Below are 227,797 nucleotides of genomic sequence, written 5' to 3'. Positions count from 1 at the left end.
ATCAGGTATCCTTGCCGGCGTCGCCGCGCACCGTCGCGCCATGTATTCGGTTGATCTCATGAGTGAACCTGCTACCCGGAAACCGCGCTCGGCCGAGCCATATCCACGTCGGGAGAGTGTAGGCGTACGGATCGGAAAGGTGAAGGTCGGTGGCGGTGCGCCGATCGTGGTGCAGTCGATGACCAATACCGACACCGAGGACCCGGCCAGCACCGCGAAACAGATCGCCGAACTGGCCCGCGCCGGTTCCGAGCTGGTGCGCATCACGGTCAACACGCCGGCCGCCGCGGCGGCGGTGCCGCGCATCGCCGAACGGCTGGCGATGATGGGGGTGGAGGTGCCGATCATCGGCGACTTCCACTACAACGGTCATCAACTGCTGGAACGCGAGCCGGCCTGTGCCGAGGTGCTGGCCAAGTACCGCATCAATCCCGGCAACGTGGGTTTCGGCAAGAAGCACGAGAGCCAGTTCGCCTCGATCATCGAAAAGGCGCTGCGCTACGACAAGCCGGTGCGCATCGGCGCCAACTGGGGCTCGCTCGACCAGGCGATGGTGACTGCCCTGATGGACGAGAACGCGCGTCGCGCCGATCCCTGGGACGCCTCGCATGTGGCGCGCGAGGCGCTGTTGCGTTCGGCGCTGGATTCGGCCGCGCTGGCCGAGAAGCTTGGGCTGGCCCGCGACCGCATCATCCTGTCGTGCAAGGTTTCCGGCGTGCAGGAACTGATCGCGGTGTACCGCGACCTGGCCGCGCGCTGCGACTACGCGTTGCACCTGGGCCTGACCGAGGCCGGCATGGGCTCCAAGGGCATCACGGCCTCCGCCGCGGCCCTGGCGGTGCTGCTGCAGGAAGGCATCGGCGACACCATCCGCATTTCGCTCACGCCCGAGCCGGGCGCCTCGCGCACCGGCGAGGTGATCGTGGCGCAGGAGCTGCTGCAAACCATGGGCCTGCGCTCGTTCACGCCGCTGGTCACTGCCTGCCCCGGGTGCGGTCGCACCACCAGCGAGTTCTTCCAGGAGCTGGCGCAGACGGTGCAGGCACACGTGCGCGAACAGATGCCGGTGTGGCGGGTCAAATACGACGGCGTGGAAAACCTCACCCTGGCGGTGATGGGCTGCATCGTCAACGGCCCCGGCGAATCCAAGCACGCCAACATCGGCATCTCGCTGCCCGGCAATGGCGAGGCGCCGGCGGCGCCGGTGTTCATCGATGGCGAGAAGGCGATGACCCTGCGCGGCGACAATATCGCCAACGAATTCGTCGGCATCCTGGACGACTACGTGGCGCGCAAGTACACGGTGCGGACCGGCTGAGATTTCTGTCACAGAGTGGCAGCGGCCAGTGCCTCACACTGCCGCCTGCCTGCAAGATGTGTGATGCGCATGTCGTGCGCGGGACGTTCTCGCCGGAGCCTTGTCTTGACGATCAGCCCTCAATTCCGCACGGCCTCTGCCTACGTGTTGCTGTCCACGTTGTGGATCTGCCTTTCCGATCGCGTGCTGGGCGCGCTGGTGCAGGGCCAGGCCGAGCTGACCTTCCTGCAGAGCGTCAAGGGCGGCCTGTTCGTGCTGGCCACCGGCGTACTGCTGTACTGGATGATCGGCCGCGACTTGCGCCGCCTGCAGGTGGCCAACCAGACCCTGCGCAACAGCCACAAGCAGACGCTGCGCGTGCTGGTATCGGCGATGGACATCCGGCACAAGGAAACCGGCGATCATTCCGACCGGGTGATGCGCATGTCGGTGGGGCTGGCCCGGCTCGCGGGCGTGCAGGGCGAGGCGCTGCGCCACCTCACGTTCGGCGCCCTGCTGCATGACATCGGCAAGCTGGCGTTGCCGGATTCGATCCTGATCAAGCCCGGCAAGCTGGATGACGAGGAGATGGCGGTGATGCGTCAGCACCCGCAACTCGGCTACGAACTGTTGCAGCGGGTCGATTTCCTGCGTGACGCCAGCGACATCCCGCACAGCCATCACGAGCGCTGGGATGGCACCGGATATCCGCAGGGCCTGCGTGGCGCGGCGATTCCGCTGGCCGCGCGGATCTTCAGCGTGGTCGACGTGTGGGATGCGCTGATCACCGCGCGCGTCTACAAGCCGGCGTGGCCGGAGGCGGACGTCCTGAACTATCTGCGCGCCGCCGCCGGCAGCCAGCTCGATCCGAACCTGGTGGCACTGTTCCTGGACAACTACGACGCGCTCAAGGCGCTTGGCCAGGTGCCGGCCCGTTGAGCGCTGTCATTCGCCTGCGCAGGGCTGGATCAGGCGCGGCGTGAGGTCGCTCCAGTTGCCGGTCGGTCCGGGCAGCTGGCCGAGCCGGGCGACGTGTTGCAGGAACTCCACGCGCGGCATCTCCAGCGCACCCAGGCCGAGCGTATGCGGATTGCTGACCTGGGTGTCGATCAGCGGAAAATCCATCTCGTGCAGCAGCCGGGCCAGGGCGACGAGGGCGATCTTCGAGCCGCCGCTCTCCGCGCTGAACATCGACTCGCCGCAGAACAGTCGCCCGATCGCCACGCCATAGATGCCGCCGACCAGTCGTTCACCGTCCCACACCTCCACGCTGTGCGCATGGCCGAGCCGGTGCAGGTGCACGTAGGCGTCGATCATCGCCGGCACCAGCCAGGTACCCGATTCACCGACACGCGGCGCGGCGCAGGCGCGGATCACCTGCCCGAAGGCGCGGTCGACGCTCAACCGCCAGTGCCTGCCGGCCAACTGGCGGCGCAGGCTGCGATTGATCCGCAGCGTTCCGGTATCGAACACGCAGCGCGGGTCAGGCGACCACCACAGGATCGGCTCGCCGGCACCGAACCAGGGAAAGATGCCGCGGCGGTACGCGGCCAGCAGGCGCTGTGGCGTGAGATCGCCACCGAACGCGAGCAAGCCGTTCGGCTCGACCAGCGCCAGACGCGGGTCGGGGAAGTGGTCGGGCGCGGCGGGATCCAGTAGCGGCAGGCGCATCATCGTTCGGCAAACGGACTGTGGCTGTGCAGCTCGGTGGCATAAGCGTCGACCGCTTCCGCCTCGCTGGCAAGCGCCGCAGCCACGGCGGCGCGAAAATCCGGATTGGCCAGATAGTGCCGCGAATGCGTGCGCGCCGGCAGGAAGCCGCGCGCCAGCTTGTGCTCGCCCTGCGCGCCGGGTTCGAACCGATCCAGCCGCTGCGCGATCGCATGCTCGATGCCGCGGTAGTAGCACAGCTCGAAATGCAGGCCGGGCACGTCCACCGAGGCGCCCCAGTAGCGGCCGTACAGCACGTTGCCACCTTGCACGAACAGCGCCATCGCCACGATGGTTTCGTCCTCGCGTGCCAGCGCGACCTGCGCGAGCCCGCCGAGTTCGCCGAGGCGGCTGAAGAATGCCGCGGTCAGCGCAGCGTGGTTGCCCTTGAGGTCGAACGTGCTTTCGTACAGGGCATGCAGCCGGCGCCATTCGGCGCGATCCAGCGTGTCGCCGCCGCGCCATTCGATCGTCAAACCGCTGGCGGCCACCTGATCGCGTTCGCGCAGGATGTTCTTGCGCTTCTTGTGGCTGAGCGCGGCGAGGAAATCCGGGAAGTGGCGATAGCCGCGGTTGTGCCAGTGGAACTGCACGTCCGAGCGGGCCAGCCAGTCATCGCCGAATGCGGCGAGTTCGGCGGGCTGCAGGAAGTTGGCGTGTACCGAAGACAGGCCGAGCCGGGCGGTTTCGTCGCGCATCGCCTCGACCAGCGCACGCTGCAGGGCGGGTGTGTGTTCACTGCTGCCAGCCAGCAGGCGCGGGCCGGGCACGGGCGAGTAGGGCACGCCGTTGAGCAGTTTCGGATAGTACGCGCCACCGGCGCGCTCCCATGCGCTGGCCCAGCTCCAGTCGAACACGAATTCGCCGTGCGAATTGCCCTTCAGGTACAGCGGTGCGGCGGCGAGCAGGCGGCCGTCCTCATACAGGCCCAGATGATGGGCCTGCCAGCCCCAGTCGGGACGGATGCAGCCGCTTTGCTCCAGTGCATGCAGAAACGCATGCGACACGAACGGATTGGCGTCGGCACGCAGGGTGTCCCACGCCGTGGCTGGCAGTTCGGCGATCGCGGCATGGAAGCGGATGTCATGCATGAGGTGGTTCGTAGGAGCCCGCTCGCGGGCGATGCTCTTCGAATCCCGGCTTTCAACAGACGAACGTCTGGTCATCCCGAATCCCGAGAAAGAGCATCGCCCGCGAGCGGGCTCCTACACGTATCACCCGGCCGGGGTCTGCTGGTCCAGCCAGCGTTCGGCGTCCAGCGCGGCCATGCAGCCGAAGCCAGCCGAGGTCACCGCCTGGCGGTAGACATGGTCGGCCACGTCGCCGGCGGCAAACACGCCCGGCACCGAGGTCATCGTGGCCATGCCGCCGAGGCCGGTCTTGATCTTGATGTAGCCGTCGTGCATGTCGAGCTGGCCTTCGAAGATGCCGGTGTTCGGCGTGTGGCCGATCGCCACGAAGAAGCCGGTGGCCGCGATGTCGCGGGTGGCGCCGGAGTTGACGTCCTTGACACGCACGCCGGTGACGCCGGAGACGTCGCCGAGCACTTCGTCGATGGTGTGGTTCCAGACCAGTTCGATCTTGCCGGCGGCGGCCTTCTCGAACAGCTTGTCCTGCATGATCTTCTCGGCGCGCAGCTTGTCGCGGCGATGCACCAGGTAGACCTTGCTGGCGATATTGGACAGGTACAGCGCCTCCTCGACCGCAGTGTTGCCGCCGCCGATCACCACCACCACCTGCTCGCGGAAGAAGAAGCCGTCGCAGGTGGCGCAGGCGGAGACGCCCTTGCCCTTGAACCGCTCCTCGCTTTCGATGCCGAGATACTTGGCGGTGGCGCCGGTGGTGATGATCAGGGCGTCGGCGGTGTATTCGCCCGAATCGCCCTTGAGCCGGAACGGGCGCTGTTTCAGGTCGGCGGTGTGGATGTGGTCGAAGATCATCTCGGTGTGGAAACGCTCGGCGTGCTCGGCCATGCGCTGCATCAGGGCCGGACCCTGCAGGCCCTCGACATCGCCCGGCCAGTTGTCCACGTCGGTGGTGGTCATCAGCTGGCCGCCCTGTTGCAGGCCGGTGATCATGGTCGGCTTCAGGTTGGCGCGCGCGGCGTACACCGCGGCGGTGTAGCCGGCAGGGCCGGAGCCGAGGATCAGCAGGCGGCTGTGCTTGGGGGTGGGCATGGCGGGTATAATCCTTGGGTTTGCTGGTGACTTGAGTGGCTATTCGCTGCAACTGCGGCCGCGGTTTCACTGGAACCGCCTCGGCAGGCAACAAGATGTGCGACCCCGGGAGAATGGGGAATCCGCACGGCCGATTCAAGTCAGCGGCAAGCCAACGACACCACCGCGGCGGTTGCGCGATGGATTTACAACGTGCTTCCACAGGATTCTCTTGCCATGCGTATCGGTATCCCCTCCGAAACCAAGACCCTTGAAGGTCGTGTTGCCCTCGTTCCCGCCGCTGCCGCCGACCTGGTGCGCCGTGGCCACGAAGTGTTCCTGCAGTCCGGCGCCGGCCTGAAGAGCGGTTTTGCCGACGAGGTCTACGTCAAGCAGGGCATCAAGATCGTGGCGGACGCCGCGGCGCTGTACGAGGCCGGCGAGCTGATCGTCAAGGTGAAGGAGCCGGTTGCCGGCGACCTGGCGTTGCTGAAGAAGCATCACCTGCTGTTCTGCTACCTGCACCTGGCCGCCGAACCGGCGTTGACGAAGAGCCTGCTCGACATCGGCCTGACCGGCGTGGCGTTCGAGTCGGTGGAGGAACACGGCGGCCTGCCGCTGCTGCACCCGATGTCGGTGATCGCAGGCCGGATCGCCACCCAGATCGGCACCACGCTGCTGCATCGCCCGCAGGGTGGCAAGGGCAAGCTGCTGGGCGGCATGGCGTCCACCCCGCGCGGCAAGGTGGTGGTGCTCGGCGCCGGCGCGGCCGGTGGCAACGCCGCCGCGCTGGCTGCTGCGGCCGGTGCCAACGTGGTGGTGTTCGACAAGCGCCAGGATCGCCTCGCCGAAATGATGGCGATGGGTCCGAACGTCACCGCGCTGTATGCCTACGAGTCCTCGGTGGCCGAGGAAGTGCGCGACGCCGACATCGTGGTCGGTGCCGTGCTGATTCCCAGCGCCAAGGCTCCGCACGTGGTCACCGAGGCGATGGTCAGGACGATGGAGCCGGGCAGCGTGCTGGTGGATATCGCGATCGACCAGGGCGGCTGCTTCGAGACCTCGAAGCCGACCAGCTGGGAGAAGCCGACCTATGACGTGCACGGTGTCACCCACTTCTGCGTGACCAACATGCCGGGTGCCGTGCCGCAGACCTCGTCGGTGGCGATCTCCGCCGCGATCCTGCCGTACGTGCAGCGCCTGGCTGCGGGCAGCGAATGGCGCGAGTTCGAGCCGCTGAAGGTCGGCATCAATGTCGACGGCGGCAAGCTGGTGCATCCGGCCCTGCAAGGTATGCTCTAGGCCTTGGCAGGCAGGAAGGGGGCACCCAAGGTGGCGCGCAGCGCGAATGTGAAGCAACAACCGAGGGCGGCCCTCAGCGAAGAGCTGAAGCGCCGGCTGCGTGAAGCCGGCGCCCTGCTGCTGCTGCCACTGGCGCTGTATCTGCTGGTGTGCCTGTTCAGCTACAACCCGCATGACCCCAGCTGGACCAATGCCGGCCAGCTGGAGCATGCGCGCAATTTCGGCGGCACGGTGGGTGCCTACATCGCCGACCTGCTGCGCTGGATCTTCGGCCTGGTGGCGTACTGCTTCCCGTTGCTGCTGCTGTTGCTGGGCGTGCAGGTATTGCGCCAGCGCGGCCAGCAGGCGCTGCATCCGTGGGAGCCGGCGCTGCGCCTGGTCGGTTTCGTGTTTTTCTTCATCACCGGTCCGGCGCTGCTTTATCTCAACTTCGCGCAGGAGCCGGTACAGCCGCAGGGCATCGGCGGCATCATCGGCGTATGGGTCGGCCACGCCGTGCTGTCGGCGTTCGGCTCAACCGGCGCGCCGCTGCTGTTGCTGGCGCTGTTCCTGATCGCGGTGACCCTGGCCACCGGCCTGTCCTGGTTCGGCTTGATGGACTGGACCGGGCGCGGCGTGCTGCAGCTGACGGCTTGGCTCAAGGGCAAATTGCGCGAGGCCCCGCAGGTGCTGGCCGCGCGCCAGGCGCGCAGCGAGCGCGAGGTGATCAAGAAGGCCGATGCGGTGAAACAGGCGCGGCGCGAGCCGGTGCGCATCGAGGCGGCGCCCGCCCCGGTGACCAAGAGCGAGCGCGCCCGCCTGGAAACGCAGATACCGTTGTTCACCGGTGCCGCGGCACCGGGCGAGCTGCCGCCGCTGTCGCTGCTGGACGAGGCACCGGAGCAGGGGCCGGGCTACACCGAGGAAACCCTCGAAGTGCTCTCGCGCCAGGTCGAGTTCAAGCTCAAGGACTTCAAGATCGACGTGAAGGTGGTGGGTGCCTATCCGGGCCCGGTGATCACCCGCTTCGAGATGGAGCCCGCGCCGGGCATCCGCGGCTCGCAGGTCTCCAGCCTGGACAAGGACATCGCGCGTGGCCTGTCGGTGGTCAGCGTGCGCGTGGTCGACGTGATTCCCGGCAAGAACGTGATCGGCCTGGAGATCCCCAACACCCGCAAGCAGATCGTGTACCTGTCCGAGATCCTGCGCTCGGACAAGTACGACCAGATGAAGTCGCCGCTGGCGCTGGCGCTGGGCAAGGACATCGGCGGCAAGCCGGTGGTGGTCGACCTCGGCAAGATGCCGCACCTGCTGGTGGCCGGCACCACCGGTTCGGGCAAGTCGGTGGCGGTCAACGCGATGGTGCTGAGCCTGCTGTACAAGGCCAGCCCGAAAGACGTGCGGATGATCATGATCGACCCGAAGATGCTGGAGCTCTCGGTCTACGAGGGCATCCCGCACCTGCTGGCGCCGGTGGTCACCGACATGAAGGAAGCGGCCAACGCGCTGCGCTGGTGCGTGGCCGAGATGGAGCGTCGCTACAAGCTGATGGCGGCCGTCGGCGTGCGCAATCTCGCCGGCTTCAACAAGAAGGTGAAGGACGCCGAGAACGCCGGCCAGCCGCTGCTCGATCCGCTGTTCCGACCCAATCCGGAGATGCCGAACCTGGCCGCGGAGCCGCTGGAGCCGCTGCCGAACATCGTGGTGATCATCGACGAATTCGCCGACATGATGATGATCGTCGGCAAGAAGGTGGAGGAGCTGATCGCCCGCCTGGCACAGAAGGCGCGCGCCGCCGGCGTGCACCTGATCCTGGCCACCCAGCGTCCCTCGGTGGACGTGATCACCGGCCTGATCAAGGCGAACATTCCCACCCGCATCGCGTTCCAGGTCTCCAGCAAGATCGACTCACGCACGATCCTCGACCAGAGTGGCGCGGAGGCGCTGCTCGGCCATGGCGACATGCTGTACCTGCCGCCGGGTACCGCCACGCCAGAGCGCGTGCATGGCGCCTTCGTCGACGACCACGAGGTGCACGGCGTGGTCAACTGGCTGCGCTCGCAGGGCACGCCGAACTACATCGAGGGGGTGCTGGAGGAAGTGCAGGCCACCAGCGACGGCAAGTTCATCAACGACGCCGGCTTGCCGCAGGAAGGCGAGGAGGGCGGCGACGCCGACACCCAGCTCTACGACAAGGCCGTGGCGGTAGTCACGCAAACGCGCCGCGCCTCGATCTCCGGCGTGCAGCGGCACCTGCGCATCGGCTACAACCGCGCCGCGCGACTGGTCGAGCAGATGGAGCAGGACGGCGTGGTCAGCGCGCCCCAGCACAACGGCAACCGCGAAGTGCTCGCGCCGCCACCGCCAAAGGATTGAAACGAAATACCCCGAAGGAGCCCGCTGGCCGGCGATGCTCTTGCGAATCCCGGCTTTCAACAGACGAACGTCTGGTCATCCCGAATCCCGAATCCCGAATCCCGAATCCCGAATCCCGAATCCCGAATCCCGAAAGAAGAGCATCGCCCGCCAGCGGGCTCCTACCGATCGGTTAAGCCGTTGCTGTCCACAATCCACATCTTTGTCACTGCGGAACACCCGATGAAACGCCTTCTGCCCGCCCTGTCCACTTTGCTGCTGATATTTTCGGCCGCAACGCATGCCGCCAGCGGCCCGGCCCGCGCGCGGCTCGATGCCTTCGCCACCGGTTTGCATTCGTTGACCGGGCATTTCAGCCAGACCCTGACCAATGCCAATGGCCAGGCGGCCAAGACCAGCTCCGGCACGCTCGCCCTGGAAGCGCCGCGGGAATTTCGCTGGGACACCCTGGCGCCGTACAAGCAGACCATCGTGGCCGACGGCGGCCGGGTCTGGATGTACGATCCCGACCTCGAGCAGGTGACGGTGCGCAAGCAGAATACCGAGGAGGCGCACAGCCCGCTGACCGTGCTGACCGACCTCAAGCAACTGGACAAGGAGTTCAAGGCCAGCGAACGCGGCGAGCATGATGGGCTGCTGTGGCTGCGGCTGACCTCGACCAGCAAGGACCCGCAGTTCGCCTGGGTCGACCTCGGCTTCAATGACAAGGGTCTCGCCCGCATGGCCTTCCGCGACCAGCTCGGTTCGACCACCGACATCAGCTTTTCGGACTGGCAGCGCAATCCGTCGCTGCCGGTGGGCACCTTCACCTTCGTGCCGCCGAAGGGCGCCGACGTGATCGGCGACGTGCCGGACATATCGATCCAGCCGATCAAGGACTGAGACGGTGCCGGTATTGCGCCAGCTGCCACGCTGGGCCTGGTACGGCACCGGCATCCTCGCGTTCATCGCGGGCATGGTCAACGCGGCGGGCTATCTCGGCTTCCGGCATGAGTCCATCAGCAACATGACCGGCAATACCAGTTTGCTTGGTATCGCACTTGGCAACTCCGGCGGCAGCGAAGCGGTTCACTGGGCTCTCGCGATTGCGTCGTTCGTGTTCGGCGCCACGCTGAGTGGAATGATCGTGCAGCAAAGTACGTTGAAGCTCGGCCGCCGCTACGGCGTGGCGCTGGTGCTGGAGTCGCTGCTGCTGGTCGCCGCCGTCCCGTTGCTCGAGGCTTCAAATTCCGCGGGCCTGTACCTTGCATCGGTGGGCATGGGCTTGCAGAACGGCATCGTCAGTGCCTACAGCGGCGCGGTGATTCGTACCACCCACGTCACCGGTATCTTTACCGATCTGGGCATCTACATCGGGCACATGTTGCGGCGGCTGCCGGTGGACATGCTGCGTCTGCGCGTCTGCATGGTGGTCGCTGCCAGCTTCATGATTGGCAGCGCGGCCGGGGCCATGCTGTTCCGGGTGATGCAGGAGCGCACCCTGCTGATTCCCGCGGCGCTCACCGGATTTTGCGGCGTGAGCTACGGTCTCTATCGACAATATGCGATGAGGAAGGGAGCCACCTCGGACGTCCCTTGATCGTTTTCCGGCTCAGCCGGCGACTGCGCAGCGATTGCGACCGCCGCGCTTGGCCTCGTACAGGGCCTTGTCGGCGCGGGAAAGCCATTGCTCGATGGATTCGCCCGGGCGCAGCGCAGCGACACCGATGCTGACCGTCACCCGGATCGGCTGACTGTTGTAGTCCACCGCGTTGTCGGCCATGACGCTGCAGATGCGCTCGGCGATTTCCCGCGCCTGCGGCACGCCGGTGTCGGGCAGGCACAGCACGAATTCCTCGCCGCCGTAGCGGCCCAGCAGATCGCCCTGCCGGCAATGCTGCTTGATCACCTCGATCGCGCCGCGGATGACGGCATCGCCGGCAAGATGCCCGTGAGTGTCGTTGATCGCCTTGAAGCGGTCGAGGTCGAACAGCGCGATGCAGACCGAGCGCTCGCGTGCCTGGTCACGCTGCGTGCGCGCCAGTTCCAGGAAACGGCGCCGGTTGTAGATGCCGGTGAGCCCATCGGTGCTGGCCAGCTCGTCGAGGCGCTGGTTGGCGGCACGCAGGTCGCGCGTGTGCTCGTTGATCTGCCGCAGCAGTTGTGCCGCCTGGCGACGCAGATACAGCGTGCGCAAGTGCACAAGCAACACCACCAGGGCGATCAGCAACGCGATCGCGGCCAGTTTGCTGAACCAGGTCTCGTACCAGCGCGGGGCAACCTTGATCAGCAGATGGGCCTGGACGGTTTGCGGATACATGCCGTGGGTGGAAGCGCGCAGGTAAAGTGTGTAGCGACCATGCGCCAGGTTGGTGTAATTCGCGCTGGGTAGTGCGCCCTTGGGAATATCGACCCAGCTGTCGTCCAGGCCATCCATCCGGTAGCTGTACGAGGTTTCGCCCGGCGCCCGGTAATCGAGCAGCGAGAAGTCGATGCGCAGGTTGCGGTTGCCCGGATCGAGCCCGATGTCCGCGCCATCGCGAGGCAGCTTGCCGAACGGCAGCGCGACATTGCCGACCACGGCATGGGTGATCGCCAACGGGGCATTCGGGCCGGACGCGGGCCGCCATTGCGGGCGGATGACGGTCAGTCCGCCCAGCCCGCCGAACATCAGTTTGCCGTCCGGCGCGCGTGCGGCGTCGTCGGCATAGTGATAACTGCGGATACGCAAGCCGTCGCGTGGCCCCAGGTTGCGTACTGCATGGGTATGCGCATCGATCAGTGAGATGCCGCTGGAGGTGCTCGCCCAGATGTAGCCCAGGTCGTCGCTCAGCGCACTGTTGACCATGTCGCTGGCAAGTCCCTGGGCCACACCTATGCTGGAAAAGCGCCAGGGTTCGGCGTTGCTGCTCGTAGCCAGTCCACCCGAGGTGCTGACCCAGATGTTCCCCTCGGGATCCACCGTGACCGCGCTTACGGAATCTCCAGGCAGGCTGGATGGATCGTTGTCGTGATGGGTGAGGTTGCGAAAGCCGTGGCTATCCCGGGAGTTGTCGGCGATGCTGATGCCACGGGCCGTGCCGTACCACCACTGCTTGCCGACGCGCAGAATCTGTCGCACGGTATCGCTGGTCAGGCTGGAGGGGTCGTTCGGGTCGTGTTTGACATGATCCAGCACGCCGGTGCCGGTGTCGTAGCGATACAGGCCGTCGTAGGTGCCGATGAGCAGGCGGTTGCCGTCGCACTGCAGGTTCAATACCGGCACGTTCTCCAGCGCCGGCAGGATCGACGGGTGGATCACGAGCGTCACCGGATCGATCCGTGCCAGGCCCTGGCTGCCTACCCAGATCGAGCCGTCCGCCGCTTCGACAAAGGACTGGATGTCGCGATGGGTCTGGCTGCCCCCCAGGTGCAGATGGCTCATGCGCCCGGCCTTGAGGTCGATCACGTCGATGCGGCCCGAGTTCAGCCCGACCCAGATCAGCCCGCGGCTGTCGACGTAGAGGCCGCGCACGCTGGTGTCGCTCAGCGCATTCTGTTGCAGTGGCGAAGGCAGCACGGCGAAGGCGCTGCGAGCGCCGGGATAGGTCCGGGCCAGGCCGAGATCGGTGGCCGCCCAGACGTTGCCTGCGCGATCGGCCAGCAGGGCTCGCACGGAGTCGCCGGGCAACGATGAGTCGATCGCCGGGTCGTGTTCGATCATGCGCGGATGCACGTCGCCGGGGCTGTACGCCAGCACGCCGCTGCCGTCCGTGGCGATCCACATCGTGTCCGCCGAGACCTCGAGGAAATCCCGTACGGTGGCCTGCTGGGCACCCTGCAGATAGCCGCTGAATTCTGGTACCGGATGCCATTGACCGTCGGTGTCGCGGAACACCGCACCAGCCTGGCCGCTGCCTGCCCACAGGCGGCCGGCCTTGTCCTCATGGATGGCCCAGACCTGGTTTTCGAGGACGGTGGCCACCGTGCCGGCGGGATGTTGCGGACGCACGAAGCGGCTGCTGCCGGCCTGGCGCACGAACAGGCCGCTGTTGTTGCCCAGCCACAAGTTGCCGGCGCGATCCTGCATCACCGTGAAATCGCGCGGCGCCGCTTCGCTGCCGGTGTCCACGTGACGGATCGTGTTCGAGCGCAGGTCGAGGTGGTCCAGCCCTTGCTCGGTGGCGATCCAGACGCCGCCGGCATGATCGTCGGCAAGTGCAAAAATCTTGCTGTCCGAGGTTCCGCTGGCGCCGTTAGGATAGCTGTGGAAGGTATTGGTCGCGGGGTCGAAACGCACCAGCCCGCCGGCATTGGTGCCCACCAGCAGGCCACCGTCGGGCAGCGCCAGCAGGCAGCGCACATAGGCATCGGGCAGGCCCTTGCCGTTGCCGCCACGGACGTCGAACATCTGGGTGCGGTAGCCGTCGTAACGGGCCAACCCGACCATGGTGCCGATCCACAGCAGGCCTTGCCGATCCTGTGCCAGCGCCGTGACGATCGAAGGCGGAAGCCCTTCGGCGGTGGATACCTTGTCGAACCAGGGGGCGTCGAACGGCGCCCACGGATCGGGGCTGGCGGCGAGGCTGGAACCTGCCCGGAAAATCAGCAGGATCAGCCCGAAAAGTCCCAGCCAGGAGCGACGCACCGACAACCTCACGCAGACCACCGGCGGTCGCCCGAGGCCGTGCAGGGCGAACGTGCGCCCCCAGCTTGCTTCATGCCATGACTGGTCTTGCGCACGATCACTTGCTGGTCGCCCCCCGGCGTGCCCTGTAGAGCAAATCCACATCCCAGGCAAGTCCATGATAGCGGGAAACCGCGAAATTTCGGCGTGACGACGGTGCCGGTGCATGCCGTATCATGCCCGCATGTCCCGTTCCGTCCCGTCGTCCGCCCCCGGCCTGTTCGCCGAGCCAGACGCCCTCAAGCCGCTGGCCGAGCGGATGCGCCCGCGAGACCTGGACGAGATCGTCGGCCAGCAACGCCTGGTCGGTGCCGACAAGGCGCTGCGCCGTGCGCTGGAAGCCGGCAAGATCCACTCGATGGTGCTGTGGGGCCCGCCCGGCTGCGGCAAGACCACGCTGGCGCTGCTGGTGGCGCGCTATGCCGATGCGGATTTTCGTGCGATCTCCGCCGTGCTGTCCGGTCTGCCGGACGTGCGCAAGGCGCTGGCCGAGGCCGAGGTGAACTTCGCCCAGGGCAGGCGCACCGTGCTGTTCGTGGACGAGGTGCATCGCTTCAACAAGACCCAGCAGGATGCCTTCCTGCCGCATATCGAAAAAGGCGTGATCATCTTCATCGGTGCCACCACCGAGAACCCCTCGTTCGAACTGAACTCCGCGCTGCTGTCGCGCTGCCGCGTGCACGTGCTGGAGCCGGTTTCAGGCGATGACATCATCGCTGCGCTGAAGCGCGCCCTGAGCGACGACGAACGCGGCCTCGGCGAGCTGCGGTTGCAGGTTTCCGACGAATCGCTGGACTCGATTGCCCAGGCCGCCGACGGCGACGTGCGTCGCGCGTTGACCCTGCTGGAAATCGCCGCCGAACTGGCCGAAGACAAGAAGATCGACGAGGTTACGCTCACGCAGGTGCTGGCCGACCGCACGCGCCGCTTCGACAAGCAGGGCGAGCAGTTCTACGACCAGATCTCCGCGTTGCACAAATCCGTGCGCTCGTCCGATCCCGATGCGGCGGTGTACTGGCTGTGCCGCATGCTCGATGGCGGTGTCGACCCGTTGTATCTCGCACGCCGGATGACGCGCATGGCGGTGGAAGACGTCGGCCTGGCCGAGCCCCGCGCCTGGCGCATGGCGCTGGATGCATGGGATACCTACGAACGCCTGGGCAGTCCCGAAGGCGAGTTGGGCCTGGCCCAACTGGCGATCTGGCTGGCGATCTCGCCCAAGAGCAACGCCGCCTACATGGCCTATAACAAGGCCCGCGCCGCGATCCGCGAAGGCGGCACGCTCGAAGTGCCGATGCACCTGCGCAACGCACCGACCAAATTGATGAAAGGCCTCGGCTACGGCAAGGGCTACCAGTACGACCACGACGCCGAAGGCGGCATCGCACTCGACCAGCAATGCCTGCCCGACGAACTGGTCGGCAGCGTGTTCTACGAACCGGTCGAACGTGGGCTGGAATTGCAATTGCGCGAGAAGCTGCTGGCCCTGCGCGAAGCGAGGCGTGACGCGCGCAAGAAGTAATCGTCGGTCCGCGAGCACCAAACCACTGCAACGAGGCCATGTCATGCCCGTCACCTGGTACTTTGATTTCATCTCGCCGTTTGCATGGTTGCACTGGCCCAAGGTCAAGGCGCTGGCGGCAACGCAACCAGTAACGCTGCGGCCCATCCTTTTTGCCGGTGTGCTCGATCGATGCGGGCAGAAAGGCCCAGCCGAGATCCCTGCAAAGCGCGAATTCACCTATCGCTACACGCTGTGGCGCGCACGGCAGGCCAACCAGCCGCTGAAATATCCGCCGGCACACCCGTTCAATCCGCTCGCCGCGTTGCGCCTGTGCATTGCCGAAGGCAGCAGCATTGCGGCAACCGATGCGATTTTCGACTGGATATGGGGGCAAGGCCAGGCGGCCGATTCCGCCGAAGCGCTGGCTCCCGTCGCGGCCAAGCTTGGCATCGAAGATATCCATGCGGCCATCGCCCGCCCTGAAGTAAAGGCCAAGCTTCGCGAGAATTTCGATCAGGCAATGAGCGAGCAGATCTTTGGCGTGCCGACGCTCTCCATCGGCGGACGTCTGTTCTGGGGTGAAGACGCGCATGACTTCGCCATGGCCTGCCTGCGCGATCCCACGTTGTGGGACGACGCGGAAATGCAACGTGTCGCGGCATTGCCGGTGGGCATAAGCCGCACGGTCGCGTAAGACTCGCCACAGGTCTGTTGCGATCCACCTTGCGAGCGTTCAGCGCGCCAGCATAGATTTGATGCACCAACGGTTTCGAGGGAGGGTGAACCATGCGCGTACTCGTGGCAGGTCTGATCGGCGGCATTCTGATGTTCATGTGGGGCGTGATGGCGCATATGGCGCTGGGCCTGGGCAATGTAGGCATCAAGCAGCCGGCCAATGAAAACGCGGCGCTTAGCGGCCTGCAGGAAGGGCTGGGCGGACAGGCAGGTGTGTACATACTGCCTTCGCTGGATCCTGGGAAGATGGGCGACGCGGCCGAAGTCAGGACCTATTCGATCAAGGCTGTCCGCTCGCCGTATGCCTGGGTGGTCTATCAGCCGCAAGGTACCGACATGATGCAGATGGGCCCGCAGATCGGGCGGCAGTGGGCGTCCGACACGCTGAGCGCGCTGGCGCTGGCGTTCGTGATGGGGTTGGCCGTGGTCGGCTTCCGCCGTCGTCTCGCCATCGCGGCGGCGGCCGCGATATTCGCCTGGCTCAGCACCATGCTGCCGTACTGGAACTGGTATCGCTTCCCGCTCGACTTCACTCTCGCCGCGCTGGTCGAGCAACTGATCGGCTGGCTGATCGCCGGCGCCGCGATGGCGTGGTGGCTGGGCCGCAGCGAACGCAAGCTGGCCGGCTGAACTGGCTGCAAGCCGGGCGGCGCAGCCACGCCGCCCGGTATTCATTGCGACGATTGCCGCCTGGCAGCGATAATTCCCGGTTCAAGCCTTTATCTGGAACCGATCATGCTGGATCCCGCACTGCTGCGTTCGCGCCTCGCCGACACCGCTGCACGCCTCAAGGAAACCCGTGGCTACGTGCTCGACGTGTCCGCCGTGGAAGCGCTGGAGGCCGCCCGCAAGCAGCTGGCGATGGAAACGCAGGAGCTGCAGAACCTGCGCAACACGCGTTCCAAATCGATCGGCCAGGCCAAGGCGAAAGGCGAGGACGTGGCGGCCCTGATGGCCGAGGTCGCTGGCCTCGGCGACAAGCTCAAGGCGAACGAACATGCATTGGCCGACGCGCAGGTGAAGCTTGCCGATATCGCGCTGGGCATCCCGAACATCCCGCACGCCTCCGTACCCCTCGGCAAGGACGAAAACGACAACGTCGAAGTCAGCCGCTGGGGCAATCCGCGCAGCTTCGACTTCGCGGTTAAGGATCACGTCGAACTGGGCGAGCGCCACGGCTGGCTCGACGGCGACGCCGGCGCCAAGCTCTCCGGCGCGCGCTTCACCGTGCTGCGCGGCCAGCTCGCTCACCTGCATCGCGCGCTCGGCCAGTTCATGCTCGACCTGCACACCGGAGAGCACGGCTACCTCGAATGCAACGTGCCGGTGATCGTCAACGCCGACAGCATGCAGGGCACCGGCCAGCTGCCGAAATTCGAGGAAGACCTGTTCGCCACCGAAGTCGGCGAAACGAAGCGCTACCTGATTCCCACCGCCGAAGTCTCGCTGACCAACCTGGTGCGCAACACTATCCAGGACGCTGACGCACTGCCGCTACGCATGACTGCGCATACCTTGTGTTTTCGCGCCGAAGCCGGCAGCTACGGCCGCGACACCCGCGGCATGATCCGCCAGCACCAGTTCGAAAAAGTCGAGATGGTGCACATCGCCCGTGCCGACCAGTCGCATGCGCAGCTGGAGGAAATGGTCGGTCACGCCGAACAGGTGCTGCAGAAACTCGGCCTGCCGTACCGCAAGATGCTGTTGTGCAGCGGCGACATGGGCTTCACCGCGGTGAAGACCTACGACCTCGAAGTGTGGCTACCCAGCCAGCAGACCTACCGCGAAATCTCCAGCTGCTCCAACTGCGAGGATTTCCAGGCCCGCCGCCTGCAGGCCCGCGTGCGCAACGCCGACACCGGCAAGCCCGAACTCGTGCACACCTTGAACGGCTCCGGCCTCGCCATCGGCCGCACCCTGATCGCCGTGATGGAAAACAACCAGAACGCCGACGGCTCGATCACCGTGCCCGCCGTGCTCCGTCCCTACATGAATGATGTGGATCGCATCGCATGAACGCGCAAATGTCACCAGCCAGCCCGTGGAGCAAGGTCGAGCTGGTCACCAGCATTACCCTGATCGCCTGCCTGCTGGCCTTCATCGGCAGCCGGCTGGTGTTCGCCCTCTGGTGGCCGCTGCATCCTGTCGACTTCATCATCTCGACGATCGCCGTGATCCTGCTCATCGTCAGCTTCTGGTTCGCCGCCCCTCGCCGCAGCTGGCGCATCGCCGTGATCGCCTACGCCAGCGCCACCCAGCTGGTGCCAATGGTGATCCGCGAACCGGTCCTGCTGCTGCCGCTGCTCGGCGCCCTGATCCCGCTTGCGATCCTGTTCGGTTGCCTCTGGGCGCTGTCGAAGAAGGGTGGAGGCAATCATCCGCAGCACGGTTCCTGATAGGATTGCGGCCCTCGCGGAAGGATCGCGAACAAGTTCGGAGAGATGGCCGAGTGGTTTAAGGCACCGGTCTTGACGCGGAGGCAGGAGGCCGAAGAGGACAGCGGCGCAGCCGCTGGCCCCGAAGGGGTGAAGGGCAGGAGGCCCGGAACAAAACTGCTGTAGTGGCGCGCAACGCGCGCCTTCGACAGGACAACGAGTTTGGAGAGATGGCCGAGTGGTTTAAGGCAGCAGTCTTGACGCGGAGGCTGGAAGCCGAAGCGGACAGCGGCGCAGCCGCTGGCCCCGAAGGGGTGAAGGGCAGGATGCCCGGAACAAAACTGCCGTAGTGGCGCGCGATGCGCGCCTTCGACAGGACAACGAGTTTGGAGAGATGGCCGAGTGGTTTAAGGCAGCAGTCTTGACGCAGAGGCTGGAAGCCGAAGCGGACAGCGGCGCAGCCGCTGGCCCCGAAGGGGTGAAGGGCAGGATGCCCGGAACAAAACTGCCGTAGTGGCGCGCGATGCGCGCCTTCGACAGGACAACGAGTTTGGAGAGATGGCCGAGTGGTTTAAGGCAGCAGTCTTGACGCAGAGGCTGGAAGCCGAAGCGGACAGCGGCGCAGCCGCTGGCCCCGAAGGGGTGAAGGGCAGGATGCCCGGAACAAAACTGCCGTAGTGGCGCGCGATGCGCGCCTTCGACAGGACAACGAGTTTGGAGAGATGGCCGAGTGGTTTAAGGCAGCAGTCTTGACGCGGAGGCTGGAAGCCGAAGCGGACAGCGGCGCAGCCGCTGGCCCCGAAGGGATGAAGGGCAGGATGCCCGGAACAAAACTGCCGTAGTGGCGCGCGATGCGCGCCTTCGACAGGACAACGAGTTTGGAGAGATGGCCGAGTGGTTTAAGGCAGCAGTCTTGAAAACTGCCGTAGGTGTGAGCCTACCGTGGGTTCGAATCCCACTCTCTCCGCCAGAAAAGTAAACGCCCCCGTGTGGGGCGTTTACTTTTCTGATGGTGACGACGGGGACGAGAACCCACCGGTTACTCGGCACATCCTGTGCGTCGCCCTTCGGACCGTCGGCTGTGCCGACGTTCGCTCCGGCATCCTCGGATCAAGTCCGGGGCAGGTTTTGCCTCCGCAGTCGACGAATTCGCCGAAGCAAATTTGAACAGCCGCAGGCCGGCCCCGCAGCGCGCGGCACGATGGGGGTGAGGCTCAGGATGAGCCGACCATTCCCACCCATCATGAGTAGCGGAAATTCGTCGGAAGCGACGCTGATCCGCTTGGTTATTCCCTTGACAGTCGCGCTTCATGTAACTACATTTGATAACTACGAAATCCGGAATCCATGGATATGGACTTCGAGTGGGACGATGCCAAGGCGGCTTCAAACCTGCGCAAACATGGCGTCACCTTCGAAGATGCGGCTCATGTGTTTCTGGATGGCGGACGTGTCGACATGGTCGATGACCGCGAGAACTACGGCGAGGTCCGATGGTTGACGTTGGGCTGGGCGGGGCCGGTGTTGCTGGTCGTGGCCTACACTTTGCGCGGTGCGGATGCAGACATCATCCGCATCATCTCGGCCCGCAAGGCCAATGCCAGCGAGCGAGCGTACTACCGTGAAAATGAAGCTTGATCCCAACCATCCCAAGCCGTTGACCGCCGCTCAGCGCAAACGCCTGCAGGCGGTGGCGGACCAGCCGGATGGCAGCATCGACTACAGCGATATTGCCGCGATGTCGGCCAAGTTTTGGGCGAAGCATCGTCCCGAGCGAATCGAGCCGAAGGCGCAGGTCACCCTGCGGATCGATCAGGACGTGATCGATTACTTCAAGGGTGGTGGCAAGGGTTACCAGACGCGGATCAACGACGTATTGCGCAGTTTCGTGGCAGCCCACGCGCCAAGACAGCGCTGACCCGCTCACCGCATCTCGCGGGTCGAGGCTTGGACGTTCCGGTTCGCCGCAGTGCGATCGCCCGGACGACCATCACGTTATTCAAATTGCTCCTGATGTCGTTCCTTGAAACCTCATCGCCAACCACTCCTTGAGCGCCTTGGAAGTTTTCGCCATGATGCCCTGCGTGCCCGCACAAACTGGCGCTCGACGGCTTGGCCACCATTCCGCGACCTTGGCATGCAAAGGGGGCAATCGTGATGAAGATGTTCCGCCTGGCCTGCCTGCTCATCAGCGCCTCGCTCGCGAGCCAGGCCTGGGCTGACAGCTGCCAATTGATGAAATACGGCACGCTGCCGGTGGAGATGCTCGGTGGGCGAGCCACGACCATCGTAAAGATCAACGGGAGCGATACGCGCTTCGACATCGATACCGGGGGTTTTTTCAACGCCATGTCCCGTGCCAACGCGTTGGCGCTGGGGCTCAAGTTGCGACCTGCGCCATTTGGTTTTCGCATCAGCGGTGTTGGAGGCGCGGCAGGTGTGGAGTTCACTCAGGTCAGGGACTTCGGCATCCTCGGTACGACGTTCCACAATGTTGCTTTCATCGTCGGCGGCACGGATACGGGCTATGGCTTGCTCGGTGCCAACCTGCTTGATCTGGCCGATCTGGAGATCGATCTGGCGCATGGCAAGCTGACTCTGTTCAAAGCCGACCACTGCAGCAAACTGGCGCTCGCGTACTGGACCAAGGGTGGCAATTACAACGTCGCCGATATCGTCTCGGTCGACAACCCAGGCGACCGGCGCACCTTTCTCGATGTGACGATAAACGGCAAGCAGGTGCGGGCACTGCTCGATTCGGGGGCGTTCGCCACCGTGCTCAGCCGTGGCGCCGCCGAGCGGATCGGCATCAACCTTGACGCGCCGGGTGTCAAGGCCGGCATGCGCAGCATTGGTGTGGGCGCCAAGGCGGTCAGGACATGGACGGTACGCATCGATTCGTTCTCCGTCGGTACGGAAACCATCCAGCACAGCCAGATGCAGGTCATTGACGGAGGCATGGGCGACGGCAGGACCGACATGCTGCTCGGCGTGGATTTTCTGCTCGCCCACCACATGTTCATCGCCAACAGCCAGCGGAAGGTCTATTTCACCTACAACGGCGGGCGCGTGTTCACCTTTGCCGATGCGCCGGGCGACAGCGACAAACCCGATGCCGGCAGCGCGGCGGACGGTAGCGGCGCGAAGCCCGTGAGCGCACCGGATTACGCGCTGCGTGGCGAGGCGCACCTGTCGCGCGGCGAGTCGAAGGCCGCCGTAGCCGATCTGGACCAGGCGATCCGCCTGGCGCCCGATCAGGCGGCTTATTATTTTTCCCATGCGCGCGCCCTCATGGCGGACAAACAACCCGATGCGGCGCTCGCCGACCTGGACAAGTCGATCAGCCTGGATGCGAAGAACACCGATGCCCTGCTGATGCGCGCCGAACTTCGGCTCGCGCACAAGGACCGCACGGGTGCGGCAGCCGACGTGACCGCCGCGAATGCCCTGGTGTCTGCGGGATCGACGCAGGCGCGCGCGATAGCCGGCCTTTACATTCGACTCGATCAACCCGCCAGGGCGCTGCCCTTGCTCGACGACTGGATTCGCGTGCATGGCCAGGACGCCATGCTTGGCGCGGCACTGAACACACGCTGCTGGGCGCGTGGCCTGGGCAATCAGATGCTCAAGGAGGCCTTGCGTGATTGCCGCAAGGCGATCAAACGCGATGGAGAAAATCCGGACTATCTCGACAGTCTCGGCCTCGTGCAGTTGCGACTGGGACACTTTGCCGAATCCATCAAGGCCTACGAGCAGGCCCTCGCGCAAAAGCCGCATGTCGCGTGGTCGCGCTATGGCCTCGGCCTGGCGAAGATCCGCAGTGGCCAGACCGACGCGGGCAAGGCCGATCTGGCCGCCGCGCGGGCGCTCGATCCGGAAATCGAGGCGCGCGCCGCGCGATATGGGTTGACCGCGGCGGGGCCGTAGAGGGAACGCGATGTCGCCATGGAACCGGGTGGCGCCGAGCAGGCGCCATTCGACGTTGGCCCGTCTGGCTTCAAGACAGCTGCCGGTGCGATTTTCCCGTCATGCGATTACGGGCAGGCCACGCTCGCGACCTCAGCGAACCAGCTTTCTCACCCATGCCCGTACCGTCGACAGCGACGAAGGCGCGGTGCCCGCGCCGGCGTATTCCGGTACCCGCTGCCGGGTGCGGATGTCGGCGACCTGGCGCAGTGTCCAGCGCTGCTGCATCGGGCTGGACAGCAGCGGGGTGTAGTAGATGCAACCGGGGAAGTAGTAGTGGGTGACCTGGCTCTTGCGCGTCCGTGCCGGGTCAAGCAGCTTCGAGCCGCCGTGGAAGATGTTCGCCGACCAGATCAGCGCCTGGCCCTTTTTCAGGTGCGCCTGGCGGGGACGGTAGGCGCTTTCGCCGAGGATCTGCTCGATCCGGTCCTCGTAGCGGGCGTAGGTGCTGGAGTCATCGTCGTCCGGTTCGCCGTTCGGCTCCAGTCCGAGATCGTCCAGGTGGAACACCGGCAGGCGCTGGCTGCCGGGGTGGTAGAACAGCGGCCCGTTGTCTGCGTCGGCATCTTCCAGCGCCACCCACACGCCGCACATGAAGCCATGCGGCAAGGTGTTGAAGTGGATCGTGTCGCTGTGCGCGCGCTGCTGCGTGGCGACCCGGAAGTTCAGCGTCTGGAACGGAATCGGATCCCGCTGGTAGAGCATATGCAGGGTTTCGAGGATGCGCGCGGCGGTCGCGATGTCGCCGACGGCGGGGAACCGGTTCCAGGCGTCCTGGGTGCGTCCGCCATGGATGTATTCCGAGGATGGGTCCTGGCCGTCCAGCGCATGGATCACTGCATCGAGGGTCGCATGCGCGATCTCCGTTTCCTCAAGGATCAGGTAGCCGTCTTCGCGAAACGTGTCGACCTGGGCGCGTTGTGTTGCGGTCAATTGCGCGTAGCGCGGGTCATCCTGGTATGCATCCAGTTCGAACCAGGGCCGGATTTCCAAGGTGAACTCCCGTAATGCGTTGGCGGTCAGGCCGGTATCGTACTCATTCCCGCCGGGAGATGCTGCGGAAAGCGGTCGGGCTCATTCACTCGAAAAGCAGATGAGCCTGACCGCCTGCGGATGCCGCGTTGCCAATGCCCCTACTTGTGCAGCGCAGCCGGTGTCGCTTCCGCTGCACCCGCCGCATCGGCCGTCCACAATTTCGCCTCCACCTTTCCACCCAGCATCTGCTGGCGCACCAGTGGAATCGGCGGGCCGCCGTAGCTGAGGAACTGGTCGTGGAACGCCTTGAGTGCGTTCGGGCCGGGGTGGGCCGCGATCCAGTCCTGGCGCAGTTGCATGATCATCAGCTTGCCCATGGTGTAGTTGAGGTAGGCCGGGTCGTAGGTGCCGCGGGCGGCCTGCTGGCGGGCGTTGCCCGGGTCCTGGAAGGCCTTGTCGCGGAACATCTGCTCGGACTGGGCGATGCTCATGCCGCCAGTGTGCAGGCCGATCGCGGAGAGGTAGCGCACGTCGCGCAGCAGGGCGTTGGTGAGCTGGCCGATATGGACTTCCGGCGTCGCGCCGTCGAGGCCGGCGTCGAACATCATTTCCTCGGCGTAGTGCGCCCAGCCTTCGGCGAACGCGTAGCCGACGAACAGCTGGCCGAACTTCCAGTGCGCCCGGTTGGCGTGCAGGAACTGCAGGAAGTGGCCCGGCCACACTTCATGGGCGGAGACGAACAGCAGCGCGGCCTTGCCCGGCACGTAGGCGGCCTGGTCGGCCTTGCTCCAGGTCGGATCGGGCGGCGCGATGTAGTAGACCGACGGCAGGTTCTTCTCGTACGGGCCGGGGATCTCGATATAGGCGAAGTTCCAACGGTTGAACGGCGGGGCCTCCTCGGCCGTGGCTTGTTCGGTGCCGGGGATGCTGACCAGATCCTTGTCGACGATGAACTGGCGCAGGCTCGCCAGCTGCGCACGCGCGCCTTCCACGGCACCGCCGGCCGGCTTGTCGGCACTCTCTTTCGCGACACATGCGGCGAGCGACTTGCCGGGGGCGAATTGATCGCAGGCGCTCTTCAGCGCAGCGAGGTTGCGCTGCAGGTCGGATTCGCCGATCGCCTTGAGCTGATCCAGCGGCAAGTCGACCAGCTCGGTGGCGTGCAGCATCTTCGAGAATTTCTCGGCACCCAGGGCGTAATCCTGGGTGGCGTGCGGCTTCTGCGCCTTGAGCCAGTCAGCCAGATCCTGCGCGGCCTTGATCGCGGCGGCGTTGCTGGCCTTGAAGCGGGCCTGCAGGGCGTCGTCCTTCACTTCGGCGAAGATGGCGGGCACGTCGGTCTTGAAGAAGCTGGCGTAGCCGGCGAACGAATTGACGCCCACGTCGATGTATGACGCCGGCAGCGGCAGCTTGAGGTTGGCCTTGATCTGCGCCAGCGCCTTGGGCAGCGCGTCCTCGTAACTGACGAAGGCCGCCATGCGCTGCGCCAGCGGCGCGTAGGGACGGGTCAGGTACATGCTGGGCGACAGGTCGCCGGTGTAGAAGGCCGGGTTCTTGTACGGCGCACCGGAATCCTCCAGCCAGAACAGCTGGCCGTCGATCACCGCCAGCACGTAGTCGCGGTGGAATCGATCCCGCGCGTCAAGCTGGTCGTTGCCGAAGCCCGCGAAAGTCTTGCGTTGCGCATGCAGCCAGTCGGCAGTCGCCTGGAGACCCGCCGGGCTGTAGTCGGGCAACTTGCCGTCGAACTCGTGCTTGCCCGCGTTGGCGGCAAATACCGGGTTGTGCTCGAAGTAGCCATCGAGAAAGCTGTCCACCGCCGAAGCCAGCGCGGTGCTGGCGACGGCAGCCGCGGGCTTCGCGGTTGTCGCGGCGACCGGCGGTGCGGTCTGCGCGGGAGGTGGTGGTGCGGACGTGCAACCGGCAAGAAATGCCGTGGCGGCGATGGCGGGCAGCGTGAATACACCGAATGTGCGCATGGTCGACCTTCCCCGGGGTGGAAGGCCCAGCCTAGGTGCTACGGCATTCCCATGCAATCGCGCACGAGCCGCGCGTGATGCGCGGGAGCAAAGGGCAACCGGGGCGGGTTGACGAAGCGTTGCTTGTGGTCTGGTCGCCGATCTCCGTGATCAGCGTGGATGGCAGTTGCCGCACATGCACCCGAATCGAGTCGGACGTGCCTGGCCCCGTCGGGACCCTCAATTCAGGCGAGGCTTCCTATTCGTCCATGCCGATCAGGCCCTCGATGTCGACCTCGGCGGTGAACAGCCCCTTGTCGTTGGCTTCGTCGCGGCTCAGGTAGGGCTCGTCCAGTGTTTTCTGCACGAGGCCGATTTTCTTGATCTGCCCGTTCCTGCTCACCTCGTAGCCGGCGTGGTCGTACCTGATCTGATAGGTGTATCGCTTGCCTTGAATACGTTGGTATGTCGTCTTGCGCATCTCTTGCTTTGCTCTCGCCTTGCGGCCTTCCGGGGTTTGGCGCCAGCGGTGCTGCTGGTCTCGTGCTCCTCTGAAAGCGTCCAAGCAAATATCTTGCCGGCGGAACGGTGAAGCACACGAATATTCAAGATGGTTGGGTTGAGTGCGTGCGATGCCTGCCACGGCGCCGCTGAAGTGCATCAAAAGCGGGGTTCATTCCCATGCACTCACGTGGCCGAATGCGGCCCGATGCACGTGAAAATTTGCTCATCCAAACGTTTGTTTGGCTGCCCGGGGTCAGAAAGTGACCACGAGCGTTCGTGACTGCCGGACATGTCGCCTGTCACGCTGCACCTTGGTCAGGCGACCAGCGCTCTCGACGACTCGCGCTGATGGCGCCATTGCGGCACGTGGGTCCACGTCGCACCAGCCGGGTCGCCGGCCATCACTCTCGCTACCTCACGCCGGCGGAGATGCGGTGCGAAAAGTTCGATGAACGCCAGCGTGTATTCGCGCAGCACGCTGTCCCGGCGCAGGACCACCCAGGTGGTGCATGGTGCAAACAGGTGGTCGGCGGGCAGCGCATCGAGGTCGGCGTCACCGTCGTGCACCGCCATTTCGGCCAGGATGCCGACGCCCATACCGGCGCGCACGTAGGTCTTGATCAGGTCGGCGTCGCCGGCGGTCATCGCGATCTGCGGTTCCAGGCCGACCGCGGCGAACGCGCGACGCAGGGACGAGTCGGGCCGCAACGACGAGTCGTAGCTGACCAGCGGCAACGCCGCCAGGTCGGTCAGGCTCGGTGGCCTGGCGCGTGCGGCCAGGGCATGTCCGCTCGGCGTGACGATCACCCGTTGCCAGTGATAGGCGGGCAGCGAGATACCCGAGCTGGGCGCCGCACCCGCGCTGCTGATGATGGCGAGGTCGACCTGGCCCGCTTCCAGTCGGGCCAGCACGTCGGCATCGCGGGTCGGCTCGAGGTGCACACTGACTTGCGGGTAACGCGCATTGAGCGCGGCAATCGCGGCGGGCAGGGCGAATCGCGCCTGGGTATGTGTGGTGGCGATGCGCAGCTCGCCGCGGGCCTCGTTGCGCAGGTTCGCGGCGATGGAACGGATGTTGGCCGCTTCGGCCAGGATGATGCGCGCCCGTTCGATCACCTGTTCGCCGGCATGCGTCACCGCATCCAGGCTCTTGCCCTTGCGCACGAACAGTTGGAAGCCCAGTTCGTCCTCAAGCTGTCGGAGCTGCTTGCTCAGGCCCGGTTGGGTGGCGTGCACGCGTTCGGCGGCCAGGGTGATGTTGAGGCCGGAGTCGGCGATGGCAATCAGGTAGCGCAGTTGGGCGAGCGTCATGGTGGGCGATCCGTGGGTGTTCGTGGTCGGGGCATGGATGTGCGGAAGAATCACGCATACATCGCATGACGCGCTCTCGCCTGGCGTGGCGAGGCGTCGACGGATCGACCCCGGTGGCCGGATCGTGATATATGAAGACGTTCATATACGGACGTCTATACGTCCATTTGATGAATATGTCAAACGTTTCCGGGCTAATGCCGTACGGGCATATGCGTCCCGCGTGAAATCATTTGCGGCGAAGCCTTGGCCTTCGTAGCGTGTGCCGGCATTCGTTCCGTTCAAGCCCAGGTTCGCCGCATGAAGCTTTATCCGATCTTTGCCTCGCTGTCGCAGCGCGCCGTGCTGGTGGTTGGCGGAGGTGCCGTGGCCGAACGCAAGGTCGCCGCCTTGCTGGAGGCGCAGGCGCAGGTGACGGTGAACGCGGGCATGTTGACGCCGCAGTTGCAACGCTGGGCGCGGCAGGGGCGCATCGCCCACCGTCCCGATCCGTTCCAGGAAAGTTGGCTGGAGCGGGTCTGGCTGGTGGTGGCGGCGACGTCCGATCGTGAAATGAACGTGCTGGTCGCGACGCTGGCGGAGTTGCGGCGGATCTTTGTCAACGTGGTCGACGATGCGGCACTGTCGAGCTTCCACGTGCCGGCGGTGATCGACCGCGCGCCGTTGACCATCGCGATTTCCAGCGGCGGCGAGGCGCCGATGCTGGCACGGCTGCTGCGCGAGCGGCTGGAAACCCTGCTCGATCATTCATTGGGTGGGCTGGCCGCGCTGATGGCGCGGTTGCGCGAACGCATCCGGATCCGCCTGCCCGACCTGGCGGCGCGGCGTGGCTTCTACGAAAGCCTGCTCGCCGGCCCGGTCGCTGCCTTGCTGCGGCAAGGTCGGCCGGACCAGGCGCAGGCTGTCGCGGAACACGCCTTGTCGACGACGCCGATGACGAAGGCCGGCTCGGTGGTGCTGGTCGGCGCGGGCCCGGGCGACCCGGGGTTGCTGACGCTGCGTGCGTTGCGCGCATTGAATGAGGCCGACGTGATCCTGCATGACCGGCTGGTCGGTGCCGGCGTACTTGCCCTGGCGCGGCGGGATGCCGAGCGGGTCGAGGTCGGCAAGCAGGCCGGCCGGCATCACACCACCCAGGACGGCATCCACGCGCTCTTGCTGGAGCATGCGCGGGCAGGCAGGCGCGTGGTGCGGCTGAAAGGCGGCGATCCGTTCGTGTTTGGCCGTGGTGGCGAGGAACTGAAATTCCTGCGCGCAAACGACATTCCCTATGAAGTGGTTCCCGGCATCACCGCGGCCGTGGCCTGCGCGGCTTACGCGGGCGTGCCACTGACGCATCGCGATCATGCGCAATCGGTGCGCTTCGTCACCGCACACTGCCAGGCTTCGCGTGACACGCTGGACTGGGCCGCGCTGGCGCAGGAACGGCAGACGCTGGCGGTTTACATGGGCGTGGACGCCCTGGGCACGTTGCAGGCGCGCCTGCTCGGGCATGGCCGCGCACGCACCACGCCGTTCGCCCTGATCGAGAACGGCTCGCGGGCGGACCAGCGCGTGGTAGTCGGGGTGCTGGGCAACCTCACCGAACGCGCCGCGGCGCATGCGGTGCGTTCGCCGGCCTTGCTTATCCTCGGCGAGGTGGCCGCGTTGGCGCCATCACTGGCCTGGTTCGGTGCGCCGCCGCTGGGCGCCTCCCTGCATGAGCTGCGCGTCGGCACGCCGGCCGTGCCAAAAACATCCGGGCTGGCCGCAGGCGACGGATTGCTGGAGGCGATCCACCGGCTGGCCTGTTGAATTTCTGGCGTTTCGGCGCATGATCGCCGGGCTTGCGTGCCCGTTGATCTCCCACTTTCCGTTCCCGCAAGGAGACACCCATGATTTACGACAGCATTCTCGACACCATCGGCAACACGCCGATCGTGAAACTGCACCGGCTGGCGCCGAAACACGCGACCGTTTACGTGAAGGTGGAAGCCTTCAACCCGGCCGGTTCGGTCAAGGACCGGCTCGCGATTGCGATCATTCTCGACGCGGAGCAGCGCGGCGTGCTGAAGCCCGGTCAGACCGTCGTCGAAGCCACCTCGGGCAACACCGGCGTGGCGCTGGCGGCGGTGTGCGCCGCGCGCGGCTATCCGTTCGTGGCGGTGATGGCTGATTCCTTCTCCATCGAGCGACGCAAGCTGATCCGCGCCTACGGCGGCAAGGTCGTGTTGACTCCGGCGGCCGGTCGCGGCACCGCGATGGTGGTGAAGGCGGCGGAGCTGGCGAAGAAGCACGGCTGGTTCCTCGCCAATCAGTTCGAGAACGAGGCGAATCCCGCCTACCATCGCAACACCACCGCGCCGGAGATCCTGCGCGATTTCGCCGGCAGGCGGCTGGACTACTTCGTGACGGGCTGGGGAACCGGCGGAACCCTGACCGGGGTAGGCGAGGTATTGAAAGTGGCGCGCCCGGAAGTGCAGGTGATCGCCAGCGAACCCGCGGTGGCGGCGCTGCTGTCGGGCAACGAATGGCAGTCGCACAAGATCCAGGGCTGGACGCCGGATTTCGTGCCGGGCGTGCTCAATCGCGACGTCGTCAAGCGGATCGTGCTGGTCGATGATGTGCTGGCCCGGGATACCTCGCGCGCGCTGGCGCAGAAGGAGGGCATCTTCGTCGGCATTTCGGCCGGCGCCACCCTGGCCGCGGCGCTGGAAGTGGCGAAGGATGCGCCCGCCGGTTCGGTGTTGCTGGCGATGCTGCCCGACACCGGCGAACGCTATCTGTCGACCTTCCTGTTTGAAGGCGTCAACGAAGGCTCGGACGAGGTCGAGTGAGCTGTCCGGTCGCGCCGGGCGCAGCCTTGGGCGACGCCTGCGTCACCTGCGTTTCGACGCGCCACCTTCCCATTCCGCGACCAGCTTCCGGCCCACGCTGGCCAGCGCCTGGATCGCCGGCAGCAGCTCGCGGCCGAGCGGCGTAAGCGCGTATTCGGCCGACGGCGGCGAGGTATCCAGCACGCGCCGCGTCACCAGCCCGCGCGATTCCAGCTCGCGCAGCCGCGCGCTCAACACCCGCGCGGAGATGCGCGGGATGTCGTGGCGCAGTTCGCCGAAACGGCGCGGCTCGGCGCTCAGGTACCAGATCACGTTGGGCGCCCATGCGCCCCGCAGCAGCGCCAGGCTTTCGGTGAGCGGGCAGGTTGGCGGTGCGGCGACTTTGCTCTTGCGTACGGGCAGGCCCATCGGAATTCCATCGGGAGTTCGGTAACCGGGCGGATACTACATTTTCCGCTAACTGATGGTTAGGTGGTATCCATCAGTAACCATGATGGCTAACATCCCTTCATCGCCGCGATGCGCGCAGGCTTCGCCTCGCATGACCGCGGCGGTGGCTCTTTCCCATGTCCCCATCACGGAGAAAACGCATGAAGCTCTATTACTCGTCCGGCGCCTGCTCGCTGTCGCCGCACATCGTGGCGCTGGAAGCCGGCATCGCGCTGCCACTGGAAAAGGTCGACGGCAAGGCCAAGCGCACCGAGGGCGGCGCGGATTTCTGGCAGATCAACCCGAAAGGCTATGTGCCGGCGCTGGCGCTGGACAATGGCGAACTGCTGACCGAGGGCCCGGCGATCGTGCAGTACCTGGCCGACCTCAGGCCCGAGAGCGGCCTGGCGCCCGCCAACGGCACGCTGGCGCGCTACCGCCTGCAGGAGATGCTGGGCTACATCAACTCCGAGATCCACAAGACCTACAGCCCGCTGTTCAAGCCGGATACGCCGGAACAGACCCGCACCGAGCGCAAGGAATACCTGCTTCGGCGCTACCAGTTGATCGAGGACGTGCTGGCAAGGCAACCGTGGCTGCTGGGCGACCATTTCACCGCGGCCGACGCCTACCTGTTCACGGTCACCAACTGGGCCAGACACGTCGACCTGGACCTGTCCGGTTTCCCCGCGTTGCTGGCCTTCCAGAAACGCGTGGCCGAGCGACCGGCGGTGCAGAAGGCGATGCAGGTAGAGGGGTTGATCAAGGCGGCTGCCTGATCGCTTGTTGCTCAAATGCAAACGGCCGGCATCGCGAGATGCCGGCCGCTTGCGTTTGATGAGATGGGCAGGTTGCGCGGGCAAGTTTTTCGCGAACATGGCCGGGTTCATTTCCGGCGCAGGCCTTCCGACGCGTAGTAAGGGAACCTGACCTCGTTTTTGGCTGATTGTCGCGTGGCGCCCGACGCCTGAGTCAAGCGGCGCGCGGTACGCGCGTTCGCTTGAATGAATTGCTAAGCAGCGCCCGCGTTGTCGCGTGCAGCCTGCCTGGCCTTTGCGTCTACATACGCAGTCAGGATGAGTTCCTGAAGCGCCTTCTCCGATTGAGGCAGGCCAGGGCTCACCTTGACGTGTCTCATGAAACGTCCTGTGCCCTCCAACAAACCAGCAGGATCCTTCAAGACGCTGCCGAAAAAAAAGCCGACGTTAACGTGAGAGCGAAACGCATTGACGTCACCGAACGCAAGGTCCCCGATGCACGCCGTGGGATGGCCATCATGAAGCAGTTCCAGAACGTCCGGCCCACATGAACGCATCTGCTCAAACCACTTGTGCGCCAGGGTGCGCAGCTCACTCGGTGGCTCGCCAAACCATCGATTGACCTTTGAATCGTTCCTCACCGCTCCGCCTAGCGTGAACAGCCGTGTCTCGTTCATATCGACAAACCTTCTTGTGCGGCCTAACGCTGGAATTGAGCGGAGGAACTATCCCGTCCGGTGGGATGAGTAGTTAGGCCGCGGATGTCCAACTGGAGGATCGCAACCGGTACGGACCGTCGCCGAGCATGGCTTGAAGAACTAGTAATAACGACCACACAAGCGGCAGCTCCGCCCCTGCACCCGTGAAGTAGAAACCCTTGCGCACAGCCCAGAACTGCGCTGCGCCGAGCATCATTGGCAGAGCATACAGACTAACCCAACGAGCATAGATGCCGGGAATGAGCAGCAAGGCACCGGCGAGCTCGGCAGAAAAAACATACCAAGGAACGAACCATGGATATCCACCTGAGGCGAAGCCGGCCCACCACCGAAACAAGCCGCCAGGAAGAATTGCGAACTTCCAGTACAGGTGCGCGATAAAAAGTGAGCCGAGGACCAGCCGTAGCAGTAGCGGAGCGTACTGAGCAGTACGACTTGAGTTCATTGCGTTTCCCCACAACCAACCCGATTCAAAGCGGTCTAACGCTGGAGTCAAGCGGCGCCGGAGGCGTCCGCCTTAAACGAGTTGTTAGACGTCACTACCGCCGGCCTGAAGATTCAATGCTGCGACGAACTCGCTGTACTCCATGGGCTTCGCGCGCATACCGATCTCTGACGCGCGTTTGCGAAGCCTCTTGTCTTGGGATACGAGCCATTCAGCATGCCATGAAGCCGCATCAGTTACGAATGCGTCGTTAGCTTTTTCCGAGTTTCCCAAGTGGGCGTCATAAACACTACCGCTGCCAATAGAGTCTCCGGCGCGCATGACACCCACTCGACCAACGGAGTTTCCCACGTACTCGTACGCAAAGAAGTCAGGAACGCCACCGAAAGGCGATTTGGCCAGCTCTTCGGCGACCGTGCGGGTAACGATAACTCTAAGATTCCCGCTCGCGACCAGTCTTCGCACATGAGCGCAACTCGCGCTGTCCTGTGCGAGAAGATCATAGACGTTCGAATCAAAGAGAACTGAGGTCATTAATGTCTAACGCTTGAGCTCAGCCGCCGACAGCCCGCGTAGCGGGATGACGGTCGGCTGGAGCGAAATGTTATCTTCCGACAGCATACAGCGTGGCAAGCGTTTTGAAATTTTCTGCGACGTTTGCGTTTGCATGAACTGCCCTGTGGCAGTTGGCACACAACACGGCAAGATCGTTGAGTGTGGTTCGCACTGGCCCCGCAGCGCTAGCCAAGGGATTCTTGTGATGAACCTCGAAAGCCCGATCAGTGAATGGTTCAGGAGCATGCGCTGATGCTTCATGGCCGCAAAGCTCGCAGAACAGCGAGCCGTGCTCCTTACGGAACGCACACAACTTGTCGTGCCGTAGCCGTGGAGAGCGTTCGCGTGCGTAGTGTGCACGTAGGAGTCGTTGACCTTCTGCGGCGCCACTGCTTGTGGCAAGCGACATCGGCGAGCCCCAAAGCTCCTCCAGAACGCCGAATTCGATGGGCGACAGACGAAACACCGTGCCATTTGGAACGGTAATGATCGTTGATGCGCCAAGAACCAGGTTCTCCTTTGCTGCGCTCCTCGGAACCATTCCAGCTTCGCGGTCAAGGCGTATTTCATGCAGCCGGATGCCAGTCTTGAGTTCGTCGGGGTTGGCTTCGTCGGCAACCCACAAGTCATCGCCCAGTGCTTCTGGGTGCTCTACCGATCGAGCCGGTGTAGGGGCCGCAACGACGTGACCAGCCGCGACAGCGCCAGCATCGGCCCCGGCACGCCAGATGAAAACTGGATCGCCGACCGCTATGTCTTTGACGTAGCGGTTTGTGCGCCAGTAGATCAGCTGCGTGTAGCGCGAAAGGTAATCATCAATATCGAAACGATTCGGATTCCCCTGAAATACCCACGCCATGGCTCAAACCACCCGAGGAAGATAACGCTTGAGTTAAGCGGCGGCGTAGCCGTCCGCCTTGAACGAATGGTTAGCTCTATTACGGCAGAGCCAAGGTAGCTGCTTCGTTTGGTGCAAGAGCTTGTATGACCGCCAAGCTATGTTCAAAAACAGACCTCGCGTCGCTTTTGCTCTTGAACTTTCCAGCATGGGCAACGCCGTTACGATGCTCATTAAGTGACTCAATTTTCTTCTGTAGCGACTTGAGCGTGCTCCAAGTACCGCGATGCTCAGCTGCTGGCTTGATTAGACGCTTGAACTTTCCGTCTAGTCCGTTAGCTCCCATGAGGAGCGCGTCCACAAATTTTGGTGGCAACGCGTAGTCAGTGAGAAGAAATTGCCGAATGTAAATATTTGCCGCGATCTCGGCGGTGGTCGCTGCCCTTACTACACAAGCGGACCAGTCTTCGCGTTCGAATTGCTTGCGAGCCTTGCCCCAGTTTGATTCGAGCTTTTGATCGTCCGTGCGTTCGTCGTACGGAATTTTGGCGATCTTTGATTTGGCCACGAACTGCCCCTGAGAGCTAACGCTTGAAGTAAGCGGTGACAGAACCGCGTAGCGGTTTTGGCGTCCGCTTGACTGAACTGTTAGGCGATACTTCGCGTGGAGGCTCGCCGCGAAGCTCTTGCAACAATTGAACAACAATCTTTGAAGCTTTGTCCGGGCAATGGCTTGGGTTACCGGCTTTAACCGTAACTGTGCGTCCGTTGAAAGCCGCGTGAACCAAGACGGAGCTACCATCCATGACGCCACATGAAATTGATGTCCCGTTGTACGGCGCTAGCGCGATGACTAAAGCCTCGAGCTTGCGTTGATTAGGGGCAGAACGAGAAGCGCTGAGTGCGGCAGGCTCGATGATGACGTTGCCGTGCGCATATTTTGAGGTGGTATCGAGTGTGCGAAGTTGCCCGCTTGCGACCACAGTGCCATGCACATTCCCAAGCATGTAATCACGCGACCAGACCCGGAGAGCAAAGCCCGACTTGCTGTTGAGCATCGGCAGCTTTGCGGCGCTGGCATATGCAAGAGCCACTGGCTCTAGATCGACCTTCGCGACGTAAGCCAGTGAGCCAGCTTGCGCAAGAGGGGTTAACGCGAACATTGCAACGTATAGCAATTTCACCTTGGACCCCCTGTATCGCCTAACGCTTGAGTTAAGCGGCGGCGAAGCCGTCCGCCTTGAACGACCTGTTAGCTGCGTGCAGAGACCGGCGCTTTGCAACGTATGACCATGGTTTGATTTGCCGCCGAGAAGAACTTCTGTGGAGTGTTGCTCTGGTCGAAAATCTCGTAGCCATTGCCACCACATAGCTCGCCAGCTTTCTTGTAACACTGCCCAATATCGTTCATGGCAGAACAGTTGAGACTGAAACCTTGCTGGCCCGACGGCGTCATGATTGGTGTGGCGGTAACACAACCAGAAAGAGCAAGGATCGCCGACAAGGTAGCTGCTGCAGAAATGATCTTGATGTACACGTTTGAGTCCCCTGTTTGTAAAGCTAACGCTGGAGTTAAGCGGCGGCGAAGCCGTCCGCCTTGAACGAGATGTTAGACGGCAGCACGGTTACCCCGCCGTGTGCGAACACGATAGCGCTGCTTTGAAAGCCCGGCAATGCCGCGAAGCTTGCGGCCTGCGCGCGAGGAACGAGCCGCTGGCAACGAGCGCCACGTTGCAGCGAACCGCGCGCACGACAGAGTACGAAGATGTGACATGCGCCAACGCGCGCAAGACGCGACAGACGACCAAGCGCACGAAAGGCAACAACGCAGGCCAGACTGGAACAGCAAACCGCCGCTTTGCCACACGAAGCCAAGACGTGAAACGCGCGAAGCACTACGAAGGAAAATGCTCTGCCGCCTAACGCTGGAGTTAAGCGGCGGCGAAGCCGTCCGCCTTGAACGAAATGTTAGGTTACTCCCCGACAGAAAGCCTGACGCTGGTGCCGTTGGGAAGCGACCGAATTTGAGAGTGAACCTCGGCGGTTAACGCGAAGTGCTCCTTGCCAGGGACAGGATTGAGATTTGATACGGTGTACTTGCCCTCGACAAACACTGGAAGAATGACCGGGGTATAGCAGTAGCCCGGCTTGGGAATCTTGCCTGCGGCATATAGCTGCTCAACCAGTGGGGGTAAAAACCACTCGTCGGCGAGTTCGGTGGCGAGATGTGACTGAAACTGCGCCACTGTGTCCGCAACGTGCGTAGTCTCGCACGCGCCGGTATTGAGCCAGTACACGCCGGAAGCCGCCTGATAAAACACATCGCCGAGGACCGAAAAAAGAAGCGGTGTGTAAGGCTCGCCGATAACTTCGCCCCAGCCATTTGATAGTGCGTCGAGCGCATCCGAATCTGGGGTAAAGGTAAGTTGAGGCCAGCCAATCTTCATGAGTAACCTAACGCTGGAGTTAAGCGGCGGCGAAGCCGTCCGCCTTGAACGAGATGTTAGACGGCAGCACGGTTGCCCCGCCGTGTGCGAACACGATAGCGCTGCTTTGAAAGCCCGGCAATGCCGCGAAGCTCGCGGCCTGCGCGCGAAGAACGAGCCGCTGGCGACGAGCGTCACGTTGCAGCGAACCGCGCGCACGACAGAGTACGAAGATGCGGCATGCGCCAACGCGCGCAAGATACGACAGACGACCAAGCGCACGAAAGGCAACAACGCAGGCCAGCCTGGAACAGCAAACCGCCGCTTTGCCACACGAAGCCAAGACGTGAAACGCGCGAAGCACTACGAAGGAAAATGCTCTGCCGCCTAACGCTGGAGTTAAGCGGCGGCGAAGCCGTCCGCCTTGAACGAGATGTTAGACGGCAGCACGGTTACCCCGCCGTGTGCGAACACGATAGCGCTGCTTTGAAAGCCCGGCAATGCCGCGAAGCTCGCGGCCTGCGCGCGAAGAACGAGCCGCTGGCGACGAGCGTCACGTTGCAGCGAACCGCGCGCACGACAGAGTACGAAGATGCGACATGCGCCAACGCGCGCAAGATACGACAGACGACCAAGCGCACGAAAGGCAACAACGCAGGCCAGCCTGGAACAGCAAACCGCCGCTTTGCCACACGAAGCCAAGACGTGAAACGCGCGAAGCACTACGAAGGAAAATGCTCTGCCGCCTAACGCTGGAGTTAAGCGGCGGCGAAGCCGTCCGCCTTGAACGAGATGTTAGGCAGCTCAGCCCCAAACGGCCACATTGCCGCCGCCTTGACCGACTGCAACTGTGCCAATTGGACCCTCCACTTGCCAGGCTTCGTAGCCACTTGAATCCGAGACGACTTGAAGGGTTTGCCCACCGAAGTTAAGAGTGAGATCAGCCGTTCCGCGCGAGACCTGGACAGCAGTGAGAGTGTGGCCGAGCAACTTGTTAGAAAGCTCCGATATAGCGTGCACCGGCTCTTTGCGGCCGAAGAGTTGGCCCTCGTCTCGGCTGGTAAGCGCCAGTGTGCCGGATGAGAGCAGGCGCCACAGCGACTCAATTTGCACGCGGTAGCCACCACTCAACTTTATGACGCACGGACAGCCCTCCCACTGCTCGACGGCATCGACGGTACGACCAGTGAGTTGCGAAGTCCACGAATCTTCCATGAGCTGCCTAACGCTTAGTAGACCCCAATTCGGGGCATATGCACCGGATGTTCAGCTGTAGGCCATCGCTCGTCAAGCGAGCAAATCCGACCAGCTGACAAGGGATTGCGGGGTGGTTGTCGTGATGTGTGGGGGCAGGGACGGCCTTTGCATATTTCACGAATCGAGGCGCTATGTCTTATGGCCCCGGAAGTGGAGGAATAAACCGTATGGTCGGCAGATGCGCACATCCTCGCCGCCGGGAAAGGCCGTGAGCCACGCGGACAACCGCGTTCAGATGTCCTTCGCCAGTGTCTCGGCCAGGCCGATATAGCTGCCCGGGGTCAGTTCCAGCAGGCGCTGCTTCGCATCGGCCGGCAGGTCAAGCCCACCGATGAATTCGCGCATCGAATCCTTAGTGATGCCATGGCCCCGGGTCAGCGCCTTGAGCTGTTCGTACGGCTCGGGCAGGCCGTAGCGGCGCATCACGGTCTGCACGGCTTCGGCCAGCACTTCCCAGCTGGCGTCGAGGTCGGCGCCGATGCGTTCGGCGTTGACGTTGAGCTTGCCCAGGCCTTTCTTCAGCGACTCCAGCGCAACCAGGCTGTGCCCGAACGCGGTGCCAAGTGCGCGCAGCACGGTGGAGTCGGTAAGGTCGCGCTGCCAGCGGCTGATCGGCAGCTTTTCGGCGAAGTGGCCGAGCAGGGCATTGGCGAGGCCGAAGTTGCCTTCGGCGTTCTCGAAGTCGATCGGGTTGACCTTGTGCGGCATGGTCGAGGAGCCGACTTCGCCGGCTTTCAGGGTCTGCTTGAAGTAGCCCAGCGAGATGTAGCCCCAGATGTCGCGGGCCAGGTCGATCAGGATGGTGTTGGCGCGGCGCACGGCATCGCAGTATTCGGCGACGTTGTCGTGTGGCTCGATCTGGGTGGTGTAGGCGTTGTAGTCGAGGCCGAGACTCTCCACGAAATGCTGCGAGAAGGCCTGCCAGTCCAGTTCGGGATAGGTGATGACGTGGGCGTTGTAGTTGCCTACCGCGCCGTTGATCTTGCCGGACACTTCGACCGCCACCAGCTGTTTGCGCTGGCGCTCGAGGCGCGCGACCACGTTGGCGATTTCCTTGCCCAGCGTGCTGGGCGAAGCGGTCTGGCCGTGGGTGCGCGAGAGCAACGGCAGGGCGGCATTGGTGTGTGCGAGCTCGCGCAGCCGGGCGATCACCGCGTCGAGCTGGGGCAGCAGCACCTGCGTGCGCGCGTCGCGCAGTATCAGCGCATAGGACAGGTTGTTGATGTCCTCGCTGGTGCAGGCAAAGTGCACGAATTCCTTCGCCTGGGCCAGGCCGGCATCGGCGCCGATCTTTTCCTTGATGAAGTACTCGACCGCCTTGACGTCGTGGTTGGTGGTCGCCTCGATCGCCTTGATGCGCTCGCCGTCGGCCACGCTGAAGTGGTCCGCGATGGCCTTCAGGGTGGCGACCTGGCTCGCGTTGAACGGCGGGAGTTCAGCGATTTTCGGTTCGGCGGCCAGGGCCAGCAGCCACTCGATCTCCACCTGCACGCGGCGGTGCATCAGGCCGAACTCACTGAAGATCGGGCGCAGCGCCTCGACCTTGCTGGCGTAGCGGCCGTCCAGCGGCGACAGGGCGGTCAGGGCGTGGGAGGACATCGGCAGGTTCCGGCGAGGGGAAGCCACCATTTTACATTGACGGCAGGCCAATGTTCGGCGGCTTATAGTGCGGCAATGTCCCCCTTTCCTCCGTTCACCCCGAGCATGGCCGCCTGGCGACGGAGTCGAAGGGCTGGGGGAGGCTTCGACTTCGCGCCTTCGGCGCTACGCTCAGCCCGAACGGCTGAGAAATACCAAGGATTTCCCCGATGAACAACTTCCGCATCGAACACGACAGCATGGGCGAACTGAAAGTCCCTGCCGACGCGCTGTATGGCGCGCAGACCCAGCGCGCGATCGACAATTTCCCGATCTCCGGCCTGCACCTGCCGCGCCCGTTCATCCGTGCGCTGGGCCTGATCAAGGCGGCGGCGGCCGAGGTCAACCTGGCGATGGGGCACCTGAAGAAGAACCAGGCGGCGGCGATCCGCAAGGCCTCGATGGCGGTGGCGGAAGGGCAGCACGACGCGCAGTTCCCGATCGATATCTTCCAGACCGGTTCGGGCACCAGCACCAACATGAACGCGAACGAGGTGATCGCGCATCTGGCGGTGGCAGCCGGCACGAAGGTGCACCCCAACGACCACGTCAATTACGGGCAGAGCTCGAACGACGTGATCCCGACGGCGATCCACGTCAGCGCCACGCTGACCACCAGCGAGCAGCTGCTGCCCGCGCTGAGGCATCTGAAGAAGGCGATCGACAAGCGCGCCCGCGAATTGAAGAACACACCGAAGACCGGTCGCACCCATCTGATGGACGCGATGCCGATCACGTTCGGGCAGGAGTTGTCAGGGTGGTCGGCGCAGATCGGTTCGGCGATCGAGCGCATCGAGGATGCCTTGAAGCGCATGCGCCGGCTGCCGCAGGGCGGGACCGCGGTGGGCACCGGCATCAACGCCGATTCGAAGTTCGGTCCGGCGATGGCGGCGCAGCTGAAGAAGCTGACCGGTGTGAAGTTCGAGTCGGCGGAAAACTATTTCGAGGGCATGGCCGCGCAGGATGCGGCGGTGGAGCTGTCCGGCCAGTTGAAGACGCTGGCGGTGGGCCTGATGAAGATCGCCAACGACCTGCGCTGGATGAACTCCGGCCCGCTGGCCGGCCTCGGCGAGATCGAGCTGCCCGCCCTGCAACCGGGTTCGTCGATCATGCCGGGCAAGGTCAACCCGGTGATTCCCGAGGCGGTGGCGATGGTCGCCGCGCAGGTGATCGGCAACGATGCCTCGATCACCATCGCCGGCCAATCCGGCAACTTCCAGCTCAACGTGATGCTGCCGCTGATCGCGCACAACCTGCTGCAGTCGGTCGGGATCCTGGCCAACGTCAGCGTGCTGCTGGCCGACAAATCCATCGCAGGCTTCAAGGTCAACAAGGCGCGGGTGAATCAGGCGCTGGCGATGAACCCGATCCTGGTCACCGCGCTGAACCCGGTGATCGGCTACGAGAAGGGCGCGGCCACCGCCAAGCAGGCGTACAGGCAGCACCGGCCGATCATGGACGTGGCGCTGGAAACCACCGGGCTGTCGAAGGACGAACTGAAAAAACTGCTCGATCCGCTGACGCTGACCCGTGGCGGTATCCATGGCGAGTGACGCCACCGGTCCAACGAAAAGCCGCCCATCGGGGCGGCTTTTCATTCGGGTGGTCACCTGACTCAGGTGCGATGGTGGTCTCTCACGTCGCGCTGGCAATCATTGGCGTCATTGGTCTTGATCACGGCATAGGGCTGGAAGGCGGGAAGTTGAGCAGCCAGCGTTTCCTGGGTCGACCTGAGTCCCGCCAGATCGGTGCAGATCAGGGCGACCTGGGCTTCGACCTTGGCTGCGCTGGCATTGACTTCGCCGTCGATCTTGTCGGTGTTGCCGCTGATGAGGCCGGACGCCACGCTGCTGATGGCTTTTCCTGCCGTCGCGATACCTGCGTTGCCGGTGGCGATGCCGTGATCGCGCAGGGCCAGGGCGGTGCTGTAGTAGTGCTTGAGCAGGTCGCGTTGAGCGTCCGTGACGGTGACGCTGGTGCCGGAGATGCTCAGGTCGCCGGCGGCCGTGATGTCGGCATCGGCACGGTCGGGTGCATGCACCGCGATGATGCCGTTGTGGATGGTGATGTCGTTCGTGCTGCTGTCGCCGCTGATGTAGGTCGTGGTGGTGCTGCTACTGCAGCCCGCCACGCCGGCAGCGATCAGAACCAGTACGGGTAACAGGTAAGCGCGCATCCCGGTCTCCTTCGGTCTCGGTCTGGTGGTTCGTTTCGTTGTCATGCGGCAGCCGTGCAGGAAGTGACCTGCACGGCTGCCGCTGACGTCAGCTGTCGTCGCGCCAGCGACGGAACCAGATGGCGCCGGCCAGCATGGCGACGGCTGCGGCCACGCCGATCCAGAGATTCAGCGAACCGATCGCGGCGTACGTATGCATCACGCCAAGGCTGGACAGAAGTTCGGCCGGGCCGTCGCCACCGATGTGCGAGACCTGAGTCAACCAGCCGCCGGGAAAGACGCTCAACAGGACACGGCCAAGCACCTCGCGCCAGTACCAGCTGTTGGATACGTTCAACGTGCCCAGCAGGTTGAACCAGCCGATCGCGACGCCGATCGCCACCGGCAACACCACGGCCCACAGGAACGGCTTGCTGCGTGCCCAGGCCGAGCACAGCATCAACCAGCCCACCGTCGGCAGTGCCCACAACAGGTACAGCGGGATCGAGCCAACCAGGTTCAGCATCACTTGCAGGGGATGCGACAGGGTCAGCAGGTGCCACACGCCCACGCCGTGCAGTGAAAGCGTCAGCGCGAACATCATCAACATCAGGATCCCGGTCACGGTACCCACCACTACGGCGATGAACGGTGCGACCACGGTGGCGGCGATGACCTTGGAGAGCACGGTGGCGGCATCCGAGACCGGCAGCGATTTCCAGAACAGGATGCTGCGGTCGCGGCGGTCGTCGTACAACGCACCGAGGCAATAGAAAAACACCACGAAGCCCATCACGATGCTGATGATCATGCTCGGCGAGTACATCACCAGGTCCAGCCCGGCGCCGACGGTGTCCATGGATTGCTTGTCCAGCGCCTTGACCAGCAGGTTCATGTTGTTCTGGCTGCCGCCGAATGCCAGGTTGAAGCCGTGGCCCGCACCCAGCACCTCGCCGGTGACGATGCCCATCAGGTTGAGCAGCAGGAACACGCCGCCGGTGATCACCGGGGCCCAGAACAATCCGCCGCGATGTTCCCAGAACTCGCGCTTGACCAGCCAGAACAGGGTGTTCGTCGTGGAGGTTTTCATGCGTAGGTTCCCTTCATGGTGGCGACGAACAGGTCGCTGACGGAGGGCCGGCGGGTCTCGCCCAGGCTCTCCAGTTGCGCACGGCTGACGCCGTCGAACAGAAAAATGCTCTTGCCGAAGACCTGGCGCTCATCCAGCGGCTTCAGCGAGCGGGCCGCGTCTGCCTTGTCGGCATTCACCATCACCTCGATGAAGCGCTCGCCGATCGCGTCCATGTCGGCATCCAGCACGATCTTGCCGTCGCGGATGAACATCAGGTCGGTGAGGATGTGCTCGACTTCCTCGACCTGGTGGGTGGTGACGATGATGGTCTTGTTCTCGTCGAAGTAGTCTTCCAGCAGGCTCTGGTAGAACTGCTTGCGATAGAGGATGTCCAGGCCCAGGGTGGGTTCGTCCAGGATCAGCAGCCTGGCGTCGATCGCCATCACCAGGGCCAGGTGCAATTGCACGATCATGCCCTTGGACATCTGCCGCACGCGTTGAGCGGGCTGCAGTTTGGTGCGGGCCAGGAAGGCCTCGCACTTGGCGCGATTGAAGCGCGGGTGCACGTGGGCGACAAAATCGACCACTTCCGAGACGCGGATCCAGCGCGGCAGCACCGCCACATCGGCGATGAAGCATACCTCGCCCATCAGCTTGTCGCGCTGCTTGCGCGGGTCGAAGCCCAGCACATTCAGATCGCCGCTGAAATCGGTGAGGCCGAGGATCGCCTTCAGCGCGGTGGTCTTGCCGGCGCCGTTGGGGCCGATCAGGCCGACGATGCGGCCCGGCTCGATCTGGAAGTTGACCTTGTCCAGCGCCAGCGTCGCCTTGTATTGCTTGCTCAGGCCGCTGGCCGTGATCACCGCGCTCATGCTTGCTCTCCCTTGTGGCTGTCGGCTTCGCGCAGCAGCGTCTTCAGGTCCAGCCCAAGCCGCTGCAGGCGGGCGTACAGTGCCGGCCATTCCTCGCGCAGAAAGCGCTCGCGTTCCGATTTCAGCAGCGCATCGCGCGCCCCTTCGATGACGAACATGCCCAGGCCCCTCCTTTTCTCAACCAGTTGTTCATCGACCAGTTCCTGGTACGCCTTCGACACGGTCAGCGGATTGATCTGGTAATCGGCCGCGACCTGGCGTACCGACGGCAGCGGGTCGCCTTCATTCAAGGCGCCGTCCAGGATCATCGCCACCACACGCTGGTGCAGTTGGCGATAGATCGGGACGCTGTCGTTCCAGGTGATGGTCATGGTTATTCCTTGGTGATGCGACCGAACTTCTTGCCAAACGAATAGTAGGGCATGACCAATTGCGACCCGAGCAGACCGAACGACTGGAACGATGCATCGGTGCGGGTCTCCGAGCCGGTCGGCGAGGTCGTCAGGACGAGCCTGCTGGTGTCGCTGATCAGTGCCGCGGCGCGCATCTCGGCGGCGCTGGGGTGAACCACGGCCGGCGCCAGATTGGTGACGTGGGCGGGCGGGGTGCTGTTGGCGCTGCTGGTGCTGTGGTCGGTCGGCTGCCAGGCGTCGACGTTGTACAGCACGGCGCGCAGGCTGGCGAAGGTGAGCAGGACGGCGGCGGCGCCGGCGATCAGTTTGTACGCTTTCATGACGAACCTCCTTAGTGAGCTCGTTGTGTGGTGTTGTAGTGAACTATAACACCGAGTTTCGATTCGTCAATAGCCGCAGGCGGATTTGGTCACATGACTGGTGGCCTATATGGGCGAAAAGGTGGTCAGCGGGGGCGGAAGCACGGCAGGACCGCCCCATGCCGGCGCGAGAACCCTGCGGGCTCGCACTGCGCCTGGCAAACGAGTCCTGTCACCAGGGTGATCAATCGATGGGCGGGGGCAGGGCGTTGAAGCTCCGGGGCGGCCACAAAAAGGCCGGCTTCGCATTGCCGGCCACCTCACCGAGTTTTCCTGGCGGAAACGCAAACGGCCCCGCAGGGCCGTCGCGCACAACCTGTGCTGCAAGTTCAGGCGGCCTTGGCCACCGGTGCGACCAGCGAGCCAATCGCGGCCTGCGCCGCCAGCAACGCTTGCGCCTTCGGCTCGTCGCCCATGTTGAGTCCCTCGGCGCGCACGAACTCGACATCGGCGATGCCGATGAAGCCGAATACGGTACGCAGATAGGACTCCTGGAAATCCATCACGGCGGCCGGGCCGTTGGCGTACATGCCACCGCGGCTGGAGGCGATGATCACCCGCTTGCCGCCGGCCAGTCCCTCGGGGCCGTTGGCGCCATAGCGAAAGGTCTTGCCGGCGACCGCGATGCGGTCAATCCAGGCCTTGAGCTGGCTGGGAATGCCGAAGTTGTACATCGGCGCACCGATCACCACGATGTCGGCAGCGAGAAAGTCCTCCAGCATCTGGTTGCCCAGCGCCACGGCGGGGTCATTGGCGTCGGCCACCGGCGACCAGTGCGGCAACGGTTCGGTGGTCAGATCATGGTAATGAGCCTGGATGTCAGCAGTCTGGCGCTTCAGCTCGGCTACGATGTCGGCGGTCAACTGGCGCGACACGGAATGGGCACCCAGAGCGCTGGAGTCGATATGCAACAGTTTCATGGTGAGGTTCCTGATCGGGCCGACGAATCGGCGATGTGATCAGGATATATTTGGAACAATGTGGCGATAAGATGGTAGTTATCGGACGTATCGTCCGTTCAAGGAAACAATCATGACGGTATTGAGCGGCGCCCTGCAGGACCTCAACGACCTGTATTTCTTTGCTGCGGTGGTCGAACACGGCGGCTTTTCCGCGGCTGGCCGGGCCTTGGGCGTGCCGAAATCGCGGCTGAGCAAGCGGGTGGCCCAGTTGGAGGAGCGGCTTGGCGTGCGCCTGCTGCAACGGACCACGCGGCGTTTCGTGGTGACCGAGGTCGGCGAACGTTTCTATACGCATTGCCGTGCCGTACTGGAAGAGGCGCAGGCGGCCCAGGATGCGGTGGACGAATTGCGCGCCGAGCCACGCGGCGTAGTGCGTTTGAGTTGCCCGGAATCGCTGGCGCAGACGGTGCTGGCGTACTTGCTGCCGGATTTCCTCGTGCAGTATCCGAAGATGCAGGTGCGCTTGCTGGCCAGCAACCGCCGTGTCGATGTGGTCGGTGAAGGCTACGACCTGGCGATCCGGGTACGCAGCAAGCTGGACAGCGACGCGAACCTGGTGATGCGCAGTTTCGGCCAGTCGCGCACCAAGCTGGTGGCCAGCCCCGCGTTGCTGAAAGCGCAGGGGCGTCCGACCACGCCGGAGGAACTGGCCAGGCTGCCGGCGCTGTCGATGCGCGAGCATGAAGGCGCGCAGGTGTGGGAACTGATCGGCGCCAACGGCGAACAGGTCAACGTGGAAGTGCAGGCGCGCCTGATCACCGGTGACTTCGCGGTCTTGCTGGAGGCCGCCCGTCGCGGCATGGGCGTGGCGTTGCTGCCGGAGTTCGTGTGCGCCCCCGCGATCACCGCCGGCGAACTGGAGGTGGTGCTGCCGGACTGGAGCATGCCTGAAGGCACCATGCACTTTGTCTACCCCAGTCGCCGCGGCATGCTGCCGGGCGTGCGTGCGCTGGTCGATTTCCTGGCCGAACGACTGCCGGCCACCACCTTGCTGAAGCACGAGCAATGCAAGCTGCGTCCGCTGGAGGCGCTGCCGAAGTCCTGATGTGCACCACCGCATCGATGCGCTACGCTTGAACCTTTATGGACATCCAAACGGCCGAATGACAATGATCGAAACCAAGCTCCCGAAAGTCGGCACCACCATCTTCAGCGTGATGAGCCAGCTGGCGTTGCAGCACAAGGCAGTCAACCTTGGCCAGGGCTTCCCCGACTTCGAGCCGCCGCAGGCGTTGCGCGATGCACTGACCCGTGCCATGAACGAAGGCCGCAACCAGTACGCACCGATGCACGGTACGGCGGCGTTGCGCGAGCAGATCGTGCTGAAGGTCGCGCAGCTGTACGGCCGCAAGCTCGATGTCGATACCGATATCACGGTTACGTCCGGCGCCACCGAAGCGATCTTCGCGGCGATTGCCGCCGTCGTGCGTGCGGGCGAGGAAGTGATCGTGTTCGATCCGGCCTACGACTGCTACGAGCCGGCGATCGAGTTGCAGGGCGCACGTGCGGTGCATATACCGCTGACCGTGCCGACTTTCGCGATCGATTGGCAGCGTGTGCGCGACGCGGTGACGCCGAAGACGCGGATGATCCTGATCAACAGCCCGCACAATCCGTCCGGCGCGGTGCTGTCGAGTGCCGACCTCGAAGAACTGGCGGTGATCGTGCGCGATACCTCCATCGTGGTGTTGTCCGACGAGGTGTACGAGCACATCGTGTACGACGGCGCGCAGCACGAGAGCGTGTTGCGCCACCCGGAACTGGCCGAGCGCAGCATCGTGGTCTCCTCGTTCGGCAAGACCTACCATTGCACCGGCTGGAAGGTCGGTTATGCCGTGGCACCGGCGGCGTTGTCGGCCGAGTTCCGCAAGGTGCATCAGTACCTCACGTTCTGCACCTTCCATCCGGCGCAGGTGGCGTTCGGCGAATTCATGGCCAGCCATCCCGAGCACTACCTGGAACTGCCGGCGTTCTACCAGGCCAAGCGCGATCGTTTCCGTGCACTGCTGGCATCATCGCGCTTCAAGCTGCTCGACGTGCCGGGCGGCTATTTCCAGCTGGTCGACTATTCGGCGATTCGCGACGAGGACGATCTGGCATTCAGCCGCTGGCTGGTGGAGCAGGGCGGTGTGGCGGCGATTCCGTTGACGCCGTTTTATGCGAAGGCGCCGGGTACCCGTTTGTTGCGGCTGTGTTTCGCCAAGAGCGACGCGACCATGGAGGCTGCCGCCGAGCGGCTGTGCCGGCTGTGACGATGGAATCCCTGAAGGTCGCCCTGGTGCAGGGTGCCACGCGCTGGCACGACGCGCCGGCCAATCGCGATTACTACGCCAGCCTGGTGCGCCAGGCCGCAGGCAGCGATCTGATCGTGCTCCCCGAGACGTTCCTGTCCGGCTTCAGCAACGACACCCGCAGCGCGGCCGAGGGCATGGACGGCGAAGGCGTCGCCTGGTTGCGGGCACTTGCGGTCGAGGTCGGCGCGGTGATCTGCGGCAGCCTGGCCATTCGCGACGGCGAGACGGTATACAACCGGCTCTTCTGGGCGCGTCCCGACGGCAGTTTTGAGCAATACGACAAACGTCACCTGTTCCGCATGGCGGGCGAGCACACCCGCTACGGCAGCGGCAGCGAACGGCTGATCGTGGAGTTGAAAGGCTGGCGGATCCTGCCGCAGGTCTGCTACGACCTGCGTTTTCCGGTGTGGCTGCGCAACCGCCGACTGGCTTCCGCCACTGGCGGCATGGATTACGATCTGGCGCTGTTCGTTGCCAACTGGCCGGCACCGCGCCGGCAACCCTGGCGCACCCTGCTGCGCGCGCGGGCGATCGAGAATCTCAGCTACGTGGTAGGCGTGAACCGCGTCGGCGTGGATGGCAACGACATCGCCTACGCCGGCGACAGCGCGGTGATCGACCCGGTCGGCGAGCCTTTGCTGGAACTCGGTGCACAGGAGCAGGTGGCGATGATCACGCTCGATCCGGCGCCGCTGCTGGCACATCGCGAACGTTTTCCGGCGTGGATGGACGCCGATGGGTTCTCGCTCGATCCGGGCTGATTCGTCGGCCACATGAAAACAGGAAGCCGCCTTGTTGGCGGCTTTCTGTCGATCGACACGCAGGCATTCAGAGGATCGCCAGCACCGCTTCCGGTGGGCGACCGAGCGCAGCCTTGCCGTTGGCGACCACGATCGGTCGCTCGATCAGCTTCGGATGCGTCACCATCGCGCTGATCAAGGCAGCATCGTCGAGCGCAGGATCGCCCAGTCCGAGTGACTGATATTCGTCCTCGCCGCTGCGCAACAGTTCGCGTGCCGTCATGCCCAGCTGTTTCAACAATACGGCCAGTTCGGCCGCGCTTGGTGGGGTGTCGAGGTAGTTGATCACCTCGATCTTGCCGCCGCGCTCTTCCAGCAAGGCCAGCGTGGCGCGTGACTTGGAGCAGCGGTTGTTGTGGTAGATGCGGATCATCAGCCGGAGCGCTCAGCGATTGCCGGAACGGTTGCCGCCGCGCCCGGGTGGACGCCCGCCGCCATGCCCCTTCGGGCGCGGACCAGCGGCGCCGGCTGGGCGATTGCCGCCGCGTCCTTGCGGACGATTGCCACCCGGCCCGGCGGCGAAGGGTTTGCCGCCGGCAGCGTGGCGGTTGCCGGTGGTGGCGCCAGCCTGGCCGCGCGGACCGCCGGGACGGGCGCCATCGCGATTCTCGCCGGCGAACCAGGTGCGTACCGAGGGCAGCTCCTGGCCCGGCGCCACACGACGCCCCTTGCCATGTCGGCCCGCAGCGCCGCCGGCACCGCCCGCACCGCGCTCGGGGCGCGCGACATTGCCATTGACTTCCTTGCCGCCGGTTCGCGGCGGCTTGCGGCCGCGCACCGGCTCCTCGCGGATGCGGTCGTAGGCGCGCAGTTCGCGCGCCTCGTCCTGGCCACCGGTCCAGGCGGTGCCGGCGCCGCGTTCGGGGCGGTACTCGGTGACGCTGCGGCTGGCGCGGCGCTGGTGCAGGATCGGACTCAGGGTCAGTACCGGCTGCGCAGCGCCCAGGCCAGAGGTCTGGCGCAACTGCTTGACGCTTTCGGCGTCCAGCGCTTCGCATTCGCCACGGCGCAGGTTGCGCGGCAGTTCGATCCGGCCATAGCGGATGCGCTTGAGCCGGCTGACCAGGAAACCTTGCGAGTCCCACAGGCGGCGAACCTCGCGATTGCGACCCTCGCGGATCACCACGCGGAACCAACTGTGGCTGCCACCGCGGCTGATCACCGCGATGTCGTCGAAGCGGGCCGGGCCGTCGTCCAGTTCCACGCCGGCTTTCAGGCGTTCGACGATTTCGTCGGGCACCTCGCCGTGCACGCGGCACAGGTATTCGCGCTCCATGCCGCTCTTGGGGTGCATCAGGCCGTTGGCCAGCTCGCCGTCGGTGGTCAGCAACAGCAGGCCGGTGGTGTTGATGTCCAGTCGACCCACGGCGACCCAGCGCGCGCCTTTCAGTCGCGGCAGCTGTTCGAATACGGTGGGGCGGCCTTCCGGGTCGTCGCGGGTGGTCAGCACGCCTTCGGGCTTGTGGTAGATCAGCACTTCGGCGTCGTCGCGGCTGTCGGTGGCCACGACGAACTGCTTGCCGTCCATGACCACGCGGTCGCCGGCCTTCACGCTCATGCCGATTTCCGCGGGCGCGCCGTTGAGTTCGATTTCACCCGACTGGATGCGTTGCTCGAGCATGCGGCGGGAGCCCAGGCCGGCATTGGCCAGTACTTTGTGCAGGCGTTCTTCCAGCGCGGGCGCGTCGGCGTCGGGGCGCGGTTCGCGTTTCAGGGTCAGAACGGATTTTTGCGGCGCAGTCATGCGCGGTACTCCTCGGTATCTTGGCTTGCGTCGTCGGCTTCGACGTCCGCGGCGGGGTTCGCTGCCTCATCGGCAGTGGCAATCGGGTGGTCGATGGCAGGGCTCGTGTCGGAGCCTGGCGCGTCGACCTCGGATGAAACGGCAGGCGCGTCGGCGCCGGCCGTGTTGTCGTCGGCATCTGCGGCGTCCGCGGATGCGTGGTGTGCGATTTCCGTTTCGCCGTCGTCGGCTTCGGCGGCCATTTCCTCGTCCGGATCGATCGGCAGGTCACGCGCGATGCGGACCGGCAGGGGTTCCGGCTCGAAGCGCATCTGCGGGTCTTCCATGTCGCGGATTTCGGACAGTGGCGGCAGCTGGTCCAGCGATTTCAGGTTGAAATAGTCGAGGAAGGCGCGGGTGGTACCGAACAACGCCGGCCGGCCCGGAACATCCCGGTGGCCGACCACGCGGATCCATTCGCGCTCTTCCATGGTCTTGATGATGTTGGAGGACACCACCACGCCGCGGATCTGCTCGATCTCGGGACGGGTGATCGGCTGCCGGTAGGCGATCAGGGCCAGGGTTTCGAGCAGCGCACGCGAGTAGCGGCTGGGCCGCTCGGTCCACATCCGCGAGATCCACGGATGCACGTCCTGGCGTACCTGGTAGCGGAAACCGGAGGCGACTTCCTTCAGTTCGATGCCGCGTCCCTCGCAGTCCCCGCCCAGCGACTCCAGCGCCTGCGCAATCTGCTGCGGGCCGACTTCCTCGTCCTCGTTGAACAGGTCGCCGAGCTGATGCACGGTCATCGGCTGGGTGGAGGCCAGCAGGGCGGCCTCGATGATGGGTTTGAGTTGGTCGATCTGCATGGCCTTGGGGTCGGATGCCGATTCAGTATGGGGCGGTCAAAAAATTGGGTTCATTCGCCGGATGATTCGATCAGCGCCGATTCGCCCGTTGTGTCGTCCGCCGGCAACTCGGCGGGTTCTTCGCTGTGGCTGGCCCTGGCCTTGACGTAGATCGGCGCCAGCGGTACTTCCTGCACGATCTCGATCAGCATTTCCTTGGCCAGTTCCAGCATCGCCAGGAAGGTCACCACGATGCCCGGGCGTCCCTCGGCCAGGTCGAACAGATCCTCGAAGCGGTGGAAGCTGTCGTCGTCCAGCCGGCTCAACAGCTCACCCATGCGCTGGCGCACGCTGAGCGCCTCGCGCTTGATCGCGTGATGACCGAACAGCTCGGCGCGGTGCATCACCTCTTTCAGCGCCAGCAGCAGCTCGGTCAGCTCCAGCGGTGGCGGCAAGCGGATCACGTTGCGCTCGCCGACGTCGGCATGCACCACCACGCTGTCGCGTTCCATCCGGGGCAGGGCCTCGATCTCCTCGGCGGCGCGCTTGAAGCGTTCGTACTCCTGCAGTCGCCGTACCAGCTCGGCGCGGGGGTCGTCTTCCAGCCCTTCCTCGATCGGCGGTCGCGGCAGCAGCAGCCGCGACTTGATCTCGGCCAGGATCGCGGCCATCAACAGGTATTCCGCGGCCAGTTCCAGCCGCATCACGTCCCGCATCAGCTCGATGTAGGTCATGTATTGCCGGGTGATCTCGGCAACCGGGATGTCCAGGATGTCAAGGTTCTGCCGGCGGATCAGGTACAGCAGGAGGTCCAGCGGTCCCTCGAATGCCTCCAGGATGACCTCGAGCGCGTCCGGCGGGATGTACAGATCCTGCGGCATCTGCAACATCGGTTCGCCGCGCACGATGGCCAGCGGCATTTCCTGCTGTTGCGGTACCGACGCAAATGCATCGGGCGTTGCATCGATCTGGCTGGACTGCTCGACGACGGGTTCAGTACTCATCAAGGCCTGTCATGGGGCCGCGTTCAACGGCTGGCAGTGGGTTCAACGTGGGTCAGAGCTGTTCATCTGCAGGCACAACGTGCATGTCCGTGCCCGGAATATCCGCGCTCGAACGCGGCGTTGAGGGGCGTTCCCGGGTGTCGCGTTCCTGTGCATCTCCAAAACCGAGGCGCTGTCGGCGCCATCGTCACGACGGGCATGATGAAGCCACGGGCTGTGGTTCGGTCAGGCGGGTCGTCAGCGACCATTGCGCACCTGCTGCGGGTTGTCGGCCACGGCAACGGTACAAGTCAGTGGGTGAAAACAACACGCCGCTGGCTCTTTGCTGGTCGGTCTGAGTACTTCGGTGGGCAACCGTGGAGTGCCGGGCGGGCCGGCAGCAAACATGTTCCACGGAACCACGCGTTGCCAGAGAGTAACGGCAAGCCGGCAACAAGTCCAGTCAGAACAGTCAGGTCGCTTGGCGGGGCCGTGGATGGGACAGGCGCCACGGACAGGGTTCATGTCGGCGGTCGCGACAGGCACAATAGGGAGTCTTGCCGCCAAGGAAGAGCGGGGCCATGACGGAGTTGGTGGCGGCGCGTGACCCAATGTGACGCTTTGGGACAGGAGTGGATTCAGGAAAATGCAGGAGGACGTTGGCCGACCTGCCGATAGCCGCAACGTCGGGTCATTTCCAGGGCGGGCGCCGCTTCATTGTGTGACCCGGTCGGCGATCGGGCTGGTGCGCGCGGGGTTTGATCCAATGGCACGTCAATTGCTTTGACTGAATCGTTGAGTCGGTGGCGCTGCACAATGGGTTCCTGGATGGCGTGGGTGAATACCCCGGGCATTGACGGGCGATGCGGCAGAAGAGATCCGGCGGATCATTTGAATACGGCGTCCTTGCCAAAAGCAGGCGCGAACGCATATAGGCGGTACAGGTGATGGCGATCGACAAACAGGGAAATGGCGATGGTGTGCCGGAAAAGCTGCGGCCGGCGCGCATGCAGATCGAGACGACGGTTCTGATGAGCCGTCACGGCGAATCGCATCCCACCGAACTGGTGGACATTTCGGCGACCGGCGCGTTGTTGCGGCGCCCGCTGGGCTGGTCAGGCGAGCCGGGGCAGAGTTGGGTGCTCGACATGATCTTCGGGCATAACCTGCACATCCATCTGGAAGCGACGGTGGCGCGTATTTCCGACCATCACATCGGCTTTTCCTACAGCCGCATCCCCGAAGACAAGCAGGTGCCGCTGTGGAACCTGCTGGGTGGCTATGCCGACATCCTCGAGTACTGGAAGGACAGCTGACGCGCGCCTCAAGGGTTCCTTCGACACTCACGCATGACCTGAACGCCCGCATGATCCATGCGGGCGTTTTGTTTGCACGTCAGGAGTCAGGCGGCAGGCTTCTTTTCGTCGCGCAGTTCGCGCCGCAGGATCTTGCCCACGTTGCTCTTCGGCAGCTCGTTGCGGAACTCGATCTGGCGGGGCCGCTTGTAGCCGGTCAGGCGATCGTGACAGAACTGCTTCAGATCCTCGACGGTAAGGTTCGGATCCTTGCGCACGACGAACAGCTTCACCACTTCGCCGGAATGTTCATCCGGTACGCCGACCGCTGCGACCTCGAGCACGCCAGGGTGCTCCATCACCACATCCTCGACCTCGTTCGGATAGACGTTGAAACCGGATACCAGGATCATGTCCTTCTTGCGGTCGACGATATAGAAGTAGCCTTTCTCGTCCATCTTCGCGATGTCGCCGGTGTGCAGCCAGCCGTCGGCGCCGAGCACCTTGGCGGTCTCGTCCGGGCGGTTCCAGTAGCCCTTCATCACCTGCGGGCCATGCACCATCAGTTCGCCGACTTCGCCGACCAGCAGCGGCTTGCCGTCCTCCGACCAGATCGCCACGTTGGTGGACGGCACCGGCAGGCCGATCGAGCCGTTGTATTCCTTCAGGTCCAGCGGATTGATGCACACGGCCGGCGAGGTTTCGGTAAGCCCGTAGGCCTCGGCCAGGGTGCAACCGGTGACTTTCTTCCAGCGCTCGGCCACGGCACGCTGCACCGCCATGCCTCCGCCCAGGGTCATGTGCAGGCGCGAAAAGTCGAGGTCCGCGAAGCCCGGTGTGTTGAGCAGGCCGTTGAACAGCGTGTTGACGCCGGTCAGCGCGGTGAAGCTGGAGGCTTTCAGTTCCTTGACGAAGCCGGGCATGTCGCGCGGGTTGGTGATCAGCCAGTTCAAGCCGCCCAGGCGCGTGAACACCAGGCCGTTCGCCGTCAACGAGAAGATGTGATAGAGCGGCAGCGCGGTGATGATGACTTCTTCGCCCACCTTGGTGCTGGCGCTGATCCAGGCATCCGCCTGAAGCATGTTCGCGACCATGTTGCCATGGGTGAGCATCGCGCCCTTGGCCACGCCGGTGGTGCCGCCGGTGTACTGCAGAAAGGCGAGGTCGTCGTGGGCAAGTGCCACTGGCTGCAACGGATGTGTCGCGCCCTGCGCCAGTGCGTCGCGAAAGCGTACCGCCTGGGGCAGGTTGAATGCCGGCACCATCTTCTTGATGTGCTTGAGCGCGAAGTTGATCAGCGCTCCCTTGGGGAAACCCAGCATGTCGCCGAGGCCGGTGGTGACGATGTGCTGCACCGAGGTTTCCGCCACGACCTGCTGCAGGGTCGCGGCGAAATTGTCGAGCACGACGATGGCCTTGGCGCCCGAATCCTGCAGTTGGTGCCTGAGCTCGCGCGCGGTGTACAGCGGGTTGGTGTTGACCACTACCAGGCCGGCACGCAAGGCGCCGAACAAGGCGATCGGATACTGCATGACGTTCGGCATCATGATCGCAATGCGGTCACCCTTGCCGAGTTTGAGCACGCCGGTGAGGTAGCCGGCGAACTGGCGGCTCATGTCGTCGATCTGGCCATAGCTGAGCTTGCGGCCGAAATTGGCGAAGGCCGGCTTGTCGCGGAAACGCCCGAATGCTTCTTCCAGCACGGCCGGTACCGACGCATATCTGTCGACATCGATCCGTTCGGCCACGCCTGCTGGATAATTCGCCAGCCACGGACGCTCGTTGCTCATGCTCAAGTCCCCTGCTTCATGGTGGATCGTGTTCGTTGCGAGGCTATGGCCATGGTCGCGGTTTCAGCGCGCCCATGCGTTAAACCATTGGAGCATACGCCCGCGTACAGCGGCAAGCTGCAAACCATGAGGCCACGAGATGATTGGAACGACAAAATTCATGTGCCTGCTGATCGTGCTGATCGTGTTGCCGATGGGCGTGTCGGCTTGTCGGCACACGCCGGACGAGGAGCAGGTGCGCCAGGTGATTGCGGCAGTGTCCAGGGGTGCCGAGTCCGCGTCCGCAGGCGACGTGGTGGCGCCGCTCAGCAAGGATTTCGACGGCAATGCAGGAGAACTGGATCGCCGCTCGCTGGGCAACATGGTGCGTCTCGTCGCGTTGCGTGGTGAACATATCGGAGTGACCATGGGGCCGGTGACCATCGAACATCGTGGTGCGCGGATCGTCGCCACGTTCACGGTCGGGCTGAGCAGCGGCAGCGGTGGATTGCTGCCCGGACGGCTTGGCGTCTACCAGGTCGAATCGGCGTGGCGGCACGAGGATGGCGAATGGCTCTGTTATTCGGCGAGCTGGAAGCGCGCGATATCCTCGTCGGACGATTGAGCAAGAAAAAGGCCGCCCCGGAACGGAGCGGCCTTGATCGTCCTTGCAGTGCAGCGCTGGAACTTCAGGCAGCCTTCTTGCCGGCCAGCTGACGCAGCACGTACTGCAGGATGCCGCCGTGACGGAAGAACTCGCGCTCCTTCGGCGTCAGCAGCATCACGTTCACGCTGAACTGCTTCTTGCTGCCGTCGGCAGCGGTAGCCGTGACGGTGGCGTTCCTCGAATTGCCGTTGTCGAGGCCGGTGATGTCGAACGTCTCGTTGCCGGTCAGGCCCAGCGACTTTGCATTCTCGCCATCCTTGAACGTGCACGGCAGCACGCCCATGCCGACCAGGTTGGAGCGGTGGATGCGCTCGAAGCTTTCGGCGATCACCGCCTTGATGCCCAGCAGCAGGGTGCCCTTGGCGGCCCAGTCACGCGAGGAACCGGTGCCGTATTCCTTGCCGGCGAGGACCACCAGCGGGGTCTTCTCTTCCTTGTACTTCATCGCCGCGTCGTAGATCGACATCTGTTCGCCGCTGGGGATGTGGCGGGTGAAGCCGCCTTCCACGCCATCCAGCAGCTGGTTCTTGATGCGGATGTTGGCGAACGTGCCGCGCACCATCACGTCGTCGTTGCCGCGGCGCGAGCCGTAGGAGTTGAAGTCGATCGGCTGCACGCCGCGCGAGATCAGGAAACGCCCGGCCGGGGAATCCTTCTTGATCGCGCCGGCCGGCGAGATGTGGTCGGTGGTGATCGAATCGCCGAACAGGCCCAGGCAACGTGCGGCGTGGATGTCCTCGACCGCGGTCAGCGCCATGGTCATGCCGTCGAAGTAGGGCGGGTTCTTGATGTAGGTGGAGGCTTCGTCCCACGCGTACAGATCGCCGTCCGGCGAGGCGATCGAGCTCCAGCGCTCGTCGCCCTTGAACACGTCGGCGTAGTTCTTGCGGAACATGTCCGAAGTGACCGCGCCCGCCATCAGGTCGCTGATTTCCCGGTTGGTCGGCCAGATGTCCTTGAGGAAGACGTCCTTGCCGTCGGCGCCCTTGCCCAGTGGGTCGGTGCTCAGGTTCACGTCGAGCGTGCCGGCCAGCGCGTAGGCCACCACCAGCGGCGGCGAGGCCAGGTAGTTCATCTTCACTTCGGCATGCACGCGGCCTTCGAAGTTGCGGTTGCCGGAAATTACTGCGCCGACGGTGAGGTCGCCGTCGCTGATCGCCTTGCTGATTTCCTGCGGCAGCGGGCCGGAGTTGCCGATGCAGGTGGTGCAGCCGTAGCCGACCAGGAAGAAGCCGAGCTTGTCCAGTTCGGTGAGCAGGCCGGTCTTTTCGAGATAGTCGGTGACCACCTTGGAGCCTGGTGCCAGCGAGGTCTTCACCCACGGCTTGGACTTCAGGCCCTTGGCGGCGGCCTTCTTCGCCACCAGGCCGGCGGCCAGCATCACTGCCGGGTTCGAGGTGTTGGTACACGAGGTGATCGCGGCGATGACCACGGAGCCGTCATGGACATCGAACTCCTCGCCGTTGCGCAGCACGTGCTGGCCGGGCGATTTCGCGCTCTTCTCGCGGCCGACGGCGGTGCCACCGCCCTCGTTGGCGAAACGCGCCTCGGCACCGTTGCGGTTGACCGTGGTGGCGCCGAGATTCTCGTGGAAATTCTGCTGCACGTCGGTGAGCAGCACGCGATCCTGCGGGCGCTTCGGGCCGGCCATCGACGGCTTCACGTCGGCCAGGTCCAGTTCCAGCGTGGCGCTGAATTCGGCGTGCACGCTGTTTTCGTCGTGCCACAGGCCTTGCGCCTTGGCGTACGCCTCGACCAGCGCGACCTGGTCGTCGCTGCGGCCGGACAGGCGCAGATAGCGCAGCGATTCCGCATCGATCGGGAAGATGCCGCAGGTGGCGCCGTATTCCGGCGCCATGTTGCCGATGGTGGCGCGGTCGGCCAGCGGCAGATGCTGCAGGCCCAGGCCGAAGAACTCGACGAACTTGCCGACCACGCCCTGCTTGCGCAGCATCTGGGTGACGGTGAGCACGAGGTCAGTCGCGGTGGCGCCTTCCGGCAGGCGGCCGGACAGCTTGAAGCCGACCACCTGCGGAATCAGCATGGAGGAGGGCTGGCCGAGCATGGCCGCCTCGGCCTCGATGCCGCCCACGCCCCAGCCCAGCACGCCCAGGCCGTTGATCATGGTGGTGTGCGAGTCGGTGCCGAACACGGTGTCCGGGTACGCCCACAGCTGACCGTCGACTTCGCTGCCCATGACCACGCGGGCCAGGTGCTCCAGGTTCACCTGGTGCACGATGCCGGTGCGCGGCGGCACCACCTTGAAGTCGGCCAGCGCTTTCTGGCCCCAGCGCAGGAAGCTGTAACGCGCCTGGTTGCGCTGGAATTCGATCGCGACGTTCTTTTCAAGCGCGTCGGCGCTGCCGAACACGTCCACCTGCACCGAATGGTCGATGACCAGTTCCGCCGGCGACAGCGGGTTGATCAGGGTGGGATCGCCGCCCAGTGCCTTCATCGCGTCGCGCATCGCGGCCAGGTCGACCACGCACGGCACGCCGGTGAAGTCCTGCAGCAGCACGCGCGCCGGCATGAAGGCGATTTCGGTATCCGGCTCCTTCTTCGAATCCCATGTGGCGACCGCCTCGATTTCCTTCGCGGTGACGTCGACGCCATCTTCGTGGCGCAGCAGGTTCTCCAGCAGGATCTTCATCGAGTACGGCAGCCGCTTCAGGTCGAAGCGCTGGCCCAGTTTGGCCAGGCTGGCAAAGGCGTACTTCTTGCCATTGACCTCGAGGGTGTCGCGTACGGAAAAGGTGTCTTTCATGGGGACGTGCTCCTGGCTGAATCCTGCGGCTGGGATGACTGAACGTTGGCGATGGGGTGGTCGCCGGCCCGGCAAAAACGCAATTATCGCCCAAACGCCGCATGGCCGCGAACCGGACCGCTGCACCGGCGTTGCTGCAGCGAGCCTGCGCCGGGTGCGTGGGCGGGTGATTTGGGCAGCGTCGCGAGTAAACTGCGCCAACGCTTGTGGCTGTACCTCGCCACACAGGATGAGCCCGATGCCCACCGCGCACAAACGCCTTTGATGACATGCAGCGTTCGATGATTTCGACCACCCTTGCCGCCGTCTCGCTGCGCGACCTCGCGCTGGTGCAGGCGGTGCAGCGCCACGGCAGTTTCAACAGCGCGGCGCGGGCCATGCATATCAGTCCTTCCGGGCTCTCGCATCAGGTGCAGAAGGTAGAGCAGGCGCTGGGTGCGCCGCTGTTCGAACGCGGCGGGCGCAGCATCGTGCCAACCGCTGGTGGCCAGCGTTTGCTGCAACAGATCGACGCCGTGCTCGCTGCCGGCGAACACCTGCAGCAGGTTGCGCGTGCCGGTGCGGTGGCGTTCGGCGGCGAGCTGCGGCTGGGCGTGCCGGCGTCGTTGGGGCCGTATCTGCTGCCGCATCTGATTGCACCATTTCCGCAGCATTTCCCGGAAGCGCGGCTGGGCATTTCCGAAGGCAAGCCGCGTGGCCTGCTGCGTCGACTGCACGAGGGCGAACTGGACGCCGTGTTGGCGCCTCCTGCGGCAACCGTCAGCGGGGTTGCCTCGCGTCCGCTGTTCTTCGAACCGTGGGAACTGATGCTGCGCGCGGACCATCCGCTCGCCGGTCGACGCAGCATCGGGCTGGATCAGCTCGATCCCGCTGACGCCACCCTGATGGCGGAAAGCCATGCGGACGGGCTGGATGGCAACGAACACGGCCACGTGCAGGATGTCAGCCTGGAAAGCCTGGCCGCCCTGGTCAGCCTGCGCGGCGGTTATGCGCTGGTTCCCGCGCTGGCGCATGAGCGATTGGCCTCGATGCCCGGCATCGTGCTGGCGAAGCTCAAGGGGCCGGCGAGCGGCCGCGAGATCGCGCTGTACTGGCGCGATGCCTCGCCATGGCACGCGGATCTGCAGGCGTTCGCCGAACTGTTGCGCAAGTTGGCGCGGCAGCGCCCCGGCCTGCGCGTGCCCGGCGGCAAGGGCTGAGCCGTCGCGCGCGATCCCCGGCTTGCCGCCAGAGCTTCATGTCAGCTGCATGTCACGCGCGGCGGCTTCATAGCGATCGATCACGTCATCGACCCCGATCAGATCCATCACCCCGGGCTTCTCGATCTTGCTGCCCCAGGGAATCGCGCTGGCCGGCTTGCCCAGGTACTGACGGGCAGCCGCGTCGTACTTGTCCACGCACCAGCGCCGGTCGGAGTAGGGGCCGGAGCGATCCGGGTTGCTGGCGGCATGCAGGCCGAGTACACGCATGCCGACGCTGTTGGCCATGTGCATCGGTCCCGAGTCGGGACTCAGCAACAGTTGCGCGCGCGTGAACATCGCCATCAGTTTCTTCAGCGTGTCCCTGCCGGTGAGGTCGAGCGGCTGGTGTCGACAGGCCGCCAGCACCGCGTCGGCCATCGCCCGCTCGACCGCCGACGGGCCACCGATCAGCACCACCCGCCAGCCACGGGCGGCGGCATGATCCATCACCGCGGCATAGCGTTCGGGTCGCCAGTTGCGCAGCGCATGGCTGGACGCGGGGCTGACCAGCAAGGTGGGCGTGTCGCCGGGCAGCTGTTCGGCGGCCCAGGCGTGCGCCTCGTCGGGAATGGGGATATCCCAGCGTACGCCCGTCTGCTTCAGGCCCATCGGCTCGCAAAAACTGCCGATCGCGTCAAGCACGTGTTCGCCGCTGCGTGCCGGGATGCGTTCGTTGATCACCAGGCCGTGCAGATCCCTGGCGCGGGCATGGTCGTAGCCGATGCGGCGATCGGCCTTGATGCCCAGGCTCAGCAGGTTCGAACGCATCGCCACCTGCATCTGCAGCAGGGCATCGAAGCGCCGCCCGCGCAGGGCGGTGTGCACCGCGCGCATGCCGCGCCATCCGGCTGCCTTGTCGAAGGTGACGAATTCCACCCCGGGCAGGTCGCCGACCAGCTTGCGCTCGAGTTTGCCGACGATCCAGGTCAGCGATGCCTGCGGCCATGCCTGTTGCAGGGTGCGCAGCAGCGGCACCACATGGGTGACATCGCCGATGGCGGAGGCGCGCAGCAGGCAGATTGAGGAAGGATGAGGCATGGCCTGGGTTAGAATCCGTGGTCGGTCACCAGGCATGATGATGCACGAACGCATGCAGCGAGACGCCCGAGGCGCGATTCTGTGCGACGCGGCGGCGTCGCCACAAGTCGAGCAGGACTGGTTTGCGCCGGATTACTGGCGTGAGCGCAATGCCTTGCGCGTGCAGGCCGGTGGTCGCGGTGGCGTGGCGATCATCGAAAGCCCGCTGGGCGATTGCGTGTTGCGCCATTATCGGCGTGGCGGCCTGGTCAAGGCGCTGATGGGCGATCGCTATGTCTGGACTGGCGCAAACCGGACCCGCCCGTTCATGGAGTTCCGGCTGCTCGCCGAAATCACCCGACTGGGGCTGCCCGGCCCGCTGCCGCTCGCGGCGCGCTACAGCCGGCATGGACTGTTCTATCGCGCCGACCTGATCACCCGTCGCATCGCCGACGCGCAAACTCTGGCCGACTGCCTGGCTTTGGGGCGCCTCAATGGCGAACTGGCCGGGAGCGTCGGGGCGGTGATCGGACGCTTTCACCGTGCCCGCATCTGGCATGCGGATCTGAATGCACACAATGTCCTGGTGTCGCCGCGTGGCCTGCACCTGATCGACTTCGATCGCGGTCGGCAGCGCAAACCGGCGTCAGCATGGCAGCGAGCCAACCTGCAACGCCTGCGTCGATCGTTGCTCAAGCTCGGCGCCGCCGGCGAAGGCGAGGCGGCGTTCGAAAGCAGGATCTGGCAACCACTGCTGCATCGCTATGAGCGCACACTGACGTCATGAACTGGTCTCTGCATTTTCTCGGTGTAGGCGCGGCACATGCCACAGCCCTCGGTTCGTCATCGGCGGTGCTGGAACGTGACGGCCAGCCGGTCCTGCTGATCGACTGCGGCCCGGATACGCTCGATCGTTACCTGGCGGCGTATGGCGCGCTGCCGTCTGCCTTGTTCATCACCCATACCCACATGGATCACGTGGCCGGGCTGGAGCAACTGTTCTTCAAACTGTGGTTCGACCCCGCGCGCCGCGGCAGCACTCGATTGTTTGCCCATGCGGCGCTGATTCCGTGGTTGCAGGCGCGGGTGGCCGACTATCCCGGTGCGCTGGCCGAAGGCGGCGTGAACTTCTGGGAGGCATTCCGCCTGGTGCCATGCACGCGTGGTTTCTGGCTGGACGGTTTCTGGTTCGACATCTTCGCCACCCGGCACCACGCACCGGGCACGTCCTACGGGTTGGCCCTGGAAGGAAGTTTCGCCTTCACCGGCGACACCCGGCCGATCCCCGAGGTGCTTGCGCGATATGGCGGCGGCAACATGGTGATCGCACACGACTGCAGCGTGGCCGGCAACCCCTCGCACACCGGCATCGACGACATCGAGCGCGAATACCCGGACAGCCTGCGCGCGCAACTGCTGCTGTATCACTACGGCAGCGCAGATGATGGCGCTGCGCTGGCCGCCCGCGGCTACCGTGTCGTCAGCATGGGCGAGCGAGTCGCGCTGACAGTCCCTTCGATACCGCGCGCTGATGCCGGTTGAATTCGACATGGTTTGCTTGCCTGTATCCGGGCCGGCAGCTATCCTTCCGCTTCTTTGTCGGGCAGCGACTTCCCGGCAAAGGCGGTTTCACCCATGCGGAGAGGTGTCCGAGTGGTTGAAGGAGCACGCCTGGAAAGTGTGTATAGGGTAAAACCTATCGCGGGTTCGAATCCCGCTCTCTCCGCCAGTGAGTGAAGCCGTACGACGCAAACTGAGGTTCGACAAATTCGTCTGGAACGAATTTGGACAGCCGCAGGCTGGCCCCTCGTGGAGCGAGGGGCGAGGTCCAGGAAGGGCCGAGCAATCCCGCTCTCTCCGCCAGAATTTGAGTCATGCGACGGCCTCAACAGCCGGCGCAACAGCAAAATAACCAAGCGCCAGCGCTTGACGTCCATGGTGGCCCCGTCGGTCCCCCCGCGACGATAGTTCGCAAACTCCGCCAGGTCCGGAAGGAAGCAACGGTAGCGAATGATTCGGGTGCCGGGGTGTGGCTGGCGGGGCCGCCGCCATTTGGGACGTACCGTTTACTGACTTGCGTGCGCCGACTTGGCACAATCGGTCTTTGCCCCAACGTTGGCAGCCATGTCCTATCAAGTACTCGCCCGCAAGTGGCGCCCGCGCAAGTTCGCCGAACTGGTGGGGCAGGAACACGTGGTGCGCGCACTGACCAATGCGCTGGATACCGGGCGCATGCATCACGCCTACCTGTTCACCGGCACTCGCGGCGTCGGCAAGACCACGATTGCGCGCATCTTTGCCAAGTCGCTGAACTGCGAACGCGGGCAGTCGGCCGATCCCTGTGGCGAGTGCTCGGTGTGCACGGCGGTGGACGAAGGCCGTTTCGTCGACCTGCTGGAAATCGACGCGGCCAGCAACACTGGCGTGGACGACGTGCGCGAGGTGATCGAGAACGCGCAGTACGCGCCGTCGCGCGGACGCTTCAAGGTGTACCTGGTCGACGAGGTGCACATGCTGTCGAAGAACGCGTTCAACGCATTGCTGAAGACGCTGGAAGAGCCGCCGCCGCACGTGAAATTCCTGCTCGCCACCACCGACCCGCAGAAGCTGCCGGTGACGGTGCTGTCGCGCTGCCTGAAGTTCAACCTGAAGCGTCTGCTGCCCGAGCAGATCTCCGGCCAGATGCGGCACATCCTCGCTGCAGAGAACATCAGTTACGAGGACAGCGCGATCGGCGAGCTGGCCCGCGCGGCCGACGGCTCGCTGCGCGACGGCTTGTCCCTGCTGGACCAGGCCATCGCCTACGGCGGCGGCGCACTGCACGCGGACGACGTGCGCACGATGCTGGGCAGCGTGGCGCGCGGGCAGGTGCTTGGCGTGCTCGACGCGTTGGCCGACGGCGACGGCGATCGATTGCTCGCCGAATGCGCCCGGATTGCCTCGTATTCGCCGGATTTCGGCGGCGTGCTGGACGACATTGCCAGCGTGCTGCACCGGCTGCAGTTGATCCAGCTGGTACCGGGATATCGGCCCGAGCAGGAGGGCGACGACGATGCCGCGCTGCCGGCACTCGCCGAGCGTATCCCGGCGGAAGACGTGCAGTTGTATTACCAGATCGCCACCGCGGGTCGACGTGATCTCATGCTGGCGCCGGATGCGCGCACCGGCTTCGAGATGGCGTTGTTGCGCATGCTGGCGTTCCGTCCGGGCGATGCCGTTCCGGCAGATCGTGCCGCGCGACCAGTGCCTGCGAGCCATGCGCAGGCGAGCTCGCCATCCCGCGCAACCTCCACGGATGTCTCGCCCGTCAAGGCACAAGCCACGCCGCCACGTCAGCAGACGCCCGCAGTGCAGCCTGCCGCAGCCACGCGGGACAGCTCCGCGTCTGCGCCGATCGCCCGGGATGCCCAGGGCCTGCCGGATTGGGAGGCCCTGATCGAGCGGGCCGGCCTGCGCGGTCCGTTCAGCGTGCTGGCGCAGAATGCCGTGCTGCGCGAGCGTGACGGCCAGACCCTGGTGCTGGCGTTGCAGCCGACCCACATGGGCATGGCGGTAGAGCCGATGGTCAGCCAGATGGAAGAGCGCATCGGCGAGGCGCTGGGCGAGCGCATCCGCCTGCGTTTCGTCAGCCAGAACCAGGCCGCAGCGACAACCCAGACCCCGGCCGCGCGCGCCGCGCAGGTGCGCGACAGCGCACAGGCGGCCGCCGAGCAGGCGATCGAAGACGATCCGCTGGTGCAGACCCTGAAACGCGATTTCGGCGCGCGCGTCGTGCCGCAATCCGTCAAACCCCTGGACAATCAAACCTTGGGCAATGAACCCGGAGCCATGTGATGAGAGGACAGATCGGTCAGTTGATGCAGCAGGCCCAGCGCATGCAGGAAGACATGAAGCGCGCGCAGGAGGAAATCGCCAGGCTCGAAGTCACCGGCAGCGCCGGTGGCGGTCTGGTCAGCGTGGTGATGACGGGTGCCCACGAAGTGCGTCGGGTGCAGATCGATCGGCAGACCTTCGCCGACGATCCCGAGATGGCCGAGGATCTGATCGCCGCCGCCGTCAACGACGCGGTGAACAAGGTGGCCCAGCTCAGCAAGGACAAGCTCGGTGGCGTCACCGCCGGGATGAACCTGCCGGCCGGCTTCAAGATGCCGTTCTGAAAGCAGGAGTGAGAGGAAAGGAGCGAGAGAGCATCCGCCCGCCGCTCTTCTTTCACTCCTCACTCCTCTTCACTCACTACTCGAATCATCCATGGCATCCGGCTCCCCACTTCTCGCCGAACTGATCGAAGCGCTGCGCTGTCTGCCCGGCGTGGGCGGCAAGAGCGCGCAGCGGATGGCGTTCCATCTGCTGGAGCGCGAGCGCGAGCGCGGCTTGAAACTTGCCAGCGTGATGGCGCAGGCGATGGAGCGGATCGGCCATTGCGAGCGCTGTCGCAATTTCAGCGAGGATCCGTTATGCGCACTGTGTGCCAGCGGCAGTCGCGACCGCCAGGTGTTGTGCGTGGTGGAGTCGCCGACCGAACTGGCGGCGATCGAGCAGGCCACCGGCTACCGTGGCCAGTACTTCGTGCTGATGGGCCGCCTGTCGCCGCTGGATGGGCTGGGGCCCGAGGAACTGGGACTGGCACAGCTGACCCGGCGCCTCGGCGAGGGCGAAGTCGAGGAGTTGATCATTGCCACCAACCCCACGGTGGAGGGCGACGCGACCGCGCACTATCTGGCCCAGCTGGCGCGTGCCGGTGGAGTTCGACCGACCCGGCTGGCGCATGGCGTTCCGCTGGGCGGCGAACTGGAGTACGTCGACCGCAGCACGCTGGCGCACGCGTTCGGCGGCAGGCAGACGCTGGATTGAATCATCGGCATCGGATTCCCACGGGAGCAGGCAATGAGCGAAACCATCTTCAGCAAGATCATCCGGCACGAGATTCCCGCCGACATCGTCTACGAGAACGATGACGTACTGGCGTTTCGCGACCTCAATCCGCAGGCTCCCGTGCATGTGCTGTTCATCCCGAAGCAGCCGCTGGCCACGCTGAACGATGCCACGGCGAGCCACGCCGAATTGCTCGGCAAACTGTTGCTGGCGGCGGCGGATTACGCCCGGCGGGAAGGCTTCGCGGAACAGGGTTACCGCACCGTGATCAACTGCAACGAGGATGGCGGGCAGACGGTGTTTCACCTGCATGTCCATCTGCTGGCCGGTCGCCGCCTGCACTGGCCACCTGGTTGAACGCGAGGGGCCCGACGAATGCAAGAACGCCGGCGTGAAGCCGGCGTTCTTGCATCTGGTTACCTCTTCGGCGGTGGCGGTGGCGGCGGACGCACCACGATCACCCGCGGACCACCCCAGTACCCACCATAGCCCCAGGGACCGCCCCAGTACGGGCCGAAGCCCGGACCCCAGAACGGATCGTAGTAACCCGGCGGATAGGCGTCGTAGCGCTGGCGCTTGGGCCACAGGTAGACCACGTTGGCCTCGACGCGCGGGTAGGCGTAGTCGTAGTCGCCGACCTTCCTGGACACGGTGCCATGCAGCGTGCCGGTCACGGTCAACTCGCGCCCGCGGGTGAACACCTCCGGGTCGTAGAAGCCGGTATGGCAGGCGACGAAACGCCCGGCGTTTTCACCGGCATTGCCCGACGTGGGCCGGGCCTGGCTGTCCAGCGGGCGTGAAAGCACGTAGAAACAGGTTTCCTGCGGGCCGGGTTCGGTCTTGATGATCTCGCCACCCCAGCGCACCTGGGTGCCGCCGGCGCCGCCGTCCTGCGCGCCGGTGGTGGAGACGCTGGCGTAGTTGCCTTGCAGCGGTTGGGGAATCGTCGCGCAGCCGCCCAGCACGGCGATGGCAGCGACGAGAGTGAGCGGGCGGTACAGGGACATGAGGGTTTCTCCGTCAGATCGATGGCGTTCGCCATCGCGTTGAAGTTCATTGGACCACGTTCTTCGCCCGAAAATCCCGCACGGCGCGCCGAAATGCATGGACCGATTCAGTCGGCGGTTCGTCATGAGCGTAACGCAGGTCCAGGTAGCACTTCGTCAATTTCATCAGTTCTTCGCGCTGCGATGGCAGGGTGCGCGCGGCACGGCTCAGGTAGTGCTGCGGACCCTCTCCCACGCGGCGCGCAATACGTTGGTGGGCCAGCTTGCGTTCCAGTTCACGCAGCGCCTCGCGCAGCGGATCACGTGACTGCCTCCGCAGCAGCGCCCAGGCCAACCCGATCGCGATGAACAACGTCGTGCCGATGGCAAGCAGCACGCCGAGGGTCGTCGTATCGGTGTCGCGGATGCCGAACGGCGTCAACAGGCTGCGCTGGCGCAGCGCATCAAATCCGGTAACGGCCTGGTCCCACCATCGGTTGACAATATCCCAGCGATTCCTGAAACCCTGCAGCCAGTCGCCGTGGTACCAGTCCAGCTGGTCGCCAGCGGCTACCGCCGCTCCCAGGCTGACCCGCTCCGGTCGCACCGCGGCGGTGGGATCGACCCGCACCCAGCCACGCCCGGCCAGCCACACTTCGCTCCAGGCGTGGGCGTCGGAGTTGCGCACCAGCAGGTAGTCGCCCAGCTTGTTCCAGTAACCGCCCTGGTAGCCGGTGACCACGCGCGCGCGGATGCCCGCGGCGCGCATCAGCACGGTGAACGCCGACGAGTAGTGCTCGCAGAAGCCTTCCCGCGTATCGAACAGGAAATCGTCCATCGCGTCGCGACCCAGCGGCGCCGGCGCCAGGGTGTAGCGGAACCCGCCGTCATGGAACAGGGCCAGCGCAGCCCGCACGATCGCCGCATCGTCGTTGCCGTAGCGCTGGCGCCATGACTGACCCAGGGCGAGCGTGCGCGGATTGAAGCCGGCGGGCAGCTGCAGCCAGCGGCGCTGATGTTCGTCGAGTCCGGGTTCGAGCTGGTATTGCGTGGCGGAACTCAGCGTGTAGGTGAGTGCGTCGTCGACCGGCCTGGCTGCCATTACCACGCGATCCCGACGCATCGATGCACCCGCAGGCGCGTCGATCGGCACGTCCAGCGTGGGCAGCACGTGTCGATGCGTGGGCAGCAGCGTGATCCGGTACTTCACGGCTTGCGCAACATCCAGCGCTGCCGGTGGCAGGTTGGCCACGTCGCGGTAGCTCCAGCCGACACCGTCATAGCGGGCCATCACATAGGCCCGGAAATAGCGCTGGTCGGGCGGGGGCGGCGCGCCGTCGAAACTGACCCGCATGGCGGGATGGTCGTCGGTGAGCAGCTCGGTGAAGCCGCCCGGACTCATGCGGTCGCTGAGTCCGCTGCGCGCCTGGTCGCGGGACGGCGCGCCCCACAAGGGCGAGCTGAGCCGTGGGACCAGCAGGAATGCCAGCAGGGCCAGCGGCAGCGCAGCCACCAGCAGCGCGAGCGGCGACAGCAGGCTGCGCGGGACGCTAGCCGGAGCCTGCGCGGGCTCCAGTGCGCGCAGCGTCGCCAGCGCCGGCAGCAGGCCAAGCGCGACCACCACGGTGCTGACCATCCCCTGGTCGAACAACAGGGCGGTCATCAGCGTGAAACAGGTGAAGCCGACCCCGACCCGTACATCGCGGTGGCTCTCGGTTTCCAGCAGCTTGAGGATCAACAAGCCGATCGCCAGCGCGGTGCCCGGTGCGCGCCCGAACAGGTTGCCGTAGTGCACGATCACGGCCAGGGTGAGCAGGGCCAGCAGCGGCAACTTGATCCAGCCCGGGACGCGGCCGGCTCGTTGCCGTCGCTGCCACCAGCGCCAGCCAAGCGCGAACGCCAGCGCCAGGCTGAGCCACCACGGCAGGTGTGCGGCATTCACGGCCAGCACGAAGGCCATGCCCAGGCCCAACAGGTCGAAGCTGCGCTGTCCGACCGCCGCGACCGGGACGGGGCGAGCCGGACGCTGGCTCATGGCAGGCACGCCAGCGCGTCCATGCAGCGGGCGTAGTGCAGCGCGCCGCTGCCGCTGCCGATCTCGTTGCCGGGCAACCACAGGCTGAAGCTGCGGCGGTGCTGTTGTGCCTCGTTCAACCAGCGCGCCAGCCGTGCGATGCGTGCCTCATTGTCCATGCCGCGCAACTGGCGCCAGTCGAGCTGCCATTGCGGCTGGTTCTGCGGTTGTTCGAAATCCTTCACCAGCAGGTTGTCGTGGCGGGCGCTGGCTTTCCACGCGACGTGTCGCTGCGGATCGCCGGCCTGGTAGGCGCGCAGCGCAGCCAGCTCCTCGCCGCGGTGCAGCCGCATGTGACGGGCGTCGTCGGCCGCGGCGCTTGGTGCGGGTCCAGCCATTTCCGGTCGTGGCCACACCAGTACCGACTGCGTGGGATGCAGCCAGCTCCAGGCGCGAAACATGCCCAGCGGCCAGCTGCTCCACAGCCGCAGCCGCGGCAACGCCTGCCAGCCGCGAACTTCGGTGGGGAGTGCCAGCTTGACCAGCGCGGCGTCATGACCCTCCAGCGCGAACGACGCGGAGGCGTTGCCCAGATCCAGCCGGATCGCGCTGCGCGGCCGGCCGGACTGCAGCGTGAAGGTGAGTTCGATCGACCCGCCGGCCGTGGCATGGCCGGCACGGACCTGTTCGAGGCGCAGGCCGTCGAGACTGCGAAACGCCACCAGCATGCTGGCGGCGCTCGCGGCGCCAAGCAGGCAGGTGAGCAGCAGCGCAGAATTGTTGTTGTAATTCAGCGCGCCGACCAGCATCACCAGCAGCAGCGCCGAGAAGCCAAGGCCGAAACCGGTGGGCACGATATAGATGCGGTGCCGGTGCAGCTCGATCGGCAAGTCTTCGGGGCGCCGGTAGCGGGTGAGCGCCGGCAACCGCTGTTCGGCCCAGCCTTGCAGGCGTTGCGGCAGTCCGCGCATCAGTCCACCGCCACCTCGGTCAGCAACTGGCGTGCGAGGGTGTCGCCACGGGCGCCACGCGCGGGCAGCAGGCGGTGGGCGGCCAGCGGGACGAACAGTGCCTGGATGTCTTCCGGCAGCACGTGACGGCGACCGCTGAGCATGGCCCAGGCGCGGGCGGCACCCAGCAGGGCCAGCCCCGCGCGCGGCGACAGGCCGGCGCGGATGTCGGCATGCCGCCGACTGGCCGCGAGCAGCGCCTGCAGGTAGTCGAGCAGGGCGGTGCTGGCGGTGATCGATTGCGCCTGGCCATGCAGGGCGAGCAGGGCCGCTGCATCCAGTTGCGGCACGAGCTGGGCCAGCAGGTCGCGGCGATCGCTGCCGGTCAGCAGGGCACGTTCGGCGCTGGCATCCGGATAGTCCAGCGACAGGCGCAGCATGAAGCGGTCCAGTTGCGAATCAGGCAACGGAAACGTGCCGTTGAGATCGAGTGGATTCTGCGTGGCGACGACGAAGAATGGCTGTGCCAGCAGATGGGTCTGGCCATCCATCGTGACCTGGTTCTCGGCCATCGCCTCGAGCAGGGCGCTTTGCGTCTTCGGACTGGCGCGGTTGATCTCGTCGGCCAGCAGCAGGCCGGTGAAGATCGGCCCGGGATGGAAGCGGAACTGTCCGGTCTCACGTTCGTACACGCTGACACCGATGATGTCCGATGGCAGCAGGTCGCTGGTGAACTGCACGCGCTGGAAGTCCAGCGCGAAGGTGGCGGCCAGCGCGTGCGCCAGCGTGGTCTTGCCCACGCCGGGCACGTCTTCGAGCAACAGATGGCCGCCGGCGATCAGGCAGGTGAAGGCGAGTTTCACCTGGTGCGGCTTGCCCAGCAACACGCGGTTGACCTGGGCGATCGCGGCATCCAGTCGCTGCTGCAGGGATTCGTCATGTGGCTGGCTGATGGCGGACATGATTCCTTCGATCACGGGGTGGATTCGTGCATGCAAGTGAAGCGGCAGTGTAGCGGTCGCCAGCGGCGTCCATCACGGCAGGTCCAGGCCGGCTTCGCGCAGCAGCCGCGCCAGCGCGATCAGCGGCAGGCCGATCAGGGCGCTCGGATCCTGGCTGTCGATCGCCTCGAACAGACTGATGCCGAGACCTTCGCATTTGAAGCTGCCGGCGCAGTCGAGCGGTTGTTCGCGCTCGACGTAACGCGCGATCTCCGCCGGCTCCAGCGCTCGAAAACGTGCCCGGGTGTGGTCGACGTGGGTTTGCCGTCGGCCATCGCGGGCGTCGAGCAGGCAAAAAGCCGTATGAAAATGCACGCTGCGACCGGAGCTCGCGGCGAGCTGGCTGCAGGCGCGTTCGCGGGTGCCCGGCTTGTCCAGGATCAGGCCCTCGACCTCGGCCACCTGGTCGGAGCCGATCACCAGGGCATCGGCGTATCCGCGCGCCGCCGACTCGGCCTTGGCGATGGCCAGCCGCAGGGCGCGTGCGGCTGGTGCCTCGTTCGGCAGGGGCGACTCGTCGGTATTCGGCGCGGCCTGCTCGAAGTCCGGCAGCAATCGGCGCAACAGTTCGGCGCGGTAGCGCGAGGTGGATCCCAACACGATGCGCGGCGGAGCGGGCGGCATCGGCGTCAACCGTCCGATTCGCGCCGGATCTGCTCACGCATGGCGCTGTTCAGGTCGGTCTGCGCCTGACTCAGCGCCTGCAGCAGCGGCTGCAGGCGGTCGCGGGCGTCGCGCATCGAGGCGGCGGTCTCGTCGAGGTCGTGCTGGCTGGCGCCGGCAGAACGGTCGCGTATCCAGAGGCGTTGCTGCAGCAGGGCGCGCAGGCCGGCATCGACGGCATGGCGCGCATCCTGCTCGCTGGCGGCAGGCAGGTCCGGATTGAGCGACATCACCGCGTGCGCCTGTTGCAGGCCGGAGCGGCAGGTTTTCAGATCCGTCTCGAGGCGGTCCGCGAGGTCGAGCAGGTTGCGGATGCTGAGGCCGCGACGGTTCTGGCGCCTGCGCAAAAGCAGGGCACCGCCCGCCAGCAGGATCAGGATCGCGAAACAGGCGGTCACGCCGAGCGTGAGATAGGAGTTCAAGGGCAGCGATTCGGGATGCGGAGGATCCAGTCTGCCGCATCGGGGACGGATCAGGCAAAATACCGGATGGAGGCGGCAGTTTCGAGGCGCACGGCGTCTCGCCGGTTGACTTCCCGGCCGGGCAAACCTACCATTCCGCGATTATGTCCGTGACACTGCCAGAGTCCGTGGACGCTTGGCGCATGGTCTCGGCGCGGCGTTCGTTCGAGGGAACGCTGGCCATCGCAAGCCTGCGGCGCCTGTGTGGGGCGCTCGCGAGTACCGATGGCGAGGTGAGCTTCGAGCTGGATTTCGGGCGCGACAGCTTCGGTACGAGCTACGTGGATGTTCGTGCGAGTGCGCCGTTGACCTTGATCTGTCAGCGTACGCTTGAGCCTTTCGTGTTGCCGGTGATGCTGCAGACCCGGCTGGGGCTGATCGCCCAGGAACGCGAGGAAGCGGGCTTGCCGCCGGATTGCGAACCGTTGCTGGTGGCCGAGGATGGCCGCCTGCGTCCGGCCGATGTGATAGAGGACGAATTGCTGTTGGCGCTGCCGCTGGTGCCGGTCAACCCGGACAGCAGGCTGCCCGATGAAGTGACAGGTCACGACCTGGCGGAGGATCCCGCTGGCGAGGGACACTCCGAGAATCCGTTCGCGGTGTTGCGCGAACTGAAGAAATAACCGTTGGCCCGGGTCGAGCGATCCGGGTCGTTTGTTGCAAGATCATCCCGATTCACCATCACGTTTCAGTTGGAGAACTACCATGGCCGTTGCCAAGAGCCGCCGTACCCCGTCCACCCGCGGCATGCGCCGTGCGCATGACGCGCTGCAGACCGTGCAGCTGTCCACCGACCCGACCAGCGGTGAGGTGCATCGGCGCCATCACGTCACGAAGGACGGCTACTATCGCGGCAAGAAAGTGATCGAGACCAAGGCCGCAGTGTCGGTCGAGGATTGACCGGTTGCGGGAACCCTGCGGGGTTCCCTCCGGATGATCATGCGAGACGGCGCGGCGACGCGCCGTTTTGCGTTCCGGAACGCGGACCGTAACGTAACGACCTGCGGTCGCCAGCCGGCTGGCTGACCCGAGTCTTCGCCGATGGAAAACCGAATGACCCAGATCTACTCCCGCATCATCGCCACCGGCAGTGCCTTGCCCGAGCGCATCGTCACCAATGCCGATCTGGAAAAGATCGTCGATACCAGCGACGAATGGATCCGCACGCGCACCGGCATTCGCCAGCGGCATATCGCCGCCGACGGCGAAACCACCGGCGACCTCGCCTTCCACGCGGCGCAGGACGCGCTGGAAGCGGCTGGCGTCAAGGCATCCGAACTCGACCTGATCGTGCTCGGTACCACCACGCCGGACATCATTTTCCCGTCCACGGCCTGCCTCGTGCAGCACCGGCTCGGCGCCAATGGTTGTGCCGCGTTCGACGTCAATGCGGCGTGCTCGGGTTTCGTCTATGCCCTGGGTGTGGCGGACAAGTTCATTCGCAGTGGTCAATCGAAAAAGGTGCTGGTTATCGGCGCCGAAACGCTGACCCGCATGGTCGACTGGAGCGAGCGGGAGACTTGCGTGCTGTTCGGTGACGGCGCCGGGGCAGTGGTGCTGGAGGCGTCCAGCGAACCCGGCATCTATGCCACCTGCCTGCATGCCGACGGCGGTCACAAGGAGTTGCTGTACAACCCGGTGGGCGTGTCGGCCGGTTTCAAGGACGAGCCCAACCACGGTGTGCGCATTCGCATGGCTGGCCGGGAAGTGTTCAAGGTCGCGGTCAAGACGCTCGATTCGCTGGTCGGCGAAACCCTGGCGGCGGCAGGCATGCAGGAGTCCGACATCGACTGGCTGATTCCGCATCAGGCCAACCTGCGCATCATCGAGGCCACCGCCAAGCGGCTGAAGATGTCGATGGACCGGGTGATCGTCACCGTCGACAAGCACGCCAATACGTCCTCCGGATCGGTGCCACTGGCGCTGGACTACGCGGTGCGTTCGGGCAAGGTGCAGCGTGGCCAGAACCTGTTGCTGGAGGCTTTCGGCGGCGGCTTCACCTGGGCTTCGGCACTCTTGCGCTACTGACCTGCAGGCAGGTTGGCCAAGGCAGACGATGCCGCCGCCGTTGGCGGCATCGTGCGTTTTCGCGCCGGAAACATCGAATACCGCTGCGTATGGGTGGCGATGCATGGCACCATGATGGCTTTCGTTTCCAGGGAATCAGCGCTTCCATGAGTCCGGACTCACCTACGCTTGCTTTTGTTTTCCCCGGCCAGGGCTCGCAATCGGTCGGCATGCTGGCCGAACTGGGCGCGGCCCATGCGGAGGTGCGAGCGGTATTTGACGAGGCTTCGCAGGGCGCAGGGCTCGATTTGTGGGCGTTGAGCCAGCAGGGGCCCGAAGACCAGCTCAACCGTACCGAGAACACCCAGCCGGCGTTGCTGGCGGCGAGCGTGGCGGCATGGCGGGTGTGGCAGAAACTTGGCGGTGCCCAACCGGCGCAGTTGTCCGGCCACAGCCTCGGCGAGTACAGCGCGCTGGTATGCGCCGGCGCCTTGTCCCTGCATGACGCGGCGGCACTGGTGGCCGCGCGCGGCCGCCTGATGCAGGCTGCCGTGCCGGCAGGCGTCGGTGCGATGGCGGCGATTCTGGGCGGCGACGACGAGCAGATCGCCAAGGTCTGCGAGGAGATGGCGCAGGGACAGGTGGTGGCGCCGGCGAACTTCAATTCGCCGGGCCAGCTGGTGATCGCGGGCAACGTCGAGGCGGTCGATCGGGTGCTGGCGAAGCTGGCCGAACTGGGTGTGAAGAAGTCGATCAAGCTGGCGGTGTCGGTGCCGTCGCATTGCGCCCTGATGCGCGAGGCGGCCGATCGGCTGGGCGAGCGGATGGCGGCGATCGACTGGCAACCGCCGTCGATTCCGGTGATCCAGAACGCCGAGGCACGCAGTTACGCCAGCGTCGGGGAGATCCGCGGTGCGCTGCAGCGGCAGCTGTATCTGCCGGTCCGCTGGACCCAATGCGTGCAGGTGCTGGCCGCGGGTGGCACCGTCCGGATCGCCGAGTGCGGGCCGGGCAAGGTGCTGTCCGGGCTGATCAAGCGCATCGACAAGAGCATCGAGGCGCGCGCGATCGGCACGCCGGTCGAACTCGATGCAGCGTATGCCGCGTGGGCGTCGGCGTAGTCTCGACGATTTCAAGATATGGAAGGAACGATACAGATGAGCAAACCTCTGCAGGGCGAGATCGTGCTGGTGACCGGCGCAAGCCGCGGCATCGGCGCGGCGATCGCCGAAGAACTGGCGGCCATGGGTGCCACCGTGATCGGCACCGCAACCAGCGAAGGCGGTGCCACCGCGATCGGCGAGCGACTGGCTGCCCAGGGCGGCCACGGTCGCGTGCTGGATGTCACCGATGGCGCGGCAGTCGAAGCCTTGATCGACGGCATCACGAAAGAGTTCGGCGCGGTGTCGATCCTGGTCAACAACGCCGGCATCACCCGCGACCAGTTGCTGATGCGGATGAAGGAAGAGGACTGGCAGGCGATCATCGACACCAACCTGACCTCGGTCTATCGCACCTCCAAGGCGGTGATGCGCGGCATGATGAAGGCGCGCAAGGGCCGCATCATCTCGATCGCCTCGGTGATCGGACTCACCGGCAATCCGGGGCAGGCCAACTATGCGGCCGCCAAGGCCGGGATCATTGCGTTCTCCAAATCGCTGGCGCGCGAGATCGGTACCCGCGGCATCACCGTGAACGTGGTGGCACCCGGTTTCATCGACACCGACATGACCCGCGCGTTGCCGGAAGAATCGAAGCAGGCCCTGCTGGGCCAGATTGCACTGGGCCGCCTGGGCGAGGTCGCCGACATCGCGAAGGCGGTGGGTTTCCTGGCCTCGCCAGCGGCCACCTACATCACCGGTGAGACCCTGCACGTCAACGGCGGTATGTACATGCCGTGAGGTCCCCGCAGGAAATTGTCGCCAGCGGCTTCATTTTAGGCGACAATTGCGCTTTCGCCTCGGCGCAACGGCCCGGACAGCGTGCCATCGCCGGGAATCGTGGCAGCCCGCAGGTTTAGCCACTACAATGCCGCCGGTCTTTTGCACCCAGCCGGGCCGGCACCGACAAACATTTACTCCTTGAGAGGTATGGGCAACATGAGCACCATCGAAGAGCGCGTCAAGAAAATCGTCGTCGAGCAGTTGGGCGTGAAGGAAGATGAAGTCACGGCGAACGCTTCGTTCGTGGATGATCTGGGCGCGGACTCGCTGGATACGGTGGAACTGGTGATGGCACTCGAGGAAGAGTTCGAGACCGAAATTCCCGACGAAGACGCCGAGAAGATCACCACCGTGCAGCAGGCTGTCGACTACATCAAGGCCCACTCCAAGGATTGATCGATTCACGATGATTGCCCCGGCGGTCAGGCTCGCCTCGAGCGAGCCAGACCGAACGTGCGGCGATACCGGACGCTGCGCCTGTATGGCGCAGTTTTCGTTTCTGCATTTTGCAACGTCCGACACCGTATGGTGAGCGAAAGTCACCCAGGGCAGGTGCGGCTGCGTATCTGCAGTCCGTGTTGTGCTTCGCCGGCAACGTCGGATACCAGGAACCACGAAGGAACAAAGCATGAGCAAGCGTCGAGTAGTAGTGACCGGCATGGGCATCATTTCGCCGGTCGGCAACGACATCGCCAGCGCCTGGGATCGCGTGGTCAAGGGCATCAGCGGCATCGGCCCGGTCACCCATTTCGATACCTCGGCCTATTCCACGCGCATCGCCGGTCAGGTCAGCGGCTTCGATCCGGCCGAATGGATGCCGCTCAAGGACGTGAAGAAGATGGACCCGTTCATCCACTACGGTGTGGCGGCGGGTACCCAGGCCCTGCGTGATTCCGGGCTGGAAGTGACCGAGGCGAACGCGCCGCGCATCGGCGTGGCGGTGGGCGCCGGCATCGGCGGCCTGTACACGATCGAATCGACCACGCTGGAATTGGCTGCCAAGGGTCCGCGACGCGTGTCGCCGTTCTACGTGCCCAGCTCGATCATCAACATGGTTTCTGGCCAGCTGTCGATCATGTTCGGGCTGAAGGGGCCGAACATTGCCTGCGTCACGGCATGCACCACCGGTGCGCACAATATCGGCCTGGCCGCGCGCATGATCCAGTACGGCGATGCCGACGCGATGATCGCCGGCGGCGCCGAATTCGCCACCACCGGCACCGCGATGGCCGGCTTCTGCTCGGCCAAGGCGATGTCCACCCGCAACGACGAGCCGACCCGTGCCAGTCGGCCGTGGGACAAGGATCGGGATGGCTTCGTGCTGTCCGACGGCGCCGGCGTGCTGATGCTGGAAGAGTACGAACAGGCCAGGGCGCGCGGTGCGCGCATCTACGCCGAGCTGGTCGGCTTCGGCATGAGCGGCGATGCGTTCCACATGACCGCGCCGAGCGAAGGCGGGGAAGGCGCGGCGCGCTGCATCCAGACCGCACTGGACGACGCCGGCCTCAATCCGGGCGACGTGCAATACATCAATGCGCATGGCACCTCCACCCCGCTGGGCGACTTGGGCGAGGTGATGGCGGCGAAGAAGGTGTTCGGCGACCACGCGAAGAAGCTGGCGATGAGCTCGACCAAGTCGACCACCGGCCATCTGCTGGGTGCGGCCGGCGGTGTCGAGGCGATCTTCAGCATCCTGGCGCTGCGCGATCAGGTGCTGCCGCCGACGATCAACCTGGACGAGCCGGGCGAAGGCTGCGATCTCGACTTCGTGGCGCACACCGCGCGCGAGGCGAAGCTCGACGTGGCGATCTCCAATTCGTTCGGCTTCGGCGGCACCAACGGCACGCTGGCCTTCCGTCGCGTCTGATCGACTGATCCGGCGTGAGCTGCCATCGCCGTAGCCTGGACGGCCGGCGCGATCTGCTCGCGGCGGCCGCAGCTGTTCCGCAGCGCTACCCGTGCCTGTTGCAAAGCGTGTCGCATGGCACGGCGCAGTCGCGTTACGACATCCTGTTTGCGTTCCCTGGCGATCGACTGATCCTTTCCGCCGATGGCGTGTTGCGCGACGGCACGGGATGCGAGCAACCAGGCCGATTCCTCGATGCGCTGGACCGTGCATGGCAGACCGAACGCCAGCCCGGGCATGACGACGGCCTGCCGTTTCATGGCGGCTGGGTGCTGCTGCTGAGTTACGAGCTGGCGGGCGAGATCGAGCCGAGCCTGAGCCTGCAGCCGCCCTCCGACCTGCCGCTGGCCCTGGCCGTGCGCTGCCCCGCGGCGGTGATCGTCGACCACGTGCTCGGGCGCACGATCCTGGTGGCCGAAGCGGGGCACGAGGATCTGCTGGACACGCTCGAACACGACCTCGCACTGCCTGCATCCTGGCCTGGCCTGCCTGCACCCGAGTCGTGCGTCGAAGATGCGCCCGCTGATTTCCTCGATGGCGTCGAACGCATTCACGAACATCTTTACGCCGGCGACATCTTCCAGGTGAATCTGTCGCGCGGCTGGCGCGCGCGCTACGCCAGCGCTCCCGACCCCGCGGCGCTCTACGAAGCATTGCGCCGGGCCAATCCGGCGCCTTTTGCCGGCTTGCTGCAGCAAGCCGGCTGGGCGGTGCTCAGCTCATCGCCGGAACGCCTGGTCGAAGTGCGCGCCGGCGTGGCGCAGACGCGCCCGATCGCCGGTACTCGCGCCCGCCTGCCGGGCGAGGATGAGCCCGCACGCATCCGCGAACTGAGTTCGCACCCGAAGGAACGCGCCGAGCACGTGATGCTGATCGACCTGGAGCGCAATGACTTGGGCCGCGTCTGCGTGCCGGGTACGGTCGTGGTCGACGAGTTGATGGCGGTGGAGAGTTACGCCCACGTTCACCACATCGTGTCCAATGTACGCGGATGCCTGCGCGCCGACGTGACTCCCGGACAGGTGATCGCCGCCACCTTCCCCGGCGGCACCATCACCGGCTGTCCCAAGGTGCGCTGCATGGAAATCATTGCCGCGCTGGAACACACGCCGCGTGGCGCCTATACCGGTGCGCTGGGTTACCTGGACCGCAATGGCGAGCTCGACTTGAACATCCTGATCCGCACCCTGACCCTGGTCGGCAACGAGGTGAGCCTGCGCGCCGGGGCCGGCATCGTCGCCGATTCGGTGGCGACCGACGAGCTGGAGGAAACCCGCGCGAAGGCCCGCGGCCTGCTGCGCGCGCTGGGCGTGGCCGGGTGATGGCGGCGCGATGGCTGGTCAATGGCGTGGCGACCGAGCAGCTCAGCGTGCTCGACCGCGGTTTCGGCTATGGCGACGGCTTGTTCGAAAGCATCCGTCTGGTGGACGGGCGCGCACCGCTGTGGCCACGCCACATGCAGCGACTGGCCGACGGCTGCTCGCGCCTGCAAATCCCTGCGCCGGACCCGGTGCAACTCTGGAACGAATCGCAACGCGTCAGCGCAGGCATCGTGCAGGCGGTGGTGCGGGTCACGGTTACCCGCGGCATCGGCGAACGCGGCTACGCCTTGCCGGCGTCACCGCAGCCGAGCCGGGTGGTTGCTGCCTTCATGGCACCGACGGTGAGCGACGATGTCTACGCGCATGGTCTGCACATGCGCGTGTGCGAGTTGCGCCTGGCCGAACAGCCCCTGCTGGCCGGCATCAAGCATCTCAACCGGCTTGAGCAGGTGCTGGCACGTGCCGAGTGGAGCGATCCGGCGATTGCCGAGGGTCTGTTGCGCGATAGCCACGACAGGGTGATCTCGGCGACCATGGCCAACCTGTTTGCCGTGATTGACGGCGTGCTGCTGACCCCTGCGCTGGATCGCTGCGGCGTGGCCGGAGTGGCACGGGCCGAAGTGCTGGCGATCCATCCGACGGCCCGCGTGACGGAGCTGAGCTTGCAGGCATTGTCCACGGCCAGCGAGATCTTCCTCAGCTCGAGCGTGCGCGGCATTCTGCCGGTACAGTCACTGGATCAGTGGAACTATGTGCCGGGCGCCGTGACCCGACAACTTCAGCAGCATTGGCGCAACCTGGGATTTTCTATGGAGCACGGTGGATGACCGAACGATCGATGCGCGGACGCATCTGGCCACGCCTATTGCTGCTGCTGGCGCTGCTGGCGGTGGTGGCCGCGGCGGTCTTCGGCTGGAACGATTACCACCGCTTCAGCGTGGCGCCGTTGAACGTGGCGACACAGCAGGAAAGCATCGACGTCAGCCGCGGGACCAGCTTCAATGGCATCGTCGCCGAATTGCGGCGGCACGGCCTCAGCACGGCCAGTCCGTGGTACTGGCGGCTGTTGGCCGAGCAGATGCATGTGGCCGGCAAGCTGCACGCTGGCGAGTACGCGCTGGCGCCCGGCGTCACGCCGCGCCAGCTGCTCGCCGACATGGCCGCGGGCAAGGTGCTGCAACGCAACTTCACCATCGTCGACGGCTGGACCTTCGCCGAATTGCGCCAGGCCCTGGCGCATGCGGAAAAATTGACGCATGACAGCGCCGGGCTCGATGACGCCGCGATCATGCAGAAGATCGGAGCCGCCGGCGAGGCGCCGGAGGGCCGCTTCCTGCCCGAGACCTATGCTTACGTGAAAGGCGATGGCGACCTGGACATACTTCGGCGCGCGCACGCCGCGATGGTGAAGACCCTGGCGACATTGTGGTCCGGCCGTGACAAGGATCTGCCGCTGGCCACGCCGTACGAGGCGTTGATCCTGGCCTCGATCGTGGAAAAGGAAACCGGCCGTGCCGACGAGCGTGCGCAGATCGCCGGGGTGTTCGTCAGGCGTCTGCAGGACCACATGCTGCTGCAGACCGATCCCAGCGTGATCTACGGCATGGGCGCCAGCTATACCGGCAATATCCGCAAGAACGACCTGACCACCGACACGCCATACAACACCTATACGCGCCCCGGCCTGCCGCCGACCCCGATTGCCTTGCCGGGCAAACCGGCGCTGGAGGCGGCGCTGCATCCGGCGCCCGGGGATGCCTTGTATTTCGTGGCGCGCGGCGACGGCACCCACGCATTCGCCAGTTCGCTGGCCGAGCACAACCGCAACGTCGACTGCTACCAGCGGAAACACTGCCCATGACGACGCCACGCGGCAGATTCATCACGCTGGAAGGCGGCGAGGGCGCTGGCAAGAGCACCTTGCTGGCCGGTTTGCTCGACGTTCTTGAACACCGCGGCATCAGCGTGGTGCAGACCCGCGAACCCGGTGGGACGCCCGTCGGCGAGGCGGTGCGGGGGATCGTGCTCGACCCGTCGATGCAAGGGCTGGCGGCCGAAACCGAATTGCTGCTGATGTTCGCCTCGCGTGCCCAACTGGTGCGCGAAGTGATCGAACCGGCGCTCGCCGCCGGTCGATGGGTGTTGTGCGACCGCTACGCCGACGCCAGCCATGCCTACCAGGGCGGAGGTCGCGGCCAGCCGTCGGCGCGGATCGCCGAACTGGAGCGCTGGGCCTGCGATGGCGTACGGCCCGACCTGACGTTGCTGCTCGATCTGCCGGTGGCCACGGGCCGTGCACGGGCGGCCGGTCGCGGCGAGACCGATCGCATCGAGATCGAAGCCGATGCGTTCTTCGAACGGGTGCGCGCCAGCTATCGCGAACGTGCCGCGGGCGAACCCCGGCGATTCCGCGTGATCGATGCCAGCCAGCCGGCGGCCGCCGTGCTGCAGATGGCCACGCAGGCATTGACCACGTGGCTGGCGGAGTTGCCGGCATGAATGCATTGCCCTGGCATGCGGAGCACTGGTCGCGGCTGCAGGCGCGACGGCAGCGCGATGCGCTGGCGCATGCGTTGCTGCTGTGCGGCGCGCCCGGGCTGGGCAAACGCGCCTTCGCGCAGCGTTTCGTGCGGGGTTTGTTGTGCAGCGATGGCGTGAACGGCGACGCCTGCGGGCGCTGCCGCAGCTGCCTGCTGGTCGAGGCCGGTTCGCACCCGGATGTCATCGGGCTCAGCTTCGGCCTGCGCCGGGATGGCACGCCGCGCACCGAGATCGTGGTCGAGCAGATCCGCGAGCTGTCGGCCCGGCTCGCCATGCGCAGCCAGCTGGGCGGCTGGCAGGTAGTGACGATCGATCCCGCCGACGCGATGAACACGGCGGCGGCCAATGCGCTGCTGAAGACCCTGGAGGAGCCGGCGGCGCAGACCATGCTGATCCTTCTGGCCGACGCGCCGTGGCGTCTGCCGCAGACGATCCGCAGCCGCTGCCAGCGGATCGAGTTCCAGTTGCCCGACACCGAGGTCGCCCTGGCCTGGCTGCAGGCCCAAGGCTTGCCCGATGCCCAGGCAGCGCTCGTCGCGGCGGGTGGCAACCCCGGCCTGGCTGCGGCCTGGGCGGGGCAGGGTGCGTTGGCGCAGCGCACCGAGGTGCGCAAGGACCTGGCGGCGCTGGCGTCCGGGCGTGGCCAGCCAACCGACGTGGTCAAGCGCTGGCTGGATGACGAGCCGTTGCAGCGGTTGTGGTTTGCCGCCCAGGCGGCGGCGGACGAGCTGCGGGCGCGCTCAAAGCACGCCGCTGCGCCCCTCGGCAGCGCGCTGGATGCCGAGGGCCTGGGTCTCTGGTACGAAGCGGCGAACCGCACCCGCGAAGGCCTGCGCGGGCCTCTGCGCGCTGACCTGTTGCTGTTGGAACTGCTGGCCCGATGGCGTTGATGCCGACTGCTGCGCCGGCCGGTTTGCCGACATTTTCCGCACATACCCGCCTGCTGGTGGTGGCACCGCATCCGGACGATGAAACGATCGCCACCGGTCTGCTGATTCAGCAGGTGCGTGAAGCCGGCGGTGAGGTAAACATCATGTTGTTGACCGCCGGCGACAACAACCCGTGGCCGCAGCGCTGGCTGGAACGGCGCCTGCGCATCGGTTCGCCGGATCGTCAGCGCTGGGCGCAGCGCCGATGCGCCGAGATGCGGCAAGCGCTTGAACGGCTCGGGCTGTCCCAGGCTTCGCTGCGTCCGCTGGGTTGGCCCGATCTCGGGCTTTCGAGCGTGTTGCTGCGATCGACCGGCGATGCAGTTGCGGCGATCACGCAGGAGATTGACCGCTTCACTCCCGACCTGATCGCGTTGCCCTCGCTGCTGGATCGACATCCCGATCACGGCGCGGCGCACGTACTGGTGCGCCTGGCACTTGTCGGGCAGGCGGCGTCGCCGGCGCTGTACACCTACCTGGTGCATGGCAAGCCCGGCAAAGCGGTTTTCCTCGAGGTTCCGGCCACCCAGGCACAGATCGCGAACAAGCGCGAGGCGCTGCTGGCGCACCGCAGTCAGCTTGCCTTGAGCGGCGGACGCATGCGCCGGTTGGCGGATCGGCCCGAGCGCTATATCGATGCCTGCCAGTCCTCCCCGGCGGCAGTCGTCCTGCCCTGGCAGCCGCCGCGGTGGTTGCGCCCGTGGCTGCGGCTGAGCGTGGTCGACCCGACCGGGACACGTGGCTGGGCCTGGCCGGATGCACCACTGGAGCGCACACGGGACGGCCGCTTCCGGCTGTCGTCCTCCGCCGGCGGGCAGACGGCTCCGTGCTTTGCCCGTTTGTCGTCGGACCTGCCCTCGCCATGGATCTTCGATCATTGGGGCTGGTGTGAACTGCAGGTCGATCCCGCCACCGGCGACGCCGTTGTTGCATGGTCCGACCGGGCAAGTTAGCGTGCTGCCTCGGGCACGTGATCCAGCCGCCATTCGCCGACTGCGCAACGATGGAGGTGGTGGGCGGGGATGGCAGGCGGCGCCCGGGCGGGCGCGATCGGCTGCCCGTTGCTGATTTCCTGCCGGCCCGACAATCGAGCGCACAAGCCAGGGTCCGAATTCGATGCAGGTCAACACAGGGGCGGTGGCTGCATCCAGCGAGGGCTATTACGCCGCGCTCTCCGAGATCGGCCAGTTGCTGGTCCGGGCGGTGGAACCACCGGCGCTTTACGAGGCGATCATCGAGGTAATCGAGCGACGGCTCGGCGCCAGGCTGGTCATGATCGGCGAGGCGGATCACGCGGCCGGCTGGTTTCGGCGGGTCGCCCCGGTAGCGGTGCCTTCCGACCTGCAGGACATCTATCCGGAACTGACACCGCTCTCGCTGGTGCAGCCGTCGTTCTGGCGCGGGGTGCCTCAGCTGGAACCCGACCTGCGCCGCGTGCCGGGCCTGGAAAGGCTGCGCGATGCCTACAAACGGCATGACGTGACCGCTGCGATGGCCATCCCGGTAACGGTATCCGACGAAGTGCGCGCCGGACTGGTGATCCGCGCCGCCGATCCCGGATTCTTCACCACGAGCCTGGTCGAGCTGCTGCAGCAGGCAGCGGCCAGCATCGGACTGGGGCTGGAGGCGCAGGCGCAGCGCCACCGATTGCTGAAATCGGTGGCGGAAGAGGCGCGCCAGCGACGTGCTTTGCGCCTGCTCAGCGAAATGATCAAGGTGGTGACACACAGCGCGGACGAGGAGATGTTGCTGACGCACAGCAGCGACGTCGCATGCCGCGTGGGTGGCTATCGCTTCGCCTGGATCGGGTTGTGCGAGAACGATGGTAGTGGCCTGCTGCAGTTGCGCGCACACGCTGGCCTGGACGGTGTGCTATCGCCGGATACCCACCTGGCGCTCACCGATCCGCGGCTTGCCGGCAGCGCCGTCGCTGCCGCCCTGGCAGTTGGCCAGCCATGCGTCACGCATTGGGTGCCCGGCATGCCGCGCGACTGGCCGCTGCAGGACAGCAGCGTGGACGTCAGTGCGATCCTGGCGCAACCCTTGCGCGTGGACGGGGCGCTGGTTGGCGCGTTGGTGATTGGCGCCAGCCAGGATGATGCCTTTACGCCAGTCGAGACACAGGTATTCCAGGAGATGGCTGTCGAGCTGGGCCTGGGTCTGCAGATCCAGCGCACGCATGCAGCCAGGCTGCTCGCCGAGCGGGACCTGCGCTCCAATCTGCAGCAGGTCCGGGCCATCCTCTCCAACCAGCACTCCGGGGTTCTGGTGACCTCGGAGGATGGCTTCGTGAAGTTCACCAACGAGGCGTTCTGTGCACTGTTCGGACTCGCCGCGACGCCGGCCGAACTCGAAGGACAGCCAGCGGCGACGGTCCACGCCCGGATCAGCCGTGCCTATCTGGATCCCGAGCGCGAGATCGCGCGGATCAGCGACATCGCGGCGCGCGGCGAGCCGATCCGGGGTGAAGAGGTGCGCCTGGTTGGCGGGCGCATCCTGCTGCGCGACTTCATGCCGATCATGATCGACGGCGCGGCACAGGGACGCATATGGCAGCAACACGACGTCACCGAACGGAGGCTGCATGAAGCCCGCGTCGAGCGACTCGCGTTCTACGATGTGGTCACCGGCCTGCCGAATCGGCGCCTGCTGTTCGAGTTGCTGGAGCAGGCGCGGACGCGTGCCACGGAGCAGGGGGTGCTGCTGGCCGTCGGCGTGCTGGACCTGGATCGCTTCAAGAGCGTCAACGACACGGTCGGCCACAGTGGCGGCGACCGTGTGCTGGCGGAAGCCTCCTCGCGGATCCAGGGCATGCTGCGCGAGGCCGATGTGCTGGCGCGCTTCGGTGGCGACGAGTTTGCGCTGCTGATCCCCGGGCTGGACAGCCGCGAGCAGCTGGATGTGATCAGCCGCTGCATCCTGCAGGCGCTGCGCGCACCGTTCAACCTGATGGACGAGCAGCTCTACGTCTCCGCCAGCATCGGCTGGACCCTGTTTCCGATCGACGGTGCGGATTCGGAAGGCCTGATCAGGCATGCCGACATGGCGATGTATGAGGCCAAGGAGGAAGGCAAGGATCGTGGCTCGCTGTACGAGCCGGCGATGGAGCTGGAGCAGGTGCGGCTGCAGGCGATGCGGGAGCGTATCGCACAGGCGTTGCAGCAGTCGCACTTGCAATTGCTGTTCCAGCCGATCGTCTATATCGACGGCTTGCCCGGCCTGAATGGCGTGGCCGGCATGGAGGCATTGCTGCGCCTGAACGACCGTGACCAGGAATTGATTGCGCCCGACAGCTTCATGCACGTGCTGGACGACCCGCAGCTGGCGCGGCCGATCGGTCGCTATGTGCTGGACGAGGCACTGCGCTGCTGCCAGACCTGGCTGCACGCCGGAATGTCGATCCCGGTATCGGTCAATATCAGTACCCGTCACCTGCTGCACCCGGCGTTCTTTGCCGACATCGACGCCGTACTGGACAACTATCCGGACGTGATGAACCTGGGTTTTGGCATCGAGGTCACCGAAACCGGACCGAGCATGGACCACGCGCGCGCCAAGCTGGTGATCGAGGAGTGTCGCCGCCGCGGCATTCGGGTCGGGCTGGACGATTTCGGCACCGGCTCGGCGTCGCTCAGCCATATCCAGCAGCTGGATATCGAGCACATCAAGCTGGATCAGAGTTTCGTGCACGACATTCTCAGCGACGAGCGCAACATGGCGATCGCGGCGGGCGTGATCACGACGGCGCGCATGCTGGCCAAGGTGGTGATCGCCGAAGGTGTCGAGACGTCCGCGCAAGGCGACCTGCTGGCATCGCTGGGCTGCCACCAACTGCAGGGTTACTCGATTTCCCGGCCGCTGGCGGCCGCGGCGGTTCCGGCATGGGTGGCCGGCTGGGTGCCTCCGGCGTCCTGGAACAGCCTGGTCGACGAACGGCAGTCGCTGCTGTCCGGCCAATCAGGCGTTGGCTGAGGTCGCCCATCGATGCGATGGCTGCCGTTCCGGCTGGTGCGGGCGACAGTGGTGCCTGCGCGGCGCACCCTCTAAGATCGGCAGAGTTGGCGGGTCCTCAGTTCACACCCGCGCAGGAGTCACGCAATGAAACCCATGGCCGCCCGTCAAGGCATCATCTCCCTGAAAATCAAGGACGCGGCCTCGCTGTACAACGCGTACATGCCATTCCTGAAGCATGGCGGACTGTTTGCGCCCACCGCACAGTCCTATGCGCTGGGCGACGAGGTGGTGCTGCTGGTGACCCTGGCGGACGAGACCGAGCGGCTGTCCGTGGTGGGCAAGGTGGTCTGGATCAGCCCGGTCGGCGCACAGGGCAACCGCACCGCCGGCATCGGCATCCACTTCAACGAATCCGGCGATGCCGAGGCCGCGCGCAGCCGGATCGAGAACATCCTGGCCGGTACGCTGAACTCCGAGCGGCCCACCCAGACCATGTGAGTCGAGGGCCCGGCCGGCGGCCGGATGCCGTGCGCTAGTTTGCAACGCAACGGCCGTCAAGGCTTGTTGTGCCCAAGCGCACTGATACAATGTCCGGATTCGCGACTGGGTTTCGCGGAATGTCGGGCGCTTGCGGATGCAGTCCACGAGCGTGGCCACGCGGCACACCGCCGCGCCGGCCTGCCGAATGAAAGTAGCCGGACTGCGGGTTCCTGATCCAGATTCCCTCGGTCACTGATGCGCCTGATCGCGCGGAGGTATGTTGCACCGTGCTTGCCGAATACTGGCCTGTTCTGTTGTTCATCGGCGTCGCCACCGGCCTGGGTCTGGTGCTGCTTGCGGTCGGCCTGCTGGCTGGCCCGCGCCGTCCCGAGGCGGAAAAACTTGCGCCCTACGAATGCGGCTTCGAGGCATTCGAGGATGCGCGCATGCGCTTCGACGTGCGCTATTACCTGCTCGCCATCCTGTTCATCATCTTCGACCTGGAAATCGCCTTCCTGTTTCCGTGGGCGGTGGTGTTCCAGCAGATCGGCCTGATCGCCCTGATCGAGATGGGCCTGTTCCTGCTGCTGCTGATCATCGGCTTTGCCTACGTGTGGAAGAAGGGAGCACTCGAATGGGAGTGATCGATTCCGTCAGCCGGGTGATGCACAACCCGCAGCCGTTGAATGTGGTCGACGACATCCTGCGACCGGCCGGCGACAACCCGGTGGTGCAGCGCGGTTTCGCCACCGCGCGGATGGACGAGCTGATGAACTGGGCGCGCACCGGTTCGATGTGGCCGATGACGTTCGGCCTGGCCTGCTGCGCGGTGGAGATGATGCACGCCGGCGCCGCGCGACTCGACCTCGATCGCTATGGCGTGATCTTCAGGCCCAGTCCGCGTCAGTCCGACGTGATGATCGTGGCCGGTACCCTGGTCAACAAGATGGCTCCGGCGCTGCGCAAGGTCTACGACCAGATGCCCGAGCCGAAGTGGGTGATCTCGATGGGCAGCTGCGCGAATGGCGGCGGCTACTACCACTATTCCTATTCGGTGGTGCGCGGCTGCGACCGCATCGTGCCGGTGGACATCTACGTGCCGGGCTGCCCGCCCACGGCCGAGGCGTTGATCCACGGCATCCTGCAGTTGCAGAAGAAGATCCGCCGCACCAGCACCATCGCGCGTTCGTGAGGCCCTGACATGTCCGATACATCAGCGACTTCGCTGGCTGAGCAACTTGCCGCGCGATTCGGCGACACCCTGAGCATCAGCACGGTGCGCAACGAGACTACCGCGGAGCTGGCCGCTGCCGACCTGCTGGCGGTGGCGAGCGCGCTGCGCGACGAACCGGCATTCGCCTTCAGCGAACTGATCGATCTGTGCGGCATCGATTACCTGGGTTATGGCCAGGTCGAATGGGATACGGAAACGGTCTCCGGCACGGGTTTTTCGCGTGGTGTCGAAGGTCAGGCGCTGGGGCGCTTCAACTGGGCCGAGCGACCGCGAGGCGGAAATCTGCCACGCCGTTTTGCCGCGGTCATCCAGCTGCTTTCGATCACCCACAACCGGCGCCTGCGCCTGCGCGTGTTCTGCGAGGACGACAGCCTGCCGCTGGTGCCGTCGCTGACCCTGGTCTGGCCGGGCTCGAACTGGTTCGAGCGCGAGGCGTTCGACCTGTACGGCATCATCTTCGACGGGCATCCGGATCTGCGCCGCATCCTCACCGACTACGGATTCGTGGGGCATCCGTTCCGCAAGGACTTCCCGCTGATCGGCAATGTCGAGGTGCGCTACGACCCCGTGCAGAAGCGTGTCATCTACGAGCCCGTGTCGATCGAGCCGCGCGTGCTGGTGCCGCGCACCATCCGTGATGACGCCGACCTGATGCAGGCCGAGGCCGAAGCGGCCGACGATTGGCAGAGGAACTGATCGTGCAAGAAATCCGCAATTACACGATGAACTTCGGCCCGCAGCATCCCGCTGCGCATGGCGTGCTGCGCCTGATCATGGAGATGGACGGCGAGACCATCATCCGCGCCGATCCGCACGTGGGCCTGCTGCACCGTGGCACCGAGAAACTGGCCGAGTCCAAGCCGTTCAATCAGTCGATCGGCTACATGGATCGGCTCGACTACGTATCGATGATGTGCAACGAGCACGCCTACGTGCGCGCGATCGAAACCCTGCTCGGGATCGAGGCACCGGAGCGGGCGCAGTACATCCGCACCATGTTCGACGAGATCACCCGCATCCTGAATCACCTGATGTGGATCGGTTCGAACGCGCTCGACCTGGGCGCGATGGCGGTGTTCCTGTACGCGTTCCGCGAGCGCGAGGAGCTCATGGACGTGTATGAGGCCGTCTCGGGCGCGCGCATGCACGCGACTTACTACCGTCCCGGCGGCGTCTACCGCGACCTGCCGGCGCAGATGTCGCAGTACCGCGAATCGCCGTGGCACAAGGGCAAGGATCTCAAGCGCATCAACAGCTGGCGCGAGGGTTCGATGCTCGATTACCTCGACGCGTTCACTGCCGACTTCCCGACCAAGGTCGACGAGTACGAGGAACTGCTCACCACCAACCGCATCTGGAAGCAGCGCACGGTCGGCATCGGCGTGATCAGCCCGGAACTGGCCCAGCAGTGGGGCATGACCGGCGTGATGTTGCGCGGCTCGGGCGTCGAATGGGATCTGCGCAAGAAGCAGCCGTACGCGAAGTACGCCGAGATGGATTTCGACATCCCGGTGGGCGTCGGTGGCGACTGCTACGACCGCTATCTGTGCCGCGTCGAGGAGATGCGCCAGTCGAACCGAATCATCCGCCAGTGCGTGCAGTGGCTGCGTGCCAATCCGGGTCCGGTGATGGTGAAGAACTTCAAGGTCGCGCCGCCGTCGCGGGTCGAGATGAAGGAGGACATGGAAGCCATGATCCATCACTTCAAGCTGTTCACCGAAGGCTACTGCGTGCCGGCCGGCGAGACGTACAGCGCGGTCGAGGCGCCGAAGGGCGAGTTCGGCTGCTACCTGGTTTCCGACGGCGCCAACAAGCCGTTCCGCGTGCACCTGCGCGCGCCGGGCTTCGCCCATCTGTCATCCATGGACACCATCGTGCGCGGCCACATGCTCGCCGACGTGGTGGCCATGATCGGTACCTATGACCTCGTGTTCGGCGAAGTGGATCGATGAATACGGGATACGGGATTCGGGATTCGGGATTCGGCTGGGCGACCGGCACCGGCCAGCTGCCCTTCGCGACGATTGCTGCCATTCAGATCAGCTGCAACTTTCACATTGGATTTCGGTTTGCCGGGAGGCGGATTGGCTCTTGCCGAATCCCGAATCCCGTATCCCGAATCCCGGAGTTCAAGGCATGAAAGCCACCGGACATTTCGAGCAGGTCAGGCACGTCGATCCGTTCGCCGTGCTGACCGAGCACACCCGCCAGCATATCGATGCGTGGGCGGCCAAGTTTCCGCCGGATCGCAAGCGTTCGGCGCTGATCCAGGCGCTGTTCGGCGCGCAGGAGCAGAACCACGGTTTCCTCACCGACGAGCTGATCACTGCGGTGGCGAAGTATCTCGATCTGCCGTCGATCTGGGCCTATGAAGTGGCCAGCTTCTACTCGATGCTGGAGACGAAGCCGGTCGGTCGCAACAACGTGGCGATCTGCACCAATATCTCGTGCTGGCTGAATGGCGCGGAGGATCTGGTGCGCCATTGCGAGAAGAAGCTGGGCATCAAGCTCGGCGAGAGTACGCCGGACGGACGCGTGTACCTCAAGAACGAAGAAGAATGCATTGCCGCGTGCGTCTACGCGCCGGCCGCCACGGTCAATGGCCATTACCACGAACACCTCACCATCGAGAAGCTTGACGCCATCCTCGACGGTTTGAGCATCGACGGCCCCGGCCACGGGCACGCCGCAGGGGAGAAACACTGATGGCCGTCGGACCCGCCCCGCAGGAACACCAGGTCGTCTACACCACGCTGCATTTCGACAAGCCGTGGGCGATGGCCAGCTACGAGCAGGTGGACGGCTACAAGGCCTGGCGCAAGATCCTCGCCGAAAAGCCCGACCCGGCGTCGCTGATCGAGGAAGTGAAGAAGAGCAGCCTGCGCGGCCGTGGCGGCGCCGGTTTCCCGACCGGTCTGAAGTGGTCCTTCATGCCCAAGGGCGACATGCAGAAATACATCCTGTGCAACTCGGACGAATCCGAGCCGGGCACGGCGAAGGATCGCGACATCCTGCGCTACAACCCGCATGCGGTGATCGAAGGCATGGCCATCGCCTGCTATTGCACCGGCTCCACCGTGGCGTACAACTATCTGCGCGGCGAATTCCACCACGAGCCGTTCGAGCACCTCGAGGAGGCCCTGGCCGAAGCGTATGCGGCCGGCCTGCTCGGCAAGAACATCCAGGGCACCGGCATCGACGTGGACATCCACAATGCACTCGGCGCCGGTGCCTACATCTGCGGCGAAGAGACCGCGTTGATGGAGTCGCTGGAAGGCAAGAAGGGGCAGCCGCGCTTCAAGCCGCCGTTCCCGGCAAACTTTGGCCTGTATGGCAAGCCGACCACGATCAACAACACCGAAACCTATGCCTCGGTGCCGGCGATCCTGCGCAACGGTGCCGACTGGTTTCTCAACCTGGGCAAGCCGAACAACGGTGGCCCGAAGATTTTCTCGGTGTCCGGCCACGTTAACCAGCCGGGCAATTTCGAGATCCGCCTGGGCACCTCGTTCAAGGACCTGCTGGCGATGGCCGGTGGCGTGCGCAACGGGCACAAGCTGAAGGCGGTGATTCCCGGTGGTTCGTCGATGAAGGTGTTGCCGGCCGACGTGATGCTGGAAAGCACGATGGACTACGACTGCCTGCAGAAGGCCGGTTCGGGCCTCGGCTCCGGCGCGGTCGTCGTGATGGACGAGACCGCGTGCATGGTCAAGGTCTGCCATCGCATTGCGCGTTTCTACATGGCCGAGTCCTGCGGCCAGTGCACGCCCTGCCGCGAAGGCACCGGCTGGATGTATCGCGTATTGTCCCGCATCGTCGAGGGCAAGGGCACGCAGGACGACCTGCATCGCCTGAAGGCGATCGCCGGCCAGATCGAGGGGCACACGATCTGCGCGTTCGGCGAGGCGGCGGCGTGGCCGGTGCAGGGCTTCCTGGCCCGTTTCTGGAACGAGTTTGAATATTTCGTGGAACATGGCCGTTCGATGACCGAAGACCAGTTTGCCAGAACAAATCAGGCCAACTCTGCCACGGAGGTTGCCGCATGAGTGCGCAGCCGACCACCCAGGCTACCGACCTGGTCAATATCGAGGTCGATGGCAAGCCGACCCGGATCCGCAAGGGCGCGATGATCATCGAGGCCGCCGATGCGATCGGCGTGGCGATCCCGCGCTTCTGCTATCACCGCAAGCTGCCGATCGCCGCCAACTGCCGCATGTGCCTGGTGGATGTCGAGATGGGCGGGCGCCTGATGCCCAAGCCGCAACCGGCGTGTGCTACTCCAGTAGCGGAAGGCATGAAGGTGATGACGCGCTCGGACAAGGCGCTGAAGTTCCAGAAAGACGTGATGGAGTTCCTGCTGATCAACCACCCGCTGGACTGCCCGATCTGCGACCAGGGCGGCGAGTGCGAGTTGCAGGACGTGGCGCTGGGCTACGGCCGCAGCGTCTCGCGCTTCACCGAGCGCAAGCGCACCGTGGCCGACGAGAATCTCGGCCCGCTGGTCGCTACCGAAATGACCCGCTGCATCCAGTGCACGCGCTGCGTGCGATTCACCAGCGAGATCGCCGGCACCTACGAGCTCGGCGGCATGAGCCGCGGCGAGAACCTGCAGATCGGCACCTACATCGGCAAGACGGTCGAAACCGAGCTGTCCGGCAACATCATCGATGTATGCCCGGTCGGCGCGCTGACCAACAAGCCGTTCCAGTTTCAGGCGCGCGCCTGGGAACTGATCGCCAAGCCGTCGATCGGCTACCACGATGCGCTCGGCTCCAATCTGTGGCTGCATACGCGCCGTGGCGAAGTGCTGCGCACGGTGCCGCGCGACAACGAAACGGTCAACGAATGCTGGTTGTCCGATCGCGATCGCTACAGCCACCAGGGCATGTATGCGGACGATCGCATCAGCGCACCGGAAGTCAAACGCAACGGCGAGTGGCAGGCGACCACCTGGGAAGACGCGCTGCAGTTTGCCGCTGATGCGTTGAAGAAGTTGCCCGGCAGCGAGCTCGGTGTGCTGGCGCATCCGGCCACCTCGAACGAGGAGGGCGATCTGCTGATGCGGCTGGCTCGCGGTCTGGGCAGTGCCCACGTCGATCACCGTCTGCGCCAGCTCGATTTCGCGGACAACGCCGTGGCGGCGACGTTTGGCACACCGGTGGCCCGGGTGGACCGGGTCAAGGCGGCCTTGCTGGTCGGCTCGGATCTGCGCCACGAGCTGCCACTGCTCAATCACCGCCTGCATCAGGCGGTAAAGAAGGGCGCCCGGGTATATGCCGTCAATCCAGCGCATTTCGATTTCAATTACAAGCTGGCCGGTGAGGCCATCGCCGCGCCGCAGGAGCTGGTGGGTGCCTTGCTGGCATTGGCCAAGGCAGCAGTGGACGCGGGTGCTGTGGCACCGGAGGCGTTGACCGAAGCGATCGGTGCCGCGCAAAGCGACCAGGGTGACAGCGACGCCATCGCGGCCTTGAAGTCGGGCGAAGCGGTGGTGATCCTCGGCGAAGCCGCGGTAACCCATCCGCAGGCTTCATGGTTGCGTGCAATTGCACGTTTCATTGCCGCCGCCACCGGTGCCGGCTATGACGAGTTGCCGGTGGGTGCCAATGCGGTTGGGCTGGCCCGGCTCGGCGTGGTGCCGGGCAATGGTGGACTGGATGCACAGGCAATGCTGGCGCAGCCGCGCAAGAGCTACCTGCTGTATGGCGTGGAACCACCGCATGACTTCGCTGATGGCGCAGCGGCGCTGAAGGCACTGCGCGCAGCCGACCAGGTGGTGGCTTTCAGCGCCTATGCCAGCGCGGCATTGCGCGAGGTGGCTGACGTGATCCTGCCGATCGCCCTGCTGCCGGAGATCGATGCCACCCTGGTCAACGTGGATGGCCTGGCGCAAGGCGTGGCTGCCGGCGCCAGGGCACCGGGCCAGGCGCGGCCGGGCTGGAAGGTATTACGTGCCCTGGGCGGTACGCTGCAGCTGGCCGGTTTCGAGTTCGACGACATTGCCGGCTTGCGCGATGGCATCGTCGAACGTGGGGTGTCCCCACGCGACGGGTTGGCTTCGCGCCCGCCCGCCGCCGGCCTCACCCGCATCGCCACCTGGCCCATCTATCGTGGCGATGCCGTGCTGCGCCGGGCAACCGCGCTGAATGCGCATCCGCTCAACCGCGCCGCGGCCGTACGCCTGAATGCGCAGGAAGCATCGCGACTGGGCTTCGCCGACGGCGGGCAGGTGCGCATCGGCGAGAGCTTGCTGCCGCTGCGGGTCGATGCGGCGGTGCCCGATGGCGCGGCGTGGATCGAGGCGGCCCAGGACCTCACCGCCATGCTGCCGCCGTATGGCGCAACCATCACCCTGAGCAAGGCTTGAGCATCATGGCCGATCAACTCATCAACCAGGTCTTGTGGCCGTTGATCTACATCCTGTGCATCGTGCTGCCGCTGGTGATCGCGGTGGCGATGTTCGTGTACTGGGAACGCAAGGTCATCGGCTGGATGCATGTGCGCCTGGGGCCGAACAAGATCGGCCCGTTCGGCGTGCTGCAGGCCTTCGCCGACGTGGTGAAGCTGCTGATCAAGGAAGTGATCCTGCCGACCAAGGCGAATCGCTTCCTGTATTTCATGGCACCGCTGCTGGCCCTGATTCCCGCGCTGGCGGCGTGGGCGGTGATTCCGTTCAGCAGCAAGATGGTGTTGTCGAACGCCAACGCCGGCATCCTGTACCTGCTGGCGATGACCTCGCTGGGCGTGTACGGCATCATCATCGCGGGCTGGGCCTCCAACTCGCGCTACGCGCTGCTCGGTGCGATGCGTTCGGCCGCCCAGGTGATTTCCTACGAGCTGGCGATGGGCCTTTGCCTGGTCTGCGTGCTGGTGCTGGCCGGCAGCCTCAACCTCACCGACATCGTCAACGCGCAGGCCGGTGGCAAGGGTCTGTTCGACTGGTTCTGGTTGCCGCTGCTGCCGGTGTTCGTGATCTATTTCATCTCCGGCGTGGCCGAGACCAACCGCGCACCGTTCGACATGGCCGAGGGCGAGTCGGAAATCGTCGCCGGCTTCCACGTGGAGTATTCCGGTTCGGCGTTCGCGATCTTCTTCCTGGCCGAATACGCCAACATGATCCTGATCAGCTTCCTGGCTTCGATCCTGTTCCTCGGCGGCTGGCTGAGCCCGTTGCAGGGTTGGATCCACGCCGACGCGCCGGACTGGATCAACTGGATCTGGACCGGCGGTTTCATCTGGCTGTTCATCAAGGCGTTCGTGATGAGCTTCCTGTTCCTGTGGTTCCGCGCCACCTTCCCGCGCTATCGCTACGACCAGATCATGCGGCTGGGCTGGAAGGTGCTTATCCCGATCGCCATCGTGTGGGTGATGGTCGCCGGCTGCATGAAATTTTTCGGCTGGGTCAGCATCGGTGCAGGGGCATAACCAATGAATTCGGTAATCCGCTATTTCAAGAGCCTGCTGCTGATCGAGCTGTTCCAGGGTATGGGGCTGACCATGCGCTACATGTTCAAGCCGAAGTACACCATGCGTTATCCGATGGAGCACATTCCGAAGTCGAACCGCTTCCGTGGGTTGCACGCGCTGCGTCGCTACGCGAACGGCGAGGAGCGTTGCATCGCCTGCAAGCTGTGCGAGGCGGTCTGCCCGGCACTGGCGATCACGATCGATTCGGCGCCGCGCGAGAGCGACGGCCAGCGCCGCACCACGCGCTACGACATCGATCTGTTCAAGTGCATCTATTGCGGCTTCTGCGAGGAGAGCTGCCCGGTCGATTCGATCGTGGAAACCTCGATCCATGAATACCATTTCGAGCATCGCGGCGAAAACGTGGTGACCAAGCAGCAACTGCTTGCCATCGGCGACCGCTTCGAGCAGCAGATCGCCGCCGACCGCGCGCAAGACGCGGCGTACCGCTGAGGCCCACCGATGAATCCCCAAACGCTGCAACTCATCTGTTTCTACGCCTTCGCCTTCGTCACCGTGATCGCGGCGCTGTCGGTGATCACGCTGAAGAACACGGTCCACGCGGTGCTGGCGCTGGTGCTCACGTTTTTCAGTTCCGCCTGTCTGTGGATGCTGTTGGAGGCCGAGTTTCTCGCGCTGGCGCTGATCGTGGTCTATGTCGGTGCGGTGATGGTGCTGTTCCTGTTCGTGGTGATGATGCTCGACATCGACCAGGAAAAAATGCGCGAGGGCTTCGTGAAGTTCCTGCCGGTCGGTCTGATCGTGGCCGTGGTCATGCTGGTCGAAATGCTCGGCCTGATCGGTGTGCGCGCGATGCATGCGCAGGTGATGGGCGCCAATCCTGCCGTCGCTGCGGGCATGTCGAACACGGCGTGGCTCGGCCAGGCGCTTTACACGAAGTTCCTGCTGCCGTTCGAGATCGCCGCGCTGATCCTCACCGTCGGCGTGGTGGCCGCGGTGGCGCTGACCTTGCGCGAGCGCCGCGATGCCCGTTACGAGTCGCCCAGCCAGCAGGTCAAGGTCGATCCGCGCGATCGCGTCCGCATCGTCAAGATGGCGGCGGTGCGTCCGCCGGCGGCGCCGGTCGATGACAACACGCCACAGGAGTCGCGCCCATGATCACCCTCGCGCACTACATCGTGCTCGGTGCGGTGCTGTTCTGCATCGCGGTCGCCGGCCTGTTCATCAACCGCAAGAACGTGATCGTGCTGCTGATGTCGATCGAGCTGATGCTGCTCGCGGTGAACATGAACTTCGTGGCGTTCTCGCGCTTCCTCGGCGACGTGTCGGGGCAGGTGTTCGTGTTCTTCATCCTTACCGTGGCTGCGGCGGAAGCTGCCATCGGCCTGGCGATCCTGGTGCTGCTGTTCCGCAATCGCAGCACGATCAATATCGCCGACATCGACAGCATGAAGGGCTGACCGCATGAGTCTCTCCACCTCCATCCTGCTGACGATCGCGCTGGCGCCGCTGGTGGGCTGCGTGCTTGCCGGCTTCCTCGGCAAGTTCCTTGGCCGCGCCGGCTCGCACAGCGTGACCATCCTCGGCGTGGCGATTTCCTGCGCGCTGTCGTTTTATGTGCTTTACCAGCTCACCCTGGGTGGCGCCGAGACGTACAACCAGAATATCTATACCTGGTTCCAGATCGGGCCGATCAATGCCAGCGTCGGCTTCCTGGTCGACCGCCTGACCGCGATGATGCTGGTGGTGGTGAGTTTCGTGTCGCTGCTGGTGCACGTCTACACCATCGGCTACATGGCCGACGACGATGGTTACACGCGCTTCTTCAGCTACATCTCGCTGTTCACCTTCTCGATGTTCATGCTGGTGATGAGCAACAACTTCATGCAGCTGTTCTTCGGCTGGGAAGCGGTGGGCCTGGTGTCGTATCTGCTGATCGGCTTCTGGTACAAGCGGCCGACCGCGATCTTCGCGAACCTGAAGGCGTTCCTGGTCAACCGCGTGGGCGACTTCGGCTTCCTTCTCGGCATTGCCGCCGTGCTGTATTTCCTGCATACGCTGGACTACGCCACCGCGTTCGGCACGGCGCCCAGCTTAATTGGCAAGACCCTGCAGATCACCGCCGGCACCCACTGGGAAGCGGCCACGGTGATCTGCATCTGCCTGTTCATCGGTGCGATGGGCAAGTCGGCACAGGTGCCGCTGCATGTGTGGCTGCCCGATTCGATGGAAGGCCCGACCCCGATCTCGGCACTGATCCACGCCGCGACGATGGTGACCGCCGGCATCTTCATGGTGGCGCGCATGTCGCCGCTGTTCGAACTGTCCTCGACCGCGCTCAGCTTCGTGCTGGTGATCGGCGCCACCACGGCGCTGTTCACCGGCTTGATCGGCATCGTGCAGAACGACATCAAGCGGGTGATCGCGTATTCCACGCTGTCGCAGCTCGGCTACATGACGGTGGCGCTGGGCGTGTCGATGTATGCCGGTGCCGTGTTCCACCTGATGACCCACGCATTCTTCAAGGCGCTGCTGTTCCTCGGCGCCGGCTCGGTGATCATCGCCATGCACCACGAGCAGGACATGCGCTACATGGGCGGCCTGCGCAAATACATGCCGATCACCTGGCTGACCATGTGGGCCGGCTCGCTGGCGTTGGTGGCGGTGCCGTTCACGTCGGGCTTCTACTCGAAAGACGCGATCATCGAAGCGGTCGGCGAATCGCATCGCTGGGGCGCGCACTATGCCTACTTCTGCGTGATGGCCGGCGCGCTGGTGACCGGGCTGTACACGTTCCGCCAGATGTACCTGACCTTCCATGGCAAGGAGCGCTTCACCGTGCTCGATCACCATGGTCACGGTCACGACGAGCATGACGCGCACGGACATCATGAACCGGGTGTGCTGGCGCATGCACCGAAGGAATCGCCGTGGGTGGTGACGCTGCCGCTGGTGCTGCTGGCGATCCCGTCGCTGCTGGTCGGCTTCTTCACGGTCGGGCCGGTGTTGTTCGGCCAGTGGTTCGGCAGCGCGATCCACGTGGATGAGGCCAACAACGTGCTCGGCGAACTGGGCCAGGAGTTCCACGGCTCGCTGGCGATGGCGCTGCACGGCTTCACCCAGCTGCCATTCCTGCTGGTGCTCGTCGCGTTCGTGACCACCACCTACATCTACCTGTTCAACCCGGCCATGGCTGGCAGGATCAAGTCTGCACTGAAGCCGTTGTGGACCGTGCTCGACCGCAAGTACTGGGTCGACGACGTCTACTTCGCACTGTTTGCCCGCGGTGGCGTCAGGCTCGGTCGCCTGTTCTGGAAGGCGGGTGACACGGCGGTGATCGACGACGTGATGGTCAACGGTTCGGTGGGCCTTGTTCACCGCATTGCCGCCACGATGCGCCGTCTGCAGTCGGGTTATCTGTATCACTACGCGTTCGCGATGATTCTTGGCCTGATCCTGCTGTTGGGCGGGTACTGGCTCTTCGGTTCCGGGCCGGTTGGTTCCGTCCTGGCCGGGCAATAAGGGAAGCAAGCACTCATGTTCAATCACTTGCTCAGCCTGCTGATCTGGCTCCCCGTTGTCGGCGCCATACCGGTGTTGCTCGCCGGCTCCACCCGTCCCGATCTGGCGCGCTGGCTGTCACTGCTGGTGGCGGTGCTGACCTTCGTGGTCAGCCTGTTCCTGCTGCTGCAGTACAAGCCGGACACCGGTGGCATGCAGCTCACCGAAAGTTACCTGTGGATCGCCTCGTGGGGCGTCCATTACGGGCTGGCGGTGGACGGCATTTCGGTCGCGCTGATCCTGATGACCACCTTCGTCGGCATCCTGGTGATCGTGGGCGCGTGGCAGGTGATCCAGGACAAGCCGCATCAGTACATGGCCGCGATGCTGATGCTGGAGGGTCTGCTGATCGGCGTGTTCTGCGCCACCGACGCGTTGCTGTTCTACGCGCTGTTCGAGGCGATCCTGATCCCGATGTTCATCCTGATCGGCGTCTGGGGCGGTCCGCGCCGGGTGTACGCCACGCTGAAGTTCTTCATCTACACGTTCTTCGGCTCGGTCTTCATGCTGATCGCGCTGCTGTACCTGTACCAGAAGGCGCACACGTTCGACCTGGCCACGCTGGCGGCACTGCCGTTGACGATGAAGGAGCAGACCTGGATCTTCTTCGCGTTCCTGATCGCGTTCGCAATCAAGGTGCCGATGGTGCCGGTGCACACCTGGCTGCCGGACGCCCATGTGGAGGCGCCTACCGGCGGTTCGGTGGTGCTGGCGGCGGTGATGCTGAAGGTAGGCACCTACGGAATGCTGCGTTTCATTCTTCCGATCGTGCCTGATGCCGGCGACCATTTTGCATGGATCATCATCGTCCTGAGCCTGATCGCGATCGTCTACATCGGCTATGTCGCGCTCGTGCAGGAAGACATGAAAAAGCTGGTGGCGTACTCGTCGGTGGCCCATATGGGCTTCGTCACGCTGGGCATCTTCATCGGGTTCCTGCTGGTGCGCGAGTCGGGCAATACCACCATGGCGATGCTCGGCATGCAGGGAGCGATGGTGCAGATGATCTCGCACGGTTTCGTTTCCGGCGCGATGTTCACCTGCATCGGCGTGATGTACGACCGCACGCATACCCGCCTGATCAAGGATTACGGTGGCGTGATCAACGTGATGCCGTGGTTCGGGTTCTTCTACGTGCTGTTCGCCATGGCCAACTGCGGCCTGCCTGGTACCAGCGGTTTCGTCGGCGAGTTCATGGTGATCCTGGCCAGCTTTGCGGCGAATCCGTGGATCGCGCTGTTCGCTGCGTTCACCCTGATCATCGGCGCGGGCTATACGTTGTGGCTGGTCAAGCGCGTGCTGTGGGGCGAGGTCACCAACGAACATGTGGCGCACATGAAGGAGATCAACGGGCGCGAGACGTTTGTGCTGGTCGCCTTCGCCGCCGCCGTGCTGGCCATCGGCATCTGGCCGCAGCCGCTGGTCCACCTGATGGACAGCTCGGTGTCGCAGCTGGTGCAGCAGCTCGCCATTCACAAGATTTGATCGGGACCGAACATGCCAACCTTGAATGACATCCTGATCATGTTGCCGGAGTTCTACCTGGTGGCGGCGGCGTGCCTGCTGTTGCTGCTGGACGCCTTCGTGAAGCCCGAGCAGCGCCCGCAATTGCACTGGATCGCGATCGCCGTGCTGCTGGTGGGGATCTACCTGGTGGTGGTCGGCCAGCCGGAGCAGGCGGTGACGGCGTTCGGCGGCATGTTCGTGCGCGATGACGTGGCCGAGATCCTCAAGGTGTTCGCGCTGGGCACCACCGCGATGGTGTTCGTCTACGCCCGCCCGTACCTGATCGACCGCAAGCTGCTGGGCGGGGAGTTCTACACGCTGATGATCTTCGCGGTGATCGGCATCATGCTGCTGGTCTCGGCCGGCAACCTGGTCACCGTGTACCTCGGGTTGGAACTGCTGTCGCTGTCGTCGTATGCGCTGGTGGCCATCAACCGCGACGCGAAGTTGCCGCCCGAGGCGGCGATCAAGTATTTCGTGCTGGGTGCGCTGGCTTCGGGCATGTTGTTGTATGGCATGTCGATGGTCTACGGTGCGTCGGGCATGGGTGGCAGGCCGACGCTGGATCTGGCGCAGTTGCATCATGTGATGAGCTACACCACGGCGCCGACGCTGCTGCTGTTCGGCCTGATCTTCATGATCGTGGGCATTGGTTTCAAGCTGGGCGCCGCGCCGTTCCACATGTGGATACCGGACGTCTACCAGGGTGCACCAACCCCGGTCACCACGTTCATCGCCTCCGGCTCCAAGCTGGCCGCGTTTGGCATGGCCTGGCGCCTGCTTGATGGCGGCCTCGGCGACCTGTCGCAGCACTGGCAGCTGATGCTGGCCGTGCTGGCGGTGATCTCGCTGGCAATCGGCAACCTGGTCGCGATCGTGCAGACCAACCTCAAGCGCATGCTGGCGTATTCCACGATTTCGCACATGGGCTATCTGTTGCTGGGACTGTCGGCAGCCGGTCCGGAGGGCTATGCGGCGGCGATGTTCTATGCGATCTGCTATGCCTTGATGGGCGTGGCAGCGTTCGGCGTCATCCTGGCGCTGTCGCGCGCCGGATTCGAGTGCGAGGAAATCGCCGACTTCAAGGGACTGAACCAGAAATCGCCATGGATGGCCTTCCTGATGCTGCTGGCCATGTTCTCGCTGGCCGGCGTGCCGCCGCTGTTCGGGTTCTGGGCCAAGGTGCTGGTGCTGGAGGCGGCGATCCACGCCAACATGCTGTGGCTGGCCATCGTCGGCATCGTGTTCGCGATCATCGGCCTGTACTACTACCTGCACGTGATCAAGGTGATGTACTTCGACAAGCCGGTCGACGGCAGTTCCGTGTCGTTGCAGCAGGACAAGCCATTGCGCATCGTGCTGTCGTTGAACGCGCTCTCGCTGCTCGCACTCGGCCTGTATTGGGGCCCGCTGCTGGGCTGGTGCCGGCGCGCATTCGGTCTGTGATGGCGCGGGCGGAGTGCGCGCAGGTGCGCTCCCGGCAAGCTTGCGCAACGATGCGACGCGGATCAGGCTTGCAAGAAACCGGCCACCCCGCTAAACTTCGCGGACTCTGATGCGGGGTGGAGCAGTCTGGCAGCTCGTCGGGCTCATAACCCGAAGGTCGCAGGTTCGAATCCTGCCCCCGCTACCAGATCTTTCTTGATGCAAGAAAGCCTCCTCGTGAGGCTTTTTTGTTGGCCGCAAGGATGCGCGGTGCCGCACTGCATGGCGGGCGTGGCACGCGGAAGGCTGCACGAGGAGGAACATCGGCGAGATAGGGAAATGGGCCGTTGGAGCCCATTTTTTGTTTCCGCGATCCGGTTCGGGTGAGTAGATGGATACACAGGCACTGGCACAACGTTTCAGCGAGGTACTGGCCGATCTGGGTCTGGAATGCCTCGGCGTGGAGTTCACCCCGTCGCACGGGCAGAGTACCCTGCGCGTTTACCTGGAGCTGCTGGACAAGGATGCGCCGGACGCGAGTGTCGACGCGGAGCGTCGCGAAGTGGGCATCGAGGACTGCGAGAAGGCCAGTCGGGAGCTCTCCGCCTTGCTCGACGTGGAAGATCCGATTCCCGGCCACTACGTGCTGGAAGTGTCCTCGCCGGGCATCGATCGACCGCTGTTCACGGCAGCACAGTTCGAAAAGGCCACCGGACAGGAAGTGAAGGTGTTGTTGAAGGCGCCACTGGAAGGGCGCCGTCGCCTGCGCGGAAAACTGACCTCGGTACGCGAAGGGCAGATCGCGCTGGAAGGCGAAGGCAGGACGTTCGAGTTCGGGCACTCCCTGGTGGAGAGTGCCCGCGTGGTGCCGGACTGGGTGGCGCTGGGTTACGCGCCGCAGCCCAAGCCCGGCGGCAAAAAGTAATTCAGTGCGGCCATCCATGGCCGCGTTCCAGGTTTTGTGTTCCGGAGTGGACACAACAATTCAACCATCGGTATCCGGACCGGATACTTACGGAGTTGCTGCAATGAGCAAAGAGCTTTTGCTGGTCGTCGACGCGGTCGCCAATGAAAAGGGCGTGCCGGAGGAAGTGATCTTCGAGGCGATGGAAGCCGCGCTGGCGTCGGCGGCGAAGAAGCGCTATCCGGACGAGGAGCCGGATATCCGCGTGGCGATCAATCACGACACCGGCGAGTACGAAACCTTCCGGCGCTGGGAGATCATTGCCGATGACGGCGAGATGGAATCGCCGTCGTACCAGCTGCGCCTGATGGATGCGCTGGACGAGCGTGCGGACGCCCAGGTCGGCGAGTACATCGAGCAGCAGGTCGAGAACGCCGAATTCGGTCGCATCGCCGCGCAGGCCGCCAAGCAGGTGATCGTGCAGCGCGTGCGCGAGGCCGAGCGCCAGCAGGTGGTGGACGCCTTCGCCGATCGCCTCGGCGAGCTGGTGACCGGCATCGTGAAGCGGGTCGAGCGCGGCAACATCTACCTCGACCTGGGCAGCAACGCCGAGGCATTCATCCCGCGCGACAAGACCATTCCGCGCGAGTCCGCGCGTGTCGGCGACCGCGTGCGCGGCTATCTCTACGAAGTGAAGTCCGAGGTGCGCGGGCCGCAGTTGTTCGTGTCGCGTGCGGCACCGGAGTTCATGATCGAGCTGTTCAAGCTGGAAGTGCCCGAAGTCGGCCAGGGCCTGGTCGAGATCAAGGGTTGCGCGCGCGATCCCGGCGATCGCGCCAAGATCGCGGTGCTGGCGCACGACAGCCGCACCGACCCGATCGGCGCCTGCATCGGCATGCGCGGTTCGCGCGTGCAGGCGGTGTCGAACGACCTCAACGGCGAGCGCGTCGACATCATCCTGTGGCACGAGAATCCGGCCCAGTTCGTGATCAACGCGATGGCACCGGCCGAGGTGCAGTCGATCATCATGGACGAGGAAAAGCATTCGATGGACATCGCGGTGGCCGAGGACAAACTGTCCCAGGCGATCGGTCGCGGTGGCCAGAACGTGCGCCTGGCGAGCAAGCTGACCGGCTGGCAGCTCAACGTGATGACCCAGGACCAGGTCACCGCCAAGAGCGAGGCGGAGCAGGAGGCGGCCCGGGCGTTGTTCATGGACAAGCTCGAGGTCGATCAGGAAATCGCCGTGATCCTGGTGCAGGAAGGCTTTTCCAGCATCGAGGAGATTGCCTACGTGCCCAGCGCCGAGTTGCTGGCGGTGGAGGGTTTCGACGAGGACATCGTCGAGGAACTTCGCGCCCGTGCCCGCGACGCCTTGCTGACCGAGGCGCTGGCGGTGGAGGAGGGCGTCGACGAGCACCAGCCATCCGAGGAACTGCTGGCACTGGAAGGCATGGACGAGACCACCGCCTACGCCCTGGCGGCACGCGAGGTAAGCACGGTGGACGACCTGGCCGACCTGGCCGTGGATGATCTGATCGACATCGAAGGCATGAACGAAGAACGTGCCGCCGCGTTGATCATGGCCGCGCGCGCACCGATGATTGCCCGGCTGGAGCAGGGCGGCTAGCCGTGGACACGGTGGCACCCTGGATGGGTGCGCCGGGAAGGGTCTGAAATGACTCTTCACCAAGGATGCGGGCGGCGGCGGACACCATGCCGCACGGAATGACAAGCGCGGGAACGGCGGAGCAGAGAACAGAATGTCGGACGTCACGATCAAACAACTCGCCCAGGTATTGGGCATGCCGGTAGACAAGCTGCTGACCCAGCTTGGCGAGGCGGGCATGAAATTCTCCGACCAGGAACAGGTCATCAGCAGCACCGAGAAGGTGAAGCTGCTGGGATTCCTGCGCCGTACACATGGCAAGAACGAGGCCGCCGCCGAGGTCGAGGACGCGGCACCACGCCAGATCACCCTCAGGCGACGTACCGTCGGCGAACTGAAGGTGGCCGGGTCCGGTGGCCGTGGTGCGGCCGCTTCGGCAAAGACCGTCAATGTCGAGGTGCGTGCCAAGCGCACCTACGTCAAGCGCAGCGTGATCGCCGAGGAAGCCAGCGCCGAGCCCGAACGCGAGGACGCGGTACGCAAGCTGCAGGAATCCAAGCAGCAGCGTGAGCAGGAAGATCGCGAGCGCCTCGATGCCGAGCAGCGTCGCGAGCACGAAGCGCAACAGCGCGCGCTCGACGAGCAGCAGCGCCAGCAGGAGTCGCAGCAAGCCGAGGCGGGAGCCACGGTGGCGGACAAGGCCCATGCGGACGACACCGCGATGGCAGCGACACCGGCAAGCCAGGACGCAGCCGACACGGGCGAGGACGACCCGACTGCCGTCCAGCGCATGGATCAGCGCGATCTGGGCATGATCCTGCCGCGCATCCATGAGCCGCGCAAACGCGAAAAGGTGGTCAAGCCGACACCAGTCCCCGCTGAACCGGTGGCCCCGCCGACAGCGGTGGCCGACTCGCCTCGCGCCAAGCCGAAGCACGCGCGCGAGCGCAACGAGGACGTCAACAGCAAGCAGGAGCGCGACGGCAGCAAGCGCTTCGCCGGCGGCCAGATGCATCTGAGCGAGGCCGATCGCGCACGTCGTTCGTCCAGCAGCAAGCGCGGCAAGTCCGGGCGCGGCGGCGGGCGCGAGACACTCCCCCGCGGCGGCACCAGTGCTTCCGCCGGCTCGCATGGCTTCTCGCGACCCACGGCGCCGGTGGTGCGTGAAGTCGTGGTGAGCGATACCAACATCGTCGCCGACCTGGCGCAGAAGATGGCGGTGAAGGGCTCGGAGGTGGTCAAGGCACTGTTCAAGATGGGCGTGATGGCGACTATCAACCAGACCATCGATCACGACACCGCCGTGCTGGTGGTCGAGGAACTCGGCCATACACCGGTGGCCGACAACCAGAACAACGCCGAGGACACCCTGGCTGCGCATACCCAGAGCGTCGAGCTGGAGGGCGAGAAAGTCACCCGTCCGCCGGTGGTGACGATCATGGGTCACGTCGATCACGGCAAGACCTCGTTGCTCGACTACATCCGCCGCACCAAGGTCGCCTCCGGCGAAGCGGGCGGCATTACCCAGCATATCGGCGCGTATCACGTGGAAACGTCCAAGGGCGTGATCACCTTCCTGGACACGCCCGGCCATGCCGCGTTCACCTCGATGCGCGCCCGTGGTGCGCAGTCGACCGATATCGTGATCCTGGTGGTGGCCGCCGACGATGGCGTGAAACCGCAGACGATCGAGGCGGTCAAGCACGCGCGCGCCGCCAAGGTGCCGTTGATCGTGGCGGTCAACAAGATGGACAAGGACGGCGCCAACCCGGACAACGTCAAGCAGGGCCTGGTCGCGCAGGAAGTGGTGCCGGAGGACTGGGGTGGCGACGTGCAGTTCGTGCCAGTGTCGGCCAAGACCGGCATGGGCGTCGAGGATCTGCTCGATGCGATCTCGATCCAGGCCGAAGTGATGGAATTGAAGGCGGTGGCCGACGGCCGTGCCTCCGGCGTGGTGATCGAATCCAGCCTGGACCGTGGCCGTGGCCCGGTCGCGACGGTGCTGGTGCAGCAGGGTACGTTGCGCCGCGGCGACTTCGTGGTCTGCGGCGTCGAATACGGCCGCATGCGCGCGCTGATCGACGAAACCGGCAAGCAGGTGAACGAAGCCGGCCCGTCGATCCCGGTGCAGGTGCTCGGCCTGTCCGGCGTGCCGGAAACCGGCGACGATTTCGTCTGCGTCGAGGATGAGCGTCTGGCCCGTGAAGTGGCGCAGGAGCGTGAGCTCAAGCGGCGCGAGACGCGGATGGTCAGCAAGAGCAACCGGCTCGAGGACATCATCGCCAAGATGGGTCAGGGCGTGGAGCAGCAGACGCTCAACATCCTGGTCAAGGGCGATGTACAGGGCTCGGTCGAGGCATTGCGCGAGTCGCTGACGCAGATCGGCAACGAGCGGGTCAGGGTCAACGTGGTCTCTTCCGGCGTGGGTGGCATCAACGAATCCGACGCCACCCTGGCGGCGGCTTCGAAGGCGCTGGTCATCGGCTTCAACGTGCGCGCCGATGCATCCGCGCGCAAGGTGATCGAGACGGCTGGCCTGGACGTGCGTTATTTCTCGATCATCTATGACGTGATCGACCAGGTGACCCAGGCCGCGACCGGCCTGCTCGGCATGGAAGTGCGCGAGGACATCATCGGTACTGCCGAAGTCCGCGACGTGTTCCGCAGCTCGAAGTTCGGCGCCGTGGCCGGTTGCATGGTCACCGAGGGCATGGTCAAGCGCAGCAAGCCGATCCGTGTGCTGCGCGACAACGTGGTGATCTTCGAAGGCGAGCTGGAATCGCTGCGCCGCTTCAAGGAGCTGGTCGACGAAGTGCGCAACGGCATGGAATGCGGCATCGCCGTGAAGCAGTACAACGACGTCAAGCCAGGCGACCAGATCGAGTGCTTCGAACGCACCGAAGTGGCCAGAACGCTGTAATTTTTTACCCCTCTCCCGTCGGCGACCCTTAGGGAGTCCCATTGCGGGTGAGAGGGGTTGGGGTGAGGGTTCCCGGCTTGCGCAGCCTTCCCGGCGCAGAGTTCAGTCAGGGTCGGGAACCCTCATCCGCCCCTTCGGGGCACCTTCTCCCGCAGGGAGAAGGGAAATCGTCCTTCGGAGCTTTTTTCATGCCCTCCCGCGACTTCAAACGAACCGACCGCATCGGTGCCGAACTGCGCCGCGAGCTTGGCTTGCTGGTGCACGCGGCGGTGCGCGACCACGGCCTGCCCTCGGTCAGTGTGTCGGACGTGGAGATCACCCGTGACCTGGACTGGGCCACGGTGTGGGTTACCGCGCTGATGCCCGAGCAGGGCCTTCCCGCGGTGAAGGCGCTGAACCAGATCAGCCACGAGATCCGTCATGCGCTGGCCCACAGCGGCATGCGCATGCGGCGGGTGCCCGAACTGAAATTCAAGTACGACGATTCGGTCGACAAGGGCGAGCGCATCGAATCGCTGTTGCGCGAGCAGGCGCGCGACCTGCCCCCGCGCGATGGCGACAAGCAGGACGATTGAGTCGACGGCCCGGATGTTGCTGAACCGATGAATCGTCCGCCGCGCATCAAGTCCCGTGACCTGCACGGCATCGTGTTGCTGGACAAGCCGCTGGGTCTGAGTTCCAACCAGGCCTTGCAGGCGGTGCGGCGCCTGTTGCGCGCGTCCAAGGGTGGTCACACCGGCGCGCTGGATCCGCTGGCCACCGGTTTGCTGCCACTGTGTTTTGGCGAGGCGACCAAGCTGGCCGGCAACCTGCTCGGCGCGCGCAAGGCCTATCTGGCGGAGTGCCGGCTCGGGGTCACCACCGACACGGCCGACAGCGAGGGCGAGGTCGTCCAGCAGCGTCCATTGCCAGCGCTCGATGACGCCGTGATCGAGGCTGCCCTGGCCAGGCTGCGTGGACGCATCCTGCAGGTGCCACCGATGTATTCGGCGTTGAAGCGGGATGGAGAACGGCTCTATGTCAAAGCGCGCCGTGGCGAGACCGTCGAGGTACCTCCACGCGAGGTCGATGTCCACCGGCTGGAGCTGCTGGCGCGCACCAGCGACAGCCTGCGGTTGCTGGTCGAATGCGGCTCCGGCACCTACGTGCGCTCGCTGGCGGCGGATCTGGGCGAGGACCTGGGCTGTGGCGCGCATCTGACCGCGTTGCGGCGGATCTGGGTCGAGCCGTTCCGTGAGCCGCGGATGGTCACGCTGGAGCAGTTGCAGCAGGCCGCGGAGCAGGGCGATACGTCGCTGCTGGCGTACCTGCTGCCGGTCGCCGCGGGCCTGTCCGACCTGCCGTCGGTACAACTGGATGACGTCCAGAGCTTGGCCATATCCCGCGGTCAGCGGATTCCATTGCCCGCATCATTCCCGGCGGGACGCTGCACCGCGTTTGCCAGCGATGGCGCGTTGCTGGCCTTGCTTGAAGTGGACGGGCAGCACTGCGCGCGCATCCTGCGCGGCTTCAACCTGCCGCCAGACTGACTGATTTGCCCGAAAACACCTCTGCGCACTTGTTGTGACACCACCACCATCAGTAGAATAGACAAGTTATTTCAACGCTTTCACTCAACTTGGGCGAAGCTTGCGCTTGCGTCATCGCGATGATGCAAGCGCAAGCTTCGCATCGCCTTTCAAGGAAACGTATACCCATGTCTCTTACCGCAGAACAGACCGGCAAGATCATTGCTGATTTCGGCCGCGTGCCGAACGATACCGGTTCGACCGAAGTCCAGGTGGCCCTGCTGTCCGCCCGCATCGACCATCTCACCGGCCACTTCAAGGATCACAAGCAGGATCATCATTCCCGCCGCGGCCTGCTGAAGCTGGTCAACCAGCGCAAGCGCCTGCTCAGCTACCTGAAGGATCGCGATCTGGCGCGCTATCAGACCCTGATCGAACGGCTCGGCCTGCGTCGGTAATTCGTGCGGGAGTAGTTTGTGCGTTCGTTCGTGAACGCTGAGATCAAGAAGCGGCCATCCCTGGCCGCACTCTCAAATAAAACTCAGGAATTCCAACGTGGCAAAAGTAACCAAGTCATTCCAGTACGGTAATCACGAAGTCACGCTGGAGACGGGCGAAATTGCCCGCCAGGCATCCGGCGCGGTCATGGCCAGCATGGGCGGCACCGTGGTGCTGGTCACCGCGGTCGCTGCGACCAAGCAGAAGGAAGGCCAGGATTTCTTCCCGCTCACCGTCGACTACGTGGAAAAGTTCTACTCCGCCGGCCGCATCCCCGGCGGCTTCTTCAAGCGTGAGGGCCGCCCGACCGAGAAGGAGACGCTGACCTCGCGCCTGATCGATCGTCCGGTGCGCCCGCTGTTCCCGGAAGACTTCAAGAACGAAGTGCAGGTGATCGCTCAGGTTGTCTCGCTGAACCCGGAAGTCGATGGCGACATCGTCGCCCTGCTCGGCGCCTCCGCCGCGCTGTCGCTGGCCGGCATCCCGTTCAAGGGCCCGATCGGCGCTGCCCGCGTCGGTTACGCCAACGGCAAATACCTGCTGAACCCGACGGCCACCGAGCTGAAGACCTCCGATCTGGACCTGGTCGTCGCCGGCACCGCTGGCGCCGTGCTGATGGTGGAATCCGAAGCGAAGCTGCTGTCTGAGGACGTCATGCTCGGCGCGGTAATGTTCGGTCACCAGCAGATGCAGACCGCGATCCGTGCGATCGCCGAACTGGCCACCGAAGCCGCCAAGCCGTCGTGGGACTGGAAGGCACCGGCGCGCAACGAGTCGCTGGTCACTGCCGTCAAGGGCGCGGTCGGCAATCAGCTGGCCGAAGCTTTCTCGGTGCGCGACAAGCTGGAGCGTCGCGACGCAATCTCCGCGATCAAGTCCGATGTGCTGGCGGGTCTCAAGGCGCAGGCCGAAGAGAACGGCTGGTCCAGCGCCGCGATGGCCAAGGAATTCGAGGAACTCGAATACCACACCATGCGCGACAGCGTGCTGAAGACCAAGGTGCGCATCGACGGTCGCCAGCTCGACGACGTGCGCGCGATCACCGCCCGTGTGGGCGTGCTGCCGCGTACCCATGGCTCGGCGCTGTTCACCCGCGGCGAGACGCAGGCGCTGGTCGTGATCACGCTGGGCACCACGCGTGACGCGCAGATCATCGACGCGCCGGGTGGCGAGTCGAAGGATCCGTTCCTGTTCCACTACAACTTCCCCCCGTTCTCGGTGGGTGAGGCCGGCCGTTTCGGTGCGCCGAAGCGTCGCGAGATCGGCCACGGCCGTCTTGCCAAGCGCGGCGTGCAGGCGGTCAAGCCGAGCATCGAGGAATTCCCGTACGTGGTGCGCGTGGTCTCGGAAATCACCGAGTCCAACGGTTCCTCGTCGATGGCCTCGGTGTGCGGTTCCTCGTTGGCGATGATGGACGCGGGCGTGCCGCTGAAGGCGCCGGTGGCCGGTATCGCGATGGGCCTGGTCAAGGAAGGCAACGACTTCGTCGTGCTGTCCGACATCCTGGGCGACGAGGATCATCTGGGCGACATGGATTTCAAGGTGGCTGGTAGCGCCGATGGCATCTCCGCGCTGCAGATGGACATCAAGATCGACGGCATCACCGAAGAGATCATGAAGGTTGCGCTGGCCCAGGCCAAGCAGGGCCGTCTGCACATCCTCGGCGAAATGGGCAAGGCGCTCACCACCGCCCGCACCGAGATGAGCGAGTTCGCGCCGCGCCTGATCACCATCAAGATCCATCCGGACAAGATCCGCGAAGTGATCGGCAAGGGCGGCGCCACCATCCGCTCGATCACCGAAGAAACCGGCACCACGATCGACATCAGCGACGACGGCACCATCATCATTGGTTCGGTCAATCGCGAGGCAGGCGAAGCGGCGAAGAAGCGCATCGAGCAGATCACTTCCGACGTCGAGCCGGGTCGCATCTACGAGGGCAAGGTCGCCAAGCTGATGGACTTCGGTGCCTTCGTGACGATCATGCCGGGCAAGGATGGTCTGGTGCACGTGTCGCAGATCTCCGACGAGCGGGTCGAGAAGGTTTCCGACAAGCTCAAGGAAGGCGACATCGTCAAGGTCAAGGTGCTGGAAGTCGACAAGCAGGGCCGCATCCGCCTGTCGATGAAGGCCGTGACCGAAGACGAGCGCGCCAGCGGCGCCACTGCCTGAGTTTCAAGGTCAGCGTGATTCCACAAGGCCCGGCATATGCCGGGCCTTGTGCGTTCTGCGACCGGTGATTATGCGCAACACGTTTTTGCTAGGATGCAGGAACCACGCATGAGGACGCACCGATGGCCGACCCCGCGAACGATTTCATCAGGGACTATCAGACCCTGGCGCAGCAATCCTGGGACGCCTGGACGCGCCAGCTGCTGCAGCAGCAGCAGCCCCAGCCTGTCGCCAATCCGTTTTTCACGCCGCCGCCGCCACCGGCTTCCGGCAACGACACGCTGGAACGCACCCTGGCCGGTCTGAAAGGATATTTCGACTGGATGCAGGGTGCCGCTGCCAACGGTGCCGCGGCCCAGCCGGTCGATTGGCGCCAGCAATTGCAGCAGTTGTTCGGTGGTGCCAGCCAGCCGTTTGCGCAGGCGTTCGGCGGCATCGACAGCGCCGGCGCGGAAGGCTTTGCGCGGCAATGGCAATCCTGGCAGCAGGCCGCGCAGCACGGCGGTTTTGGCGATCTGCCAGGTGCACATGGGCCGACGCCGGCGTTCGGCCAGGATCGCGAACAACAGATGAAGCAGCAGGCGATGGCAGCCGCCGTGCTGGCATCGTTGCAGGCCTCCGCGCGTTATCAGGCGTTGATCCAGCGCTCCAACACGCAGGCAATGCAGCGGCTGCAGGACAAGCTGGCCGAGCGTGCCGAGCCCGGTCGCCAGATCGATTCGCTGAAGGCGCTATACGACCTGTGGGTGGACGCTGCGGAAGAGGCCTACGCCGAGATCGCGCTGACCGATGAGTTTCGCGAAGTTTACGGCGAGATGGTCAACACCCAGATGCGCGTGCGCCAGATGCAGCAGCAGCAGACCGAACAGTTCTGCCAGCAACTCGGCGTACCGACGCGCAGCGAGGTGTCGAGCCTCGGCGAACGACTGCAAGCCTTGCGCCGGGAGTTCCGTGCCAGCTCCGCGCCGGCGACCGAAGATCATGCCGACGAGATCATGGCCTTGCGCCGTGAACTGGCTGCGCTGAAGCGTCAGTTCGCCAGTGGCTCGACCGCGGCTCCCACCACGAAGAAGGCTGCGCCTGCCAGGCCGGCGACTTCGGCGGTAAAAACGTCTGTTTCGAAGGCCCCGGCAAAGGTCGCGCGTACGGCGGTGGCCAGCAAGGCCAAGTCCAGCGCTGCACCCTCATCCCGCACCAGCCCGCGCAAGCGCAAGTAAGGAGACGCTGCCATGTACACGCCATTGCGCATCGACCCGACCAAGGCTCTGGGTGATATCGCCGCGTTCCAGCGCAAGCTTGCCGCCGGCATGGGCCATCTGCGCAGCATGCGCGAACCCGAGTATGCGAACACGCCGCGCGAGCTGGTCTACAGCGAAGACAAGCTGAAGGTGTGGCACTTCAAGGGCAGTCACAAGCCGACTGCGAAAACCCCGTTGCTGATTGTCTATGCGCTGGTCAACACGGTGTGGATGACCGATCTGCAGGCCGACCGGTCGATGGTGCGCAACCTGCTGGAGCAAGGCGAGGACGTCTACCTGATCGACTGGGGCTATCCCGACGGCGCCGATCGCTGGCTGACCCTGGACGATTACATCAACGGCTATCTCGATCGTTGCGTCGATGCGGTGCGCAAGCGTCACGATCTCGAAGCGATCAACCTGCTCGGTATCTGCCAGGGCGGCGCGTTCTCGCTGTGCTACACCGCGCTGCACGCGACCAAGGTGAAGAACCTGATCACCATGGTCACCCCGGTGGATTTCCACACACCGGACAACATGCTGTCGAGCTGGTGCCGCAGCATGGACGTGGACCTGTTCGTCGACACCATGGGCAACATCCCTGCCGGGCTGATGAACTACGTCTACCTCACGCTGAAGCCGGTGCGGCTGAACCAGCAGAAGTACATCGGCATGGTCGACATCCTGGACAACCCGACCGAGCTGGAGAACTTCCTGCGCATGGAACGCTGGATTTTCGATTCGCCGGATCAGGCCGGCGAAGCATTTCGCCAGTTCATCAAGGATTTCTACCAGGGCAACAAGCTGGTCAAGGGCACGCTCGAGATCGGCGGCAGACCGGTGGACCTGGGCATGGTGACGCAGCCGGTGCTGAACATCTTCGCCGAGCAGGATCACCTGGTGCCGCCGGATGCCTCGCGTGCGCTGGGCAGGCATGTCGGCACCACCGACTACACCCAGCTCGCGTTCAAGGGTGGCCATATCGGGATCTATGTATCCGGCCGTGCGCAGCGCGAGGTTCCGCCGGCTATCCATCAGTGGCTGAGTGCGAGAGACTGACGACTTTCCCTTCGAGGTCTTTGGCATGGAGAAACGTCTGTACCGTTCGCGCAACGACAGGAAGCTGGCCGGTGTCTGCGCGGGGATTGCCGAATATTACGGCTGGGACCCGACTCTGGTGCGGGTTGCCTGGATCGTGCTGACCCTGCTCGGCGGATCGGGCATCCTGATCTACCTGATCATGTGGCTGGTCATGCCCGAGGCGCCGTAAGCCCTCGGCCCGATCAGATAGCTGGCATCCGTTTGACTGAGCAGTAAAGACATACCCATGGATTACGACCGTTACGACCGCATCCGTGCCGTGCAATGGCAGGGTGATCATCTGCGACTGCTCGATCAGCGGCTGCTGCCGGGTGAGGAATGCTGGATCAACTGTGCCGACGCCGGCCAGATCACCCAGGCGATCAAGGATCTGGCCGTGCGTGGTGCGCCGGCGATCGGCATCGCCGCCGCGTGGGGTGTGGCGCTGGCAGCGAAACAGGGCGAACCACTCGACGAGGTGCTGACCACGCTGCGTGCCGCGCGCCCGACGGCGGTGAATCTGATGTGGGCGCTGGACCGGATGAAAAAGCGCATCGTGGCCGGTGCCGATGCCGCGGCGCTGGTGCGTGAGGCGCAGGCGATCCAGGACGAGGATCTGGCCGCCAATCGCAGGATGGGCGAGCTGGGCGCTGCGCTGATTCGCACACACTCCGGCGTGCTGACCCACTGCAATACCGGTTCGCTGGCGACCGCCGGCTTCGGCACGGCCCTGGGCGTGATCCGCGCCGGCGTGGCCATGGGCCGGATCGACCATGTGTATGCCGGCGAAACCCGGCCGTGGCAGCAGGGCGCGCGGCTGACCATGTGGGAGCTGGTGCGCGACGGCATCTCGGCCCAACTGATCGCCGATTCCGCCGCCGCGCATCTGATGAAGTCCGGTGCGGTGCAATGGGTGATCGTCGGCGCCGACCGGATCGCCGCCAACGGCGATACCGCGAACAAGATCGGCACCTATCAGTTGGCGATCGCCGCGAAATACCACGGCGTGAAATTCATGGTGGTGGCGCCGTCGTCCACGGTCGACATGGCCACCGGCAGCGGTGAGGAAATCGAGATCGAACTGCGCGATCCAGCCGAGCTGCTGAGTACGGCCGGCAAACGTACCGTGGTCGAAGGTGCGCGGGCGTGGAACCCGGTGTTCGACGTGGCACCAGCCGAACTGATCGATGCGATCGTGACCGAGCGCGGGGTGATCGAACGACCGAACAGCATCTCGATGCAGGCGATGTTCGGGTGGTGAAACTGTTTCGCGGTCCGCCCTGTTTGTCGTGGGCGCGGTGCTCAAATACGGCCTCGACGCGCTGCCGCCGCTGACCTGTTCGGATCCCACAAAAGGGCATGCGCTGGCCGCGGCCGCAGGCGCCATGCCTGCGGCACTGGTCAATTTTGCGGCGGCGCGAGAGGCACTTTTCGGGCATTCGGGAACGGCCTCGTAAGTCATTGATTTTCATGACTTAAATCCTGCCGTTTTGCGACCATTCGTGTTACACTTGACGGGTTGTTTTCGGGTCGCTCGCGCATGCGCTTGAGGCGCGTCGCCAGCGTCCTTTTTTTGTCCCCAGGGAAGCCGCTCAATGGCAGAAACCGCCAAAGAAATCATTCGCGTCAACATCGAAGACGAGATGCGCCAGAGCTATCTCGATTACGCCATGAGCGTGATCGTGGGCCGCGCCCTCCCGGATGTCCGCGATGGCCTGAAACCTGTGCATCGCCGCGTCCTGTTCGCGATGAACGAACTCGGCAATGTGTGGAACAAGCCGTACAAGAAGTCCGCCCGCGTGGTCGGCGACGTGATCGGTAAATACCATCCGCACGGCGACCAGTCGGTTTACGACGCGATCGTGCGCATGGCGCAGCCGTTTTCGTTGCGCTACATGCTGGTCGACGGGCAGGGCAACTTCGGTTCGGTCGATGGCGACAACGCCGCCGCGATGCGCTACACCGAAGTGCGCATGTCGCGGCTCACCCACGAGTTGCTCGCCGATATCGACAAGGACACCGTCGACTTCGGCTTCAACTACGACGAGAGCGAGCGTGAGCCGCTGGTACTGCCGTCGCGCGTGCCGAACCTGCTGGTCAACGGTTCCGCCGGCATTGCGGTGGGCATGGCCACCAACATTCCGCCGCACAATCTCAACGAGGTGATCGCGGCGACCATCGCGCTGATCGACGAGCCCGCGCTCTCGATCGACGAACTGATGCACTACATCCCGGGCCCGGACTTCCCGACCCACGGCATCATCAACGGCTCCTCCGGCATCATCGAGGCGTATCGCACCGGTCGTGGCCGCATCCTGGTGCGCGCGAAGGCCGAGATCGAAACCGAGCCGAACGGCCGCGAGACGATCATCGTCCACGAGCTGCCGTACCAGGTGAACAAGGCGCGGCTGATCGAGAAGATCGCCGAGCTGGTCAAGGAAAAGAAGCTCGAAGGCATCAGCGAGCTGCGCGACGAATCCGACAAGGACGGCATGCGCGTCGTCATCGAGATCCGCAAGGACGCGATGGGCGACGTGGTGCTGAACAACCTGTTCCAGCAGACCCAGCTGCAGGTCACCTTCGGCATCAACATGGTCGCCTTGCTGGATGGCCAGCCGAAACTGCTGAACCTCAAGGACATCCTCGAGGCGTTCGTCCGCCATCGTCGCGAGGTGGTCACCCGCCGCACCATCTTCGAGTTGCGCAAGGCACGTTCGCGCGCGCATATCCTCGAAGGCCTCACCGTGGCGCTGGCCAACATCGACGAGATGATCGAGTTGATCAAGACCTCGGCATCGCCCGCCGAGGCGCGCGAACGCATGGTTTCAAGGCGCTGGGAAGCGGGGCTGGTGCGGGCGCTGTTGTCCGCCACCGGCGCCGATGCCTCGCGGCCGGAAGACATGGACCCGCGCGACGGACTGAAGGACGACGGCTATCAGTTGTCCGAAGCGCAAGCGCTGGAAATCCTGGCGATGCGCCTGAACCGCCTGACCGGGCTGGAACAGGAAAAGCTTTCCGACGAATACCGGCAGATCCTCGACACCATCCGCGGCCTGATCGAGATCCTGGAGAATCCAAACCGCCTGCTGGAAGTGATCCGCGAAGAGCTCGATGCGATCAAGAGCGAATTCGGCGATGGCCGCCGCACCGAGATCCAGCATTCGCAGGAGGATCTCAACGTGCTCGACCTGATCGCGCCGGAAGACATGGTGGTCACCCTGTCGCATACCGGTTACATCAAGCGCCAGCCGGCCAGCACGTACCGCGCGCAGAAACGTGGCGGCAAGGGCCGCTCGGCTTCGGCGCTGAAGGACGAGGATGTGGTCGAGCAGTTGTGGGTGGTCAACACGCACGACACCTTGCTGGCCTTCACCAGCACCGGTCGGGTCTACTGGCTCAAGGTCTACCAGATCCCGGAAGCGGGCCCGGGCGCGCGTGGCAAGCCGATCATCAACCTGTTGCCACTGGGCGAGGGCGAGAAGGTGCAGGCGGTGTTGCCGATCCGCGAATACGCCGATGATCGCTTCGTGTTTTTCGCCACGAAGCACGGCACGGTCAAGAAGACCCCGCTGAGCGAATTCGCGTTCCAGCTGCAGAAGGGCAAGCTGGCGATCAGGCTCAATGACGACGATGCACTGGTCAACGTCGAGCTGACCGACGGCAACAGCGACATCCTGCTGTTCGCCTCCAACGGCAAGGTCAATCGTTTCGACGAGAACACCGTCCGCTCGATGGGCCGCACCGCCGCCGGCGTGCGCGGCATGAAGCTGCTCAAGGGCGCCGATGTGGTGTCACTGATCGTGGCGGCCGAGGGCGACATCCTCACCGCGACGGCGCGTGGCTACGGCAAGCGCACCGAACTGGCCGAGTTCACCAAGAAGGGCCGCGGCACCCAGGGCGTGATCGGCATCCAGTGTTCCGAGCGCAACGGCGCGCTGGTCGGTGCGGTGCAGGTCACCGAAGCACACGAGCTGATGCTGATCTCCAACCAGGGCACGCTGGTGCGTACCCGCGTGGCGGAGGTTTCGCAGCTGGGCCGCAACACGCAGGGCGTCACCTTGATCAAGCTGCCTGTGGATGAGGCCCTGGTCAGCGTGATGCGCCTGGATGCGGAAGATGACGCCGGTGACGAAGGTGCCGATCTCGATGGTGATGCACCGATGGGTGATGCCGGCTCGGAGAGCGTGAACTCCCCCGCTGCGGAAGAGTGACCCTGACGTCCTGAAACAGAAAGCCCCGGTCATGCCGGGGCTTTCCTTGTGCGCGGCCGGACGCGACCGTCAGCGATTGTCCAGGGTGGCGCCCGTCAACAGGCCGCGCGCCAGCATGCCGCATTGGCGTCGGTGCAGCAGCAACTGCCACTGGCGACCGCCGACCTGTCGCCACAGCACGGCCGAGCGCACCGCAGCCAGCAGGTTCGCGCGCACTTTCTCGACCACCGCAGGCTGCTGCAGTTGCTGCGGGTTGCCACTGACCATCACGCGTGGCCGCAAGGTGGACAGGGTGGAAGCGTAAAGCTCGGCAAGCCGACCGTTCACCTGGGACGAATCCTGGCCGAAGTGTTCCACCTGGCGTTGCGCCGCGAGGATGCCCTGCTGCAGTGTCTCCAGCAATTCCGGGCGCCCGGTCAGGCTGCGTTCCAGCCGCATCACCGTCACCACCATGCGCGTGATCGACATGTCGCGATCGCTTTCGTCGAGCTGGGCGATCAGTTTGCGCAGGCCAAGCCGCAGGTTCGAGACCCCGTCATACACGGCCACCACCGAGGGAGCGTCGATGCGGAACACGCTGGCCACACCAGCCTGCATCGCGGCGTCGTCGCAACGGCCATCGTTGGCCAGCTGTTGCGCCAGCGCGCAGGCCTGGAACAGGCCGGCCAGGGCGAGCACGCGCTCCTCGTTCATGCCAAAGGTTTCAAGCACGGGTTTGCGATTCTCTTTCGTGGGATGGATCAGTACGCATGAATGCCGGTAGCAGGCCGCCATAGGCTGCATCGGTGGCCATGATCACGGCGCCGCCGAGGCAGACGTCGCCAGCATAGAAGACTATCGATTGTCCGGGGGTTACGGCGCGTTGGGGATCATCGAAGCGTACCTCAACCCCGTCTTCGCCGACGCTCACCGCGCAGGCCTGGTCGGCCTGCCGGTAGCGGGTGCGTGCGGTGCAGCGAAACTCGTCCGCTGGCGGGGCACCGGCTATCCAGTGCGGTGGCTCGGTGCGCAGTCGCCGGGAATGCAGCCAGCGGTTCTCGCCGCCCTGGGCGACATACAGGATATTCGCCGGCACGTCCTTGCCCACCACGAACCACGCTTCGCCGCTGGCGCCGTGCCGACCGCCGATGCCCAGGCCGTTGCGCTGGCCCATGGTGTAATACATGACGCCCTGGTGCTCGCCGATCAGCATCCCGTCGGGCGTGCGCATTTCCCCCGGGCGGGCAGGGATGTACTGCGACAGGAAACCGCGAAAATCGCGCTCGCCGATGAAGCAGATGCCAGTCGAGTCCTTCTTCGCATGCGTTGGCAGCGCCGCATGGCGGGCAAGCTCGCGCACGTGTGATTTGTCGATGGAGCCCAGCGGGAACAGCGTGGCAGCCAGCGCCCGCTGCCCCAGCGCATGCAGGAAATAGCTCTGGTCCTTGTTGGCATCCAGCGCGCGCAGCAAGCGGTATCGGCCGTCGACACGATCGACGCGCGCATAGTGGCCGGTGGCGATCTTTTCGGCGCCCAGCGCACGGGCTTCGTCGAGAAATGTCTTGAACTTGATCTCGCGGTTGCACAGCACGTCGGGGTTGGGCGTGCGGCCCGCGCGGTATTCGGCCAGGAAATGCGCGAACACGCCGTCCCAGTATTCCGCCGCGAAATTGCGTGCGTGGAACGGGATGCCGAGCCGGCCACATACGGCAACGGCGTCCTTGCGGTCGACATCGCTGGTGCAAGGGCCGTCACGGTCGTCTTCCTCCCAGTTCTGCATGAACAGGCCTTCGACCTGATGACCGGCCTGTTGCAGCAACAGGCCGGCGACCGACGAATCGACGCCCCCTGAGACGCCCAGCATCACCTTCATGCCGATGCGCTTCCCGGGAGATAACTCAGGCTGGCCAGCGGCAGCCGTTGGCCAGCCAGCCAGGCGTCGATACTCAGCAGCACCAGCGGGCTGCGCAGGCGATCGCCCAAAGCGGCGATCTCGGCACGGCTCAGCCACAGGGCCCGTCGAATGCCGGTGTCGAGCGGGCGACTCGGGTCGTGGCCGGTCGCCTTCGCCGCGAAGCTGAAACGGACCACCGCCTCGCCATGTTCGGTACTGCGCCATTGCTGCACGCCGATCAGGTGCTGCAGCGCCACCGTCCAGCCGGTCTCCTCCAGGGTCTCGCGCGTGGCGGCGGCAGCGAGGCTCTCGCCATCCTCGAGATGGCCTGCCGGCTGGTTGTACACCAGCCGGCCGGAAACCTCTTCCTCGACCATCAGGTAGCGTTCGCCATCGGCGACCACGCAGGCCACGGTGACGTGCGGGCGCCAGATTCGGGCGCCTGGCATGGAAGCGTTCATCGGCGAGGTGGGTCTGGAAAAGTGTCCATTGTGCCACTACCTGTACGGACTGATCGACGCATTGGGCTGCATCCGCTGCGGCGTATACTTCCAACCAGAGAAAATACATCCCGAAACCATGGCCCACGAAAACGAACACGAGCAAGATAGCGGCCGCGGCCTGGCGGTGGAAACCGCCAGGCCGGAGGTGGCGCGACCACCTCTGTTTCAGGTGCTGCTGCTGAACGACGATTTCACTCCGATGGATTTCGTGGTGGAGGTGCTGCGCAGCTTTTTCAACCTGGACCAGGAGCAGGCGGTGCAGGTCATGTTGCATGTGCATACCCGCGGGCGCGGCGTGTGCGGCGTATTTACCCGCGAGGTCGCGGAAACCAAGGTCACTCACGTCAACGAATATTCACGTTCGCATCAACACCCTTTGTTGTGCACTATGGAAAAGCTCTGACGGACCCCATTTCGTGCTCATCGCGGCAACCACAGCCGCTTAACAAGCCCAGCGGAGACGATCCGAATGTTCAGCAAGGATCTGGAAGTCACCATCGGCCATTGCTACAAGCAGGCCCGCGAACAACGCCATGAGTTCATGACGGTCGAGCACCTGTTGCTGGCGCTGACCGAAAACCAGTCGGCGCTTGGTGCGCTGCGGGCCTGCGGGGTGGAATTGCCGCGCCTGTCGGCCGAACTGGCCCGCATCATCAGCGAGACGGTGCCGGTGTTGCCGCCCGGCGACGAACGCGATACGCAGCCGACCCTGGGTTTCCAGCGGGTGCTGCAGCGTGCCGTCTACCACGTGCAATCTTCTGGTCGCAAGGAAGTCACCGGCGCCAACGTGCTGGTGGCGATCTTCGGCGAGAAGGATTCGCACGCGGTGTTCTTCATGCACCAGCAGGAGATCACCCGGCTCGACGTGGTGAATTACATCTCGCACGGCATCGCCAAGATCGGCGACGAGCCGGCCGCGAGCACGTCGGGCAGCGAGCGCGAGGGCGAGGAAGGCGGCGAAGCCAAGGGCAACCCGCTGCATGAATTCGCCAGCAACCTCAACGAGCTGGCGCTGGAAGGCAAGATCGACCCGCTGATCGGGCGCGCCGACGAAATCGAGCGCACGATCCAGGTGCTGTGCCGCCGGCGCAAGAACAACCCGCTCTACGTCGGCGAGGCCGGCGTCGGCAAGACCGCGCTGGCCGAAGGGCTGGCCAAGCGCATCGTCGACGGCGAGGTGCCCGAGGTGCTGGAGAGCGCCACCATCTGGGCACTGGACCTGGGCGCGCTGGTCGCCGGCACCAAATACCGCGGCGATTTCGAGAAGCGCCTGAAAGGCGTGATCGCACAGCTGAAGAAGCAGCCTGGCGCGATCCTGTTCATCGACGAGATCCACACCATCATCGGCGCGGGTTCCGCCTCGGGCGGCACCATGGATGCGTCGAACCTGATCAAGCCGATGCTGGCTTCGGGCGAGCTGCGTTGCATCGGCTCGACCACATTCCAGGAATATCGCGGCGTGTTCGAGAAGGATCGTGCGCTGGCCCGTCGCTTCCAGAAGATCGACGTGGTCGAACCGACCGTGGCCGACAGCATCGAGATCCTCAAGGGCCTGCGCTCGCGCTTCGAGGAGCACCACCACGTCGAATACACCAACGATGCCCTGAAGGCCGCGGTGGATCTGTCGGTGAAGCACATTCCCGACCGCCTGCTGCCGGACAAGGCGATCGACGTGATCGACGAGGCCGGCGCGCGCCAGCGGCTGCTGCCGGAGGATCAGCGCACCGGCACCGTGGACGTGAGCGAGGTCGAGTACATCGTGGCCAAGATGGCGCGGATTCCGGCCAAGCAGGTTTCCGCCTCCGATCGCGATGTCCTGCGCAACCTCGAGCGCAACCTCAAGATGGTGGTGTTCGGACAGGACCCCGCAATCGAAGCGCTCGCCGCTTCGATCAAGATGGCCCGTTCGGGCCTGGCTGACCCGTCCAAGCCTATTGGTTGCTTCCTGCTCGCCGGCCCCACCGGTGTGGGCAAGACCGAGGTCACCAAGCAACTGGCGATGCAGCTCGGCATCGAGATGATCCGCTTCGACATGTCCGAGTACATGGAAGGCCACTCGGTATCGCGCCTGGTCGGCGCGCCCCCGGGCTATGTCGGCTTTGACCAGGGCGGCCTGTTGACCGAGGCGGTCACCAAGCATCCGCATGCCGTGCTGCTGCTGGACGAGATCGAGAAGGCGCACCCGGACGTGTTCAACATCCTGCTGCAGGTGATGGACCGTGGCGTGCTCACCGACACCAACGGTCGCGAGGCCAACTTCAAGAACGTGGTGGTGGTGATGACCACCAATGCGGGCGCCGCGATTGCCTCGCGCCGCACGATGGGCTTCGTCGAACAGAAGCACGAGGCCGATGCGATGGAAGTGATCCGGCGCATCTTCACCCCGGAGTTCCGCAACCGGCTGGATGCGATCATCCAGTTCGGCGCACTGGATTTCGAACACATCCTGCGCGTGGTGGACAAGTTCCTGATCGAGTTGGAGAGCCAGCTGACCGAGAAACGGGTGAGCCTGGACGTGGACGCCGATGCCCGCCGCTGGCTGGCCGAGCACGGTTTCGATCCGCAGATGGGCGCGCGGCCGATGGCGCGGGTGATCCAGGAAAAGGTGAAGCGCGCGCTGGCCGACGAGTTGCTGTTCGGCAAGCTGGCCGATGGTGGCCTGGTGCGGCTCAGCGTGGCCGATGGCGAGTTGAAGGTGGATTGCAAGGCGACAGAGAAATTGCCGGCCGTGGTCGAATAGCGAGCCGCTACGGCGGAACCCGAGGCAAAGCAAAGGCGGCGCAGTGCGCCGCCTTTGCTTGTCTGATTCGCCGTGCGCCTGCCGCGCCTGCCTTACTTCATGCGGTAGGTGATGCGTCCCTTGCTCAGGTCGTACGGGGTCATCTCGATCTTCACCTTGTCGCCGGTGAGGATGCGGATGTAGTGCTTGCGCATGCGCCCGGAGATGTGGGCAATGACTACGTGCCCATTTTCCAATTGCACGCGAAACATGGTGTTGGGCAGGGTCTCCTGGACCGTGCCTTCCATTTCGATGACGTCGTCTTTGGCCATATGTTCCGGGCTTCACGCGCAGCCGTGATGGCCGCGTAAGCCGTCGATTATGGCACGAACCGCGCGCTGGTTAAAGAATCATCAAGACGGCGACGGCTCAGGCGAAGTGCTCGTCCAGCTTGCGCCGGATTTCCTGCTCGATCATGGCCTTCAGCGGGGTCAGCAGCATCCCCAGCTGCGCCCGCACCTGGATGGCATCGCGATCGACCGCGATGGAGCCGTTCACGCCGGGGCGGGAAAAGCCCAGGGTGTCGCCCTGCCACTGACCGCTCATGCCGAACTTCTCCTGCATGCGGGAGGCGACCTGATCGACCACGGCGCGAGCCTCGGCGATCGACAGCTGGTGCGGGCGACGGATATCGATGCTGGGCATGGGTGTGTTCCGGGGCAAAGCTCCATCTTAATGCCATGCGCCTGCATGGTAGAGTTTCGCGACCTGTCGACCTGGTCAGCCATGCGTATCGAATTCCCCAATGCAGCCCGTGAGGATTTCCATTGGGCACAGGCACGATTGTGCATCGGTAGTGCTCCGGACAGCGATCTGGTGCTGGCCGCCAGCCAGGCGGCCTCGAAGCACCTGTGCATCGAGCAGGATCGGCGTGGCTGGGTGCTGCAGGTGTTGCCGTCGGCGGACCGGATCTATGTCAATGCCAGACCGGTGCGCGAACGGGCGCTGTTGCGTGCCGGCGACGTGGTCAGCATTGGCGATTGCCGCCTGTTGCTGTGCGACGACGAAGATCCGGCCTTGCGGGCGCCCCACAAGGTCATCGGTCAGGAACAATGCACGGTGGCCTTGCGGGCCGTAGCCGGGCCACTCTCCGGTCGCGTCCTGCCGTTGCGGGACAGCCTTGAACTTGGCTCCGAGGGGCACAACCCGCTCGGTCTGGCCCAGGGTGAGGCCGTGGGGTTGCGGATCGGCTGGGACGATGGCCGGCTCCTGCTGGAGGACATCTGCCGATCGCCGCGCCATCCCCTGCGCGTGAATGGGGTGGTCGTGCAGAAAGCTGCACTGTTGCCGGGCGATCAGATCGGCGTTGCCACGCATCGGTTCGTGCTGGAAGCCCCGGGCATGGAAGCGGAGCCCGAGATTGTCCTGGACGAACAGACGACGGCGGACCTGCCGGAGACGGCCGCAGGCCCCAAGGGCGAAGTCTGGTGGCTGATCGTTACCGCCGCGGTGCTGGCCCTTGGCATCGCGCTGGCGTTGTTGATTCGCTTCTGAGCCTGCCACGGTGCGACAGAACTCGGCTGCGCGGCGGTGCCTGAAGTGCGGCCGGATGAAAACCGCGGTGCAGCTCAGCGCTGTTTCAGTCGACGTTTGAGTTCAAGCGCCCGCGCCCGATAGGTGATGGCCGGCTGGTAATTCGGGTCAATCGCCAGGATGCGGTCCCACAGCGCGATGGCCGGGTCCAGTTGCTGGTCGCGATAGAGCACGATCGCCTGCTCGTGGTAAGAGTCCAGCAGTTGTTTGCGCAGCGCGGCGGCCTGCAGTCCCACCGGTTTCAGTCCGGGTTTGATGGACAGGGCTTCGCCGAGGCGCGCCAGGGCCTGGTCGTTCTGCCCCTGATCGAGCAGGGACACACTCTCTCTTTGCAGTCGCTGTGCCTTGGCGGTCGGCAGTTCGCTGGCGGTGGCCCCGGCTGACAGAGGCAGCCGTATCTTTTCGCCAACGCGCAGCATGGAGGGATTGGCCGACCCGTTGTAGCGGGCCAGTATCAGGAAGGCTCCCGGATCTCCCAGATAGCGGGCGGCCAGGGTGCTGTAGGAGTCGCCCGCCTGCACGACATAAGTCTGCGAACGGGAGCCAAGTGCCTGTATGGGGTCGGCCACGAGTTGGTGCAGCATGGCCTGCGCCGGGCGGTCGCCCGGGTGCTCCTGCAGATAGTGCTGAAGGTCCTGTTCGCCATCGTGGTAATGGCCCAGTTGCAGCTCGTTGACGATCGCGGTGAACGACGGCAGCTGCCGCGTCTCCGGCTGCGCGGCCGGTACCTGGCGTGTCGCGGCCGGATTTTCATTGAGCTTCGAGGTACGTGCGCCGAACCGGGTGCAGCCGGTCACGGCCTGCAGGGTCAACAGCATGGCCACCAACATGGCCTGTCCGAACCACGATCCGCCAGAACGAGATTGCCTTGCCAATGTCCAAACCCCTGATGCCCCTGTGGCCTGTTTGCCGGATCGTTTCGTCATTTTAACGACGGGCCTTGCCGCCGATCCAAGGCCTCCCCGGATTGTGGCATCAAGCTTCGCAGGCAATCCGCAGCCGATCCGTGACGCCCCGCAAACATGGCGGTTTTCGCCACGCGCACTCCCGAGGTTGACCACTCCATGTTGCGCCGCGCCATAATGCGGGGAACACACTTCCACGGGATGCAAGCGCACGTGAGCAGAGTCTGGAATTTCAGCGCCGGTCCGGCGGCATTGCCGCAGGCGGTCCTCGAACGCGCCCAGCACGAGATGCTGGACTGGAATGGCAGCGATGCCTCGGTGATGGAGCAGTCGCATCGCGGCAAGCGTTTCATCGCGATGGCCGCGCAGGCCGAGGCGGATCTGCGTGAGCTGATGGGGATTCCCGCCGATTACGCCGTGCTGTTCCTGCAGGGTGGCGCGACCCAGCATTTCGCGCAGATACCGATGAACCTGGCCGGCGAGCACGACAGCGCCGACTACATCGTCAGCGGACATTGGAGCGCCAAGGCGGTCAGCGAAGCCAGACCCTACCTGCGGGTGAACGTGGCGGCCAGCGGCGAGGCGGGCGATTACCTGAAGCTGCCGCCGCGCGACAGTTGGCAGCTCGACCCGCACGCCGCCTACGTGCACTACACGCCGAACGAGACGATCCACGGTGTCGAGTTCCACGGTATCCCCGACGTCGGTGAGGTGCCGCTGGTGGCCGACATGTCGTCGAACATCCTGTCCGAACCGCTGGACGTCAGCCGCTTCGGGCTGATCTATGCCGGTGCGCAGAAGAACATCGGCCCTTCCGGCCTGGTGGTGATGATCGTCCGGCGCGACCTGCTGCAGCGCCCGGGCCGGCCGATGGCGCGGATCTTCCGCTACGCCGACCACGCCGCCGCCGATTCGATGCTCAATACACCCAATACCTGGGGCTGGTACCTGGCCGGGCTGACGTTCCAGTGGCTGCTGGCGCTGGGTGGGCTTGGCGTAATGGCCGAGCGCAACCGCGCCAAGGCCGAATCGCTGTACCGGGCCATCGACGGCTCTGGCGGTTATTACCGCAACCCGATCGAGCCGGCCGCGCGCTCGCGCATGAACGTGCCGTTCACCCTGCACGACAGCGCGCTGGATGCGGTTTTCCTGCAGGAGTCCGAAGCTGCCGGCCTGCTTGCCCTGAAGGGGCACAAGGCGGTCGGCGGCATGCGTGCATCGCTGTACAACGCTGTGCCGATGGAGGCCGTCCAGGCACTGACCGGTTTCATGCGCGACTTTGCCCAGCGGCATGGCTGAGTGGCCATGGAGACCGTGTTTCGGGCATGATGCCTGTCCATCATTTGGACTTCTTTACTTCCAGGCGGCTAAAGCATGACCGAAAAAAGAGCACCGCTTAACGAGATGCGCGAGCGCATCGACAGCATCGACCGGCAGATCCAGCAGCTGATCTCCGAGCGCGCGAACCATGCGCAGACGGTGGCGAAAGTGAAGGGGGAGGGGCTTTCCGCGATCGACTACTACCGACCGGAGCGCGAGGCGCATGTGCTGCGCATGGTGGTGGACCGCAACCATGGGCCGTTGTCGGATGCCGAGATGGTGCGCCTGTTCCGCGAGATCATGTCGTCCTGCCTGGCGCAGGAAGACCCGCTGAAGATCGGCTTTCTCGGGCCGGAAGGCACGTTCAGCGAGCAGGCCGTGCGCAAACATTTCGGCCATGCCGCTTACGGCCTGCCGCTGGGCAGCATCGAGGAAGTCTTTCAGGAAGTCGCCGCCGGGCATGCCGACTTCGGCGTGGTGCCGGTGGAAAACTCGGGGCAGGGCATGATCCAGGTGACGCTGGACATGTTCCTCACCGCCGAAGCCACGATTTGCGGCGAGGTGGAGCTGCGTGTGCACCAGTGCCTGCATTCGCTGGGCGGGAAGCTGGAGGATGTCAAACGCGTCTACGCGCATGCGCAGTCGCTGCAGCAGTGCAAGACGTGGCTGCGCATCAACCTGCCCCATGTCGAATGCATCGCGGTCGGCAGCAATGCCGAAGCGGCGCGGCTGGCCCGCCACGCCGACGACGCGGCGGCGATCGCCGGCGAGACGGCCGGCAAGATCTACGGTCTCAAGACGGTGGCGTCGGGCATCGAAGATCGCGCCGACAACACCACGCGTTTCCTGGTGATCGGCCGTTCGCTGTTCCCGCCTTCGGGCAACGACCGCACCTCGCTGCTGATCACCGTCAACGACAAGCCCGGCGCGCTGTACGACGTGCTCAGCCCGTTCGCCAAACATGGCATCAGCCTGAACCGGATCGAATCGCGGCCGGCGCATACCGGCAAATGGCAGTACGCGTTCTTCATCGACGTCTCCGGGCATATCGACGACGAGGCGCTGCAGGCAGCGGTGCACGACATCGGCGAATCCGCCGCGACGATCCGCGTGCTGGGTTCCTACCCGGTGGCGTTGCCTTGAACGCAAGGCTGGACTGGAGCAGCCGCGCCGGCGGTCCGCTGCGCGGCGACGTGCGCGTTCCGGGCGACAAGTCGGTCTCGCATCGGGGGCTGATGCTGGCTGCCATCGCTGATGGAAGTTCCCGCATCCGCGGCTTCCTGGAGGGCGAGGATACGCGTGCCACCGCCGCCGTACTGGCGCAACTCGGGGTCCGGATCGACGCGCCGTCGCCGGGCGAGCGCATCGTGCATGGCGTCGGGCTGCACGGCCTGCGGAGATCGGAACAGCCACTGGACTGCGGCAATGCCGGCACCGGCATGCGTCTGCTCGCCGGCCTGCTCGCCGGGCAGGCGTTCGACAGCACGCTGGTGGGTGACGCGTCATTGTCGAAGCGCCCGATGCGTCGCGTCACCGATCCGCTGGCGCAGATGGGCGCGCGCATCGACACGCGCGACGGCATGCCACCGCTGCGGCTTCACGGTGGTTCCGCCCTGTGCGGCATCCATTACGAGTTGCCGATCGCCAGCGCCCAGGTGAAATCCGCCCTGCTGCTGGCTGGCCTGTACGCCGGCGGCACGACCGAGGTCATCGAGCCGCATCCGACTCGCGATTACACCGAGCGCATGCTGGCCGCGTTCGGCTGGCCGATCACGTTTGAACCGGGTCGGGCGCGGCTGGAAGGCGGTCATCGGCTGCGCGCCACGGATGTCGAGGTGCCGGCCGACTTTTCCTCGGCCGCGTTCTTCCTGGTCGCCGCGAGCATGGTGCCGGGTTCCGAGCTGCGCCTGCCGGCGGTGGGCCTCAATCCGCGTCGCACTGGCCTGCTGCAGGCGCTGCGCCTGATGGGCGCGGACATCAGGGTCGAGCGCCTGCGCGAGGCGGGCGGGGAGCCCGTGGGCGATCTGCTGGTGCGCCACGCCCCGCTGCATGGCATCGAACTGCCTGCAGCCCTGGTGCCGGACATGATCGACGAGTTCCCGGTGCTGTTCGTTGCCGCGGCCGCGGCGGCGGGGCGCACCGTCATCCGGGGTGCGGCCGAGTTGCGGGTGAAGGAATCCGATCGCATCGCCACGATGGCGACGGGCCTGCGCACGCTCGGCGTGGCCATCGAGGAAACCCCGGATGGTGCGATCATCGATGGCGGGAGGATCGGCGCAGGTACGGTGGAAAGCCTCACCGACCACCGCATCGCGATGAGCTTCGCGGTGGCCGGGCTGACCGCTGCCGGCCCGGTGCGGATCAACGACTGCCGCCACGTGGCCACCTCGTTCCCCGGCTTTCTCGACCTGGCCAACGGTTGTGGTTTCGTGTTGCAGGACGGTGGCTGAACCGATTGCGGCGCTCGTTGTATCGTGGCCGCCAGATCCCGCACTCCGCCAAGGAAACAAAGATGTCGCACGCGGTTCCACCGTTCATTGTCGCGATTCCGGCCCGGTACGGTTCCACCCGGCTGCCGGCCAAGCCATTGCGCGAGATCGGTGGCGTGCCGATGGTGGTGCGGGTGGCGCAGCGTGCGCTGCAGGCCGGCGCCACCCAGGTGGTGGTGGCGGTGGACGATCAGCGCATCGCCGATGCGTTGGCAGGACAGCGCGGCGTGGACATCTGCATGACCCGCGGCGACCACGCCTCGGGCAGCGACCGCCTCGCCGAATGTGCCCGGCACTACGGCTGGGCCGATGACAGTATCGTGGTGAACCTGCAGGGCGACGAGCCGTTTGCGCCGGCAGCCGGCATTCGCGCGGTGGCGCAGGCGCTGGCCGGCGACGATGCTCCGATGGCCACCCTCGCCACGCCGATCATCGATGCGCAGGAGTTGTTCGATCCGAATGTCGTGAAGCTGGTGCGCGCGGCGAACGGGCGAGCCTTGTATTTCAGTCGCGCGCCCTTGCCCTGGGCGCGCGATGCCTTCGCCGTCGACCGACAGGTGCTGCCATCCGGCACGCCGTTCCTGCGCCACATCGGCATTTATGCCTATCGCGCCGGTTTCCTCGGCCGTTATGCGCGGCTGTCGCGCACGCCGCTGGAACAGACCGAGTCGCTGGAACAGCTGCGCGTGCTCGAACACGGCCATGCCATCGCGGTACGCCTGACGCCCGAGCCGTTTCCACCGGGCATCGATACCGAGGCGGATCTGGAACGTGCCGAGCAATGGTTGCGCACGCAGCACTGAGAGTTTGTGATTTTTTCAAACTCGAAGCCCGGCCATGGATGGCCGGACGCGGGTCGATCACGCAAGTGATTGATTCGCGTGAGCGAGTCCGGACATGTGCCGGACTCGCGATAGAAGAAAACCGCAGGATGTGGTTTTCTTCACAAGTTCTAAGCCACCATATCGGGCGGGCTGCCATCTAGAATCGCCCCATGCAACCTGCGCAACCGCCACCCTTCGACGGCAAGGCCTTCGTCCGCACGCTGACCACTTCGCCCGGCGTCTATCGTCACTTCGACATGGCCGGCGACCTGCTGTACGTGGGCAAGGCCGGTAACCTCAAGAAACGCGTTGGCAGCTATTTCCTGAAGCCGCGGATGGAGCCGCGCATTGCGGCGATGGTGGCGCAGATCGCCCGCGTCGAGATCACCGTGACGCGCACCGAGGGCGAGGCGCTGTTGCTGGAATCGCAGCTGATCAAGTCGCTGAAGCCGCGCTATAACATCCTGCTGCGCGACGACAAGAGCTACCCGTACATCTACCTGTCCGGCGGCGAGGACTACCCGCGGCTGGCTTTCCATCGTGGCGCGAGGAACCTGCCGGGACGATATTTCGGACCGTATCCGAGCACCTACGCCGTGCGCGAGAGCCTCAGCCTGATGCAGAAGCTGTTCAAGGTGCGCCAGTGCGAGGACAGCTACTTCCGCAACCGCACCCGGCCCTGCCTGCAGCACCAGATCGGCCGCTGCACGGCGCCTTGCGTGGGCCTGATCAGCGTGGACGATTACCGCAGCGACGTGCGCCACGCCGAGATGTTTCTGGAGGGACGCAGCAATGCGGTGATCGACGAGCTGGCCGAGGCGATGGAGCAGGCCAGCAAGGCGCTGCAGTTCGAGCGCGCCGCGAAGCTGCGCGACCAGGTCGCCGCACTGCGCCAGCTGCAGGCGCAACATCACGTGCAGGGTGCCAGTGCCGACATGGACGTGATCGCCTGCCGCATCGAGGCGGGCATGGCCTGCGTCAGCGTGCTGTTCTTCCGCAACGGGATCAGCCTGGGCACCCGCGACTTCTTCCCGCGACTGCCGCTGGATGCCGAACCGGCAGACGTGTTGGTGCAGTTCATCGCGCAGTACTACCTCGACCGCCCGGTGCCGCGCGAGTTGATCCTGGGCGAGGCGCTGGCCGACCAGGACATCCTCGCCGAACTGCTCTGCCAGCACGCCGGGCACACGGTGGAGTTGAAGTCGAGCGTGCGCGGCGACCGTGCGCAATTCCTGCAGATGGCCGAGCGCAACGCGCAGGCTTCGCTGACGGCGCGGCTGGCCAGCCGGCAGACCCTGGGCAACCGCTTCGACGACCTGCAGAAAGTGCTGGGGCTGGTGACGGTGCCACGTCGCATCGAGTGCTTCGACATCAGCCACACGATGGGCGAGCTGACGGTCGCCTCGTGCGTGGTGTTCGGGCCGGAAGGGCCGGAAAAGTCCCACTACCGCCGTTTCAATATCGCCGGCATCACCCCGGGCGACGATTATGCGGCCATGCACCAGGCGCTGAACAGGCGCTTCCGCAAGCTCGCCGAGGGGGAGGGCGCACGCCCGGATGTGCTGCTGATCGACGGTGGCGGCGGCCAGGTGGCGCAGGCCATGGATGTATTGCGCGAGCTGGGCGTCGAGGGCATCGAGGTGGTCGGTGTGGCCAAGGGGCCCGGCCGACGGGCCGGCGAGGAAACCCTGGTGCTGGCGGACTCCGGGCGCGAGCTGCACCCGGGCTCGTCATCGCCCGCCCTGCACCTGGTCGCGGCGGTACGCGACGAGGCGCATCGTTTCGCCATCAGCGGCCATCGCAAGCGGCGCGAAAAGTCCCGCGAGCGCAGCGTGCTGGAAGATGTTCCCGGCATCGGCGCACGTCGCCGTTCGGCCCTGCTCAAGGCCTTTGGCGGCATGCAGGGCGTGGAAGCCGCAGGCGTCGAGGAGTTGATGCAGGTGAAGGGCATCGATCGCGGCCTCGCCGAGCGCATCTATTCCAGCCTGCATGGCTGAACACTGGCGGGCGACAGCGGGTGGCGGCGCCGCGTCAACGTGCGAAACTGCAGCAAATCATCGGAACGAATCATGCGCATCAACCTGCCGACCTGGCTGACCCTTTTCCGCGTTGCCCTGTTGCCGGTGATGGTGGTGGTCTTCTACCTGCCGTTTCGCGGCCACAACATCACCGCGGCGATCGTCTTCGTGCTGGCGGCCGTGACCGACTGGCTGGATGGCTACCTGGCGCGGCGGATGAATTTGACCTCGGCGTTCGGCGCCTTCCTCGATCCGGTCGCCGACAAGCTGATGGTGGCGGTGACGCTGTTCCTGCTGGTGCAGTCTCACCCAAGCGCCGGCTGGTCCGGGATCCTGATGGCGGTCACCGCGGCGGTGATCGTGGGCCGCGAAATCAGCGTGTCGGCGTTGCGCGAATGGATGGCCGAAATCGGCATGAGCGCCACCGTCAAGGTCGCCTTCGTGGGCAAGCTCAAGACCGTGATGCAGATGGTCGCCCTGGTGGTGCTGATCGTGCAGCATGAAAAGGAGGCTGCTGCGCTGCGCCTGTATCACATCGGCGAGGGCCTGCTCGTGATCGCGGGCATTCTCACCATCTGGTCGGGCCTGTACTACCTGCGGGCAGCGTGGCCGATGTTGCGTGGCGACACCCCGAAAACCCCCGGAACCGGTGGCGACGCCTGAAAGCCGTCGGAGCGGCCCGGCGCCACCTGATGTCGCTGCCCCTGCCTGTCCGTCGCGCCCGGGATTCCTGATAGACTTCTCCGCCACAGAGGGGCAGACGGGCATTCGGACGGCAGTTTTACCGGGCAGTTGCAGCCAGGCTGCCGTGCTGACCACTGCGACGGAGGTTCGATCCTCTCTGCGAGATTCCGGCCAAGGGACGGGCGGCGGCGATCCGAAGCGATCCCGCACGGCGTTGAGGCCGCGTGCAGAAGCGCGACCATCAGGTCCTGGTTGATCGTCGGTTGGCATGGCCAATCGCGATTTCTGGCTTGGGGGCGGCGCTTGGACGTTTCCGCGTGCTTTGACCTGGATTGCCTGATCGACTCGATTGGGCAGGCGTGGCAACGTTGTCTCGGGGAAGCGACGCCATGACGGCGCTTGCTGCTGCGGCCGACGCGTCACAGGCGTTCGATGAAGACGCCTGGGACGATCTGCTCAATTACATCGAGGAGCGCCGGGTCATCCCGATCATCGGGCCGGATCTGCTGCACGTGCGCACCGACAGCGGGCCGCGGCCGCTGTACGACTGGCTGGCGGAGAAACTGGCGTTGCGGCTGTCGGTGGACGTCGCCGGGCTGCCGCGGCCGCTTACGCTAAACGACGTGATGTGCTGCTTCCTTGGCCAGCACGGTCGCCGCGAGGAAGCCTATACACGCTTGCGCTCGATCATGCGCGAAGTGGATTTCGAGCCGCCGCTGGCGCTGCGGCAATTGGCGCAGATCACCGATTTCGACCTGTTCGTCACCACCACCTTCGACCCGCTGCTCGAAAACGCGGTCAATCTCGAACGCCATGGCGGCCAGCCGGCGACCGAAGTGATCGCCTATGCGCCAAACCGCGTCACGGACCTGCCGGCCGAACGCAGCCAGCTGCAACGCACGGTGGTCTATCACCTGTTCGGTCGACTCTCCGCCTCGCCGACCTACGTGGTTTCCGACGAGGACATGCTCGAGTTCATCTGTGCGCTGCAGTCCGAGCATCTCACGCCGGAAAAGCTCTTTCACGAACTCGAACACAATCACCTGCTGCTGATCGGCAGCGATTTCTCAAACTGGCTGGCGCGGCTTTTCCTGCGCATGGCCAAGCGCAGGCGACTGTCCGATCCGCGCGATGTCAGCGAGGTGTTCGCCGACGACCATACCTTGCAGGACGCGCGGCTGGTGGCATTCCTGCAGCAGGTCAGCGTGCGCACGCGTGTCTACGGCGGCGCCGAGGCCTTCGTGGCCGAGTTGCACGCACGCTGGTCGAAGCGCCAGCGACCGGTAATGATCTCCAACGGTGGCAGTGCTCCGCAGCGCTTCCTGGCGCCGGCGCGCGAGATGCCGGAGAACGCGATCTTCATCAGCTACGCACGCGAAGACCTGCCGGCCGTGCAGCACCTCAAGGCCGCGCTGGACACCGCCGGATTCACCACCTGGTTCGACCTCGACCGGCTTGAGGGCGGCGACGACTACGACCGAAAGATCCGCGCCAATATCGCACGCTGCAGCTTTTTCGTGCCGGTCATCTCGGCGTCGACCCAGCGTCGTCAGGAGGCCTATTTCCGTCGCGAATGGAGCTATGCGGTCGATCGCGCACGCAACATCGCCGAGGGCGCCGTGTTCATCCTGCCGGTCTGCATCGACGAAACGCGCGAGTCCGACGCGCTGGTGCCGGAACAATTCAAGGCCTTGCATATCCTGCGCATGCCCAATGGCGAACCGCCGCCGGAGTTCCTGCGTCGGCTGCACGACCTGTTCAGCGGGAGACAGGCATGAACGCGCCCCACGCCAGATCCCCCGATGCCGTGACGATCGACCCGGAAAATCCGTGGCTGGGTCTGTTCTCCTATGCCGAGGAAACCCGCGCCTATTTTCATGGCCGCGACGAGGAAACCGGTGAATTGGCGCGCCGCGTGCAGCGCAAGCTGCTGACGGTGCTGTTCGGCCAATCCGGTCTCGGCAAGACCTCGTTGCTGCGCGCCGGCCTGGTGCCGCGGTTGCGCGGGGAAGGTTATTGCCCGGTCTACGTGCGCATCGATTACGCCGCCGAATCCCCGGTGCCCTCCGAGCAGATCAAGCAGGCCATTTTCCGCGCCACGTCTGAGGCCGGCTACTGGACGCGACCGGGCAGCGCGATCGAGGGTGAATCGCTGTGGGAGTTCCTGCACCATCGCGGCGACCTGTTGCGCAATGCCGACGGTGGCGTATTGATGCCGCTGCTGATCTTCGACCAGTTCGAGGAGATTTTCACCTTGGGCCAGGCCGACGATGCCGGCCGCCTGCGCGCAAAGCAGTTCCTTGAAGATCTTGCCGACCTCGTCGAAAACCGGCCGCCAGCGGTACTGGAGCAGCGGCTGGAGCAGGACGACGAGGCCGCCGAACAGTTTGATTTCGCGCGCGCCGACTATCGCATCCTGATTGCACTGCGCGAGGACTATCTCGCGCACCTCGAAGGCGTGAAGACAATCATGCCGTCGATCACCCAGAACCGCATGCGCCTCGCACGGATGAACGGCGCGCAGGCCTTGAGCGCGGTGGTCAACCCCGGGGGGCGCCTCGTATCGCACGAAGTGGCCGAGTCGATCGTGCGCTTCGTCGCCGGCGGTTCGGAACTCGGCAATGCGGAAATCGAACCGTCGCTGCTGAGTCTGGTTTGCCGCGAACTCAATACCGTGCGCCAGACGCAGGGCCGCGGGGAAATTTCAGCCGATCTGCTGGCAGGTTCGCGCGACACGATCCTGAGCGAGTTCTACGAACGTGCACTGGCCGACCAGCCGGACGGCGTGCGCCGCGTGATCGAGGATGAGCTGCTCACCGAATCCGGCTACCGCGAGAGTCTGGCCGAAGAGCGCGTGATCAAGGCGCTCGCGGCGGCAGGCGCCACGCCGGACACGCTGGCAACCCTGGTCAACCGGCGCCTGCTGCGCATCGAGGAACGCCTCGACATGCGCCGCGTGGAGCTGACCCACGACGTGCTTTGCAGCGTCGTCGTTGCCAGTCGCAACCTGCGCCAGGAGCGCGAAGCGCGCGATGCCACGCAACGTCAGCTCGCTATGCAACAGGAGCGCGAGGCAGCGACGCACCGTGCGCTGCTGCGCGCGCGCATGGTCGCGGGCGTCTGTGCGGTGCTGATGCTCGTTGCGGTCGCCGGCGCGGCATTCGGCTGGATTGCCATGCACCGTGCACGCGCAGCCGAAGCCGAAGCGCAGAAGTCGCGCAGCGATGCCGAGAAGCTGGTCAGCTTTCTGATCGAGGATTTCTACAATGAACTGGCGCCCACCGGCCGGCTGGAAACCCTGGGCAAGCTCGCGCACATGACGGTCGGTTACTACGACAGCTTGCCGGCGGAACTGGCCACACCACAAACACATATCAACCGCGCGATGGCGCTGGTACGCGAAGGCGCGGCGCTGCAGGCGAGCGGCAATGTGGATGCCGCTTACAGGAGTTTCGGCGCAGCCCAGTCCGTATTTGAAAAACTCCGCGCCTCGGGAGACCGCAGCGAAGCGGTCACGTATGGCCTTGCCCTGACCTTGCTCAGTGAAGGCAGCAGCATCGTCGGGACCAGCGGTGGCGGGCGCGGCACTGCCGCCGAGTTGCGACAGGCGGCTGACCTTTTGCGGCCGCTGGCCTACACGTCAGGCCCTTCGCGGCGGGTCAGGCAAGCCTACGCGGATACCCTGAACTATCTCACTTTCACCCAGCCACAGGAAACGGCGGTGGCCACCTCCAACGAGGCGCGCAAAGTTCTGGAGGGCCTCGGTGCGCTGGATCTGTCGGATCTGAATGCTGCCTCGTCCTATGCCGATGCTGCTGATTCCGAGGCGCGCCACCTGTTGTCGCTCGGCCGGATCGCCGAGGCGAAAAAGCTGGAACAGCAGGTGTACGAACTGGCCGAGAAGATCCTGGCGCGCCGCCCCGGCGACCTGCACTCGCTGTCCGACCGTTCCTGGGCCGCGGAATTGCTCGGAACCCTCGCGCAACGACAGCACGACGATGCCGCCGCCGCGGACTATGCGAACAAGGCGGCGCGGGCGGGCGAGGACGAGGTGCGCTTCAATCCTTCCGATCTGGGTTCCTGGAGCCGCTGGGCACTGGGCCTGGGAGAGGTCGCCGATCTGCAGTTTGAACGCGGCCAGGTGGCGCAGGCAATCGCCACGATGCATTCGCTGCTGGCGCTGGAGCGGGATCCGCGCCGGCCTTCCAGTCTTGGCCCGGTACTGTGGTTTCGATGGATCCAGCTCGCGAATTGGCAAGCGCAGACCGGCGATACGGCCGCGGCCGCGCAGTCGCTGAAGGCCTTCGCGCGCGACACCGGCGAACTCGCTGCCCAACTCGCGCCACAAGACCCGAAGCGTCAGCTTCTGGTCAGGCCGGAGCAGGGTATAGGCGGTGCCGTGCAACTGACCGAAGGCGCGTCACAGGCCGCCCTGACGGATGCGACAGCCGTGATCGCTCGCGTCGAGTCAGTCGGGATTCCGGCCGGTGATGTGGGCGCCTCCAATTTGCGGGGCAACATGTTGAATGGCGATCTTCAGACCGCAGCCACGGCGTCTATCCGGCTCGGCCGGTACCGGCAAGCTGAAGCGTTGGCGCGCCAGTGGCTGGCGGTTCCACCGAACAAGACATCGGAAGCCGACCCGCAGATCAAGGAGTCCAGGGCCCGATCCGTTCTCGCCGATGCGGTAGCCATGCAAGGTCGCGGCGACGAAGCGCAAAAGGCCCTGCAACCCGCGCTTGCGTACTATCAACAGCAGCAGCAAGCCGGTGCACGGGGCATGACGTTTCGTCACGACTACGCCTATGCGCTGTATGTCAGCGCCATTTCCAGCGCGGCCGATGCCGAGGGCCGGGAGAGGCGCAAGACAGCCCTGGACGAAGCGGCCACGCTGATTGCCGGTGCTTCCACAGAAGCGCAGCAACTGGCGGAAATGCGTGAAGTGACCACCTTGATCACCGCCGGCCGTGCATCGCACTAGGAGCCCGCAGACGCCGACCTCCCCGTGCTCACGACTGGCCCGGCGCCGGTCGAGAATCCCGCGAGGGCCAGCTTTCCGGTGTGCGAGGCAGGGTGCGAGGGATCATCGAGTCACGACGCGATGGATCACTCGGTGAGACTTGAGGATCACGGAGAAATGGGGGAGTCGGATCGCGACTTGACGATACTGATTCACGTATTAGAATGCGCGGCTCCGATGCGGGAATAGCTCAGTTGGTAGAGCACGACCTTGCCAAGGTCGGGGTCGCGAGTTCGAGTCTCGTTTCCCGCTCCAGATTGCACCCAGGGCCCTGATTTGTTCAGGGCCTTGTCGTTTCCGCCGCCAGCCGCTTGCAAACGCGTCGAACAGTGGTGCACCAGCGCCGCTCAGGCTGTTCACAAGAGCGCCTGGTCTGCTATGCTTCGCGGCTCCGATGCGGGAATAGCTCAGTTGGTAGAGCACGACCTTGCCAAGGTCGGGGTCGCGAGTTCGAGTCTCGTTTCCCGCTCCAGGATTTGCGCAGAACCTCGGCCCACCGGGGTTTTGTTTTATTCGAAATCTGCGATCATGCTGATCGCGATGCATCAAGCAATGGCCTGGTGGCAGAGTGGTCATGCAGCGGACTGCAAATCCGCGTACGCCGGTTCGATTCCGACCTAGGCCTCCATTGCACAAGCGGCTGTCCGTCAGCCAAGAAAAACCCGCCGCTGGCGGGTTTTTTGTTGCGAATAATCCGGGGATGGTGCCTGGGGCGGGGGTCGAACCCGCATGGCCTTGCGGCCGAGGGATTTTAAGTCCCTTGCGTATACCGGTTTCGCCACCCAGGCCTGGGGCCGGCGCACATGACGAAGGCTGTGCGCGGCGGCGCGAATCGTAGCACGCAGTGGCGTGTCGACCCTGCGCCGGATTGCTTCAGATCAGGCTTTTGAAGATATGGAAGCCGGCGCTGTATTCGCCGATCAGGGTGCCCACGCTGACCAGGATGAAGTTGAGCAGGGTGCGGGCGACGCGGTTCTTCCACCAGCCGCTCCAGTGCACGATGTCGTCGCGAAGGCTGTCGAAATCGGCCACCCGTGGGCGTCGCACCCAGGCCTCGGCCATGGCGCTGATGCCGCCGGCGGGAATGCCGGGGCGAAACGGCTTGATCGGTGCGGCGATGAAGGCGGCGACGATGCTGACCGGGTGGCCGCCCGCAGCCAGTGCGCCCAGTGCGGCAAAGCCGCCCGTGAACAGCACCCAGGCCAGCAGCGCCTGCGTGCCCAGGGTCGCATTCTTGTGAAATGCCCAGGCAATCGCCGCGAACACCAGCAGCACCAGACCGGCAGCCAGCCATTTCGGCCAGCGTGCCTTGGGCGGGGTCTGCGCCAGTTCGGCGACTTTCAGCGCGGGCTCGTCCTGCTGCTCGCGCAACAACGTGCACAGCCCCTTGAGGTGACCGGCGCCGACGACCACCAGTACGCGACGCGGGTCGGTTGTCGCATGGCGTGTGGCTTCCTCGCGCAGGCGCGCGGCCATGAAGGCGTCGCGCTCGCCGATCAGGCTTTCGTAGAGCGGTTTCGATCCGCTGGCGAATTCGCTGAACGCGCTTTCCAGCAGGTCGCTCTGTTTGAGTTTTTCGACTTCTTCCTGCGCAATGTCCTCACGTTCGAACACACTGGCCAGCAGACCACCGAGCAGGCCGAAGCGCTGCCAGAAGCCGACGCTGCGCCAGGCGCGCTTCAGCGTAGTGCCAACTTCACGATCGATCAGCCAGACTGGCAACCCGCGCTGGTCGGCGCCATCCATCGCGGCCTTCATCTCGGCGCCGGGCTGGATGCCGGACTGGTCGGCCAGGCGCTTCTGGAACGTCGACAGCACCAGGCTTGCGGCAACCATGCCGGCCTTGCCCTGGCGGATCACCTGGAACAGATCCATCTGCTTGAACGCTTCGGGATCGCGCATGCCCTGGGCACGGCTCTCGCACAATTCCACGGCGACCGCATCGAAATGCTCGTGGGCGAGCAAAGCCTCGACCGCCTCCTTGCTGCTGCGCGAGACATGGGCCGTACCCAGCACCACGTAGTCCACGCCGTCACGCTGGACATGCTCGAGTGGCTGCCCGACCAGGGCCGGCAACGGGGTGACTTCGGTTTCAGGAACACTCATGCGGTCGGTGCGCTGGTCGTCGGAAGAAACCCATGGATGGGGGCGACGCGCGTGCGGAACAAGCGAGTGCCGGCGGCGTCAGTCACGGAAGCGTTTGAGTAGGTCGGCGTAGGCGTCGATGCGTCGATCGCGCAGGAAGGGCCAGATCCGGCGCACGTGCTCACTGCGCGCCAGATCGATGTCCGCCAGCAGCAGTTCGCGCCCGTCGGTACCGGCCCGAGCCAGGAATTCGCCCTGCGGTCCTGCCACGAAGCTGGAGCCCCAGAACCGGATCCCGGCGCCCACGCCGGACGGGTCGGCCTCGAACCCGGTGCGATTGCACGAGAGCAGGGGCAACCCATTGGCCACGGCGTGGCCGCGCTGGACGGTGATCCACGCGTCGCGCTGGCGATCCTTTTCGGCCTGCGCGTCGTGCGGGTCCCAACCGATCGCGGTGGGATAGAGCAGCAGCTCGGCGCCAGCCAGTGTCATCAGGCGCGCCGCTTCCGGATACCACTGGTCCCAGCACACCAGCACGCCGAGGCGACCGACCGAAGTGTCGATCGGCTCGAAGCCCAGGTCGCCGGGGGTGAAGTAGAACTTTTCGTAGAACGCCGGATCGTCGGGGATGTGCATCTTGCGGTAGACCCCGGCGACCGTCGCCGAGCGGTCGAACACCACGGCCGTGTTGTGGTACAGCCCGGCCGCGCGGCGCTCGAACAGGGAGGCGACGACCACCAGCTTCAGCTCCTCGGCCAGCTTGCCGATCCGTTCGGTGCCGGGCCCGGGAATGCGCTCGGCCTGGTCGAACACCTCCACCGACTCGTGCTGGCAGAAGTACGGGCCGTTGTGCAGTTCCTGCAACAGCACCAGTTCGGCACCGGCGGCCGCGGCTTCGCGCAGACCGGCCTCGATCGCGTCGAGATTGGTGTCGCGGCTGCCGCGGTCGGTTTCCTGCAGCAGGGCAACCTTGAGGGTCTTGCGGGTCATCATCGAATCCTGCCGCCGGTGGCGTCGGGCCATAGTGTAGCGAACCGCCTCCGGCCCGGTGGCGAACCCGCTGGCAGGGCTGCTGCGGGATTGGCTGGCCGAGGCTGGCGATCCATGGGTTTGAGCGGATTGCCGCAGTCCACCCGGACACACAGCGCAGGCGCGCAGAAATGACCTGATAACCGTTGCCCATTCCGCTAATCTGATCCGCGCGGGCAGTCGTCGCCTCGTCATGGCATCGGTACTTCGGGTTCGAACACCATGGGGAACAGTGCAACATGAGCCGGTTCGGACACTTCCTTCAGCGCACCTATCAGCGCTGGAAACAGGACACCCTCAGCCAAAGCGATTTTCGGCCCAGCGTCAGCATCCTCAAGCTGTCGCTGATGGCGGTTTTCGTCGGGATTGCCGCCGCACTGGTCGCGTGGCTGCTGTACCGGTTGATCGGCCTGGTGACGCACCTCGCCTTCGCCGGACAGTGGTCGTTCGATTTCACCGCACCTTCCGTGCTGGGCGCGCCGACCTGGGTCATCCTGGTGGCACCGGTGGTGGGCGGCCTGTTGATCGGCCTGATGGCTCGCTTCGGTACCGAACGCATCCGTGGTCACGGCATCCCCGAAGCGCTGGAGGCGATCCTGTTCCGCAAGAGCAAGATGATGCTGAAGGTGGCCATCCTGAAACCGCTGGCGTCGGCCATTGCCATTGGCACCGGTGGGCCGTTCGGTGCGGAAGGCCCGATCATCATGACCGGCGGCGCGGTTGGCTCGCTGATGGGGCAGGTGTTCTACCTGACCTCGATCGAACGGCGCACGCTGCTGGTAGCTGGTGCCTGTGCAGGTATGGCGGCAACTTTTGACACGCCGATCGCAGCCACGCTGCTGGCGGTCGAGCTGTTGCTGTTCGAGTTGCGCCCGCGCAGCACGATCCCGGTCGCCATTGCCTGTTTCGTGGCCGCGGGCTTGCGCCCGTACCTGATTGGCCCCGGGCCGTTGTTTGCACTGGACGTTACATTCCATCCGGACACCGTTGTCCTGGCCATGGCGGCGGTCAGCGGGGTATTCGGCGGATTGCTGGCCACCTTGCTGTCGGCCATGATCTACAAATCCGAGGATCTGTTTCACAAATTGCCGGTGCACTGGATGTGGTGGCCGGCGATCGGCGCGCTTGCCGTCGGCCTGGGCGGTTGGCTGGAACCGCAAGCGCTGGGCGTGGGTTATGGCGTCATCGACAAGCTGCTGACCGGCCAGATGGTGGGCAGCGCGATCGTGGTTTTCATGATCGTCAAATCGCTGATGTGGGTCATCTACCTGAGCTCGGGCACGTCAGGCGGCATCCTGGCGCCCCTGTTGGCTCTGGGTGCTGGTCTGGGCGGCCTGGAGGCGATGTTTTTCCCGGGATCGCAACCGCTGCTGTGGCCGCTGCTGGGCATGGTGGCCATGTTGACCGGGGTCATGCGCTCGCCTTTCACCTCGATATTGTTCGCGTTGGAACTCACGCGTAACGCCACCGCACTACCCGCGTTGCTGGTGACGTGCATCGTGGCTTACGGTGTCAGCGTATTCCTGATGAAACGTTCCATCCTGACCGAGAAGATCGCGCGCCGTGGCCGCGACGTGTTTCGCGAATATTCGGTGGACCGGCTGGAACACATGGCGATCAAGGAAGTGATGACCACCGGCATCCTCAGCGTGCCCGGCAGCATCAGCGTGCATGAGCTGGCCGCAAACCACTTCGACGCGCAGCAAAAATACCGCGCCTATCCAGTGGTCGATGCCGACGGGAAGTTGTTGAACGTGGTCAACCGGCAGGTGCTGAACCAGTGGCGCGAGAACCATATCGATGACAACAGCATCCTTGCCGACGTCCTGGATGTCGACCCGGTGGTGGCGTTTCCGGACGAAAGCTGCCGCAGCGTGGCGGTGCGCATGGCGGTGGAAAAGCTGGACCGGATCCCGGTCGTGGTGTCCATCGACGATCGTCACCTGCTCGGCATGATTACCCGTTACGACCTGCTCAAGCCGTACACCCACTTCCACGACGAGGAGCGGGTGCGAGAGCGCTTTTTCGGCAATGGCAAGGTGGCGGCGCAAAGCGACAACAAGCCATGAGACTGCGCCTCAGGCGATCCCGGCGGGCAGTTGCATGGTGATGCAATGCAGGCTGCCGTTCTGCCAGATCAGCGGGCGGCAGGGCACCGGCACGATCTCGCGGCCCGGATGGGCCACGCCGATGATGCGAGCGGCCTCGGCGTCGGCCGGATCGCCGTAGGCAGGGACCAGCACGGCACCGTTGACGATCAGATAGTTCGCGTAAGAGGCCGCCAGGCGGCGGCCTCCGTCAAGGATCGGCCGCGGCCAGGGCAGGGGATGGAGTTGGTACGGTCGCCCGTCCCTGGTGCGCAACGCGGCTAGCTCGGTGGCCATCCGCTGCAACTCGTCGTGGTGCGGATCGACGGCATCGTCGCAAGCCTGGAACACGATGCGATCGTCCGGCGCAAAGCGCGCCAGGGTGTCGATGTGCGCGTCGGTGTCGTCGCCTTCGAGGTAGCCGTGGTCCAGCCACAGGATGCGCGACGCGTGCAGGCTGTCGCGCAGGATCGTGCTCATCTCGTCGCGCGACTGTTCCGGGTGTCGTTGCGCCAGGCAGCGCCAGGTCGTCAGCACGGTGCCGGCGCCATCGCTTTCGATGCCACCGCCTTCCAGCGCCCAGTCGATCCGCTTGTGCGTCGCGTGGCCGAAGATGCCGGCAGCCACCAGTCCGGAGACGAGTGCATCGTCCTGCTCGGCGCCGAACTTGCCGCCCCAGCCGGTGAAGCGGAAGTCGGTGAGCTGGGATTTCCCGTCAGCCGCCTTCAGCGTGACCGGGCCGGAGTCGCGCAGCCAGGTGTCGTCGTAGGGCAGGGCGACGAAGCGCACGTGCGCGGGATTGACGCCGGCCACTTCCAGCAGGCTCGCGACATGCCGCTGCAGCGCGTCGTCGGCCACCACCACAACCAGTGGCTGGAAGCGCGTCACGGCGGCGGCCAGGGCCACGTAGGTGGTTTCCACCGATGTCAGCCGCTCGGCCCAGTCGGTTTCGGCATGCGGCCAGGCGATCAGGATCGCCGCCTGCGGTTCCCATTCCGCCGGCAGGCGCAACGATAGATCGGTCATGAAATTGCTCTCGCGCGGGAACAGGTCGCCAAGTGTAAAGGCCAGGCCCCCTGCACATAAAAACGCGGCCCGCGTCGCCACGGACCGCGTCGACATGCGGCCGGATCAGTGGACGGCGGAGGGATCGGTGTTGTTGCCTGCCGGCGTGTTCAGCACGGAGTGGATGACGTGGTTGCGCTCGAAATACACGATGAAATTGGCGTAGTCCCAGCGGTTGATCACCGGGTGCTTCGCGGTATCGCCGCCACGCGGCGACAGCTTGCGCTGCGGTGCGCCCCAGGTCTTCTCCACCTGGCTCATGCTCAGGCCGCGACGGGGCAGGTTCATCCCCTGTTCCTGCTGCACGCGATGGATCAGCAGGCTGTCGCCATGCGTCGATTGGGCAGCATGTGTCGCCGGTGCCACGGCAAAACCGGCGGCGGCGATCATCATGGCGACAATCGGCAAACTGTTCTTGAACTTGACCATGGCTCCCCTCTCCAGACAAGGCTGTATGCGGCGTCGTTTTAGCAGACCCGGCCATGTTACGCCATGCCGGGCTGCGTCGATTGCGATGGATTGGGCATTCGTCGCACATGCGGCCCGCAACCGCCGATGGGGCGAGAATAGCGTCATCACCGCTATCATGGGCGGCTGCGGGTGCGCGCTTGCCCGGTCCGGATGTGTTCCCCTCATGATTTCCTTTCGACATTTCGCCCTGCGCCGCGGCAGCCGCTTGTTGCTTTCGGACATCGATCTGGTGATCCAGAGCGGTTGGCGGCTGGGTGTGATCGGGCGCAACGGCTGTGGCAAATCCAGCCTGTTCGCCGCGCTGCAGGGCAACCTGGACAGCGATGCCGGCGAGCTGGAGATGTCCGGCAAGTTGCGGCTGGCCTCGGTGGCGCAGGAGACCCCGGCCTTGCCGGACGCAGCGATCGACTACGTGCTGGGCGGCGACGAGGAACTGGCGGCGGCGATCAACGCCGAAGCCGAGGCCGGCGAGCGTGGCGACATGGACGCGATGGCGAAGGCGCACCACCGTATCGAGGAACTGAACGGCTACGACGGGCGCGCCCGTGCCGGTCGCCTGATGCACGGCCTGGGGTTTGCCCCGGAGACGCACGAACGCGCGGTGCAGGAGTTCTCCGGTGGCTGGCGCGGGCGGCTGAACCTGGCACGTGCACTGATGTGCCCGTCCGACCTGCTGCTGCTGGACGAGCCGACCAACCACCTGGACCTGGACGCCGTGCTGTGGCTGGAAGAATGGCTGCGTCGCTACCAGGGCACCTTGCTGATCATCTCGCATGACCGCGAATTCCTCGACGGGGTGATCACCCACACCCTGCACCTCGACGACGGCAAGGCCAAGCTCTACACCGGCAACTACAGCGCCTTCGAGCGCCTGCGCGCCGAGCAGTTGCGTCAGCAGCAGATCTCGCACGAACGCGAGCAGGCCGAGCGTGCCCACCTGCAGTCGTTCATCGATCGCTTCAAGGCCAAGGCGACCAAGGCCAAGCAGGCGCAATCGCGCATGAAGCGGCTGGAAAAGCTGGCCGGTACCGAGGCGGTGCGCGCGGAGCGCCCTTTCAGCTTCCACTTCGCCAAGCCGGAGCGATTGCCCGATTCGATGGTGCAGCTGGAAGACATCACGGCCGGCTATCAGGCCGACCCCTCGGCGCGCGATGTCGGCGGCGAGGTGGCAAACATCGTGCTGGCCGACGTGCGCTTCAGCATCGAGGCCGGCGAACGGATCGGCCTGCTCGGCCCCAACGGCGCCGGCAAATCCACCCTGGTCAAGACTCTGGTCGGCGAGCTGGAACCGTTCGGCGGCGAGCGCAAGGCGCACAAGGACCTGAAGATCGGCTACTTCGCCCAGCACACCGTGGAAAGCCTGCGCGAAGGCGCCAGCCCGCTCGATCACCTGATGGACCGGGCACCCGGCGCGGCGACCCAGGCGATGCGCGATTTCCTCGGCACCTGGAATTTCGCCGGCGATCGCGCATTCGAGTCGGTGGACGGTTTTTCCGGTGGCGAACGCGCCCGCCTGGCGCTGGCGCTGATCGCCTGGGACAAGCCCAACCTGCTGCTGCTGGACGAACCGACCAACCATCTCGACCTGGACATGCGCGAGGCGCTGGCCGATGCCCTGGCCGACTTCGACGGCGCGCTGGTACTGGTCTCGCACGATCGCCATCTGCTTGGCATGGTCTGCGACAGTTTCTGGCGGGTCGCCGACGGCATCGTGGAAAGCTTCGATGGCGACCTGGACGACTACGCGCGCTGGCTGAAGAGTCGTGGCAGTGCGAACAAGCGAGCGGCGAAGGCGGTCGCTCCGGCACCGATCAAGGTCATCCCGGAAACCTCGCCCGAGGAGCGCCGGCGCCAGGCCGCGGCTCGGCGCGAACAGGAAAAAGGTTCGCGCCAGCGGGTGAAACGGATCGAGACGCGTACCGCGACGCTCGACGCCGAACTGCTTGCACTCGAGGCGAAGCTGGCCGATCCCGCCACCTACAACGGCCCGACCAGCGAGATGATGCGGCTGGGGCAGCTTCAGGCCGAGTTGCGTGGCGAAAAGGAGGCGCTGGAAACCGAATGGCTGGAACTGGTCGAGCAAATGGAATCGCCGGCAGCGTCATGAGCCCGCGTTCCGGACCGCTGCTGCATCTGTGGCTGCCGGCACGGCGCTCATTCGACTCGCGTCACCCGCTGCTTGAACGTCTGCAGCGGACCGACCGTCTGGATGACGGCGCAACCGGCTACCTGGAGGGGCTCGGCGAATCCTTCGTCGGCGTCGATGCGAACCTGCCGGCGGCGGCGATCACGCGCGAATACCTGGTGGGCGATGCGGCCGACACCTGCTGGCTGTCGGCCGACCCGGCCTGGGTGCAACCGGACATGACCGGTGCCCGCCTGCTGGCCTGCGGCCAGCTGCAACTGGACATGGCCGAGGCGCAGGCGCTGGCCGAGCCGCTCCAACCCGTCTTCGTTGACGCTGGCATGCAATTGCTCGTTTCCACGCCAGATCGCTGGCACGTGCAACTGCCGCCAGGTCTTGCGCCGCCGAGGTTCGACGCTCCGGAACAGGCGATGGGCGAAGACTTGTCGCAGCATTTGCCGGCTGGCGCAGAAGGGCGCCCGTGGCGCATCCTGCTCAACGAAGTCCAGGTTCTGCTGCACCAGCATCCCTTGAATGCCCAACGCCGTGCCCGCGGGTTGGCACCGGTGAACAGCCTGTGGCTGTGGGGTGGCGGTCGCCTGCCGGATTCGATGCGAAGCGCGCTGGATGGTGTCATCAGTGACGACTTGCTCCTGCGCGCGCTGGCGGCACGCGCCGATGTCGCGCAACTCGCGCGTGCGCCACAAACGGTAGCGGCGGCGGGCCCGGGGTGGCTGATCGACCTGCAGGATCTGCCGGCCAGCGAGATCGCTGCCGCTTGGTGGCCATCATTGCAGCCGCTGTTCGAACGTCATCCGCTGCAGTTGCATTTCGCCAGCGGTGAACGCTGGCTGCATCGGCCGTGGCATCGCTGGCGCTTCTGGCGCGGGGGAAAACCTTGAGCATGTTGCAACTGCGCCGACGCGAAGGCAGGAGCACGCCCGGCAACTGGCCTGACTCGGTGCATCCGGTATTGCGCCAGGTCTATGCAGCACGTGGCGTGCTGGTGCCGGCCGAGGTGGAACACCGGCTGGCGCGCATGCTGTCGCCACAGACACTGGGTGGCATCGATGCCGCCGTGACGCTGTTGCTGGAAGCAATCCGCGCCGACTGGAGCATCGTGGTCGCCGGCGACTACGACTGCGATGGCGCCACCGGCACCGCCGTGGCCGTGCGCGGACTGCGCCTGCTCGGCGCGCGCCGGGTGAGCTACGCCATACCGAATCGCTTCGTGCACGGTTACGGCCTGAGTCCGGCGCTGGTGGAATCGCTGCAACCGACACCGCAACTGATCGTCACCGTGGACAACGGCGTGGCCAGCGTGGCTGGCGTGGCTGCGGCGAAGGCGCGCGGCATCCGCGTCATCGTCACCGATCACCACCTGCCCGGGGAGCAACTGCCGGACTGCGACGCGATGGTCAACCCGAACCTGCCTGGCGACCTGTTTTCCAGCAAGATGCTGGCCGGCGTGGGCGTGATGTTCTACCTGCTGCTGGGCCTGCGCGCGAAGATGCGGGAGCAGGGCGCCAGCCCGCGCGTCGAGCCAGATCTGTCGTGCCTGCTCGACCTTGTCGCCCTGGGTACCGTGGCCGACCTGGTGCCACTGGATTTCAACAACCGGGTACTGGTCGAGGCGGGCCTGCAGCGTATCCGCAGCGGCCGCGCCTGCGCCGGCATTCTAGCCCTGGTCGAGGCGGCCAAGCGCAGCCCGGCGACTGTGTGCTCCGGCGATCTCGGCTTCAGCGTCGGTCCGCGCCTGAATGCGGCCGGTCGTCTGGAAGACATGCGGCTGGGCGTGGAATGCCTGCTCACCGACGATGTCGAACAGGCGCGACACCTTGCCGAACGGCTCGACGGCATCAACCGCGAACGGCGCGAGCTGCAGGCCGGGATGGTGGCTGAAGCCGAGGTGATGGCCGCGGGCCTGGACCACATCGAGGCGGTGGGTGTCGCCCTGTACGAGCCCTCGTGGCATGCCGGCGTGGTCGGCCTGGTGGCCTCGAAGCTCAAGGAACGGCTGCACCGCCCGGTGATCGCCTTTGCGCCGGCCAGCGAGGACGACCCGGAGCATCTGCGCGGTTCCGCGCGATCGATCGCCGGTTTCCATATTCGCGATGCCCTCGCGGCCATCGATGCGCGCCAGCCGGGGCTGATCGAGCGCTTCGGCGGCCATGCGATGGCGGCCGGGTTGAGCCTGAAGGCGACCGACTACCCGCGCTTTGCCGCCGCGTTCGACGCGATCGCGACTGAACTGATCGCGCCGGAACGCCTGCAGGCGCTGCTGTATACCGACGGCGAGCTGCCGCCCGGCGCCGCCTCGCTGGAGCTGGCGCGCCAGCTGCGCCAGGCCGGGCCGTGGGGGCAGGCCTTTCCCGAACCGCTGTTCGACAACCTGTTCGAGTGCGCGGGCTGGAAGGTGATGGGCGCGACTCACCTGCGCCTGCAACTGCGTGACCCGCGCGACGGGACGCTGCACGATGCGGTGATGTTCAATGCCTACCATGGCCAACCACCGCCGCCACGGCTGCGGGCGGCCTACGAGCTGATCGTCAACGACTGGCAGGGACGCGAGACACCACGCCTGTTGCTGCGCCATATCGAACCTGCCTGAAAGGCGCTCTGCTTGCGCATATTTCACGTGGTCTGGCCCAGACTGGCGCACACGCCATTCAAGGAGAACGCACGTGATCGCACAGATCGAGGGATTGCCTGCCGGCACGGTGGGTTTTCGCGCCCACGGCCAGGTCACTTCGGCCGACTACGAGAACGTCATTGTGCCCGACGTGGAGGCAGCGTTTGCGCTCAATCGCAAGCTGCGCCTGTTGTACGTCACCGCCGAGGATTTCACCGGCTTCGATCCCGGGGCGATGTGGGATGACGCCAAGATGGGCGCACGTCATTTCAGCGGCTGGGATCGCGTGGCGCTGGTGACCGACGTGTCGTGGTTGCGCATGACCGTCACGGCCTTCAGCTTCGCCATCCCGGCACAGTTCCGCCTGTTCCGGGCTGCCGAGCTGGACGAAGCCACGGACTGGATCAAGGCGCCTTGAGGGTCCGCACGGGACCATGCCTCCGGGCATATAGCGCCAGATCACTTGCCATCGCGCCGGCGATCTGCTCAAGTGGCGCCATGCATTCCGTGATCGCCAAATCCATGAACCTCATCGCGCTTTCCGCGCGGTGCCTGGTGCTGGCCGGCAACGACAATAACCGCGCGAACAATAACGCCAACCGTTGGCGGGCCCGCGCGTAGCAGCAAGTTTTATTGAATACGCGAAAGAGGCCCGCCCAGTGCGGGCCTCTTTCGTTTTGGGTCTCAACCGAGGAACTTTCAACATGTGTTCGATTTTCGGAATGTTCGATCTGCAGCCTGGCGACGATCTTGCCGCGCTGCGCCGGCAGGCGCTGGAACTGTCGCAGCGCCAGCGCCATCGCGGGCCGGACTGGAGCGGGGTGTTCGTCGATGCCGGGGTGATCCTGGTGCACGAGCGGCTGGCCATCGTGGACCCGGCCAGCGGTGCGCAGCCGCTGCGTTCACGCGACGGCGCACTGGCGCTGGCGGTGAACGGCGAGATCTACAACCATCGCGAGCTTGCATCCGGACTGGATTACGACTTCACCACCGGCTCGGACTGCGAGGTGATCAACGCGCTGTACCGCCAGTACGGCACCGGCTTCCTGCCACGACTCAACGGCATCTTCGCGTTCGCGCTGTGGGACGGTGATGCACAGCGCTACCTGATCGCGCGCGACCCGATCGGCGTGTGCCCGCTGTACTGGGGCCACGATGCACAAGGCCGCCTGTGCGTGGCCTCGGAGATGAAGGCACTCGTTGGCGTATGTGCCGACGTGGCGCCGTTTCCGCCCGGGCATGTCTACGACAGCGTCAGCGGCGAGCTGACGCGTTACTACGAAAAACCGTGGCGCGATTACGTCCATACGCGCGGCCACGACGTGGCCGCGCCAGCGTTGCGCAAGGCGTTCGAGCAGGCCGTGCATCGCCAGCTGATGACCGACGTGCCGTACGGTGTGCTGCTGTCCGGCGGGCTGGATTCCTCGCTGGTCGCCGCCTGCGCCGCGCAGTTCGCACGCGAGCGGGTCGAGGACGACGACCGTAGCGAGGCGTGGTGGCCGCGGCTGCATTCGTTCGCCATCGGCCTGGACGGCTCGCCCGACCTGGCCGCAGCGCAAGTCGCCGCCGATGCGCTGGGCACCGTGCATCACGGCTTCGTCTACACGTTCTGGGAGGGCCTGGATGCACTGCCGGAGGTGATCCGCCATATCGAAACCTACGACGTCACCACCATCCGCGCGGCCACGCCGATGTACCTGCTGGCGCGGCGGATCAAGGCGATGGGGGTGAAGATGGTGCTGTCCGGCGAGGGCTCGGACGAGCTGTTCGGCGGCTACCTGTACTTCCACAAGGCGCCCTCGGCCGAGGCCTTCCACGAGGAAACCGTGCGCAAGCTCGATGCGCTGCACAGCTACGACTGCCTGCGCGCGAACAAGGCGATGATGGCCTGGGGCGTGGAGGCGCGCGTGCCGTTCCTCGACCTGGATTTCGTCGACGTGGCGATGGGCCTCGATGCCGCGCACAAGATGGCGGGGCAGGGCCGGATCGAGAAGGCGGTGCTGCGCGAGGCCTTCGACGGTGCATTGCCGGACGCGATCCTGTGGCGGCAGAAGGAGCAGTTCAGCGACGGCGTCGGCTACGGCTGGATCGACGGATTGAAGGCACACGCCGAGCAGGCGATCAGCGACCGCGAGTTTGCCGCGGCCGCGGCGCGCTATCCGTTCAACACGCCGACGACTAAGGAGGCGTACTTCTACCGGCGCATCTTCGAGCAGCATTTCCCCGGCGAGGCTTGCGCGGCGACCGTGCCCGGCGGCAAGTCGATCGCCTGCTCATCGCCGGCGGCGCTGGCGTGGGATCCGGCGTTTGCGAACGCGGCCGATCCTTCCGGGCGGGCGGTGAAGGGGGTGCACCAGCAGGCGCTGGCCTGACTGCGCTGCGCCACGCCACCGTGTGTGCCGGGTGGCGCTTTGCTATGATTCGCGGTTCATCCAGCGCCCGCCCGGGCGCCACAAACCATGGCCCGAACATGATCGAGACCAATCCCATCCATGCGCAGATCGCCGACCTCCGGGGCCGCGTCGAGTCGCTTCGGGGGTATCTTTGACTACGCTACAAAAAGCGAACGTCTGGAAGAAGTAAGCCGCGAACTGGAAAATCCCAATGTCTGGGACGATCCGACGAGCGCGCAGGAGCTGGGCCGCGAACGCGCCCGCCTGCACACCATCGTCAATGGCATCGACACGCTGACTGCGGGTCTGACCGATGCCAGCGACCTGTTGGAGATGGCCGTCGCCGATGGTGACGAGGACACCGCCAACTCGGTCGTCGCCGATCTGACCAAGCTCGAAGCACAGGTGGGCAAGCTGGAGTTCCAGCGCATGTTCTCCGGCAAGATGGACGCGACCAACGCGTTCGTCGACATCCAGGCCGGTGCTGGTGGTACCGAAGCGCAGGACTGGGCCGAAATGCTGCTGCGCATGTACCTGCGCTGGTGCGAATCGCGCGGCTGGAAAACCGAGCTGATGGAAGTCAGCGGCGGCGACGTGGCCGGCATCAAGTCCGCCACGTTCCGCGTGGAAGGCGATTACGCCTACGGCTGGCTGAAGACCGAGATCGGCGTACACCGGCTGGTGCGCAAGAGTCCGTTCGATTCGGACAACCGCCGGCATACCAGCTTCACCTCGGTGTTCGTGTCGCCGGAAGTCGATGACGACATCGACATCGACATCAACCCGGCCGACCTGCGCACCGACGTCTACCGCTCCTCCGGCGCCGGTGGCCAGCACGTCAACAAGACCGAATCGGCGGTGCGTATCACGCATATCCCGACCAATACCGTCGTGGCCTGCCAGACTGGCCGCAGCCAGCACCAGAACCGCGACACCGCGATGAAGATGTTGGCCGCCAAGCTGTACGAGCTGGAAATCCAGAAACGCAACGTCGAACGCGACGCGCTGGAAGCGACCAAGTCCGACATCGGCTGGGGCAGCCAGATCCGCAATTACGTACTCGACCAGAGTCGCATCAAGGATTTGCGCACCGGCATCGAACGCACCGATACACAGAAGGTGCTGGACGGCGACCTGGACGAATTCATCGAGGCCAGCCTGAAATCCGGCCTCGAAGCGGGCGCCAAGCGCGTCGATGCGTGAGTACTAATCCGTTGAATCAGTCCGATCACCTGCAAGGAGTCTCGGCATGAACAACAAGAAGATCTGCGCAATCCTCATCGCATTCGCCGCACTTGCGGCGCTTAACGGCACGGCTTTCGCTCAAGAGAGCTCAGGTGTCAAGCAAGACGCCAAGGCAGTCGGTCACGGCGTCGCCAACGGCGCTCGCGATGTCGGCCACGCGACCAAGCACGTCGCCGTCAAGGTCGGGCATGCCGGGAAGGAGGCTGGCCTCGGCATCGGGCACGGTGCGAAGAAGGCCGGTATCGCCGTCGGACACGGCGCGCGCGATGGCTGGAATGCGACCCGACACGCGGTCAAGCACGTGTTTCACAAGGACGATTGACGGGGGCGTCGCCGTTCCGAAGAAAACTTCCCGTGTTGTTTGCAACCCAACCCTAAACAGAGAAACGTCCGCCGCTCGGCACGAGCGCCGGCTGAAACGGAATCCCCCATGAGTGAACCGGTCGACACCCTCCCCATCGACGAAAACAAGCTGATCGCCGAGCGTCGCGAGAAACTGAAGACGCTGCGCGGGCAGGGCATCGCATTCCCGAACGACTTCAAGGTCGACAGCTTTGCCGGCGACCTGCAGGCCGAGTTTGCCGACAAGGACGTGCACACGGCCGAACTGATCGAAGCGGCCGCACGTCGCGTGAAGATGGCCGGTCGCATCGTGCTCAAGCGCGTGCAGGGCAAGGTCAGCTTCGTGCAGTTGCAGGACTTCAGCGGGCGCATCCAGCTGTTCATCCACCAGGGCACGCTGGGTGAAACCTACGAGGCGTTCAAGGGCTGGGACGTGGGCGACATCGTGGGCGCCGAAGGCGTGCTGATGCGCACCAAGACCGGCGAGCTGTCGCTACGCGTCGATGGCCTGCGCCTGCTGACCAAGAGCCTGCGCCCGCTGCCGGACAAGTTCCACGGCCTGGCCGACGTGGAGCAGCGTTACCGCCAGCGCTACGTCGATCTGATTGTCACCGAGGAAGCACGCCGCACCTTCATGCTGCGCTCGAAGATCATCGGCACCATGCGCCAGTGGCTGGAGGCACCGTCGCGCCGTTTCATGGAAGTCGAGACGCCGATGATGCACATGATCCCCGGTGGTGCCACGGCCAAGCCGTTCACCACCCATCACAACGCGCTGGATCTCGATCTGTACTTGCGTGTGGCGCCGGAGCTCTACCTGAAGCGGCTCGTCGTCGGCGGCTTCGACCGCGTCTACGAGATCAACCGCAACTTTCGCAATGAGGGCGTGTCGACCCGACATAACCCTGAATTCACCATGCTGGAGCTGTACCAGGCCTACGCGACGTATCACGAGATCATGGATCTCACCGAGGCGGTGATCCGCGATACCGCGCAGGCCGTGCTGGGCACCACGCAACTGGAGTGGGACGGCGCTGCGATCGACGTCGGTCCGGCGTTCCGCCGTTGGCGCATGGAAGACGCCGTGCTGGAACACAACCCTGAGATCCGGCGTGAGGAACTGCGTGACCGCGAGGCGATGGCCGCGCACGCGAAGCGCGTCGGCGCGCAGGTCAAGCCCGGCTACGGCTGGGGCAAGCTGCTGCTGGAAATTTTCGAGCACACCGTCGAACACACCCTGATCCAGCCCACCTTCATCACCGACCATCCGGTCGAGGTGTCGCCGCTGGCGCGCGAGAGCGATACCGACAAGGGCATCACCGACCGCTTCGAGTTGTTCGTCAACGGCAAGGAGCTGGCGAATGGCTTCTCCGAATTGAACGACCCGGAAGACCAGGCCGCACGCTTCCAGGCCCAGGTCGACGCCAAGGACGCCGGCGACGACGAGGCGATGCACTTCGACGCCGATTACATCCGTGCGCTGGAAGTGGGCCTGCCGCCGACCGGCGGCCTCGGCATCGGCATCGACCGGCTGGTGATGCTGCTGACCGGCTCGTCGTCGATCCGCGACGTGCTGCTGTTCCCGTACATGCGGCCCGAGGCCTGAGCATGGCCGCGCCCGCGCTGCAGGACCTGGCCGCCCCCGACGGCGTCTGCTACGGCTGCGGCAGTGCCCATCCGCATGGCCTGCACATCAAGAGCCACTGGCACGAGGATGGTGTGCATGTCGTTTCGACGCATCTGCCCGATGCCGATTTCCACGGCTGGCCGGGTCTGGTCTACGGCGGGCTGATCGCGATGCTGGTCGATTGCCACTCCAACTGGACCGCGATGGCGTATCACTACCGGACCGAAGGGCGTGCGCCGGACAGCCAGCCGCGCATCGACTGCGTCACCGGCAACCTTGGCGTCAAATTCCTCAAGCCCACGCCGATGGGCGTGCCGCTGACGCTGAAGGCGCGTGTCGACGGCGAGGTCGGCCGCAAGACCCGCGTGCTGTGCGAGGTCTATGCCGGCGAGGTACTCACCGCGCTGGGCGATTCGACCTTCGTGCGTGTTGATACGGCCCAACTGGCCAGGGCCGCACGGAACGCTTGAGGGGCGCGGTGGGTTAAACTCCTCGCTTTCCTCCCAGCCAGGAACCTGCACCATGTGGTTTGCCATCATCGGGACGGACGTTGCGGACTCGCTGGACAAGCGCAAGAGCGTTCGCCCTGCGCATATCGCGCGATTGCAGGCACTGCTGGACGCCGGAAGGCTGTTCGTGGCTGGTGCCTTCCCTGCCATCGAGTCGGAAGACCCGGGTCCGGCGGGTTTCAGCGGCAGCATGATCCTGGCCGAGTTCCCCTCGCAGGCCGAGGCGCGAGCCTGGGCCGATGCCGATCCCTACGTCGCCGCCGGTGTCTATGCCGACGTGCAGATCAAGCCGTTCCGCAAGGCGCTGCCGGCTTGAGTGCAGCGATGCTCGAGCAGATCCGTCAGCGCCTGACCCAGGCGTTGACGCCCACCGAGCTGGAAGTCGTCGATGAAGGCCATCTGCACGCCGGCCATGCGGGGGAGGGCAAGGGCCACTTCCACGTGCGCATCGTCAGCGCCGCGTTTGCGGGACAGTTGCCGATCCGGCGCCACCGCATGGTGTACGCCGCCGTCGACGACCTGATGGACAACGGCATCCACGCTTTGTCCATCGACGCTGAAGACAAATAGTCAAGAAAACAAGACACTTGAATTGACTTTTTCAACCAATACTTCATCCATAAATGCATTGCAGCGCCGCCCCGCGTTTGGCACAGTGCCTTGTCGCCCGGCTGTACGGGCCTTACCGCTGACCCGTTGAAGACCGCATGCGCCTGAGCACGATCAAACTCGCCGGTTTCAAGTCCTTCGTGGACCCGACCACCCTGCATCTGCCGAGCAACATGATCGGTGTGGTCGGCCCCAACGGCTGCGGCAAATCCAACATCATCGACGCGATCCGCTGGGTGATGGGCGAGAGCGCGGCCAGCCGCCTGCGCGGCGATTCGCTGACCGACGTGATCTTTTCCGGCTCCAACACGCGCAAGCCGGTGGGGCAGGCCACGGTCGAACTGATCTTCGACAACGCCGACGGCTCCATCCAGGGCGAGTACGGCCAGTACGCCGAGATCTCGGTGAAGCGTCAGGTCACCCGCGACGGTCAGTCCGCCTACTTCCTCAACGGCGCGCGCTGCCGCCGCCGCGACATCACTGATTTGTTCCTCGGCACCGGCCTGGGCCCGCGCAGCTACTCGATCATCGAGCAGGGCATGATCAGCCAGATCATCGAGGCGCACCCGGAAGAACTGCGCACGCATCTGGAAGAAGCCGCCGGCATCTCCAAGTACAAGGAGCGGCGCAAGGAAACCGAGAGCCGGATCAAGGCCACTCGCGAAAACCTGGACCGCGTGCGCGACGTGCGCGACGAGGTCGACAAGCAGCTCGACCATCTCAATCGCCAGGCCCGCGCGGCCGAGCGCTGGAAGGCACTGAAGGAAGAACAGACGCGCAAGGAAGCCGAACTGCGCGCGCTGGAATATCGCGGCCTGAAAAGCCAGCACGACGGCGAAGGTGCCGGCTTGTCAGCCGCCGAGGTCGAGATCGAGAAACAACTGGCCGGCCAGCGCCAGGTCGAGGCGCAACTGGAAAGCGTGCGCGAGCGGCATACCGAGGCGAACGAGCACCTGAATGCGGTGCAGGCGGACGTCTACAAGGTCGGTGCGGAGATCGCCCGGGTCGAGCAGCAGGTGCGGCACAACCGGGAAAGCGCCGAGCGCCTGCAGCGTGCCCATGCGGAAAGCGAACGCGAGCACGCCGAGCTGGCCGCGCATATCGGCACCGACCGCGAGCAGGTCGAGGCCTTGAGTCTGGCGCTGGCCGAGGGCGAACCGAAACTCGAAGCCCTGCAGCAGATGCAGGACGACACCGCCGAAGCGCAGCGCAGCACCGAGGCGAAACTGGCCGACTGGCAGCAGCGCTGGGACAGCCACACCCGCAATGCCGGCGAATCCAATCGTGCCGCCGAGGTGGAACGCACCAAGCTCAACTATCTGGATCGCCAGGGCATCGACCTGGCGCGCCGCCGCGAAGCGCTGGACACCGAACAGAAAGCCACCGACGTGGCTGCGCTGGACGCCGCCGGCGAGCAGTTGCGCGGCGAGCACGATACCCAGCGCGAGCGCGTCGAAACCCTCGGCAGCCTGCTCGACCAGCACAAGTCAAGCCACGAAAAAGTGCAGGAAGACGAACGCCAGGTGCAGTCGGCGCTGAACGAGGCGCGCCAGCAACTGCAGGCCGCCCGCGGCCGGCACGCCTCGCTCGAGGCGTTGCAGCATGCCGCGCTCGGTCAGGAAGAAAACGCCGCCAGCGGCTGGCTGACTCGTCTCGGGCTGAACAAGTCACGCCGTCTCGGTGAATCGCTGCAGGTCGAAAACGGCTGGGAAACCGCCGTCGAAACCGCCTTGAGCGGCTTCCTCGACAGCGTGCTGGTCGACGGTTCGCATGCACTGGCGACGGAATTCGATGCGCTCGACAACGCCGATATCGCCTTGCTCGACAACGCCGATGGCGGCGTCAACACCGCCGGCACGCTGGCCGCCCACGTGCGCGGGCCAGCCGCTGCAATGGCCATCCTCGGCCACGTGCTGACCGCCGAATCGCTGGCCGCCGCCCATCAGCAGGTGGCCTCGCTGTCCGCGCTGACACCGTATCAGTCGGTGATGACGCGCAGCGGCGAATGGCTCGGCCCGGGTTGGGCGCGCGTGCGCCGGGCGCAAGGCAGCCAGGTCGGCGTGCTGGCACGTGAACGCGAGTTGCGCGCTCTGGCCGAACAGATCGCCACGCTGGAAGCGCAACTGGAGGAATCCGCCGGACAGCTGGACGCACTGCGCACCAGCAAATTCGAAACCGAGCGTGCCCGCGACGACGCCCAGCGCGAGCTGTACAACGCACATCGGCGCCAGTCCGAACTGGCCGGTCAGCTGCAGAGTCACCGCGGCAAGCTTGAAACGGCCCGGGCCCGCGCCGAGAAGGTCAATGGCGAACTGGCCGACCTTGCAACCCAGATCGACGAGTTGCAAAGCCAGACCCGCGAGGCGCGTGCGCGCCTGGACGAGTCGGTAGGCCTGATGGGCGATCAGGAGGATCAGCGCCGCGAGCTCGAGAACGAACGGCGGGCCTTGCTGGAGGCGCGCGAGGAAGCGCGCATGAATGCGCGCGAGGCGGCCGACCAGTCGCACTCGCTGGCACTGTCGCTGGAATCCCGGCGCTCCTCGCTGAGCTCGCTGGAGCAGTCGCTGGGTCGCATGGATGCCCAGTTGTGCCAGATCGAGGCCCGTCGCACCGAAATCGGCGAGCAGCTCGCCGCCGGCTCCGACCCGATCGCCGAACTCGAAGCCGAGCGGCAGGCTTATCTGGATCAACGCCTGCTGGTCGACAAGCAATTGGTGGAAGCGCGCCGTGCGCTGGAAGATTGCGACCTCGAGTTCCGCAAGCTCGAACAGCAACGGCATCTGGCGGAGCAGGGCTTGTCGGCCTTGCGCGAGAACCTTTCCGAAAAGCGCCTTGCCGCTCAGGCGCTGCACCTTCGCGCCGAGCAACTGGCTGAGGCGATCAGGGCCTCCGGGCTGGAACTGGAAACGTTGCTGTCCGAACTGGCCGAAGACATCAATGCCGACCAGTGGCGTCAGCAGCTCGGCGACCTCGGCCAGAAAATCGCCCGACTGGAGCCGGTCAACCTGGCTGCGATCCAGGAACACGCCGAGCAGAGCGAGCGCAAGACCTATCTCGACAACCAGCTGGCCGACCTGGTCAGCGCGATGGAAACGCTGGAAGGCGCGATCAAGAAGATCGACCGCGAAACCCGCCAGCGCTTCAAGGAAACCTTCGACAAGGTCAATGCCGGCGTGCAGGAGCTTTTCCCGCGCCTGTTCGGCGGCGGCCACGCCTACCTTGAACTGACCGGCGACGACCTGCTCAATACCGGGGTGACGATCATGGCGCGGCCGCCCGGCAAGCGGCCATCCAATATTTCGCTGCTGTCCGGCGGCGAGAAGGCATTGACCGCGGTCTCGCTGGTATTCGCCATCTTCGGCCTCAACCCGGCGCCGTTCTGCCTGCTGGACGAGGTCGACGCGCCACTGGACGAGGCCAACGTCGGCCGCTTCTCCAGCTTGGTTCGCGAAATGAGCGAACACGTGCAATTCATCTTCATCAGCCACAACAAGGCCACCATGGAAGCCGCCACCCAGCTGTGCGGCGTGACCATGCGCGAGCCCGGTGTCTCACGCCTGGTGCAGGTGGACCTCGCCGAAGCGGCTAAACTGGCAGGCGCAGCCTGAGGACCCCATGATGACCGTGCAACCCCTGCTTGCCTTCGCCTGGAACGCCGCCGTAGGCATTCCACTGCTGATCGTCGGCCTGATCGTGCTGGCCCTGATCTGGTTGTTCGGCCAGCCGAAGAAGGAGCAGGGCAAGCGGCGAACGGCCAGCGATGGGCATGGCCGCGAGCGGCGTGAACCCACCGTTGGCGGCTCCAGCCTGGCGGACGACCCGTTCTTCGACACCGGCGATCACGTCGCGGCAGAGGACGATCGTGCGGTCGCGGCACCGTTTCAGGGCGAACTCGATGTCGGTTTGCGCGAAGAACTGGAGCGCCTTGGCGCCACGCTTTCCGGCGAACAGGCAGCAGCCCGATCCAGCCAGCGGCTGGTCGGTCATGCCGCCTCGATCGTGGACGCCTTGCGCGCGCCCTCGGACAAGGGCGTGCCGCCGGCACCGGCGGTCGCCGGCAATCCTCCCGCAGCCGCCCCAACGGCGCCCAAGCCGGCCCCGCGTTCGGATCTCGGTCGTCGTCCGGCGCAACTTCCGGTGGAGCGCATCGTCACCTTGTTCGTGGTGGCCCGCGCAGGAGGGCACTTCGATGGTCCGAATCTGGTCGTGGCCGCCGAAAAGGCCGGGCTGGAATTCGGCGACATGGGCATCTACCACCGCCTGGTCGACGGCAAGCGCGAGCTAGGCCCGATCTTCAGCGTCGCCAACATGCTCAAGCCGGGCAACTTCGACCTGGCGCGCCTGGACGCATTGCATACGCCCGGCGTCAGCTTCTTCATGACCTTGCCGGCTCCGATTCCGGCACTCGACGCCTGGGATGCGATGTTGCCAACAGCACAGCGACTGGCCGAGCTGCTGGATGGCCAGGTGCTCGACGAGGAACGCAACGCACTGGGACGGCAGGGCATCGCCCATATCCGCGATCAACTTCGCGGTTGGGATCGCGATCACGAAGGCAAGGAAATCATCTTCGGCCGCTGACCCGTGCCGATCCTTGCGCGCTGCGCCAGCGCGGCGGGGCAAACCCGTAACCGGAGATCGTGAGGCGATGGCCATACCGTTGTCGTGGAAGGTGGCTGGGGTGGCGGTTGGCCTGATCGCGGCAGCGCTTGCCTGGAATGGGGCGTCGCAATATCTCGCCTCACGTCACGCTGATGAAATCATCCAGGAATCCGCCCGCGCCACCGCGATGGAGGAGCAACAGGCGCAGGTGCAAGCCCAGCAGCGCCACGACGAACTTGCGGCCAACCTGCGCCGGCAACGTGCCGAGTTGGCCAGCAACTATCGGCAAGTAGCCAGCCAGGCCCGGGAGTATCAGGTCAGGCGAGCCGTGCAGGTGGGCCGGGAGTTGCAAGAGGCGCAGCGCGTTGAAGACAGCTATGTGCTGGACAAGAATCAGCAATGCGCGAATGGCATCGTCATCGACCGCCGTGGCTCGAGCTTCAGTCTGGTCCGTGGCAAGGATGGACAACCGATTCGATGCCAGCGGGACAAGGCTGCCGAGCCGCTGCGCTGAGCAGGGTGCGGCGTATCTTCATGCTGTTCGTGGACCGGACAGTTGACGCAGTAGCGTGGCCACCCGCTGCCGTCCGCGATCTGTATCGGTGCTAGAGTGATTCGTCGTCGGTACGTAACGGTGGTGTGGTTATGAGTGCTGAAGTGACCGTACGCATCCCTGAAGCCCTGCGCCAGTTTGCGGGAGGCAGCCGGGAGTTGCGCATCGCGGCTTCGTCCATCGAAGAGCTGATGACGGGTACGGCGCTCTGATCAACCATATCTGCGCGCGCGATGGTCAGCTGCGGCCGTTCGTCAACTTGTACGTGGGGGACGCCAGCATACGAGCGCTGGATGGCCTGCGCACGAATCTCAAGACGGGAGATGTGGTGACCATCCTGCCGTCGATAGCGGGAGGTTGAGCGCGCCATGTCGGGCCGGGAACAGCGTCTGGCTGAACTGAAGGAACGCGTTGCGGCAGTTGCACCTGAAGACGCGTATCGCCTGGCCCAGGGCAGTGCGACCCTGCTGGATGTGCGTGATCCGGAAGAATGGGCGGCTGGCTCGCCGCGAGGCGGGTGAGGCTGGGTCGCAGCTTTCTCGAGCTCAAGGTGGAAGACGCCATTCCCGGAATGCACGATCCGGTCCTGGTGCTGTGCGCCAGCGGCATGCGTTCCTTGTTTGCGGCCGAGAGCCTGCTGCAATTGGGCTATCAGGATGTCCGTTCGGTTGCGGGTGGGTGTGCGGTTCCTTGCCGTCCCATGGGGTCGTGCCCGGATAAGGGCGGGCGGGGTCATGCCCGCCCGTCTTTCCCTGTCATGTCATAACACCGCGGTGCTCACGTAAGGTGGCCACCGCACAGGAGAGAACGCATGGTCACCGCCGAACCTCACGAACACGATCGCGATCATCATCACGACCATGGCCATGGCGTAGCACCGGATGCGGACAAGAAGTACCTGACCATCGCGCTGCTGTTGCTGCTCGGCTTCATGGCGGTCGAGGTGGTGGTCGGCATCCAGGCCAGGACACGTGCGAGATGAAGCATCGCCGGCGACGGTGGCACCGGCGAATGGATCGCGTGGAACAGTCGAAGGTCAACGGCGTAAGCCATCGAGTCAAACCCCGACATCGGAAACGTCATGGCTTCGCGATCGAGGCAAGGGCCGCGATCCGCGCTTCCTTCGCTTCGCGCAGGATGCCCAACGCCTCCTTCAGCACGTAGCACGCGATGGCCGCACCGATGACCAGATCGGGCACCGCGCTGTGTAGAAGCAGCACCAGCACACCGGAGACGATCACCGCCAGATTGGCGATCACATCAGCACGCGTGCACAGCCAGATCGCGCGCAGATGCACCTCACCGTGCTGAAAACGCGCCAGAAGTCGCAGCACTGTGGCGTTCACGACTAGGGAGACGAAGGCAATGCTCATCATCCAGGCACCCTCGGGATGGCTTCCCATGGTCAGGCGCCAGACCACGCCGGCCAATACGCCGAGTCCCAGCACAACCAGCAAGGTCCCGTTCCAGTGGGCGGCCGCAGCCTTGAAACGCACGCTGCGCGACCAGGCCATCAGCGCGATGCCGTAGGCGCAGGCATCGCCCAGCATATCGAGCGAATCGGCGACCAAGCCCATCGACTGGACGATCACGCCGGCGACGATGCCGACCACGAACATCGAGGCATTGAGTCCCAGGGCGAGACGAAGAATCCGGCGTTCCGCCTCATTGGACGCTTGCGCATGGCAGCCGCAGTCACTCATGTCCTGCTGCTTTCATTCTGCGTTGGGGAGGACTTCCTTGGTTGCCGTGGATGACGGCGTGGGTTGGCGGCCACGACAGATATTGAACACGAATCCGACCGTCAACAGCACCAAGATCACCAACTGGGCCAGCAAGGACTGCCAGGTCGGATAGATGCCCAGCAGTTCGATATGCGGCACCGGTGCCACGCTCACCGCGACCCAGCCGGCCTCCTGCAGTGCGGCGATACCTTTGCCAGTCAGCACGATGGCGAGCACGGCGATCAGCGCCGAACTTGCGGAGAAGAACGTGCTGATCGGCAAGCGCCGGCTGGTGCGCAGCAGCACCCAGGCGATCAGGCCCAACACGGCGGCACCGGTGGCGATGCCGCCGAGCAGCCATACCTCCTGTCCGTCGTTCCAGAGCGCGGCGTAGAACAGGATGCTCTCGAACACCTCGCGGTACACCGAGATAAAGGCCAGCCCGAACAGGAACCACGCGGAACGTCGGTTGAGCGCGGCCGCCATCTTTTCCTTCAGATACGCCTGCCAGCGACCGCCGATACTCTTCTGGTGCATCCACAGGCCCACCCCGAGCAGCACGAACGCCGCGAACAGCGATGACAGTCCCTCGGTCAATTCGCGACCGGCACCGCTGATGGAGATCGCGTAGCTGGCGATCGCCCAGGTGATACCGCCGGCAACCAGCGCAAGGATCCAGCCGGCATGCACGTAGCGCAGCGCTTCGGGCCGTGCGGCCTTGCGCAGGAAGGCGAGCAGTGCGACGACGACCAGCAGGGCTTCCAGACCCTCGCGGACCAGGATAGTGAAAGCACCCAGGAAGATGGCGGCAGCATCGCCCGCCGCATCGGCGGTGACTTCCTGTGCGCGTACCAACAAACCATCAATGGCATCGACCTGTTTCACCACCGACGCCACGGAAGCGTTGCTCGACAGCGCGGTGCGATAGGCACCCATCGCCGTTTCGAGCTGGGCGCGCAGCGCGCTGTCACGTGCATTGAGCTGCGGCTCGACCGGTTCCACCCCATCGAGGTAGGCCGACAGCGCAAGTTGGGTGGCTTGCGTCGGCGCGCCGGCACGGTAAGCCGTCAGGCTCGCCGCCAGTCGCGCCCGCGCCAACGGGATGCCCGCCAATGCCTGTTGCTGGACGACGTCCGGATGAGCCCGTAGATAACCCACGATCGTCCGAGCACGTTCCGCACCGAGGGTGGGCGTCAACTGCGCGACACGCACGCGAGACAACTCCTTCAAGTCGGCGATCTGCGCTCGCGCGGCGCTGACGCGTTGCCAGGTATCGGCACCGGTGACTGCTTCCTTGGTGTAAGCCAGCGAACCCACGTAGTACGCCAGCGCCCAGCGGTCGTCGGAAGATAGTTTCTGCGCGTAGCTCGCCATTGGCGTGCCTTCAACGCCCTGACTGATCACCTCGTACAACGACAGCGCGCTGCGTTGATCGGCCCGCCTCTGATCGGTGAAGTTCACCGGTCGGGGCGACAGCAGCAACCCAGCAGACCCATCACCGTGACCGGTGGCACCATGACAGGCGGCGCACTGGTTTTGATAGAGCGTTGCCCCGCGCGCCAGATCGGGAGCGCGTTCCGGTGCGGTCGGGACCGGGTACGCCTGCAGCAACGCATCGGCCAGCGCATGTGCCTGTGTCGCGACCTGAGCGGGTGCAGCCTTGGCATCAACCGACGCCACCAGCGTGTCAGCCTGCTTCAACAGTGAAGGCATTGCAGCGGTCGGCTTCAACGCACCGATACGTGATCGAGCCGTCCTCGTGAACTCCCGCATCTCGGCGTACTCGGAGGTGCTGATCACAGCGCCATCCTTCACGGCACCGGCGTAGTCGGTGGCCAGGTAGTCGAGCATTTGCCAGGTCTGCGGAACCGAGGTCATCGCATCCTGAGCCATGACCGGGAAGACCGTCATGCCGAGAAGCAGAAGCATTGCCATAGAAAGGTCGCGTAAAATGCCGCGAATACGATTCGTTATCATTCGTGAATGATACTCGTCCTTGAAGAATTCGCTAGCACATCAAGCACACGACGACGCTAAGAGTGAGCGGCCGTTCTTGGCTTGAAGTCATCGGATCTTGCAGTGCCCAACCGAGAATGATCGTCAATCAAGGAGGGTAGGGACGGTCATACGAGTCATAGAACTGTGCCCACTTGCTGAAGCCGCCCAATTCACCCACGGCGCGAATCATGGCGACATGCGATGCTGTCAGTAGTGCAACTTGAGATTCGAGTTCGGCGATACGTATATCGCGATCTGCCAGTGCGCCAGCGGCAGCGACTCCCGATAGTTTGCTCGGCCTGCCTCGCCAGCGACACAAGCCGGAATCCATGTGTATGTTCACTCTGTCACCCCATGCGTCGACAGCGGAAACCATCCGGCGCAGTCGCTTGTTGCACATCTCGCCTCGTGATCTGGTCGAGCGCTTTGGTTCACCGTTACCTGGATCGGGGACTCGGAAGGTATCCGGCTCCTACACCTTTATCGATATCCGGGGCAACGTGATAACAGTGTACGACTGGAAAGCAACCGCACTTTACGACGGGCGCCCCGAAGCGGATTTGCCGCTCGTGACGAGCTTTTGGGCGTCGACGGAGCCCGTTGAGTTCTGCGTCGCCGCCCGCGGTACTGTTGGATGGTGGCGCGTTCACGCGCATAGGGCTTCTGGCTAGCTTTCTTCTTTTGATCTGGCTCCAGGCTCCCCCTGTCTTTAACGAAGATTGCTGCTGCCATCGTTGCCGCCGCGTTGCTGCTGATCGTCGGCTTTGTGGGCTACCGCGAGTTTGAGCGGCAACGCGATATCGACCAAGCGGCGGCTATCCAGCAGTTCAACGATAGTGCCAGGCAAGTAGTCGCCCAGAGCCAGGCTCAAGATGCATACGGTCGTGAACTTCAGCGTCGAAAGCTCCTTGAGGATTGACGCCGTCGTGAGCTGCTGGACGGGCAGGGGTGTGTCGGCGGTGTCGTCGTGGTGGTGCGCGGGTCGAGCTACACGCAACTGAGCGGTGTGGGCAATCCGGTACGCTGCAGTGGTGGCTACGCGGATCGCCCGATTCGCTAGAACAGCGTCAGTTGGCGCCGGCCGAGTTCCTGCCGATCCCAGTCGGCCGTGCGTATGTGCTGGCGCATGACGTGTTCGGCGATGCGGTGTTGTCGCACGCTGCCGCCGGGCGCGATCAACCATTGCTGGCGGACGCGCCAGCCTGACCAGCGGCCGCCCAGGTCGTGCCGGCCTTGCATGAGGTCGTCGCGCCATTGCAGCACGTCGCGCAGCGGCAGGCGCCAGCCGTTGGGCATCAACAGGGCGTCGCCGTCCAGACGCCAGTTCGTCTCACTCCAGAATCCGTGCATGGTGCGTGGAACCCCCGTTCCTGATCGCGGCATATGCCGCGAGGGTGAGGATAATCACGACTGCTAGATTTCGCATAATGTATATTATGTAAAATAATATATCACACGTGGCGTATAGAGACAGTCGGAAACCTAACTCGACTCGGGATTCAGGAACTTATGCACCGCCTGGATCACCACCGACCCCTCGCCGACGCCGGACGCCACACGCTTGACCGAACCGCTGCGCACATCGCCCACCGCAAAGATGCCGGGCATGCTGGTAGCGAACAGCCCGGAGGTGGGCCTGCCCTCGCCATCGACGCCAGTGCTGACGAAGCCCTTCGCATCCATTGCGAGACAGTCATGAAGCCAATCCGTGTTCGGCTCGGCGCCGACCATCACGAACACATTGGCGATTGCCAGGGTTTCGCGTGAGCCATCGTGCCGTCCAGACCAGGTCACCTGTTGCAGGCGGTCATTTCCCTCAAGGCCAACGATCTGCGTTTCGGTGTGCAAAGTGATGCGGGGCGATTGCTGGATACGCTGGATGAGATAGTCGGACATCGTGGCTGCCAATCCGGTCCCACGCACCAGCACGTGCACATGCGCGGCGATGCGCGACAGGAACACCGCCGCCTGTCCCGCGGAATTTCCGCCACCCACCACCACCACTTCCTCGCCCGTGCAAAGCTTCCCTTCCATCGGCGTGGCCGCGTAGTGAATACCCTGCCCTTCATAGCGGTCGTAGTTGGGCACATCCAGTTTGCGATAGCGGGCTCCCGTCGCGATCACCACGGCACGCGCCGCCACCCGCTGTCCATCGTCCAGTTCCAGCTGGTAAGGCTGCGACGCGCAGTGGAGCCTCACCACATTGCGTGAGATGGCCAGGCGAGCACCAAACTTCTGCGCCTGAATTTGCGCACGGCCCGCCAAGGCCTGACCCGAAATGCCGGTGGGAAATCCCAGATAGTTCTCGATCTTCGACGACGTACCCGCCTGACCTCCGGGCGCCATGCCCTCGATCACGATGGTATCCAGCCCCTCGGAGGCGGCGTACACCGCCGCCGCCAGCCCTGCCGGCCCCGCTCCCACCACGGCGACGTCATGGACGTGGCCGGGTTCGAGCGATTCGGTCAGCCCCAGGCTGTCGGCAAGCTCCGCCGTCGTCGGGTTCATCAACATCTGATGGTCCGGCGAAACCACGACGGGAAATACCCGCGGCTGGAGCTCGAACGTGTCGAGCAGTCCGGCTGCCTTCGGGTCGAGATCGGTATCGATCAGGCGATGCGGGTAACCGTTCCGGACCAGGAATCGCTGCAGTCGCAGCGTGTCCGCGCCATGCTCCGGCCCGATCAGCACGACGCCGCCGATACCCTGCTGGATGATGCCAACGCGGCGAAGAATGAACGCGCGCATGATGATCTCGCCGATGTCAGGCTCGGCGCTGATCAGCCTGCGGAAGTTGTCGCGAGTGATGCGGATCAGGCGGCTCTCGGCCACCGTCAGGCCCGATACCAGGATCTTGCGCTGATTGAAGTGATCGAGTTCGCCGGTGAATCCATGGCGCGTATGCGTGGTGACCGTTCGCGGATGGCCATCACTGTCGAGATCGACAACTTCAATGCCACCTTCCAGCACAAGAAAGAAATCCGCGCCGCGTTGACCGCGTTCAAACAGAACGGTACCGGTGGGTACCTGCTCAGCCTCGCCATAAGCCGCGACACGTTCGGCCATGTCGTCGCTCAGGCGAGGAAATCGCTGCGCGTCGCGTGAATGAGGGTCCGGATCGACCGGGTCGTACGAAGCGTTGCGCGTCTCGTCTTGCATGGCGCCTCCCACTGGCGGGGGCAGGAACGTGAAACACTGATCGGGTCGACACTGCAGAGAATCAAGTACCTTCCTCCTCTGCCGCAGCGTACCTCCGTGACCGGTCAGCGCCCGAAGCCGTGCGTGCCAACTCGACGATTTCGTGGGCTTGCCCGTTGAGTACGGGTTTCATCATCCCGATGCCGAAGCCACCGTCGCCGGACTATGATCCTTGCGCACCAGCAAGCATAGATCCCCCCTCCTGCTGACAACGGAGTTCCCCCATGCCCGACCATTGCACCCATCTTGCTTCCATCCGTGACGTCACGCCCAGTGCGCGTGGCTGCGAGGAATGCCTCAAATCCGGAGATACCTGGGTTCACCTGCGCATCTGCCGTACCTGTGGTCACGTGGGTTGTTGCGACGATTCACCAAACCGTCACGCGAGCAAGCATTTCCACCACACGCAGCATCCGATCATCGAGGGCTACGACCCGCCGGAAGGCTGGGGCTGGTGCTATGTCGACGAAGTCTCGTTCGATCTTCGCGACCGCATGACGCCTCGGCTCGGTCCCATCCCGCGCTATTACTGACCCGATGGTCAATGGCCATGTAGTCAATCACGGCATGGTGCCTTACCTGGTAGGCCAAAGACGTGGATTAACGGGGATGCCACGCGCAGCATCCGACCCGACTACGTCGGCAAAAAGGTGGCGCCCGAGCAGGAATTCACCGGGTCATTACACGATGGGCACCTGGCTGACGTTGTTCTTCGGATCCATCCAGAACGATTCGTGCACGAAGCGACTGAAGATTTCGCGCGGCAGGATGGAGGTACGCTCGATCGGCTCCAGCTTCGGGCGCACGGTATGCAGGCCGGGCATGCCGACCCGCGCGTCGAACTCGTCGGCGTTGTAGGCGATGTGGTCGAAATCGTGTTCGAACCAGGGTTCGCCGATGAACTGGTAGACCGCGCGCATGGCTGCCGACGGGTTGCGCACCAGGCTTTCGTAGGTCAGTACCAGCAGGTGACCCGGGGCATACTGGCCATAGAACGCATCCTTGGTGGCCTGGAAGGCGAACCCCACCATGCCCCGCGGGTCGGTCAGCGCCTCGATGCGTGAGTACACCGTGGTGTTGGTGTCGAAGCGGAACACCTTGCTGACCGCGACCGGCTGCTTGCGTACCAGCCGTTCCATGCTGTCCAGCACCCATGACAGCTCGCGTACGCACGCGATGACCTTCGCCCCCGGCAGCAGCGTGTCGAGCAACTGCATCCGGCTGCACCACAGCCGGCTGGTGTCGAACACGACACCGGCGTCCGCCTGCCCCGCATAGAAGCTCTCGACCAGGCCGCGCAGCATCGCCACGCGCTGGTCATCGGAGACGGCGAACGAGAAGTCGTTCTTGCTGCTCGCCTCCGCGATCACCACACCCATGATGTCGGCCAGCGGGCTGGTCATGCCCGCGCGGAAACGCGGGTTCTGGTTGAGGATGGCGGCCAGCAGCGTGCTGCCCGAGCGCGGCATCCCTGAAATGAAGTGAAACTTCCGGGCGGACTTCGCGGTGTTGGCTGCGGCAGGCATGCGGGTACCCTCCTTTGAATTAATGGTGTTGCTTGCAGAAAAGTACCCGGATGGTACGCAATCCGGGCTACGGCGTGGCCGCCGTCGAGGCGCGGATGCGCATTTCGTAGTCGACCTCGACCATCCGCGGTTCTCCCTTGTCCAGCACGCGCAGCAACAGTTCCTGGGTGGCGCGCCGGCCCATCTCGCGCACCGGCTGGTGGATGGTGGTTAGCGGCGGCCACACCTGGGTCGCGATCATCGTATCGTCGAATCCGCAGATGGAAATGTCACGCGGGACCGATACCCCGGCTTCCGCGGCTGCCCAGATCGCACCGATCGCCATGTCGTCGTCGGCCGCGAAGACGGCGCTCGGCCGCTGCTTCAGTGCCAGCAACTGGCGCATCGCCGCCACCCCCGACTCGAAGGAAAACCGGCCCTGGACCATGTACATCGGGTCTTCTTCCAGCCCGGCGCGCTTGAGGCCGTCGCGATAGCCCGCCAGGCGCCAGATGCCGGCGCCGTGTTCGGGATCGCCAAGAATATGCGCGATGCGGCGGTGGCCAAGCGAGACCAGGTGTTCCACCATCGCCGCGGCCGCCTCACGCTCGTGCAGCATCACGCCGATGCAGTTCTCGGGGTGGCGAGGCGCGATCGAGGCGAACGGCAGGCCGTGCTTGCGCAGGCAATCCAGCAACTGCGGATGATCGGTGATCGGCGGGGTGAGGATCAGTCCATCGGGCTGGTGCCGTGACAGAATCTCCTCGACCCGCTCGACGAAGTCCGCTGCCGTCGAGACCAGCGGCTGCACCATCATGCTGTAGTGCCTCGCCTCGCACGCTTCCAGCACGCCGGCCTGCACTTCCATGATGTAGCTGGGCGAAAGGTTGTCGTACAGCAGGCCGATCATGAAGGAACGGTTGGTGGCCAGGCTGCGCGCCGAGGTAAGCGGCCGGTAGTTGAGCGTGGCGATGGCGGACAGCACGCGCTGGCGCATCGACTCGCTCACGTTCGGCTCGTTGTTGAGCACGCGCGAAATGGTCTTCTTCGATGTCCCGACGATGCGGGCGACGTCGCCGATGGTCACGCGCGTCATGAAGGTCTGGCCTGATTCAATGCTTGGTTCCCTGCGTAGCGTCTACCGGCACGCTCCGGTCGGGAACGTTCCACCCGCTGACTTCGACGACCGGCGTCGCCGTCCCCTGCCCTGCGTAACGCGCGGTCAGGGTGAGCGACTCGCCGGGCCACAGCGTAACGTCATTGTCGCTCCACAGGATCGGCAGCGCGAGGTCGCCGTGCGCGGCCCGTCGGATCGCCACGTGCTGGAGCAGCGCCACCGCCTTCGACGATGCGGGTACCGTCAGCGTGACCGTCACCACGTTCTCGTCGCCAGCGCGTCGCAGTGTCGCGTGCACCTGGTTCGTCGCGGTCGGCAGGGACTGCAACGCGGTCAGGTCCGCGTATTGCGTCACCGGCGTGAGGTACCAGTTGGAGTGCGCCCAGTCGAGCACATCGGCCTGCGTCGGAAGCCAGTAGACGTTGCGGCTGACGGGTTGACCGCCGCTCGACTCCAGACTGAGCTCGACGAAGTAGGTGGGCGACAGCCCGGAAAGCCTGGGCAGTGTCAGCAGGCGCGACGTATGGTTCCCGGCGAGGTCGATACCCGTCAGGCGCTTGTCATAGCGCACGCTGCCATCAAGGTTGCGCACGCGGATTCGCGCCTGCAGGCCGTGCTCGTCGATGAGGGTGTGGTTGACCAGCACGATGGCGCGTGTGTCGTACGAGTACTGAATATGCACCAGCTCGTTGGCCTTCTTGGCGCCGAAATACGCACCTGCCGGGTTGAGGTAATAGTCGTAAAGATGCCAGTGCAGCGAAGGCCAAGCGTTGTTGAGCATCCAGTAGATCACGCCGGTGGATGGATTGGCTGCATCCATGTGGGCGTTGAACGCCTCGAACTGCGCGCGGACGTTGTCGTAGTTTTCAAGCTGGGCCTTGGCGACGAAGTCTTCGAGACTCCTGGGTGGTCCGTAGCGCCTGGCCAGCGCCGTATCGAATGGCTCGATGCTCGAGAATGGCGACCACGCCGATGCGGCGTGGAACTGTCTGACATCCGGATACTTCCACAGCGCCTCGCGCTCCTGTGGCGACAGCATGCGTTCGATATCCTCCAGGCGCGGGATGTCGGCGCCGGCACCCACTTCGGAATCGAACCCGAACGCGCCGCCAAGTTTGTCGGCGTACCAGTATGCGGGCGGCACCCACGCATAGGGACCCCGCATCTTGAAACCCGACGGGCCGGTCACGGCAGTTTCCTGCTCCGCCGCATCGGAGATGATCGGGTTGGGCCAATCGGCGGCGCGCAGCGTGTTCACGTACATTTTGGCCAGCGCGGGTGGCGGCGCATTGTCGCTGCCGATCAGGAAGCCGATGACGGATGGATGGTTGCGCAGCAACCTGGCCTCGCTCGCCATCGATTCGGCGGCGGTCTTTTCATCCGCGGCGTTCCACGGCTCGCCGCCCGTCTTGGCGGCGGACTCCCATTTGTCGCAGCATTCCCAGCCCGGCAGGATCAGGATGCCGTAGCGATCGGCGAGGTCGTAGAAGTGCTGGTCTTCCAGCTTGCCTTCGCTGCGAATCGTGTTGAGCCCGAGATTGCGGACGTAGTCGAATTCGGTGGCAACGCGCGCGGGGTCATGGCGCAGGAACATGTCGGGTGCCCAGCCGCCGCCACGGATCAGGACCGGCTTGCCGTTGATGGAGAACTGGCGGTAGCCCTGCCTGGTCAGCGCAGACTGCACTCTGCGTATGCCGAATGTCGCACTCGCCTGATCGGAGGTCACGCCCCCGACGGCGACGGTGAATTGCAGCTGGTACAACGGCTGCGCGCCCATGCCGATCGGCCACCAGACCTTGGGCTGGTTCAACGCCAGGCCCGGATCGGTGCTGGGCGAAAACGCCACGGTTTCGCTCTGCCCGGGCTGCAGGTGCACCACCCGGTGCAACGTCACCCCGGCCACCTTTCCGGTAACCGTGGCATCGCGTGACACGCGGTCGAGATTCCGCACATCCACCTTCACCGTCAACGCCGCGTGCGCGAGGTCCGGCAGTGAAAGACTCGATGTCACTGCGGGGAAGCGCAGCTCGACCGGCCCGGTCTGCACGATGTCCACGCCTCGCCAGGGGCCCATGTTGTTGTCGGGTGGCGGCGGATTCCAGTCGACCCAGCCCATGGAAAAATCCAGTTGCGGATCCGCCGGATGCACGCGCAACGCCAGCGTGTTCACGCCCTCATGCACCCACGGCGTGACATCGAACACGTGCACGGGATACGCGCCGCGCAGATCGGCCCGTGCCGCAATTTCGTGCCCGTTGAGCCACACGTCCGCACCGCCAACCATCCCGTTGGTGCGCAACAGCGTATGCCGACCCTGCGCGATCGTGGCCAGCGTGAACTGCGTGCGATACCACCAGGGAACCACGAACTGGTGTTGATTGGTATCGGGCACCGCCACCGTGCGCAGGTTGTCGCCGTGGAACACGTCCTGGTACTTGCCGTTTTCCAGCAACCCGGCCATGACCGTGGCGCGACCACTCACCGGATACCAGTCACTGGTCGGGAAGCCATCGGCCGAAATCTCCGCCCCACCCTGCTGCGCCTTGGCATTCGACTGGATTTGCCAATGGCCAATCTCGGCCGCCTGGCCGGCATCCTGGCCAATGGGCGTGGGCGCGTAGACGCTTGCGGCATGAGCACCCGTTGCGGCCACCCATGCCACCGCCGCCATCGACCAGACCGCACGACTCACAATAGTTCGCATGGCGTCATTTGCTCCCGAGATAGACTTCCCGTATTTGCACGGGCGCGAACGGCCAGGACTTGTTGGCCTTGGCCCAGATCACGAACACCACCAGCCCCGCGACAATCCACGCACCGGACAGGATCAGCGACAGCGTCGAGGCCGACGCGTAAACGTAGATCCACCCCAGCAGCGCGATCACGCACGGTACTGGATACAACCACTGCCGGTATGGCCGCTTGAGACCGGGCTGGCGCTTGCGCAACACCACCAGCGCGACGATTTGCGCGGCCGACTGCACGATGATCGTCGCCGCCAGCAGCATGTTGATGACTTCGGTCAGATCGAAAAACGTCCCCGCCGCCATCACCACGCCCATCGTCAGCAACGCAATGTGCGGGAATCTGTGTTTGGCGTGCAGTCGCCCGAACACCGACAGGAACACCTTTTCATGCGCTGCCTGATAGGGCACCCGCGAGCCGCCGAGCAGGCCGGTGTACACCGAGGCGAAGGCCGTCACGATGATCAGGACCGTCATCACCGACGCGGCGCCATGGCCCCAGCTGTGTTCGACCACGAATGAGGCCACCGATGTGGATTGGGCGATCTCCTGCCACGGTGCCACGCCGAGCACGCTGATGTTGAGGACGAGATAGATGATCATCATCGCCACCACGGAGATGATGATCGACCCGGGCATCGTCCGGCCCGGATCGCGCAGCTCATCGCCCATGTACGCGGTGGTGAAATACCCGAGGTAATCGTAGATGCCGATGATGAGCCCGGCCCCCAGGCCCACGAAGAACTGGCTGCCGGCGAACGCGCCGGCCGGGTAGGTGAAAGCCCACTCCGGGTGGAAATCCCAGAACCCGGCCGCGGACACGCCCACGACGGCAATCAGCATGATGACCCACAGCCCGATCGTGATCGCACGGATCGATTCGATGCGTCGATACAGCAGGAACACGACCAGGAAGCACGCGATCACGCTGATGAGGTGCACGGCCGTCCAGCTGAGGTGCGGGAAAAAGAACCCCAGGTACTCGACCATGCCGATGATGCCGGTCGACATCAGCAAGGGGATGGTCAGCAGCACCGTCCAGATGAACAGGAACGGCATCAGCTTGCCGGTACGGTATTGGAAGGCTTCGCGAAGGTAGACGTAGGTACCGCCCGAGCCCGGCATCGCCGCGCCCAGCTCGGCCCAGACCATGCCATCGGCCGCCGCCAGGATGGCGCCGACGATCCAGCCGATGATGGCCTGCGGCCCGCCCATGGTGGCGACCATGATCGGGATCGTGATGAACGGCCCGATGCCGCACATCTGGGTCATGTTGATCGCCGTTCCCGAGAACAGGCCGATCGAGCGCCGGAAGCCGTCGTCGCGGGTGGCTGGGGTGGTGTTGGAATCCTGCATGTCTACCCTGCTGTGGTCGGACCCGATCCGGGTGCGTGGTGGAGCGGCTTGCGCGAAGCACCGATGCGCGTGCGGGCACGCCCGCCGCGCGTGTCAGCCCCCATTCAACACCTCGTCCAGCATGTCCTGGTCGCCTGGCTTGCCGAGTGCGTAACCAGCCGCGGGGAGACTGCCCGCCGCCATGGCGATCAGCCATGCGCCGGGCGCGCGTGTCATACGCGCCCGGCTCCGAAGCCGCCCTTCCCGATCACCACTGGCCACGGACGCCGACCATGAACATGCGCTCGGAGAAGTTCGAATGCGCCGGCTGGTCGGGCCACACCAGGTAATACCGCTGATATTCGTTGGTGAGGTTGGTGCCGTCCACGAACAGTTGGGCGTACTTGTTGAGCTTGTACGAGATCGACGCGTCGAGGTACTTCTGCGGCGCTTCGTACATCTCCATCCCGGTGATGCCGCCCACGTCCTCCGACACTGCACGCCGCGAGCGGTAGTTGTACGCGAGGCGTGCCTGGAAGCGATCGTCCTGGTACCACAGGATGAAGTTGCCGGATCTGGTCGAGTTGTCCTGGAACGGAATCTTGTTGCCACCCAGATCCCTTTGCCCCGAATCGCTGGGCGCGTACGTGGCGTTGATCTCCATGCCCGTCTTGGACAGGATGCCAGGCAGGAACGTGAAACCCTGGCGGTAATCGAACTCCGCACCCTGGATGCTGTTGCCGGAGCCCTGGACCGGTTGGGTGATCACGATGCAATGGTTGCGGACCACACCATCTTCATCCGGCAAGGTGCAGTTGATCACGCTGCCGCTCTTGATGAAGCTCTGCATGTTGATGCGGAACAGCGCGAGGCTGAGCATGCTGGTGGGGTTGATGTAGTACTCGAGCGATGCGCCGTAGTTGGTGGAGCGCCACGGATTGAGGTTCGGATTGCCCGTCGAGGTGCCGTCCGACACGCGGAACAGCGGCCCTTGCGGGGTTTCCGTCAGCGAGTAGTTCAGTTGCAGGCCGCCACCCCACGTGCTGAGGTCGAGTGGCATCATGTTCTTCGAATAGGCCAGGCGGAATTTCAGGCTGTCGGTCAGGTCCAGCGCGAAATTGAATGCCGGCAGGATGTCCCGATAGCTGCGTCTGGTGATATCGCTGCCGACATCGGCCGGCTCGGTGCCATAGGCGCCCGGGTCCCCGGTCAGGTGCTGGTTGACGTTCAAGTCGGTGTGGATGATGCGCACGCCGACGTTGCCGCTGTACGACATGCCGGCAATGTTGCCGTCGAAGTCCCCCTGCAGGTATCCCGACATCTCCTTCAGCCCCACCCCCCAGGTGGTGCCCGGTTCTCCCTGCCGGATGGTGCCGGGGTAGAGCGACTTCCAGAACGCTTCGGGATCGTCCATGGCGGCGGGATTGACCGCCCAGAAGGTGATGCCGGACCCGAGCAGATTGGTGTATTTCTGCCAGTTGCCCGACAGCGGTGCCGGGGTATTCGGTATCTGCAGTGCGGAAATCGGCCCGGCGCGGAAGTAACCTTGGTCATTGCCCGCGGTGCAGGAACCGCTGTTCAGGACCACGTCGGCGCCGACATAACGCACCAGGCATCCATTCGGATCGCTGGCGCCCATGCCAGCGTAGACCGGCGTGACCAGGGTCCAGCCGACGTTGTTGGCGCTGCGGATGCTGTCGCGCACGCCGAACTTGAGCTTGAAGCCGTCCTGAAAGTCGTACTGCCCGTCGAAGCGCACGGCGTTGAGATCGACCTTGCGGTCGTAATCGCCGGAGGACTCCAGCGTTTTCATCGTCCAGCCGTTGGGATTGGCGAAGTCGGCGGCAAGCGATGGAGGCATGCTGACCGAGAGGTAGCGGCCGCCAAAGTTGGCGATGAGCGGAACCGTGTTCTGGGGAACGCCGTTGGCATTGAACACGCGATTTCCGCCCAGCTGAGAGGGGAAGATGAAGGTGCCTGGCGGCACGGCGTTATCAGGGACGCCGTCCATCAGCACGTTGGGCCACAGCGCACCATCGGAATCGGAAATGTTGAGATCGGTCTCCACGTTCGACTGGCTGGCCGTGTCGTGGATGCCGCGAATGCCTCCCGTGAAGGGCCCGCCATTGTCGAAATCCAGCTGGAGATTGAAGTTCTTCGCGACGGAATCCTTCCGCGTGATCTGCGAGAACGACTCCACATCGCCCGGCCACTTCTCGTACACCTGCGTGGTGAATATCTGCGAGCTCTCCCAGCCTGGCTCCGGCGTGCCATAGGAGCCGAGGGCGGGGCTGCCGGTATTGCGCGACTGCAATGGCACGTAGGTCGCACCCTGCCAGTTGGTGGAATTGAATTGGATGCCGACGTTGCGGTCGAACTGGTGCTGTTGCGCGTAAAAGTAATCACTGGTCAAGGTGAGCCCGTTGCCAAGATCCATCTGGAACGAGGCATTGCCCGATTTGCGCTTGCGCTGGGTGATGGTGTTGTACAGGAAGATATCCTGGCTGCCCATGAAGACGCCGTTGGACTTCCCGTCGCCATTGACATCGACACTGCCATCGGCGTTCTGCACGATGCTGGACGGGATCGGCGCGCCGTTCCACGGTGTCAGGAAACCGTTGTAGCTGCCGGCGCTGGCGGCGTTCTCGCCGTTCAGCACGGCGCCATACTGATCCAGCCCCTCGGTCGCGTTCATTCGCGTGGTGTTGGAGAAATCGGCGGATACCAGCAAGCCCCAGCGGCCATTGTCGTTGTACGAGACGAGGCCGCTTCCCTCGGGACCCGTGTGCCTGGTGGTCGAGCCGCGCTCGGCATTGGCCGAATAGCTGTACGTGAATCCGTTGGGAAGATCCCATGGCCGATTGGTGTGCAGGTTGAGCGAACCGCTGATACCGCCGTCAGTCAGGCTGGCAGTGGGCGACTTGATGACGTCCACCTGATGGAACAGCGTGGCAGGCAGCATGGTGAAGTCGGGTTGTTGCGAGTCGATCTGGTCCGGCGTGATGAACGCTTCGCCGTTGAGCATGGTGCCGACCTCGGGCAGGCCGCGCACGTCCACCGAAGTTCCCACGCCCGCGTCGCGGTTGATCTGCACGCCGGTGACACGCTGCAGGGCGTCGGTGATGGTCACGTCGGGCAATTCGCCGATGCTCTCCGCCGTGATGCTGTCCTGGATGTCCGGTGCCTGGCGCTTCACATCGATCGCGCGCATCTGCGACGCACGCACGCCGACGACGGTGACCGCGGACAAGTTGACCGCCTGCCTGGTTCCCTTGACTGTCCCGGTGCCATCGGTCCTGGACTTGGCCTTTTGGGCATCAGTCGATGGCGTCGCCGACGCGTCCTGCGCGGTGGCGGCCTGCGTTCCCGGGCTGTCCGCCTGCACTCCCGGGCGCGGCGCCGCCATGGCTGACGTCGCCATGGCGGCGCACAGCGACATGGAGATGGCAAATGACAAAGGGTGCTTGCGTTGTACGGTGGACATGGGCTTTACCTCTCGGGTGGTGTCTGCCAGATCTCAGCTGCTCCGCGGTGCTTCAACAGGTACGTATCAAGGCCAAACCTGCTGCGTGGCCGGTCGTTGCACGGCCGTCTCTATGCATCGTCATGACCGCTTCCATTCAGTGTTCCCCCGCGGAAGGCGAATTCCGCGGACGAGCTGATTCGAAAGTGCGATTCGGGCCAGCGCCCGTTGGCTGTTGCGCGGATCGCCGGTGGCAAAGATGCACAGGCTGCGGGCGCGCCTGCCCTTCGGCGGCGAAATACCTGCGCCGAGGCTGGCTTCGCGTGGGTAATCCGCCCCTGCGCACTTTTCGCACGCACGCTTGCGGACCTGTGCAGCACCCTGCCCGCCGCGGGAAAATTTTCGGCGTCGATGTCGTGCTGTAGCTCATCGGGTCGACCCGCCTGCCCCGGCCGGACACGGTGCCGCTGCACCAGGCACGCCGCGCCGGAGGTACCAACGGGCCGCACCCAGCACTCCCTGGCGACCGTGCTCCGTCACCCACACCGGAACCCCCGACAGGAACGCGCGCGCGCTGCGCCCGTGCAGGAATCGCTCTTCGAAAGCGCTGCGCTCGAGCAGCGCGAACATGGAATACAGGAAGCCTCCGGCCAGATACACGCCACCGGTGGTCATGAAGGCCATGGCAAGGCTGCCGACAAAGCTTCCCAGCGATGCGCAAAAGATCTCCAGCGCCTCCACGGCCTGCGCGTCGCTGCACGCGGCCGCCGCTGCGGTGACGGCCTCGGGTGTCGCCAGCCGTGGCGTTTCCCCGCGCAATTCGCACAGGGTTGCGTACAAGGTCAGCAGGCCCGGGCCCGACACGATGTGTTCATACGCCACGTAACCGCCATTCGGCGCCAGATGCGCGAGGATCTCGCGCTCGCGAATCGAGTTCGGCGCAAAATCCATCTGGCCGGCCTCCGTCGTGAGCACGTGACCGCCCGCGTGGTCAGGCAAGCGCACCGCCGCGCCAAGGCCGGTCCCCGGTCCAATCACCATCGTCGGGCCATCGACATGGACGTTCGGTCCGCGCAGGAGACGACCGCTGCTGGCAAGCTGGCGGTCAAGCGCGTATCCCAGCGCCTCGAAATCGTTGAGGACGGTCACCTCGTCCAGTGCCAGCGCTTGACGCAGTGGCGACAGGCGGATCGGCCAGGCGAGGTTGTCGTTCAGGACCTCGTCGCCCATCACCTGGCCGGCACAGGCGAGTACGCAGTGCCGCACCGGAGTCCGCATCGCGTCGGCGACGAACGCCTGCAGCAGCTCCGCCGGCCCCGGGAAATCCGCGCAAACAAACTTGCGATAGGCAAGAACCTCGACCCCACGCCCCTCGTCTGGCGAGGCCTGCATCAAGGCGACGCGGGCGTGCGTGCCACCGATGTCCGCCGCCAGAAACGGCATGGTCGGGACACTCGCTGGTTGATCCAGATGGTCGATTGCTGCGCTCACCATGCCTCCCCGCATCGGAACGGGGATCAGCTTGCGAGTCATTGTCACCGGTGTCAACTTGCGAAGCAATAGATATAATCAACAGCAAATTAATGATCAAATATATTGATTTATATGTCTATTATCTCTCATGCTTGAACACAAACTGATGTATCATGATGCAACGCATCATTCAACGGGATTGGTCACGAACGGGCGCGACCCATCGCGGCCGCCGTAACAAATCGCCGGCCGAGGGTTTGCGCAGGGTGCCCGCCCATGCGCCATCGCCCGGCAGAAGCCCGCCGGGAAGGTATGGCGACCGGTATCAGCGACCGGTCAGTCTGAAGGTCGAGATTGCCCGATGTCGCGCGACCCGGGATAGCCAGTCGTAACCATCTTCGGCCCCCAGGCCGACACTGGCGGAACGTGCGAATGGAGCCGCGCGGTACTTCGTACCCGAGGCGTCCCCCTGTTCTGCGCGATGGCGGCGCAGCGATGCGGTTGCATGATGTTTCATCGAGCTCGTTCCCTTTCAACATGGATGGCCGGGACTGGCCAGGCAACCCTGCCTGGGCGTTCCGATCGACAGATCAGACAGAAATCAGGTCGGCCGCGACGCCGCCCAAGCTGGCTGTCTCAAACGGTTCGTTTCCCTCCACGAACGAGAGCATGGTCTTCCGGGTTGACACGACGCTCCCGTGGACCGTTCTCCCGCAGAAACGGTCTGATTCCTGGCGTGGCCTTTTTCGGCCCCGATCCGTGCCCAACTCCCGACCGAAGAGCAATGAGCAGCGGGTTGTACATCATGAAAAAGTCTTTCCTGACCTTGCTGGCGATGGTGTCGCTGGGCGCGCTTGCCGGCGTTGTTCCACCGGATGGCCGCGCGGCAACATTCCAGGACAGTGACTACGCCAGCATCGAGGTACCCGAAATGGCGCAAGCAGTGCAGTTCTTTGCGGATGTGCTGGGTTGCGAGCCGATCGGCCCGCGATCCGAAGCCACCTCCCCCGGTTCCATGTTGCTGGCATGCGGCCCCGGTTCCGTCGTCGAACTCACGACGGCACCCGCGGGCGCCGTTCTTGCCTGGCGGGACCATCCGATTCAACTGCGGTCCGACGATCTGGTCGCCACGGCGCGCTCACTGCGGCAAAAGGGAGTGAACGCCCTCGGCAAACCGCGCCGCCTGGCATCGGGCCAGACGGAGGTGGATCTCATTGCACCATGGGGTCTGCGCGTGGAGCTGATCAGCCGACCGGCAGGCACGCGGATCGCCGCGCCATAGACTCAACGGCGCGTGCGAAAGAACGCACGCAGCAAACTGGCGGATTCGTCGGCCATCAGGCCACCGGTTACCTCGATACGGTGGTTGTGTCGCGCATCCACGAGGGTGTCGAACACGCTGCCGGCCGCCCCGGTCTTGGGGTCGGCGGCGGCGTAGACCACGCGTCCCAGACGGGCGTGGATCATGGCCATGGCGCACATGGAGCAAGGTTCAAGTGTCACGTAGAGCGTGGCACCGGACAGGCGATGGTTGGCGAGTCGTGCTCCGGCCGCGCGCATGGCCATCACTTCGGCATGCGCGGTCGGATCGTGCAGGGTGATGTTGCGGTTCCAGCCCAGGCCGACGATCTCGCCCTCCTGTACCAGCACAGCACCCACCGGCACTTCGTTCTCGGCATCGCGCGCATGCGCGGCGAGCTGCAGCGCGCGTTGCATGTACTGCACATCCGCCGGCGAGAATGATTCGAAAATTTCGTCCGTCATTTCAATATATTGTGTTCTTGACATGAGAAAGCCGGCAAGCTGCCGGCCTTCCTGGATGCATGCAAGTGACTGATTTTGTTATTCCCACTCGATCGTGGCGGGCGGCTTGCCGCTTATGTCATAAACGACACGAGAAACACCACGCAACTCATTGATTATTCTGTTTGAAACCTTGCCTAGAAATTCGTACGGCAGGTGTGACCAGTGGGCGGTCATGAAGTCGATGGTCTCCACCGCACGCAGCGCGATCACCCATTCGTAGGCGCGTGCATCGCCAACCACGCCGACCGATTTCACCGGCAGGAATACCGCGAACGCCTGGCTGGTTTGGTCGTACAGGTCCGCCTTGCGCAGTTCCTCGATGAAGATCGCATCAGCCTGGGCCAGCAGCTCGGCATATTCGCGTTTCACTTCGCCCAGGATGCGCACACCCAGGCCCGGGCCCGGGAACGGGTGGCGGTAGACCATTGCGCGCGGCAGGCCGAGTTCGACGCCGATACGGCGCACTTCGTCCTTGAACAGTTCGCGTAGCGGCTCGACCAGCTTGAGCTTCATGTGCGCCGGCAGGCCGCCGACGTTGTGATGGCTCTTGATGACGTGGGCCTTGCCGGTCTTGCTGCCGGCCGACTCGATCACATCGGGATAGATCGTGCCCTGCGCCAGCCACTTCACCTTGCTGCCGTCGGCGGCGATCTTGCCCGACTCCTCGTCGAAGATCTCCACGAACAGGCCACCAATGATCTTGCGCTTGGCTTCCGGATCGGCCACGCCTTCGAGTGCCTTGAAGTAGCGGTCCGCGGCGTTGACGCGGATCACCTTGACGCCCATGCCATGCTCATCAGACGCGGCGGCCATGGTAGCCATCACCTGGTCGCCTTCCTGCCAGCGCAGCAGGCCGGTGTCGACGAAGACGCAGGTTAGCCGGTCGCCGATCGCCTTGTGCAGCAGCGCGGCGACTACCGAGGAATCGACGCCGCCGGACAGGCCCAGCAGCACGTGATCGTCGCCGACCTGGGCGCGCACGCGGGCGATCTGGTCGTCGATGATGTTGGCCGCGGTCCATAATGTGGCGCAGCCGCAGATCTCGACGATGAAGCGCTTCAGTAGTGCCCCGCCCTGCTTCGTGTGCGTGACTTCGGGGTGGAACTGCACGCCGTACCAGCGCCTGGCCTCGTTCTCCATCACGGCGACCGGGATGCGCTCGGTGGTGCCAGTGACAACAAAGCCTGGCGGTGCTTTCGACACGTGATCGCCGTGGCTCATCCACACGTCGAGCTTGTGACTGCCGGCATGATCGCTGAGGCCATCGAACAGACGGCTGGCTGCGGCGATATCCACCGAGGCGTGGCCGAACTCGCGGGCATCGGCCGCCTCAGTGGCGCCACCGAGTTGCGCGGCCAGGGTCTGCATGCCGTAGCAAATGCCGAGGATCGGCAGGCCCGAATCGAACACCTGTTGTGGTGCCTTCGGCGCGTCTGCCAGCGTGGTCGATTCCGGACCGCCGGACAGGATGATGCCCTTCGCGCCGAACGCTGCGATCTCGGCCGGATCGTGATCCCACGCCCAGATCTCGCAGTACACGCCAAGCTCGCGGATGCGGCGTGCGATAAGTTGGGTGTACTGCGCACCGAAATCGAAGATGAGGATTTTGTCGGCGTGAAGGTCGGTCATGGCTTTGTGCTCCCTCTCCCCCGGCACAGCCGGGGGAGAGGGCTGGGGTGAGGGGGCGCTTTTGCGTTTTGGTTACGGGTGAAGAGCGAAAGCCCCCTCATCCAACCCTCTCCCCGAGCTGCGCACGGGGAGAGGACTTTACGAGTTCAGCCGGTAATTCGGCGCTTCCTTGGTGATCTGGATATCGTGCGGATGCGCTTCGGTGACACCGGCCGAGGTCACCTTCACGAACTGGGCCTTGTGCCGCACGTCCTCGATGGTTGCCGTGCCCAGGTAACCCATCGACGCGCGCAGGCCACCGATCAGCTGATGGATGATGTTGCGCAGCGGGCCGCGGTACGGCACACGGCCCTCGATGCCCTCGGGCACCAGCTTGTCCGCGTCGGCCTCGTCCTGGAAGTAGCGATCCTTCGAGCCGAGCTGCATCGCGCCGATCGAGCCCATGCCGCGGTAGCTCTTGTACGAGCGCCCCTGGAACAGTTCGACTTCGCCAGGGGACTCCTCGGTCCCGGCGAACATCGAGCCGAGCATGACCGTCGAAGCGCCGGCGGCGAGCGCCTTGGGAATATCGCCGGAATAGCGGATGCCGCCATCGGCGATCAGCGGAATTTCGTCCTTCAGCGCGGTGGCGACCATGTCGATCGCGGTGATCTGCGGCACGCCGACACCAGCGACCACGCGGGTGGTGCAGATCGAGCCGGGGCCCACGCCGACCTTGACTGCATCCGCACCGACATCGAGCAGCGCACGCGCCGCTTCGCCGGTGACGATGTTGCCGGCGATCACCTGCACCTGGCCGAAGTGTTTCTTGACCCAGGCCACGCGATCGATCACGCCCTGCGAATGGCCGTGCGCGGTATCCACCACCAGCACGTCGACCCCGGCGTCGACCAGCGCGGCCACGCGCTGCTCGGTGTCGCCGCCGACACCGACCGCGGCGCCGACCAGCAGGGCCTCGTGGTGATCCTTCGCGGCATGCGGATTGTCGCGCGCCTTCTGGATGTCCTTGACCGTGATCAACCCGCGCAACTGGAACTCGTCGTTGACCACCAGGATTTTCTCGATGCGGTGCTTGTGCAGCAACAGCATCACCTCGTCCTGGCTGGCGCCCTCCTTCACCGTCACCAGCTTGTCCTGGCGCGTCATGATGTTGCGTACCGGATCTTCCGGCGTGCGCTCGAAGCGCAGGTCGCGACTGGTGACGATGCCGACCAGGCGGTTGCCCTCCACCACCGGCACGCCGGAAATGTTATGCGCACGAGTGAGCCGCAGCACTTCGCTGATCGAGGTATCCGGACCCACCGTGATCGGGCTGCGGATCACGCCGGCCTCGAACTTCTTGACCAGGCGCACTTCGGCAGCCTGCTGCTCGGCGGTCATGTTCTTGTGGATGATGCCGATGCCGCCGTTCTGCGCCATGGTGATGGCAAGGCGGGCCTCGGTGACGGTATCCATCGCGGCGGACACGATCGGGATGTTGAGGCGCAGGTCGCGGGTGAACCGCGCGGAGGTATCAACGTCGCGGGGCAGTACGATGGAGTGGCCCGGAACCAGATAGACGTCGTCGTAGGTCAGAGCCTCGGCGAGGATGCGCATGGAAAAGTCCCGCTGCAAAGAGGGAATTATACGCGCCCTGCCGTGAGCCTCGCCAGATGGTCGGCGCCGGGCGCAGGCGGATCAGCCGTTCCCGTGCGTTTTTGCACGCGCCTCGGCCGCTTCCAGCGTGTTCTCCATCAACGTGGCCACGGTCATCGGGCCGACGCCGCCGGGCACCGGCGTGATCCAGCTGGCGCGTTCCGCGGCTGGCTCGAACTCCACGTCACCGACCAGCCGACCATCATCCAGCCGATTGATGCCGACATCGATCACCACCGCCCCGGGCTTGATCCATTCGCCCCGGACCAGTCCCGGCTTGCCGACGGCCACGATCACGATATCGGCCTGGCGCACGAAGCCCTCCAGGTCGCGGGTGAAGCGGTGGCATGAGGTGGTCGTGCAGCCGGCGATCATCAGTTCCAGCACCAGCGGCCGCCCGACGTGGTTGGACACGCCTACCACCACGGCATGCTGGCCGCGCACGGGACGATCGGTATGCCCGAGCAAGGTCATCACGCCGCGCGGGGTGCACGGGCGCAGGCCGAACCGGCGCAGGGCCAGCCGCCCCACGTTGATTGCCTGGAATCCGTCCACGTCCTTGTCGGGGTCGATGCGATCGACCAGCGCATCCTCGTCGATGTGTGCGGGCAACGGCGACTGCACCAGGATGCCGTGCACGTCCGGGTCGGCATTGAGGCGGTCGATCAGGGCGAACAGCTCGGCCTGGGTGGTGTCGGCGGAAAGGTCATGGTCGAACGAACGAAAACCGACCTGATGGCAGGCCCTGCGCTTGTTGCGCACGTACACCGACGAGGCGGCATCACTGCCGACCAGCACCACGGCCAGACCGGGCGCGGGCAACCCCTGCGCCACCCGTGCAGCAACTCGCAGGCTCAACTGGCCCAGCAGTTCCTGTGCGATGCGTTTGCCGTCGAGTATGCGTGCGCTCATGCGGATGCCTGGGTGTGAAGTCGTGCATTATCCGGGCTGGACCACACGTGCACAACGCGCCAACGGGAGGCAGGCATGGTTGCGAACGAGAAGCTGGACGAGGCCATCGAACTTCACGACGGACGGCTGCAGCTGCAGCTGCGGCCGTGGCGTGACGATGATGTGGCGCAACTGGTCGAGGCGGTGCAGGAGTCGATGGACAGCGTCGGGCGCTGGCTGCCGTGGTGCCATGCGGGCTATGGGCGGGACGAGGCTGTCGCCTGGGTAGGCCACTGCCGATCCGGCTGGCAGTCCGGCGAACATTTTGCGTTTCCGATGTTCGACGCCAGCACGGGACGCCTGCTTGGCGGCGTCGGGCTCAACCAGGTCGAACCACTCCATCGTCGCGCCAACCTGGGCTACTGGGTGCGCCAGTCGAGCCAGCGGCAAGGTCTGGCGGCCGCGGCAGGGCGGCTGGTGGCGCGCTTCGGCTTCGAGCAGCTCGGCCTGATCCGCATCGAGATCGTCGTGTTGCCGGACAATCGGCCGAGTCGCGCCACGGCCGCAAGGATCGGCGCGACCTGCGAGGCGATCGCCCGCAACCGGCTATGGGTGAACGGACATGCACGCGATGCGGCGGTATACGGCCTGATCCCGCAGGATCTCGACCGAACCAGGCCTGGATGAGAGGTTCCGCTGCCGCCGCTCAGCGCGTGCGCTTGATCAGCTCGCTCAACCGGCGCCGGGCCTTGTGCTGCTGTTCCTTGGTCAACACCTTCTTGCGCCCCGCGTACGGGTTTTCGCCTTCGCGGAAGGCAATCCGGATCGGCGTGCCTTCCAGCTTGTAGCGCTTGCGGAAGAAATTCTCCAGGTAGCGCTGGTAGGCCGGTGCGATGTGCTTGGTGCGCGTGCCGTGGATCACGATGGTCGGCGGGTTGGTGCCGCCGGGATGCGCAAAACGCAGCTTCGGCGCATGACCGTTGACCAGCGGCGGCTGGTAGCTCTCGTAGGCGGTTTCCAGCGTCTTGGTCAGATCAGACGAGACCAGCACCTTGGTCGCCGAGGCATGCGCACGCACCACCGCACGCATCAATTCGCGCAGGCCCGAACCGTGCAGCGCCGAGACGTGCACCCGCTTGGCCCATTCAACGAAGACCAGCCGGCGATCAAGCGCGCGCAGGCACTCGTCGCGCTGATAGGCATCCAGGCCATCCCACTTGTTGAGCGCGATCACCAGCGCCCTGCCCTCGTCGATCGCATGGCCGATCAGGGTGAGATCCTGGTCGGCGAGGTTCTCGCGGGCGTCGATCATCATCACCACCACCTGGGCGGCGGCGATCGACTGCAGCGTCTTGATCACGCTGAATTTCTCCACCGCCTCCTCGACCCGCGCCTTGCGTCGGATGCCGGCGGTGTCGATCAGGGTGTAACGCTTGCCGTCGCGCTCCAGCGGCACCCGGATCGGATCGCGCGTGGTGCCGGCCACGTCGGAGACGATCAACCGCTCCTCGCCCAGCAGTCGGTTGATCAGGGTCGACTTGCCGGCGTTCGGCCGACCGACGATGGCCACGCGGATGCTGCCATCCTCGTTCGCTGCGTCGTCCGTGGTGTCCTCATCGGCAGGCAACAGCGGCAGCACGACCTGGATCAGATCGTCGGTGCCACGATTGTGCGCGGCGGACAACGGCACGGTGGTGGCGATGCCGAACGCGGCAAACTCCGCCAGCGCGGCCTGCTCGTCGAGGCCGTCCGTCTTGTTGACCGCAGCGACGATCGGCTTGCCGCTGCGCCGCAGCTCGGCCAGGATCACGTGGTCCTGCGGCAGTAGCCCGTCGCGCGCATCGACCACGAAGACCAGCACCTGCGCTTCCTCGATCGCAAGGCGTACCTGCTTCGCGGTGAGCACGTCCATGGCCTCCTCGACCCCGGACAAGCCGCCGGTGTCGACTACCAGGAACGGGCGCTCGCCGCCGTGGCAGGCACCGTAATGACGATCACGGGTAACCCCCGGCATGTCTGCAACCAGGGCGTCGCGGCTGCGCGTGAGCACGTTGAACAGGGTCGATTTACCGACATTCGGACGACCAACCAACGCAACGACGGGCAGCATGATGGTGACTTCGTTCCGGCGATCAGGGCGAGGACAGGCGATAGGCGCCGATATGGCCCTTCACGTCCTCGACATAGACAGTGTCGCCCACCACCAGCGGCTGCGCGCGGATAGCCTTCTTGGACAGCCGTTCGCGTGCGGCGAGCGCGCCGTCCCCGACCTGCAGCCAGTGCACATAGCCTTCCATGTCGCCGACCACCACGTAGTTGCCCTGCACGGCCGGCCCGGTGAGCCAGCGGTACTTGAGCGAGGCGTTCTTCCACATGTCGGCGCCGGCGCTCTTGTCGAACGCCCACACCTCGGAATTGTCATCGACCCCGAAAATGCTGTTGTCCTTGACCGCCAGCGAGGTGTAGGTGGAGAACTGACGTGTCCACAGCGGGCGCCCGCTCGGGCCATCCACCGCCACCAGGTTGCCGTGATAAGCCGCGGCATAAAGCGTGCTGCCATCCAGCAGGATGCTGCCGTCGGCGTCGTCCAGCCGCTCAATATCGGTGCGGCCTTCGCCGCTGGCCAGGCGCTGCTCCCACAGCTTGGCGCCATTGTCCAGGCGCAGCGCCACCAGCAGGCCGTCATCGCTGCCGTAGAACACCACGCCATTGGCCACCAGCAGCTCACCGTTGCCTCGTATGCTCAACAGTGGCACGTTGCCCTGGTCGTAAACCCAGCGGCGCTTGCCGGTGGCGGCATCCAGCGCATAGATCCGGCCATCGCCACCGCGCACCACCACCAGATCGCCGAGAATCACCGGCGAGGTGAGCACCTGGGTATCCAGCTCGGCCTCCCAGCGCGGGCTGCCGTCCTTGGCGTTCACGCCATAGACGTGGCCATCGAGGGTGCCGACGGCAAGCAGGTCGCCATTGACCGCCGGGCCGCCGGCATACATGGCATCCTTGCGCTTCTTGTCGCCCCAGCCGAACCAGCCATGGGTGCTCGAACTCTTCGACCACAAGGTCTTGCCGCTGGCCGCGTCAATCGCTGCCAGCTTGCCGTCCGTGCTGTCGGCGTACAGCACGCCATCGACCACGGTCGGACGCAGCCGCACACCGCTCTCGGCGGCACCGTCGCCCACCCGCGTGCGCCACAGGCGGGTGACCTGCACGGTCGGCTTGAAATCCTTGGCCAGCGGCATCGGCGGCTGGACGTTTTCCTTCTTGAACGAATGGCAACCGGCGAGGGTTACCAGCGAAGCCAGTGTGACCCACAGAAATCTTTTCATGCACCCTGCTTCCCGGCCACGGCCAAATCATCGAGTTTCATCTGCAAGACGCCGCGTTGCGGCGCATCCTCGCTCAGTACCGACATGGCCGTCTGGTAGGCCTTGCGCGCGTCGTCCGGGCGTCCAAGCTTGACCAGCACATCGCCGCGGAGTTCCTGCGCCAGCCCCTGGAAGCTGTCGGCAGGTACCTGCTCGAGCGTGGCCAACGCGGTCTTGGCCTGGTCGCGGGCCAACTCCACGCGTGCGAGCCGCAGCAGCGTCAACGACTTCAGCGGCGCCTCCGTGGCGTGGCTCACCGCCCACTGCAAAGAGGCCTCGGCCTTGTCCAACTGCTTGTCCTGCACCTGCTGCTGGGCGCGATCGGTGACGGCGAACACCGTGTAGGGCGACTTCGCGTAATCCTTCATCAACTGGTCAACCGACTGTGCGGCGACATCCGACTTGCCCGACAACTGGGCGATCCGCGCCTGCTGGTAAAGCTGCGATGCGGCGCTCTCGTTGCGAGCCTGATGACTGCGCCATTGCTGCCACCCGAAAATGCCGACCAGACCGATAAGCACGCCAACGACGATGGAAACACCGTTCTCGCGCAGCCATTTCTGCACCAACTCGCTCTGTTCGTACTTGTCGTATTCTTCAAAAGCCATGCAATCACCGTTCAAGAGGCTGCGCACCCGCTCGGCGCGGTGCAGCGCGGTAAACAAAAGGGTGTACGGAGCCTGCCCGCCTTATCGTCGGGCAGGCAATGCGCAAGCATAACCGAAATGGGTCGCGCCGAGCGGTCCGCCACGCGATCAGAGACTGGCGGCGGAGGCCTTGCCGTCCTGCATTTGCATGCGGAAATGCGCCACGTTGGCGTGGCGGAAATCGTCCAGTCCGACCGCCTGGCCATCGATCTCGACCTGGGTGCCACTGACATTGCCGATGCGCACATCCAGCGGCTGGTCGCTGTGATAAGTCTTGTGACTGCCGGCCGGCAACAGGCCATATTCCAGGCGCGATCCGTCGGCCTGGATCACCTCGACCCAGCTCGGTGCCGAGAGCGTCAGATCCAGGCTGTGGTCACCACGACCGGCGTCGACCGCCGCCACGGGTGGCTTGGGCAAGGCCGGGCTGTTGTCGTTGGACAAGTTCGGGAACGGTGCCATCGATGCCATCAGCGGCTGATCCGACTCCGCCACCGTGGCGGCGCCGGGCGGCGGCGAAGGCAGCGCATGGCTGACCTGGCTGTCGGCAACCGTCGCGCCGGAGTTGCCTGGCGCGTCCTGCTGCGCTACCGGCGCGGCATCCAGCGGGGCCAGATGGCTGAGATCGCGGTCCAGCGTGCTGCGCACGCCGAACCAGACCGTCGGCACCGCGATCACCAGGGTCAGCACGAGGTATGTGGCCGCGGTGGCGTAGCGATCTAACAGGAAACGCGAGTGCGAGATGCCGCCGGTGGCTACCAGCGGCGCCTCGATCTGGCGGATGCGATCCACCTCCACCTGGACGGACGCGTCGTTGATGCCGAGATAACGCCCGTATTTGGCGATGTAGCTGCCCAGGTAGATCTTTGAGTCGATGCCGTCGCGCTGATCCAGCTCGAGTTTCCGCAGCACGCGGGCAGGCAGTTTCAAGGTGTTGGCGCAGGCTTCGAGATCCAGCCCGCGGGCTTCGCGCGCCGCACGCAAGCGGCTGCCAAAGCTCGGCTCATGGGCCTCGGCAGGAATTGCGCTGCGCTCGCGCAGAGGATCCCCGAACAGCTCGGCGTTGCTCGGTACCTGCTCGGGTGTGTCGGATTGGATGGGCGTCATGGGCTGTTGGCGGATTCAAGAGCGTGCGCCTGTTCCGAGTCCGGGAACTGGCCAAGCAGTCGCTTGCTGTAATTTCGGGCCCCCTCCGGGTTGCCCATGCTTGTTTCGATGTCGTGCCCCAGTTTGAGCGAAGCGGCAGTCGGCTTGCCCAGCGCGTCGAAACGCTGCAGGAAGGCCCTTGCACGAAACGCGTCCTTCCTCTGATACAGCAGGTCGGCGAGCTGGAAGAGTGCCTCGCCATCGTTGGGATTTCGCGCGATGGCGTCACGAAAATCGGCTTCAGCCCTGACTTTGTCGCCGGCGCGCAACTGGCAAACGCCGGCGTTGGTCAGGGCAACGGCGGGGGTGGCATAGAACGGATCGGTGACCGCCTTGCGGAAATAGGTTTCACCCTCGGCATACTTGCCGGTCGAGCACAGGAACTGGCCGAGATTGTTGTTCGGGTCACCCTTGTTCGGCTCAAGCTCGACCGCCTTGCGGTAGTTGATTTCGGCGTCTGCCGTTCGCCCGATGCGCTCGTAGATGTAGGCAATGACCGTGTGCGCCGGGGCGTAGTTGGGGTCGAACTGGAGCGCCATCTGCAATTTGGCCAAGGCCGTCTGCAGGTCGCCGCTGGCGAGGTAATGCTGGCCCAGCTCCGTATGCACGCGGGCGGCATCCTTGGCCTGGTCGGCCTTGCTTTCCTGCGGCAAGGGCTTGCCCAGGCTGTTGCTGCTGGTGTGCGTGGTGATGCAGCCTGCCAGCGGCAGCAGCAGGCAGAGAATCAAGGCCCGGTCAAATCGCATGCAAAGCTCCCTCGTCCTGGCGTTTGCGCAGATCGGCACTGCGCCGTGTGCGATCCGTGACCTGCCCGGCCAGCTGGCCGCAGGCCGCATCGATATCGTCGCCGCGGGTACGCCGCAGCATGGTCAGCACACCCGCATTCAACAGCTGCGTCTGGAAGTCGCGGATGTCGTTCGCGTCCGAGCGCTCGTAGCGGGTGCCGGGGAATGGATTGAACGGAATCAGGTTGACCTTGCAGGTCGGCAGCTTGCGCATCAGCTTGATCAGCTGGCGGGCGTGCTCGGGCTGGTCGTTGACGCCCTTCATCAGCGTGTATTCGAAGGTGATCGAGGTGCGCGGCTTGCGTGCGACCCAGCGCTGGCAGGCCGCCAGCAGCTCGGCGATCGGATAACGCTTGTTGATCGGCACCAGCTCGGTGCGCAATTCGTCATTGGCCGCATGCAGCGAGACCGCCAGCGACACGTCGATCGCGTCCGACAACTGGTCGATCAGCGGCACCATGCCGGCGGTGGACAGCGTGACGCGCTTGGCGGCCAGGCCGAAGCCCAGGTCGTCGCGCATCAACTTCATCGCCCGCACCACATTCTCGAAGTTCGCCAGCGGCTCGCCCATGCCCATCATCACCACGTTGGTGATGCGACGATTCTGATGGGTGATGTTGCCGAGATACTTCGCCGCCACCCACACCTGGCCAATGATCTCGGCGGTGGACAGGTTGCGGTTGAAACCCTGCGCGCCGGTGGAGCAGAAGCTGCAGTTCAGCGCGCAACCGATCTGCGAGGACACGCACAAGGTGCCGCGGGTCGGCTCGGGGATGTACACCGTCTCGATCGCGTTGCCGCTGTCCATGCCCAGCAGCCACTTGTGGGTACCGTCAGTGGCGGCCTTGTCCAGCAGCGTCTTCGGTGCGCCGATGTAGCAGACCTCGGTGAGCTTGGCGCGCAGCGCCTTGCCCACGTCGGTCATGTTCTCGAAGTTGTCTTCCAGGTCGTGGTAGATCCACTTCATCACCTGCTCGGCGCGATACGGCTTCTCGCCGATCTGCGTGAAGAAATCACGCAGACCCTGGCGATCGAAATCGAGCAGGTTGACCTTGGTGGAGCTGGCGACAACTTCGTGCATGGTTACCTTGAAGCGATTTCGGTCGCGGCGAAGAAATACGCAATCTCCACCTTGGCGGTGTCGACGGCGTCGGAACCATGCACGGCATTGGCGTCAATGGAGTCGGCGAAGTCGGCGCGGATCGTGCCCGGCGCGGCTTCCTTCGGGTTGGTGGCGCCCATCAGGTCGCGATGAGCAAGCACGGCGTTCTCGCCTTCCAGCGCGGTGATCATCACCGGACCTGAGATCATGAACTCGACCAGCGCCTTGAAGAACGGACGCTCGCGATGCACCGCATAAAAGCCTTCGGCTTCCTGGCGCGACAACTGCTTCATGCGGGCGGCGACGATTTTCAGGCCAGCTTTTTCGAAACGTGCGTAGATTTCGCCGATGACGTTCTTGGCGACGGCATCGGGCTTGATGATGGAAAGGGTGCGCTCCAGCGCCATGGGAATCTGCTCCGGCAAACGGATTTCAAGGAAGGTGGTCGGGCCGGCCTGGACCGGCAAAGGGACTAAACCTGACAAGGATTGAGGATTTAGCCCACTAAAGTCTGACAGATTCTAGCTCATCTGCAAGGAGCGCGCAGGGCTTGGCAAACGATCGTTTGACGCGCGGGAACGGCTTCACGTATGCTCAAACGATCGTTTGAATTCTGCCGCCACCCGAAGGATGTCAGCCTCCTCCGTGAACACTGCCAGTTCCACCCGGGACCGCATCCTCGGCGCCGCCGAACAGCTGTTCGCACAGCGCGGGTTCGATGGCGCTTCCCTGCGTCAGCTGACCACCGCCGCCGGCGTCAACCTGGCCGCAGTCAATTACCACTTCGGCTCCAAGGAAAAGCTGGTCGAGGAAGTGTTCCGCCGCCGCCTGGATGCCTTGAACGCCGACCGCCTGGCTGCGCTGGCGCGGCTCGGCAGCGACCATCCCGCTACGCTGGAAGAAGTGCTCGCCGCCTACATCCGCCCGGCCCTGGAGCTGTCGCATGAAGGCAACGGCGCCCTGTTCATGCGCGTGCTGGCGCGGGCATTCGCCGAGCACGACGACACCCTGCGCCAGTTCCTGTCCGAGAACTACGGCCATGTGATGCGTCAGTTCACCGCCGAATTCGCCCGCCTGTTGCCCCACCTGGGCAAGCCGGAGCTGTACTGGCGCATCGACCTGGTCACCGGCGCGCTGACCCATGCGATGTCCGGCTTCGGCATGATCCAGCGCAAGGGCGGCGTCAGCGAACAAGCCCATCGCGAACAGACCGTGCAGCACCTGATCCGCTTCGCCGCGGCGGGGCTCAGCCATCCGTAGATTTTGTCACCGGCCAGTAACGGCCAACTTGCCACCATTCATCGAGTTGTCACCATCGCACCATCGGAGAAGCCAATGACCGCTGCATCCTCACCCACATCAGCGCTGCGCATCCGCAAGGCCGCCGTGCTGGGCGCCGGTGTCATGGGCGCGCAGATTGCCGCGCACCTGACCAATGCCGGCGTCGAGACCGTGCTGTTCGACCTGCCCGCGAAGGAAGGCCCGAAGAGCGGTATCGCGCTCAAGGCCATCGCCAACCTCGCCAAGCTGTCACCTGCCCCGCTGGCCGACAAGAACCTCGCCGCCGCGATCATCCCGGCAAACTACGACGAAGACATGGACCATCTGAAGGACGTCGACCTGGTGATCGAGGCGATCGCTGAGCGGATGGACTGGAAGCTGGACCTGTACAAGAAGATCGCGCCGCATCTGTCGAAGACCGCGATCCTTGCCTCGAATACCTCGGGTCTGTCGATCAACAGCCTGGCCGAAGCGCTGCCGGAAGAAATGCGTCATCGCTTCACCGGCGTGCACTTCTTCAACCCGCCGCGCTACATGCATCTGGTCGAGCTGATCCCGACCAAGCTCACCGACCCGGCCGTGATCGAAGGCCTCGAAGCCTTCCTCGTCACCACCGTCGGCAAGGGCGTGGTGATCGCCAAGGACACCCCGAACTTCATCGGCAACCGCATCGGCGTGTTCTCGATGCTGGCGGCGATGTACCACACCGACCAGTTCAAGCTCGGCTTCGACACCGTCGACGCGCTGACCGGTCCCGCGCTGGGCCGTCCGAAGAGTGCCACCTACCGCACCGCCGACGTGGTCGGCCTGGACACCATGGCGCACGTGATCAAGACCATGGCCGATACGTTGCCGGACGATCCGTGGCACCAGTACTTCAAGGCGCCGGTGTGGCTGCAGGGCCTGATCGACCAGGGCGCGCTGGGCCAGAAGACCGGCGCCGGCTTCTACAAGAAGGCCGGCAAGGACATCGTGGTACTCGACCCGGCCGCGAAGGATTACCGCGCCTCCGAGCAGAAGCCGTCCGATGAAGTCGCCGCGATCCTGGCGATCAAGGACCCGGCCGAGAAATTCGGCAAGCTGCGCGCGTCCGGCGATCCGCAGGCCCAGTTCCTGTGGGCCAGCTTCCGTGACCTGTTCCATTACACCGCCTATCACCTGGCCGATATCGCCGACACCGCGCGCGACGTGGATTTCGCGATCCGCTGGGGCTACGGCTGGAAGCTCGGCCCGTTCGAGACCTGGCAAGCCGCCGGCTGGCAGCAGATCGCCGGCTGGATCAACGAGGACATCGCCGCCGGCAAGGCCATGAGCAAGGCGCCGCTGCCGGCGTGGGTCACCGATGGCCGCGAAGGCGTCCACGGCAAGGACGGCTCGTACTCGGCCAGCGCCAACGCCGACAAGCCGCGTTCGCAGCATCCGGTCTACAAGCGCCAGCTATTCCCCGATCCGCTGCTCGGCGAGAAGTTCGACCAGGGCGTCACGGTTTGGGAGAACGACGGCGTGCGCCTGTGGACGCTGGGCGACGATGGCGTCGGCATCCTCTCGTTCAAGACCAAGATGAACACGGTCAACGACTTCGTGCTCGACGGCGTGCAGCACGCGATCAAGCTGGCCGAGGAGAAGCTCAAGGCGGTGGTGATCTGGCAGACCGGCGAGCCGTTCTCCGCTGGCGCGGACCTCAAGGGCGCACTGGGCCTGCTCAAGGAAGGCAAGATCGCCGACTTCGAGAAGATGGTGGAGAACTTCCAGCGCACCAGCATGGCGATCAAGTACTCGCTGGTGCCGGTGGTCTCCGCCGTGCGTGGCATGGCGTTCGGCGGCGGCTGCGAGTTTCAGATGCATTCGGCACGCACCGTCGCGGCACTGGAAAGCTATATCGGCTTGGTCGAAGCCGGCGTCGGCCTGCTGCCGGCCGGCGGTGGCCTGCATGAGCTGGCCGTGCGCGCTGCCAAGGCAAACCCGGGCGACCCGTTCGAGGAATTGAAGAAGGTGTTCGAGACCGTGGCGATGGCCAAGGTTTCCGCCAGCGCGTTCGAAGCGAAGCAGCTCGGCCTGTTGCGCGACAGCGACGTGGTGGTGTTCAACGCCTACGAGCTGCTCTACGTGGCCAAGCAGGTGGCAAACGCGTTGGCCGAAAGCGGCTACCGTCCGCCGCTGCCGGCCCGTGCGATCCCGGTCGCCGGCGATGTCGGCACTGCCACGTTCAAGGCCTCGCTGGCCAACCTGCAGGCGGGCTACTTCGCCTCCGAGCACGACGTGGACATCGCCACGCGCATCGCCGACACCTTGTGTGGCGGCGTGATCGAGCGTGGCTCGACGGTCGACGAGGAATGGCTGCTGGCGTTGGAGCGCAAGCATTTCGTGGAACTGGCGCAGACCGAGAAAACCCAGGCCCGCATCGCCCACACCATGACCACCGGCAAACCATTGAGGAACTAGTGAGCGCGCTTCGCGCGCAGAAGTGAGGAGTGAGAGTCGAAGCCCGCGCTTTCTCTCACTTCTCACTCCTCTCCACTCTCTTCTCGCTTTTGGAGTTTCACCATGACCAAGCAAGTGCAAGACGCCTATATCGTCGCCGCCACCCGCACCCCGGTCGGCAAGGCGCCGCGCGGCGTGTTCCGCAACACCCGCCCGGACGACATGCTCGCCCACGTGATCCGCCGCGTGATGGCGCAATACCCCGGCATCGACCCGCATCGCATCGGTGACGTCATCATCGGCTGCGCCATGCCCGAAGCCGAGCAAGGCATGAACGTGGCGCGCATCGGCCTGCTGCTGGCCGGCCTGCCCGACACCGTGCCCGGCGTCACCGTCAATCGCTTCTGCTCGTCCGGCCTGCAGGCCGTGGCGATGGCCGCCGACCGCATCCGCCTCGGCGAGGATGACCTGATGCTCGCCGGCGGCACCGAGAGCATGAGCATGGTGCCGATGATGGGACACAAGGTCGCGATGAACCCCGCGATCTTCACCAACGAGCACATCGGCATCGCCTACGGCATGGGCATCACCGCCGAGAACGTGGCGAAGCAGTGGAAGGTCAGCCGCGAGCAGCAGGACGCGTTCTCGGTGGAAAGCCATCGCCGCGCCTTGGCCGCCCAGGCCGCCGGCGAATTCAACGACGAGATCAGCCCGTTCGCGCTGGACGACCACTACCCGAACCTCGCCACGCGCGGCATCATCACCGACAGCCGGAGCATCGGCGCCGACGAAGGCCCGCGCGCCGGCACCACGCTGGAAGTGCTGAGCAAGCTCAAGACCGTGTTCCGCAACGGCCAGTTCGGCGGCACCGTCACCGCCGGCAACTCCTCGCAGATGTCCGACGGCGCCGGCGCCGTGCTGCTCGCCAGCGAAAAGGCGATCAAGGAATACAACCTGCAGCCGCTCGCCCGCTTCGTCGGCTTCTCTGTCGCCGGCGTGCCGCCGGAAGTGATGGGCATCGGCCCGAAGGAAGCGATCCCGAAAGCGCTCAAGCAGACCGGCATCACCCAGGATCAGCTCGACTGGATCGAACTCAACGAAGCCTTCGCCGCCCAGGCCCTCGCCGTGATGGGCGACCTCAAGCTCGACCCCAGCAAGGTCAACCCGCTCGGCGGCGCCATCGCCCTCGGCCATCCGCTCGGTGCCACTGGCGCCGTGCGCATCGCCACGCTGGTGCATGGCATGCGCCGCCGGAAGCAGAAGTACGGCATGGTGACGATGTGCATTGGCACCGGCATGGGTGCGGCGGGGATTTTCGAAGCGCTCTAAAGCCCGTCGTTCCGGCCTAGCTCGTCATTCCGGCGAAGGCCGGAATCGCTCTTCACTAACAGTGAAGCTGGTTTCATGGCAAAACAACAACGGCGCCGCAGCAATGCGGCGCCGTTTCTCGTCACGACATGCGGCACCCTCTTTGACGTATTACGCTAAACGTAATAGTCTCAATCGATGATACGGAGCTTCCACTGCAAGGATACGCAGGCGTTATTCGAGGGCGGCGATCCACGGCGATTCCGCGCCATCAAGGACGCAGCCATCCGCAAACTGTCCCAACTCGACGCCGCGCACACGCTGGAGTTCCTGCGCTCGCCACCAGGCAACCAGTTGGAAGCACTGAAACACGACCGCGCCGGCCAGCACAGTATCCGCATCAATCGGCAATGGCGCGTATGTTTCGTCTGGACAGCCGCCGGCCCCGAAGACGTCGAAATCGTGGACTACCACTGAGAACTGCCATGAACCCACCAGTCAATCGCATGCGCCCCGTTCATCCCGGCGAAATCCTGCGCGAGGACTATCTCGCGCCGCTGGACATGAGTGCCAACGCATTGGCCGTCGCGCTCAACGTACCGGCCACGCGCATCCATGAAATCGTCAACGAACGTCGCGGCGTCAGCGCCGACACCGCCGAGCGCCTGGCCCGCTACTTCGGCGGTGATGCCGTGTCATGGCTGAATCTGCAGGCCATGTACGACCTCAAGACGCTGCCCACGCGCAAGGAAATCATGCGTCGGGTGGAGCCGCGGGCGGCGTGAGTTACTGGTGCCAAATAAATATCTCTGACTCGGTTGCTTCGCCGATGAGCTGGTGCTTCTCAGTCGCGCTTAACCACGCGCCTGCCCATGCTCTGACCATGGCGCGGAAATGATGGCCACACGAGCGGCACCAGAGCCGGCCATCGGCCAGAACTTCGCATGCTCACCAGCTGGACACTTCCGCATGGTCGAATCAGCCCAAACTGATTCAGAACCTTGGGGAATTATCCAGTTGTAAAAGGAACAGCGCTACTTCCTAAAATAACCAGTAGTGAGCGCCCCGATTGCGGCGCCGGTTACCAGCCAACTGAGCTTCTGGAGCGGGCCGAGCCCTTTCCTAATCATGGATCGCTCAATCTCCGCGCTGGCTTCATCGAAGCTCAGGAGCATCCCCTCCTGCACATCGGTATATATACCGGCAAGTATGTTGACGTAAGCGTCGAACATGCTAGGGTTGGTGATTCCGGTATTTGGAAGAACGTTTCTCAGCCGGGCTTCGCAAAACTCGTAAAGCGATCGTAAATCGCTCTTTGCCATGAGCGCCAATGACGACGATGGCCTCCACCTCGGGAAGCACCTTCGCATCAGAGCAGGTGTCACTGAATGCACCCAATTGGCAATGAGTGCCTGTGTACTGATCCATCGATATTTGTCGACATAAAGCGCACTTAAGTCGCGCAGTGCTTTCTCGTACTGATTGAGCACATCTTTGATCGTGGCTCCTCCCTGACCTGTACTGGCGTGGCAGCGAAGCGCAGTTTGCTCACCCGCGAACAAGCTGCCTTGCAACTTCATCTTTAGCGCGGCAGTCGCCGATTCCGCAATCTGTGTCAGGTCACGCATGGACACCCTCCGAAGCTCGGTAGAGCTTATCTAAGGCCGAGTAAAACCCGAAGTCTAAGAAATAACACAGCAAACCCCATCGGGTGCGTCGCCTGCGTTGGCTCAACGGATTTATCAAGGTCTGCATTCAAGATCTGGGTCCAAGATCTGGGTCAGGGTCACTTCCCCCACCCTGCTGCGCCCGAAACACCCGCCTCACCTCCGGATCCAGCACATCCACCTGCCGCTTCTGCTGAAACATCGCCCGCTCCCCTGCCCCGAGCTGGCAGTTCCGCGACAACGTATCCGCGCCTTCCGACGTTGTCGCCATCACGTCCTGCACATTAACGACCACGCTCAACGTGTCGCCCAGCGGCTCCAGCGCGAGGCAGACGTTGTCGATGGTGGCCATGCTGCGGTACTGGCCGCCGCCGACCATTACCAGCAGGTTCGCGTTGTCGATCCACACGGCGGATTGCACGCCTGGCAACGGGCGCACGGCGGCGCGGGCGGCTTCGTGGTCGATGCGGCGCGACGGGTCGGCCAGATGCATGGAGCGCATCATGTCCTTGTGCATCGCTTCGACATGACCCTGCATGGCGCGCTGGTCGCCGGTCAGGCCCGCGACTTCGATGCCGGCGAGATGACTGGCGGTGACCAGTGGCCTGGTCGAACCGGCCTGCTGCGGCCGGCGTGTGGTTTGTGCGGTTTTCCCGTCTGGCGTTTCGCTGCAGCCTGCAGCGGCGACGCAAGTGACGGCGGCAGCGATAAGCCAGCGTTGCATGGGCATCCCTTTCCCCCGAAAGTTCCTGCGAGGATAGCGCAGCGGAGGGGGCGTAGGTGCAAACGACCCAGACCGTTTGCCGATAGCGATCCTGGAAATATCCGGCTCAGGGCAGCTTGTCTGTTCTACCCGGCCGAGCCCGAAACATCCTTCCGGCGCAGTCGCGCGGAATTCACGACCCACCTCGCAAAGTGCGCCTGCTGTAGAGGGTGACAGCCGCGAACTTCTGGTACTCGGCGCAAACGGCAGGTGGATATGCGGCACTTCATCAAGATGGGCGGATCGGCGCTGCTTGCCGTGGCACTGACGGCCTGTTCGCCGCCGGCGCCCATGGTCAAGCAGGCGTCGAGGGCGTTGCCACCTACCGTTGGCACGCCCGCCGCGCGCTACGTACATGCCGAAGCGGACCGACATCAGGACGAATCCGGCTTCCGCCTGCTGATGCGCAGTACGAATGCCCTGATGAGCCGCGTGGCGCTGGCCGACCATGCGCAGCATTCGCTCGACCTGCAGTACTACATCTTCGAGAACGACGCGACCGGACGGCTGATGGCGCAACGGCTGCTGGCCGCGGCGGACCGCGGCGTGCGCGTGCGCCTGCTGGTGGACGACATCAATGCCAGCCAGGCGATCGACCTGTTCGATGCACTGGACACCCATCCGAACATCGAAGTGCGCCTGTTCAACCCGTTCGCCACCAGGAATCCATCGCTGCCGTCCAGGGCCACCCAGTTCCTGCTCGACACGCACCGGCTCAACCGGCGCATGCACAACAAGTCGTTCATCGCCGATGGCAACGTGGCGATCGTCGGCGGCCGCAATATCGGCAACGCCTATTTCGATGCAGGCAACAACACGAATTTCCGCGACCTCGACCTGATCGCGATCGGCCCGGTGGTGCAACAGGCCGAACACGCCTTCGACGAATACTGGAACTGCGACGCGGCTTACCCGGTCAAGGCCTTCCACGGCAAGCATGCCGACCACTACGATCTGGCGAAGCTGCGGGTGGAGCTGGCGCACGACGCCCGCGCGTTCGCGCAATCGGACTATGCGCAGGCAACGCTCGACGAGCTGCCCGGTGGTGCTTCCGCCGACCGCCCCGGCGACTGGTTCTGGGGGCCGGCTACCCTGGTGGCCGACCAGCCCTCCAAAATCGACGCCGGGACCGACCAGCCGCAGCTGCGCATCGGCCCGGACATCAAGGTCATGACCGACGCCGCGCAACACGAGTTGCTGCTGATCTCGCCCTATTTCATTCCCGGCGACCGTGGCACCGCCTACCTCGACGCGCTGGCCAAACGCGGCGTGACGGTCAAGGTGCTGACCAACTCGCTCGCCTCCAGCGACGAGCCCATGGTGTACGCGAGCTATTCGCGCTACCGCCGTCCGCTGCTGGAAAGCGGCGTGCAACTGTACGAATTGCAACCCGCCAGCGGCGCGTCGCAAACGGCCACCTCCGGCGGCACTTCGTCAGGCGTCAGCCTGCATGCCAAGGCCATCGTGGTGGATCGGCAAAAAGTGTTCATCGGTTCGATGAACATGGACGACCGCTCGAAATTGCTCAACACCGAGATGGGCATCATCGTCGACTGTCCGCCGCTGGCCGCCGCGGTCACCGAGTTCTTCGACACCGCCACGCTTCCAGAATATGCCTACCGGGTGACGCTGAAGGCGGACGGCTCGGCGCACGGTGGCGCGATACAATGGCAGGCCACCGATCATGGCAAACCGGTGAGCTACGACCACGAACCAGGCGTCTCCACCGGCCGTCGGGTCGAGGTACAAATGTTCAAGCTGCTGCCGCTGGAAAGCCTGCTCTAGGGATGCTCTGATCCATTCTACGCAGGCGGCATGATGTCCAGAAGGCGCGCAGGGTGTGTTGCGCGGCGCAGGGAAGACTGGCCGTCTTGCCAAGCTGCGCGGCGCACCCTGCGCGCCTTCTGGACATCACCCCATCATTTTGAATTCAATGTGTTGGGGCCATGACTGTCTGTCCGCAGGCCTTCGGTCCGCCGTCTCGACAGACGGCCAGTCTGCCTTCACCAACGGCCCTGTGGCCTGCGGACAGACAGTCACGGTGACGCCTGCGTAGAATGGATCAGAGTATCCCTAGTGTTGTTCCGCAAGGTCCGCGGATCCACGCCGTGCCACCGGGCGATCACGCTTTCAGGCACGCGCTTCGCGCTGATCGAGCGGCACCAACAGTCGTGGACATCAAGGGCACGCTTGCCGGCCGTGCCCATTTCAGTCGAGTCGCGGGGCGGCTCAGCCCGGCTTCTTCTGCCGCGGCGGCCACGGTGCGGCACGCCAACAGGCGTAGAAATAATCGCTGAGCTGCTGGTGCACCAGGTGGGTTGGCATGCGGAAGCCGTCGCGGAACGCGTTGCTGCGGCCGTCGACCCAGGCACCCACTGACCATGCCGACACCAGATCCACCAGATCGGCGGGCGGGTACGCACGACGGATCACCAGGGCATTGCCCTCGACGACGGCACCATCGCTGGCCTGGTCCAGCACCGGCTTGTCACCGAGCTGGAAGTAGGAGCGCGCGTCGCGCGCTGCGACCTGCCTCGCGCGCACGACACCGACCTCGTCGAAGGCGGTCACGATGGTCTTGCCGGGGCTGCACTGGATCGTGAGGCGATGGGTGCCCTTGCGCTCGACCTGCCGCAGTTCGATGGTGGGCATCGGCGCGGATAACTGAGCGGTCGCGGTGAGCGGCAATTTGCCGTTGTTGGCCAGGTTATGGGCCGTCATCTGGTCCGCAGTCATCCATGCGGGGCCGACGTTGGACGTCGTCACTGCCGCGGCCAGCGCAGCGGCGTCGATGCCCATGTCCTTGAGGTACGCAGACACGCCGGATGGAACGGTCGCTCCGCCTGCCGGCGGCGTGCTGAACCCGATGCGGTCCCTGCCACTGGGCGCCCACCGATACAGGCCACCGAGATAGGCGTAGACGCAGGCGTCCGTGCACACGGCGGTCTTCGCCGCCACGCTGGCGTGCTTCGGCAGTCGCGGCGTACCCAGATGCGTGGCCATGCCCGCCGCGCGAAACATCCGCCCCAGCGCCATGCCGGCATCCGCATCCCCGCCCGCGGCATTGAGATAGATATCCGAGCCGAAGGAAATGCGCCCGGAGTCGAGCATGCCGCGGAAGCGCTGCGCTGCGTCGGCGTCGATTTCGCCATGCAGGTAGACCTGCGGGTAGCCGGTCATGGCCAGGGTCAGGCGGTCACGGATCACATCGATCTTCAAACCGTCGCGACGGTCATGTGTCGGGCTGCCAGGCACCGACGCGCTGGCGCATAGCAGCAGCAACACGCACCATCGTGCATATCCAGGGACTGGCCGGGAACCGGCCACGCGGCGATACGCATTGACGAAATGCACGGACGCTCCGGGCGCGAAATGCCGAAGTCTGTCGTCCAGCGGATGTCCCGGGGATGAACGCAGGCGCCCCACCAGCGAATCCGGACCTTCACGCCCGCGGAGGCGATGACAGCTGCGGTGCCGTGGACAGCATGGCCGTTGCAGCCATGCTGTCCACGCGTCCGACAACTCAGTGCTTGGCCGGTGCCGGGCCCTGCACCACCTGGGCCAGATGCTGCGGCTTCAGGTATTTCTTGAACGCCGCCTGCACTTCGCCGGCGGTGAGGTTGAGGTAGTACTTCGCCGCGACCATCGGCTGGTCGAGTGGCTCGCCATGCCAGCTCCACGACAGCAGCGAGCGGGCGATGCGATCGACGCTGGAAACCTGCACCGGGATCGAGCGGATCTGGTACTGCCGCGCATTGGTCAGCTCGGGTGCGGTCACGGCGGTGTCCTGCATGGCCTTGAGGTTCTGCATCACCAGCTCGTCCACCGGTGCCACCTTGCCCGGGTCGCTGCCGTACTGCACGTAGAACAGCGAACGCGAGCGTTCGAAGTCCATGCCCGAGCCGGCGCCGTAGGCAAAGCCGTGGCGGACGCGGATATCCACCATCAGCCGCGAGGCAAAGCCATTGCCGCCGAGCACGTCATTGCCAAGTTCCAGCGCGTAGCGATCGGGATTGTGCAGGTCGAGGCCCAGCGTCTGCCCCATCAGCACTTCGTCCTGCGAGGCGTAGGCGTTCGGCACCACCTCATAGCTCGGCGGGTTCAGCGGTACCGGCTTGGGGATCACGTCCGGCTTGGCGCCGTGGGCCTGCCAGCCGCCGAAATACTTCTCCACGGCAGCCTTGGCCTGGTCCGGCGTGACGTCACCCACCACCACGATGGTGGTCAGGTCGGGACGATAGGCGCTGTCGCGATACTGTTTCACGTCGGCCAGGGTCAGCTTGCCGACCGTCTGTGGCGTCGCCTCGCGCAGGGCCGGGTCGGCCGCCGGATACAGCCCCTTGAACAGCGCACGCATCATCTTGTAGCGCGGCGACTGCAGTTCCCCCGCCAGCGTGCGGGCCAGGGTTTTCTGCTGCACGTCGAACGCCTGCTGCGGCAGCGCCGGATGCAGTTCGTTGTCGGCCAGCAGCTGCATGCCCTCGTCGAAATGCGCACTCGGCACCGCCAGCGAGAAGTCGGTGCCGCCGCTCTCGCTGGCGGCAATCGCATCCAGCGCCTTGTGGAACGCGTTGCGGTCCAGGCTGGTGGTGCCGTAGTCGAACAATGCGGTGAGCAACTTGCCCACGCCGTCCTGGCCGCTCGGCTCCTGCAGCTTGTCGTCGTGATCGACGTGGCCGACCACGGTGACGGTCTTGCTGACCGATTCGGGCTGCACGATCAGGGTGATGCCGTTGGCCAGCTTCATGCTGGTCGGGTCCAGCGTCCAGTGCGGCATGTCCAGCTTGGCCAGCGCATCGGTGGCCCAGACCGGCAGCGGCACGTCGAGCTTGTCGTCGCCGCCGAAGGACTCGCTGCCGCCGAAGCCATTGCTGTTGGGTGGGCGCTTGCCGTTCGGGTCGGGGGTCAGCACCACGGTGACGCGCTGGTCGGCTTTCAGGTACTCGCGTGCCACCCGGTTGACGTCGTCGACGGTGACCGCCTGGATCTGCTGCTCCGCTTCCTCCGGCGAGTTCAAGCCCTGCCAGGCCAGCGCCTGCGACCAGGCACTGGCCTGGCTCACGGCGCTGTTCTTGCTGAACTCGAACTGGGCCTGCTCGGAACGCTTGGCCGCCTCGACCAGGTCGGCGGATACGCCGTCCTTGAGCACCTGCCGGATGACACCATCCAGATCCGCCTGCGCCTGCTTCGGATCGGCGCCCTTGGCGAAGCCGGCTTCGATCGCGCCGATACCGCCGTAACTGAAGGGCTGCACCTGCGCATCGGCACTCAGCACCTTGCCCTGCACGGCCAGTTCCGACAGCGGGCTGCGCGCATTGTTGAGCACATCCATCAACACGGTCGCCGCCGCTGCATCGGCGCTTTTCATACCCGGCGCGCGATAGAGGAACTGCACGGCGCCGGTGGCGTCGGGCGTGGTGCTGCTGATCGTCTGCGCCTTGAACGGTGCCAGCTTGACCGGCGTGTGCGCCGGCACGTCGCCTTTCGCGATGCCACCGAACAGTTGCTTCACCTGTTTCAGCGTGGCCGCAGGATCGACGTCGCCGACGATCACGAAGATCGCGTTGTTGGGCTGGTACCAGTCGTTGTAGAACTTCTGCAGCGTGGCCGAGGTGGTCTTGTCGAACGAGGGGCGCGTGCCCAGCGGATCGGCCGCATACCCGGTGCCTGCATACAGGATCCCCTCGGCCTTCTCGAACGCGAGGAAGCCCGGGTCGGAAATGTCGCGCGAGACTTCCTGCTCGATCGCTCCCTTCTCCAGCCCCCAGTCTTTCGGCGCCAGTTCGGCCCCGCGCATGCGCGAGGCTTCGATGTGGAGCAGCACGTCGAGATAAGCCGCCGGGGCCACGAAGTAATACTGGGTCGCGTCGTTGGTGGTGAAGGCGTTGTTGTCGCCGCCCATCTTGCCGGTCATCTCGTTGAGCTGGGCGCCGCTCATGCCCTTGCTGTCACGGAACATCATGTGTTCCAGCGCATGCGCCGTGCCGGGGAAGCCCTTGGGTGTCTGGTAGCCGCCGGCCAGGTAGGTGATCTGGGTGGTCACCATCGGCGCCAGCGAGTCATGCACGATCACCACGCGCAGGCCGTTGTCCAGGGTGGCACGCAGCACGCTGCCGGACGCCTCCGCCGACGCGATCGCTGCCTGTGCGTTCGTCGCACCGATTGCCAGCAGTCCCATACCCAGCATCAGGCCCAGTGCAAGTGGTTTGAGTTTGTTCAATGTCATCGTGCCGATTCCTTCCAGTTGATGGGACAGAGGTCGCCAGCGCGCGGGCAACGGCCGATCCTGACACAGCCCGATCGTCGTCAAGCGTGCCAGAAGTTCAGCCGTTTTCCGCATGAATTTGCGATCAGGGCGCGCCGATCACCAACGGGTCGGCAAGCTCGCGCGTGCTCTGGCGCAACACCCATCCCGCGCGAGATCAATCGCCAGCCGGCCCGGTTGACTCCGGCAACGGCAAGCTGACACGGATGATCGTGCCGATGCCGTCGCCCGGCATGACCACGACGCTGCCGCCGTGAGCACCGATCATGCCCCTGCAGATGGCGAGGCCAAGCCCGGTGCCTCTTGCCGAGCGATCGCCCCGCGCCACCGAATGGAACATGTCGAACACGCGCGCGCGTTCGTCCTCGGGTATGCCCGGGCCGCGATCGCTGACGTCGATGATCAGGAAGCCTTCGTCGACATGCACCTCCACGCGCACCGGTTGTTCGGGAGGAGAAAAACGCGCGGCATTTTCAAGGATGTTGAACAGCGCCTGCTCGATCAGGGCGGCATGCACATGCAGCAGGACGGGTTGCGCCGGCGCCTGGGTCTCCACGCGCAGGTCCGGAAACGATTTGCGCAGACGGGCGACCGCGGCATCCACGATTTCCTCACTATCGGTCCAGCCGCGGACGAGCTGAAGCGTGCCGTGACCGAGCCGGGTCATGTCCAGCAGGTTCTGGATGTAGCGATCCAGCCGCTGGCCCTCGCCAAGAATCGCCTGCAGCAACTCGACCTGCTCCGCTTCGGGCAGCTTGCCGCGATAGCTCAGCAGGGTTTCCGCCGCGCCGATCATCGACGCCAGCGGCGAACGCAGGTCATGCGAGACCGACGACAACAGCGCACTGCGCAGGCGCTCGGTCTCGCCCTGCACGCGCGCGCCTTCCAGCTCGTCGGCCAGGCGCGCACGTTCGAGCGCCCGGCCGATGTCCTGCACCATGGCCAGGGTGAGGCTGCGCCGATCGGGATCGGGCGCGCCCGCGGCGGCATCGAAACGGAGCGCGACCACGCCGAGCCGGTGACCGTCCGCGCCCAGCGGCAACATCCAGCAGGCGGCGCCGTTCAGCGTATCGGTGTAGCGACCGGCCGGCTCGGCATGCTGCTCGCACCAGTCGGCAGCCGCGAGATCCTGATGCGAAAGCGCGAAGGCATGCGGTGCGCTGCTGGCAGGATGCAGGGTCTGGCTGGCGTCACGCAGCAGCAGCGCGACGTCGGCCCCCAGCGCCCGCGCCAACGCATGGGCACCGGCCTGGCGAACCCCGTCGGCGTCCGCACTGGCCGTGAGCCGCTGGCCGAGATCCAGCAGGGCCCGCGCATGCGCATGCGCGCCGCGCAGCGATTCCACCTGGCTGGCCAGCCGCGTCGCCAGCCGGCTGCACACCAGCGCGGCCAGCAGGAACAGCACCACGGTCAACACGTCGTCGGGGCTGGCGATCTCCAGGGTGTAGCGCGGCGGGGCGAAGAAAAAGTTGTCGCCGAGAAAACACAGCATGGCGGTATAGACGGCCACCGCCATCCGCGTGCGCACCGCCACCACCAGCACGGCGGTGAGGAAGATCAGCGACAGGCTCGCCACCGACAGGTAGTGATCGGCGATGAAGGACAGGCCGAACGCGACCAGGGTGGTGATGGTCGCGTAGAGGTATTCGCTGCGCCGCCCGCGCCCGCCCGGCAGATGCAGGAGGCGACGCGAGCGAACGCGCTCGGCCGGCGTCGCGATGATGGTCAGCTCCAGGTGGGCGCCACGGCGCAACAGCAGCTGGGTCAGCGAACGGCCGAGCATGCGCGCGACCGGGCGTTCGCGGGTGCGCCCCAGAATGATCTGGCCCACTCCTTCGCGATCGGCATGCGCGATCAGCTCATCGGCGATCGCGTGGCCGCGCAGCACCACCGCATCGCCACCAAGCCGGCGTGCCAGTCGCATCGCCGCCTCCACCCGCTCGCGCCGCGCCCCGCCCAGGCTGGCGCCGGTGTCGACGAAGACCACGCTCCACGGTGCGCCACGCCGCTCGGCGATGCGCCGCGCCACCCGCACCAGGTATTCGCTCTGGCCCTGCCCGTCGATCGCCGCCAGCACGTGGCGGCGCACCGGCATGGCGCCGCCGCGCGCCTGCATGTGTTCGCGCAGATCGTTGTCGACATGGCCGGCAATGGTTTCCAGCGCCAGCTCGCGCAGGGCGGCGAGGTTGGTCGGCACGAAGAAGGCGTTGAGCGCCGCCGCCGCCGTCTCCGGCACGTAGACCTTGCCCTGCTTGAGCCGGTCGATCAGTTCGCGCGGCGGCAGGTCGACCAGCACGATGTCGCGTGCGCGATCGAGGAAGGCATCCGGCACCGTTTCGCGCACCGCCACGCCGGTGATGCGGCGCACCTGGTCGTTGAGGCTTTCCAGGTGCTGCACGTTGAGCGCGCTGTAGACCTCGATGCCGGCATCGAGCAGCTCGGCGATGTCCTGCCAGCGCCGCTCATGCCGGCCACCCGGCAGGTTGCGGTGCGCCAGCTCGTCGACCAGCAGCACCGCCGGCTTGCGCGCAAGCGCCGCGTCGAGATCGAATTCGGTGAAGTCACGATCGCTGCCGTCGGACGATTTGTAACTCACCTGGCGCCGCGGCAGCACTTCCATGCCCTCCAGCAAGGCCGCCGTTTCGGCACGACCGTGTGTCTCGACCACGCCGACCACCACATCCACGCCCTGCCGCTTCAACTCACGCGCGGCGGACAGCATCGCGTAGGTCTTGCCGACTCCGGGCGCGGCGCCGAGAAAGATCTTCAGCCGATGGGTGCGCTCATCCTGCCCGGTACTCAGCAAGGCATCGGCACGCGCTTCGCGGGAGGGTTCGGTCATAGGTGTCCCATCTTCGCCAAGTTTTGGCTCCCTCTCCCCTCGGGGAGAGGGTTGGGGAGAGGGGCCGGTGCTCGCGCCATTCTTGCATCAGAGCACGCTTCGATCAGCGTCGATGCGAGCTCCCGCCCCTCACCTCAATCCTCTCCCCGAGGGGGAGAGGAGGCAAAGCGATGTGCGTCCAGCGCGAGGTTGAGCTGCAGCACGTTCACCCGCGGCTCGCCGAGCACCCCAAGCTGGCGGCCGCGGGTAAATTCGCTGACCAGCGCCTGCACCTGCGCCGTACCGAGCCCGCGCGCCTTCGCCACTCGCGCCAGCTGGTACTGCGCCGCGGCCGGACTGATCTCCGGATCGAGGCCGCTGCCCGAGGCTGTGACCAGGTCCACCGGCACCGGCGCGGTGTTGCCGGGATCGACCGCACGCAGCGCGGCGATCCGCTGCCGCACCGTGTCGGTCAGCGCCGGGTTGGTCGGCCCAAGATTGGAACCGCTCGACGCGCTGGCGTTATACGGATTCGGGGTAGTCGCCGACGGCCGGCCCCAGAAATACTTCGGGTCGGTGAACGACTGGCCGATCAGCACCGAACCCACCGGCTTGCCGTCCTGCACGATCAGGCTGCCGTTGGCCTGCCGCGGAAAGATCAGCTGGGCCAGCCCGGTGGCAGCCAGCGGATAGAGCACGCCGGTGATCACGGTCATCAGCAACAGCAGGACGAAGGATTGGCGTAACAGTTTGCTCATGGGAATACTCCTCAGAAACTTCCTTGCAGCATCACGAAGCCGCGCGAACCGCCAACATTGCGCGTGTCACCTGCGTCGAGGAAGCTGGAAGTGCGGCGGTAGAAATCCGCATTGGTGGCATGGGTAAGACCCGCACTCAGCGACCAGTGCGTGGCGAGCTGGTATTTCAGCGTGGCGCCGAAATCGCTGTAGCCGGGGTCGCGTGCGCCACTGGCCAGCGGCGTGACCAGGATGGTGGTGTAGTGCGTGTGGCCGGCATGCAGCGCCAGGCTCCATGCAGTGCTCAATGGGAACGCGGCGTCCAGTTGCAGATAACCGGTGCCTCTGGAATCGCCGCGATAGCCCTGCTCAGTGTCCACGCCGAAGTAGTCGGTGAGCGATTGGTTGTACTTCAGCGTGAACTGTTTCCAGGTCAACGCGGCGTTGGCCTCGACCGTATTGAGCGAGCGCGATGCCAGCCCGGCCCGGTCGAGATTGGCGCCGGGATAGACATAGCCATAGACGCCGACGCGCCACGACCAGTCGCTGTTGATCGACTGACCGTAGCTGGCATAAAGATCCAGTTCCATCGCGCCGCCCGGATAGCTGCGCTCGCTGATGCTGGAACCCCAGAAGCCGGCGGCGAAACCGTTCGGATTGGCGTAGTCGGCACCGCCCTGGATCGCCGGGCGACCCCAGGTCTGGGTGAGGCCGCGGAACATGTAGTCGGAGGTCACGGCAACATTGCCGGTGACCGGGCTGGCCGGTGCGTCGTCGGCATGAACAATGGCAACGCAACCGATGGAGAGGAAAGCTGCCGCGGCAGCGATGGAACGCAACTTCATTGCGATAACTCCGGCGTCGCTGCCTGTCGCAGGCGACGCATATCAAGGGGATCGAGATAGCAACTTCAGATGCCGGCGTAACCGCCGAGCACGTATTCGTCATCGGCAGCGCTTGCGGCATCGTTGAAACTGGTCTCGGCGACGACCACCGGTTTGCTGCGCTGGGCAAGCGGCAGTGCGATCACCACGTCGCAGTCGGAGTCGTTGGCCGACAGGCGCAGCTCGATGTCGGGATGGGTGGCGTCGGGCAGCGATACGGATACTTTCAGCGTTTGCATGACATGACTCCATGAAGAGAAACCGTCATCCCAGCGGGGCCAGGACCCACATTCCGTGATGCACGAGGCTGCCGAAAAGCGATTCCGGCCTTCGCCGGAATGACGAGCAAAAAAATCAGGCCAGTCCGCACAGCACCAGCAACATGTCGATGAGCTTGATGCCGAGGAACGGCACCACGATGCCGCCGAGCCCGTACACCAGCAGGTTGCGGCGCAGCAACGCGCCGGCGCCGAGTGCGCGGTACTTCACGCCCTTCAGTGCCAGCGGGATCAGGAAGATGATGATCAGCGCGTTGAAGATCACCGCCGACAGGATCGCGCTCTGCGGCGTCGCCAGATGCATCACGTTGAGCGTGTTGAGCGCCGGGTAGGTGGTCGCGAACGCGGCCGGAATGATCGCGAAGTACTTGGCGATATCGTTGGCGATCGAGAACGTGGTCAGCGCGCCACGGGTGATCAGCATCTGCTTGCCGATCTCGACCACCTCGATCAGCTTGGTCGGGTTGGAATCGAGGTCGACCATGTTGCCGGCCTCTTTCGCCGCCTGCGTGCCGGTGTTCATCGCCACCGCCACGTCGGCCTGGGCCAGCGCCGGCGCATCGTTGGTGCCGTCGCCGCACATCGCGACCAGCCGGTTCTCGGCCTGGATGTCGCGGATCAGCTTGAGCTTGGCTTCGGGCGTGGCCTCGGCGAGGAAATCGTCGACACCGGCCTCCGCTGCAATGGCGGCAGCGGTGAGCGGGTTGTCGCCGGTGATCATGATGGTCTTGATGCCCATCTTGCGCATCTCGGCGAAGCGCTCCTTGATGCCGCTCTTGACGATGTCCTTCAACTCGATCACGCCGAGCGCGATCGAGCCCTCGGTGACGATCAGCGGCGTGGCGCCGCGCCGCGCGATCTCCTCGGCAATGCGTCGCACCGACAGCGGCAGCTGGCTGCCCTGCGCCTGCAGGTATTTCTCCACCGCGTCCAGTGCGCCCTTGCGGATATGCCGCTCGCCCAGATCCACGCCGCTCATGCGGGTTTGCGCGGTGAACGGCACGAACTGCGCCTCCCCCTCGGCCAGCCGGCGTTCCCGCAGGCCGTAGCGCTCGCCTGCCAGCACGATCACGCTGCGCCCTTCGGGCGTCTCGTCGGCCAGCGATGCCAGCTGCGCGGCCTCGGCCAGCACCCGTTCGTCCACCCCCGAGGCGGGCTGGAATGCCACCGCCTGGCGGTTGCCCAGGGTGATCGTGCCGGTCTTGTCCAGCAGCAGCACGTCGACGTCGCCGGCGGCCTCCACCGCGCGGCCGGAGGTGGCGATCACGTTGGCGCGGATCATCCGGTCCATGCCGGCAATGCCGATCGCCGACAGCAGCGCGCCGATCGTGGTCGGGATCAGACACACCAGCAGCGCGACCAGCACGGTCAGCGTGATCGGATGGCCGCCGCCTGCCGCCTGCACGCTGTAGATCGAATACGGCAGCAAGGTGGCGCAGGCCAGCAGGAAGATCAGGGTGAACTTGGCGAGCAGGATCGTCAGCGCGATCTCGTTCGGCGTCTTGCGCCGCTTCGAGCCTTCCACCATCGCGATCATGCGGTCGAGGAAGCTCTCGCCCGGATTGCTGGTGATGCGCACCACCAGCCAGTCCGACAGCACGCGGGTGCCACCGGTGACCGCGCTGCGATCGCCGCCGGATTCGCGGATCACCGGTGCGGATTCGCCGGTGATCGCGCTCTCGTCCACGCTGGCCGCACCGATCACCACCTCGCCGTCGCCGGGCAGTTGTTCGCCTGCCTCGACCAGCACGTGGTGACCGCTGCGCAGTTCACTTGACGGCACGAAGACGATCGCCGCATCGCGGGCGGCGGTGGCCAGCTTCTTGGCCATCACGTCCTTGCGCGAGCTGCGCAACGCGTCGGCTTGCGCCTTGCCGCGACCTTCCGCCAATGCCTCCGCGAAATTCGCGAACAACAAGGTGAACCACAACCACAGGCTGACCCAGAAGATGAAGCCGGTCGGCGCCTCGCCATGTCCGGCGAGCGCCTGCGCCCACAGCGCCGTGGTCAACACGTTGCAGACGAACACCACGAACATCACCGGGTTGCGGAACTGCAGCCGCGGCGAAAACTTGCGGAATGAATCGGCGACGGCGGCCAGCACCAGCTCCCGGTTGAACTGGCTCGTCGTTTGCGTATGCGAAGTCATTGATCAGTGCCCCGAAAGAGATTCGACGATTGGACCCAGCGCCAGCGCCGGCAGGAAGGTGAGCGCACCCACCACGATCACCACGCAGGCCAGCAGGGTGACGAACAGCGGCGTGTGCGTGGGCAGCGTGCCAGCCGATTCGGGCACGTGGCGCTTGGCGGCGAGCGCACCGGCCATCGCCAGCATCGCCACGATCAGCGGATAGCGCGCCAGGAACATGCACACGCCCAGCAGCACGTTCCAGAACGGCGTGTTGGCGGACAAGCCGGCAAACGCGCTGCCGTTGTTGTTGGAGGCCGAGCTCACCGCGTACAGCATCTCGCTGAAACCGTGCGCCCCCGGATTGGCCACGCCCGCCGCGCCGGCCGGCACCATCACCGCGATAGCGGTGCCGATCACCACCAGCGCACAGGGAATCAGCACGGCGAGGCTGGCCATCTTCATCTCGTAGGCCTCGATCTTCTTGCCCAGGTATTCCGGCGTGCGGCCCACCATCAAGCCGGCGATGAACACCGCGACCACGGCGAACGCGAGCATCCCGTACAGGCCCGAACCGACCCCGCCGAAGATCACTTCGCCGAGCTGGATCAGCCACATGGGCACGAGCCCGCCGAGCGGCGTGAACGAGTCGTGCATCGCATTCACCGAGCCGTTCGAGGCGGCGGTCGTGGCGGTCGCCCACAGCGTGGAATCGACGATGCCGAAGCGGGTCTCCTTGCCTTCCATGTTGCCGCCGGCCTGCAGCGCCGAGGCGTGCTGGTCGACGCCCAGCTGGGTCAGCAACGGATTGCCCGCCTGCTCGGCCGCCGTGCAGGCCAGCAGCAGCGGGATGAAGATCACCAGCATCACCGCCAGCAGCGACCAGCCCTGGCGCCGGTCGCCGACCATCGCGCCGAACGTGTAGCACAGCGATGCCGGGATCAGCAGGATCGCCAGCAGCTCGAGGAAGTCGCTCAGCGGCGTGGGATTCTCGAACGGGTGCGCCGAGTTCACGTTGAAGAAGCCGCCACCGTTGGTGCCCAGCTGCTTGATCGCGATCTGCGAGGCCGCCGGCCCCATCGGCAGGGTCTGCGTGCTGACCCGAACCGGCTTCATCACCGCGTTGCCGGCCGCGTCTTTTTCCGGGTTACCCGCCGCATCCATCACCGGCTCGCTGACCGTGGCGGTCTGCACCACCGGCACGTCGAGGTAGGGCCTGAAGTTCTGCACCACGCCCTGCGACACCAGCAGCAGGGTCATCAGCAGCGACAACGGCAGCAGCAGGTACAGCGTGCTGCGGGTCAGGTCTACCCAGAAGTTTCCCAGCCCGCTGGCGCTACGCCGACTGAAGCCGCGGATCACCGCGATCAGCACCGCGATGCCGGTGGCGGCGGACAGGAAGTTCTGCACCGCCAGCCCCAGCATCTGGGTCAGGTAGCTCATCGTCGACTCGCCGCCGTAACCCTGCCAGTTCGTGTTGGTGGCGAAGCTGATCGCGGTATTCATCGCCGAATCCGCCGACACCGCACCGAAGTGCTGCGGATTCAGCGGCAACCACAGCTGCAGGCGCTGCAGCGCGTACACCACCAGCAGTCCCGACACGTTGAACAGCAGCATCGCGCCGGCATAGCGACGCCAGCCCATGTCCTCGTCTGCCTGGATGCCGCACAGCCGATAGATGCCACGCTCGATGCCGCCGCCCGCGCGGGTGACCCGATTGGGCGTATCAGCGAAGACCAGCGCCATGTAGGCGCCCAGCGGCTTCACCAGCAGCAGCAACACGGCCAGGTACAGGCCGATCTGCAGATAGTCGTTGGCGGTCATTCGAACCACTCCGGTTTGAGCAGGGCCACGCACAGATAGACCGCGAGCAGCACGGCCACCGCAATGGCAAGTCCGTAGATGAAAGTCATGCCGATATCCGTCAGAAGGTGGCGCCGGGGCAAAGGGCGATCAGTGCCGGCCCAGGCGATCGCAGACGAATACGAAGCCGACCGTTGCGGCGACCAGCGCGGCAATCAGCAGCAGATAGATGAGGTCCAAGGCTCCGACTCCGTCATGGCGACGGCGGGCATTCTGGGCAGCGGCGCATAACAACGGGGTAGCGGAAAACCGCCACGCCATATAGATATCGTAAAAAAACGGGCGGGTCTGATCGGTGCAGGCCGAATCGCCGACTGAAGGCCCGTGTCGCCCCTGGTTCAGCCCGCGGCGATCACCACGGGTTCGGGTTCGAGCTGCACGCCGAACCGGTCGTGCACACCGGTCATCACCCGCTGCGCCAACGCCCACAGTTGCGGACCGCTGGCGCTGCCGTGGTTGACCAGCACCAGCGCGTGCCGGTTGGAGATGCCGGCATCGCCTTCGCGCAGGCCCTTGAAGCCGGCCGCCTCGATCATCCATGCGGCGGAAATCTTGCAGCGGCCACCGGGCTGCGGCCAGGCAGGCAAGCCCGGATGCGCCTGCTGCAACGCATCGGCCAGCGCGGCATCGATGATCGGATTCTTGAAGAAGCTGCCGGCGTTGCCGATCACCGCCGGGTCGGGCAGCTTGCTGGTGCGCAGGTGCACCACCGCTTCGGCCACATGGAAGGGTGCAGGCTTGTCCACGCCCATCCTGGCCAGTTGCTCGGCGATGCCGGCGTAGTCGGTGCGCAACGGGCGGCTGCGCGGCAGCACGAAGCGCACGGCGGTGACGATGTAGCGGCCGGGTTGGTGCTTGAACAGCGAGTCGCGATAGGCGAATGCGCAGGTCGCATGATCGAGCGTCACCACGCGGCGTTCGCGAATATCCCACGCTTCCACACTTTCGATGAACTCGGCCACCTCGCAGCCGTAGGCGCCGATGTTCTGGATCGGTGCGGCGCCTACGGTGCCGGGAATCAGGATCAGGTTTTCCAGCCCGGCGTAGCCCTGCCCCAGCGTCCAGCGCACGAAGTCGTCCCAGCGTTCGCCGGCGGCGACCGCGATGCGTGCGCTGTCGCCATCGCTTTCCACCTGCACGCCGCGGGTCGACATCAGCAGCACGGTGCCGTCGAAGTCGCCGGTGAACAGCACGTTGCTGCCCTCGCCCAGCACCAGCAGGCGACCCTGGCGCACGGCGGGGAAATCCAGCAGCTCGGGCAACTTGGCCGCATCGCGGATATCCGCCAGCAGGTTCGCCCGGGCGTCGACGCGCAGGGTATTCAGCCTGGCCAGCGAGGCGTGCTCGATCAGCGTGTAGCCGCCCATGTCCACCCGCTCAACCGACATGGCCGGCCTCATCGCGCTGGCGGCGGATTTCATTGACGCATTCGGCGACCAGGTGCGGGCCACGATAGATCAGCCCCGAGTAGATCTGCACCAGCGAGGCGCCTGCGTCCATCTTTTCGGCCGCGTCGCTGCCATCGAGGATGCCGCCCACGCCGATCAACGGGATGCGCCCCTGCAAGCGCTTGTGCATGCCGGCGAGCACGGCGGTGGAGCGTTCGAACAACGGCTTGCCGGACAGGCCGCCGGTCTCGCCGCCATGCGGATCGTCGGCCACGGCGGTGTGGTCGATCGTGGTGTTGCTGCAGATCACGCCGTCGATGCCGGTGCGCAGCAACACTTCGGCGATCGCGTCGAGCTCGCCTTCGCCGAGATCCGGCGCGATCTTCAGCAGCATCGGCTTGCGCCGCCCGGCCTGCGAACCCAGCCGCTCCTGCGCCGCGCGCAGTACTGAAATGAATTTGTACAGCGTCGCCTCCTGCTGCAGGTCGCGCAGGCCCTGGGTGTTCGGCGAGGAGATGTTCACCGTGATGTAGGTGGCGTGGTCGTACACCTTGTGCAGGCAGGCCAGGTAGTCGTTGACCGCCTTCTCGTTCGGCGTGTCCTTGTTCTTGCCGATGTTGATGCCGAGCACGCCGTGGTAGCTGGACTGCTGCACGTTGCGCACCAGCGCATCGACGCCGCCGTTGTTGAAACCGAGCCGGTTGATGATCGCCTCGTGCGACGGTAGCCGGAACATGCGCGGCTTGTCGTTGCCCGGCTGCGGCAGCGGCGTGACCGTGCCGACTTCGATGAAGCCGAAGCCGAGCGCGTTCAACGCATCGAGATGTTCGGCATTCTTGTCCAGCCCGGCCGCGAGGCCGACCGGGTTCGGGAAAGTGATGCCGAATACCGTGGTCGGCAGGTCGGCAGGCAGCCTGGCGATCCGGTGCGCAAAACCGCTGCGCTGGGCCACACCCAGCCCGTACAGGGTGAGCCGATGGGCGGTCTCGGCATCGAGCCTGAACAGCAGCGGGCGCAGGAAGTCGTACATGGTCAGGCCAGCTCTCCGGCGAAGATGCGGGTGTCGTAATCGAAGCTTACCGTTCCGCGCTCGGCGCAGTTGTCGAACAGTTCGCGCAGCGCACGCAGCATCGGCTCGTGCTGTGGGTGGCCGGCTTGCGGCACATACGAGGACGACATCAGGCGCCCGCGCAGGGCGTCGAAATCCAGCCGCTGAGCGTGCTCGAAGCTGGCATTGCCGCGAAAACCGTTACCGAACCACGCACGCATCCGCGCATCGTCCGCGTAGCGCTCGGCCACGCTGGTGTAGTCGGTACCGAATTGCTGCAGCAGCGCCTCGTAGCCTTCGAGGAAGCGCGTGCCGGTGAGTCGGCGCGAATTCCACCAGATCGCCGCCAGGCCGCCGGAACGCAGGATGCGCGCGAACTCGCGACGAGTCGCCTCTTCGTCGAACCAGTGGAACGCCTGTGCCACGGTGACCAGGCCCACGCTGGCGTCGGGCAAGCCGGTGGCATCCGCATGGCCATCGACGGCGTCGAATTTTTCGTAACCACGAAGCCACTGTTCGGCAGCGGCGCGCATCGGGCCATTCGGCTCCACGGCGGTGACGCGATAGCCGGCATCGAGAAACATCTTTGACGAGATGCCGGTGCCGGCACCGATGTCCGCCACCCGCCAGCGGTTGTCCACGCCCTGTTCGCGCTGCAGCCAGCCAAGCAGAGCCGACGGATAATCGGGCCGGTAGCGCACGTAATCGTCGACGCGGCTGCTGAAGCGCGCGGTCGAATCCAGCGGGTCACGCGCCTCAGCCATTGAGCAACTGGCCGCCGTCGACCACCAGGGTCTGCCCGGTGATCCAGCCGGCCCAGGGCGAGGCCAGGAACAGTGCCGCGTGGGCGATTTCCTCCGGCGTGCCGTAGCGGCCGAACGGAATCCTTGCCAGCACGTCGGCATAGCGCGTCGGGTCGTCCTTGCGGCAGCGATCCCACAGGCCGCCGGGAAACTCGATCGAGCCCGGCGCGATGGCGTTGACGCGGATGCGCTGCGGCGCGAGAGCCTGTGCCTGCGACATGGTGTAGTGACTCAGCGCTGCCTTGATCGCCCCATACGAAGGTCCGCCCGGGCGCGGGCGCAGCGCCGCGATCGAACTGGTGTGCAGGATGCTGGGGTGGCCCGAACGGGCCAGCTGCGGCAGCGCCGCCCGCGAAGCGCGCACCGCCGCCATCAGGTCGACCTGGAAGCCGGCCAGCCACGCCGCGTCGTCCTCGGCGAAACCGTAGCCGCTGGCATTGTTGACCAGCACATCGATGCCGCCCAGCGCGGCCGCCGCCGCGCCGACCCAGGCCTCGATCGCCTGCGGCTCGGCCAGATCGCAGCTCTGCGCATGCGCCACCACATCGTGCGCGGCGATTTCCAGGCGCGTCTCTTCCAGCGCCGCCGCGCCACGCGCGCAGATCGACACCGCCGCCCCTGCCTGCGCGAACCCGAGCGCGATGCTGCGCCCGATGCCACGGCTGCCGCCGGCCACCAGCACGCGATAACCGCTGAAATCGAAAGGAACGGAGCCAGCCTTGCCCGCCATGTCGATCAATGCCAGCCGGCGATCGCAAAACCGAAGAACAATACGGCGATCAACAGGAACATGGCCAGCACGCACAAGGCCAGTTGCGCGTAACCAAGCACCAGGCCGGCGACCGCCATGCCATCGCCATCCTGGCGCTGGTCCGGACTGCTGTGGCGGATTTCGCCACGCGCCAGATGGCCGCAGATGATCGCCACGATCGCGCCGACGAACGGCAGTACGCACCAGGCCAGGATGCCGAACACCAGGCTCACCACCGCCAGGCTGCTGGTCGCTGGCGCCGAACGATACGACGGTTGATAGCTCATCTGTCTGCTCACTCATCGCGCCGGGACGGCGTGATGCGCATCGTAGCGTGATCGCCCGCGGGCGGTGAACTGCCCGCGAGCGCGTTGTCCCCTACAGGTCGAACTTGATCCCTTGGGCCAGCGGCAGCGAATCGGAGTAGTTGATGGTGTTGGTCTGGCGGCGCATGTAGACCTTCCACGCATCCGAGCCGGATTCGCGACCGCCGCCGGTTTCCTTCTCGCCGCCGAACGCGCCGCCGATCTCGGCGCCCGAGGTGCCGATGTTGACGTTGGCGATGCCGCAATCCGAACCGGCGGCCGACAGGTACTTCTCGGCCGACTTCAGGTCCTGCGTGAAGATCGCCGACGACAGGCCCTGCGGCACGCCGTTCTGCAGCTCGATCGCCTCGTCCAGGTGCTTGAACTTCATCACGTAGAGGATCGGCGCGAAGGTCTCGGTCTGCACGACTTCATGCGAGTTCGCGATGCCGGTGACGATCGTCGGCAGCACGAAGTTGCCCTTGCGATCGGTCAATGCCGCGCCGCCGGTGGCGATCGTGCCGCCGGCTGCCTTGGCCTTCTCGATCGCAGTGAGGTAACCCTGCACCGCTTCCTGGCTGTTGAGCGGGCCCATCAGCGTGGTGGCCAGGGTCGGATCGCCGATCTTGCCCTCGACCTGCTTGTACGCCTTGACCAGGGTCTCCAAGACGTTCTTGTAGATCGACTCGTGCACAAACAGCCGGCGCGTGGTGGTGCAGCGCTGGCCGGCGGTGCCGACCGCGCCGAACACGATGCCGGGGATCGCCAGTTTCAGGTCGGCCGACTCGTCTAGGATGATCGCGTTGTTGCCGCCCAGCTCCAGCAGCGAACGGCCCATGCGCTGCGCCACGCGCTCGCCGACCATGCGGCCGACCTTGGTCGAGCCGGTGAAGCTGATCAGTGCCACGCGCCGGTCGTCGACGAAGGCCTGCGACAGATCGGTGCCGGCGTCGTTGAACAGGAAGAACAGGTCCGGGTAACCGCCTGCCTTCAGCGCGTCGTTGCAGATCTTCATGGTGGCGATGGCGGACAGCGGCGTCTTCGGCGACGGCTTCCAGATGCAGATGTCGCCGGCGATGGTCGCCAGCATCGCGTTCCACGCCCACACCGCGACCGGGAAGTTGAACGCGCTGATGATGCCGACCAGGCCGAGCGGGTGGTACTGGTCGTACATGCGATGACCGGGACGCTCCGAATGCATGGTGGCGCCGTACATCATGCGGCTCTGGCCCACCGCGAAATCGGCGATGTCGATCATCTCCTGCACTTCGCCATCGCCCTCGGGCTTGATCTTGCCCATCTCCAGCGCGACCAGCGAACCGAGCGCATCCTTGTGCTTGCGCAGCGCCTCGCCACACAGGCGCACCGCTTCGCCCCGTGCCGGCGCGGGCGTGGTGCGCCACACCATGAACGCTGCCTGGGCGCGCTTGACGATCACTTCATAATCGGCCGCGCTGGACGCATGCACCGTGCCGAGCACCTCGCCGGTGGCCGGGTTCACCGGCTGCAGCGCGCCGGCGTCGGTGGTCTTCGACCACTCGCCCTGACCGAGGTAGCTGCCGGACTGCTCGCCGGCAAGGCCGAGCGCGCTGAGAATTGCATGGGACATGGATGTCTCCTGGACGTGCGATGCCTGCCGGCACCGTGAATGGAAAGCGGGAAATTGCCCATTCTAGCAGGGGTGGACCAAGTGACTCCCTCCCTGCCCGCAGGGGAGGGCCGGGGCGGGGTCGCTCGTGATCCTGCTCTTCGGCGAGCGCGCTCAATCGCACCGCCGCGCGATCCATGCGAAAATCGCAGCCCCGCCCTCGTAGCTCAGTTGGATAGAGCGGTCCCCTCCTAAGGGACAGGTCGTACGTTCGAATCGTATCGGGGGCACCAACTGCAACGAACACAAGGGTCGGCCATGCCGGCCCTTGTGCTTTTCCGGCTGCGGCGCGGGCTCACGAACTGCACGAGAGCATCGAGCAACCGGCCTTGTGCCGGGCCCAGTCAGGCCGCTTCCGGGCAAATGCTTCGCGACCGGGTTGATCGTCGTAGGGGTGGCGCAGCACGGCGAGCAGTTCGTGGATGCCGGAAGGGTCGCCTTGCGTGGCCTGATCGATCGCCTGCTGCGCCAGATAGTTGCGCAGCACATACCGCGGGTTCGCCGCCCGCATGCATGCACGGCGCTCCGACTCCGACCACCGATCGTCGGTCACACGCACCGCATAACGGGCCAGCCAGTCCGCGAGCGCCGGCTCGGCCTCGCGCCGTTTCGCCTCGTCGTAGAACGCCTCGTGCATCGGTTCGAGCGTCGGCGCCTGCGGATCGACCTCGGCCAGTGCGCGGAACCACAGCGTCATGTCGATCTCGGCGGTGCTCATCAGCTCGTGCAACTGCTGCATCAACGCGACGTCCGCGTCGCGGCACTCGGCCAGCCCCAGCTTGGCCGCGATGTTGGCGCGATCAGCTGCGGCATAAGCCTGCGCATAGCGGTCCAGCCCGGCCTGCAGCGGTGTCACGTCGGCGAACAGCGGCGCCAGCGCGCCGGCCAGCCGGCTCAGGTTCCACCACGCCACATTGGGCTGCTGGCCAAAGCGATAGCGGCGACGCTGCGCGTCGGTGGTGTTCGGCGTCCAATCCGGGTCGAAGTTGTCGATCCAGCCGTACGGGCCGTAGTCGATGGTGAGGCCGAGGATCGACATGTTGTCGGTGTTCATCACGCCATGCACGAAGCCCACCCGCATCCAGTGCGCGAGCATGGTGGCGGTGCGTTCGCAGACCTGGGCGAACCATTCGGCGTAGAGCACCTCGCCCTGCCCCGCGAGTTCGGGAAAATCGCGGCGGATGGTGAATTCGACCAGTTGCTGCAGCAAGCCGACGTCGCCGCGCGAGGCCGGCAGCTCGAAATTGCCGAAACGGATGAACGACGGCGCCACCCGGCACACGATCGCACCCGGTTCCGGTGCCGCATGGCCGTCGTAGAACATGTCGCGCAGCACCGGCTCGCCGGTGTCGACCAGGCTCAGGGCGCGCGTGGTCGGCACGCCCAGGTGATGCATCGCTTCGCTGCACAGGAATTCGCGCACCGACGAACGCAGCACCGCGCGACCATCCGCGCCGCGCGAATACGGCGTCAGCCCCGCACCTTTCAACTGCAGTTCCCAGCGCTCGCCGGCAGTATTGATCACCTCGCCAAGCGAAATGGCGCGGCCATCGCCGAGCTGCCCGGCCCAGTGGCCGAACTGGTGGCCACCGTAGTTCGCCGCATACGGCTGCATGCCATCCAGCAACGCGTTGCCGCCGAACACCTCGGCGAAACGCGGCGACGCGACGAAATCCTCGCTGAAACCCAGGCGCGCAGCCATCTCCGTCGAATGCGCCAGCAGGCGCGGTGCGGCGACCGGCGTTGGCTGCACACTTGAATGGAGCGCACCCTCGACCTGGCGCAGGCGCAGTCCCTGCTCCGGATCGCCGGGCAGCTCGCGCACGAACGTGTTGTCGAACTGCAGGTCAGGCATGCAAGGCGCACCGGGGGAAACACTGCCACCTATATCCGGGCGCGACGCGTCCGATGCAAGGTCGGGCCGCGCCCGGCATCGCCGCGATGCGACTCAGCCCGCCACGACTTCCTGGCCGGCCGCCGGGCGATAAATCGTCTTCAGCCGCTTGTAGACAGTCAGCACCAGGGTGCCGTAGTCGCGCGCCAGCGCCGGCGTATGGCTGTGGTAATAGCCCACGCCGAGCACCCGGTCATGGGTCTCGTGCATGCCGTCGCGCAGGATTTTCGCCGCCACCGTGATGTTGGTGCGCGGATTGAGCAGGGCCAGCGGGTCGCGCACCGCATCCCGGTGCATCGGGTAGTAGACCTGCATGATGCCGACATCCTGCACGGCCGAACCAAACTGGCTCGCCGCCGCCATCGCCAGTTGCACGTCATGGCGGTCGCCGCGCACCAGGTGATCGTTGACGCGGAACAACCAGGGTGTCGGGGCAACCTTGCCATCCGGATACAACGCCTTCGATTCCACCAGGGCCACGCTGTAGAGCAGCAGCGGATCGACACCTGACGCCTTGCCGACCTGCGACCACAGGCTGTGCCGGGAGGTGATGTCCAGATCGGGCTCGGCGACCGGCATCATCAGATCCATCGTGCTGACATCGGCGAGCAGGTTGCGGGCAGCAGCGGTCGGCGCACGGTCGGCGGACAACGCCGGGGCCGGTCCGCTCGCCGACGCAGCGACCGCTCGACTCGACGCCGGCACCGGCCGCGGCGGCAACAACGACGGCATGCGTGCAGCGACGGTTGAGCGAACGGATACCCCGGCCAGCGCCACCGATGATGATGACGATCGCGCCGGCGTTGGCGCAGGTCCGATCCGCCACCCGATCAGGGCGGCAGCGACCACGCCGGCGATGACGAGGCCCATCGCGAGCCGTTGCCGGGCGACGGCCAACCGTGGAAGCGCGAACGCTCGCCGCGCCCACGCCGCGATGCGCATCCCGCAGGCCGATTGCAAGCCATCCAGCGGCCAGGCCGGCGGCAGCAACCAGCCGTCCGCCAGTGGCCGCAACGCGGTCGGCGGGGTGCGGCCGCGCGCGGGCCGCGGGTGGATCGACGAAGCGGCAGCAGACAACGGAAGCAGCGTGGCAGGACTCGACCAGCGTTTCTGCACGTGCGCAAGACAGGCGCGCCACCACGACTTCAAATCAATCCGCAACGCCTGACCGCGGCGGCGTTGCGCTGCCGGAAAATCCGCAGGCACCGGCCGGGCCCTGCCCGATGCCTGGCATGCGCCGGCATCGGGGCGCGGCCGGGGACGTCCCACCACGACACGAGGCGCCAGCGGCATGTCGCCAGCACGACCCGGCCTGCCACGCACATCGTTCTGCGCCGGCGAGGGTTTCGCCGCACCGTGCACGAGCGCGCGGCCTGCGGCTGCCGGGAACTCCGGGCCGCGGTCGCGCAAGTCGTCTCGGATTGTGCGGGTCAAGCCATCCAAAGGTGATTCCAGATCGGGACGCCATCGTGGCGGGCATGCGGCCGCGCCGATGAGGTGGAGCCGCCCGGCGAACCTTGCGCGGGGTCGTCATTAGATCAGGTTTGCCTTCCGGGTGTCGGGGGGACAGGCGCAAGCCGCCCGCGCCACCCGCTCGACAGCCGTTATAGTGGCCCGCCCGACTCCGGCAAAATCTGCATGAACTCCCTGTCCGGCAGTGAACTCAACGCCGACGCCCTGCCCGCCGACGCGCCTTACCTGGCCGACACCGTCCGCTGGCTGGAACGGGCGGTGATCGGACTGAACCTGTGCCCGTTCGCCCGTGCGCCGCATGTGCAGGGCAAGCTGCGGCTGCGGGTGAGCCAGGCGCGCGACACCGACGCCTTGCTGGATGATCTGTGCGGCGAATTGCAATCGCTCGATGCGCTGAGCGCGGACGAATGCGAGACCGGCCTGCTGATCCACCCGTTCGTGCTGAACGATTTCCTCGACTACAACGATTTCCTCGACGTGGCCGATGCCGCGCTGCAGACGTTGGGGCTGGAAGGCACATGGCAGGTCGCCAGCTTCCACCCGCAATACCAGTTCGCCGACAGCGCCCCCGATGCGATCGAGAACTTCAGCAACCGCTCGCCCTTCCCCACCCTGCACCTGCTGCGCGAAGCCAGCGTGGAGCGCGCAATGGAACAGATGAGCGACACCGACGCGATCTACCGGCGCAACATAGAGACCCTGCAACGGCTTGGCCGGGACGGCTGGCAGGCGCTGTGGCGCGACGAGACCGACTGAACCGGCAGCGCAACAAAGCGTTCAGGCCGGTATCGTCATGCTGACGCGTGATCACCTCTGCCGACCCCTATGAACAAGCCGTCGACCCCAGCGTGCAATGCACGACGTGCGAGGCCGTGTGCTGCCGCCTCACCGTGGTGCTGATGCCCGAGGACCATGTGCCGACGTGGCTGATCGCGCGCGACGAGCGCGGCATGGAAACCCTCGCCAAGGGTGAGGACGGCTGGTGCGCCGCGGTCGATCCGAACACCTCCCGCTGCACCATCTACGAAGACCGCCCCACGATCTGCCGCAAGTTCGCGATGGGCAGCCCGAGCTGCCGCGACGAGCGGCACAAATGGTTCGGCGCGAACATCCCCACCGCGGTGCACATCCTGTAGCCCGCCCGCGGGCGATGCTCTTGCAAATCCCGGTTTTCAACAGACGAACGTCTGGTCATCCCAAATTCCTTGCAAAGAGCATCGCCCGCGAGCAGGCTCCTACCGGTCGGGGGCGGCGGCGAAGATCGAGACCACCTCTTCCGGAGGCAGGGCACGCCATTCACCCACGGGCAGATCGCCCAGTGCGAGCGCGCCCACCGAGATCCGCTGCAAGCTTTCGACGTGATTGCCGGCGGCGGCGAACATCCGGCGCACCTGGTGGTAACGCCCTTCGGTGACGCTGAGGCGCGCATGGCGCGGCCCCAGCACGTCGAGCACGGCCGGCGCCAGCGGTTCCTTTTCCGTCTCCAGCAGCAGCGTGCCGCTGGCAAACAACTGGCCTTCGTCGCCGCGCAGATCCTGCGCCAGGGTGGCTTCGTACACCTTGGTCACCTGCGCCTTCGGCGCGATGATTCGGTGCAGCAGCGCGCCATCGTCGGTGAACAGCAACAGGCCCGAGGTATCGCGATCGAGCCGGCCCACCGTGGACAGCGCCGGCGAACGCACGCTGTAGCGCGGCGGCAGCAGGTCGTAGACCAGACGGCCCGGATCCTTGCGCGAGCAGGTGACACCCAGCGGCTTGTTCATCATCAGCACCAGGCCCGGCGGTGGATCCAGCGGCTCGTCGTCGACGCGGATCGTCTCGTACGCCACCACATCGTCCGCGTACAGCACCTCGCCATCCGCATCGGTGATGCGCCCGCTGCGGAACAACTGGGTCACGTCCTTGCGGCTGCCGTAACCGAGGTTGGCGATCAGCTTCACCAGCTTCATGCGCGTACTCCCGTCGCCTCGATCACCTTGAATCCCTCCTGCGTCACCAGCGTGCGCACCTCGCGAAAGCGCTGGCCCAGCACCGCCTCGTATGGCAGGTGCCGGTTCGCCACCAGCAGCAAACGGCCATCCGGCACCAGCGCATCCGCCGCGCTGGTGATGAAGGCACGGCCAAGCTCCGGCAGGTCGGCGCGACCCTGGTGGAACGGCGGATTGCTGACGATCGCGTCGTAGCGCTGCGGCAAGCCGCGCGTCACATCATGCCAGTGCAGCGCCACCGCCACCTCGCGACCACACGCGCGCTGCGCCCGCGCCAGGTTGATCCGCGCCGGCTCCAGCGCACGCGCCTCGGCCTCGTACAGGTCGATCGCCGCGACCCGCGGGCAACGTGCGATCACCTGGCCGGCCAGATAGCCATAACCCGCGCCCAGATCCGCCACCCGGCCATGCAGGTCCGGCGGCAGATGCCCAGCCAGCAACGCCGAGGCGCGATCGACGCGATCCCACGCAAACAGCCCCGGCCGGCTGACGTGGCCGTCGGCGATCTCGCGCGGCGCATCCAGCACCAGCCATTCGGCGAGCAACGCCTGATCGATACTGGTTACACCCGGCGTGCTCCAGAACACCCGACACTTGTGCTTGGACAGGTGCTGCGCGCCGCCAGTCAGCCGCGCCAGATCGGCCTCGCCCGATTTCGCACCTTCCGTATTCGCCATGCTGGCCAGCAGCGTGCCGCCCGGCGCGAGCAGGTTCAGCGCACGCACAAACAGCGCACGCGCCTCGTCGCGCTGACGTGGCGGCAACAGCATGACCAACGAAAACCGCTCACCCGGCTCCGGCTCGCCCACGCGCAGGCCATTGCGCGCCAGCTCGTCCGCAAACGGCAGGAAACTCTGCTCGCACAGCCAGCCTGGCCGCGCCATTTCACGCAGGCGCACGCCGGCCCGCGCGCGCAGGAACAGTGCCCGGCCATCCGCCGGCAACGCCAGCTCGCCGGTTTCAAAGGGAACGAATAAGGCAGCCAGCGCCGCATCGGGCGCCGCCGCGAAAACTCCGGCAGGGGTCACATCTAAGGTCTTCGGCGGCAAGGCGATTGGGGCATTGTAACGGGCGGCTGCAGTCCGAAGGCATGCGTCAGAGACGCATCGGTTTCACTTGTTCAGTCCGGACTGCGGTCGTAAGTGAAGCTAACCCCGTTCTCCGCTATTGAAACCCAACTGCAGCGCCGCGCCGGCCCCGCCAAGATCAGCTGCCCGCGCAGGACAGGCAAATCAAGTGAAAGTGCACTTTGGTCCGGGCTTTGATTCGTCATCTTTTAAAAGTCGACGAAAATACGCCACATAAAATGCACTATAATAAAAGCATATGAATATGAATGCATAAATGGCGTGGTTTTTATATAGCGTCACCGGAATCATAATTAATGGCATACCAAATAGCAGTACAACAGATAAAATTACGGGAAGTTCAGGTAGATTAATACCGGTCATTGATGCCAATATAAACGAGTGATTTCTTCTTAGTAACGAATTTCCTAAGAACATTAATGAAAAAGCTAGTATAAGAAATAAAATTTCGCCACCATCGCGCAAGTATACCATATTATTTTTCGCGGCAAAATTATTAACTAAGTCCACAGGTATAATAAGCAGACTCAGAGGACCCAAGAACAAATTAATAGCTGAAATTGACGCCCAACCTTTTGCGTAACTTTCGGCTCTTCCCATGCGTAGATAATTTTCATAGAAATAATAATAGAAAACGCACATAGGCCCCAGGAAGAATTTTTTTAAGCCACTGTTCTTTCGGATCAATTTATTCATGGCTCGCAAAGGCCTACTGAAAAACAGTTGGGTTGTACACATTCATGTATGGATTGTCTTTGTTTATTTAAAATCCCGCAAAACCCGGGTTCAAAACGCGTATCAGAGTGCCCTTTCAGGAACGGGATCAGGCCAACTTATCCCATCTGGACTGCGGCAATAAGCAAACCCGCCCCGTTC

General features: G+C 65.0%; 207 protein-coding genes, 8 tRNA genes and 1 other RNA gene. 122 read left to right on the top strand and 94 right to left on the bottom strand.

Annotated features, from left to right (window positions below; all coding sequences use genetic code 11):
- Positions 1-58: 58 nt before the first annotated feature.
- Together ispG and B0E47_RS08485 are read left to right on the top strand one after the other, a co-directional pair.
- The gene (gene ispG, locus B0E47_RS08490; RefSeq protein WP_077513778.1) at positions 59-1,318 is read left to right on the top strand and encodes a flavodoxin-dependent (E)-4-hydroxy-3-methylbut-2-enyl-diphosphate synthase; all 1,260 of its coding nucleotides are present in this window, start codon (positions 59-61) and stop codon (positions 1,316-1,318) included.
- 105 nt (positions 1,319-1,423) lie between these two features.
- Positions 1,424-2,236, top strand: a complete 813-nt coding sequence (locus B0E47_RS08485; RefSeq protein ID WP_254422868.1) for an HD domain-containing phosphohydrolase — start codon at positions 1,424-1,426, stop codon at positions 2,234-2,236.
- Positions 2,237-2,242: 6 nt separating this feature from the next.
- On the opposite strand, the gene aat is transcribed toward B0E47_RS08485, so the two are convergent.
- The 3 genes from aat to trxB form a co-directional block, all read right to left on the bottom strand.
- A complete protein-coding gene (gene aat / locus B0E47_RS08480) occupies positions 2,243-2,971 on the bottom strand; it encodes a leucyl/phenylalanyl-tRNA--protein transferase (protein WP_077513643.1) in 729 nt (242 codons plus the stop codon).
- Entirely contained in the window at positions 2,968-4,098 is a 1,131-nt protein-coding gene (locus B0E47_RS08475; protein ID WP_077513641.1) for a GNAT family N-acetyltransferase, read from the bottom strand. Before B0E47_RS08475 ends, aat begins: the two co-directional genes overlap by 4 nt.
- Positions 4,099-4,221: 123 nt before the next feature.
- Positions 4,222-5,184 carry a thioredoxin-disulfide reductase gene (trxB, locus tag B0E47_RS08470; RefSeq protein ID WP_077513639.1) on the bottom strand — a complete coding sequence of 321 codons (963 nt, stop codon included), beginning with the start codon at positions 5,182-5,184 and terminating at the stop codon, positions 4,222-4,224.
- A 216-nt stretch (positions 5,185-5,400) separates the two neighbouring features.
- Between trxB and ald the strand changes: the two genes are divergently transcribed.
- The 4 genes from ald (at position 5,401) to B0E47_RS08450 (ending at position 10,399) form a co-directional block, all read left to right on the top strand.
- Positions 5,401-6,465 carry an alanine dehydrogenase gene (gene ald, locus B0E47_RS08465; RefSeq protein ID WP_077513637.1) on the top strand — a complete coding sequence of 355 codons (1,065 nt, stop codon included), beginning with the start codon at positions 5,401-5,403 and terminating at the stop codon, positions 6,463-6,465.
- Positions 6,466-6,495: 30 nt separating this feature from the next.
- The gene (locus B0E47_RS08460) at positions 6,496-8,820 is read left to right on the top strand and encodes a DNA translocase FtsK (protein ID WP_077513636.1); all 2,325 of its coding nucleotides are present in this window, start codon (positions 6,496-6,498) and stop codon (positions 8,818-8,820) included.
- Positions 8,821-9,042: 222 nt separating this feature from the next.
- A complete protein-coding gene (lolA, locus tag B0E47_RS08455; protein ID WP_077513634.1) occupies positions 9,043-9,702 on the top strand; it encodes an outer membrane lipoprotein chaperone LolA in 660 nt (219 codons plus the stop codon).
- 4 nt (positions 9,703-9,706) lie between these two features.
- Entirely contained in the window at positions 9,707-10,399 is a 693-nt protein-coding gene (locus B0E47_RS08450) for a YoaK family protein (RefSeq protein ID WP_077513632.1), read from the top strand.
- Positions 10,400-10,411: 12 nt separating this feature from the next.
- On the opposite strand, the gene B0E47_RS08445 is transcribed toward B0E47_RS08450, so the two are convergent.
- Positions 10,412-13,426: a ligand-binding sensor domain-containing diguanylate cyclase gene (locus B0E47_RS08445; RefSeq protein WP_254422867.1), complete on the bottom strand. Its 3,015-nt coding sequence runs from the start codon at positions 13,424-13,426 to the stop codon at positions 10,412-10,414.
- 223 nt (positions 13,427-13,649) lie between these two features.
- Between B0E47_RS08445 and B0E47_RS08440 the strand changes: the two genes are divergently transcribed.
- From B0E47_RS08440 to B0E47_RS08400, 9 genes are all read left to right on the top strand, one after another.
- Complete coding sequence (locus tag B0E47_RS08440) at positions 13,650-14,987, top strand: replication-associated recombination protein A (RefSeq protein ID WP_139351395.1); 1,338 nt, start codon at positions 13,650-13,652, stop codon at positions 14,985-14,987.
- Between the two features lie 43 nt (positions 14,988-15,030).
- Entirely contained in the window at positions 15,031-15,663 is a 633-nt protein-coding gene (locus B0E47_RS08435; protein ID WP_077513626.1) for a DsbA family protein, read from the top strand.
- Between the two features lie 92 nt (positions 15,664-15,755).
- The gene (locus tag B0E47_RS08430; protein WP_077513624.1) at positions 15,756-16,334 is read left to right on the top strand and encodes a hypothetical protein; all 579 of its coding nucleotides are present in this window, start codon (positions 15,756-15,758) and stop codon (positions 16,332-16,334) included.
- Between the two features lie 105 nt (positions 16,335-16,439).
- Entirely contained in the window at positions 16,440-17,720 is a 1,281-nt protein-coding gene (gene serS / locus B0E47_RS08425; protein ID WP_077513622.1) for a serine--tRNA ligase, read from the top strand.
- The gene (locus tag B0E47_RS08420) at positions 17,717-18,100 is read left to right on the top strand and encodes an LrgA (RefSeq protein WP_077513620.1); all 384 of its coding nucleotides are present in this window, start codon (positions 17,717-17,719) and stop codon (positions 18,098-18,100) included. The genes serS and B0E47_RS08420 overlap by 4 nt, the downstream gene beginning before the upstream one ends.
- An 859-nt stretch (positions 18,101-18,959) precedes the next feature.
- A tRNA-Ser gene (locus tag B0E47_RS08415) sits at positions 18,960-19,049 on the top strand.
- A gap of 377 nt (positions 19,050-19,426) precedes the next feature.
- Positions 19,427-19,717 carry a BrnT family toxin gene (locus B0E47_RS08410; RefSeq protein WP_077513618.1) on the top strand — a complete coding sequence of 97 codons (291 nt, stop codon included), beginning with the start codon at positions 19,427-19,429 and terminating at the stop codon, positions 19,715-19,717.
- Positions 19,707-19,997, top strand: a complete 291-nt coding sequence (locus B0E47_RS08405; RefSeq protein ID WP_077513617.1) for a BrnA antitoxin family protein — start codon at positions 19,707-19,709, stop codon at positions 19,995-19,997. Before B0E47_RS08410 ends, B0E47_RS08405 begins: the two co-directional genes overlap by 11 nt.
- Before the next feature lie 245 nt (positions 19,998-20,242).
- Positions 20,243-22,006: an aspartyl protease family protein gene (locus B0E47_RS08400; RefSeq protein ID WP_254422866.1), complete on the top strand. Its 1,764-nt coding sequence runs from the start codon at positions 20,243-20,245 to the stop codon at positions 22,004-22,006.
- A gap of 132 nt (positions 22,007-22,138) precedes the next feature.
- Here the strand turns inward: B0E47_RS08400 and B0E47_RS08395 are convergent, their stop codons facing one another.
- The 4 genes from B0E47_RS08395 to B0E47_RS08380 all read right to left on the bottom strand — a co-directional run bounded on the left by B0E47_RS08395 (position 22,139) and on the right by B0E47_RS08380 (position 26,793).
- Positions 22,139-23,038 carry a phytanoyl-CoA dioxygenase family protein gene (locus B0E47_RS08395; RefSeq protein ID WP_077513615.1) on the bottom strand — a complete coding sequence of 300 codons (900 nt, stop codon included), beginning with the start codon at positions 23,036-23,038 and terminating at the stop codon, positions 22,139-22,141.
- Between the two features lie 140 nt (positions 23,039-23,178).
- On the bottom strand, positions 23,179-24,999 hold the full coding sequence (locus B0E47_RS08390) for a DUF885 domain-containing protein (protein ID WP_077513614.1): 1,821 nt from the start codon (positions 24,997-24,999) through the stop codon (positions 23,179-23,181).
- Between the two features lie 238 nt (positions 25,000-25,237).
- Positions 25,238-25,459 (bottom strand): hypothetical protein, encoded by a 222-nt coding sequence (locus B0E47_RS08385; protein ID WP_077513612.1) that lies wholly within the window; start codon positions 25,457-25,459, stop codon positions 25,238-25,240.
- Positions 25,460-25,797: 338 nt separating this feature from the next.
- On the bottom strand, positions 25,798-26,793 hold the full coding sequence (locus B0E47_RS08380; protein ID WP_077513611.1) for a LysR substrate-binding domain-containing protein: 996 nt from the start codon (positions 26,791-26,793) through the stop codon (positions 25,798-25,800).
- Positions 26,794-27,093: 300 nt separating this feature from the next.
- Here B0E47_RS08380 and cysG point away from each other — a divergent pair, with 300 nt between their 5' ends.
- The gene (cysG, locus tag B0E47_RS08375; protein ID WP_077513609.1) at positions 27,094-28,587 is read left to right on the top strand and encodes a siroheme synthase CysG; all 1,494 of its coding nucleotides are present in this window, start codon (positions 27,094-27,096) and stop codon (positions 28,585-28,587) included.
- Between the two features lie 80 nt (positions 28,588-28,667).
- Positions 28,668-29,609, top strand: a complete 942-nt coding sequence (gene cysK / locus B0E47_RS08370; RefSeq protein WP_077513607.1) for a cysteine synthase A — start codon at positions 28,668-28,670, stop codon at positions 29,607-29,609.
- 42 nt (positions 29,610-29,651) lie between these two features.
- Here the strand turns inward: cysK and B0E47_RS08365 are convergent, their stop codons facing one another.
- Positions 29,652-30,017, bottom strand: coding sequence for a helix-turn-helix domain-containing protein (locus B0E47_RS08365; RefSeq protein WP_077513605.1), 366 nt, complete (start codon positions 30,015-30,017; stop codon positions 29,652-29,654).
- Between the two features lie 182 nt (positions 30,018-30,199).
- On the opposite strand from B0E47_RS08365, the gene gstA reads away from it, so the two are divergent.
- On the top strand, positions 30,200-30,817 hold the full coding sequence (gene gstA / locus B0E47_RS08360; protein ID WP_077513603.1) for a glutathione transferase GstA: 618 nt from the start codon (positions 30,200-30,202) through the stop codon (positions 30,815-30,817).
- 233 nt (positions 30,818-31,050) lie between these two features.
- Here the strand turns inward: gstA and B0E47_RS08355 are convergent, their stop codons facing one another.
- The 8 genes from B0E47_RS08355 to B0E47_RS08335 form a co-directional block, all read right to left on the bottom strand.
- Positions 31,051-31,473 carry a DUF1801 domain-containing protein gene (locus tag B0E47_RS08355; RefSeq protein WP_077513601.1) on the bottom strand — a complete coding sequence of 141 codons (423 nt, stop codon included), beginning with the start codon at positions 31,471-31,473 and terminating at the stop codon, positions 31,051-31,053.
- A gap of 73 nt (positions 31,474-31,546) precedes the next feature.
- Complete coding sequence (locus B0E47_RS08350; protein WP_168171033.1) at positions 31,547-31,960, bottom strand: DoxX family membrane protein; 414 nt, start codon at positions 31,958-31,960, stop codon at positions 31,547-31,549.
- Between the two features lie 84 nt (positions 31,961-32,044).
- The gene (locus tag B0E47_RS08345; protein WP_077513599.1) at positions 32,045-32,494 is read right to left on the bottom strand and encodes a hypothetical protein; all 450 of its coding nucleotides are present in this window, start codon (positions 32,492-32,494) and stop codon (positions 32,045-32,047) included.
- Between the two features lie 70 nt (positions 32,495-32,564).
- Complete coding sequence (locus B0E47_RS08340; protein ID WP_077513597.1) at positions 32,565-33,374, bottom strand: EVE domain-containing protein; 810 nt, start codon at positions 33,372-33,374, stop codon at positions 32,565-32,567.
- 79 nt (positions 33,375-33,453) lie between these two features.
- Positions 33,454-33,921: a hypothetical protein gene (locus tag B0E47_RS16795; RefSeq protein ID WP_139351394.1), complete on the bottom strand. Its 468-nt coding sequence runs from the start codon at positions 33,919-33,921 to the stop codon at positions 33,454-33,456.
- Positions 33,922-33,937: 16 nt separating this feature from the next.
- Positions 33,938-34,537 carry a hypothetical protein gene (locus B0E47_RS16790; RefSeq protein ID WP_139351393.1) on the bottom strand — a complete coding sequence of 200 codons (600 nt, stop codon included), beginning with the start codon at positions 34,535-34,537 and terminating at the stop codon, positions 33,938-33,940.
- Positions 34,538-34,605: 68 nt separating this feature from the next.
- Complete coding sequence (locus tag B0E47_RS16785; RefSeq protein WP_139351392.1) at positions 34,606-34,890, bottom strand: hypothetical protein; 285 nt, start codon at positions 34,888-34,890, stop codon at positions 34,606-34,608.
- Positions 34,891-35,326: 436 nt separating this feature from the next.
- Positions 35,327-35,800, bottom strand: a complete 474-nt coding sequence (locus B0E47_RS08335) for a T6SS immunity protein Tdi1 domain-containing protein (RefSeq protein ID WP_077513595.1) — start codon at positions 35,798-35,800, stop codon at positions 35,327-35,329.
- On the opposite strand from B0E47_RS08335, the gene B0E47_RS16780 reads away from it, so the two are divergent.
- A complete protein-coding gene (locus tag B0E47_RS16780; RefSeq protein WP_139351391.1) occupies positions 35,799-36,170 on the top strand; it encodes a hypothetical protein in 372 nt (123 codons plus the stop codon). The genes B0E47_RS08335 and B0E47_RS16780 overlap by 2 nt on opposite strands.
- A 413-nt stretch (positions 36,171-36,583) precedes the next feature.
- On the opposite strand, the gene B0E47_RS16775 is transcribed toward B0E47_RS16780, so the two are convergent.
- Positions 36,584-36,994: a DUF6188 family protein gene (locus B0E47_RS16775; RefSeq protein WP_139351390.1), complete on the bottom strand. Its 411-nt coding sequence runs from the start codon at positions 36,992-36,994 to the stop codon at positions 36,584-36,586.
- 273 nt (positions 36,995-37,267) lie between these two features.
- Entirely contained in the window at positions 37,268-38,635 is a 1,368-nt protein-coding gene (purB, locus tag B0E47_RS08330) for an adenylosuccinate lyase (protein ID WP_077513593.1), read from the bottom strand.
- A gap of 209 nt (positions 38,636-38,844) precedes the next feature.
- Here purB and B0E47_RS08325 point away from each other — a divergent pair, with 209 nt between their 5' ends.
- Positions 38,845-40,227, top strand: a complete 1,383-nt coding sequence (locus B0E47_RS08325; RefSeq protein WP_077513592.1) for a class II fumarate hydratase — start codon at positions 38,845-38,847, stop codon at positions 40,225-40,227.
- Between the two features lie 62 nt (positions 40,228-40,289).
- Here the strand turns inward: B0E47_RS08325 and B0E47_RS08320 are convergent, their stop codons facing one another.
- The 6 genes from B0E47_RS08320 to B0E47_RS08295 all read right to left on the bottom strand — a co-directional run bounded on the left by B0E47_RS08320 (position 40,290) and on the right by B0E47_RS08295 (position 44,465).
- Positions 40,290-40,850 carry a DUF2884 family protein gene (locus tag B0E47_RS08320; RefSeq protein WP_077513591.1) on the bottom strand — a complete coding sequence of 187 codons (561 nt, stop codon included), beginning with the start codon at positions 40,848-40,850 and terminating at the stop codon, positions 40,290-40,292.
- An 88-nt stretch (positions 40,851-40,938) separates the two neighbouring features.
- The gene (locus B0E47_RS08315; protein ID WP_077513589.1) at positions 40,939-41,919 is read right to left on the bottom strand and encodes a hypothetical protein; all 981 of its coding nucleotides are present in this window, start codon (positions 41,917-41,919) and stop codon (positions 40,939-40,941) included.
- Positions 41,916-42,773, bottom strand: coding sequence for an ABC transporter ATP-binding protein (locus tag B0E47_RS08310; protein ID WP_077513587.1), 858 nt, complete (start codon positions 42,771-42,773; stop codon positions 41,916-41,918). Before B0E47_RS08310 ends, B0E47_RS08315 begins: the two co-directional genes overlap by 4 nt.
- A complete protein-coding gene (locus B0E47_RS08305; protein WP_077513585.1) occupies positions 42,770-43,144 on the bottom strand; it encodes a GntR family transcriptional regulator in 375 nt (124 codons plus the stop codon). The genes B0E47_RS08310 and B0E47_RS08305 overlap by 4 nt, the downstream gene beginning before the upstream one ends.
- Positions 43,145-43,146: 2 nt before the next feature.
- The gene (locus tag B0E47_RS08300; protein ID WP_077513583.1) at positions 43,147-43,506 is read right to left on the bottom strand and encodes a hypothetical protein; all 360 of its coding nucleotides are present in this window, start codon (positions 43,504-43,506) and stop codon (positions 43,147-43,149) included.
- Positions 43,507-43,874: 368 nt separating this feature from the next.
- Entirely contained in the window at positions 43,875-44,465 is a 591-nt protein-coding gene (locus B0E47_RS08295) for an FMN-dependent NADH-azoreductase (RefSeq protein WP_077513580.1), read from the bottom strand.
- Between the two features lie 112 nt (positions 44,466-44,577).
- Here B0E47_RS08295 and B0E47_RS08290 point away from each other — a divergent pair, with 112 nt between their 5' ends.
- The 3 genes from B0E47_RS08290 (at position 44,578) to B0E47_RS08280 (ending at position 47,562) form a co-directional block, all read left to right on the top strand.
- Complete coding sequence (locus B0E47_RS08290) at positions 44,578-45,552, top strand: LysR substrate-binding domain-containing protein (RefSeq protein ID WP_077513578.1); 975 nt, start codon at positions 44,578-44,580, stop codon at positions 45,550-45,552.
- 64 nt (positions 45,553-45,616) lie between these two features.
- Positions 45,617-46,759: a pyridoxal phosphate-dependent aminotransferase gene (locus B0E47_RS08285; protein WP_077513576.1), complete on the top strand. Its 1,143-nt coding sequence runs from the start codon at positions 45,617-45,619 to the stop codon at positions 46,757-46,759.
- Positions 46,760-46,761: 2 nt separating this feature from the next.
- Entirely contained in the window at positions 46,762-47,562 is an 801-nt protein-coding gene (locus tag B0E47_RS08280; RefSeq protein WP_077513574.1) for an amidohydrolase, read from the top strand.
- Between the two features lie 67 nt (positions 47,563-47,629).
- Here B0E47_RS08280 and arsC read toward each other — a convergent pair whose 3' ends face one another.
- From arsC to B0E47_RS08260, 4 genes are read right to left on the bottom strand one after another with little or no spacing between them, the layout of a single operon-like run.
- A complete protein-coding gene (gene arsC / locus B0E47_RS08275) occupies positions 47,630-47,974 on the bottom strand; it encodes an arsenate reductase (glutaredoxin) (protein WP_077513572.1) in 345 nt (114 codons plus the stop codon).
- A 12-nt stretch (positions 47,975-47,986) separates the two neighbouring features.
- On the bottom strand, positions 47,987-49,345 hold the full coding sequence (locus B0E47_RS08270) for a pseudouridine synthase (RefSeq protein WP_077513571.1): 1,359 nt from the start codon (positions 49,343-49,345) through the stop codon (positions 47,987-47,989).
- Positions 49,342-50,193 (bottom strand): SMC-Scp complex subunit ScpB, encoded by an 852-nt coding sequence (gene scpB, locus B0E47_RS08265; protein ID WP_077513570.1) that lies wholly within the window; start codon positions 50,191-50,193, stop codon positions 49,342-49,344. Before scpB ends, B0E47_RS08270 begins: the two co-directional genes overlap by 4 nt.
- Before the next feature lie 50 nt (positions 50,194-50,243).
- Complete coding sequence (locus tag B0E47_RS08260) at positions 50,244-51,176, bottom strand: ScpA family protein (protein ID WP_077513568.1); 933 nt, start codon at positions 51,174-51,176, stop codon at positions 50,244-50,246.
- Positions 51,177-52,102: 926 nt separating this feature from the next.
- On the opposite strand from B0E47_RS08260, the gene B0E47_RS08255 reads away from it, so the two are divergent.
- Entirely contained in the window at positions 52,103-52,471 is a 369-nt protein-coding gene (locus tag B0E47_RS08255; protein WP_077513566.1) for a PilZ domain-containing protein, read from the top strand.
- Positions 52,472-52,557: 86 nt separating this feature from the next.
- Here B0E47_RS08255 and B0E47_RS08250 read toward each other — a convergent pair whose 3' ends face one another.
- Positions 52,558-54,240 carry a long-chain-fatty-acid--CoA ligase gene (locus B0E47_RS08250; RefSeq protein ID WP_077513564.1) on the bottom strand — a complete coding sequence of 561 codons (1,683 nt, stop codon included), beginning with the start codon at positions 54,238-54,240 and terminating at the stop codon, positions 52,558-52,560.
- A gap of 139 nt (positions 54,241-54,379) precedes the next feature.
- Here B0E47_RS08250 and B0E47_RS08245 point away from each other — a divergent pair, with 139 nt between their 5' ends.
- A complete protein-coding gene (locus B0E47_RS08245; RefSeq protein ID WP_077513562.1) occupies positions 54,380-54,844 on the top strand; it encodes a hypothetical protein in 465 nt (154 codons plus the stop codon).
- 64 nt (positions 54,845-54,908) lie between these two features.
- Here the strand turns inward: B0E47_RS08245 and acnA are convergent, their stop codons facing one another.
- Entirely contained in the window at positions 54,909-57,650 is a 2,742-nt protein-coding gene (gene acnA, locus B0E47_RS08240; RefSeq protein WP_077513560.1) for an aconitate hydratase AcnA, read from the bottom strand.
- A gap of 269 nt (positions 57,651-57,919) precedes the next feature.
- Here acnA and B0E47_RS08235 point away from each other — a divergent pair, with 269 nt between their 5' ends.
- Entirely contained in the window at positions 57,920-58,849 is a 930-nt protein-coding gene (locus B0E47_RS08235; protein WP_077513558.1) for a LysR family transcriptional regulator, read from the top strand.
- Positions 58,850-58,885: 36 nt separating this feature from the next.
- Here the strand turns inward: B0E47_RS08235 and B0E47_RS08230 are convergent, their stop codons facing one another.
- The gene (locus B0E47_RS08230; protein ID WP_077513556.1) at positions 58,886-59,929 is read right to left on the bottom strand and encodes a glycosyltransferase family 9 protein; all 1,044 of its coding nucleotides are present in this window, start codon (positions 59,927-59,929) and stop codon (positions 58,886-58,888) included.
- A 34-nt stretch (positions 59,930-59,963) separates the two neighbouring features.
- Between B0E47_RS08230 and B0E47_RS08225 the strand changes: the two genes are divergently transcribed.
- From B0E47_RS08225 to B0E47_RS08190, 8 genes are all read left to right on the top strand, one after another.
- A complete protein-coding gene (locus B0E47_RS08225; RefSeq protein ID WP_077513554.1) occupies positions 59,964-60,695 on the top strand; it encodes a 3-deoxy-D-manno-octulosonic acid kinase in 732 nt (243 codons plus the stop codon).
- On the top strand, positions 60,692-61,450 hold the full coding sequence (locus tag B0E47_RS08220; RefSeq protein WP_077513553.1) for an MBL fold metallo-hydrolase: 759 nt from the start codon (positions 60,692-60,694) through the stop codon (positions 61,448-61,450). The genes B0E47_RS08225 and B0E47_RS08220 overlap by 4 nt, the downstream gene beginning before the upstream one ends.
- A gap of 97 nt (positions 61,451-61,547) precedes the next feature.
- Positions 61,548-61,637: transfer RNA gene (locus tag B0E47_RS08215), tRNA-Ser, on the top strand.
- Between the two features lie 216 nt (positions 61,638-61,853).
- Positions 61,854-61,950, top strand: an RNA gene (ffs, locus tag B0E47_RS08210) — signal recognition particle sRNA small type.
- 82 nt (positions 61,951-62,032) lie between these two features.
- Positions 62,033-63,742: a DNA polymerase III subunit gamma/tau gene (dnaX, locus tag B0E47_RS08205; RefSeq protein ID WP_077513552.1), complete on the top strand. Its 1,710-nt coding sequence runs from the start codon at positions 62,033-62,035 to the stop codon at positions 63,740-63,742.
- Positions 63,742-64,065, top strand: coding sequence for a YbaB/EbfC family nucleoid-associated protein (locus B0E47_RS08200; RefSeq protein ID WP_077513550.1), 324 nt, complete (start codon positions 63,742-63,744; stop codon positions 64,063-64,065). Before dnaX ends, B0E47_RS08200 begins: the two co-directional genes overlap by 1 nt.
- A 91-nt stretch (positions 64,066-64,156) precedes the next feature.
- Positions 64,157-64,759 carry a recombination mediator RecR gene (gene recR / locus B0E47_RS08195; protein WP_077513548.1) on the top strand — a complete coding sequence of 201 codons (603 nt, stop codon included), beginning with the start codon at positions 64,157-64,159 and terminating at the stop codon, positions 64,757-64,759.
- A 33-nt stretch (positions 64,760-64,792) separates the two neighbouring features.
- Complete coding sequence (locus tag B0E47_RS08190) at positions 64,793-65,137, top strand: histidine triad nucleotide-binding protein (protein WP_077513547.1); 345 nt, start codon at positions 64,793-64,795, stop codon at positions 65,135-65,137.
- 59 nt (positions 65,138-65,196) lie between these two features.
- On the opposite strand, the gene B0E47_RS08185 is transcribed toward B0E47_RS08190, so the two are convergent.
- The 6 genes from B0E47_RS08185 to B0E47_RS08160 all read right to left on the bottom strand — a co-directional run bounded on the left by B0E47_RS08185 (position 65,197) and on the right by B0E47_RS08160 (position 70,816).
- On the bottom strand, positions 65,197-65,787 hold the full coding sequence (locus tag B0E47_RS08185) for a Slp family lipoprotein (RefSeq protein WP_077513545.1): 591 nt from the start codon (positions 65,785-65,787) through the stop codon (positions 65,197-65,199).
- Between the two features lie 46 nt (positions 65,788-65,833).
- On the bottom strand, positions 65,834-67,801 hold the full coding sequence (locus B0E47_RS08180) for a DUF3488 and transglutaminase-like domain-containing protein (protein WP_077513543.1): 1,968 nt from the start codon (positions 67,799-67,801) through the stop codon (positions 65,834-65,836).
- Positions 67,798-68,751: a DUF58 domain-containing protein gene (locus B0E47_RS08175; protein WP_077513541.1), complete on the bottom strand. Its 954-nt coding sequence runs from the start codon at positions 68,749-68,751 to the stop codon at positions 67,798-67,800. The genes B0E47_RS08180 and B0E47_RS08175 overlap by 4 nt, the downstream gene beginning before the upstream one ends.
- Positions 68,751-69,692, bottom strand: coding sequence for a MoxR family ATPase (locus B0E47_RS08170; protein WP_077513773.1), 942 nt, complete (start codon positions 69,690-69,692; stop codon positions 68,751-68,753). The genes B0E47_RS08175 and B0E47_RS08170 overlap by 1 nt, the downstream gene beginning before the upstream one ends.
- A 72-nt stretch (positions 69,693-69,764) precedes the next feature.
- Positions 69,765-70,355, bottom strand: a complete 591-nt coding sequence (locus B0E47_RS08165; protein ID WP_077513540.1) for a Maf family nucleotide pyrophosphatase — start codon at positions 70,353-70,355, stop codon at positions 69,765-69,767.
- A 5-nt stretch (positions 70,356-70,360) separates the two neighbouring features.
- Complete coding sequence (locus B0E47_RS08160) at positions 70,361-70,816, bottom strand: hypothetical protein (RefSeq protein WP_077513538.1); 456 nt, start codon at positions 70,814-70,816, stop codon at positions 70,361-70,363.
- A gap of 182 nt (positions 70,817-70,998) precedes the next feature.
- Between B0E47_RS08160 and B0E47_RS08155 the strand changes: the two genes are divergently transcribed.
- From B0E47_RS08155 to gyrA, 42 genes are all read left to right on the top strand, one after another.
- On the top strand, positions 70,999-71,478 hold the full coding sequence (locus tag B0E47_RS08155) for a YceD family protein (RefSeq protein WP_139351404.1): 480 nt from the start codon (positions 70,999-71,001) through the stop codon (positions 71,476-71,478).
- Positions 71,479-71,560: 82 nt separating this feature from the next.
- Positions 71,561-71,755, top strand: coding sequence for a 50S ribosomal protein L32 (rpmF, locus tag B0E47_RS08150; RefSeq protein ID WP_077513534.1), 195 nt, complete (start codon positions 71,561-71,563; stop codon positions 71,753-71,755).
- 153 nt (positions 71,756-71,908) lie between these two features.
- Complete coding sequence (locus B0E47_RS08145; RefSeq protein ID WP_077513533.1) at positions 71,909-72,883, top strand: beta-ketoacyl-ACP synthase III; 975 nt, start codon at positions 71,909-71,911, stop codon at positions 72,881-72,883.
- A gap of 146 nt (positions 72,884-73,029) precedes the next feature.
- On the top strand, positions 73,030-73,983 hold the full coding sequence (gene fabD, locus B0E47_RS08140) for an ACP S-malonyltransferase (RefSeq protein WP_077513771.1): 954 nt from the start codon (positions 73,030-73,032) through the stop codon (positions 73,981-73,983).
- Positions 73,984-74,019: 36 nt separating this feature from the next.
- A complete protein-coding gene (gene fabG / locus B0E47_RS08135; protein WP_077513531.1) occupies positions 74,020-74,763 on the top strand; it encodes a 3-oxoacyl-ACP reductase FabG in 744 nt (247 codons plus the stop codon).
- A 198-nt stretch (positions 74,764-74,961) separates the two neighbouring features.
- Positions 74,962-75,201 (top strand): acyl carrier protein, encoded by a 240-nt coding sequence (acpP, locus tag B0E47_RS08130; protein WP_007513179.1) that lies wholly within the window; start codon positions 74,962-74,964, stop codon positions 75,199-75,201.
- A gap of 232 nt (positions 75,202-75,433) precedes the next feature.
- Positions 75,434-76,672 carry a beta-ketoacyl-ACP synthase II gene (fabF, locus tag B0E47_RS08125; protein WP_077513529.1) on the top strand — a complete coding sequence of 413 codons (1,239 nt, stop codon included), beginning with the start codon at positions 75,434-75,436 and terminating at the stop codon, positions 76,670-76,672.
- A 35-nt stretch (positions 76,673-76,707) separates the two neighbouring features.
- On the top strand, positions 76,708-78,033 hold the full coding sequence (locus tag B0E47_RS08120) for an aminodeoxychorismate synthase component I (protein ID WP_254422873.1): 1,326 nt from the start codon (positions 76,708-76,710) through the stop codon (positions 78,031-78,033).
- Complete coding sequence (gene pabC, locus B0E47_RS08115) at positions 78,033-78,860, top strand: aminodeoxychorismate lyase (protein WP_077513769.1); 828 nt, start codon at positions 78,033-78,035, stop codon at positions 78,858-78,860. Before B0E47_RS08120 ends, pabC begins: the two co-directional genes overlap by 1 nt.
- Positions 78,857-79,894, top strand: a complete 1,038-nt coding sequence (gene mltG / locus B0E47_RS08110) for an endolytic transglycosylase MltG (protein ID WP_077513525.1) — start codon at positions 78,857-78,859, stop codon at positions 79,892-79,894. Before pabC ends, mltG begins: the two co-directional genes overlap by 4 nt.
- A complete protein-coding gene (tmk, locus tag B0E47_RS08105) occupies positions 79,891-80,532 on the top strand; it encodes a dTMP kinase (RefSeq protein WP_077513523.1) in 642 nt (213 codons plus the stop codon). The genes mltG and tmk overlap by 4 nt, the downstream gene beginning before the upstream one ends.
- Positions 80,529-81,464, top strand: coding sequence for a DNA polymerase III subunit delta' (gene holB, locus B0E47_RS08100; RefSeq protein WP_077513521.1), 936 nt, complete (start codon positions 80,529-80,531; stop codon positions 81,462-81,464). The genes tmk and holB overlap by 4 nt, the downstream gene beginning before the upstream one ends.
- Positions 81,464-82,456, top strand: coding sequence for a PIG-L family deacetylase (locus tag B0E47_RS08095; RefSeq protein WP_254422865.1), 993 nt, complete (start codon positions 81,464-81,466; stop codon positions 82,454-82,456). The genes holB and B0E47_RS08095 overlap by 1 nt, the downstream gene beginning before the upstream one ends.
- 163 nt (positions 82,457-82,619) lie before the next feature.
- Positions 82,620-85,475, top strand: a complete 2,856-nt coding sequence (locus tag B0E47_RS08090; protein ID WP_077513517.1) for an EAL domain-containing protein — start codon at positions 82,620-82,622, stop codon at positions 85,473-85,475.
- 126 nt (positions 85,476-85,601) lie between these two features.
- Positions 85,602-85,955 (top strand): PilZ domain-containing protein, encoded by a 354-nt coding sequence (locus B0E47_RS08085; RefSeq protein WP_077513515.1) that lies wholly within the window; start codon positions 85,602-85,604, stop codon positions 85,953-85,955.
- 269 nt (positions 85,956-86,224) lie between these two features.
- On the top strand, positions 86,225-86,581 hold the full coding sequence (gene ndhC, locus B0E47_RS08080; protein WP_077513513.1) for an NADH-quinone oxidoreductase subunit A: 357 nt from the start codon (positions 86,225-86,227) through the stop codon (positions 86,579-86,581).
- Complete coding sequence (locus B0E47_RS08075; protein WP_077513511.1) at positions 86,572-87,129, top strand: NADH-quinone oxidoreductase subunit B; 558 nt, start codon at positions 86,572-86,574, stop codon at positions 87,127-87,129. The genes ndhC and B0E47_RS08075 overlap by 10 nt, the downstream gene beginning before the upstream one ends.
- 9 nt (positions 87,130-87,138) lie before the next feature.
- The gene (locus B0E47_RS08070) at positions 87,139-87,867 is read left to right on the top strand and encodes an NADH-quinone oxidoreductase subunit C (protein ID WP_077513509.1); all 729 of its coding nucleotides are present in this window, start codon (positions 87,139-87,141) and stop codon (positions 87,865-87,867) included.
- A 26-nt stretch (positions 87,868-87,893) separates the two neighbouring features.
- On the top strand, positions 87,894-89,123 hold the full coding sequence (locus B0E47_RS08065) for an NADH-quinone oxidoreductase subunit D (protein WP_254422872.1): 1,230 nt from the start codon (positions 87,894-87,896) through the stop codon (positions 89,121-89,123).
- 184 nt (positions 89,124-89,307) lie between these two features.
- Positions 89,308-89,877 (top strand): NADH-quinone oxidoreductase subunit NuoE, encoded by a 570-nt coding sequence (gene nuoE / locus B0E47_RS08060; RefSeq protein ID WP_077513508.1) that lies wholly within the window; start codon positions 89,308-89,310, stop codon positions 89,875-89,877.
- A complete protein-coding gene (gene nuoF, locus B0E47_RS08055; protein ID WP_077513507.1) occupies positions 89,877-91,217 on the top strand; it encodes an NADH-quinone oxidoreductase subunit NuoF in 1,341 nt (446 codons plus the stop codon). Before nuoE ends, nuoF begins: the two co-directional genes overlap by 1 nt.
- On the top strand, positions 91,214-93,538 hold the full coding sequence (gene nuoG, locus B0E47_RS08050) for an NADH-quinone oxidoreductase subunit NuoG (protein ID WP_077513505.1): 2,325 nt from the start codon (positions 91,214-91,216) through the stop codon (positions 93,536-93,538). The genes nuoF and nuoG overlap by 4 nt, the downstream gene beginning before the upstream one ends.
- 5 nt (positions 93,539-93,543) lie before the next feature.
- Positions 93,544-94,596 (top strand): NADH-quinone oxidoreductase subunit NuoH, encoded by a 1,053-nt coding sequence (gene nuoH / locus B0E47_RS08045; RefSeq protein ID WP_077513766.1) that lies wholly within the window; start codon positions 93,544-93,546, stop codon positions 94,594-94,596.
- 3 nt (positions 94,597-94,599) lie between these two features.
- Positions 94,600-95,091: an NADH-quinone oxidoreductase subunit NuoI gene (nuoI, locus tag B0E47_RS08040; protein WP_077513503.1), complete on the top strand. Its 492-nt coding sequence runs from the start codon at positions 94,600-94,602 to the stop codon at positions 95,089-95,091.
- Positions 95,092-95,100: 9 nt separating this feature from the next.
- Positions 95,101-95,757, top strand: coding sequence for an NADH-quinone oxidoreductase subunit J (locus B0E47_RS08035; RefSeq protein WP_077513501.1), 657 nt, complete (start codon positions 95,101-95,103; stop codon positions 95,755-95,757).
- Positions 95,754-96,059, top strand: a complete 306-nt coding sequence (gene nuoK, locus B0E47_RS08030; protein ID WP_077513500.1) for an NADH-quinone oxidoreductase subunit NuoK — start codon at positions 95,754-95,756, stop codon at positions 96,057-96,059. Before B0E47_RS08035 ends, nuoK begins: the two co-directional genes overlap by 4 nt.
- Positions 96,060-96,063: 4 nt before the next feature.
- Entirely contained in the window at positions 96,064-98,121 is a 2,058-nt protein-coding gene (nuoL, locus tag B0E47_RS08025) for an NADH-quinone oxidoreductase subunit L (protein WP_077513498.1), read from the top strand.
- Positions 98,122-98,136: 15 nt separating this feature from the next.
- Entirely contained in the window at positions 98,137-99,645 is a 1,509-nt protein-coding gene (locus B0E47_RS08020) for an NADH-quinone oxidoreductase subunit M (protein WP_077513497.1), read from the top strand.
- 12 nt (positions 99,646-99,657) lie between these two features.
- Positions 99,658-101,112: an NADH-quinone oxidoreductase subunit NuoN gene (gene nuoN / locus B0E47_RS08015; protein ID WP_077513496.1), complete on the top strand. Its 1,455-nt coding sequence runs from the start codon at positions 99,658-99,660 to the stop codon at positions 101,110-101,112.
- A 110-nt stretch (positions 101,113-101,222) separates the two neighbouring features.
- A tRNA-Met gene (locus tag B0E47_RS08010) sits at positions 101,223-101,299 on the top strand.
- Positions 101,300-101,482: 183 nt separating this feature from the next.
- Entirely contained in the window at positions 101,483-102,016 is a 534-nt protein-coding gene (rimP, locus tag B0E47_RS08005) for a ribosome maturation factor RimP (protein ID WP_077513495.1), read from the top strand.
- A 103-nt stretch (positions 102,017-102,119) separates the two neighbouring features.
- Positions 102,120-103,625, top strand: a complete 1,506-nt coding sequence (gene nusA, locus B0E47_RS08000) for a transcription termination factor NusA (RefSeq protein WP_077513493.1) — start codon at positions 102,120-102,122, stop codon at positions 103,623-103,625.
- Positions 103,626-103,758: 133 nt separating this feature from the next.
- On the top strand, positions 103,759-106,524 hold the full coding sequence (gene infB / locus B0E47_RS07995; RefSeq protein ID WP_077513491.1) for a translation initiation factor IF-2: 2,766 nt from the start codon (positions 103,759-103,761) through the stop codon (positions 106,522-106,524).
- Between the two features lie 188 nt (positions 106,525-106,712).
- Positions 106,713-107,099 carry a 30S ribosome-binding factor RbfA gene (rbfA, locus tag B0E47_RS07990; RefSeq protein WP_077513489.1) on the top strand — a complete coding sequence of 129 codons (387 nt, stop codon included), beginning with the start codon at positions 106,713-106,715 and terminating at the stop codon, positions 107,097-107,099.
- A 27-nt stretch (positions 107,100-107,126) separates the two neighbouring features.
- Complete coding sequence (gene truB, locus B0E47_RS07985) at positions 107,127-108,053, top strand: tRNA pseudouridine(55) synthase TruB (protein ID WP_077513487.1); 927 nt, start codon at positions 107,127-107,129, stop codon at positions 108,051-108,053.
- A 167-nt stretch (positions 108,054-108,220) separates the two neighbouring features.
- Positions 108,221-108,490 (top strand): 30S ribosomal protein S15, encoded by a 270-nt coding sequence (rpsO, locus tag B0E47_RS07980; protein ID WP_008435593.1) that lies wholly within the window; start codon positions 108,221-108,223, stop codon positions 108,488-108,490.
- 97 nt (positions 108,491-108,587) lie between these two features.
- Positions 108,588-110,702 carry a polyribonucleotide nucleotidyltransferase gene (gene pnp / locus B0E47_RS07975; protein ID WP_077513485.1) on the top strand — a complete coding sequence of 705 codons (2,115 nt, stop codon included), beginning with the start codon at positions 108,588-108,590 and terminating at the stop codon, positions 110,700-110,702.
- A gap of 122 nt (positions 110,703-110,824) precedes the next feature.
- Positions 110,825-111,919: a poly(R)-hydroxyalkanoic acid synthase subunit PhaE gene (locus tag B0E47_RS07970; RefSeq protein ID WP_077513483.1), complete on the top strand. Its 1,095-nt coding sequence runs from the start codon at positions 110,825-110,827 to the stop codon at positions 111,917-111,919.
- Positions 111,920-111,931: 12 nt separating this feature from the next.
- On the top strand, positions 111,932-112,999 hold the full coding sequence (locus B0E47_RS07965) for a class III poly(R)-hydroxyalkanoic acid synthase subunit PhaC (protein ID WP_077513481.1): 1,068 nt from the start codon (positions 111,932-111,934) through the stop codon (positions 112,997-112,999).
- Between the two features lie 25 nt (positions 113,000-113,024).
- Positions 113,025-113,210, top strand: a complete 186-nt coding sequence (locus tag B0E47_RS07960) for a PspC domain-containing protein (RefSeq protein ID WP_077513479.1) — start codon at positions 113,025-113,027, stop codon at positions 113,208-113,210.
- A 57-nt stretch (positions 113,211-113,267) separates the two neighbouring features.
- A complete protein-coding gene (gene mtnA, locus B0E47_RS07955; protein ID WP_077513477.1) occupies positions 113,268-114,281 on the top strand; it encodes an S-methyl-5-thioribose-1-phosphate isomerase in 1,014 nt (337 codons plus the stop codon).
- Between the two features lie 334 nt (positions 114,282-114,615).
- Positions 114,616-117,231, top strand: coding sequence for a DNA gyrase subunit A (gene gyrA, locus B0E47_RS07950; RefSeq protein WP_077513475.1), 2,616 nt, complete (start codon positions 114,616-114,618; stop codon positions 117,229-117,231).
- A gap of 69 nt (positions 117,232-117,300) precedes the next feature.
- Here gyrA and hflD read toward each other — a convergent pair whose 3' ends face one another.
- The 3 genes from hflD to B0E47_RS07935 are packed head-to-tail and all read right to left on the bottom strand — an operon-like array spanning position 117,301 to position 119,565.
- A complete protein-coding gene (gene hflD / locus B0E47_RS07945; protein ID WP_077513474.1) occupies positions 117,301-117,924 on the bottom strand; it encodes a high frequency lysogenization protein HflD in 624 nt (207 codons plus the stop codon).
- A gap of 10 nt (positions 117,925-117,934) precedes the next feature.
- A complete protein-coding gene (gene mnmA / locus B0E47_RS07940) occupies positions 117,935-119,083 on the bottom strand; it encodes a tRNA 2-thiouridine(34) synthase MnmA (protein WP_077513473.1) in 1,149 nt (382 codons plus the stop codon).
- Entirely contained in the window at positions 119,080-119,565 is a 486-nt protein-coding gene (locus tag B0E47_RS07935; RefSeq protein WP_077513472.1) for an NUDIX hydrolase, read from the bottom strand. Before B0E47_RS07935 ends, mnmA begins: the two co-directional genes overlap by 4 nt.
- A 118-nt stretch (positions 119,566-119,683) precedes the next feature.
- On the opposite strand from B0E47_RS07935, the gene clpS reads away from it, so the two are divergent.
- Both clpS and clpA read left to right on the top strand, forming a co-directional pair.
- A complete protein-coding gene (clpS, locus tag B0E47_RS07930; RefSeq protein ID WP_077513764.1) occupies positions 119,684-120,010 on the top strand; it encodes an ATP-dependent Clp protease adapter ClpS in 327 nt (108 codons plus the stop codon).
- Between the two features lie 66 nt (positions 120,011-120,076).
- Positions 120,077-122,347 (top strand): ATP-dependent Clp protease ATP-binding subunit ClpA, encoded by a 2,271-nt coding sequence (gene clpA, locus B0E47_RS07925; RefSeq protein ID WP_077513471.1) that lies wholly within the window; start codon positions 120,077-120,079, stop codon positions 122,345-122,347.
- 92 nt (positions 122,348-122,439) lie between these two features.
- Here the strand turns inward: clpA and infA are convergent, their stop codons facing one another.
- Together infA and B0E47_RS07915 are read right to left on the bottom strand one after the other, a co-directional pair.
- A complete protein-coding gene (gene infA, locus B0E47_RS07920; RefSeq protein WP_007081871.1) occupies positions 122,440-122,658 on the bottom strand; it encodes a translation initiation factor IF-1 in 219 nt (72 codons plus the stop codon).
- Positions 122,659-122,755: 97 nt separating this feature from the next.
- Entirely contained in the window at positions 122,756-123,031 is a 276-nt protein-coding gene (locus B0E47_RS07915; RefSeq protein WP_077513470.1) for a polyhydroxyalkanoic acid system family protein, read from the bottom strand.
- Positions 123,032-123,112: 81 nt separating this feature from the next.
- Between B0E47_RS07915 and B0E47_RS07910 the strand changes: the two genes are divergently transcribed.
- Positions 123,113-123,880 carry an FHA domain-containing protein gene (locus B0E47_RS07910; RefSeq protein ID WP_077513762.1) on the top strand — a complete coding sequence of 256 codons (768 nt, stop codon included), beginning with the start codon at positions 123,113-123,115 and terminating at the stop codon, positions 123,878-123,880.
- Positions 123,881-123,954: 74 nt separating this feature from the next.
- On the opposite strand, the gene B0E47_RS07905 is transcribed toward B0E47_RS07910, so the two are convergent.
- On the bottom strand, positions 123,955-124,737 hold the full coding sequence (locus B0E47_RS07905; RefSeq protein ID WP_254422864.1) for a LysM domain-containing protein: 783 nt from the start codon (positions 124,735-124,737) through the stop codon (positions 123,955-123,957).
- 300 nt (positions 124,738-125,037) lie between these two features.
- Here B0E47_RS07905 and serC point away from each other — a divergent pair, with 300 nt between their 5' ends.
- From serC to B0E47_RS07850, 11 genes are all read left to right on the top strand, one after another.
- Positions 125,038-126,123: a 3-phosphoserine/phosphohydroxythreonine transaminase gene (gene serC, locus B0E47_RS07900; protein WP_077513758.1), complete on the top strand. Its 1,086-nt coding sequence runs from the start codon at positions 125,038-125,040 to the stop codon at positions 126,121-126,123.
- Between the two features lie 75 nt (positions 126,124-126,198).
- A complete protein-coding gene (gene pheA / locus B0E47_RS07895; RefSeq protein ID WP_077513469.1) occupies positions 126,199-127,287 on the top strand; it encodes a prephenate dehydratase in 1,089 nt (362 codons plus the stop codon).
- Positions 127,284-128,594, top strand: coding sequence for a 3-phosphoshikimate 1-carboxyvinyltransferase (aroA, locus tag B0E47_RS07890; RefSeq protein WP_077513468.1), 1,311 nt, complete (start codon positions 127,284-127,286; stop codon positions 128,592-128,594). The genes pheA and aroA overlap by 4 nt, the downstream gene beginning before the upstream one ends.
- A gap of 62 nt (positions 128,595-128,656) precedes the next feature.
- Entirely contained in the window at positions 128,657-129,436 is a 780-nt protein-coding gene (gene kdsB / locus B0E47_RS07885; RefSeq protein WP_077513467.1) for a 3-deoxy-manno-octulosonate cytidylyltransferase, read from the top strand.
- 191 nt (positions 129,437-129,627) lie between these two features.
- Positions 129,628-131,454, top strand: a complete 1,827-nt coding sequence (gene uvrC, locus B0E47_RS07880; RefSeq protein ID WP_077513466.1) for an excinuclease ABC subunit UvrC — start codon at positions 129,628-129,630, stop codon at positions 131,452-131,454.
- A 72-nt stretch (positions 131,455-131,526) separates the two neighbouring features.
- Positions 131,527-132,138, top strand: coding sequence for a CDP-diacylglycerol--glycerol-3-phosphate 3-phosphatidyltransferase (gene pgsA, locus B0E47_RS07875; RefSeq protein WP_077513465.1), 612 nt, complete (start codon positions 131,527-131,529; stop codon positions 132,136-132,138).
- A 410-nt stretch (positions 132,139-132,548) separates the two neighbouring features.
- Complete coding sequence (locus tag B0E47_RS07870; protein WP_077513464.1) at positions 132,549-133,937, top strand: toll/interleukin-1 receptor domain-containing protein; 1,389 nt, start codon at positions 132,549-132,551, stop codon at positions 133,935-133,937.
- The gene (locus B0E47_RS07865) at positions 133,934-137,140 is read left to right on the top strand and encodes an ATP-binding protein (protein WP_139351389.1); all 3,207 of its coding nucleotides are present in this window, start codon (positions 133,934-133,936) and stop codon (positions 137,138-137,140) included. Before B0E47_RS07870 ends, B0E47_RS07865 begins: the two co-directional genes overlap by 4 nt.
- A gap of 218 nt (positions 137,141-137,358) precedes the next feature.
- A tRNA-Gly gene (locus tag B0E47_RS07860) sits at positions 137,359-137,434 on the top strand.
- A 141-nt stretch (positions 137,435-137,575) separates the two neighbouring features.
- A tRNA-Gly gene (locus tag B0E47_RS07855) sits at positions 137,576-137,651 on the top strand.
- 82 nt (positions 137,652-137,733) lie between these two features.
- Positions 137,734-137,807 (top strand) — tRNA-Cys (locus B0E47_RS07850).
- A 73-nt stretch (positions 137,808-137,880) separates the two neighbouring features.
- Here the strand turns inward: B0E47_RS07850 and B0E47_RS07845 are convergent.
- From B0E47_RS07845 to B0E47_RS07835, 3 genes are all read right to left on the bottom strand, one after another.
- Positions 137,881-137,967, bottom strand: a tRNA-Leu gene (locus B0E47_RS07845).
- Positions 137,968-138,052: 85 nt separating this feature from the next.
- Entirely contained in the window at positions 138,053-139,285 is a 1,233-nt protein-coding gene (locus B0E47_RS07840; RefSeq protein WP_077513462.1) for a TraB/GumN family protein, read from the bottom strand.
- A gap of 78 nt (positions 139,286-139,363) precedes the next feature.
- Positions 139,364-140,254, bottom strand: a complete 891-nt coding sequence (locus B0E47_RS07835; protein WP_077513756.1) for a carbon-nitrogen hydrolase — start codon at positions 140,252-140,254, stop codon at positions 139,364-139,366.
- A 278-nt stretch (positions 140,255-140,532) separates the two neighbouring features.
- On the opposite strand from B0E47_RS07835, the gene B0E47_RS07830 reads away from it, so the two are divergent.
- Positions 140,533-142,362 carry a chloride channel protein gene (locus tag B0E47_RS07830; protein ID WP_077513461.1) on the top strand — a complete coding sequence of 610 codons (1,830 nt, stop codon included), beginning with the start codon at positions 140,533-140,535 and terminating at the stop codon, positions 142,360-142,362.
- Between the two features lie 9 nt (positions 142,363-142,371).
- On the opposite strand, the gene B0E47_RS07825 is transcribed toward B0E47_RS07830, so the two are convergent.
- Both B0E47_RS07825 and B0E47_RS07820 read right to left on the bottom strand, forming a co-directional pair.
- Positions 142,372-143,406 (bottom strand): agmatine deiminase family protein, encoded by a 1,035-nt coding sequence (locus B0E47_RS07825; protein ID WP_077513460.1) that lies wholly within the window; start codon positions 143,404-143,406, stop codon positions 142,372-142,374.
- A gap of 105 nt (positions 143,407-143,511) precedes the next feature.
- A complete protein-coding gene (locus B0E47_RS07820; RefSeq protein ID WP_077513459.1) occupies positions 143,512-143,874 on the bottom strand; it encodes a hypothetical protein in 363 nt (120 codons plus the stop codon).
- A gap of 205 nt (positions 143,875-144,079) precedes the next feature.
- Here B0E47_RS07820 and abc-f point away from each other — a divergent pair, with 205 nt between their 5' ends.
- The 18 genes from abc-f to B0E47_RS16770 all read left to right on the top strand — a co-directional run bounded on the left by abc-f (position 144,080) and on the right by B0E47_RS16770 (position 161,535).
- A complete protein-coding gene (abc-f, locus tag B0E47_RS07815) occupies positions 144,080-146,023 on the top strand; it encodes a ribosomal protection-like ABC-F family protein (protein ID WP_077513458.1) in 1,944 nt (647 codons plus the stop codon).
- Positions 146,020-146,943 carry a phosphoglycerate mutase gene (locus tag B0E47_RS07810; protein WP_077513457.1) on the top strand — a complete coding sequence of 308 codons (924 nt, stop codon included), beginning with the start codon at positions 146,020-146,022 and terminating at the stop codon, positions 146,941-146,943. Before abc-f ends, B0E47_RS07810 begins: the two co-directional genes overlap by 4 nt.
- Positions 146,944-146,945: 2 nt before the next feature.
- Positions 146,946-148,652, top strand: coding sequence for a single-stranded-DNA-specific exonuclease RecJ (gene recJ, locus B0E47_RS07805; protein ID WP_077513456.1), 1,707 nt, complete (start codon positions 146,946-146,948; stop codon positions 148,650-148,652).
- A 73-nt stretch (positions 148,653-148,725) separates the two neighbouring features.
- Positions 148,726-149,091, top strand: a complete 366-nt coding sequence (locus tag B0E47_RS07800; RefSeq protein ID WP_077513455.1) for an STAS/SEC14 domain-containing protein — start codon at positions 148,726-148,728, stop codon at positions 149,089-149,091.
- 80 nt (positions 149,092-149,171) lie between these two features.
- Positions 149,172-149,294 (top strand): hypothetical protein, encoded by a 123-nt coding sequence (locus B0E47_RS17345; protein ID WP_256363537.1) that lies wholly within the window; start codon positions 149,172-149,174, stop codon positions 149,292-149,294.
- An 83-nt stretch (positions 149,295-149,377) separates the two neighbouring features.
- Positions 149,378-151,045: an asparagine synthase B gene (asnB, locus tag B0E47_RS07795; protein WP_077513454.1), complete on the top strand. Its 1,668-nt coding sequence runs from the start codon at positions 149,378-149,380 to the stop codon at positions 151,043-151,045.
- A gap of 98 nt (positions 151,046-151,143) precedes the next feature.
- Positions 151,144-152,269, top strand: a protein-coding gene (gene prfB / locus B0E47_RS07790; RefSeq protein ID WP_139351388.1) for a peptide chain release factor 2 whose coding sequence is annotated in 2 segments (ribosomal slippage) — positions 151,144-151,218 and positions 151,220-152,269 — 1,125 coding nt in all. Because the reading frame shifts where the segments join, the coding sequence is not laid out codon by codon here.
- Between the two features lie 46 nt (positions 152,270-152,315).
- Positions 152,316-152,633: a hypothetical protein gene (locus B0E47_RS07785; protein WP_077513453.1), complete on the top strand. Its 318-nt coding sequence runs from the start codon at positions 152,316-152,318 to the stop codon at positions 152,631-152,633.
- Between the two features lie 108 nt (positions 152,634-152,741).
- A complete protein-coding gene (gene lysS / locus B0E47_RS07780) occupies positions 152,742-154,259 on the top strand; it encodes a lysine--tRNA ligase (protein WP_077513452.1) in 1,518 nt (505 codons plus the stop codon).
- Between the two features lie 2 nt (positions 154,260-154,261).
- Positions 154,262-154,750, top strand: coding sequence for a PaaI family thioesterase (locus B0E47_RS07775; RefSeq protein ID WP_077513451.1), 489 nt, complete (start codon positions 154,262-154,264; stop codon positions 154,748-154,750).
- Positions 154,751-154,802: 52 nt separating this feature from the next.
- The gene (locus B0E47_RS07770) at positions 154,803-155,105 is read left to right on the top strand and encodes a YciI family protein (RefSeq protein ID WP_077513450.1); all 303 of its coding nucleotides are present in this window, start codon (positions 154,803-154,805) and stop codon (positions 155,103-155,105) included.
- A gap of 8 nt (positions 155,106-155,113) precedes the next feature.
- Positions 155,114-155,359, top strand: a complete 246-nt coding sequence (locus tag B0E47_RS07765) for a BolA family protein (RefSeq protein WP_174566970.1) — start codon at positions 155,114-155,116, stop codon at positions 155,357-155,359.
- Between the two features lie 137 nt (positions 155,360-155,496).
- Positions 155,497-159,006 carry a chromosome segregation protein SMC gene (gene smc / locus B0E47_RS07760; RefSeq protein ID WP_077513448.1) on the top strand — a complete coding sequence of 1,170 codons (3,510 nt, stop codon included), beginning with the start codon at positions 155,497-155,499 and terminating at the stop codon, positions 159,004-159,006.
- 10 nt (positions 159,007-159,016) lie between these two features.
- A complete protein-coding gene (gene zipA, locus B0E47_RS07755) occupies positions 159,017-159,979 on the top strand; it encodes a cell division protein ZipA (RefSeq protein ID WP_077513752.1) in 963 nt (320 codons plus the stop codon).
- 67 nt (positions 159,980-160,046) lie between these two features.
- The gene (locus B0E47_RS07750) at positions 160,047-160,514 is read left to right on the top strand and encodes a hypothetical protein (protein ID WP_077513447.1); all 468 of its coding nucleotides are present in this window, start codon (positions 160,047-160,049) and stop codon (positions 160,512-160,514) included.
- 407 nt (positions 160,515-160,921) lie between these two features.
- On the top strand, positions 160,922-161,074 hold the full coding sequence (locus B0E47_RS17130) for a hypothetical protein (protein ID WP_217318908.1): 153 nt from the start codon (positions 160,922-160,924) through the stop codon (positions 161,072-161,074).
- The gene (locus B0E47_RS17375; RefSeq protein WP_077513446.1) at positions 161,044-161,319 is read left to right on the top strand and encodes a rhodanese-like domain-containing protein; all 276 of its coding nucleotides are present in this window, start codon (positions 161,044-161,046) and stop codon (positions 161,317-161,319) included. Before B0E47_RS17130 ends, B0E47_RS17375 begins: the two co-directional genes overlap by 31 nt.
- A 45-nt stretch (positions 161,320-161,364) precedes the next feature.
- Positions 161,365-161,535: a hypothetical protein gene (locus B0E47_RS16770; RefSeq protein WP_254422863.1), complete on the top strand. Its 171-nt coding sequence runs from the start codon at positions 161,365-161,367 to the stop codon at positions 161,533-161,535.
- A 97-nt stretch (positions 161,536-161,632) separates the two neighbouring features.
- Here the strand turns inward: B0E47_RS16770 and B0E47_RS07730 are convergent, their stop codons facing one another.
- From B0E47_RS07730 to B0E47_RS07705, 5 genes are all read right to left on the bottom strand, one after another.
- Positions 161,633-162,256, bottom strand: a complete 624-nt coding sequence (locus tag B0E47_RS07730) for a cation transporter (protein WP_077513445.1) — start codon at positions 162,254-162,256, stop codon at positions 161,633-161,635.
- A gap of 12 nt (positions 162,257-162,268) precedes the next feature.
- Positions 162,269-164,155, bottom strand: a complete 1,887-nt coding sequence (locus B0E47_RS07725; protein ID WP_254422862.1) for a cytochrome c/FTR1 family iron permease — start codon at positions 164,153-164,155, stop codon at positions 162,269-162,271.
- Between the two features lie 829 nt (positions 164,156-164,984).
- Positions 164,985-165,146, bottom strand: coding sequence for a hypothetical protein (locus B0E47_RS17015; protein WP_168171031.1), 162 nt, complete (start codon positions 165,144-165,146; stop codon positions 164,985-164,987).
- A 185-nt stretch (positions 165,147-165,331) separates the two neighbouring features.
- Positions 165,332-165,625 carry a hypothetical protein gene (locus B0E47_RS07710; RefSeq protein ID WP_077513443.1) on the bottom strand — a complete coding sequence of 98 codons (294 nt, stop codon included), beginning with the start codon at positions 165,623-165,625 and terminating at the stop codon, positions 165,332-165,334.
- Between the two features lie 132 nt (positions 165,626-165,757).
- Positions 165,758-167,434 (bottom strand): FAD-dependent oxidoreductase, encoded by a 1,677-nt coding sequence (locus tag B0E47_RS07705; RefSeq protein ID WP_077513442.1) that lies wholly within the window; start codon positions 167,432-167,434, stop codon positions 165,758-165,760.
- Positions 167,435-167,697: 263 nt separating this feature from the next.
- Between B0E47_RS07705 and B0E47_RS07700 the strand changes: the two genes are divergently transcribed.
- Positions 167,698-168,006, top strand: a complete 309-nt coding sequence (locus B0E47_RS07700; protein ID WP_077513441.1) for a UBP-type zinc finger domain-containing protein — start codon at positions 167,698-167,700, stop codon at positions 168,004-168,006.
- 147 nt (positions 168,007-168,153) lie between these two features.
- Here the strand turns inward: B0E47_RS07700 and B0E47_RS07695 are convergent, their stop codons facing one another.
- From B0E47_RS07695 to B0E47_RS07670, 7 genes are all read right to left on the bottom strand, one after another.
- On the bottom strand, positions 168,154-168,999 hold the full coding sequence (locus tag B0E47_RS07695) for a sulfotransferase (RefSeq protein ID WP_077513440.1): 846 nt from the start codon (positions 168,997-168,999) through the stop codon (positions 168,154-168,156).
- 67 nt (positions 169,000-169,066) lie between these two features.
- Positions 169,067-170,074: a LacI family DNA-binding transcriptional regulator gene (locus B0E47_RS07690; RefSeq protein WP_077513439.1), complete on the bottom strand. Its 1,008-nt coding sequence runs from the start codon at positions 170,072-170,074 to the stop codon at positions 169,067-169,069.
- 16 nt (positions 170,075-170,090) lie between these two features.
- A complete protein-coding gene (locus tag B0E47_RS07685; RefSeq protein ID WP_077513438.1) occupies positions 170,091-172,799 on the bottom strand; it encodes a glycoside hydrolase family 2 in 2,709 nt (902 codons plus the stop codon).
- Positions 172,800-172,803: 4 nt separating this feature from the next.
- Positions 172,804-174,195: an APC family permease gene (locus B0E47_RS07680; RefSeq protein WP_077513437.1), complete on the bottom strand. Its 1,392-nt coding sequence runs from the start codon at positions 174,193-174,195 to the stop codon at positions 172,804-172,806.
- Between the two features lie 93 nt (positions 174,196-174,288).
- Positions 174,289-174,411 (bottom strand): hypothetical protein, encoded by a 123-nt coding sequence (locus B0E47_RS17340; protein ID WP_256363536.1) that lies wholly within the window; start codon positions 174,409-174,411, stop codon positions 174,289-174,291.
- A gap of 31 nt (positions 174,412-174,442) precedes the next feature.
- On the bottom strand, positions 174,443-177,658 hold the full coding sequence (locus B0E47_RS07675) for a TonB-dependent receptor (RefSeq protein WP_077513436.1): 3,216 nt from the start codon (positions 177,656-177,658) through the stop codon (positions 174,443-174,445).
- 405 nt (positions 177,659-178,063) lie between these two features.
- Positions 178,064-179,170: a glucokinase gene (locus tag B0E47_RS07670; RefSeq protein WP_254422861.1), complete on the bottom strand. Its 1,107-nt coding sequence runs from the start codon at positions 179,168-179,170 to the stop codon at positions 178,064-178,066.
- 724 nt (positions 179,171-179,894) lie between these two features.
- On the opposite strand from B0E47_RS07670, the gene B0E47_RS07665 reads away from it, so the two are divergent.
- Positions 179,895-180,392 (top strand): VOC family protein, encoded by a 498-nt coding sequence (locus B0E47_RS07665; RefSeq protein ID WP_077513434.1) that lies wholly within the window; start codon positions 179,895-179,897, stop codon positions 180,390-180,392.
- A gap of 2 nt (positions 180,393-180,394) precedes the next feature.
- Here the strand turns inward: B0E47_RS07665 and tadA are convergent, their stop codons facing one another.
- The 4 genes from tadA to folD all read right to left on the bottom strand — a co-directional run bounded on the left by tadA (position 180,395) and on the right by folD (position 185,092).
- On the bottom strand, positions 180,395-180,874 hold the full coding sequence (gene tadA / locus B0E47_RS07660; protein WP_077513433.1) for a tRNA adenosine(34) deaminase TadA: 480 nt from the start codon (positions 180,872-180,874) through the stop codon (positions 180,395-180,397).
- A 78-nt stretch (positions 180,875-180,952) separates the two neighbouring features.
- Positions 180,953-182,545, bottom strand: coding sequence for a glutamine-hydrolyzing GMP synthase (gene guaA / locus B0E47_RS07655; RefSeq protein WP_077513432.1), 1,593 nt, complete (start codon positions 182,543-182,545; stop codon positions 180,953-180,955).
- Positions 182,546-182,683: 138 nt separating this feature from the next.
- Positions 182,684-184,141, bottom strand: a complete 1,458-nt coding sequence (guaB, locus tag B0E47_RS07650) for an IMP dehydrogenase (protein ID WP_077513431.1) — start codon at positions 184,139-184,141, stop codon at positions 182,684-182,686.
- Between the two features lie 81 nt (positions 184,142-184,222).
- On the bottom strand, positions 184,223-185,092 hold the full coding sequence (gene folD / locus B0E47_RS07645) for a bifunctional methylenetetrahydrofolate dehydrogenase/methenyltetrahydrofolate cyclohydrolase FolD (protein ID WP_077513430.1): 870 nt from the start codon (positions 185,090-185,092) through the stop codon (positions 184,223-184,225).
- 75 nt (positions 185,093-185,167) lie between these two features.
- Between folD and B0E47_RS07640 the strand changes: the two genes are divergently transcribed.
- Entirely contained in the window at positions 185,168-185,758 is a 591-nt protein-coding gene (locus B0E47_RS07640; RefSeq protein ID WP_077513429.1) for a GNAT family protein, read from the top strand.
- A gap of 19 nt (positions 185,759-185,777) precedes the next feature.
- Here B0E47_RS07640 and der read toward each other — a convergent pair whose 3' ends face one another.
- The 7 genes from der to ndk form a co-directional block, all read right to left on the bottom strand.
- A complete protein-coding gene (gene der / locus B0E47_RS07635) occupies positions 185,778-187,181 on the bottom strand; it encodes a ribosome biogenesis GTPase Der (protein ID WP_077513428.1) in 1,404 nt (467 codons plus the stop codon).
- A gap of 22 nt (positions 187,182-187,203) precedes the next feature.
- Positions 187,204-188,400: an outer membrane protein assembly factor BamB gene (bamB, locus tag B0E47_RS07630; protein ID WP_077513427.1), complete on the bottom strand. Its 1,197-nt coding sequence runs from the start codon at positions 188,398-188,400 to the stop codon at positions 187,204-187,206.
- On the bottom strand, positions 188,397-189,047 hold the full coding sequence (locus B0E47_RS07625) for a tetratricopeptide repeat protein (protein WP_077513426.1): 651 nt from the start codon (positions 189,045-189,047) through the stop codon (positions 188,397-188,399). The genes bamB and B0E47_RS07625 overlap by 4 nt, the downstream gene beginning before the upstream one ends.
- Positions 189,048-189,194: 147 nt before the next feature.
- Positions 189,195-190,193, bottom strand: a complete 999-nt coding sequence (locus tag B0E47_RS07620) for a helix-turn-helix domain-containing protein (RefSeq protein ID WP_077513425.1) — start codon at positions 190,191-190,193, stop codon at positions 189,195-189,197.
- A complete protein-coding gene (gene pilW / locus B0E47_RS07615) occupies positions 190,190-190,978 on the bottom strand; it encodes a type IV pilus biogenesis/stability protein PilW (RefSeq protein WP_077513424.1) in 789 nt (262 codons plus the stop codon). Before pilW ends, B0E47_RS07620 begins: the two co-directional genes overlap by 4 nt.
- A complete protein-coding gene (gene rlmN, locus B0E47_RS07610; protein WP_077513423.1) occupies positions 190,968-192,098 on the bottom strand; it encodes a 23S rRNA (adenine(2503)-C(2))-methyltransferase RlmN in 1,131 nt (376 codons plus the stop codon). Before rlmN ends, pilW begins: the two co-directional genes overlap by 11 nt.
- Before the next feature lie 2 nt (positions 192,099-192,100).
- Positions 192,101-192,526: a nucleoside-diphosphate kinase gene (ndk, locus tag B0E47_RS07605; RefSeq protein ID WP_077513422.1), complete on the bottom strand. Its 426-nt coding sequence runs from the start codon at positions 192,524-192,526 to the stop codon at positions 192,101-192,103.
- A 238-nt stretch (positions 192,527-192,764) separates the two neighbouring features.
- Here ndk and B0E47_RS07600 point away from each other — a divergent pair, with 238 nt between their 5' ends.
- From B0E47_RS07600 to B0E47_RS07580, 5 genes are all read left to right on the top strand, one after another.
- Positions 192,765-193,379, top strand: a complete 615-nt coding sequence (locus B0E47_RS07600) for a TetR/AcrR family transcriptional regulator (RefSeq protein WP_254422860.1) — start codon at positions 192,765-192,767, stop codon at positions 193,377-193,379.
- Positions 193,380-193,454: 75 nt separating this feature from the next.
- Positions 193,455-195,842, top strand: a complete 2,388-nt coding sequence (locus tag B0E47_RS07595) for a 3-hydroxyacyl-CoA dehydrogenase/enoyl-CoA hydratase family protein (protein ID WP_077513420.1) — start codon at positions 193,455-193,457, stop codon at positions 195,840-195,842.
- 102 nt (positions 195,843-195,944) lie between these two features.
- Complete coding sequence (locus B0E47_RS07590) at positions 195,945-197,150, top strand: acetyl-CoA C-acyltransferase (protein WP_077513419.1); 1,206 nt, start codon at positions 195,945-195,947, stop codon at positions 197,148-197,150.
- A 177-nt stretch (positions 197,151-197,327) separates the two neighbouring features.
- Complete coding sequence (locus B0E47_RS07585) at positions 197,328-197,606, top strand: type II toxin-antitoxin system RelE/ParE family toxin (protein ID WP_077513418.1); 279 nt, start codon at positions 197,328-197,330, stop codon at positions 197,604-197,606.
- Between the two features lie 8 nt (positions 197,607-197,614).
- Positions 197,615-197,914 carry a HigA family addiction module antitoxin gene (locus B0E47_RS07580; RefSeq protein ID WP_077513417.1) on the top strand — a complete coding sequence of 100 codons (300 nt, stop codon included), beginning with the start codon at positions 197,615-197,617 and terminating at the stop codon, positions 197,912-197,914.
- Between the two features lie 249 nt (positions 197,915-198,163).
- On the opposite strand, the gene B0E47_RS16765 is transcribed toward B0E47_RS07580, so the two are convergent.
- Together B0E47_RS16765 and B0E47_RS07570 are read right to left on the bottom strand one after the other, a co-directional pair.
- Positions 198,164-198,757: a hypothetical protein gene (locus B0E47_RS16765; RefSeq protein ID WP_139351387.1), complete on the bottom strand. Its 594-nt coding sequence runs from the start codon at positions 198,755-198,757 to the stop codon at positions 198,164-198,166.
- 127 nt (positions 198,758-198,884) lie between these two features.
- Positions 198,885-199,526: a hypothetical protein gene (locus tag B0E47_RS07570; RefSeq protein WP_168171030.1), complete on the bottom strand. Its 642-nt coding sequence runs from the start codon at positions 199,524-199,526 to the stop codon at positions 198,885-198,887.
- A gap of 249 nt (positions 199,527-199,775) precedes the next feature.
- On the opposite strand from B0E47_RS07570, the gene B0E47_RS07565 reads away from it, so the two are divergent.
- On the top strand, positions 199,776-201,344 hold the full coding sequence (locus B0E47_RS07565) for a phospholipase D family protein (RefSeq protein WP_077513414.1): 1,569 nt from the start codon (positions 199,776-199,778) through the stop codon (positions 201,342-201,344).
- A 444-nt stretch (positions 201,345-201,788) separates the two neighbouring features.
- Here B0E47_RS07565 and B0E47_RS07560 read toward each other — a convergent pair whose 3' ends face one another.
- From B0E47_RS07560 to B0E47_RS07490, 15 genes are all read right to left on the bottom strand, one after another.
- Complete coding sequence (locus B0E47_RS07560) at positions 201,789-202,844, bottom strand: hypothetical protein (protein ID WP_254422859.1); 1,056 nt, start codon at positions 202,842-202,844, stop codon at positions 201,789-201,791.
- A gap of 238 nt (positions 202,845-203,082) precedes the next feature.
- Positions 203,083-205,785 (bottom strand): pitrilysin family protein, encoded by a 2,703-nt coding sequence (locus B0E47_RS07555; protein WP_077513413.1) that lies wholly within the window; start codon positions 205,783-205,785, stop codon positions 203,083-203,085.
- Between the two features lie 196 nt (positions 205,786-205,981).
- A complete protein-coding gene (locus tag B0E47_RS07550) occupies positions 205,982-208,666 on the bottom strand; it encodes a sensor histidine kinase KdpD (protein ID WP_077513412.1) in 2,685 nt (894 codons plus the stop codon).
- Positions 208,667-208,800: 134 nt separating this feature from the next.
- A complete protein-coding gene (gene kdpC / locus B0E47_RS07545) occupies positions 208,801-209,403 on the bottom strand; it encodes a potassium-transporting ATPase subunit KdpC (protein WP_077513411.1) in 603 nt (200 codons plus the stop codon).
- Between the two features lie 11 nt (positions 209,404-209,414).
- Positions 209,415-210,227: a TorF family putative porin gene (locus tag B0E47_RS07540; protein WP_077513410.1), complete on the bottom strand. Its 813-nt coding sequence runs from the start codon at positions 210,225-210,227 to the stop codon at positions 209,415-209,417.
- Between the two features lie 65 nt (positions 210,228-210,292).
- A complete protein-coding gene (locus tag B0E47_RS07535) occupies positions 210,293-210,505 on the bottom strand; it encodes a hypothetical protein (RefSeq protein ID WP_077513409.1) in 213 nt (70 codons plus the stop codon).
- A gap of 115 nt (positions 210,506-210,620) precedes the next feature.
- Complete coding sequence (gene kdpB / locus B0E47_RS07530; protein ID WP_077513408.1) at positions 210,621-212,693, bottom strand: potassium-transporting ATPase subunit KdpB; 2,073 nt, start codon at positions 212,691-212,693, stop codon at positions 210,621-210,623.
- A gap of 3 nt (positions 212,694-212,696) precedes the next feature.
- Positions 212,697-214,496 (bottom strand): potassium-transporting ATPase subunit KdpA, encoded by a 1,800-nt coding sequence (kdpA, locus tag B0E47_RS07525; RefSeq protein WP_077513407.1) that lies wholly within the window; start codon positions 214,494-214,496, stop codon positions 212,697-212,699.
- Positions 214,493-214,585, bottom strand: coding sequence for a K(+)-transporting ATPase subunit F (gene kdpF, locus B0E47_RS07520; protein WP_077513406.1), 93 nt, complete (start codon positions 214,583-214,585; stop codon positions 214,493-214,495). Before kdpF ends, kdpA begins: the two co-directional genes overlap by 4 nt.
- 288 nt (positions 214,586-214,873) lie before the next feature.
- Positions 214,874-215,902, bottom strand: a complete 1,029-nt coding sequence (murB, locus tag B0E47_RS07515) for a UDP-N-acetylmuramate dehydrogenase (protein ID WP_077513405.1) — start codon at positions 215,900-215,902, stop codon at positions 214,874-214,876.
- Positions 215,903-215,912: 10 nt separating this feature from the next.
- A complete protein-coding gene (locus B0E47_RS07510) occupies positions 215,913-216,953 on the bottom strand; it encodes a quinone-dependent dihydroorotate dehydrogenase (RefSeq protein ID WP_077513404.1) in 1,041 nt (346 codons plus the stop codon).
- Between the two features lie 2 nt (positions 216,954-216,955).
- On the bottom strand, positions 216,956-217,735 hold the full coding sequence (locus tag B0E47_RS07505; RefSeq protein ID WP_077513403.1) for a class I SAM-dependent methyltransferase: 780 nt from the start codon (positions 217,733-217,735) through the stop codon (positions 216,956-216,958).
- On the bottom strand, positions 217,728-218,504 hold the full coding sequence (locus tag B0E47_RS07500; RefSeq protein WP_077513746.1) for an SDR family oxidoreductase: 777 nt from the start codon (positions 218,502-218,504) through the stop codon (positions 217,728-217,730). The genes B0E47_RS07505 and B0E47_RS07500 overlap by 8 nt, the downstream gene beginning before the upstream one ends.
- Before the next feature lie 5 nt (positions 218,505-218,509).
- Positions 218,510-218,812, bottom strand: coding sequence for a DUF4190 domain-containing protein (locus B0E47_RS07495; RefSeq protein ID WP_077513402.1), 303 nt, complete (start codon positions 218,810-218,812; stop codon positions 218,510-218,512).
- A gap of 91 nt (positions 218,813-218,903) precedes the next feature.
- On the bottom strand, positions 218,904-220,439 hold the full coding sequence (locus tag B0E47_RS07490; RefSeq protein WP_077513401.1) for an aldehyde dehydrogenase family protein: 1,536 nt from the start codon (positions 220,437-220,439) through the stop codon (positions 218,904-218,906).
- A 195-nt stretch (positions 220,440-220,634) separates the two neighbouring features.
- On the opposite strand from B0E47_RS07490, the gene B0E47_RS07485 reads away from it, so the two are divergent.
- Positions 220,635-220,711 (top strand) — tRNA-Arg (locus B0E47_RS07485).
- 62 nt (positions 220,712-220,773) lie between these two features.
- Here the strand turns inward: B0E47_RS07485 and B0E47_RS07480 are convergent.
- Complete coding sequence (locus B0E47_RS07480) at positions 220,774-222,333, bottom strand: YdiU family protein (RefSeq protein WP_077513400.1); 1,560 nt, start codon at positions 222,331-222,333, stop codon at positions 220,774-220,776.
- Between the two features lie 93 nt (positions 222,334-222,426).
- Entirely contained in the window at positions 222,427-222,951 is a 525-nt protein-coding gene (locus tag B0E47_RS07475; protein WP_254422858.1) for a transglycosylase SLT domain-containing protein, read from the bottom strand.
- Here B0E47_RS07475 and B0E47_RS17225 point away from each other — a divergent pair.
- The 3 genes from B0E47_RS17225 (at position 222,923) to B0E47_RS07465 (ending at position 224,981) form a co-directional block, all read left to right on the top strand.
- Positions 222,923-223,540, top strand: a complete 618-nt coding sequence (locus B0E47_RS17225) for a hypothetical protein (protein WP_254422857.1) — start codon at positions 222,923-222,925, stop codon at positions 223,538-223,540. The two genes, B0E47_RS07475 and B0E47_RS17225, sit on opposite strands and share 29 nt — an antisense overlap.
- 470 nt (positions 223,541-224,010) lie before the next feature.
- Positions 224,011-224,601, top strand: a complete 591-nt coding sequence (locus B0E47_RS07470; RefSeq protein ID WP_077513399.1) for a DUF1415 domain-containing protein — start codon at positions 224,011-224,013, stop codon at positions 224,599-224,601.
- A 47-nt stretch (positions 224,602-224,648) separates the two neighbouring features.
- The gene (locus tag B0E47_RS07465) at positions 224,649-224,981 is read left to right on the top strand and encodes a YkgJ family cysteine cluster protein (RefSeq protein ID WP_077513398.1); all 333 of its coding nucleotides are present in this window, start codon (positions 224,649-224,651) and stop codon (positions 224,979-224,981) included.
- A 99-nt stretch (positions 224,982-225,080) separates the two neighbouring features.
- On the opposite strand, the gene B0E47_RS07460 is transcribed toward B0E47_RS07465, so the two are convergent.
- The 3 genes from B0E47_RS07460 to B0E47_RS16760 all read right to left on the bottom strand — a co-directional run bounded on the left by B0E47_RS07460 (position 225,081) and on the right by B0E47_RS16760 (position 227,617).
- Positions 225,081-225,794 (bottom strand): pseudouridine synthase, encoded by a 714-nt coding sequence (locus B0E47_RS07460; RefSeq protein WP_077513397.1) that lies wholly within the window; start codon positions 225,792-225,794, stop codon positions 225,081-225,083.
- The gene (locus tag B0E47_RS07455) at positions 225,791-226,861 is read right to left on the bottom strand and encodes a class I SAM-dependent methyltransferase (RefSeq protein WP_077513396.1); all 1,071 of its coding nucleotides are present in this window, start codon (positions 226,859-226,861) and stop codon (positions 225,791-225,793) included. Before B0E47_RS07455 ends, B0E47_RS07460 begins: the two co-directional genes overlap by 4 nt.
- Positions 226,862-227,065: 204 nt before the next feature.
- Positions 227,066-227,617 carry a hypothetical protein gene (locus tag B0E47_RS16760; protein ID WP_139351386.1) on the bottom strand — a complete coding sequence of 184 codons (552 nt, stop codon included), beginning with the start codon at positions 227,615-227,617 and terminating at the stop codon, positions 227,066-227,068.
- Positions 227,618-227,797 lie beyond the last annotated feature (180 nt).

Origin of the sequence: Rhodanobacter sp. B05 (assembly GCF_002001085.1) — a bacterium.
Lineage (GTDB): Bacteria > Pseudomonadota > Gammaproteobacteria > Xanthomonadales > Rhodanobacteraceae > Rhodanobacter.
Note: the sequence above shows the minus strand (reverse complement) of the source record. Positions and strands in the feature narration are given on the sequence as shown.

Bases quoted from the DNA above. Each gene is read 5' to 3' on its own strand.
- B0E47_RS08300 (WP_077513583.1), bottom strand. From the start codon at position 43,506: ATGAAAGCGTACAAACTGATCGCCGGCGCCGCCGCCGTCCTGCTCACC.
- B0E47_RS07970 (WP_077513483.1), top strand. From the start codon at position 110,825: ATGGCCGACCCCGCGAACGATTTCATCAGGGACTATCAGACCCTGGCG.
- nuoL (WP_077513498.1), top strand. From the start codon at position 96,064: ATGAGTCTCTCCACCTCCATCCTGCTGACGATCGCGCTGGCGCCGCTG.
- lysS (WP_077513452.1), top strand. From the start codon at position 152,742: ATGAGTGAACCGGTCGACACCCTCCCCATCGACGAAAACAAGCTGATC.
- B0E47_RS17130 (WP_217318908.1), top strand. From the start codon at position 160,922: ATGTCGGGCCGGGAACAGCGTCTGGCTGAACTGAAGGAACGCGTTGCG.
- der (WP_077513428.1), bottom strand. From the start codon at position 187,181: ATGCTGCCCGTCGTTGCGTTGGTTGGTCGTCCGAATGTCGGTAAATCG.
- B0E47_RS07625 (WP_077513426.1), bottom strand. From the start codon at position 189,047: ATGGCTTTTGAAGAATACGACAAGTACGAACAGAGCGAGTTGGTGCAG.
- infA (WP_007081871.1), bottom strand. From the start codon at position 122,658: ATGGCCAAAGACGACGTCATCGAAATGGAAGGCACGGTCCAGGAGACC.
- B0E47_RS07690 (WP_077513439.1), bottom strand. From the start codon at position 170,074: ATGACGCGCGTGACCATCGGCGACGTCGCCCGCATCGTCGGGACATCG.
- uvrC (WP_077513466.1), top strand. From the start codon at position 129,628: ATGCAACCTGCGCAACCGCCACCCTTCGACGGCAAGGCCTTCGTCCGC.
- B0E47_RS07620 (WP_077513425.1), bottom strand. From the start codon at position 190,193: ATGACGCCCATCCAATCCGACACACCCGAGCAGGTACCGAGCAACGCC.
- B0E47_RS07835 (WP_077513756.1), bottom strand. From the start codon at position 140,254: ATGACCCGCAAGACCCTCAAGGTTGCCCTGCTGCAGGAAACCGACCGC.
- B0E47_RS07490 (WP_077513401.1), bottom strand. From the start codon at position 220,439: ATGTCCCATGCAATTCTCAGCGCGCTCGGCCTTGCCGGCGAGCAGTCC.
- trxB (WP_077513639.1), bottom strand. From the start codon at position 5,184: ATGCCCACCCCCAAGCACAGCCGCCTGCTGATCCTCGGCTCCGGCCCT.
- nuoI (WP_077513503.1), top strand. From the start codon at position 94,600: ATGAATTCGGTAATCCGCTATTTCAAGAGCCTGCTGCTGATCGAGCTG.
- folD (WP_077513430.1), bottom strand. From the start codon at position 185,092: ATGAGCGCACGCATACTCGACGGCAAACGCATCGCACAGGAACTGCTG.
- B0E47_RS08325 (WP_077513592.1), top strand. From the start codon at position 38,845: ATGAACAACTTCCGCATCGAACACGACAGCATGGGCGAACTGAAAGTC.
- B0E47_RS07500 (WP_077513746.1), bottom strand. From the start codon at position 218,504: ATGGCGGGCAAGGCTGGCTCCGTTCCTTTCGATTTCAGCGGTTATCGC.
- B0E47_RS07640 (WP_077513429.1), top strand. From the start codon at position 185,168: ATGGTTGCGAACGAGAAGCTGGACGAGGCCATCGAACTTCACGACGGA.
- rpmF (WP_077513534.1), top strand. From the start codon at position 71,561: ATGGCCGTTGCCAAGAGCCGCCGTACCCCGTCCACCCGCGGCATGCGC.
- B0E47_RS07765 (WP_174566970.1), top strand. From the start codon at position 155,114: ATGCTCGAGCAGATCCGTCAGCGCCTGACCCAGGCGTTGACGCCCACC.
- B0E47_RS08190 (WP_077513547.1), top strand. From the start codon at position 64,793: ATGAGCGAAACCATCTTCAGCAAGATCATCCGGCACGAGATTCCCGCC.
- B0E47_RS08175 (WP_077513541.1), bottom strand. From the start codon at position 68,751: ATGCGCGGACTGCCGCAACGCCTGCAAGGCTGGGCCGAACAGCGGTTG.
- B0E47_RS08260 (WP_077513568.1), bottom strand. From the start codon at position 51,176: ATGAGTACTGAACCCGTCGTCGAGCAGTCCAGCCAGATCGATGCAACG.
- rbfA (WP_077513489.1), top strand. From the start codon at position 106,713: ATGCCCTCCCGCGACTTCAAACGAACCGACCGCATCGGTGCCGAACTG.
- B0E47_RS08170 (WP_077513773.1), bottom strand. From the start codon at position 69,692: ATGTCCGCCATCAGCCAGCCACATGACGAATCCCTGCAGCAGCGACTG.
- B0E47_RS08235 (WP_077513558.1), top strand. From the start codon at position 57,920: ATGCAGCGTTCGATGATTTCGACCACCCTTGCCGCCGTCTCGCTGCGC.
- B0E47_RS07470 (WP_077513399.1), top strand. From the start codon at position 224,011: ATGAACTCCCTGTCCGGCAGTGAACTCAACGCCGACGCCCTGCCCGCC.
- B0E47_RS07840 (WP_077513462.1), bottom strand. From the start codon at position 139,285: ATGAGTGTTCCTGAAACCGAAGTCACCCCGTTGCCGGCCCTGGTCGGG.
- B0E47_RS08095 (WP_254422865.1), top strand. From the start codon at position 81,464: ATGCCGACTGCTGCGCCGGCCGGTTTGCCGACATTTTCCGCACATACC.
- B0E47_RS07775 (WP_077513451.1), top strand. From the start codon at position 154,262: ATGGCCGCGCCCGCGCTGCAGGACCTGGCCGCCCCCGACGGCGTCTGC.
- infB (WP_077513491.1), top strand. From the start codon at position 103,759: ATGTCGGACGTCACGATCAAACAACTCGCCCAGGTATTGGGCATGCCG.
- recR (WP_077513548.1), top strand. From the start codon at position 64,157: ATGGCATCCGGCTCCCCACTTCTCGCCGAACTGATCGAAGCGCTGCGC.
- clpS (WP_077513764.1), top strand. From the start codon at position 119,684: ATGGCCCACGAAAACGAACACGAGCAAGATAGCGGCCGCGGCCTGGCG.
- B0E47_RS08385 (WP_077513612.1), bottom strand. From the start codon at position 25,459: ATGCGCAAGACGACATACCAACGTATTCAAGGCAAGCGATACACCTAT.
- B0E47_RS08400 (WP_254422866.1), top strand. From the start codon at position 20,243: ATGTTCCGCCTGGCCTGCCTGCTCATCAGCGCCTCGCTCGCGAGCCAG.
- asnB (WP_077513454.1), top strand. From the start codon at position 149,378: ATGTGTTCGATTTTCGGAATGTTCGATCTGCAGCCTGGCGACGATCTT.
- B0E47_RS07475 (WP_254422858.1), bottom strand. From the start codon at position 222,951: ATGCCGGTCGCCGAGCCCGATCTGGACATCACCTCCCGGCACAGCCTG.
- mnmA (WP_077513473.1), bottom strand. From the start codon at position 119,083: ATGAAGGTGATGCTGGGCGTCTCAGGGGGCGTCGATTCGTCGGTCGCC.
- dnaX (WP_077513552.1), top strand. From the start codon at position 62,033: ATGTCCTATCAAGTACTCGCCCGCAAGTGGCGCCCGCGCAAGTTCGCC.
- B0E47_RS07685 (WP_077513438.1), bottom strand. From the start codon at position 172,799: ATGCGAACTATTGTGAGTCGTGCGGTCTGGTCGATGGCGGCGGTGGCA.
- ndk (WP_077513422.1), bottom strand. From the start codon at position 192,526: ATGGCGCTGGAGCGCACCCTTTCCATCATCAAGCCCGATGCCGTCGCC.
- B0E47_RS08155 (WP_139351404.1), top strand. From the start codon at position 70,999: ATGGTCTCGGCGCGGCGTTCGTTCGAGGGAACGCTGGCCATCGCAAGC.
- B0E47_RS07960 (WP_077513479.1), top strand. From the start codon at position 113,025: ATGGAGAAACGTCTGTACCGTTCGCGCAACGACAGGAAGCTGGCCGGT.
- B0E47_RS07585 (WP_077513418.1), top strand. From the start codon at position 197,328: ATGATACGGAGCTTCCACTGCAAGGATACGCAGGCGTTATTCGAGGGC.
- zipA (WP_077513752.1), top strand. From the start codon at position 159,017: ATGACCGTGCAACCCCTGCTTGCCTTCGCCTGGAACGCCGCCGTAGGC.
- B0E47_RS16760 (WP_139351386.1), bottom strand. From the start codon at position 227,617: ATGAATAAATTGATCCGAAAGAACAGTGGCTTAAAAAAATTCTTCCTG.
- B0E47_RS07580 (WP_077513417.1), top strand. From the start codon at position 197,615: ATGAACCCACCAGTCAATCGCATGCGCCCCGTTCATCCCGGCGAAATC.
- gyrA (WP_077513475.1), top strand. From the start codon at position 114,616: ATGGCAGAAACCGCCAAAGAAATCATTCGCGTCAACATCGAAGACGAG.
- fabD (WP_077513771.1), top strand. From the start codon at position 73,030: ATGAGTCCGGACTCACCTACGCTTGCTTTTGTTTTCCCCGGCCAGGGC.
- B0E47_RS08225 (WP_077513554.1), top strand. From the start codon at position 59,964: ATGATGATGCACGAACGCATGCAGCGAGACGCCCGAGGCGCGATTCTG.
- B0E47_RS07555 (WP_077513413.1), bottom strand. From the start codon at position 205,785: ATGACATTGAACAAACTCAAACCACTTGCACTGGGCCTGATGCTGGGT.
- bamB (WP_077513427.1), bottom strand. From the start codon at position 188,400: ATGAAAAGATTTCTGTGGGTCACACTGGCTTCGCTGGTAACCCTCGCC.
- B0E47_RS08315 (WP_077513589.1), bottom strand. From the start codon at position 41,919: ATGAAAACCTCCACGACGAACACCCTGTTCTGGCTGGTCAAGCGCGAG.
- B0E47_RS07595 (WP_077513420.1), top strand. From the start codon at position 193,455: ATGACCGCTGCATCCTCACCCACATCAGCGCTGCGCATCCGCAAGGCC.
- acpP (WP_007513179.1), top strand. From the start codon at position 74,962: ATGAGCACCATCGAAGAGCGCGTCAAGAAAATCGTCGTCGAGCAGTTG.
- pgsA (WP_077513465.1), top strand. From the start codon at position 131,527: ATGCGCATCAACCTGCCGACCTGGCTGACCCTTTTCCGCGTTGCCCTG.
- mtnA (WP_077513477.1), top strand. From the start codon at position 113,268: ATGGATTACGACCGTTACGACCGCATCCGTGCCGTGCAATGGCAGGGT.
- B0E47_RS07820 (WP_077513459.1), bottom strand. From the start codon at position 143,874: ATGGTCAAGTTCAAGAACAGTTTGCCGATTGTCGCCATGATGATCGCC.
- B0E47_RS08440 (WP_139351395.1), top strand. From the start codon at position 13,650: ATGTCCCGTTCCGTCCCGTCGTCCGCCCCCGGCCTGTTCGCCGAGCCA.
- B0E47_RS07505 (WP_077513403.1), bottom strand. From the start codon at position 217,735: ATGGCTGAGGCGCGTGACCCGCTGGATTCGACCGCGCGCTTCAGCAGC.
- rimP (WP_077513495.1), top strand. From the start codon at position 101,483: ATGGATACACAGGCACTGGCACAACGTTTCAGCGAGGTACTGGCCGAT.
- B0E47_RS08085 (WP_077513515.1), top strand. From the start codon at position 85,602: ATGAAACCCATGGCCGCCCGTCAAGGCATCATCTCCCTGAAAATCAAG.
- kdsB (WP_077513467.1), top strand. From the start codon at position 128,657: ATGTCGCACGCGGTTCCACCGTTCATTGTCGCGATTCCGGCCCGGTAC.
- B0E47_RS07770 (WP_077513450.1), top strand. From the start codon at position 154,803: ATGTGGTTTGCCATCATCGGGACGGACGTTGCGGACTCGCTGGACAAG.
- B0E47_RS08145 (WP_077513533.1), top strand. From the start codon at position 71,909: ATGACCCAGATCTACTCCCGCATCATCGCCACCGGCAGTGCCTTGCCC.
- kdpA (WP_077513407.1), bottom strand. From the start codon at position 214,496: ATGACCGCCAACGACTATCTGCAGATCGGCCTGTACCTGGCCGTGTTG.
- B0E47_RS17345 (WP_256363537.1), top strand. From the start codon at position 149,172: ATGCATTCCGTGATCGCCAAATCCATGAACCTCATCGCGCTTTCCGCG.
- clpA (WP_077513471.1), top strand. From the start codon at position 120,077: ATGTTCAGCAAGGATCTGGAAGTCACCATCGGCCATTGCTACAAGCAG.
- B0E47_RS08285 (WP_077513576.1), top strand. From the start codon at position 45,617: ATGATCGAAACCAAGCTCCCGAAAGTCGGCACCACCATCTTCAGCGTG.
- B0E47_RS08020 (WP_077513497.1), top strand. From the start codon at position 98,137: ATGTTCAATCACTTGCTCAGCCTGCTGATCTGGCTCCCCGTTGTCGGC.
- B0E47_RS07915 (WP_077513470.1), bottom strand. From the start codon at position 123,031: ATGCCCAGCATCGATATCCGTCGCCCGCACCAGCTGTCGATCGCCGAG.
- cysG (WP_077513609.1), top strand. From the start codon at position 27,094: ATGAAGCTTTATCCGATCTTTGCCTCGCTGTCGCAGCGCGCCGTGCTG.
- B0E47_RS07665 (WP_077513434.1), top strand. From the start codon at position 179,895: ATGAGCAGCGGGTTGTACATCATGAAAAAGTCTTTCCTGACCTTGCTG.
- B0E47_RS08380 (WP_077513611.1), bottom strand. From the start codon at position 26,793: ATGACGCTCGCCCAACTGCGCTACCTGATTGCCATCGCCGACTCCGGC.
- B0E47_RS08070 (WP_077513509.1), top strand. From the start codon at position 87,139: ATGTCCGATACATCAGCGACTTCGCTGGCTGAGCAACTTGCCGCGCGA.
- B0E47_RS08230 (WP_077513556.1), bottom strand. From the start codon at position 59,929: ATGCCTCATCCTTCCTCAATCTGCCTGCTGCGCGCCTCCGCCATCGGC.
- tmk (WP_077513523.1), top strand. From the start codon at position 79,891: ATGACGACGCCACGCGGCAGATTCATCACGCTGGAAGGCGGCGAGGGC.
- B0E47_RS08250 (WP_077513564.1), bottom strand. From the start codon at position 54,240: ATGAGCAACGAGCGTCCGTGGCTGGCGAATTATCCAGCAGGCGTGGCC.
- B0E47_RS07480 (WP_077513400.1), bottom strand. From the start codon at position 222,333: ATGCCTGACCTGCAGTTCGACAACACGTTCGTGCGCGAGCTGCCCGGC.
- B0E47_RS17375 (WP_077513446.1), top strand. From the start codon at position 161,044: ATGGGCGGCTGGCTCGCCGCGAGGCGGGTGAGGCTGGGTCGCAGCTTT.
- B0E47_RS08035 (WP_077513501.1), top strand. From the start codon at position 95,101: ATGAATCCCCAAACGCTGCAACTCATCTGTTTCTACGCCTTCGCCTTC.
- B0E47_RS07570 (WP_168171030.1), bottom strand. From the start codon at position 199,526: ATGCCCATGCAACGCTGGCTTATCGCTGCCGCCGTCACTTGCGTCGCC.
- guaA (WP_077513432.1), bottom strand. From the start codon at position 182,545: ATGACCGACCTTCACGCCGACAAAATCCTCATCTTCGATTTCGGTGCG.
- nuoK (WP_077513500.1), top strand. From the start codon at position 95,754: ATGATCACCCTCGCGCACTACATCGTGCTCGGTGCGGTGCTGTTCTGC.
- B0E47_RS08185 (WP_077513545.1), bottom strand. From the start codon at position 65,787: ATGTCCCTGTACCGCCCGCTCACTCTCGTCGCTGCCATCGCCGTGCTG.
- B0E47_RS17225 (WP_254422857.1), top strand. From the start codon at position 222,923: ATGTCCAGATCGGGCTCGGCGACCGGCATCATCAGATCCATCGTGCTG.
- B0E47_RS08065 (WP_254422872.1), top strand. From the start codon at position 87,894: ATGAACTTCGGCCCGCAGCATCCCGCTGCGCATGGCGTGCTGCGCCTG.
- B0E47_RS07785 (WP_077513453.1), top strand. From the start codon at position 152,316: ATGAACAACAAGAAGATCTGCGCAATCCTCATCGCATTCGCCGCACTT.
- B0E47_RS07870 (WP_077513464.1), top strand. From the start codon at position 132,549: ATGACGGCGCTTGCTGCTGCGGCCGACGCGTCACAGGCGTTCGATGAA.
- B0E47_RS07705 (WP_077513442.1), bottom strand. From the start codon at position 167,434: ATGCAAGACGAGACGCGCAACGCTTCGTACGACCCGGTCGATCCGGAC.
- B0E47_RS08345 (WP_077513599.1), bottom strand. From the start codon at position 32,494: ATGACCTCAGTTCTCTTTGATTCGAACGTCTATGATCTTCTCGCACAG.
- B0E47_RS07670 (WP_254422861.1), bottom strand. From the start codon at position 179,170: ATGACTCGCAAGCTGATCCCCGTTCCGATGCGGGGAGGCATGGTGAGC.
- ispG (WP_077513778.1), top strand. From the start codon at position 59: ATGAGTGAACCTGCTACCCGGAAACCGCGCTCGGCCGAGCCATATCCA.
- B0E47_RS07510 (WP_077513404.1), bottom strand. From the start codon at position 216,953: ATGTACGACTTCCTGCGCCCGCTGCTGTTCAGGCTCGATGCCGAGACC.
- B0E47_RS08200 (WP_077513550.1), top strand. From the start codon at position 63,742: ATGAGAGGACAGATCGGTCAGTTGATGCAGCAGGCCCAGCGCATGCAG.
- murB (WP_077513405.1), bottom strand. From the start codon at position 215,902: ATGGGCGGCTACACGCTGATCGAGCACGCCTCGCTGGCCAGGCTGAAT.
- B0E47_RS07825 (WP_077513460.1), bottom strand. From the start codon at position 143,406: ATGACCGATCTATCGTTGCGCCTGCCGGCGGAATGGGAACCGCAGGCG.
- fabG (WP_077513531.1), top strand. From the start codon at position 74,020: ATGAGCAAACCTCTGCAGGGCGAGATCGTGCTGGTGACCGGCGCAAGC.
- acnA (WP_077513560.1), bottom strand. From the start codon at position 57,650: ATGAAAGACACCTTTTCCGTACGCGACACCCTCGAGGTCAATGGCAAG.
- nuoH (WP_077513766.1), top strand. From the start codon at position 93,544: ATGGCCGATCAACTCATCAACCAGGTCTTGTGGCCGTTGATCTACATC.
- mltG (WP_077513525.1), top strand. From the start codon at position 78,857: ATGACCGAACGATCGATGCGCGGACGCATCTGGCCACGCCTATTGCTG.
- B0E47_RS07550 (WP_077513412.1), bottom strand. From the start codon at position 208,666: ATGACCGAACCCTCCCGCGAAGCGCGTGCCGATGCCTTGCTGAGTACC.
- B0E47_RS08090 (WP_077513517.1), top strand. From the start codon at position 82,620: ATGCAGGTCAACACAGGGGCGGTGGCTGCATCCAGCGAGGGCTATTAC.
- B0E47_RS07460 (WP_077513397.1), bottom strand. From the start codon at position 225,794: ATGAAGCTGGTGAAGCTGATCGCCAACCTCGGTTACGGCAGCCGCAAG.
- nusA (WP_077513493.1), top strand. From the start codon at position 102,120: ATGAGCAAAGAGCTTTTGCTGGTCGTCGACGCGGTCGCCAATGAAAAG.
- pabC (WP_077513769.1), top strand. From the start codon at position 78,033: ATGGCGGCGCGATGGCTGGTCAATGGCGTGGCGACCGAGCAGCTCAGC.
- B0E47_RS08180 (WP_077513543.1), bottom strand. From the start codon at position 67,801: ATGAGCCAGCGTCCGGCTCGCCCCGTCCCGGTCGCGGCGGTCGGACAG.
- B0E47_RS08280 (WP_077513574.1), top strand. From the start codon at position 46,762: ATGGAATCCCTGAAGGTCGCCCTGGTGCAGGGTGCCACGCGCTGGCAC.
- B0E47_RS07565 (WP_077513414.1), top strand. From the start codon at position 199,776: ATGCGGCACTTCATCAAGATGGGCGGATCGGCGCTGCTTGCCGTGGCA.
- B0E47_RS07730 (WP_077513445.1), bottom strand. From the start codon at position 162,256: ATGAGTGACTGCGGCTGCCATGCGCAAGCGTCCAATGAGGCGGAACGC.
- B0E47_RS08435 (WP_077513626.1), top strand. From the start codon at position 15,031: ATGCCCGTCACCTGGTACTTTGATTTCATCTCGCCGTTTGCATGGTTG.
- B0E47_RS08245 (WP_077513562.1), top strand. From the start codon at position 54,380: ATGATTGGAACGACAAAATTCATGTGCCTGCTGATCGTGCTGATCGTG.
- B0E47_RS07535 (WP_077513409.1), bottom strand. From the start codon at position 210,505: ATGCAAACGCTGAAAGTATCCGTATCGCTGCCCGACGCCACCCATCCC.
- rpsO (WP_008435593.1), top strand. From the start codon at position 108,221: ATGTCTCTTACCGCAGAACAGACCGGCAAGATCATTGCTGATTTCGGC.
- pilW (WP_077513424.1), bottom strand. From the start codon at position 190,978: ATGCGATTTGACCGGGCCTTGATTCTCTGCCTGCTGCTGCCGCTGGCA.
- purB (WP_077513593.1), bottom strand. From the start codon at position 38,635: ATGTCCTCCCACGCCCTGACCGCCCTGTCGCCGCTGGACGGCCGCTAC.
- truB (WP_077513487.1), top strand. From the start codon at position 107,127: ATGAATCGTCCGCCGCGCATCAAGTCCCGTGACCTGCACGGCATCGTG.
- B0E47_RS07695 (WP_077513440.1), bottom strand. From the start codon at position 168,999: ATGCCTGCCGCAGCCAACACCGCGAAGTCCGCCCGGAAGTTTCACTTC.
- guaB (WP_077513431.1), bottom strand. From the start codon at position 184,141: ATGCGCATCCTCGCCGAGGCTCTGACCTACGACGACGTCTATCTGGTT.
- aat (WP_077513643.1), bottom strand. From the start codon at position 2,971: ATGATGCGCCTGCCGCTACTGGATCCCGCCGCGCCCGACCACTTCCCC.
- serS (WP_077513622.1), top strand. From the start codon at position 16,440: ATGCTGGATCCCGCACTGCTGCGTTCGCGCCTCGCCGACACCGCTGCA.
- B0E47_RS08365 (WP_077513605.1), bottom strand. From the start codon at position 30,017: ATGGGCCTGCCCGTACGCAAGAGCAAAGTCGCCGCACCGCCAACCTGC.
- B0E47_RS07700 (WP_077513441.1), top strand. From the start codon at position 167,698: ATGCCCGACCATTGCACCCATCTTGCTTCCATCCGTGACGTCACGCCC.
- B0E47_RS07725 (WP_254422862.1), bottom strand. From the start codon at position 164,155: ATGACCTCGGTTCCGCAGACCTGGCAAATGCTCGACTACCTGGCCACC.
- rlmN (WP_077513423.1), bottom strand. From the start codon at position 192,098: ATGCACGAAGTTGTCGCCAGCTCCACCAAGGTCAACCTGCTCGATTTC.
- B0E47_RS16780 (WP_139351391.1), top strand. From the start codon at position 35,799: ATGAGTAACCTAACGCTGGAGTTAAGCGGCGGCGAAGCCGTCCGCCTT.
- B0E47_RS08340 (WP_077513597.1), bottom strand. From the start codon at position 33,374: ATGGCGTGGGTATTTCAGGGGAATCCGAATCGTTTCGATATTGATGAT.
- B0E47_RS08410 (WP_077513618.1), top strand. From the start codon at position 19,427: ATGGATATGGACTTCGAGTGGGACGATGCCAAGGCGGCTTCAAACCTG.
- B0E47_RS08290 (WP_077513578.1), top strand. From the start codon at position 44,578: ATGACGGTATTGAGCGGCGCCCTGCAGGACCTCAACGACCTGTATTTC.
- scpB (WP_077513570.1), bottom strand. From the start codon at position 50,193: ATGCAGATCGACCAACTCAAACCCATCATCGAGGCCGCCCTGCTGGCC.
- kdpC (WP_077513411.1), bottom strand. From the start codon at position 209,403: ATGAGCAAACTGTTACGCCAATCCTTCGTCCTGCTGTTGCTGATGACC.
- B0E47_RS16770 (WP_254422863.1), top strand. From the start codon at position 161,365: ATGGTCACCGCCGAACCTCACGAACACGATCGCGATCATCATCACGAC.
- B0E47_RS07935 (WP_077513472.1), bottom strand. From the start codon at position 119,565: ATGAACGCTTCCATGCCAGGCGCCCGAATCTGGCGCCCGCACGTCACC.
- recJ (WP_077513456.1), top strand. From the start codon at position 146,946: ATGTTGCAACTGCGCCGACGCGAAGGCAGGAGCACGCCCGGCAACTGG.
- B0E47_RS08295 (WP_077513580.1), bottom strand. From the start codon at position 44,465: ATGAAACTGTTGCATATCGACTCCAGCGCTCTGGGTGCCCATTCCGTG.
- nuoG (WP_077513505.1), top strand. From the start codon at position 91,214: ATGAGTGCGCAGCCGACCACCCAGGCTACCGACCTGGTCAATATCGAG.
- smc (WP_077513448.1), top strand. From the start codon at position 155,497: ATGCGCCTGAGCACGATCAAACTCGCCGGTTTCAAGTCCTTCGTGGAC.
- B0E47_RS07590 (WP_077513419.1), top strand. From the start codon at position 195,945: ATGACCAAGCAAGTGCAAGACGCCTATATCGTCGCCGCCACCCGCACC.
- B0E47_RS08430 (WP_077513624.1), top strand. From the start codon at position 15,756: ATGCGCGTACTCGTGGCAGGTCTGATCGGCGGCATTCTGATGTTCATG.
- B0E47_RS07675 (WP_077513436.1), bottom strand. From the start codon at position 177,658: ATGTCCACCGTACAACGCAAGCACCCTTTGTCATTTGCCATCTCCATG.
- B0E47_RS08475 (WP_077513641.1), bottom strand. From the start codon at position 4,098: ATGCATGACATCCGCTTCCATGCCGCGATCGCCGAACTGCCAGCCACG.
- B0E47_RS08255 (WP_077513566.1), top strand. From the start codon at position 52,103: ATGGCGATCGACAAACAGGGAAATGGCGATGGTGTGCCGGAAAAGCTG.
- arsC (WP_077513572.1), bottom strand. From the start codon at position 47,974: ATGATCCGCATCTACCACAACAACCGCTGCTCCAAGTCACGCGCCACG.
- B0E47_RS07830 (WP_077513461.1), top strand. From the start codon at position 140,533: ATGAGCCGGTTCGGACACTTCCTTCAGCGCACCTATCAGCGCTGGAAA.
- pheA (WP_077513469.1), top strand. From the start codon at position 126,199: ATGACCGAAAAAAGAGCACCGCTTAACGAGATGCGCGAGCGCATCGAC.
- B0E47_RS07910 (WP_077513762.1), top strand. From the start codon at position 123,113: ATGCGTATCGAATTCCCCAATGCAGCCCGTGAGGATTTCCATTGGGCA.
- B0E47_RS07495 (WP_077513402.1), bottom strand. From the start codon at position 218,812: ATGAGCTATCAACCGTCGTATCGTTCGGCGCCAGCGACCAGCAGCCTG.
- B0E47_RS08335 (WP_077513595.1), bottom strand. From the start codon at position 35,800: ATGAAGATTGGCTGGCCTCAACTTACCTTTACCCCAGATTCGGATGCG.
- kdpB (WP_077513408.1), bottom strand. From the start codon at position 212,693: ATGACTTCGCATACGCAAACGACGAGCCAGTTCAACCGGGAGCTGGTG.
- B0E47_RS16775 (WP_139351390.1), bottom strand. From the start codon at position 36,994: ATGGAAGATTCGTGGACTTCGCAACTCACTGGTCGTACCGTCGATGCC.
- B0E47_RS08390 (WP_077513614.1), bottom strand. From the start codon at position 24,999: ATGCGCACATTCGGTGTATTCACGCTGCCCGCCATCGCCGCCACGGCA.
- B0E47_RS08270 (WP_077513571.1), bottom strand. From the start codon at position 49,345: ATGACTGCGCCGCAAAAATCCGTTCTGACCCTGAAACGCGAACCGCGC.
- B0E47_RS07810 (WP_077513457.1), top strand. From the start codon at position 146,020: ATGAGCCCGCGTTCCGGACCGCTGCTGCATCTGTGGCTGCCGGCACGG.
- nuoE (WP_077513508.1), top strand. From the start codon at position 89,308: ATGAAAGCCACCGGACATTTCGAGCAGGTCAGGCACGTCGATCCGTTC.
- B0E47_RS08355 (WP_077513601.1), bottom strand. From the start codon at position 31,473: ATGAACGAGACACGGCTGTTCACGCTAGGCGGAGCGGTGAGGAACGAT.
- B0E47_RS08165 (WP_077513540.1), bottom strand. From the start codon at position 70,355: ATGCCGCCCGCTCCGCCGCGCATCGTGTTGGGATCCACCTCGCGCTAC.
- tadA (WP_077513433.1), bottom strand. From the start codon at position 180,874: ATGACGGACGAAATTTTCGAATCATTCTCGCCGGCGGATGTGCAGTAC.
- B0E47_RS08220 (WP_077513553.1), top strand. From the start codon at position 60,692: ATGAACTGGTCTCTGCATTTTCTCGGTGTAGGCGCGGCACATGCCACA.
- B0E47_RS07710 (WP_077513443.1), bottom strand. From the start codon at position 165,625: ATGCACGGATTCTGGAGTGAGACGAACTGGCGTCTGGACGGCGACGCC.
- B0E47_RS08320 (WP_077513591.1), bottom strand. From the start codon at position 40,850: ATGCGCGCTTACCTGTTACCCGTACTGGTTCTGATCGCTGCCGGCGTG.
- nuoN (WP_077513496.1), top strand. From the start codon at position 99,658: ATGCCAACCTTGAATGACATCCTGATCATGTTGCCGGAGTTCTACCTG.
- B0E47_RS08420 (WP_077513620.1), top strand. From the start codon at position 17,717: ATGAACGCGCAAATGTCACCAGCCAGCCCGTGGAGCAAGGTCGAGCTG.
- B0E47_RS08305 (WP_077513585.1), bottom strand. From the start codon at position 43,144: ATGACCATCACCTGGAACGACAGCGTCCCGATCTATCGCCAACTGCAC.
- B0E47_RS07965 (WP_077513481.1), top strand. From the start codon at position 111,932: ATGTACACGCCATTGCGCATCGACCCGACCAAGGCTCTGGGTGATATC.
- nuoF (WP_077513507.1), top strand. From the start codon at position 89,877: ATGGCCGTCGGACCCGCCCCGCAGGAACACCAGGTCGTCTACACCACG.
- B0E47_RS07750 (WP_077513447.1), top strand. From the start codon at position 160,047: ATGGCCATACCGTTGTCGTGGAAGGTGGCTGGGGTGGCGGTTGGCCTG.
- B0E47_RS08075 (WP_077513511.1), top strand. From the start codon at position 86,572: ATGGGAGTGATCGATTCCGTCAGCCGGGTGATGCACAACCCGCAGCCG.
- B0E47_RS08310 (WP_077513587.1), bottom strand. From the start codon at position 42,773: ATGAGCGCGGTGATCACGGCCAGCGGCCTGAGCAAGCAATACAAGGCG.
- B0E47_RS08405 (WP_077513617.1), top strand. From the start codon at position 19,707: ATGAAGCTTGATCCCAACCATCCCAAGCCGTTGACCGCCGCTCAGCGC.
- kdpF (WP_077513406.1), bottom strand. From the start codon at position 214,585: ATGACTTTCATCTACGGACTTGCCATTGCGGTGGCCGTGCTGCTCGCG.
- abc-f (WP_077513458.1), top strand. From the start codon at position 144,080: ATGATTTCCTTTCGACATTTCGCCCTGCGCCGCGGCAGCCGCTTGTTG.
- holB (WP_077513521.1), top strand. From the start codon at position 80,529: ATGAATGCATTGCCCTGGCATGCGGAGCACTGGTCGCGGCTGCAGGCG.
- gstA (WP_077513603.1), top strand. From the start codon at position 30,200: ATGAAGCTCTATTACTCGTCCGGCGCCTGCTCGCTGTCGCCGCACATC.
- B0E47_RS08350 (WP_168171033.1), bottom strand. From the start codon at position 31,960: ATGAACTCAAGTCGTACTGCTCAGTACGCTCCGCTACTGCTACGGCTG.
- hflD (WP_077513474.1), bottom strand. From the start codon at position 117,924: ATGAACGAGGAGCGCGTGCTCGCCCTGGCCGGCCTGTTCCAGGCCTGC.
- B0E47_RS07905 (WP_254422864.1), bottom strand. From the start codon at position 124,737: ATGCTGTTGACCCTGCAGGCCGTGACCGGCTGCACCCGGTTCGGCGCA.
- lolA (WP_077513634.1), top strand. From the start codon at position 9,043: ATGAAACGCCTTCTGCCCGCCCTGTCCACTTTGCTGCTGATATTTTCG.
- B0E47_RS07540 (WP_077513410.1), bottom strand. From the start codon at position 210,227: ATGAAGTTGCGTTCCATCGCTGCCGCGGCAGCTTTCCTCTCCATCGGT.
- B0E47_RS07680 (WP_077513437.1), bottom strand. From the start codon at position 174,195: ATGCAGGATTCCAACACCACCCCAGCCACCCGCGACGACGGCTTCCGG.
- B0E47_RS16765 (WP_139351387.1), bottom strand. From the start codon at position 198,757: ATGCGTGACCTGACACAGATTGCGGAATCGGCGACTGCCGCGCTAAAG.
- B0E47_RS17340 (WP_256363536.1), bottom strand. From the start codon at position 174,411: ATGACACGCGCGCCCGGCGCATGGCTGATCGCCATGGCGGCGGGCAGT.
- fabF (WP_077513529.1), top strand. From the start codon at position 75,434: ATGAGCAAGCGTCGAGTAGTAGTGACCGGCATGGGCATCATTTCGCCG.
- ald (WP_077513637.1), top strand. From the start codon at position 5,401: ATGCGTATCGGTATCCCCTCCGAAACCAAGACCCTTGAAGGTCGTGTT.
- cysK (WP_077513607.1), top strand. From the start codon at position 28,668: ATGATTTACGACAGCATTCTCGACACCATCGGCAACACGCCGATCGTG.
- B0E47_RS07865 (WP_139351389.1), top strand. From the start codon at position 133,934: ATGAACGCGCCCCACGCCAGATCCCCCGATGCCGTGACGATCGACCCG.